This window comes from Flavobacterium sp. MDT1-60, from assembly GCF_014844035.1.
In the GTDB taxonomy this organism is placed as follows: Bacteria; Bacteroidota; Bacteroidia; order Flavobacteriales; family Flavobacteriaceae; genus Flavobacterium.
This window is the reverse complement of the sequence record NZ_CP062159.1, coordinates 1,845,124-2,075,809: the sequence shown is the minus strand read 5'-3', so window position 1 is coordinate 2,075,809 and position 230,686 is coordinate 1,845,124. Positions and strand designations below refer to the sequence as shown.

General features: G+C 33.9%; 198 protein-coding genes and 3 tRNA genes (2 of these 201 running past the window's edge). 102 read left to right on the top strand and 99 right to left on the bottom strand.

What is annotated here, in order from left to right:
* Positions 1-301 carry the final stretch of a hypothetical protein gene (locus tag IHE43_RS08975; protein WP_192187615.1) on the top strand. 983 nt of this gene lie to the left of the window's left edge, so 301 of the gene's 1,284 nt are visible here — the last part of the coding sequence; its start codon lies off the left edge, out of view; the stop codon is at positions 299-301.
* A 36-nt stretch (positions 302-337) separates the two neighbouring features.
* Positions 338-1,792: a leucine-rich repeat domain-containing protein gene (locus IHE43_RS08970; protein ID WP_192187614.1), complete on the top strand. Its 1,455-nt coding sequence runs from the start codon at positions 338-340 to the stop codon at positions 1,790-1,792.
* 161 nt (positions 1,793-1,953) lie between these two features.
* On the opposite strand, the gene IHE43_RS08965 is transcribed toward IHE43_RS08970, so the two are convergent.
* Together IHE43_RS08965 and IHE43_RS08960 are read right to left on the bottom strand one after the other, a co-directional pair.
* Positions 1,954-2,382: a response regulator gene (locus IHE43_RS08965; protein ID WP_192187613.1), complete on the bottom strand. Its 429-nt coding sequence runs from the start codon at positions 2,380-2,382 to the stop codon at positions 1,954-1,956.
* 14 nt (positions 2,383-2,396) lie between these two features.
* On the bottom strand, positions 2,397-3,683 hold the full coding sequence (locus IHE43_RS08960) for a HAMP domain-containing sensor histidine kinase (RefSeq protein WP_192187612.1): 1,287 nt from the start codon (positions 3,681-3,683) through the stop codon (positions 2,397-2,399).
* A 497-nt stretch (positions 3,684-4,180) separates the two neighbouring features.
* Here IHE43_RS08960 and IHE43_RS08955 point away from each other — a divergent pair, with 497 nt between their 5' ends.
* Positions 4,181-4,750, top strand: coding sequence for a phospholipid scramblase-related protein (locus IHE43_RS08955; RefSeq protein ID WP_192187611.1), 570 nt, complete (start codon positions 4,181-4,183; stop codon positions 4,748-4,750).
* Between the two features lie 291 nt (positions 4,751-5,041).
* Here IHE43_RS08955 and IHE43_RS08950 read toward each other — a convergent pair whose 3' ends face one another.
* From IHE43_RS08950 to IHE43_RS08935, 4 genes are read right to left on the bottom strand one after another with little or no spacing between them, the layout of a single operon-like run.
* Complete coding sequence (locus IHE43_RS08950) at positions 5,042-6,352, bottom strand: OprO/OprP family phosphate-selective porin (protein ID WP_225585447.1); 1,311 nt, start codon at positions 6,350-6,352, stop codon at positions 5,042-5,044.
* An 18-nt stretch (positions 6,353-6,370) separates the two neighbouring features.
* Positions 6,371-7,438, bottom strand: coding sequence for a type II asparaginase (locus IHE43_RS08945; protein ID WP_192187610.1), 1,068 nt, complete (start codon positions 7,436-7,438; stop codon positions 6,371-6,373).
* 23 nt (positions 7,439-7,461) lie between these two features.
* A complete protein-coding gene (locus IHE43_RS08940) occupies positions 7,462-8,910 on the bottom strand; it encodes an aspartate ammonia-lyase (protein ID WP_192187609.1) in 1,449 nt (482 codons plus the stop codon).
* Between the two features lie 51 nt (positions 8,911-8,961).
* Positions 8,962-10,191 carry a DcaP family trimeric outer membrane transporter gene (locus IHE43_RS08935; protein ID WP_225585446.1) on the bottom strand — a complete coding sequence of 410 codons (1,230 nt, stop codon included), beginning with the start codon at positions 10,189-10,191 and terminating at the stop codon, positions 8,962-8,964.
* A 546-nt stretch (positions 10,192-10,737) separates the two neighbouring features.
* Here IHE43_RS08935 and IHE43_RS08930 point away from each other — a divergent pair.
* The 9 genes from IHE43_RS08930 (at position 10,738) to IHE43_RS08890 (ending at position 22,558) form a co-directional block, all read left to right on the top strand.
* Positions 10,738-12,312 carry a hypothetical protein gene (locus IHE43_RS08930; RefSeq protein ID WP_192187608.1) on the top strand — a complete coding sequence of 525 codons (1,575 nt, stop codon included), beginning with the start codon at positions 10,738-10,740 and terminating at the stop codon, positions 12,310-12,312.
* 75 nt (positions 12,313-12,387) lie between these two features.
* Complete coding sequence (locus IHE43_RS08925) at positions 12,388-13,281, top strand: dienelactone hydrolase family protein (protein ID WP_192187607.1); 894 nt, start codon at positions 12,388-12,390, stop codon at positions 13,279-13,281.
* Between the two features lie 3 nt (positions 13,282-13,284).
* Positions 13,285-13,461, top strand: coding sequence for a hypothetical protein (locus IHE43_RS08920; RefSeq protein WP_192187606.1), 177 nt, complete (start codon positions 13,285-13,287; stop codon positions 13,459-13,461).
* A gap of 322 nt (positions 13,462-13,783) precedes the next feature.
* On the top strand, positions 13,784-14,935 hold the full coding sequence (locus tag IHE43_RS08915) for a porin (RefSeq protein ID WP_192187605.1): 1,152 nt from the start codon (positions 13,784-13,786) through the stop codon (positions 14,933-14,935).
* 21 nt (positions 14,936-14,956) lie between these two features.
* Positions 14,957-16,387 carry an anion permease gene (locus IHE43_RS08910; RefSeq protein ID WP_192187604.1) on the top strand — a complete coding sequence of 477 codons (1,431 nt, stop codon included), beginning with the start codon at positions 14,957-14,959 and terminating at the stop codon, positions 16,385-16,387.
* 51 nt (positions 16,388-16,438) lie between these two features.
* The gene (locus IHE43_RS08905) at positions 16,439-16,633 is read left to right on the top strand and encodes a hypothetical protein (protein ID WP_192187603.1); all 195 of its coding nucleotides are present in this window, start codon (positions 16,439-16,441) and stop codon (positions 16,631-16,633) included.
* A 126-nt stretch (positions 16,634-16,759) separates the two neighbouring features.
* Positions 16,760-17,971, top strand: a complete 1,212-nt coding sequence (gene hmpA / locus IHE43_RS08900; RefSeq protein ID WP_192187602.1) for an NO-inducible flavohemoprotein — start codon at positions 16,760-16,762, stop codon at positions 17,969-17,971.
* A gap of 496 nt (positions 17,972-18,467) precedes the next feature.
* Positions 18,468-18,917 carry a response regulator gene (locus tag IHE43_RS08895; protein ID WP_192187601.1) on the top strand — a complete coding sequence of 150 codons (450 nt, stop codon included), beginning with the start codon at positions 18,468-18,470 and terminating at the stop codon, positions 18,915-18,917.
* An 11-nt stretch (positions 18,918-18,928) separates the two neighbouring features.
* Positions 18,929-22,558: a PAS domain S-box protein gene (locus tag IHE43_RS08890; RefSeq protein WP_192187600.1), complete on the top strand. Its 3,630-nt coding sequence runs from the start codon at positions 18,929-18,931 to the stop codon at positions 22,556-22,558.
* Positions 22,559-22,604: 46 nt separating this feature from the next.
* On the opposite strand, the gene IHE43_RS08885 is transcribed toward IHE43_RS08890, so the two are convergent.
* The 15 genes from IHE43_RS08885 to IHE43_RS08815 form a co-directional block, all read right to left on the bottom strand.
* Positions 22,605-24,521 carry a sialate O-acetylesterase gene (locus IHE43_RS08885; RefSeq protein ID WP_192187599.1) on the bottom strand — a complete coding sequence of 639 codons (1,917 nt, stop codon included), beginning with the start codon at positions 24,519-24,521 and terminating at the stop codon, positions 22,605-22,607.
* Positions 24,522-24,748: 227 nt separating this feature from the next.
* Positions 24,749-26,668 carry a RagB/SusD family nutrient uptake outer membrane protein gene (locus IHE43_RS08880; RefSeq protein WP_192187598.1) on the bottom strand — a complete coding sequence of 640 codons (1,920 nt, stop codon included), beginning with the start codon at positions 26,666-26,668 and terminating at the stop codon, positions 24,749-24,751.
* A 12-nt stretch (positions 26,669-26,680) separates the two neighbouring features.
* Positions 26,681-29,725: a SusC/RagA family TonB-linked outer membrane protein gene (locus IHE43_RS08875; RefSeq protein WP_370526718.1), complete on the bottom strand. Its 3,045-nt coding sequence runs from the start codon at positions 29,723-29,725 to the stop codon at positions 26,681-26,683.
* 632 nt (positions 29,726-30,357) lie between these two features.
* Positions 30,358-31,017 carry a fructose-6-phosphate aldolase gene (fsa, locus tag IHE43_RS08870; RefSeq protein WP_192187596.1) on the bottom strand — a complete coding sequence of 220 codons (660 nt, stop codon included), beginning with the start codon at positions 31,015-31,017 and terminating at the stop codon, positions 30,358-30,360.
* 339 nt (positions 31,018-31,356) lie between these two features.
* A complete protein-coding gene (gene xylA, locus IHE43_RS08865; protein ID WP_192187595.1) occupies positions 31,357-32,682 on the bottom strand; it encodes a xylose isomerase in 1,326 nt (441 codons plus the stop codon).
* A gap of 8 nt (positions 32,683-32,690) precedes the next feature.
* A complete protein-coding gene (locus IHE43_RS08860) occupies positions 32,691-34,175 on the bottom strand; it encodes a xylulokinase (RefSeq protein ID WP_192187594.1) in 1,485 nt (494 codons plus the stop codon).
* Between the two features lie 3 nt (positions 34,176-34,178).
* The gene (locus IHE43_RS08855) at positions 34,179-35,189 is read right to left on the bottom strand and encodes a GntR family transcriptional regulator (protein WP_192187593.1); all 1,011 of its coding nucleotides are present in this window, start codon (positions 35,187-35,189) and stop codon (positions 34,179-34,181) included.
* A 1,052-nt stretch (positions 35,190-36,241) separates the two neighbouring features.
* On the bottom strand, positions 36,242-37,276 hold the full coding sequence (locus IHE43_RS08850) for a glycoside hydrolase family 43 protein (RefSeq protein WP_192187592.1): 1,035 nt from the start codon (positions 37,274-37,276) through the stop codon (positions 36,242-36,244).
* Positions 37,277-37,312: 36 nt separating this feature from the next.
* Positions 37,313-38,746, bottom strand: a complete 1,434-nt coding sequence (locus tag IHE43_RS08845; RefSeq protein WP_192187591.1) for an MFS transporter — start codon at positions 38,744-38,746, stop codon at positions 37,313-37,315.
* 192 nt (positions 38,747-38,938) lie between these two features.
* The gene (locus tag IHE43_RS08840; protein WP_192187590.1) at positions 38,939-40,075 is read right to left on the bottom strand and encodes an endo-1,4-beta-xylanase; all 1,137 of its coding nucleotides are present in this window, start codon (positions 40,073-40,075) and stop codon (positions 38,939-38,941) included.
* Between the two features lie 205 nt (positions 40,076-40,280).
* Positions 40,281-43,148 (bottom strand): glycosyl hydrolase 115 family protein, encoded by a 2,868-nt coding sequence (locus IHE43_RS08835; protein WP_192187589.1) that lies wholly within the window; start codon positions 43,146-43,148, stop codon positions 40,281-40,283.
* Positions 43,149-43,378: 230 nt separating this feature from the next.
* Positions 43,379-44,551 carry a mannonate dehydratase gene (uxuA, locus tag IHE43_RS08830; RefSeq protein ID WP_192187588.1) on the bottom strand — a complete coding sequence of 391 codons (1,173 nt, stop codon included), beginning with the start codon at positions 44,549-44,551 and terminating at the stop codon, positions 43,379-43,381.
* 17 nt (positions 44,552-44,568) lie between these two features.
* Positions 44,569-45,306 carry an SDR family NAD(P)-dependent oxidoreductase gene (locus tag IHE43_RS08825; RefSeq protein WP_192187587.1) on the bottom strand — a complete coding sequence of 246 codons (738 nt, stop codon included), beginning with the start codon at positions 45,304-45,306 and terminating at the stop codon, positions 44,569-44,571.
* An 18-nt stretch (positions 45,307-45,324) separates the two neighbouring features.
* On the bottom strand, positions 45,325-47,421 hold the full coding sequence (locus tag IHE43_RS08820; protein WP_192187586.1) for an alpha-glucuronidase family glycosyl hydrolase: 2,097 nt from the start codon (positions 47,419-47,421) through the stop codon (positions 45,325-45,327).
* A 233-nt stretch (positions 47,422-47,654) separates the two neighbouring features.
* Positions 47,655-48,704, bottom strand: a complete 1,050-nt coding sequence (locus tag IHE43_RS08815; protein ID WP_192187585.1) for a LacI family DNA-binding transcriptional regulator — start codon at positions 48,702-48,704, stop codon at positions 47,655-47,657.
* A 255-nt stretch (positions 48,705-48,959) separates the two neighbouring features.
* Between IHE43_RS08815 and IHE43_RS08810 the strand changes: the two genes are divergently transcribed.
* Positions 48,960-51,590 carry a glycoside hydrolase family 3 C-terminal domain-containing protein gene (locus tag IHE43_RS08810; protein ID WP_192187584.1) on the top strand — a complete coding sequence of 877 codons (2,631 nt, stop codon included), beginning with the start codon at positions 48,960-48,962 and terminating at the stop codon, positions 51,588-51,590.
* Between the two features lie 6 nt (positions 51,591-51,596).
* Here IHE43_RS08810 and IHE43_RS08805 read toward each other — a convergent pair whose 3' ends face one another.
* Positions 51,597-52,382, bottom strand: a complete 786-nt coding sequence (locus tag IHE43_RS08805; protein ID WP_192187583.1) for a hypothetical protein — start codon at positions 52,380-52,382, stop codon at positions 51,597-51,599.
* A gap of 275 nt (positions 52,383-52,657) precedes the next feature.
* Here IHE43_RS08805 and IHE43_RS08800 point away from each other — a divergent pair, with 275 nt between their 5' ends.
* Entirely contained in the window at positions 52,658-54,283 is a 1,626-nt protein-coding gene (locus IHE43_RS08800; RefSeq protein ID WP_192187582.1) for a murein L,D-transpeptidase, read from the top strand.
* A 102-nt stretch (positions 54,284-54,385) separates the two neighbouring features.
* On the opposite strand, the gene IHE43_RS08795 is transcribed toward IHE43_RS08800, so the two are convergent.
* The gene (locus IHE43_RS08795) at positions 54,386-55,324 is read right to left on the bottom strand and encodes a hypothetical protein (protein ID WP_192187581.1); all 939 of its coding nucleotides are present in this window, start codon (positions 55,322-55,324) and stop codon (positions 54,386-54,388) included.
* A gap of 388 nt (positions 55,325-55,712) precedes the next feature.
* Between IHE43_RS08795 and IHE43_RS08790 the strand changes: the two genes are divergently transcribed.
* The 12 genes from IHE43_RS08790 (at position 55,713) to IHE43_RS08735 (ending at position 64,325) form a co-directional block, all read left to right on the top strand.
* Positions 55,713-55,901 (top strand): hypothetical protein, encoded by a 189-nt coding sequence (locus tag IHE43_RS08790; RefSeq protein WP_192187580.1) that lies wholly within the window; start codon positions 55,713-55,715, stop codon positions 55,899-55,901.
* Between the two features lie 291 nt (positions 55,902-56,192).
* Positions 56,193-57,662 carry an ATP-binding protein gene (locus IHE43_RS08785; RefSeq protein ID WP_370526717.1) on the top strand — a complete coding sequence of 490 codons (1,470 nt, stop codon included), beginning with the start codon at positions 56,193-56,195 and terminating at the stop codon, positions 57,660-57,662.
* Positions 57,663-57,669: 7 nt separating this feature from the next.
* Positions 57,670-58,338: a response regulator transcription factor gene (locus IHE43_RS08780; RefSeq protein WP_192187578.1), complete on the top strand. Its 669-nt coding sequence runs from the start codon at positions 57,670-57,672 to the stop codon at positions 58,336-58,338.
* Positions 58,339-58,481: 143 nt separating this feature from the next.
* A complete protein-coding gene (locus IHE43_RS08775) occupies positions 58,482-58,688 on the top strand; it encodes a hypothetical protein (RefSeq protein ID WP_192187577.1) in 207 nt (68 codons plus the stop codon).
* Between the two features lie 6 nt (positions 58,689-58,694).
* The gene (locus IHE43_RS08770) at positions 58,695-58,925 is read left to right on the top strand and encodes a DUF4236 domain-containing protein (RefSeq protein WP_192187576.1); all 231 of its coding nucleotides are present in this window, start codon (positions 58,695-58,697) and stop codon (positions 58,923-58,925) included.
* A 2-nt stretch (positions 58,926-58,927) separates the two neighbouring features.
* Positions 58,928-59,260, top strand: coding sequence for an excalibur calcium-binding domain-containing protein (locus tag IHE43_RS08765; protein ID WP_192187575.1), 333 nt, complete (start codon positions 58,928-58,930; stop codon positions 59,258-59,260).
* A 10-nt stretch (positions 59,261-59,270) separates the two neighbouring features.
* Positions 59,271-59,666 (top strand): hypothetical protein, encoded by a 396-nt coding sequence (locus tag IHE43_RS08760; protein WP_192187574.1) that lies wholly within the window; start codon positions 59,271-59,273, stop codon positions 59,664-59,666.
* A 3-nt stretch (positions 59,667-59,669) separates the two neighbouring features.
* On the top strand, positions 59,670-60,938 hold the full coding sequence (locus IHE43_RS08755) for an ABC transporter permease (RefSeq protein ID WP_192187573.1): 1,269 nt from the start codon (positions 59,670-59,672) through the stop codon (positions 60,936-60,938).
* Positions 60,939-60,942: 4 nt separating this feature from the next.
* On the top strand, positions 60,943-61,845 hold the full coding sequence (locus IHE43_RS08750) for a hypothetical protein (protein WP_192187572.1): 903 nt from the start codon (positions 60,943-60,945) through the stop codon (positions 61,843-61,845).
* Positions 61,846-61,924: 79 nt separating this feature from the next.
* Entirely contained in the window at positions 61,925-62,335 is a 411-nt protein-coding gene (locus tag IHE43_RS08745; RefSeq protein WP_192187571.1) for a hypothetical protein, read from the top strand.
* A 439-nt stretch (positions 62,336-62,774) separates the two neighbouring features.
* The gene (locus tag IHE43_RS08740; protein WP_192187570.1) at positions 62,775-64,127 is read left to right on the top strand and encodes a GH1 family beta-glucosidase; all 1,353 of its coding nucleotides are present in this window, start codon (positions 62,775-62,777) and stop codon (positions 64,125-64,127) included.
* 33 nt (positions 64,128-64,160) lie between these two features.
* A complete protein-coding gene (locus IHE43_RS08735) occupies positions 64,161-64,325 on the top strand; it encodes a hypothetical protein (RefSeq protein WP_192187569.1) in 165 nt (54 codons plus the stop codon).
* A gap of 24 nt (positions 64,326-64,349) precedes the next feature.
* Here IHE43_RS08735 and IHE43_RS08730 read toward each other — a convergent pair whose 3' ends face one another.
* The 6 genes from IHE43_RS08730 to IHE43_RS08705 all read right to left on the bottom strand — a co-directional run bounded on the left by IHE43_RS08730 (position 64,350) and on the right by IHE43_RS08705 (position 68,281).
* Positions 64,350-64,871, bottom strand: coding sequence for a GNAT family N-acetyltransferase (locus IHE43_RS08730; protein WP_192187568.1), 522 nt, complete (start codon positions 64,869-64,871; stop codon positions 64,350-64,352).
* A gap of 66 nt (positions 64,872-64,937) precedes the next feature.
* Positions 64,938-65,486, bottom strand: coding sequence for a hypothetical protein (locus tag IHE43_RS08725; RefSeq protein ID WP_192187567.1), 549 nt, complete (start codon positions 65,484-65,486; stop codon positions 64,938-64,940).
* A 176-nt stretch (positions 65,487-65,662) separates the two neighbouring features.
* Positions 65,663-66,214, bottom strand: coding sequence for an antibiotic biosynthesis monooxygenase (locus IHE43_RS08720; protein WP_192187566.1), 552 nt, complete (start codon positions 66,212-66,214; stop codon positions 65,663-65,665).
* A 178-nt stretch (positions 66,215-66,392) separates the two neighbouring features.
* Positions 66,393-66,887, bottom strand: a complete 495-nt coding sequence (locus IHE43_RS08715; protein WP_192187565.1) for a hypothetical protein — start codon at positions 66,885-66,887, stop codon at positions 66,393-66,395.
* 108 nt (positions 66,888-66,995) lie between these two features.
* On the bottom strand, positions 66,996-67,286 hold the full coding sequence (locus IHE43_RS08710; protein ID WP_192187564.1) for a hypothetical protein: 291 nt from the start codon (positions 67,284-67,286) through the stop codon (positions 66,996-66,998).
* Between the two features lie 359 nt (positions 67,287-67,645).
* Entirely contained in the window at positions 67,646-68,281 is a 636-nt protein-coding gene (locus tag IHE43_RS08705) for a hypothetical protein (protein ID WP_192187563.1), read from the bottom strand.
* A 727-nt stretch (positions 68,282-69,008) separates the two neighbouring features.
* Between IHE43_RS08705 and IHE43_RS08700 the strand changes: the two genes are divergently transcribed.
* From IHE43_RS08700 to IHE43_RS08690, 3 genes are all read left to right on the top strand, one after another.
* Entirely contained in the window at positions 69,009-69,200 is a 192-nt protein-coding gene (locus tag IHE43_RS08700; protein ID WP_192187562.1) for a hypothetical protein, read from the top strand.
* Positions 69,201-69,491: 291 nt separating this feature from the next.
* Entirely contained in the window at positions 69,492-70,961 is a 1,470-nt protein-coding gene (locus IHE43_RS08695) for an ATP-binding protein (protein ID WP_370526716.1), read from the top strand.
* 255 nt (positions 70,962-71,216) lie between these two features.
* Positions 71,217-72,350: a nuclear transport factor 2 family protein gene (locus IHE43_RS08690; RefSeq protein ID WP_192187560.1), complete on the top strand. Its 1,134-nt coding sequence runs from the start codon at positions 71,217-71,219 to the stop codon at positions 72,348-72,350.
* A gap of 170 nt (positions 72,351-72,520) precedes the next feature.
* On the opposite strand, the gene IHE43_RS08685 is transcribed toward IHE43_RS08690, so the two are convergent.
* The 5 genes from IHE43_RS08685 to IHE43_RS08665 all read right to left on the bottom strand — a co-directional run bounded on the left by IHE43_RS08685 (position 72,521) and on the right by IHE43_RS08665 (position 79,517).
* Positions 72,521-73,960 carry a TolC family protein gene (locus IHE43_RS08685; RefSeq protein ID WP_192187559.1) on the bottom strand — a complete coding sequence of 480 codons (1,440 nt, stop codon included), beginning with the start codon at positions 73,958-73,960 and terminating at the stop codon, positions 72,521-72,523.
* On the bottom strand, positions 73,953-77,120 hold the full coding sequence (locus tag IHE43_RS08680; protein ID WP_192187558.1) for an efflux RND transporter permease subunit: 3,168 nt from the start codon (positions 77,118-77,120) through the stop codon (positions 73,953-73,955). The genes IHE43_RS08685 and IHE43_RS08680 overlap by 8 nt, the downstream gene beginning before the upstream one ends.
* Positions 77,121-77,218: 98 nt before the next feature.
* Positions 77,219-78,301 (bottom strand): efflux RND transporter periplasmic adaptor subunit, encoded by a 1,083-nt coding sequence (locus tag IHE43_RS08675; RefSeq protein WP_192187557.1) that lies wholly within the window; start codon positions 78,299-78,301, stop codon positions 77,219-77,221.
* Between the two features lie 172 nt (positions 78,302-78,473).
* Entirely contained in the window at positions 78,474-78,854 is a 381-nt protein-coding gene (locus IHE43_RS08670) for a hypothetical protein (protein ID WP_192187556.1), read from the bottom strand.
* Positions 78,855-79,109: 255 nt separating this feature from the next.
* Positions 79,110-79,517: a GNAT family N-acetyltransferase gene (locus IHE43_RS08665; protein WP_192187555.1), complete on the bottom strand. Its 408-nt coding sequence runs from the start codon at positions 79,515-79,517 to the stop codon at positions 79,110-79,112.
* 184 nt (positions 79,518-79,701) lie between these two features.
* Between IHE43_RS08665 and IHE43_RS08660 the strand changes: the two genes are divergently transcribed.
* The gene (locus IHE43_RS08660) at positions 79,702-80,265 is read left to right on the top strand and encodes a hypothetical protein (protein ID WP_192187554.1); all 564 of its coding nucleotides are present in this window, start codon (positions 79,702-79,704) and stop codon (positions 80,263-80,265) included.
* Positions 80,266-80,310: 45 nt separating this feature from the next.
* Here IHE43_RS08660 and IHE43_RS08655 read toward each other — a convergent pair whose 3' ends face one another.
* The 5 genes from IHE43_RS08655 to IHE43_RS08635 form a co-directional block, all read right to left on the bottom strand.
* Positions 80,311-80,928 (bottom strand): hypothetical protein, encoded by a 618-nt coding sequence (locus IHE43_RS08655; RefSeq protein WP_192187553.1) that lies wholly within the window; start codon positions 80,926-80,928, stop codon positions 80,311-80,313.
* Positions 80,929-81,159: 231 nt separating this feature from the next.
* Positions 81,160-81,546: an ACT domain-containing protein gene (locus IHE43_RS08650; protein WP_192187552.1), complete on the bottom strand. Its 387-nt coding sequence runs from the start codon at positions 81,544-81,546 to the stop codon at positions 81,160-81,162.
* Positions 81,547-81,650: 104 nt separating this feature from the next.
* Entirely contained in the window at positions 81,651-83,522 is a 1,872-nt protein-coding gene (locus IHE43_RS08645; protein ID WP_192187551.1) for a M1 family metallopeptidase, read from the bottom strand.
* Positions 83,523-83,828: 306 nt separating this feature from the next.
* On the bottom strand, positions 83,829-85,409 hold the full coding sequence (locus tag IHE43_RS08640) for an NADP-dependent glyceraldehyde-3-phosphate dehydrogenase (RefSeq protein WP_192187550.1): 1,581 nt from the start codon (positions 85,407-85,409) through the stop codon (positions 83,829-83,831).
* Between the two features lie 77 nt (positions 85,410-85,486).
* Positions 85,487-85,798, bottom strand: coding sequence for a rhodanese-like domain-containing protein (locus tag IHE43_RS08635; protein ID WP_121329352.1), 312 nt, complete (start codon positions 85,796-85,798; stop codon positions 85,487-85,489).
* 454 nt (positions 85,799-86,252) lie between these two features.
* Between IHE43_RS08635 and IHE43_RS08630 the strand changes: the two genes are divergently transcribed.
* Positions 86,253-86,894, top strand: a complete 642-nt coding sequence (locus IHE43_RS08630) for a Crp/Fnr family transcriptional regulator (RefSeq protein ID WP_192187549.1) — start codon at positions 86,253-86,255, stop codon at positions 86,892-86,894.
* Positions 86,895-87,083: 189 nt separating this feature from the next.
* Positions 87,084-87,869 (top strand): sulfite exporter TauE/SafE family protein, encoded by a 786-nt coding sequence (locus IHE43_RS08625; RefSeq protein WP_192187548.1) that lies wholly within the window; start codon positions 87,084-87,086, stop codon positions 87,867-87,869.
* Positions 87,870-88,473: 604 nt separating this feature from the next.
* On the opposite strand, the gene IHE43_RS08620 is transcribed toward IHE43_RS08625, so the two are convergent.
* The 4 genes from IHE43_RS08620 to IHE43_RS08605 form a co-directional block, all read right to left on the bottom strand.
* The gene (locus tag IHE43_RS08620; protein ID WP_192187547.1) at positions 88,474-88,950 is read right to left on the bottom strand and encodes a hypothetical protein; all 477 of its coding nucleotides are present in this window, start codon (positions 88,948-88,950) and stop codon (positions 88,474-88,476) included.
* A gap of 15 nt (positions 88,951-88,965) precedes the next feature.
* Positions 88,966-90,042, bottom strand: a complete 1,077-nt coding sequence (cydB, locus tag IHE43_RS08615) for a cytochrome d ubiquinol oxidase subunit II (RefSeq protein ID WP_192187546.1) — start codon at positions 90,040-90,042, stop codon at positions 88,966-88,968.
* Positions 90,043-90,044: 2 nt separating this feature from the next.
* Positions 90,045-91,391: a cytochrome ubiquinol oxidase subunit I gene (locus IHE43_RS08610; RefSeq protein ID WP_192187545.1), complete on the bottom strand. Its 1,347-nt coding sequence runs from the start codon at positions 91,389-91,391 to the stop codon at positions 90,045-90,047.
* A 370-nt stretch (positions 91,392-91,761) separates the two neighbouring features.
* A complete protein-coding gene (locus tag IHE43_RS08605; RefSeq protein ID WP_192187544.1) occupies positions 91,762-92,352 on the bottom strand; it encodes an HD family hydrolase in 591 nt (196 codons plus the stop codon).
* Between the two features lie 526 nt (positions 92,353-92,878).
* Here IHE43_RS08605 and IHE43_RS08600 point away from each other — a divergent pair.
* The 23 genes from IHE43_RS08600 to IHE43_RS08490 all read left to right on the top strand — a co-directional run bounded on the left by IHE43_RS08600 (position 92,879) and on the right by IHE43_RS08490 (position 114,170).
* Entirely contained in the window at positions 92,879-94,297 is a 1,419-nt protein-coding gene (locus IHE43_RS08600) for a rhodanese-like domain-containing protein (protein WP_192187543.1), read from the top strand.
* Between the two features lie 258 nt (positions 94,298-94,555).
* Positions 94,556-95,119 (top strand): YeeE/YedE family protein, encoded by a 564-nt coding sequence (locus IHE43_RS08595; protein ID WP_192188186.1) that lies wholly within the window; start codon positions 94,556-94,558, stop codon positions 95,117-95,119.
* A gap of 9 nt (positions 95,120-95,128) precedes the next feature.
* Positions 95,129-95,608: a DUF6691 family protein gene (locus tag IHE43_RS08590; protein WP_192187542.1), complete on the top strand. Its 480-nt coding sequence runs from the start codon at positions 95,129-95,131 to the stop codon at positions 95,606-95,608.
* A gap of 2 nt (positions 95,609-95,610) precedes the next feature.
* Positions 95,611-96,129, top strand: coding sequence for a GNAT family N-acetyltransferase (locus tag IHE43_RS08585; RefSeq protein WP_192187541.1), 519 nt, complete (start codon positions 95,611-95,613; stop codon positions 96,127-96,129).
* A gap of 398 nt (positions 96,130-96,527) precedes the next feature.
* Positions 96,528-96,989 (top strand): MarR family winged helix-turn-helix transcriptional regulator, encoded by a 462-nt coding sequence (locus IHE43_RS08580; RefSeq protein WP_192187540.1) that lies wholly within the window; start codon positions 96,528-96,530, stop codon positions 96,987-96,989.
* A gap of 4 nt (positions 96,990-96,993) precedes the next feature.
* Positions 96,994-97,626 (top strand): NAD(P)H-dependent oxidoreductase, encoded by a 633-nt coding sequence (locus IHE43_RS08575; RefSeq protein ID WP_192187539.1) that lies wholly within the window; start codon positions 96,994-96,996, stop codon positions 97,624-97,626.
* Between the two features lie 31 nt (positions 97,627-97,657).
* Positions 97,658-98,227, top strand: coding sequence for a YceI family protein (locus IHE43_RS08570; protein WP_192187538.1), 570 nt, complete (start codon positions 97,658-97,660; stop codon positions 98,225-98,227).
* 203 nt (positions 98,228-98,430) lie between these two features.
* The gene (locus tag IHE43_RS08565) at positions 98,431-99,711 is read left to right on the top strand and encodes a hypothetical protein (protein ID WP_192187537.1); all 1,281 of its coding nucleotides are present in this window, start codon (positions 98,431-98,433) and stop codon (positions 99,709-99,711) included.
* A gap of 299 nt (positions 99,712-100,010) precedes the next feature.
* On the top strand, positions 100,011-101,411 hold the full coding sequence (locus IHE43_RS08560) for an anthranilate synthase component I family protein (RefSeq protein WP_192187536.1): 1,401 nt from the start codon (positions 100,011-100,013) through the stop codon (positions 101,409-101,411).
* 191 nt (positions 101,412-101,602) lie between these two features.
* Positions 101,603-102,046 (top strand): hypothetical protein, encoded by a 444-nt coding sequence (locus IHE43_RS08555; protein ID WP_192187535.1) that lies wholly within the window; start codon positions 101,603-101,605, stop codon positions 102,044-102,046.
* Positions 102,047-102,128: 82 nt separating this feature from the next.
* Positions 102,129-102,695, top strand: coding sequence for an aminodeoxychorismate/anthranilate synthase component II (locus tag IHE43_RS08550; RefSeq protein ID WP_192187534.1), 567 nt, complete (start codon positions 102,129-102,131; stop codon positions 102,693-102,695).
* A gap of 51 nt (positions 102,696-102,746) precedes the next feature.
* Positions 102,747-103,154 (top strand): GNAT family N-acetyltransferase, encoded by a 408-nt coding sequence (locus tag IHE43_RS08545; RefSeq protein ID WP_192187533.1) that lies wholly within the window; start codon positions 102,747-102,749, stop codon positions 103,152-103,154.
* Between the two features lie 140 nt (positions 103,155-103,294).
* Positions 103,295-104,287, top strand: a complete 993-nt coding sequence (trpD, locus tag IHE43_RS08540; RefSeq protein WP_192187532.1) for an anthranilate phosphoribosyltransferase — start codon at positions 103,295-103,297, stop codon at positions 104,285-104,287.
* A 73-nt stretch (positions 104,288-104,360) separates the two neighbouring features.
* Positions 104,361-105,140 carry an indole-3-glycerol phosphate synthase TrpC gene (gene trpC / locus IHE43_RS08535; RefSeq protein WP_192187531.1) on the top strand — a complete coding sequence of 260 codons (780 nt, stop codon included), beginning with the start codon at positions 104,361-104,363 and terminating at the stop codon, positions 105,138-105,140.
* Between the two features lie 154 nt (positions 105,141-105,294).
* Positions 105,295-105,927 (top strand): phosphoribosylanthranilate isomerase, encoded by a 633-nt coding sequence (locus tag IHE43_RS08530; RefSeq protein WP_192187530.1) that lies wholly within the window; start codon positions 105,295-105,297, stop codon positions 105,925-105,927.
* Between the two features lie 12 nt (positions 105,928-105,939).
* On the top strand, positions 105,940-107,121 hold the full coding sequence (trpB, locus tag IHE43_RS08525) for a tryptophan synthase subunit beta (protein ID WP_056195987.1): 1,182 nt from the start codon (positions 105,940-105,942) through the stop codon (positions 107,119-107,121).
* A gap of 26 nt (positions 107,122-107,147) precedes the next feature.
* Complete coding sequence (locus tag IHE43_RS08520) at positions 107,148-107,465, top strand: gamma-glutamylcyclotransferase family protein (RefSeq protein WP_192187529.1); 318 nt, start codon at positions 107,148-107,150, stop codon at positions 107,463-107,465.
* Positions 107,466-107,477: 12 nt separating this feature from the next.
* A complete protein-coding gene (locus tag IHE43_RS08515) occupies positions 107,478-108,215 on the top strand; it encodes a carbon-nitrogen hydrolase family protein (RefSeq protein WP_192187528.1) in 738 nt (245 codons plus the stop codon).
* A 239-nt stretch (positions 108,216-108,454) separates the two neighbouring features.
* Entirely contained in the window at positions 108,455-109,216 is a 762-nt protein-coding gene (trpA, locus tag IHE43_RS08510) for a tryptophan synthase subunit alpha (protein WP_192187527.1), read from the top strand.
* Between the two features lie 326 nt (positions 109,217-109,542).
* Entirely contained in the window at positions 109,543-110,172 is a 630-nt protein-coding gene (locus IHE43_RS08505) for a TetR/AcrR family transcriptional regulator (RefSeq protein ID WP_192187526.1), read from the top strand.
* Complete coding sequence (locus tag IHE43_RS08500) at positions 110,162-111,490, top strand: TolC family protein (protein ID WP_192187525.1); 1,329 nt, start codon at positions 110,162-110,164, stop codon at positions 111,488-111,490. Before IHE43_RS08505 ends, IHE43_RS08500 begins: the two co-directional genes overlap by 11 nt.
* Positions 111,491-111,502: 12 nt before the next feature.
* Positions 111,503-112,582, top strand: coding sequence for an HlyD family secretion protein (locus IHE43_RS08495; protein ID WP_192187524.1), 1,080 nt, complete (start codon positions 111,503-111,505; stop codon positions 112,580-112,582).
* 1 nt (position 112,583) lies between these two features.
* On the top strand, positions 112,584-114,170 hold the full coding sequence (locus IHE43_RS08490) for an MDR family MFS transporter (protein ID WP_192187523.1): 1,587 nt from the start codon (positions 112,584-112,586) through the stop codon (positions 114,168-114,170).
* Positions 114,171-114,341: 171 nt separating this feature from the next.
* Here the strand turns inward: IHE43_RS08490 and yaaA are convergent, their stop codons facing one another.
* The gene (yaaA, locus tag IHE43_RS08485; protein ID WP_192187522.1) at positions 114,342-115,100 is read right to left on the bottom strand and encodes a peroxide stress protein YaaA; all 759 of its coding nucleotides are present in this window, start codon (positions 115,098-115,100) and stop codon (positions 114,342-114,344) included.
* Between the two features lie 353 nt (positions 115,101-115,453).
* On the opposite strand from yaaA, the gene IHE43_RS08480 reads away from it, so the two are divergent.
* Both IHE43_RS08480 and IHE43_RS08475 read left to right on the top strand, forming a co-directional pair.
* A complete protein-coding gene (locus tag IHE43_RS08480) occupies positions 115,454-116,884 on the top strand; it encodes a CCA tRNA nucleotidyltransferase (protein WP_192187521.1) in 1,431 nt (476 codons plus the stop codon).
* A gap of 117 nt (positions 116,885-117,001) precedes the next feature.
* Positions 117,002-118,027 (top strand): heme A synthase, encoded by a 1,026-nt coding sequence (locus tag IHE43_RS08475; protein ID WP_192187520.1) that lies wholly within the window; start codon positions 117,002-117,004, stop codon positions 118,025-118,027.
* On the opposite strand, the gene IHE43_RS08470 is transcribed toward IHE43_RS08475, so the two are convergent.
* The 10 genes from IHE43_RS08470 to IHE43_RS08425 all read right to left on the bottom strand — a co-directional run bounded on the left by IHE43_RS08470 (position 118,008) and on the right by IHE43_RS08425 (position 125,232).
* Positions 118,008-118,775, bottom strand: coding sequence for a LytTR family DNA-binding domain-containing protein (locus IHE43_RS08470; RefSeq protein ID WP_192187519.1), 768 nt, complete (start codon positions 118,773-118,775; stop codon positions 118,008-118,010). The genes IHE43_RS08475 and IHE43_RS08470 overlap by 20 nt on opposite strands.
* Positions 118,776-118,810: 35 nt before the next feature.
* Positions 118,811-119,179: a 2TM domain-containing protein gene (locus tag IHE43_RS08465; protein WP_192187518.1), complete on the bottom strand. Its 369-nt coding sequence runs from the start codon at positions 119,177-119,179 to the stop codon at positions 118,811-118,813.
* Between the two features lie 18 nt (positions 119,180-119,197).
* Positions 119,198-119,503 (bottom strand): 2TM domain-containing protein, encoded by a 306-nt coding sequence (locus IHE43_RS08460; protein ID WP_225585445.1) that lies wholly within the window; start codon positions 119,501-119,503, stop codon positions 119,198-119,200.
* Positions 119,504-119,505: 2 nt separating this feature from the next.
* A complete protein-coding gene (locus tag IHE43_RS08455) occupies positions 119,506-119,832 on the bottom strand; it encodes a 2TM domain-containing protein (protein WP_192187516.1) in 327 nt (108 codons plus the stop codon).
* Between the two features lie 2 nt (positions 119,833-119,834).
* Positions 119,835-120,164, bottom strand: a complete 330-nt coding sequence (locus tag IHE43_RS08450) for a 2TM domain-containing protein (RefSeq protein WP_192187515.1) — start codon at positions 120,162-120,164, stop codon at positions 119,835-119,837.
* Positions 120,165-120,166: 2 nt separating this feature from the next.
* Positions 120,167-120,469: a 2TM domain-containing protein gene (locus tag IHE43_RS08445; protein WP_192187514.1), complete on the bottom strand. Its 303-nt coding sequence runs from the start codon at positions 120,467-120,469 to the stop codon at positions 120,167-120,169.
* Between the two features lie 2 nt (positions 120,470-120,471).
* A complete protein-coding gene (locus IHE43_RS08440; protein ID WP_192187513.1) occupies positions 120,472-120,774 on the bottom strand; it encodes a 2TM domain-containing protein in 303 nt (100 codons plus the stop codon).
* A gap of 1 nt (position 120,775) precedes the next feature.
* Complete coding sequence (locus tag IHE43_RS08435) at positions 120,776-122,134, bottom strand: 2TM domain-containing protein (RefSeq protein WP_192187512.1); 1,359 nt, start codon at positions 122,132-122,134, stop codon at positions 120,776-120,778.
* Between the two features lie 21 nt (positions 122,135-122,155).
* On the bottom strand, positions 122,156-122,779 hold the full coding sequence (locus IHE43_RS08430) for a hypothetical protein (protein ID WP_192187511.1): 624 nt from the start codon (positions 122,777-122,779) through the stop codon (positions 122,156-122,158).
* A 287-nt stretch (positions 122,780-123,066) separates the two neighbouring features.
* Positions 123,067-125,232: a TonB-dependent receptor gene (locus IHE43_RS08425; RefSeq protein ID WP_192187510.1), complete on the bottom strand. Its 2,166-nt coding sequence runs from the start codon at positions 125,230-125,232 to the stop codon at positions 123,067-123,069.
* A gap of 141 nt (positions 125,233-125,373) precedes the next feature.
* Between IHE43_RS08425 and IHE43_RS08420 the strand changes: the two genes are divergently transcribed.
* The 12 genes from IHE43_RS08420 (at position 125,374) to IHE43_RS08365 (ending at position 134,687) form a co-directional block, all read left to right on the top strand.
* Positions 125,374-126,102, top strand: coding sequence for a carbon-nitrogen hydrolase family protein (locus IHE43_RS08420; RefSeq protein WP_192187509.1), 729 nt, complete (start codon positions 125,374-125,376; stop codon positions 126,100-126,102).
* Positions 126,103-126,153: 51 nt separating this feature from the next.
* Positions 126,154-126,612, top strand: coding sequence for a DinB family protein (locus IHE43_RS08415; protein WP_192187508.1), 459 nt, complete (start codon positions 126,154-126,156; stop codon positions 126,610-126,612).
* Between the two features lie 11 nt (positions 126,613-126,623).
* Complete coding sequence (locus IHE43_RS08410; RefSeq protein ID WP_192187507.1) at positions 126,624-127,082, top strand: YciI family protein; 459 nt, start codon at positions 126,624-126,626, stop codon at positions 127,080-127,082.
* Between the two features lie 8 nt (positions 127,083-127,090).
* Positions 127,091-127,666, top strand: a complete 576-nt coding sequence (locus IHE43_RS08405) for a sugar O-acetyltransferase (protein ID WP_192187506.1) — start codon at positions 127,091-127,093, stop codon at positions 127,664-127,666.
* On the top strand, positions 127,666-128,055 hold the full coding sequence (locus IHE43_RS08400; protein WP_192187505.1) for a VOC family protein: 390 nt from the start codon (positions 127,666-127,668) through the stop codon (positions 128,053-128,055). Before IHE43_RS08405 ends, IHE43_RS08400 begins: the two co-directional genes overlap by 1 nt.
* A 225-nt stretch (positions 128,056-128,280) precedes the next feature.
* Positions 128,281-129,561, top strand: coding sequence for a chloride channel protein (locus IHE43_RS08395; RefSeq protein ID WP_192187504.1), 1,281 nt, complete (start codon positions 128,281-128,283; stop codon positions 129,559-129,561).
* Between the two features lie 82 nt (positions 129,562-129,643).
* Positions 129,644-130,243: an HPP family protein gene (locus IHE43_RS08390; RefSeq protein ID WP_192187503.1), complete on the top strand. Its 600-nt coding sequence runs from the start codon at positions 129,644-129,646 to the stop codon at positions 130,241-130,243.
* A gap of 96 nt (positions 130,244-130,339) precedes the next feature.
* Positions 130,340-130,879: a hypothetical protein gene (locus tag IHE43_RS08385; protein ID WP_192187502.1), complete on the top strand. Its 540-nt coding sequence runs from the start codon at positions 130,340-130,342 to the stop codon at positions 130,877-130,879.
* Between the two features lie 113 nt (positions 130,880-130,992).
* Positions 130,993-131,352: a four helix bundle protein gene (locus tag IHE43_RS08380; RefSeq protein ID WP_192187501.1), complete on the top strand. Its 360-nt coding sequence runs from the start codon at positions 130,993-130,995 to the stop codon at positions 131,350-131,352.
* A gap of 42 nt (positions 131,353-131,394) precedes the next feature.
* Positions 131,395-132,453 (top strand): nucleoid-associated protein, encoded by a 1,059-nt coding sequence (locus IHE43_RS08375; protein WP_192187500.1) that lies wholly within the window; start codon positions 131,395-131,397, stop codon positions 132,451-132,453.
* A 217-nt stretch (positions 132,454-132,670) separates the two neighbouring features.
* On the top strand, positions 132,671-133,711 hold the full coding sequence (locus IHE43_RS08370; protein WP_192187499.1) for a hypothetical protein: 1,041 nt from the start codon (positions 132,671-132,673) through the stop codon (positions 133,709-133,711).
* Positions 133,712-133,724: 13 nt separating this feature from the next.
* Positions 133,725-134,687: a hypothetical protein gene (locus IHE43_RS08365; protein WP_192187498.1), complete on the top strand. Its 963-nt coding sequence runs from the start codon at positions 133,725-133,727 to the stop codon at positions 134,685-134,687.
* 76 nt (positions 134,688-134,763) lie between these two features.
* Here the strand turns inward: IHE43_RS08365 and IHE43_RS08360 are convergent, their stop codons facing one another.
* Entirely contained in the window at positions 134,764-135,345 is a 582-nt protein-coding gene (locus tag IHE43_RS08360; RefSeq protein ID WP_192187497.1) for a TetR/AcrR family transcriptional regulator, read from the bottom strand.
* A gap of 74 nt (positions 135,346-135,419) precedes the next feature.
* Positions 135,420-136,172: a glucose 1-dehydrogenase gene (locus tag IHE43_RS08355; protein ID WP_192187496.1), complete on the bottom strand. Its 753-nt coding sequence runs from the start codon at positions 136,170-136,172 to the stop codon at positions 135,420-135,422.
* 228 nt (positions 136,173-136,400) lie between these two features.
* Here IHE43_RS08355 and IHE43_RS08350 point away from each other — a divergent pair, with 228 nt between their 5' ends.
* Positions 136,401-138,770, top strand: coding sequence for a GAF domain-containing protein (locus tag IHE43_RS08350; protein WP_192187495.1), 2,370 nt, complete (start codon positions 136,401-136,403; stop codon positions 138,768-138,770).
* 16 nt (positions 138,771-138,786) lie between these two features.
* Here the strand turns inward: IHE43_RS08350 and IHE43_RS08345 are convergent, their stop codons facing one another.
* Positions 138,787-139,971, bottom strand: a complete 1,185-nt coding sequence (locus tag IHE43_RS08345) for a Pycsar system effector family protein (RefSeq protein WP_192187494.1) — start codon at positions 139,969-139,971, stop codon at positions 138,787-138,789.
* 26 nt (positions 139,972-139,997) lie between these two features.
* Between IHE43_RS08345 and IHE43_RS08340 the strand changes: the two genes are divergently transcribed.
* Complete coding sequence (locus tag IHE43_RS08340; protein ID WP_192187493.1) at positions 139,998-143,732, top strand: metallophosphoesterase; 3,735 nt, start codon at positions 139,998-140,000, stop codon at positions 143,730-143,732.
* A 117-nt stretch (positions 143,733-143,849) separates the two neighbouring features.
* Here IHE43_RS08340 and IHE43_RS08335 read toward each other — a convergent pair whose 3' ends face one another.
* Both IHE43_RS08335 and IHE43_RS08330 read right to left on the bottom strand, forming a co-directional pair.
* Positions 143,850-144,710: a hypothetical protein gene (locus IHE43_RS08335; protein WP_192187492.1), complete on the bottom strand. Its 861-nt coding sequence runs from the start codon at positions 144,708-144,710 to the stop codon at positions 143,850-143,852.
* Positions 144,711-144,808: 98 nt separating this feature from the next.
* Positions 144,809-145,861, bottom strand: a complete 1,053-nt coding sequence (locus IHE43_RS08330) for a hypothetical protein (RefSeq protein WP_192187491.1) — start codon at positions 145,859-145,861, stop codon at positions 144,809-144,811.
* A gap of 108 nt (positions 145,862-145,969) precedes the next feature.
* On the opposite strand from IHE43_RS08330, the gene IHE43_RS08325 reads away from it, so the two are divergent.
* From IHE43_RS08325 to IHE43_RS08315, 3 genes are read left to right on the top strand one after another with little or no spacing between them, the layout of a single operon-like run.
* Positions 145,970-146,881: an ABC transporter ATP-binding protein gene (locus tag IHE43_RS08325; protein ID WP_192187490.1), complete on the top strand. Its 912-nt coding sequence runs from the start codon at positions 145,970-145,972 to the stop codon at positions 146,879-146,881.
* A gap of 3 nt (positions 146,882-146,884) precedes the next feature.
* On the top strand, positions 146,885-147,721 hold the full coding sequence (locus IHE43_RS08320; RefSeq protein WP_192187489.1) for an ABC transporter permease: 837 nt from the start codon (positions 146,885-146,887) through the stop codon (positions 147,719-147,721).
* A gap of 13 nt (positions 147,722-147,734) precedes the next feature.
* Positions 147,735-150,065, top strand: a complete 2,331-nt coding sequence (locus IHE43_RS08315; protein WP_192187488.1) for a T9SS type B sorting domain-containing protein — start codon at positions 147,735-147,737, stop codon at positions 150,063-150,065.
* Between the two features lie 114 nt (positions 150,066-150,179).
* Here IHE43_RS08315 and typA read toward each other — a convergent pair whose 3' ends face one another.
* Positions 150,180-151,976, bottom strand: coding sequence for a translational GTPase TypA (gene typA / locus IHE43_RS08310; protein WP_192187487.1), 1,797 nt, complete (start codon positions 151,974-151,976; stop codon positions 150,180-150,182).
* A 167-nt stretch (positions 151,977-152,143) separates the two neighbouring features.
* On the opposite strand from typA, the gene IHE43_RS08305 reads away from it, so the two are divergent.
* Both IHE43_RS08305 and IHE43_RS08300 read left to right on the top strand, forming a co-directional pair.
* Positions 152,144-153,853: a PAS domain-containing protein gene (locus IHE43_RS08305; RefSeq protein ID WP_192187486.1), complete on the top strand. Its 1,710-nt coding sequence runs from the start codon at positions 152,144-152,146 to the stop codon at positions 153,851-153,853.
* 5 nt (positions 153,854-153,858) lie between these two features.
* Positions 153,859-154,275: a response regulator gene (locus IHE43_RS08300; RefSeq protein ID WP_192187485.1), complete on the top strand. Its 417-nt coding sequence runs from the start codon at positions 153,859-153,861 to the stop codon at positions 154,273-154,275.
* A gap of 220 nt (positions 154,276-154,495) precedes the next feature.
* Here IHE43_RS08300 and rpsT read toward each other — a convergent pair whose 3' ends face one another.
* From rpsT to proS, 5 genes are all read right to left on the bottom strand, one after another.
* Positions 154,496-154,747 carry a 30S ribosomal protein S20 gene (gene rpsT, locus IHE43_RS08295; RefSeq protein WP_007803459.1) on the bottom strand — a complete coding sequence of 84 codons (252 nt, stop codon included), beginning with the start codon at positions 154,745-154,747 and terminating at the stop codon, positions 154,496-154,498.
* Between the two features lie 154 nt (positions 154,748-154,901).
* A tRNA-Glu gene (locus tag IHE43_RS08290) sits at positions 154,902-154,973 on the bottom strand.
* Between the two features lie 45 nt (positions 154,974-155,018).
* Positions 155,019-155,090 (bottom strand) — tRNA-Glu (locus IHE43_RS08285).
* Between the two features lie 45 nt (positions 155,091-155,135).
* Positions 155,136-155,207 (bottom strand) — tRNA-Glu (locus IHE43_RS08280).
* 77 nt (positions 155,208-155,284) lie between these two features.
* On the bottom strand, positions 155,285-156,763 hold the full coding sequence (proS, locus tag IHE43_RS08275) for a proline--tRNA ligase (RefSeq protein ID WP_192187484.1): 1,479 nt from the start codon (positions 156,761-156,763) through the stop codon (positions 155,285-155,287).
* Positions 156,764-156,864: 101 nt separating this feature from the next.
* Here proS and IHE43_RS08270 point away from each other — a divergent pair, with 101 nt between their 5' ends.
* The 6 genes from IHE43_RS08270 to IHE43_RS08245 all read left to right on the top strand — a co-directional run bounded on the left by IHE43_RS08270 (position 156,865) and on the right by IHE43_RS08245 (position 164,395).
* Positions 156,865-157,851: a hypothetical protein gene (locus IHE43_RS08270; RefSeq protein WP_192187483.1), complete on the top strand. Its 987-nt coding sequence runs from the start codon at positions 156,865-156,867 to the stop codon at positions 157,849-157,851.
* Positions 157,852-157,895: 44 nt separating this feature from the next.
* Complete coding sequence (locus IHE43_RS08265) at positions 157,896-159,395, top strand: OmpP1/FadL family transporter (RefSeq protein WP_192187482.1); 1,500 nt, start codon at positions 157,896-157,898, stop codon at positions 159,393-159,395.
* Between the two features lie 148 nt (positions 159,396-159,543).
* Positions 159,544-161,391 carry a T9SS type A sorting domain-containing protein gene (locus tag IHE43_RS08260; protein WP_192187481.1) on the top strand — a complete coding sequence of 616 codons (1,848 nt, stop codon included), beginning with the start codon at positions 159,544-159,546 and terminating at the stop codon, positions 161,389-161,391.
* Between the two features lie 171 nt (positions 161,392-161,562).
* Positions 161,563-162,876 carry a 30S ribosomal protein S12 methylthiotransferase RimO gene (rimO, locus tag IHE43_RS08255; protein ID WP_192187480.1) on the top strand — a complete coding sequence of 438 codons (1,314 nt, stop codon included), beginning with the start codon at positions 161,563-161,565 and terminating at the stop codon, positions 162,874-162,876.
* 40 nt (positions 162,877-162,916) lie between these two features.
* The gene (locus IHE43_RS08250; RefSeq protein ID WP_192187479.1) at positions 162,917-163,456 is read left to right on the top strand and encodes a hypothetical protein; all 540 of its coding nucleotides are present in this window, start codon (positions 162,917-162,919) and stop codon (positions 163,454-163,456) included.
* Positions 163,457-163,489: 33 nt separating this feature from the next.
* Positions 163,490-164,395 (top strand): N-acetylmuramoyl-L-alanine amidase, encoded by a 906-nt coding sequence (locus tag IHE43_RS08245; RefSeq protein WP_192187478.1) that lies wholly within the window; start codon positions 163,490-163,492, stop codon positions 164,393-164,395.
* 455 nt (positions 164,396-164,850) lie between these two features.
* Here the strand turns inward: IHE43_RS08245 and IHE43_RS08240 are convergent, their stop codons facing one another.
* From IHE43_RS08240 to IHE43_RS08210, 7 genes are all read right to left on the bottom strand, one after another.
* A complete protein-coding gene (locus IHE43_RS08240; RefSeq protein WP_192187477.1) occupies positions 164,851-165,924 on the bottom strand; it encodes an outer membrane beta-barrel protein in 1,074 nt (357 codons plus the stop codon).
* 614 nt (positions 165,925-166,538) lie between these two features.
* The gene (locus tag IHE43_RS08235; protein ID WP_192187476.1) at positions 166,539-167,504 is read right to left on the bottom strand and encodes a glycoside hydrolase family 5 protein; all 966 of its coding nucleotides are present in this window, start codon (positions 167,502-167,504) and stop codon (positions 166,539-166,541) included.
* An 11-nt stretch (positions 167,505-167,515) separates the two neighbouring features.
* Positions 167,516-168,751 (bottom strand): glycoside hydrolase family 27 protein, encoded by a 1,236-nt coding sequence (locus IHE43_RS08230; RefSeq protein WP_192187475.1) that lies wholly within the window; start codon positions 168,749-168,751, stop codon positions 167,516-167,518.
* Between the two features lie 99 nt (positions 168,752-168,850).
* Positions 168,851-169,903: an IPT/TIG domain-containing protein gene (locus tag IHE43_RS08225; RefSeq protein ID WP_225585444.1), complete on the bottom strand. Its 1,053-nt coding sequence runs from the start codon at positions 169,901-169,903 to the stop codon at positions 168,851-168,853.
* 17 nt (positions 169,904-169,920) lie between these two features.
* Entirely contained in the window at positions 169,921-171,519 is a 1,599-nt protein-coding gene (locus tag IHE43_RS08220) for a RagB/SusD family nutrient uptake outer membrane protein (protein ID WP_192187474.1), read from the bottom strand.
* 11 nt (positions 171,520-171,530) lie between these two features.
* Entirely contained in the window at positions 171,531-174,725 is a 3,195-nt protein-coding gene (locus tag IHE43_RS08215; RefSeq protein ID WP_192187473.1) for a TonB-dependent receptor, read from the bottom strand.
* A 314-nt stretch (positions 174,726-175,039) separates the two neighbouring features.
* The gene (locus tag IHE43_RS08210) at positions 175,040-175,918 is read right to left on the bottom strand and encodes an AraC family transcriptional regulator (protein WP_192187472.1); all 879 of its coding nucleotides are present in this window, start codon (positions 175,916-175,918) and stop codon (positions 175,040-175,042) included.
* Positions 175,919-176,221: 303 nt separating this feature from the next.
* On the opposite strand from IHE43_RS08210, the gene IHE43_RS08205 reads away from it, so the two are divergent.
* The 8 genes from IHE43_RS08205 (at position 176,222) to IHE43_RS08170 (ending at position 187,179) form a co-directional block, all read left to right on the top strand.
* Positions 176,222-177,358: a glycoside hydrolase family 26 protein gene (locus IHE43_RS08205; RefSeq protein WP_192187471.1), complete on the top strand. Its 1,137-nt coding sequence runs from the start codon at positions 176,222-176,224 to the stop codon at positions 177,356-177,358.
* Between the two features lie 36 nt (positions 177,359-177,394).
* Positions 177,395-178,786: an MFS transporter gene (locus IHE43_RS08200; protein WP_192187470.1), complete on the top strand. Its 1,392-nt coding sequence runs from the start codon at positions 177,395-177,397 to the stop codon at positions 178,784-178,786.
* A gap of 28 nt (positions 178,787-178,814) precedes the next feature.
* On the top strand, positions 178,815-180,005 hold the full coding sequence (locus IHE43_RS08195; RefSeq protein ID WP_192187469.1) for a glycosidase: 1,191 nt from the start codon (positions 178,815-178,817) through the stop codon (positions 180,003-180,005).
* A gap of 6 nt (positions 180,006-180,011) precedes the next feature.
* Positions 180,012-181,199: an AGE family epimerase/isomerase gene (locus IHE43_RS08190; protein WP_225585443.1), complete on the top strand. Its 1,188-nt coding sequence runs from the start codon at positions 180,012-180,014 to the stop codon at positions 181,197-181,199.
* Between the two features lie 45 nt (positions 181,200-181,244).
* Positions 181,245-181,802: a carbohydrate binding domain-containing protein gene (locus IHE43_RS08185; RefSeq protein WP_192187468.1), complete on the top strand. Its 558-nt coding sequence runs from the start codon at positions 181,245-181,247 to the stop codon at positions 181,800-181,802.
* A gap of 261 nt (positions 181,803-182,063) precedes the next feature.
* On the top strand, positions 182,064-183,806 hold the full coding sequence (locus IHE43_RS08180) for an alpha-L-arabinofuranosidase (RefSeq protein ID WP_192187467.1): 1,743 nt from the start codon (positions 182,064-182,066) through the stop codon (positions 183,804-183,806).
* A 5-nt stretch (positions 183,807-183,811) separates the two neighbouring features.
* Positions 183,812-185,107: a cellulase family glycosylhydrolase gene (locus IHE43_RS08175; protein WP_192187466.1), complete on the top strand. Its 1,296-nt coding sequence runs from the start codon at positions 183,812-183,814 to the stop codon at positions 185,105-185,107.
* Between the two features lie 101 nt (positions 185,108-185,208).
* The gene (locus IHE43_RS08170) at positions 185,209-187,179 is read left to right on the top strand and encodes a glycoside hydrolase family 97 protein (protein ID WP_192188184.1); all 1,971 of its coding nucleotides are present in this window, start codon (positions 185,209-185,211) and stop codon (positions 187,177-187,179) included.
* A gap of 55 nt (positions 187,180-187,234) precedes the next feature.
* Here IHE43_RS08170 and IHE43_RS08165 read toward each other — a convergent pair whose 3' ends face one another.
* The 4 genes from IHE43_RS08165 to IHE43_RS08150 form a co-directional block, all read right to left on the bottom strand.
* Positions 187,235-188,191, bottom strand: coding sequence for an aldo/keto reductase (locus IHE43_RS08165; RefSeq protein ID WP_192187465.1), 957 nt, complete (start codon positions 188,189-188,191; stop codon positions 187,235-187,237).
* A gap of 358 nt (positions 188,192-188,549) precedes the next feature.
* Complete coding sequence (gene bglX / locus IHE43_RS08160) at positions 188,550-190,844, bottom strand: beta-glucosidase BglX (RefSeq protein WP_192187464.1); 2,295 nt, start codon at positions 190,842-190,844, stop codon at positions 188,550-188,552.
* Between the two features lie 228 nt (positions 190,845-191,072).
* A complete protein-coding gene (locus tag IHE43_RS08155; RefSeq protein ID WP_192187463.1) occupies positions 191,073-192,464 on the bottom strand; it encodes a sialate O-acetylesterase in 1,392 nt (463 codons plus the stop codon).
* Positions 192,461-193,540, bottom strand: a complete 1,080-nt coding sequence (locus tag IHE43_RS08150) for an SGNH/GDSL hydrolase family protein (RefSeq protein WP_192187462.1) — start codon at positions 193,538-193,540, stop codon at positions 192,461-192,463. The genes IHE43_RS08155 and IHE43_RS08150 overlap by 4 nt, the downstream gene beginning before the upstream one ends.
* Before the next feature lie 207 nt (positions 193,541-193,747).
* Here IHE43_RS08150 and IHE43_RS08145 point away from each other — a divergent pair, with 207 nt between their 5' ends.
* Positions 193,748-194,260, top strand: coding sequence for a C40 family peptidase (locus IHE43_RS08145; RefSeq protein WP_192187461.1), 513 nt, complete (start codon positions 193,748-193,750; stop codon positions 194,258-194,260).
* Between the two features lie 261 nt (positions 194,261-194,521).
* On the opposite strand, the gene IHE43_RS08140 is transcribed toward IHE43_RS08145, so the two are convergent.
* Both IHE43_RS08140 and IHE43_RS08135 read right to left on the bottom strand, forming a co-directional pair.
* Entirely contained in the window at positions 194,522-196,102 is a 1,581-nt protein-coding gene (locus IHE43_RS08140) for a murein L,D-transpeptidase (protein WP_192187460.1), read from the bottom strand.
* A 171-nt stretch (positions 196,103-196,273) separates the two neighbouring features.
* Positions 196,274-196,681, bottom strand: coding sequence for a DUF1573 domain-containing protein (locus tag IHE43_RS08135; protein WP_192187459.1), 408 nt, complete (start codon positions 196,679-196,681; stop codon positions 196,274-196,276).
* Positions 196,682-196,844: 163 nt separating this feature from the next.
* Here IHE43_RS08135 and IHE43_RS08130 point away from each other — a divergent pair, with 163 nt between their 5' ends.
* From IHE43_RS08130 to IHE43_RS08120, 3 genes are all read left to right on the top strand, one after another.
* Positions 196,845-198,107 (top strand): sensor histidine kinase KdpD, encoded by a 1,263-nt coding sequence (locus IHE43_RS08130; RefSeq protein ID WP_192187458.1) that lies wholly within the window; start codon positions 196,845-196,847, stop codon positions 198,105-198,107.
* Positions 198,104-198,790, top strand: coding sequence for a response regulator transcription factor (locus IHE43_RS08125; protein WP_192187457.1), 687 nt, complete (start codon positions 198,104-198,106; stop codon positions 198,788-198,790). Before IHE43_RS08130 ends, IHE43_RS08125 begins: the two co-directional genes overlap by 4 nt.
* Positions 198,791-198,910: 120 nt before the next feature.
* Positions 198,911-199,675: an MBL fold metallo-hydrolase gene (locus IHE43_RS08120; RefSeq protein WP_192187456.1), complete on the top strand. Its 765-nt coding sequence runs from the start codon at positions 198,911-198,913 to the stop codon at positions 199,673-199,675.
* A gap of 175 nt (positions 199,676-199,850) precedes the next feature.
* Here the strand turns inward: IHE43_RS08120 and IHE43_RS08115 are convergent, their stop codons facing one another.
* Complete coding sequence (locus IHE43_RS08115; protein WP_192187455.1) at positions 199,851-200,165, bottom strand: GIY-YIG nuclease family protein; 315 nt, start codon at positions 200,163-200,165, stop codon at positions 199,851-199,853.
* Positions 200,166-200,218: 53 nt separating this feature from the next.
* Positions 200,219-202,426 (bottom strand): radical SAM protein, encoded by a 2,208-nt coding sequence (locus tag IHE43_RS08110; RefSeq protein WP_192187454.1) that lies wholly within the window; start codon positions 202,424-202,426, stop codon positions 200,219-200,221.
* 120 nt (positions 202,427-202,546) lie between these two features.
* On the opposite strand from IHE43_RS08110, the gene IHE43_RS08105 reads away from it, so the two are divergent.
* Both IHE43_RS08105 and IHE43_RS08100 read left to right on the top strand, forming a co-directional pair.
* Positions 202,547-203,782, top strand: a complete 1,236-nt coding sequence (locus IHE43_RS08105; RefSeq protein ID WP_192187453.1) for an SBBP repeat-containing protein — start codon at positions 202,547-202,549, stop codon at positions 203,780-203,782.
* Positions 203,748-205,853, top strand: coding sequence for a T9SS type B sorting domain-containing protein (locus IHE43_RS08100; protein ID WP_192187452.1), 2,106 nt, complete (start codon positions 203,748-203,750; stop codon positions 205,851-205,853). The genes IHE43_RS08105 and IHE43_RS08100 overlap by 35 nt, the downstream gene beginning before the upstream one ends.
* 52 nt (positions 205,854-205,905) lie before the next feature.
* Here the strand turns inward: IHE43_RS08100 and IHE43_RS08095 are convergent, their stop codons facing one another.
* Entirely contained in the window at positions 205,906-207,183 is a 1,278-nt protein-coding gene (locus IHE43_RS08095; RefSeq protein WP_192187451.1) for an MFS transporter, read from the bottom strand.
* Positions 207,184-207,527: 344 nt separating this feature from the next.
* Between IHE43_RS08095 and bshC the strand changes: the two genes are divergently transcribed.
* The 3 genes from bshC to IHE43_RS08080 all read left to right on the top strand — a co-directional run bounded on the left by bshC (position 207,528) and on the right by IHE43_RS08080 (position 211,235).
* Positions 207,528-209,117, top strand: coding sequence for a bacillithiol biosynthesis cysteine-adding enzyme BshC (gene bshC, locus IHE43_RS08090; protein WP_192187450.1), 1,590 nt, complete (start codon positions 207,528-207,530; stop codon positions 209,115-209,117).
* Positions 209,118-209,335: 218 nt separating this feature from the next.
* Positions 209,336-210,607, top strand: coding sequence for an acyltransferase family protein (locus IHE43_RS08085; RefSeq protein WP_192187449.1), 1,272 nt, complete (start codon positions 209,336-209,338; stop codon positions 210,605-210,607).
* Between the two features lie 208 nt (positions 210,608-210,815).
* Complete coding sequence (locus tag IHE43_RS08080) at positions 210,816-211,235, top strand: nucleoside-diphosphate kinase (RefSeq protein WP_039111203.1); 420 nt, start codon at positions 210,816-210,818, stop codon at positions 211,233-211,235.
* A gap of 128 nt (positions 211,236-211,363) precedes the next feature.
* Here IHE43_RS08080 and IHE43_RS08075 read toward each other — a convergent pair whose 3' ends face one another.
* The gene (locus tag IHE43_RS08075) at positions 211,364-211,660 is read right to left on the bottom strand and encodes a DUF721 domain-containing protein (RefSeq protein WP_056196214.1); all 297 of its coding nucleotides are present in this window, start codon (positions 211,658-211,660) and stop codon (positions 211,364-211,366) included.
* Entirely contained in the window at positions 211,641-212,081 is a 441-nt protein-coding gene (locus IHE43_RS08070; protein ID WP_192187448.1) for a hypothetical protein, read from the bottom strand. The genes IHE43_RS08075 and IHE43_RS08070 overlap by 20 nt, the downstream gene beginning before the upstream one ends.
* 228 nt (positions 212,082-212,309) lie before the next feature.
* Here IHE43_RS08070 and IHE43_RS08065 point away from each other — a divergent pair, with 228 nt between their 5' ends.
* Positions 212,310-213,374, top strand: coding sequence for a serine hydrolase (locus IHE43_RS08065; protein ID WP_192187447.1), 1,065 nt, complete (start codon positions 212,310-212,312; stop codon positions 213,372-213,374).
* A gap of 20 nt (positions 213,375-213,394) precedes the next feature.
* On the opposite strand, the gene IHE43_RS08060 is transcribed toward IHE43_RS08065, so the two are convergent.
* From IHE43_RS08060 to IHE43_RS08005, 12 genes are all read right to left on the bottom strand, one after another.
* On the bottom strand, positions 213,395-214,000 hold the full coding sequence (locus tag IHE43_RS08060; protein WP_192187446.1) for a Zn-dependent protease: 606 nt from the start codon (positions 213,998-214,000) through the stop codon (positions 213,395-213,397).
* Positions 214,001-214,201: 201 nt separating this feature from the next.
* Entirely contained in the window at positions 214,202-215,155 is a 954-nt protein-coding gene (ftsY, locus tag IHE43_RS08055; protein WP_192187445.1) for a signal recognition particle-docking protein FtsY, read from the bottom strand.
* 168 nt (positions 215,156-215,323) lie between these two features.
* A complete protein-coding gene (locus tag IHE43_RS08050; protein ID WP_007805819.1) occupies positions 215,324-215,476 on the bottom strand; it encodes a DUF4295 domain-containing protein in 153 nt (50 codons plus the stop codon).
* Between the two features lie 74 nt (positions 215,477-215,550).
* Entirely contained in the window at positions 215,551-215,733 is a 183-nt protein-coding gene (gene rpmG / locus IHE43_RS08045) for a 50S ribosomal protein L33 (RefSeq protein ID WP_008253902.1), read from the bottom strand.
* A gap of 27 nt (positions 215,734-215,760) precedes the next feature.
* Positions 215,761-215,997, bottom strand: a complete 237-nt coding sequence (gene rpmB, locus IHE43_RS08040; RefSeq protein ID WP_007805815.1) for a 50S ribosomal protein L28 — start codon at positions 215,995-215,997, stop codon at positions 215,761-215,763.
* A gap of 71 nt (positions 215,998-216,068) precedes the next feature.
* The gene (locus IHE43_RS08035; RefSeq protein ID WP_192187444.1) at positions 216,069-217,322 is read right to left on the bottom strand and encodes a CinA family nicotinamide mononucleotide deamidase-related protein; all 1,254 of its coding nucleotides are present in this window, start codon (positions 217,320-217,322) and stop codon (positions 216,069-216,071) included.
* Positions 217,323-217,533: 211 nt separating this feature from the next.
* The gene (locus IHE43_RS08030; RefSeq protein ID WP_026984878.1) at positions 217,534-217,878 is read right to left on the bottom strand and encodes an Hpt domain-containing protein; all 345 of its coding nucleotides are present in this window, start codon (positions 217,876-217,878) and stop codon (positions 217,534-217,536) included.
* A complete protein-coding gene (locus IHE43_RS08025) occupies positions 217,878-218,489 on the bottom strand; it encodes a fumarylacetoacetate hydrolase family protein (protein WP_192187443.1) in 612 nt (203 codons plus the stop codon). The genes IHE43_RS08030 and IHE43_RS08025 overlap by 1 nt, the downstream gene beginning before the upstream one ends.
* Positions 218,490-218,563: 74 nt before the next feature.
* Complete coding sequence (locus IHE43_RS08020) at positions 218,564-219,334, bottom strand: 3'-5' exonuclease (RefSeq protein ID WP_192187442.1); 771 nt, start codon at positions 219,332-219,334, stop codon at positions 218,564-218,566.
* Between the two features lie 219 nt (positions 219,335-219,553).
* Positions 219,554-220,879 (bottom strand): dihydrolipoamide acetyltransferase family protein, encoded by a 1,326-nt coding sequence (locus tag IHE43_RS08015; protein WP_192187441.1) that lies wholly within the window; start codon positions 220,877-220,879, stop codon positions 219,554-219,556.
* Between the two features lie 84 nt (positions 220,880-220,963).
* Entirely contained in the window at positions 220,964-222,127 is a 1,164-nt protein-coding gene (locus IHE43_RS08010; RefSeq protein ID WP_192187440.1) for a glycosyltransferase family 2 protein, read from the bottom strand.
* 30 nt (positions 222,128-222,157) lie between these two features.
* On the bottom strand, positions 222,158-223,336 hold the full coding sequence (locus IHE43_RS08005) for a hypothetical protein (RefSeq protein ID WP_225585441.1): 1,179 nt from the start codon (positions 223,334-223,336) through the stop codon (positions 222,158-222,160).
* A gap of 149 nt (positions 223,337-223,485) precedes the next feature.
* Here IHE43_RS08005 and IHE43_RS08000 point away from each other — a divergent pair, with 149 nt between their 5' ends.
* A complete protein-coding gene (locus tag IHE43_RS08000; RefSeq protein WP_192187439.1) occupies positions 223,486-224,058 on the top strand; it encodes a hypothetical protein in 573 nt (190 codons plus the stop codon).
* A gap of 75 nt (positions 224,059-224,133) precedes the next feature.
* Here the strand turns inward: IHE43_RS08000 and IHE43_RS07995 are convergent, their stop codons facing one another.
* Complete coding sequence (locus IHE43_RS07995) at positions 224,134-225,324, bottom strand: DUF5009 domain-containing protein (protein ID WP_192187438.1); 1,191 nt, start codon at positions 225,322-225,324, stop codon at positions 224,134-224,136.
* 149 nt (positions 225,325-225,473) lie between these two features.
* Between IHE43_RS07995 and IHE43_RS07990 the strand changes: the two genes are divergently transcribed.
* Positions 225,474-226,217 carry a tyrosine-protein phosphatase gene (locus tag IHE43_RS07990; protein WP_192187437.1) on the top strand — a complete coding sequence of 248 codons (744 nt, stop codon included), beginning with the start codon at positions 225,474-225,476 and terminating at the stop codon, positions 226,215-226,217.
* Between the two features lie 70 nt (positions 226,218-226,287).
* Here the strand turns inward: IHE43_RS07990 and IHE43_RS07985 are convergent, their stop codons facing one another.
* The 3 genes from IHE43_RS07985 to IHE43_RS07975 all read right to left on the bottom strand — a co-directional run.
* Complete coding sequence (locus IHE43_RS07985; protein ID WP_192187436.1) at positions 226,288-228,684, bottom strand: tyrosine-protein kinase; 2,397 nt, start codon at positions 228,682-228,684, stop codon at positions 226,288-226,290.
* A gap of 15 nt (positions 228,685-228,699) precedes the next feature.
* Entirely contained in the window at positions 228,700-229,488 is a 789-nt protein-coding gene (locus IHE43_RS07980; RefSeq protein WP_192187435.1) for a polysaccharide biosynthesis/export family protein, read from the bottom strand.
* A gap of 139 nt (positions 229,489-229,627) precedes the next feature.
* Positions 229,628-230,686 carry the 3' portion of an undecaprenyl-phosphate glucose phosphotransferase gene (locus tag IHE43_RS07975; RefSeq protein ID WP_192187434.1) on the bottom strand. It continues 360 nt past the right edge of the window, so 1,059 of the gene's 1,419 nt are visible here — the last part of the coding sequence; the start codon falls outside the window, past its right edge — the gene reads right to left on this strand; the stop codon is at positions 229,628-229,630.

Below are 230,686 nucleotides of genomic sequence, written 5' to 3'. Positions count from 1 at the left end.
TGGTTTAGCAGCTGCCTTAGAAAATAATGTAATAGTATCAGACGGTGTGGGAACACAAAGATTGATATCTAATTCAACAAATTTAACCACACTCCCAGTTCAAACAACTGCTTTAATTACTGGAGACACAACAGGCAAAGCTGTTTTAACTAAAGAATATCTTAATAGTTTCATTGGAACGGTTGCTCCTGCATCAGCTACAGCTTCTGGAAAGGTTGGTGAAATTAGAATAGTTGCTGGCTATATATATTGGTGTACTGCTCCTAATACATGGATAAGAGCATCGGGAACAACATTTTAATAGAAACAAATATTACTCATCAAGTAATTTAAAAAAATGATCACACAAAAATATATAATTAGTAAAGCATTAGCTTTAGATACTGTGAATGAAGGTAAAAACACAGATGAGATATTAGTTTATAGCGCAGACAAAGAAGTTAAGAGGATTCCTCAAAGTAGTTTTTCTATTGAAATAAAAGGTGTTTATAACAATAATGGCGAAGCAAAAGCAGATGGTTTAGTCGTTGGTGACTATTATAGAAAACCAATCGTTAGCGATTCTGAATCTTCTGTTTTAGCTGTTGTTGTTGATGTTTTACCGACAATGAAATTAGTTTTTAACGACATTGATACAACGGCTTCTTTTTTAGGTATAACTGACAAAGAAAGTATTGAAGATTGGAATGTTTTTTTTAGTGCTAGTACCTCTTTGATATTTACTAAAGTTAGAATTGAAGGTAATGACGCTATTTTCACAAGATCAGATTCTTTTTCAGGACAAATAAACTTGAATTCTTGTCAAATAAAAGATATTGATTTCACCGGATTTACCAATCAGATAAGCCGCATATTTTTACAATCAAATGAAATAACTTTTTTCAACCCTACTGAAAAACTGCCACATTCAGTTACTACCTTGGATTTAAATAACAATACTTTAGCTACTTTTGATCCTCATATTGAACTACCTGACAGTTTAGAATATTTATCTTTGAGCAATTGTGATTTGAAGACCTTTAATCCTTCTATTGCTTTGCCAGTGGATTTGAAAACGTTAAATCTGGAGGTGAATCAAATAGAAACATTTAATCCTACTATTGCATTGCCTTCAGGTTTAAATGTTTTAAAATTAAATGTAAATGAGATAGTTGTATTTAATCCTTCTCTTGCTTTACCTGCTGATTTGCAGGAATTAATTTTAAACAACAATAAAATAGTTACATTTGACCCTTCTATTGCGCTACCGTCGAATCTAAAATATCTAAACTTAAATGATAACCAAATAGTTACATTTGACCCTGCTAATTTTGCCTTACCAGCAAACTTAGATTCGTTTTCTATAGGTGACAACAAAATAGCCACTTTTGATCCTGCTAATTTTGCTTTACCTAATTCAATAACTAGCCTCTCCTTATTTAACAATCAAATAGTCTCTTTTGATCTAGTAAATTTTCTTTTACCTTCAAATTTAAAAATTCTAAGTTTAGGTGGTAATAAAATTTCAACATTCGATCCTTCTGTTCCTTTACCAGATAATTTAGAATTTCTATCTGTGTTAAGTTGTTCGATAGTTTCTTTTAACCCTACTTTACCATTGCCAGCTACTTTGAAAAATATTAGGCTAGAATACAACCGGATAACTACATCTAGCTGGAACACAGCAACGGCCTGGATTTCAAATCTTGGCAATAATGGTAGTATAAATTGCGAAGTAAATTATGATTCAATTATAGAGACTGCATCTGAAACTCTTTTACGAGATAAAGGCTGGACAATAATAACTCAATAATAATTAAAATACTTTTTCATCTTAATTCAACTCAAAGCCACCATTAAAGAACAAAATCTTCTTATGGTGGCTTTACTTTTAGAATTCCAATTATAATATAAAAATAATATTGCTGAGGTAAGAAATCTAATCCTAGACCTTAAAAAACTCACTAACAAACTCTACTTCTTCGATAAAAACTCATCTTCAATAAGCCTAAATTTTTCTCGATCCAATGGTTTATTCAGAAAACGAAATACAGAAGGATTATTTTCGGCCCGTTTAAAATCATCAGGATGTATAGATGTTGTAATCATCAAAATAATGCAGTTTGCTTTGATTGTTTCAGACAGTTTTGCGTATTCTTCCAGAAATTCATAGCCGTTCATTCCCGGCATATTAATATCTAAAAAAATGAATTGTGGAAGTAATTCTGGAGTATTTTCTAATGATTTAATATAATCAAGTGCTTCAAGAGCTGATTCCTGCAAAATTATTTCTTCAGCGAAATGATATTTTTCAGCCATTCGCTTTGCGATATAACGATCTGTTGGATTGTCGTCTATCACTAAAATTTTTTTGAAAGTTGGTTTTTCTGATTCCTGGTTCATTAGTTAAGATTGATTTATTGATTTGGTATTTTAATTAAGAAAGTTGTTCCTTCACCTATTTGAGATTTAACTTTTATATCGCCATTCAGTTTATTAACAGCTTCTTTTACAATATACAATCCTAGTCCTGAACCAACGGATTCCTGCGACACGCGATAGAACATGTTAAATATTTTCGATTGCGATTCTTCATCAATTCCTATACCATTGTCCTGAACGAAGATATTGGTTTCAGTTGGAGACGTCTCTATTTTAATATTGACAAAGGGATTTGGAATTTGAGAATTTTGATACCGAATAGCATTTGAAATAAGGTTATTTAAAATAGTAATTAAACGATTTTTATCAGAATAAAAGGAAACTTCATCAAAGATCTCAATTTTAAATTCAACCATTCTGTTATTATCACCAATGAATTTTAAGTTTTCCGTCACACCATTAATCAGTTCTCTGAAATTAATTAGCTCGTTATTGATTTCCATACGAGAGTTTCGCGAATAATCAAGAATGTCACAGATAAAACCATCCAGTTTTTTTGCGCTGCCTTTTAGCATTCTAAAATATTCAAGCATCGATTCTTCAGTAGTGTCTTCTTTGGCTATTTCAATAAGACCGAGCATTGAATTCAGTGGTGCTCGCAAATCATGAGAGGTACTGTAAACAAAACGGTCAAGTTCATAATTGGCGGTTTTTAATTCCTGATTTTCAATTTCCCTTTTTTTAAAAATTAGTTCCATATGTGCTTCACTATATTTTTTAAATTGATAGGCCCACAACCCGCAAATTGAAAAAATGCAACCTGCAAGTATCATATGAATAATAAATGTCTGTAATGACATATAATCTAACTGAGAGAAATAAATTTCATCTAATCCCAGATATTGAAAATAACCAAATACTCCATGATGTATTCCCACAACAAGCATAAGTGGTATTTGCAACTTCCAGTTTTGATACGTAATAAGGATGGCACTTGCAATGAATGCTATAAAGTGCATTTCGAACAGTCCATGCATCTGGTAAATAAATTGAGCCATGAAAATTCCCAATACAACACTGAGGACATATTGGTATAAATTTGATTTAGGCATGACAACTTTTGTGGAATAATAGGCAATAAGCAACAGGCTGCCGACTCCAACTCCAATTTGCCAGGTGTCATAAAAAAAAGAAAGCAACAATCCGACGACAAAAAAACTGATGAGGAAATAATTAGTTAAATGATCTGATTTTTTTTTAATTACAAAAAGAAAATCTTTAATGTGCATGGATTGTTCTAAAGCATCAATTTCTTGTTTCATGTTTTTTTTGCAATTTGGGATTGTTATTTAATTCTCTTTTTCGCTTTTGACTGTAGGTTATAACAAATTGAGCCTCATATTAGCAATTTGAGAATATGTAAAAACTTTGACTTTAAATTAAATGATTAAGAAAATCATTAATAAGACTTCACCAAATTATATAAAAAAAACACAATACCAAACTTTAAGTAATGCATATTTTACAATTAAATATAATTTTTATGACATCAATTATTAATGGCTTTTATTGATACAATCCATAATGAGTTTCTAATACTAAAATGATTAAGCAATGAAATTCTTCATTCATTTAACAATTTAATGCTTTTATTCAGCGCATCCTGACACCCTAATTATTTTCATTCTTTCATTCCACACATAATGATATCATTAATTTCTAATAAACAGGTATTAATACTTACTTATTTATAATACTTAATTGATACTTTTGAGAGCCCCTAAATAGTTTTTTTTATTAATTCATTTCAAATAAAATTATGATCTCAGATTTCTTTGAAACAAATAACTATTTCGTTGACAAAAAAAATAGTTTTCAGGAGCACTACAATGTTTATAATGACAAACGCGAACGCATTGGCAGAATTAAACAAAAATTAACCGTATTACAAAAAGTATTACGCTTAACAGTAAGTAAAACATTGCTTCCTTTCTCTCTAGAGATTCGGAGTGCCAATGGCGGTTTAGAAGCTTCAATATTAAAAAAAGGTCTCTTTTCAAAATCTGAAATTATTGTACAGGATGCTTCCGGCAAAAAAGTGGGAATCATTAATAAAAAATCAAAGCATTTTAAACCTGAATTCAAAATTTTAAACAGCGCTAACGAGGTTATCGCTGAGATAGGTGATGTGTGGAAAAAATCTAATTTTATTATCAATGATTCTTTGGAAAACCAAATAGGCACAATTGACCATCAATGGAAAGGATCAATGAAAAATGTTGCCAGAGCAGACAATAGCTATAATGTAAATATTGCAACCAACTATTCTAATAATGAAGAAAAAGTCGCTATTTTATCGACTGCGATTGTTATAAATATGTTTTTTTAAATCTGAATATCTGCTAAAGTTTATCCACTACTACATAATAAAAAAGGGAATAGTTTCAAAGCTAAAGCAGAAATAGCTCTTAATTTTGATTGGTAAATTCCATAAAAAAACCTGCAAAGCAAACTTTACAGGTTTTATGGTATCCCCAAATACCATTAATAAACATATAGCCTAATGGACTCTGTTATTCATCATTATAAAAAAGCCCATTTTGCTATATTTAACTAAAAAACAATTTTAAAATGAAACAATTTAAGCCTTCTTTATTTTAAAACATTACTTATCAAATTATTATAGCAAAATCTGAATTCGGGATTGAAAAAATTGAGTTGCCCCTTTTAAATTAAATCGGTCTAATATTCCATAACCATAAGCGAATTCAAATCTAAAGTTTTTAGAAAGATACCAGTTTAGAGTTGGCGTTATTCTCCAAAACCGTCCCCCCTCAATTAGTCCGCCATTCAATTCATTGGTAGAATATCTTAACGCTGCCTCGATTTCACCTAATCCTCCTTCAAAAACAGATTTTTTAACCGGGATAAAAGTATAAATACCACTTGTTGTCGTATAAGGTCTGCTTGCACCGGTAAAAATGTAACTCATCATTACTTCTCCACCATGAAAAACCGGATCGTTTTTTTCACTTGAATTAAACATCTGCCAGCTGTATTCAGTTCCAAATAACCATGGTCCTTTATTGTAATAGATCTCCCAACCTACAAAAGTTCCCTGATTTGATGAAAAAGTACCTGTATCTATAAAAATTGGGGCCGTGTTTGATTCGGGTCTCGATTTAAGTCTGATTTTATTATCTTCCGGCTGCCCTATTCTGAAATTACCTCCAATATGAAGCGTAGTTTGTTTTTCTTCAGAATGTATTGGAAGCCAGGCAGCTCTTGTTATAAATTGCCAGCTATACGTACTGAATCCCTGATCTTTAGAAAGCCAGTCTGCAAAAATCCCCATATTCCAGACAATTTTTTGTTTTGGAAGATAGCCAAGCCATTTTATACCATCACCGAGAATGGGTATTGCGTCAATATTCATATGTCGCTCCAAAGATTCACCGGAGTAACCATTCATGACTTTGCTAAGTGAGAAACCTTCTTTAGTACGGCCTATAAAAATACTCCCCCATATTTCGGGTGTTGCGATCATAACTCCGGATTCACGCACATACCAGGATTTTGCATCTCCATCATACATAAAACCAGCTTTCCAGGTTATGGTTCTTTTTGTTTTAAGCTGACCGCCAATTAAAACCCTGAAATCACGAACATCAAAATCGTATTTAAGTTCACTGCCAATCGAATCCATTTGTCTTTTGGTAGTTGCATCTGCGACGTATCCTGCATATTCATATAAAAAACCAGCACCCAATTTGATCGTTGTAAAACTGGTGTCAAACATGTTCCATGGCAATTTCTGCGCCTTCGTACTGTCTACAGCCTGTATTACATCGCCTTCGGTTCCATCAGGCACCGTTTTTGGTTTTTCCTGTCCAAATGAAAAATAAGGTAAAATCAGAAGAACAAAGACAATCAAACCAACCCGCAGTTGCGACAGAAATAAACAATTTGCTATGATTCGTTTTGCTTTCAAAATACCGTTATTTATGAATTAATATTCCAGGAATATTTTTTGAAGTTCATCCAATTTTCTTGGTTTAAGTAATGCTATAGTCAAGAGAATTCTGGATTTTTGAGGATTTAATCCATAAGAAGCGATAAGCCCTAATTCGTCATCATTGCACTCCACGTTACGTCCTACAATACCAGTAGCCACACGTGTGCTTCGAACTACAATAATTCCTTTTTTACTTGCTCTTGCACAAGCATCAAGAGAAGCTTTATTCATGTTTCCGTTACCAACGCCGGCAATTACAATTCCTTTGGCTCCTTTTTCAATAGAAGCATCTATTAAATCAGGTTTCATATCGGCATCAGCATAAATAATATCTACGCGTGGAAAAGTTGTTACTCCTTTTACGTCAAATTCAGAACTTTTTCCGAATTTTTGATCAGGATAATGGTAAAAATCATTTACCCCGTAAGAAGTGGTTCCTATAAGTCCGCGTATTGGAGACATAAAAGTCTGAACAGCTGTTGTACTAACTTTGGTCAATGATTGAGCAGAATGAATCCAATCGTTCATAACCAAAAGTACCCCATGCCCTTTTGCTTTAGGATCTGCAGCCACGGCAATTCCATTATAGAGATTCAAAGGCCCATCAGCACTTATTGCTGTTGAAGGGCGCATCGAACCAACAAGTACTACCGGCTTATCTGTTTTTACAACCAGATTTAGAAAATAGGCCGTTTCTTCCATCGTGTCAGTTCCATGTGTAATCACAAAACCGTCAACGTCTTTACTGCCCGCCAGTTCATTGATTCTGTTGGCTACTTTCAGCATTATTTCAAATGACATATCCTGAGATCCAACATTCGAGATTTGTTCGCCTTTAATATCGGCCAATTTCATGGCATCCGGCACCGCATTGACCATCGCATCAATAGTTACCTGTCCTGAAGTGTAGCCAGATTGTACACCACTCGCAGCAGATCCTGCAATCGTACCTCCTGTTGCCAGAATAAGAATTTTCGGTTTTGATTGTGCAATTATACCTGTACTTACTGATAATAGGATTATAAGAAACAGTTTTTTATAAAAGATTGTATTTAATTTCATGATATAGATTTTTTAGTTGTTGGTTATTTTTGTCCTGTTAAGCTTGCCGGATCAAGTAATTTTTTAATTTGATCTTCCGTAAGTAATTTCTTTTCGCGTATAAGCTCCAGAATTCCTTTATTGGTTTCAAGAGCTTCTTTGGCCAGCTCAGTTGTTTTTTCGTAACCCAATACCGGATTAAGTGCCGTAACAATACCAACACTTCTTTCCATATAATGTTCTAAAACCGATTTATTTGCAGTAATACCTTCTATACAATTTTTTCTAAACAAGGGCATTGTTTTAAAAAACAAACCTTGTGACTCCATCATGGCGATGGCTTCTACAGGTTCAAAAGCATTCAATTGCAGTAAACCGGAATGAGCAGCAAGTGTTACGGTTAAATCATTCCCTATTACTTTGAAACAAACTTCATTCATTAACTCCGGCATAACAGGATTTACTTTACCCGGCATAATTGAAGATCCCGGTTGAAGTGCCGGCAAATTAATTTCAAATATACCAGCGCGTGGTCCTGAGGCCAGGAAAATAAGATCGCTGCTTATTTTTGACATGGCTATGGCCATGCTTTTAAGTGCTGATGAATAAATTACAAATCCTTGTTGACTAGAAGTAGCAGCAATCAGATCTTTACTCATCACAATAGGTTTTCCTGTAATTTTAGCAAGATGCGTGGCCACCTTTTCAGCATAACCTGGTGAAGCCGTAATTCCCGTTCCTATTGCTGTCGCCCCCATGTTTTGCTCACATAAAAATACTTCTGATTTACGTAAAGCGGCAATTTCTGCGTCAAGCTGATTTCCAAAAGCGTGAAATTCCTGTCCCAGAGTCATTGGTACGGCATCCTGTCCTTCGGTACGACCCATTTTTAGAATGTCTTTAAACTCATCTCCTTTTTTATGAAACGCTTTGGCAAGCAAATCAGCTTCTTTGGTTAGTTTATCATTGTGTAATAATAGCGCCACTTTAATAGCTGTTGGGTAAACATCATTGGTAGATTGCCCCATATTTAGGTCATCATGAGGTTCTATAAATTGATACTCCCCTTTTTTATGACCGCTCATTTCAAGGGCGATATTAGCAAGAACTTCGTTGACATTCATGTTGGCTGAGGTACCTGCCCCTCCCTGATACAAATCAACCAGAAACTGATCGTGGTATTTTCCGTCTATTACGGCCTGACAGGCTTTTTCTATCGCAGCAAGCCGGTCTTTTTTAAGTCGGCCGTCAGCTGCATTGGCACGGGCTGCCGCTAATTTTACCATGGCAAAAGCTTTTACATAATCAGGGTAAAATTGCGTGGTCATGCCGCTGATCTGAAAATTTTCAAGGGCGCGGGCTGTCTGAACTCCGTAGTAAGCATTGTTCGGAATTTGCTTCTCCCCCAAAAGATCTTTTTCAGTTCGGGTTTGAGCAGTAAGGAAGCTGATGTATAATCCAAAGAGGATTACATAATGTATTTTTTTACACATGGTGTTCTGTTTTTTAAGTTTTTAGTAACTTTTAAAGAAATGTCCGGGTATCTATTGATTTTTTCTATAAAAGGCTTCTGAGAAGTTATATTTAAAAGAGAATTGTACTTTGGATATAGAAGTACTCCATCCGTCTCTGAAATTATCGCGATCGCCCCACTGAAATTCACCTCCCACCAGACAATTTTTTGCGGGAGAATAAAGCAAATTCGCTACTATATATTGACCTTTTTTGAAGGCATCATTCGTTTGTCCGTTAGAATTGTCAATATCAATCATAGAATAACCAAACGAACTGGTAAATTTTTCAGTCCAGCTATGATCAATAAAAGCCACAAAACCAAGCAACGGAAGTGCAACACCTTTTACAGGTTCTGTAACGTTTCCGGGATTATTTTCGATTCCGATATCAACCGGAGCATCGTTCATGTAATTCTGAATTCCTTCACCATACACAACCTGCCCTTTGAAAACAGTACTTTGACCAAATTTAATGTTGGTACTTAAATTTAACCCCCATCCAAGAGCATCTCCGGATAAATCAAATTGATCATTATTTTGGTCTTTCCATTCAATTTTTCTCAGTATACCGGCTAATTCCACATAACCCCATTTAGCACCGTAACGATATTCTGCCGAAAGATCCGGCAACGGAAATCTCGCATTAACCCCTTCAAGTTCGATACGATTGTCATATATACCCTGATCAGCACTTGCTCCGGGTCTTTCCAGCGCAATAGTTAAACGGGTATCGCCCTGAATAGGCATATAACGAATTTGTACGTTACGGAAAAACACCATTCCGGTTGGTCCCCAATATTCTAATGTATTTGGGAATACATCAATATCCATAAAAGGGCTCCAGGTCTGACCTGCTCCAAATTTCCCTAATTCGGCATAAGCGTGACGCAAACGAAAAGTGGTCTGACCTGCATCGACACCAGTGCCATACAATTCAAATTCGAATTGCGTTTTCAATTCCCCAATTCCGGTATCAAAATAATTTTTGATACCAAATCTCGTCTGGCGTACAGAGGCATAATAATTACCGTCTGGTCCATATTCATTTTCATAAGAGGGTAATTTAGTAGGGCGCACAGCATCGTACCAATCTGGCTGTATCTGATTAAAATTATACCCAATATCGGTCATGATAAATCCATAAATTTCCATACTTTTTTTAGCATCACCGTCCTGACCCTGCATTAGGTTTACTACAAGAAAACAAATTGTAATGGTTAGATATCTAATCTTGACCATTTGCAAAAACTTTTTTTTCATAATGATTAAGGTTTAAAATTGTTTGATTCCTTACTAATGCCTAACCACTTACCTTAATGGGTTTTCAAGATTGTGGGTAAAATTTATTTCATGTTTTTTATTATATATTGTACAATTTCGGCTTCGAGTTCTTTTGTCAAATTTTCATATTCGGCCTTCAAGTGAAAATTCTCCTTTATTTTTTTTGTGTACTTTTCAACATTAATTTTACTGCAACAATAATCATCGCACATGCTTTTGAAATCATCGTCGACCAAATACAAAACTTTGATTGATTCTTGATAATTGGAAAGTTTTTCGCTGTATAACTTCTCTGGAATCGACATTTTATTTTTCATTAAGTACTGATAATCAACCAAATGTAAAAAACCATATAATTCGAAAAGAGTTAAAAACCGTTAAATTTAACCGTTAAATGAAGGAAAAATCTTATTTATAGGTGCTTTTTCTTACAAAAAATTAAATTAAATTATAATATGAAAAGAAAATATTTAACTTTATAGTCATTATTTTTTTGCCCTATTGTTCTCATTTAATGCAACTTATATGGAGGCTATAAAAAAACAAACACATGAAGAAATTTTTACCGAACTAGAATCTGTTTTAAAATTTAACTCATTAAAAAACTCTCCCATCTTAAGTAAATTTTTAAGATATATTGTGGAAGAAACGCTTAATGAAAACCAGCATTTTATCAAAGAATATTCTATTGCTATAAATGTGCTCAACAGATCTGCTGATTTTAATTCTAATGATGATGCCGTTGTGCGTATTCATGCCGGAAGACTACGAAGAATTCTGAACGAATATTATTTGACTGAAGGGCAAAACAATGCTTTGATGATCGACATTCCAATAGGTTGTTATGTTCCCCGATTTATACGAAAGGAAAATGCACGACCCATTGTGCATCCCTATGATAACACAAATCCAATCATTGCCATATTTCCCTTTAAATCAATCACCACAAAACAAAATTTAGATATTTTTTCATTGATGCTTTGTGAAGAGTTAAGCGCTGAACTTTCTCTTTTTGAAGATATTGCGGTTATAGGTCATTTTTCTTCTGAAATGATTTCAAAAATTAATCAAAACATACTCGAAGCCGCAAAAATGCTTAATGCCGATTTTATAATTACCGGAAATCTGCAATGCAATGATAAAAAATTACAGATAAGAGTTAACCTTTTAAACTCCATTACGGGTGAGTTTGTTATGACAAAATCATTCGATCATATTGATATCATTGATATTGCTAAAGTTCAGAGTGAAATTGTACACAGTATTGTCAGCGAAATTGGTGGCTATTATGGCAGTATTTTCAAAGAAATTATCAAAACATCTCCATCCCGAATTTCAAATAATTTAAGTATTTGGAAAGGTGTTTACAGTTATTACAAATATCAATGTGAATGTTCCTTTGAGAATTATTGGTCTGCTTTTAGAAATCTTGATGAAGCTACCAAATTACATCGCAATCATGCGGTAACATGGGCCATGTTGGGTGAATTTTATCTTAACGGAGTTGCCTTTGCCGTTGACAGTGACGAAAACACTATTGAAGAAGGATACCGATGTGTGATGAAATCACTTAAAATTGATCCACATTGTCAGCATGCCTGGCATACTTTGACAGGGGTTAATTTATTAAAAAAAGATCCGGAAGCCTGTCTATATTCTGCTGAACAATGCATTAAAATAAATCCTAATGCTTCAGGTATCGTTTCCGGAGTTGGCTGCATGCTTGTTTTGTCAGGATATTTTGAAAAAGGTTTTCAGATCATGCAAGACGCGATTCAAAAAAATCCTTATTATCCCTGGTGGATTAATATTGGTTTTTGCTGCTATTACTTAGCTAAAAAAGAGTATAAAAATGCATTTCAGTGGGCTGAAAAAATGGACTCTGAAGAAACATTTTGGGATCCGCTTCTTAAATGTGCCACACTATCTTTAATCGGTGAAGACATTAAGTCAAAAAAATATCTTTTGAAACTTTTGTATACGGAGCCTAAAACACCAACAAAAATTGAACTGATGCTTTCAGGTGTTATTCTTTCAGAAGATTTAGTATCGGAAATAGTTCAGGCCGTAGAAAGAATCGGAATGAATCAAAAAAACTGAATATCAAACACTTAAAATTATTTTCAAATACAAATCATTTTATTTTTTAAATTAGTTTTTCAAAAAATAAACACCATGCAGAAATTAACCAAAGAAGATATTTCGCAAGAAGTATTCGATTTATATGATGATTATGCCCACAATAAAATCGAAAGAAGACAATTTATCGAAAAACTTTCCATTTTCGCAGTAGGTACGCTGACCCTTCCGTCGCTTTTAAGTTTTATGATGCCAAATTATGAAGACAGCATCTTAGTCAAACCCAGAGATCCAAGAATAAAATCAGATTACATAACGTATCCATCTCCGAAAGGTGGCGGCACTATAAAAGGGCTTTTATCGCAGTTTGCTGAAACCAAAAAAAAATTACCCGGAATTATTGTTGTGCATGAAAACCGGGGTCTTAATCCGTATATCGAAGATGTAGGACGAAGAGCTGCTGTCGAAGGTTTTATCACATTGGCGCCGGATGCTTTATCACCATTAGGCGGCTATCCCGGAAATGACGATGCAGGACGCGAACTACAAAAAAAACGTACCCGCGAAGAAATGCTGGAAGATTTTATTGCTGCTTATGAATACTTAAAAACCCACAAAGATTGTAATGGTTATGTAGGCGTTGTCGGATTTTGTTTTGGTGGATGGATTTCTAATATGATGGCCGTAAAAATACCGACTTTATCTGCCGCTGTTCCTTACTACGGAGGGCAACCTACCAAAGAAGAAGCTGAAAAAATAACAACTCCGCTTATGCTACACTACGCTGGCTTGGACACACGTGTAAACGAAGGCTGGCCTGCTTTTGAAGAAGTCCTGAAAAAGAATAAAGTTGAAAACACAGCTTATTTTTATCCCGGAGTGAATCATGGTTTTCATAATAATACAACGCCAAGATATGATGAAGCTGCTGCAACTTTATCATGGACACGAACTATTGATTTTTTCAAACAAAAACTAAAAAAAAAATAATTTATGGAGCTGATTGCCAAAGCAACAATACAAATTCAGAAACCAATTGAAGAAGTTTTTGAAGCAATCGTAAATCCCGAAAACATGATCAACTATTTCATCTCGGAAAGCAGCGGACGAATGGAAACGGGAAAAGAATTGATTTGGAAATTCCCGAATTCGAAGATGAGGTTCCCATAAAAGATATTTAAAATGAAACTAATCTTTCGATATGCTATGTTTGGGATCCTGAAAACATAGTAAAAATTGAAAGCAATTAAAAATGACAGATAACAGAAGTTTAATAGCCCTAACCAGATAGTGATTTCTAAAATTTCAAGTTGACCATTATTTTCCAATATTAATTATAACACTATTTTAATCGTACTTTTTTTACAACAAATTATTTTTTTTATTACTTTAGTACAGCTTTATCAATACTGATAAGCAAACAGTTACATTACTTTTCCCTTTCTTATTTACGTATTTAAGTTCAATAATAGAAACTAAAAATTTATTATTTATGAAATGTATCCGTACACTTTTAATAGTATTTATAAGTTTTATTTTTTTATTATTTCCTCTTATACTGCACGCCCAAACACCGGAAAATACTACTTCCGAAAGTCCAATAAAATATCCTCAATTTGAATTTAAGGGACTTTTTCAGGGAAGGTTTCTCGCAGCCATGACAGATGAGGTTGATGTGCTTGGAGTTCAACATACGACGGGAGAGGTTACACAAACTTCTTTTGATATTAAAAGGATGCGTGTTGGACTTACAACTAAAATTAGTCCTGAAACTGAAGTTGTGATTTTAGTAAACTTAGCCGATTTTAAATCGGATCCAAAAGGAAAAGTTTTAGAAAATGCTTATGCAAAATATACGTTTAACAAATATGCTGCATTAGTCGGTGGACAGTTTAGAGCCCCATTTGGTATAGAGGATCAGGTTTCAGTAGATATCATAAAATCATTTGATTTCTCCAACCAATATTATGAATTCGGAAAAAATGGCTGGACCAGTTTTCAAATCGGGGCTTCAGTTCTAGGATCGGTCGATATTGGAAAAGTTCCTGTAAATTATGCCTTTACAATTATAAATGGTAATGGAAAAAATCAGGAAAAAGATAAGGATAACGGAAAACAGTGTTCTACAAGATGGGTTTTCGGATTATCAAAAGAAAACAAAATAAATCTGGGTTTAAACGGTGGAATAGGAAAAGTTTCAACGCAGGAAGTTTTTGCTCTTGGTGCAGATATAACAAGCAATTTCAAACTTGCAGACAAACTTCATTTAGAGTTGCAGGCAGAATACAAACAAGGAACAAATCATAATTTATATTTTTCGTTACCCGTTGATGACAGAACAGCAAATGTAGCCGATTATCAAATGCGTGGCATATACTTTTTACCAAATTTGAGATATGAAATAGCTTACAGAAGATTGTCTTCCATAGAATTTTCCTGCCGATATGAGACTTTTAATTCCAGTTATAAAATCGACTCAAACGTAAGACAAACGTATACGCCAATGGTAAGTCTTGAATTTGGCAAAGCCTACACCGGCCGAATTGAATTAGGATTTACACTTGACAATTATGAAAAAGATATTCCTGATACGTCTGTATATAGCAGCAATTTATTTTTAGTTCAGTTGCAATGCCGACTTTAGTTTAACTTAATTCTCGTTTTTATGAAAGAAGTAAAAATTACCCAAACCCTGATTACACTGGCAGTTGGATTAATCATTTGGTTTATTCCCGCTCCGCAAGGTGTTGTAATTGAAGCCTGGCATTTGTTTGCCATTTTCGTAGCCACTATTTTCGGAATCATTTTAAAAGCGGCTCCCATGGGAACAATGTGTATGATCGCCATTGCATTAACAGCCTTTACTCAAGTTCTTGCCCCCGGAGAAGCCGGAAAATCGATCACACTGGCGCTGCAAGGTTTTGGCGATAAAGTAATCTGGCTTATCGGAATTTCGTTTTTTATTGCGAGAGGTTTTATTAAAACAGGATTAGGAAACAGAATTGCGTTTCTATTCATTAAAGTATTTGGCAAAAGTTCGCTTGGATTGGCATATGGTTTAGGACTTGCAGATGTTGTTCTGGCACCAGCAGTACCAAGTAATACGGCACGAGGCGGCGGAATTATTTATCCTATAATGAAATCGATGTCTATGAGTTTTGGTTCGATGCCGGATCAGCCGGAAACACATCGAAAATTAGGTGCGTTTTTAACATTGAACAGTTATAACATGAATTTGATTGCTTCTTCAATGTTTTTAACGGGAACGGCCAGTAACCCCATGTGCCAAAAATTTGCACTTAATCTCGGAATCAAAATTTCGTGGATGTCCTGGGCAACTGCAGCAATTGTTCCCGGTATTGTTGCCTTTTTTGTAATTCCGTTTGTGTTATATAAAATTTATCCTCCTGAACTCAAAAGTACCGGAGATGCACCACAAATTGCAAGTCAGAAACTAAAAGAAATGGGATCAATTTCACGTAATGAATGGTTAATGCTGCTAACTTTTTTCATCCTGTTATTTCTTTGGATAACCGGCGATTTATTCTCTATCGATGCTACTACAACAGCTTTTATTGGTTTGGTTGTATTATTACTTACTTCTGTATTAACCTGGGAAGATGTTAAAGCCGAAAAAGGCGCCTGGGACACCATTGTCTGGTTTTCTGTTTTAGTAATGATGGCGAGCTCACTCAACGAATTAGGTTTTATTGGCTGGTTTAGTGATTTGGTAAAAGCAGAGATTGGCGGTTTAAGCTGGCAAATGGCTTTTCCGATTATTATTTTAGTGTATTTCTTTAGCCATTATCTTTTTGCCAGTGCAACAGCACATGTGGCAGCCATGTATGCTGCATTGTTAGGTGTTGGTGTATCTATCGGAGTTCCGGGTCTGCTACTCGCTTTCATGCTTGGATTTGTAGGGTCATTATACGGAACTTTAACACATTACGGTCACGGACCTGCACCTGTTTTCTTTGGTAGCGGATATGTTGACTTAAAAAGCTGGTGGGTAAAAGGCTTGATAACCGGACTTGTCATGTTATTTATTTACATGGTAATTGGCGGATTATGGATGAGAGTTATAGGATATTTCTAAATAGAAAATCAGCAATTTAAAACTAACGTCATGTAATAAAACATAGTTATTATGCTACACGCTTTTATCACAGGTTTACTGGCTACTTCATCCCTTATTATTGGCGGGGTACTGGCAATTCGATACTCTTTAAGCAATCGTGCCATTGGTGTGATTATGGGGTTTGGTGCGGGAACATTAATTTCGGCCATATCGTATGAATTAATCTTTGAAGCTGTAAAACTTGTTTTTGAGAACATTCATTAAAGAATATAATCTATTTTATTTCTTATGATTTGAGTCATAAAAAGTAACCCTAAGCGATAATTAGATTTGTGATTATAAATGCTCTGTTAACAGCATTTATTTAAAATAAATCCTAAATATCCTAAAATGAATTCACATCAAAAAGAGCTAATTAAAGCTACTATTCCCATTTTAAGAGCCAGTGGCGAAGACCTTACCAATTATTTTTATGCCAGAATGTTTAGAGAGCATCCTGAATTGCGAAATATGTTTAATATGGGAAATCAGGCCAATGGAAGACAAAAATCAGCTTTAGCAAATGCCGTTTTGGCTTACGCCGAAAATATAGAAGATCCGAGTGTTTTAATTGGTGTTCTGAAAGGAATCGGAACCAAACACAGAAGTCTTAATATTCAACCCGAACAATATAAAATCGTCGGAACACAATTAATCGCTTCTATTGGCGAAGTTGTAGGAGAAGCCGCTACTCCTGAAATATTAGAAGCCTGGACAGTTGCTTTTTATCAACTAGCAAAAATCATGATCGATCTTGAAAAAGGTTTATACGAAGAAAACGCAGCCAAACCCGGAAGCTGGAACGGCTGGAGAAAGTTTGTAATTAAAAAGATTGTTGAAGAATCAACAGAAATCAAATCGTTTTATCTTTATCCTGAAGATGGAAAAGAAATTGCTAATTTTCATGCGGGTCAATTCATCAGCGTTCAGGTTTTCGTTCCTGAATTAGGCCTTTTACAGCCGAGACAATATAGCTTATCGAGCGCTTTTAATCCTGAATATTATCGAATTTCAGTTAAAAAAGATAGCGGAATTGCACCAAACCCATCTGGAATGGTTTCTCAAATTTTACATTCAAAATCAGAAGGTGATATTATTTCAATTTCGGCTCCGGCCGGATTATTCCATTTAGAAAAAGATGCTGAAAATCCTTTGGTATTAATCAGTGGAGGTGTTGGCCTTACACCAATGTTGAGCATGCTGGAAACCAATTTAAATTCCATTAAAAATAAAAAAACAGTATGGATTCACGGCTGCAGAAATGAATCGGTTCACGCTTTTAAAGAACAAATTTCAACATTGAAAGAAGATGCCAAATGGCTGGAAACATTTACTTTTTATGATTCGGTACAAAACGATGAAGACCTTTCAAATGATATAATTCAGGGACGCGTCGATCTTCATAAATGTAAAGACGCTATTTTACTGGAAGACGCTAAATTTTATATCTGTGGTCCTGAAATGTTTATCAAAGTACAATATGAAGCTTTAATAAATTTGAATATCAATCAGGAAAATATCTTTTATGAAGAATTTGGTCCTCAATTGATTAATTTGAATTAAAGTGAAAGTTGTTCCATTTTACAGGAAGAAAAACTTAAATCTATTTTTAAAAAATTATATAACCACATTTTTTATAACATTTACATTAGCAGGCATTAATTGTACAGACAAATCTAATTTTTTATTTTTTTGGATACGTTCCTGGATAGTGGCTTGCTTAATTTCAAACTTTTTTTCCTTTTTTATATTTTCATATAAAAGATAAAACTTACAAAACCTTCAAATCAATTGATTTCGGAGGTTTTTATTTTTTGAACATAACACTTTTCATACACTAAAAATGCTCTTTGTTTAACGAATCAAAAAAAATAAAATCAAAAAAAAGATTGTGAAATTCTAGTTTAAATCGTTAAATTTATTGCGATATTGTTGATTCCTAAAGTGTAATTAGTGCTATCTTAGTCATAAACAAAACATTTAAAACCTCATCTAACTTAAACAGGATGAGATTATTTAATAAAAAACTATTTTAACCCCGATTATATCCTACAATAAAATGAATAAACAACATTACAATCTTTTACTAGCGGACGATGATGAAGACGATTGCGCTTTTTTTAAAGAAGCACTTGACGAATTATCGCTTCCGGTATCTCTTGTTGTTGTTAACGATGGTGTTCAGCTTATGGATTATTTAGCCGCTAATTCTTTTAAAAATTTACCGGATATACTATTTCTTGATCTTAATATGCCTCGTAAAAATGGTCATGAATGCCTGAAAGAAATAAAAGAAATTGAAGAACTCCATACGCTGCCAATAATTATTTTCTCAACATCTCTGGATACCGAAATTGTTGATTTGATGTATAAAAAAGGTGCGACTTATTATATTCGTAAACCCGGAGAATTTTCTAAATTAAAAAAAGTGATTGGTAATGCTCTCGATGTAGTTTCCGAAAATAAATTAAAACAACCTGTACGAGAGCATTTTGTTCTTCAACCTTAAATAGTTTTAGAATGAGCCGTACAAATAAGGAACATTATTTTCTAGCCGGTGGTGGAGAAATGGGCGAATTGATTCGTGCCAAAGACTGGAGTAAAACGGCACTAGGCGATCCTTCAACCTGGCCTCAAAGCCTTTGTACGATGGTGGCAATGATGCTGGACAATCCTTTCGGAATGTATATTGCATGGGGTGATGATTATACACAGTTATACAATGACGGATATCGGCCCATTTTAGGTTCGACAAAACATCCTGAAGCTTTAGGAATTAGTACCAAACAAACATTCTCTGAAATATGGGACATAATCGGGCCTATGTTTGATGGCGTAATGGAAGGTAAGCCTGTTGGTTTCCCTGATTTTATGTTACCATTAAACAGAAATGGTTTTATAGAAGAATGCTACTTTGATTTTTCATACAGTCCAATTAGAAAAGAAGATGGTTCAGTTGGCGGAGTGTTCGTTACTGTAATCGAAACTACCGAAAAGAAAAGAGCCACTGAAGCGTTAAAAGAAAATAATGATCGCTTTATAAATAACATTATGCAGGCGCCAGGCGCAATGTGTGTATTTAGGGGAGAAAATCATATAGTTGAAATTGCCAATGATCAGATGATTCAGCTATGGGGAACAGAACTTGAAAAGGTAATTAATAAACCTATTTTTGAAGCCCTGCCTGAAGCCCAAAATCAGGATTTAGAAATTTTACTGAATAATGTTTATAAAACTGGTGAGAAATTCATTGCTAATGAACACCTCATTCAACTTCCCCGTAATGGAAAAATAGAAAACACTTATATTAATTTTGTTTATGAAGCGCTCAGAGCTGTAGACGGTACAATTTCTGGTGTTGCGGTTGTAGGGACTGAAGTAACTGCACAAGTTTTAGCGCGTTCTAAAGTTATAGAAAGCGAGCAAAAAATAAGACAATTAGTAGATAATGCGCCTTTCCCGATTGGTGTTTATGTAGGGAAAGAAAAACGCATTGAACTTGCTAACCAAGCTATTATGGATGTTTGGGGAAAAGGTAATGATGTCGTTGGAAAATTATATACAGAAATTTTGCCGGAACTTGATAATCAATTGGTTTTTGATCAAATTAGTCGTGTTTTTGAAACTGGTGAATCTTTCCATTCTAAAAATACCCGTATTGATCTTACTATAAATGGTGCATTAGAAACCTTTTATTTTGATTATAGTTTTACACCATTGTATGATATAAATGGGAACATTTATGGTGTAATGAATACCGCAGCTGAAACTACCGATCTTAATCTCGCTAAAAAAAGAATAGAAGAAAGTGACAAACGTTTCAGAAATACAGTAAAACAAGCTCCTATAGGAATTACGATTTTACGTGGCTCCAACTATATGGTTGAAATGGCCAATGAGGCTTATCTAAAATTAGTTGACAGACCAGAAAGCACCTTTATTGGAAGACCTTTATTTGATTCCTTACCGGAAGTTGAGGAAAGTGTAAGTTCTTTATTATATAATGTTTTAACGACCGGAGTTCCGTTTCACGGGTATGAAGTCCCTATTCCGCTTAATCGTTATGGAAAACTAAGAATCTCCTATTTTGATTTTCTGTATTCTCCCTTAAAAGAAGAAGACGGAACCATTTCAGGCATCATCGTAACTGTCACTGAAGTCAGCGAAAAAGTTGACACCAGAAAAGAAATAGAACAAAACGAAGAAAGGCTTAAAATTATCTTAGAGGCCAGTGAATTAGGAACCTGGGAATTGAACGTAAAAACAAGGGAACCTATTTATTCGCAAAAATATCTCGAAATTGTTGGTGGTTACAAAGAGAATAAAAAATTAACTCACGATCAATTACTCAAACATCTTCATCCGGATGATATGCCTATTCGAAATAAAGCTTTTAAAGAAGCTCTAACTACTGGTTATCTGAATTATGAAGCCAGAATGATTTGGATTGACGGCTCAATTCATTGGATGGAAGGCAAGGGGAAACTTTTCTATGATGAAGATAATAAACCAGAAAAGTTAATAGGAACCATAAGAGATATTACTGATGAAAAAAATCATCAACATGAACTCGAAGAAAGCGAGAAAAAATTTCGCTCACTAACTGAAAGCATTCCACAATTAATTTGGGAAACCGATGAAAAAGGAAATGCATTATTCGCTTCAGGAAAATGGTTTGAATACACCGGAATTCACCCTGTTGGCGAAGCGGAATGGAGAGCGATGATTCATCCTGATGATTTTGACGAAAATGCCAAAATATGGAGCCATAGTTTAGCTACTGGCGAAGCGTACCGCTGTGATGTTCGTGTTAGAAGAAAAGATGGCAATTACAGATGGCATACCGTAATTGGCGAACCAGTTTTAGATGTAGACAATACTATAATCAAATGGGTTGGTGCCTTTACTGACATTCATACCGAAAAAGCTTTTACGCATGAACTGGAGCAACAAGTAACTGCCAGAACTAAAGAATTAAATTTAATGAACGAATCACTCCAAAAAAGTGAAGAACGTTATCATTTAATGGTTGAAGAAGTTCAGGATTACGCTATTTTGTATCTTAATCGTGAAGGAATTGTTGAGAATTGGAATTTAGGTGCTGAAAAAATAAAAGGCTATAAGGCCGAAGAAATTATTGGGAAAAATTTCTCTAATTTTTACACCGAATCAGATCAAAAAAGCAATCTTCCTAAAAAACTCCTCACTATTGCTATAGAAAAAGGAAAAGCGAAACAAGAAGGCTGGCGCGTTCGTAAAGATGGAAGTCACTTCTGGGCAAGTGTTGTCATTACAGCCGTTCATAATAAAAAAGGTCAGGTTATTGGTTTTTCAAAAGTGACACACGATTTAACAGAGAAAAAGAAAGCGGATGATAAAATAAAACTAAATGCTTTAGAACTGGAACAAAAAAATGCAGAGCTGGAGAAAATGAATCAGGAACTTCAGTCATTTGCTTATATCTCCAGTCATGATTTGCAGGAACCTCTAAGGAAAATTCAAACTTTTGCTACATTAATTCTGGAAAAAGAGTTTGAAAACTTATCCAGTGCAGGTAAAGATAAATTTCAACGAATGCAAAATGCTGCACAACGAATGCAAACGTTAATTAATGATTTACTTTCTTATTCCAGAACTAATATTCAGGAACGCGTTTTTGAGAAAACTGATCTTTCTAAAATTATTGATGAAGTAAAAGACGATTTAAAAGAAGAAATTGAACAAAAAAATGCCACAATTGAAAACTGTGAGAATTGTGAAGTTAATATTATTCCGTTTCAATTTAGACAGCTTTTATATAATTTAGTGAGCAATTCCCTTAAATTCTCAAATCCTGAAACACCAATTGTCATAAAAATTCAAAGTAAAATTGTAAAAGGAGCACTTTTAAATGATAAAAGACTGGAAGAAGACACCAACTATTGCCATATCCAGATTTCTGACAACGGAATTGGTTTTGAACAGCAATACAGCTCCAAAATTTTTGAAGTTTTCCAGCGTTTACATGGGAAGTTAGAATATACAGGAACTGGAATTGGACTTGCCATTGTGAAAAAAATTGTAGACAACCACAACGGAATTATTACCGCTACAGGTGAAAAGAACAAAGGAGCTACTTTTGATATTTATCTTCCGGTTCAAAAACAATAAAATAAAAAAGCAGGATTTCGTATTGAAATCCTGCTTTTTTTTAATACTAATTCAATTTGGCTTCAAAAGGAGAAGCCGGCAAATTTTCTTTATTGTATAAATTAGCCTGATCCGGATTGTCTGCCCAGGCATAACGTACTCTTGTTGGATTTAAAACAGTCGCGTTTGAAACTATAATCTTATCGCCTTCAATTATGGCATTAGCCCAAACAAATTTACCGTCTTCTCCAGCAATTTCAAAAGCCTTCAAAGGTTTGTTGTCTTTAGCCATTAAACCTGTTCCGATATCGGTAAAACTCAAAACAAGTGCATTTCCTTTTTGTACCATAGATTTAAAAAGTGGCCCTGAAGCAACAAGATTTTTTTCTCCATAAACCATTTTTCTGGCCAATAAAGAAAGTCTTTTTCCAACATCGTATTTGTTTAAAGGGTGAATATCATTCCATTCCCCAATGTCAATTGTTACTGCCATTCCTGTATTCGGAACTCCTAAAGTATTTTTTTGCTGTTGTCTCAATGCAGCCCAGTTACTTTCGCCTGGCTCTGTTTTTGGAGCCATAAAATTAGTAAGCTGTACATATAAAAACGGAAAAGCACCTTGCTTCCACTCTGCTCTCCAATTCGTAATTAAGGTTTCCATCAATGCCGAATATTCCTGTGGCTTTTTAGTGCTCGATTCTCCCTGATACCAAAGCACGCCTTTTATCGCATAATTTTTCAAAGGCGCAATCATCGCATTGTACAATCCAACAGGTTTCCATCTTATAAAAGTCTGCGGCGGCAAAGGCAGCATTTTTACTCCTAATTTGTATTTCCATGAACCTTTCAAATCGATAACTTCATTACCTAAAATCAATTCGTATGGTTTATCTTCAACAAAACCACCTCGTCCTGAATTATTGATTACGCGAATGGCAATTTCATTTTTTCCTTCTTTTAGAAACTTCGCATCAAAAGGATAAATTCTTGGCGGATACATATACGATGTTGTGCCCACAAAATGGCCGTTTACATAAACCGAATCAGCATCGACAATTCTTCCTAAAATTAGTTTCGCATTGCTTTCTTTTAAATTTGAAACTGCAAATTCTTTTCGGAACCAAACAACACCATTTACATTTCCTAGTTCATTGTCAGCCCAATATCCGGGAATATTCATGTTTTTCCAGTCACTATCTTCCAAGTCAGGATTTGACCATTTATTTTTCAAACCTTCATCCTCATTATTTATCGTGGAGTACCAGGTCGAGTTAATCTTTTTATCACTTGCTTCAATTTGAGCACCTAATGTTCCATCTTTGAATTTCTGATATTCAACATCATATTCAGGAAACTTTTTAACCGCTTCTACACTGATCCATGATTCGGCAGGAGAACCTCCTAAAGCGCTATTAATTAATCCAATTGGGATTTTATATTTTTGATAGATTTCATCCGCAAAAAAATAAGCTACTGCTGAGAATTTTAAGATATTTTCCGGATTAGCCGAAAGCCATTCTCCTGATAAAAAATCTCTATTTTCTTTTGCAAATTCATATTGATCAGGTACTAAAAATTGTCTGATATTGTTATTATCAATTTTTGCAATTACCTCTTTATATTTACCCTTAACACGTTCCATTGGAAGCTCCATATTAGATTGTCCTGAACAAAGCCAGACATCACCAATCAGGATATTTTTCAGCACAATAGTATTGCTGGCAGATAAAGTCATTTCGTATGGTCCTCCTGCTTTTTGAGACGGCAGTGTAACGATCCAGTTCCCGTCTTTCGCAGCTGTCGTTTTAAACTTTTTTTGATTGAAGTTAATTTCGATCTTTTCATTTGGCGATGCCCAGCCCCATATTTTCAGCGGAATATTGCGTTGCAAAACCATTCCATCGCTAATTAACCTCGGCAATTTTATCTGAGCATAAATACCGCTACAAATAAACAATGTTATAAAGATGAGTATTTTTTTCATTTTATTTTTCTTTTAAAATCCGGATTATCATTGTTCTGTTGTTGAATTTACGCTGAAATATTTACAATAAAAACATTTCATTACTTCAACAACAAAAAGCCGAAAGAAATAAACTCCCGGCTTTTTTGGAAACAAACTTACATTATGTTATAAATAATCTGTAAAAGAACTTATAACTACTAACTACTTTTAGATCTAACCAAATTTGTCTCAATATTTAATTCTTTTTAGTATCCCGGATTCTGATAAACTGCTTTTTCTTCAGCGGTCATTATCATGGCATCAAATTGAGATTGAGGAATCGGGCGTAAATAGAGATATGCTTTAATGTCTCTGGCTACGGTTAATGGTGTGTGATTTCCATAAGCTGGACCACAAATTTGGTATGAGCCTGCAAGTTCTGCCCATTTTTGAGTACGAATTAAATCATACCAACGATACCCTTCGCCAAAATATTCACGTGAACGTTCTGCTAAGATGTAGTTAATATCAATAATTGCAGGTGTCGCTGCAGTCATTGCAGCACTATTATCTACTGTTTTTACCACATTCCCATTGTTGTCAAATCTCCATTTTCCGGCACGGGCACGTAAAACATTTACTAATTCTCTGGCACTTTTTCCGCCTTGAGGAGCTGCACCCATTACCGCTGCTTCTGCTGCAATTAAATATAGTTCTGATAATTTAGCTATATTAAAAGGACGGGTACTTGCTGCATTAGGCTGACCTAATCCTCCGGCACCATCAGTACGGTAAACTCCCAGTTTCCATAATCCAGGGAATAAAATTCTGCTTATTCCACTTGGTGCTATAACAAAATCTGATCTTCCCGGCAATACTCCTGCTCCCACAGCTCCGTTTGCAGTATTATAAACAACTGATGGATCATCATTATTCAGGAATGAAAGTATGGCACCTCCCGGAGCAACCGGTAAGCCGTTAGCATTATTTAATGTTGGCGAAGTATTTCCTGCTTTATTCCAGTTGCCACGATACACTGTTGTAAATGTACCATCGTAACGAGAATCATTTGTTTTGTCTGCAAATGTGTTTGTGATTGCGCCAATAGTTGGACACATACGAACAAAAGGGCGTCCTAAATGTTGCTCTGCTTCACGTTGTACTGAACTTACTCCTGAACTTCTGATGTTGGTGTAATTTGGAGTCATCATCCAAACAGCAAAATTTTCAGGTGCAGAACCACTTGAAAAGGTTAAACTGCTGGCATTAAAAAATTCGCTTTTTTCAGTGTGGTCCGCATACAATAGAATTTCGCTGTTGCGGTCATTGCTTCCTAAGTTTACATCATAATAGGTAGCTTGTAATGCAAATGAACCGTGACTATCAATTCCGGCCGCTGCCACATCATAAGCTTTTTGAAAATACCAGGCTGCATCATGTCCGTCAGGATCAACGCGAGTAGCTTCCGGATAAGTTGGAATGTTATTTGGATTTTTCAACCACCATGCATACGTTAAATAAGCTTTAGCCAAATAAAGTCTGGCAGCTGTTTTAGTTACCCCGCCTTTTACTCTTCCAACATCTGGCAAATCATTTGCCGCTGTCACTAAATCCGGAAAAATAGCTTTGGTATAAACCTGTGGCACGGTATTTCTAACAGAAAATCTCGAAGGACTTGTGTTGAATTTAAGTTCTCCTGCACCCAAATCTAATGGAACTCCACCGAAAGTCTGAACTAACATAAAGTAGTCAAATGCACGAAAAAATCTGGCTTCGGCAATCATTCCATTTGAAATAGTTCCAATTGCCTGAGCATTTTCAATAATACCACTGGCAGTATTGATGTTAATGAAGGCAGGTTGCCACAAAGCATCGGTACGGCTGGAAGAAGGCGTAATCGATCCTACTCCGGAAAGGTCCATATCCTTGAAGTTTCCATCAGCACTTTGTGCGTAAGTTGCTTCATCAGTTCCGGTCTCAGTTGTATTGTAATAGTAACCTTGTCCGTAAATATAACGTAAGTGTGCATACATTGACGTTAATCCTCCAATAACCCCTTTTTCCGTTTTAAAATATTCGGGAGTGTAAATACTGCGAGGTTCTTCTTCTAAAACATTAGAACAGGCTCCCAGGAACAGCGTTATCATTGCTGTTACCATAAAAGTTTTTATTTGTATCGGTTTCATCGTTATCTTTTTTTAAAATGTTAAATTAAGGCCAAGTAAGACAGTACGCGTTGAAGGCGTGTTTGTTCCCAATGTTAGCAGACGTCTTTTGTAAAAATCAGTTGTTGCTGCATTTTCGTTACCATATGAATTGGTTTCGGGATCCATACCTGTTTCTTTGTGGTAAGGTGAATAGATTACGAACGGATTTTGTATAGTACAGTAAAGACGAAATCTATCAACTCCTAAATCCCTAATAAATTTTTCTGTAACATTATAACCAAGGGTTATCGTACGAATTTTAACATAAGAAGCATCAAAGTATCCTAAAGTAGATCCGTATTTTGGATTGTCGTTACTTGTAGCACCTCCTGGTCTTGGATATTTTGCATCTGTATTTTCAGGTGTCCAGTAGTCTACTTTTACGTTTCCTCTACGTCCGCTTAACATATTTAGGTAACCTGATGAAGAGTACAGCGTACTAATAAGAACTCCACCACTTTGAAAAGCACCTACTACACTAAGATCCAAATTTTTATAAGCTACACGAGTGTTGAAACCTCCCTGAAAATCAGGATTTACATCTATTATTTGTCTGTCTGCTGGTCCAATTTGTCTTGTAGGCGTACCATCTGCATTGAAATCGCCTGCATATTTAACTTTAATCATACCCACATTTCCTCCTGGCTCATATTTAGTAAGATTTGCATCTCCTTCCTGCCAAAGTCCTATTTTTTGATAATCATAGATGACATCAATTGGGTGCCCTACAAACCACCAGTTGTTTTCGTCTCTTTGTTGTCCTGAAGAAAGTGCAACCAACTTGTTTTTGTTAGAATAATAGTTTACTCCAACATCCCACGACCAGCCATGAAAGTTGTCTAATATTGCTCCATTAAGAGTCAATTCATAACCTTTATTTTGAGTTTCTCCCACATTTGCCGTGTAACTACCAACACCGGCTGTTGGAGGCAGGTTTACATCAAGAAGAATATCTTTTGTATCTGTAACATAGTACTCTGCTGTACCGGTTAAACGATTTCTAAAGAAAGCAAAATCCACTCCGTAGTTTATTGTGCTGGAATATTCCCAACCCAAATCAGGATTAGGCAGCTTAGACACATAATATCCTGTAGTGTTTACATCTCCAAAATTGTATGGTCTGGAAGCTAAAAGTCCAAGTGTAGAGTAAGGGGCAACTGCCTGGTTAGAAGTTTCTCCATAACCCGCACGTAACTTTAACTGGTCTAACCAGCTGACATCTTGCATAAAGGATTCATTTTTAACATTCCATCCGGCTGATAAAGCAGGATAGGTATGCCATTTATGTCCTTCCGCAAGTCTTGAAGAAGCGTCTGATCTAATAGTAGCCGTAATCATATAACGATTGTCATAAGAATACATGGCACGCGCCATATAAGAAATTAATCCACTTTTATAATAATCCTGATTGTCCGGGTTAATCGAAATCTCGCCTGCAGCTCTTCCTAAGTTATAAAATTGAAAAGAATCAGAGGGAACATCCTTTGCATTAATTTGTGATCTGTTGTAACTGGTTTGTTCAGAAGAGAACATAGCGACTGCATTTACCTGATGTTTTCCAAAGGTACGATCGTAAGAAAGTAAGTTTTGGATTGCCCAGTTAGTACTCAGAGTGTTAACAATCTGAGCCGTTGAAACTGTTGTAGGATTGACACTAAATACGCCTTCTCCTGTATATTGACCTCCATTAGTAGTACGGAAATTACCGCCTAAATCGATATGATATTTTAAACCTTCAACACCGGGTATTTTTAACTCAGCGTATAAATTGTTGTAAGAACTATATGCTTTTGTCTGGTCGATCCATTTATCGTCCAAATTTTCTATAGTTTCTCTTGTATATACCCAGTTTTCATCTAATGGCATCTTAACAGTTCTTTTCAGGGAACCATTAGCATTATATGGATTAGCAATTGGCGTTGTACTTAAAGTACTGTATAGACCTAAATTACCTCCGTTTGTAATGGAGTAATTGTTATTTGTAGTAAAACCAAATTTGAAATACTTACCAATTGCCTGATCAACAGCACCTCTCAGAGTCAAACGTGCGTAATCCTGTCCAGGTAATACCGCTTCTTCCTTGTAATAACTAGCTCCAAAATTATAGTTACCAGTTTCAGTACCACTAGAAACTCCTATATCATGATTTGTTACGATACCTGATCTAAACATCAAATCCTGCCAATCTGTATTTACATTATCAGCTTCGTCCGGACCGTTTGCATAAAGCGGCGCAGTAGAACCCGGCAGAGTAGCTATTTTACGTAATGCAACAAATTCTGAATTGTTCATCATTGGGAATTTGGCAAAAATATTTTTTAAACCACTGTAGGTATTGTAGGTAAAGGTTGCTTTTTGCCCCTTTTGACCTTTATTTGTTGATATCAAAATGACACCATTGGCACCACGTGATCCGTAAATAGCAGTTGCCGAAGCATCTTTTAAAATGTCAACACTTTTAATATTGTCCGGACTAATATCGCCAATTGAACCAGCGAAAGGAATTCCATCCAGTACTACCAATGGATTATTATCTGCTGTTAAGGAGCGCGTACCTCTAATACGAATTTGCATTTCAGCACCTGGCTTAGATGAGGTTTGCGTCATCTGTACTCCGGCTAAACGCCCTTGTAAAGCCTGCGTAATATTAGCCGATGGCACTTCGCGAACTATATCTCCTTTAATGGAAGCAACAGAACCTGTTACTGCTTCTTTTCGCTGAGTACCATAACCAATAACGACAACTTCCTGCAGCGCATTAGAATTTTCCTGTAATACTGCATCAATCTTAGTTTTACCTGCAACAGGCACTTCTTTAGTTGTTAAACCAAGAAAACTAAATACCAATACTCCATTAGAAGGAACATTCGTAATAGTATAATTTCCATCAAAACCTGTAACAACACCTGTTTTAGTGCCTTTAATATTCACATTGGCACCCGGAATAGGCCCAGTAGCATCAGAAACAACTCCAGTAACTGTTGTCTGAGCACTGGCACTCAAAGAAAACAGAAACATCAGCGATAGAAACCCCAAGCACTTTAGGAGTTTTGATTTGCTTTTAATTGTAAAAAAGTTAGTCATAAAAAATTGATTTAGATAATTAATAGAATGGTTGAGTTAGTTTTTTTTACTGTATGAAAGATTAAAATGAGAAGTTGTCTGAATAGTCAGATTAAGACTCTTTTTTAATATTCATTTAACAAATATAAATAAAAATATAAAACACACAATCGGTTGCGTAATATTTTTTTATTTATATCGAAAAAAAAGCCAGAATAAAATAGGGTAAGTATAATTTTTAAGATAAAAGTTTGTTCATATCATAACGAACAAAGCATTAACAATCTAAATTTTAAAAGTAAATTAACCGATTATAAAATTTAATACGAAAAAAGTAAAAATTGTTATGCCAGTAGCAGCAATACTCCTGGCCTGAAAAAAGAAAGTTTATTTTTACTAATTGCCAACTTTAAACCTTAGTAAACAGCGGCAATACGCTTATTCATTAATGAAAAACAGGTGAAAAATATAATTTTGAATATTTTTATCTCATTAATTTTATTTTCACACAATCGTTTGTTTTAAAACAAAAAAACTCCTACTAAAAAGTAAAGGAGTTCTTAAAAAAGTAAAAAAGATTTTTATCTCTAATAATGGATTTATTTTTACTTAAAGCTGCATCTTTTAGCATCTTCAATAAATTGATTTAGTCCAATATCTGTCAAAGGATGTTTCAACAATCCCTTAATAGACGATAATGGTCCGGTCATTACATCAGATCCTACTTTGGCACAATTCACTACGTGCATCGTATGTCTGATAGAAGCTGAAAGTATTTGAGTATTGAAAGCATAATTATCATAAATCTCTCTGATTTCTGAAATCAAATGCATTCCGTCTGTTGAGATGTCATCCAGTCTTCCTAAAAACGGAGATACATAAGTTGCACCGGCTTTTGCAGCCAATAAAGCTTGTCCCGGCGAAAAAACTAAAGTAACATTGGTTCTGATTCCTTTATCTGAAAAATATTTACACGCTTTAATTCCGTCAGCGATCATTGGCAACTTCACTACGATTTGCTTGTGCAAAGCCGCAAGTTCCTCGCCTTCTCTAATCATTCCGTCAAAATCTGTCGAAATAACTTCTGCAGAAACGTCTCCGTCTACAATATTGCAGATAGCCAGATAATGTTTCAAAATACTATCTTTTCCTGTAATTCCTTCTTTGGCCATTAAGGACGGATTTGTCGTAACGCCATCTAAAACGCCTAAAGCCTGAGCTTCTTTAATATCTTCTAAATTGGCAGTGTCTATAAAAAATTTCATTGGTTTGTGGTTTAAATTTTTATTTGATAAGTAATAGTTTCCTGCATCCAATTCCATAAATGAATTAGAAATCAGCAGTATGATTGTATATTGAAATTTGAAAACAGCAAAGAAATCACCGTTAAAACAGTTTGAGAAACTATTTATTTGAAGAAAATTTAATGATATGACCGTTGACCTCTTCAACATCAACGGTCATAAATTACTAAATAATTCACTTCATTCTCCCGGACAAATACACTAACCTAAATATTTGCCAGAGATAAAAAAACTACAAAAAACAATCTTGATTTCGATGTAACTTCAATAACCGAAAATTATTTTTCTCTTTTCAATCAATTAAATATACTGATTGATGATATTTTCGAACAATTCTTGTTTACCGCTTTGTAAATTCAATTCACCATTTTCCTGGGCAATTTTATATAAATCAGTCAGACTTAATTTTCCTTCTTCAAAAGCTTTTCCGTTTCCAGAATCGAAAGAACTATAACGTTGTGTTCTTAATTTATCATAAGGAGAAGATGTGATAATTTTGTCAGCCGTTAATAATGCTCTGGCAAAAGTATCGGCCCCACCAATGTGAGCTAAGAATACATCTTCCATATCTGTAGAGTTCCTTCTAATTTTTGCATCAAAATTAACTCCTCCACCTTGTAGTCCACCTGCTTTTAAGAAAACCAACATTGCTTCTGTAACTTCCTGGATGTTATTTGGGAATTGATCGGTATCCCATCCGTTTTGGTAATCACCTCTGTTTGCATCTAAACTTCCTAACATTCCCGCTTTGGCAGCTACTTCCATTTCGTGTTGAAAAGTGTGTTGAGCTAATGTAGCGTGATTCACCTCGATGTTCATCTTGAAATCTTTCTCTAAGCCGTATTTATGCAAAAATCCAATAGCTGTAGCCGAATCAAAATCATATTGGTGTTTCATTGGTTCCATAGGTTTTGGCTCAATGAAGAAATTTCCTTTGAATCCTTGTGCTCTTGCGTAATCTCTTGCCTGAGCCAGGAATTGTCCCATATGATCCAATTCTCTTCCCATATCTGTGTTCAGCAAAGTCATATAACCTTCACGACCTCCCCAGAATACATAGTTTTCTCCTCCTAAAGCAATAGTAGCATCCAATGCCAATTTTATTTGACCTCCAGCTCTTGCCAATACATTAAAATCCGGATTAGTAGCAGCACCGTTCATATATCTTGGATTAGAAAAACAGTTTGCAGTTCCCCAAAGTAATTTCACTCCGGAAGCGGCTTGTTTTTCTTTCAAATATTCTGTAATGGTAGCCAATCTGCTTTCTGATTCTGCGAAAGTAGCTCCTTCATTAACCAAGTCATAATCGTGAAAACAGTAATAGTCAAATCCCATTTTGGTAATGAATTCGAATGCTGCATCTGCTTTTTCTTTTGCGGCAGCGATAGCATCTGTAGGCTGATCCCAAGGAAAATGTTGCGTTCCAGGTCCGAATGGATCACTTCCCTGTCCGCAGAAAGTATGCCAGTAAGCAATCGCAAATCTAAAGTGCTCACGCATTGTTTTTCCAGCTACAACCTGGTCTGGATTGTAATATTTAAATGCTAAAGGATTATCTGATTCCTTTCCCTCAAATTTAATTTGACCTATACCTTTGTAGTATTCTTTATTTCCTAAAACTATCATTTGTTCTTTTATTTATTTGTTAATATTAATTCTAATTCTTGTTTCCATTTCTGATATGCCTTTTCATACGGCTCTTTGTTTTTCAATGGTAAAAAAGTCATTACGTGATCGTTCGTTGTAATACTTGAACCAAATTTATTGTAATCACCATCTTTTAAACCAACTGCTCTTGCCGCGCCAACTGCTCCCGTTGTATTGTAAATTTCGATTTCGTGTCCAATTAATGTAGCAACGGTATTGGAGAAAATTTCAGAACGAAACAAATTGTCGTTTCCGGCTCTGATGACATTAATTGTAGCATTGTCGTCTTTTAAACATTCCATTCCATACACAAATGAAAAGGCAATTCCTTCCAGAGAAGCTCTGAATAAATGCGCACTGTGGTGAATATTTAAATTCAGATTTAAAAAGTGAGTTCCGATATTTTTGTTGTTGAACATACGCTCAGCACCATTTCCAAACGGAATTACCACTACACCTTCAGATCCAATTGCAATTTTTGAAGCTTTACGATTCATTGATTCGTAAGTTTCATCACCCATATTATTGCGCAGCCAGCGATACTGAATTCCGGCGCCATTTATGTTTAATAATTTACCTATTCGGGGTGTTTCAACTTCGTAATTAACGTGTACAAAATTGTTAACCCTGTTTGTTTTATTTCCTGTAGACATTTCGCTTACGGCATAAAAAACTCCGGAAGTTCCGCCTGTTGCCGCCACTTCTCCCGGATTTAAAACATTTAATGCCAAGGCATTATTCGGCTGATCTCCTGCTCTGTAAACAACCGGAATTCCAACAGGAAGTCCTGATTCTTTTGAAGCCTTTTCGTTTAAAGTTCCCTGATTGGTAAAATTTTCAACGATCTCCGGAGTCAACGACTGATCGATTCCGTAATAATCCAACAACCAGTTGGCCACTTTGTTTTCTTTATAATCCCAAAGCATTCCTTCAGACAAACCATTTTTTGTTGTGGTTACTTTTCCGGTAAGTTTATAGGCAATATAATCACCCGGCAACATATATTTATAAATCTTCTTATAGATTTCAGGTTCGTTTTCCTTCACCCACTTTAATTTTGAAGCGGTGAAATTTCCCGGAGAATTCAACAAATGCTCTGAACATTTTTCTGCCCCTATTTCGGCGTAAGCCTTATTTCCAATTTCAACCGCTCGGCTGTCGCACCAAATAATGGAGTTACGCAAAGGGTTGCATGCATCATCCACAATAACCAATCCGTGCATCTGATAGGAAATACCAACGCCCTGAATTTTAGATGCATCTATATTAGCTTCACGAATAGCTCTTTTGGTAGCCGTGCAAATGTGCTGCCACCAAATTTCAGGATCCTGTTCCGCCCAATCAGAATGTAGCGACACAATTTCCATTTCGTTTTGCGGCTCATTCAAAACAATTATTTTTTTGCCTGTTTCAGCCTCAACGATAGCTACTTTTACAGACGAGCTTCCAATATCATATCCTATATAATACATAACTTATAATGATTCTCTTAAAATTAAATTTGTTGGTATATAACACTGCACAACTTCATCATGCGTGATAAATGCCGCAGCTTTTGTTCCTAGTTCCTTAAAATCAGTTGATACAACCGAGATTCCTTTGTATATAAATTTCTTCATTGGCGTTTCATTGTAAGATAAAAAGCCAACATCTTCTCCAGGCTCTAAATCCTTCTCTTTGCATTGCTCTAAAAAATGTCCTAAAATCCTGTCGCTGATACTGATGTAAGCAATTCCTTTTTCGATATTGAACTTTTTTGCATCGGTAATAATTTCGTTTTCAAAATTAAAATCGGTACAAAATTTCTTAAAAAACACTACTGTTTCTTTTGGATGACTCGTATAATCAGGATAAATAAAATGAATGCTTTTATACTTTTTAAACAAATCAACAGCCTCTTTCAGTGCGTTATAAAATGATTTCCCGAAATCCTGAAAAATATAATTATTCTCTTTTTTTGAATGGATATTCCAATCAATCAAAAGCAATTTATCATTCGAAATTGCCGATAATGTGGGCGCTACTTCTTTATCATCAAAATTCATTACCACATATTTGTAATATTTCCCGACACTGTTATTAATGATGGTTTTAAAAACATCAATATTATAGTGATGAAACTGCACATCGGTAATTACATTGTCCGGCAAATTATTCACAAACGAGTGATACAAAACTTCTTTATAGGCCTTGAAAGTATCTAATACCAAAAGCACTTTTCGTGTCTCGCCTGAAACGTAATAGCCTTTATTCGGAACAGAATCAATTACATTCTGATCCTTCAAAATAGTGTAAGCTTTAAAAACAGTATCTCTTGACAACTGATTTTCTTTACAAATTGCATTTACAGACGGAAGCAAATCTCCTTTTTGCAGAATATTCTCTGCAATGGCATTATTTATTCCGTTGACCAACTGCTGGTATTTCGGAATATCACTGTCGTGATTGATTACAAATACAAATTTTTCCTGCGCTTCGTTTAACATACTGTTCCGTTCTGTTCTGGTATGCTAAATTAGATAAATGTTTGTAATAAAAAAATACTTTTTACAATAAAAATGTTAACTTTTAAAATAATGTGGGCGTGTCCCGCCGAAAAAGGCGTGCCGGGCTATCCGCTACAAGTCCTCGCACTTCCTTCGTCAGGCTCCGGGCTTTCCACTGCTATCCCTCACGCAAATCGCTTTCAAAAGATGTGGCATAATACTAATTTTGAAAGCTTCAGCACAGCGTAATATATATAGCAAAAAATCACTACAACTTTAAAAGCTCCAGCGGAGCACGATCAAAAACTAAAACATGTCACCCCGATGGGGTTCCATTTACAAATAATGTATCAATTCTACAAATATGTCGTCCTTATGGGACTTTCTTACAATTACTTATTTTTTAGTTCATGCAAAATTATTCTACATCCCAAGCTCCAGCGGAGCGTAATATTTATAGCAAAAAAATCATCATAATTCTAAAAGCTCCAGCGGAACGCGATCAAAAACTAAAACATGTCACCCCGATGGGGTTTCATTTACAATAACATTTCAATTCTATAAATATGGTATCCCTATCGGACTTTGTAACAATTACTTATTTTTTAGTTCATGCAAAATTATTCTACATCCCAAGCTCCAGCGGAGCGTAATATTTATAGCAAAAAAATCATCACAATTCTAAAAGCTCCGGCGGAGCGCGATCAAAAACTAAAACATGTCACCCCGATGGGGTTTCATTTACAATAACATTTCAATTCTATAAATATGGTATCCCTATCGGACTTTGTAACAATTCATTTTTTTTAGTTCATGCAAAATTATTCTACATCCCGAGCTCCAACGGAGCGTAATATTTATAGCAAAAAAATCATCACAATTCTAAAAGCTCCGACGGAGCGATATTACGACCAATGATCACACCCAGATGGAGTTTATTTGCAATAACATATCAATTTTCTAAATATGATGTCCCACTGGGACTTATTTACTCATTAAACCACTCAAATACTACATCACAAACAACCGGTTGTGATTTTCTTAAAATTTTTTTAATGCTTATTTCTCTTTCTATCATAAGGATCAATCGTAACAATCGAGCCATCCGCATTGTATTCAATTTTGGTCACTTTGATAGATCTTAAATGCGTTACTCCTTTTGACAAGCTTGAATCATGATAAAACAAATACCACTCGTTTTCAATCTCACAAATAGAATGATGAGAAGTCCAGCCAATTACGGGGTTCAGAATTCTGCCTTTATACGTAAAAGGCCCGTATGGGGTATCTCCTATCGCGTAACAAATAAAATGAGTATCACCGGTTGAATAAGAGAAATAATATTTACCATTATATTTATGCACCCATGAAGCTTCAAAAAAACGACGATCATTATCGCCTGCTAATAAGACAGCCCCATTTTCATCCAGAATTTTGATTTCTTTTGGTTCTTCGGCAAATTCTTTCATGTCATCCGATAATAAGGCTACAATTGGCCCTAATGCAGGTTCATTTGAAGAAGGTTCTTCATTTGATTCATCGTATTTATTGTTTCGGTACTTTTGAAGCTGACCTCCCCAAATACCACCAAAATACATATAATGTTTCCCATCTTTGTCTTCAAAAACTGCAGGATCAATAGTGTAACTTCCTTTAATTGCTTCCGGTTCTGGTGTAAAGGGACCAGTTGGCGAATCGCTTATTGCTACTCCAATCTGAAAAATTCCGTTGGTACGTTTGGCCGGAAAGTATAAATAGTATTTTCCGTTTTTGCACGCAGCATCCGGCGCCCACATTTGTCGCTCTGCCCACGGAACATCATTTACATGCAAAGCAAGACCATTATCTACTGCTTCAGCATTTACGTTTTCCATCGAAATGACATGATAGTCCTCCATTCCAAAATGATCTCCATTGTCATTAAAAGGGATTCCGGCATCAATATCGTGTGACGGATAAATATATATTTTTCCATTAAAAACGTGTGCCGATGGATCAGCAGTATACATATGATTTACTAATGGATTCGAGATTGCTCGTTTACTTAACTCTAAAAAGTCAATATTTTCAATACTATCTTCAGGCATTTTTTTTCAGGTTTTTTTTTAATTTTTTAAAATAAGCTAGGCTCTTCTTTCTTTTAAATCCGATTCAATCCGGATTTCCATTTTCTTGTCTATTTTATAGAAAAACAATAGCGCAACACCAATCAGAAATGGAATTGCAGGGAAAACGCTGACTAGCAGTTTTATTCCGTTAATTGCAATATCAGATTGGGTTAATGAATTCGGAACATAATCAAAATGCCCTAACAATGAAGTTGTTAAAGCTCCTCCAATACTCAAACCGGCTTTTAAACCCACCATCATGGCCGAAAAAATAATGGCAGTCGCACGACGGTTATTTAACCATTCTGAATAATCGGCAACATCTGCAATCATGGCCCACAGAATCGGGATTGTGATTCCGTAAAAGAATCCGTGCAGGATTTGAGAGACAAAAATCAGGCTGATTGATTTTGAAGAAAAGAAATAGAAAGCCAATATAAATAAAGTAGAGACAAATAGAAAGGAACCAAAAATGTTTCGCTTACCGTATTTATCTGCTAATCTTTTTGATAAAGTGATTCCGACGATCATAAAAATAATTCCGCCGGCATTAAACAAACCAAATCCTGCCGCAATAGGATCATTCCCAAATTGATTCAATCCAATATTAGCTAAACCGTCCAGAATAGGCTGAATAAAAATCGCCAATTGTTGTTTGTCGACATAATTTTCGAAATAATAAACATACGACCCGCCTTTCATCGCTAACGTAATAAACACTAAAGTTGTCAGCGCCAGCATGATTAACCATGGTTTATTTTTCATTAAGTCATTTAAATCTTCTTTAACACTTGACTTCTGTTCCGGTTTCGGAACGATACGTTCTTTAGTCGTGAAAAAAGTAATTAAAAGCATTATAGTTCCAATGATAGCCAAAACGGTCATTACCTTTTCGATACCAACAGCTTTGTCACCATTTCCGGCACTTTTTATAATTCCGAGCATAAAAACCTGAACAAAAAACTGCGCAAACATTACGGCAACAAAACGATAAGACGACAAACTATTGCGTTCGCCCATATCACCTGTAATTACACCACTCAAAGCCGAATAAGGCAAATTATTGCTTGCGTAAAAAAGTAAAAGCAAGGTATAAGTTACAACAGCATAAATTACTTTACCGTGATAAGCGAAATTAGGAGTTGTAAAAGCCAACAAAGCAATTACTCCTAACGGCACTGCAGTCCATAAAATCCAGGGTCTGAATTTTCCCCATTTGGTACTGGTTCTGTCCGCCAAAACACCAATAATCGGATTAAAAACAAAAGCTGCAATCAAACCGACAACCAACATAATAATAGAAGAATCTGTAGGCGATAATCCATAAATATCGGTATAAAAATAAGCCAGGTAAGTCATCAGGGTCTGAAAAACTAAATTGGCTGCAAGGTCGCCTAAGCTGTATCCAATTTTTTCTTTTATGGATAGTTTTTGAGTATTAAAATTCATTCTTCTTTTGTGGTTATTTTGGGTTAGTTTTATAATCAAATTTCATTAAAACTAGATTATTTCATAAGCTCTTGTACTGATTTCAAAAGGCTTTTACTTAAGCAATCGGTTGTGTAAAATTAGCAAAAAAAACATACCATCCAAATTTACTTTACTTTATTGCAATATTTTTTCCAGAAACAACCAGTTGCACTAATTCTTTAAAGCCTTGTCAATGCTGTTATTCTTTTGATTCTTTAATTTCATTACACTATCATACCCTTTTTTCGGCTGAAGCTGCACATCAAATAATAAAGGATAATTCGTACGACCCTTTATCGGCCAGTCATTTAACCATGATTGTCCATCATGAACACCCCAAAAAGTGACACGGCTAATTTTGTCTTTGTGTTTTAGAAATAATCTAAAAATATCTTCATAACGCTTCGCCAGTTGTGTCTGAACAGCATCCGGAAGTTTTTCAGGATATGGATTCATTTTGGCACTTCCTTCAAAATTCTGATTTACATCTGCGCCTTGTAAATCCCATGGATTTGGTAACACTGTTATATCTAATTCTGTAAAAGCGACTTTCAAACCCAAAGCCGAATACGCCAAAATACTTTCTTCAATTTCTTGTAAAGAAGGACTTTCCAATCGCCAGTGCGCCTGGATACCTACTCCGTCTACTTTACCGCCGCCCGCTTTTACTTTTTTGATTAAATTAATTGTGCCTTGTCTTTTAGCTGGTGCTTCATTATTATAATCGTTGTAATATAAGTCCACTTTTGGATCCGCTGTTGCCGCTAATTTAAAAGCATCAATAAGATATTGTTCTCCCAGTGTATTCAAAAAAACGGATTTTCTTAACGTCCCATCTTCATTCAAGGCTTCGTTCACAACATCCCAGGAACCAATTCTTCCTTTGTATTTAGAAACGATTGTCGTAATATGATCTTTCATAAAAGCTTTCATTTCCGTACTGTCCTTGATTTTTTCCATCCAGGGTGCCAATTGACTGTGCCAGATTAAGGTATGACCGTGAATAAACATTTTGTTTTTTTCGCCATAGGACACAAATTTATCAGACATTGTAAAATCATATTTGTCTTTTTGTGGATGTACAAACATCGACTTCATGATATTTTCTGCTGTAATCGCATTAAATTCTTTGCGAATTAATGCATCTTCTTTAGCATTTTTTTCTTCAATTTGACTGGCACTCAAAGCAGTTCCGATGTAAAAATCTTTTTTATAGGCGTCTTTCAGAGAGCTGACCTTTTTTTGCGCTGTACAATTTACAAACAGCAATGTGGTTATTGCCAGTAAACAGGGTTTAATTAATTTCATTTTTTTTATTTTTTGGTTGATAGTGATTTTTCTAAAACAATGATCTTAAAGGTTTTAAATCTGTCAGATCCGATCTACGTTCATAGTTTGTCATTTCGACGTGAGGAGAAATCCTCGCACGCTGAGCACGCACTGTTGCGGAGTTTCTTGCGAAGATTTCTCCCTTCGGTCGAAATGACAAAAAGAACGGATTCATTCATAATTGTTACTTTTGAAAACTTTCCGGCGGTCCTAGATAAGATTCCAAAATTTTTCCTGAATCGGTTTCAATTACAATCTTCTGAAGCACTAAAGCAGGATCGATTCCGTAAAATTTTAAAGTATGATTCCCTGTTTTTTCAATTGTATGGGATGAGGTTATTATTTTAATGTTATCGGCGACAGCCTTATTCCAGGTTTTATCCGAATCCTTTTCATTAAAATTGATGATTCGTGGTTTTTCGTTATCAATAGCGATTCCATATTTCAATCCGTCATGTACAGAAAAATTGATTGTTGGTGAAAAATAAGCGTGCACTTTTACTTCTCCTGTACTGAAGAGATGTACATCATATTCTAATATCGGTGATTTATCCGAAACGATACTACTTGCCACATTTGATGGCTTTAAAGTTACTCCTGATTCGGTTTTTCCTATATTTGAAATTGTCGTCCATTTCACCTCTGAATTAATTGCTCTCGAATAATGCTGAGCTTCAATCGACACAAATCCATTGCTTTCAACAAAACCTTTTACTTCGCTTAAATCAATATTTTTAGTATTTACAATTACAGTGAAATTTTGATTATTGGCTGAAATTGTAAATTGACTTTTTGCATCATTTTTCGGAGCTTTTTTCCAGTCAATACTGATCAATATTCTTTCTTCCAGATTAATTTTTCCTTTTGATTTTGAGAACTTAATCCAATTCTCTTTAGAAGTTATTTTGAAGTCAAAAGGAATAGTTCCTCTGTTGAAAATATCTACAAAATAAGCTTTGTTTTCAGCTGAATTAAAAGTGGGCAAAACAATTTCTGTGGCAGTATTTGTCCACCAATTTGCAGAACCTTCAATAGCTATTCCTGCCTCTGCTTTGTTTGACAACTCAATAATTTTCGTTTCCGGAATTACATTATTTTTCGGCTCTTGCCACGAAGTATACCCAATATGCGTTTGCGCCATCATATGATTCCACTTGCCATTTGCGAGTTTGGTATGATAATAATTCGTCAGCAAACTATCTTTTTGAAATAATTCTTTTACTTGTTTTGCATACGCATTTGCAGAAGCTCTTCCCTGACTGGCATACAGCTTATTTTTAGCCGTTGCAACGTACAATTCATTCAAATTTGCACTTGCCAACACCGGAAATAAAACCAACTGATAAAAAGCATCCTTGTATTCCGGTTTTATTTTTTCATTGACTGCATTGGCTTTTTCAACCAGCTTTTTATAATCGGCTAAAACTGTTTCTGCTTCGTTATAATTCGTAATGCTATACGTTTTCTCGTTCAGCAATTCCGGTTTTCGTCTGGAATTGTATTTGGTGTATAATTTTATGATTTCTGCAATTTCCTCTGTATTCTGATCATCAAAGTTTTCTTTTGCCCATTGCACATAGTATTGCTCTAAATTTCCGGCATTCCATTTTTCCGGATTCCAGGCCATGTCAAGGAAAAACTCCGTTGGAAATTCCATTGGTTTGATATCGCCTACATTCACAATCCAAATTTTATCGACTCCATATTGGTACGCCAAATCCATTTGTTCCCAGGTGCGTTCGATTTGGTTTGTGTTAATCCATTTGTAATTTCGGGGTCCGCCCACATAATCAAAATGGTAATAGATTCCGTAACCGCCTTTTCTTGGTTTAGCGCTAAGTTGAGGTAATTTCCTGATATTTCCCCAATTGTCATCGCACAACAAAAGCGTAATATCGTCCGGAACACGCATTCCTTTATCGTAATAATCCTGAACTTCTTTGTAAAGTGCCCACATTTGAGGCGTTTCTTCAATCGGCTTTTTAGTAGTTTCTTTTATGATTTCCCGTTGCGTTTTTACGATATTTTCTAACAAATCAATTGCCGTTCCTTGTGTCATCGGTTCGTCCCCATCGCCACGCATCCCCACGGTTACAATCGTTTCTGTATTACCCATTCTTTTCATTCCTTCTTTCCAAAATGAAATGAGGTTTTCAGAATTGGTGCTAAAATCCCATTTTCCTTTGCCTAATTTTGCCCATTCCGCATGTGCTCTTGTCAGCGGTTCGTGATGCGAAGTTCCCATTACGATTCCGTATTCATCAGCTAAAACAGCATTTTGAGGATCATCTACATAAAACATTCTTCCCCACATTGAGGGCCACAAATAATTGCCTTTCATTCTCAGAATTAATTCAAAAACCTTGTCGTAGAATTTTGCGTTAAATCCGCCATACGTATCAAACGCCCAGCCTGACAATGCCGGAGCTTCATCGTTTATGAAAATGCCACGGTATTTTACTTTTGGTTCTCCATTAGAATGAATTCCGGATAAAACATGCAATTCTGATTGCTTTTTCACGGGAACATCAGCCCAGAAATACCACGGAGAAATACCAATTTGATTCGACAAATCATACATTCCATAAATAGTTCCTCTTTTGTCCGAACCCGCAATAACTAATGCTTTTTTTATTCCGACTGAAGGATTATCAACAATTTGAGTGGTGAATTTCTCCCATTTTCCCTTCAGTTGACTGGCATCAATTTTTCCTTCACGAACCAATTGATCTATAATTTCGCTTTTTCCGATTGTGCCAATAATGACAACAAAATCTTTGGTCTCTGAAATTGAATTAATTTGTTTTGGATGAACATTCGTTACTTTAAAAAGGTCATTTTCTAAATGTCCTGCAACGCGCAGCACTCCCGGAAAATCATTATTGCTTATTAATATAGAGGCCACTTTTCCTTTTGATGCCAAAGGGAAAGTTTCAGGGGAAACTTTGTTTACTACATATTTTTCTCCGTTAATGGCATACAATTTTGTGCTGATTCCAAAAAGGAAAAGCAGTAGTATTATTGACAATAAAGGAGATTTTAGTAAACGCATGATATTTTTTTATTGATATTTAATTCTAATAGTAACCACATTAAGCTGACCACAATCTTGTCATCCCGAGGAACGAGGGATCACACCAGAAATTCCGCAAAGTAATTCGCCAATCGTTGTCGAGTTTCGAGTGTGATCCCTCGTTCCTCGGGATGACAAAAATGCGTTTAACTAGCTAACGTCCACGTAAACCTGACGGATTTTAAACCCGTTAGGTTTACGTTGCAGACTCATAGATTCAATTTATAAGCAATTCCCATTTCCAAACCCCTTAATTCGGCCAGACCTTTTAATCTTCCTACTAAAGAATAGCCAGGATATGTTTCTGTCTTTTCATCAACATCATGCAAAAATCCATGATCCGGACGCATTGGTAAACTCACTTTTCTTTTATTCATCAATAAAAGCAGTTTTTCAACGATAACTTCCATTTTAGAATCGCCGTTTAAATGTTCTGATTCTCTGAAAATGTTTGCGCTTTCGCGGATGGTATTTCGAAGATGTAAGAAGTGAATTCTATCTCCAAAATCGTCTATAATTCTCTCCAGATTATTTTTTGGATCTGCACCCAAAGAACCCGTGCAATAACAAAGTCCATTTGCATTTGAAGGAACAGCATCAAAAATGGCTTTGATATCTTTTTCTGTTGAAACAATTCGGGGTAAACCTAAAACCGAAAACGGCGGATCATCCGGATGAATCGCCAATTTCGAGCCATATTCATCTGCAACCGGAGTTACTTCTGATAAAAAGTAAATCAGGTTTTCTCTTAGTTTATCGTTATCAATTTCAGCGTAATTATCTAAAAGCGAAAGAATTTGTTCAGCCGTAAAATTAATTTTACTGCCCGGTAATCCTAATAAAACGTTTTTAAAAAGTAAGGCTTTCTCGTCTTCAGAAAATTTATTTCCGAATTCCAATGCCTTTGTTTTTTCTTCATCTGAGTAATCATTTTCAGCATTGGGTCTTTTCAATAAAAACACATCAAAATAAGTAAAAGCGAGCTGATTGTATAACAACGCTTTGCTTCCGTCTTCATTGATAAAATTATGTTCTGTTCGTACCCAGTCTAAAATCGGCATGAAATTATAGGTGATGATTTTAAGTCCGCAATCCGCCAGATTTTTTAAACTGATTTTATAATTTTCGATGTATTGCAAATAATTTCCCGAAGCACGTTTAATTTCTTCATGAACCGGTAAACTTTCGACAACAGCCCACTCCAATCCGGCTTCTTTGATGATTTTTTGTCTTTCTTTAATAGCATCAACTGACCAGATTTCTCCCACCGGAATCTGATGCAAAGCCGTTACAATCCCGGTTGCTCCGGCCTGCTTGATATCTCTTAAAGTAACATTATCCTGAGGGCCAAACCAACGCATGGTTTGTTGCATTTTTATCATGATATTCTTCTTTTCAATTAAAACCCAATACTGTTTCCGCCATCAACTGGTAAAACGGTTCCGGTTGTATATTTTGATTCGCTTAAAGCGAAATAATAAACGGCATCTGCAATGTCTGATGGTTCACCTAAGAATCCCATTGGCGTTCTTCCGAGTACTTTATTTTTTCTTTCCGGATCATTATCAAGTGCTGTAGATGACATTTTTGTTTTGATAAACCCAGGAGCAATACAGTTTACGCGAACTCCAAACGGTGCCAATTCTACTGCCATTGCCCTGGTCATCGATTCGATTGCGCCTTTACTTGCCGAATACGCAATTACTTTCGGAATACCATATTGTGATGCCATCGAACTGATGTTGATAATACTTCCTCCTCCATTTTCTTTCATGTTTTTTACAACGGCTTTGCTAACTGCAAAAACACTTAAAAGATTGGTATGAATTACAGACAAAAAATCTTCATCCGTAACATCTAAAAATTCTTTCTTAAGATTGATTCCGGCGTTATTTACCAAAATATCAATCGGATTTTCATTCGTTAAATTTTCAATCATTTCTGAAATTCCCGCAAGATTATTTAAATCATAAATAACCGGAATTGCATTGGATCCGATCTCTTTGCAGGCATCTTCTGTTTTCTCTTTTGATCTTCCAATTATATAGGTTTTGATTCCGTTATCACATAGTTTCTTTGCTGTTGCAAAACCCAAACCCGAATTTCCTCCGGTTACAATTGCTGTTTTTGTGCTCATAGTTTTTAATTTGAATATTTAATTTCCCGGTGCAAATGGGAATTTTAATGATTGAAAATAGTCTAAAGATTGTGTTGGTTTTTCTACTCCAGCAGGCAATTCCTTACCGGAATACTGTTGGAAATAAAGCAAGCACGCATCTCGCCACCATTTTGCTTCTTTATACTGAATTTCTAATAACATTTGTACTTCTTTGAAGCGTTCTCCATCAACAAATTTCTCTGTTTTGTTCCAAACGTTCTGCATGTCTCTTACCTGATTTACGCCTTCCTGATATTTTAACGCCAAACCATTCCAAAGCGTTTGTCCGTTTTTCAATTTATAATCCCAGGAAACATGGTGAAACCATAATAAATCTTTCTCCGGACAGGTTTCTAAATTATCAAAAATTTTCTCGACTTCAGGAGCATATTGTGCTGTAGCATTGGTTCCCGTTTTTGAGCGGTCGAAACCTATTCCGTTTTTATCGGCTTTGTGATAATACACAGGATTCCATTCTGGTCGCGACAAATTAGAAACCCATGGACCCGGACCGTAATGATGGCCGGTATCCATAATATGATGCAAACCAAGAGGCGTCATATAGTTGACAACCGCTTCACGGGATTCCATCATCATTTCTTTGACTGGTTTAATGAAATTTTCCTCATTAGAGAAAGTACACCTCAACCATTCATCAGCAATAACTTCTGAATCTAAATTTGGATTCCACGCCAATCTTCCAAAGCCGTACCAATTCGCTTGCGCAAAAGGATGTCCGGTCCAGTTTAAATCATTTCCTATGTTAGAAACTCCGGCAATTCCGGTCAATTTTGTTTTGGTTAAAGTACCATCAATGACTTTCGCAACGGTAGTACCTTTTCCTTTTCGATAGGTATCTGATTCTAAAACTTCCTGAAATAATTTTGGCAGAAAAACCAAATGGGTACTAAAGCCTAAATATTCCTGCGTGATTTGAAACTCCATCATCAAAGGTGTTTTTGGCATGGCACCAAACATTGGGTGAAAAGGTTCACGAGGCTGAAAATCGATTGCCCCATTTTTTACCTGAACAATTACATTATCTTTGAATTTTCCGTCATAAGGAACAAATTCGGCATAAGCCTGCTTCGCACGATCATTGGCATCATGTTCTGAATACACAAAAGCGCGCCACATAATTACACCTCCAAAAGGCGCAACCGCATCAGCCAGCATATTAGCACCGTCAACATGATCTCTTCCATAATTTTGAGGCCCGGGTTGTCCTTCTGAATTTGCTTTTACTAAAAATCCTCCAAAATCCGGAATTCTTTTATAAATTTCTTTGGCTTTGTTTTTCCACCAATTCGCCACATCTGCATCTTTTGGATCGGCTGTTTTTAAGCCTCCAATTTCAATTGGTGCCGAAAAACGGGCTGTCAAATAAACTTTTATTCCATATGGTCTAAACACATTCGCTAAAGCTTCAACTTTCTCTAAATATTGAGATGTTAAGATTAACGCGTTTGCATTTACATTCGTCAAAACCGTTCCGTTGATTCCGATTGACGCATTTGCTCTGGCATAATCAATATAACGCTGATCGATAAAATCAGGCAATTTTTGCCAGTTCCATAAAGAAAAACCAGCGTAACCGCGTTCAACAGTCCGGTCTAAATTATCCCAGTGATTTAAAATTCGGATATTCGTTTTTGGAGCATCAACAATATTTAATTTTTTAATGGATTTATTCGTCTGAACTAATCTTAAAAAACGATAAACGCCATATAAAACGCCAATTTCTTTTTTACCGGTAATGACAATCTGATTTTTGTTTTTTATTGAAATAGATTTAATGATAAACCCTTCATCATTGATCTGGTCAAAATTTCCGATTTCCTTTTGAATTTCCGGACTCAATACTTCTTTAGATCCAATAATGATATTATTATCTCCTTCAACTTTTGATTTAAAGCTGATTGCTTTTCCGAACATTTCGCTTAATCCGGCTTCTAATTCTTTTGAAGCAATTTTTGAAGTTTCTGAATTCCCGAAAGAAACGATTCCATTAACATCAGAAAGGTATTTTGAAACTAATTCTGTATCTGACTTTTTATCATATTGAAGCCATAATTTATAATCTTTCTGAGCCATTGTTTTAAAGGAAAACAAAAGCAGAAAAATGGGTAGTATAAATAAATGTTTCTTTGGATATCGCATCAGCTGTTTTTTGAATGATTAAATTTAAAAGTTGCAATCGGTTGCGTAAAAATATAGCATTGTGTTTTAAGAAAAAAATTTTACTGCAAAATTTTTCACACAACACTAATTATTTTATTAAAAAAGGAAAGAACTGACAGGAAATTGTCGGTTTATTTCAAAAGAAATTACTTTCTTCTGTTTGAAGAAGCACGAACTAAAACTTCGGTATTTAAAAAAGTAACTTCGGTAATATCATCTTTTTTCGGAGTATCCGGACTCTTTTTAGCCGACTTTAAATGGTTCAATATTTTCTTGGCTGATGTCTGTCCCATCTTTACCGCCGGATGCGAAATAGTTGTTAATCCAGGATCAATAATTGATGCAATTGGATCGTCATTGAAACCAATAATAGCAATATCTTCCGGAATTTTCAAACCTCGTTTTTTAGCAATTTGAATTACCCCAACCGCGGCGGTATCATTCACCACAAAAATTCCATTTGGTGGATTTGGTAAATCAAACAGAGTTGTACTGGCCGTTTCCCCTTCTTCATATGTCAAACTTGTTTCAATGATAAGAGTCTCATCAACAGTAAGATTAGCTTCTAACAAAGCATCTACATAACCTCTTTTTCGTTCGCTATATGTATTTCGGTATTGAGAACCTGTAATATGTGCAATGCGGGTGCAACCTTGTTCAATCAAATGTTTTGTCGCTTTATAACCGGCAGAATAATTGTCGATCATAACACGGTACGTATTAAAATCTTTCGGCACCCGATCTACAAAAACCAACGGAATATTTTTATCGATAAACTTTTGAAAATGAGAAGTATCACGCGTATCCATGGCCAACGAGCAAATGACACCACAAACCCGACTATCATAAAGTGCTTTTGACAAATTAACTTCATCTTCATAAGAATCATGACTTTGTGTAATCATAACGCTATAACCTGCTTTTTGGGCGATTTCTTCAATACCACTAATCAGTGAGGAGATAAAAGGACGGTTAATTCGGGATACTAAAACCCCTATTATTTTAGTTGAATTGCCGCGTAAGCCTGCTGCTAAAATATTGGGACGAAAACCCATTTCTTCAGCAACTTTTTTTACTTTTTTTATGGTTTTATCACTTATAGTAGGATGATCTTTCAAAGCTCTTGAAATGGTCGAAGTCGCGAGATTCATTCTCTCGGCAATATCATAAATGGTAACATCTCTACTTTCCTCCATAAAAATTTAATAAATAAAACAATGGAACATATTGCTTTTAAATCAACACTAAAAGTTTCCTAACTTCATATGTGTGTTGTTGCTGAGAAATAAATTCCTGATAATTTTTCGGTAAAATTAAATTATTTTTTCTTTCTTTACACAATCGGTTGCAATAAAGTTTTCCACTAAAAACATACTCCCTTTTTCGATAGATAATTAAATGTAAGCAGACTTTAAAATTTACAGCAAAATGGATTTAAAAAACAATGTCCTATGAAAAAATCAATCGCTCTTTATCAAATCATATTATTTTTATTTCTTTCCATTTATTCTCAAGCTCAGGATAAAAAAGAAAAATTTCCTTTTCAGAACACAACTTTAAGTTTTGAAGCAAGAGTAAACGATCTGGTAAGTCGTTTGACTTTGGAAGAAAAAGTTTCGCAAATGCTGAATTCCTCTCCGGCAATTTCGAGATTGGACATTCCGGCTTATGACTGGTGGAATGAAACACTTCACGGTGTTGCAAGAACTCCTTTTAAAACTACTGTATATCCTCAGGCTATTGCCATGGCCGCCACTTTTGATAAAAATTCACTTTTTAAAATGGCTGATTATTCGGCTTTAGAAGGAAGAGCGATTTACAACAAAGCTGTTGAATCAGGCCGAACCAACGAACGTTATCTTGGCCTTACGTACTGGACACCTAATATTAATATTTTTCGTGACCCTCGTTGGGGACGCGGACAGGAAACCTATGGCGAAGATCCGTTTTTGACTGCAACTTTAGGAGATTTCTTTGTTAAAGGACTTCAGGGAGATGACCCTAAATATTTAAAAGCGGCAGCCTGTGCCAAACATTATGCTGTTCATAGTGGCCCGGAACCTTTGCGTCATACTTTTGATGTTGATGTAACTCCTTATGAACTTTGGGATACCTATTTGCCTGCGTTTAAAAAATTAGTAACCGAGTCTAAGGTTGCCGGTGTAATGTGTGCTTACAATGCTTTTAGAACGCAGCCTTGTTGTGCAAGTGATATTTTGATGACGGATATTTTGCGAAATCAATGGAAATTTGATGGGTATGTAACTTCAGATTGTTGGGCGATTGACGATTTCTTTAAAAATCATAAAACTCATCCTGATGCAGCATCGGCTTCAGCTGACGCTGTTTTCCACGGAACGGATATTGACTGCGGAACAGACGCCTATAAAGCTTTGGTACAAGCGGTAAAAACCGGAAAAATACCTGAATCACAAATCGACATTTCTGTAAAACGTCTTTTTATGATCCGTTTCAGATTGGGAATGTTTGATCCGGTTGAAATGGTGAAATATGCTCAAACGCCAGCTTCTGTATTAGAAAGTCCCGCACATCAGGAACATGCTGTAAAAATGGCGCAGCAATCGATGGTTTTGCTTAGAAATGAAAACAATACTTTGCCATTAAGCAAAAAAATAAAGAAGATCGCTGTTTTGGGTCCAAATGCAGATAATTCGATTTCTATTTTAGGGAATTACAACGGAACACCTTCAAAACTATCCACCGTATTACAAGGCATTAAAGACAAATTAGGTGCAAATACTGAAGTCATTTATGAGAAAGCCATCAACTTTACCAATGATACTTTATTAGTGTATGCCGATGTCAAAAACCAATATACTTTTGAAGGAAAACAAGGTTTTAAAGCCGAATATTTCAACAACACCGATCTTTCAGGGAAACCGGAAATTACACGAACTGAAACCGAATTAAACCATTTTTGGCAGGAAGGCGAAGCTGTTGTTCAAAATATTAAAGCCAATAATTTTTCTGCCCGTTACACAACCAATTTTACGGCAGCTGAAAATGGCAGCATTACTTTTGAACTTACTGCTGACGATGGCTACCGCTTTCTTGTGAATGGAAAAGAAGAACTAAATGCGTGGAAAAAAAATCGCTGGGGTGGACAAACTTTTGAATTAAAAACAACAAAAGGAACCGTTTATAATTTGGTTATTGAATATTGGCAGGGAGAAGGAAAAGGCAACGTTGCCCTGAATGCCGGAAACTACAAAAAAACCGATTTTACAGCTCTTGTCAATCGCTTAAAAGATGTCGATGCCTTTGTTTTTGCCGGTGGAATTTCGCCGCAATTAGAAGGCGAAGAAATGAAAGTAAATTTTCCGGGTTTTAAAGGCGGAGATCGAACTTCGATTTTATTACCAGCTGTACAAACCGATTTGATGAAAGCGCTTCAAAAGACTGGAAAACCAGTTGTTTTCGTGATGATGACCGGAAGTGCGATTGCTATTCCGTGGGAAGCACAAAATGTTTCTGCCATTGTAAATGCCTGGTATGGCGGACAAGCTGCCGGAACAGCGGTCGCAGATATCCTTTTTGGAGATTATAATCCGGCCGGAAGATTACCGATTACGTTTTACAAAGGCGATTCAGACTTACCTGAATTTGTAGATTATAAAATGGACAACAGAACTTATCGTTATTTTAAAGGAGCACCTCTTTATGGTTTTGGATACGGTCTGAGTTATACTACCTTTAAATATGATGCGCTAAAAATGCCATCAAAAATTGCTAAAGGAAAAAGCGTTTCAGTTTCTGTACGCATCACCAATACCGGTAAAATGGCCGGCGAAGAAGTAGCGCAATTGTATGTTATCAATCAAAATACATCTATAAAAGCTCCTCTTAAAACCCTAAAAGGATTTGAACGCATAAGTCTTAAAGCGGGAGAAAGTAAAACCATAACTTTTATACTTTCTCCGGAAGATTTATCGTATGTTACTGCTGAAGGCATTTACCAACAATACAATGGTAAAATTAAAATTGCAATTGGAGGTCATCTGCCTGACGAACCTAATCCAACAAGCAGTAATGTAATTACTGAGGATATTTTGATTCAGTAAAACATATTACTTTTTGCTATGGAGTTGCTTTTGCAATGTAAGCACCGGTGTCTGATTTAATTTCATAATTCTGGTTTCCGGACGGTCTAATGCTAAAATTAAAAACATAACCGAAGCAAAAATAATAGAGATAAAAACGGCCAGCCTGTTGTTCTTTTTTCCGGTAATTCCGAATTGATAGCCCAACAATAACATGGAAAACCAAGAGATTATAAACAGCACCCATAAAATCGCAACGGGTATCCTGTACTCAAATGTTAAGGTTACCCGCTTGTTATAGGTATCAAATAGGCTATTTACAGAGGTTATGTACAAAGAATAGGCCTCAGAACTACGATCCTGTGCGGCCAGAGCTTCAGAATAATCCCAAAGTGAATCGAGAATCGACTGCGATCTGATTTTTAATCTTTGGACGTTTTCAATCGAAGTATCATTTACCAAAGTAGCTCGTAAATCAGTATATTCAATCAAAAACTTTCTGGAAGAAGACCGATACGGTTCTGGTATTAAACCGGATTGCAAATAAGTGGTTCTTATTTCCGTAACTTCATCCAGCAAAAGTTCCTTTCTGCTATTGTATCTGTTGTCCACAATTTGAAACGTGAAGGCAAGCATAAAAGCCAAAAGACCAAGCGCTGCTCCTACTACTGATCCAACTGGTGAATCGCTTACTTTACCGGATTTATTCTTTACAAATAAACCATAATACTGACCGACAAGAATGGGGATTAGAATACTACAGAAAGGAATAATAAACATTCCTAAAATCTCAAAAAAACTTACATTAATCATTGTTCTTTGGTATTTAGGTTAATAAATCTGACTAATCAAATATAATCTTTATTCCACAAACAAAAAACCTATTGATTACCAATTAATTAGACCCAATAATTTTCACATTTAATAACAATTAAATCAAATACTATTGTCAAAGAAAAACAAAAAATAATAAGATTTTTTTTCTAAATTTGATCTGCATTCAATACGATTTCCCCAAATCATTTTTTTTAATTACCTCAACCTGCATTGACCTTTTGGTAAATAGTAGTAACGTAAAATGAAAAAAAATGAAAAATTTTACTCTGACAATCTTTTTAGTTTCTTGTTTTATTGTTTCTTCTTTTGGATTTTCAAAGAACAACCTTCTTTCTGAAAATAAGAAAACAACTTTTTTTATTCCCAATATTTCTTTTGCTAACTATGCCGCACCAGCTATCGACAATGCCACCTTGTTGGCCTTTTTTAAAAAATATTCTCAATTAAAAGACTATCAAAACGATGTCTCAACCCTTTATAAAGACAGATCATACAAAGCCATTTGGTATAGTGGTAGTCAGATAAACGAATTTGGACATCTAATGTATCATAAGTTAAATTCTACTTACGAAGAAGGGGTTCAAATTAGAATTCCGTATAAAGATAAAATCGATGAGGTTTTTGATGAAGATTCAACCGAAAAAGTGTCAGAATCAGATACTGAGCTTTTATTGAGTTCAATGTACATACTTTATGCAAAACATGTGTATCAGGGAATGGATGCAGCCGCACAGAATAAGCTTGAATGGTATTTACCAAAGAAAAAAATATCGTATGAGACTTTATTGGATTCTATTTCGGGCAATCCGAATTTATTAGATCAAAATAATCATGTGCTTTTTAGTCAATATTATAAACTTCAGGAGGTTTTAAAAAAATACAGAGAAATTGAAAAAAACGGCACATGGAATAAAATTTCAATGGATATACCGTTTCAGGATTTGCGCCCCGATGCTACTTCACAAACCATTGCAGACATAAGACAGCGTTTGGCAATCGTTGGAGATTTGGCCAAAGACTCTAAAAGTAATTTTTACGATCAGGAATTAATGGACGGAATTATGAAATACAAAGCCCGTTATGTGCTTAAACCAAATTATATTATTACAAAAGATTTTATTGATCAAATGAACGAACCTGTAAGCGATCGTATAAAAACAATAATGTTGAATATGGAACGCTGCCGATGGATTCCGCCAACTTTGGAAAACCAAAGCGAGTATGTTATGGTTAATATTCCGTCTTTTCGATTGTATTATGTCAGAGACGGAAATTATGATATTGTCTCCAATGTTTTCATAGGAACACCTTTAACCCAAACTGTCATTTTTAGCGGTCAGATCGATCGTATTGTTTTTAGTCCATATTGGTATGTGCCGGGCAGTATCATTAAAAATGAATTAAAACTGAAAATGGCAGAAGAGAAAAACTATCTCGCAGATCATAATATGGAATGGAATGGCGGAAAAGTAAGGCAAAAACCAGGGCCTAATAACGCTTTGGGTTTAGTGAAATTTATGTTTCCCAACCCGAACGACATTTATATGCACGACACACCCTCTAAGAGTTTATTCGGATTTGAGAAACGTATTTTCAGCCACGGTTGCATCAATGTAGAAAAAGCAAAAGAACTGGCTATTGCAATGCTAAGAGAATATCCGGACTGGCCTGTCGACAAAATAAATTCGGCTATGAGCGGAGTTAAAGAAACGCCTTGTATGCTCAAGAAAAAAGTTCCAATCTATATTGGTTATTTTACTGCCTGGGTAAGTAAAGAAGGTGAAATTGGTTTCTTCCCTGACGTTTATGAACGGGATGTTCAGTTGAATAGATTGCTTTTCCCGCAGGATACTGAGTTTAAGACGGCTAATAATTGATTTTTTTTAGAATATAGAGTCAAGATTAAAGAAAATAGAATAAAGAGTAAAGAATAAAGATTGATGCCTAAACCTCCAAAAACATGATTTTTGGAGGTTTTTTTATTTTTTGGAGACACTTTTTTCTCCGTATCTTTTTTTGATATAATCAGTTACAGGCCTTAACGGCTTATTATTTTCAGGATGTCTTCCGTGGGTGTTAAAAAAATCTGCTTTATCACTACTTGTTTTCGCATACCAAACAATTGCTTCTCCGTTTTTAAAACAATTTGTAGTATCATAAACTATAATTTTTTTAAGAGCAAACTTATTCTCATTGTACGGTTCTACTCCATTATTAATAAAGAATTCATCTGAGCTCAAATCACAATCTACTTTTTCATAATGATCGTGTGTCCACTGCATGCATTTGTTTCTCGTGAAGGCAAAATAAATTGTTGCTGCTATTAAACAAAAAATAACAGCTGTAAAAATCATAGCTAGTTTTGATCTATTAAATAACTTTTCTAAGAAATTGTGTTTAAAGTCACTTTGAAAACTTATTGGTCGATTTTCTCTTTCTATAACAATCTTATTTTTTTCTTTTACTTCTCCTTTTTTAATCTCCGATTCTAAAAAAGTACTTGTCAATTTCTCGTTTTGCCCATTTTCGCCACTTTCTATACTGATCGATTTTTTAAATTTATTAAAAGGACGATCTTCAAAATCTACAAAAATTGCTGCTAATTCTGCAGTAGTGAGATTTGCCGGATTTTTTTCCCCTTTCAAAAAAGCTCCTACTTTTCTAAATTTATCAGTGTACTTTGTTGAAGTATTTTCCTCTTTTGAATTAAATTCAGATTTAAAAAAATTACGATACACGACTAAATCATCAGCTGTTGGATTTGAACTGAAAATTTCCCAACACAAATCTCTTAAAAGCGCTTGGGAAGGATTATTTAAATAATGCGAATACTCCCCTTCGGTCTTTTCGCTTCTATATTTATTTCTAATAGCTTCCTTGTAATCATTTTCAATGTCACTTTGAGTAATTTTTTTCATAGGCCCTCAGGATTTTCAGGATTATTTCTCGGATTTTTCAGGATTTCTCGGATTTTTTTTAGGAATCTCAGTAAAGTTAGTACTTCCCGGAATTCCGTATCAATACAGGCTTGTAAGCGTCAGATCTTTGCAATATCAAAATTAGTTATTGTTCGATATCGCGATAAGAACAAATGTACAAAACTAGTTCACTTAAAAAGTATGGAAAACCGTAAGACGGAGTTTATCCGGGAAGTATAGATAAAATCTTACTGTTCTACATACTTCACTTCCCAAACAAAAAATTCAAAAAACATTCCGCAGGGTGCGGTTTGAAAATCAGCACAAAAAAATTCGATTTCATTATCGAACCGGCTGATCTATGTCAAATTTTTAACAACGAAGTAAGATGAAAAAAGTTTATATATTAGCGTGTTTAGTTGCCAGTGGGGCATTCGTATCTTGTACAAATGATGAAGAAACATCAGATAACAAGTCTGCAACTGAAGTAAAAAAAGAGATAAATCCAGAAATCCCATCCTATGCTGATGGCCCTGGAGATGATCCAATCATTATTCAGCCACCAAAAAAAGACTAATTAAAATCTTTAGTCTACAATAAATAAGTAATTTCGGGGAAAGTAAATTAAATGTTACGATCCCCGATTTTTTGTTTGTTTATTTTTCTACTTTTTCTTTCTTGCAAGGACGAATCTACCGTAGATATTAAACCAAATCTAAATAAAAAAGAAGCCTCTCTTTTACAGGAAAAAGCAATATCTCATTTCCAAAAAAGTAATTTTAATAGTTCCTTTTATAATTTTAATAAATCAAAAATAGCATTTGAGAAATTAAAAGACAGTAGTAATATTGCTTTTAACCTCATTCAGATGGCATATATTCAGCAAATGAATGGAGATTATTACGGAAGCAAGGAAACGTTGACAGAAGCTTTACCTTATATCCGAAAAGACGAGAATTATCTTGCCGCTGTAAACAATTTTTTTGGGATTGCTGATAAGGAACTTTCTCTTTATGATGATGCAATTTACTATTACAGTGAAGCATTAAAAGGTGCAAAGGATAAATCATCAAAACAAGCTCCTTTAAATAATATTGCGGTCGTTTATATTCAACAGAAAAAATATGATAAAGCAATAAAGATCTTGGAATCGATCTTAAATAAAAATGCATCACTAGCTGAACCGCCAACAAAAAGAAAACTTAGAATTTTAGACAATCTCGGGTTTGCTTATTTTAAAAAAGGAATGAATAAAAAAGGACTTGCGTTAATGCTAAAAAGTCTTACACTAAGAAATCAAACTGAGGATCTTTACGGAAGTATTGAAAGTTGTTTGCATTTAGCGGAATATTATTCGAAAACCAATTCTAAAAAGTCTAATGAATATGCCCAATTAGCCTATCAAAATGCTACAAAACTCAATAGTGTTGACGAGCGACTGGAAGCTTTGTCTTTTTTGATGACAAATACTTCGGACTCGAAAAATACTAAATATGCTGAAAAATTTATTTCGGTAAATGACAGTATTATCAAAATCAGAAACAACTTCAAAAACAAATTTGCCAAGATTAAATACGATTCGAAAAAAGAGAAAGATGAGAATCAGAAACTTCGTTTAGAAAAAGCGGAGAATTTATTGTCATTACAAGAAGCAAAATATCAAAGAATCTTGTTTGTGTTTGGAATCATTGCGCTCTTTTTTGTTTTAATTTATTCAAGAAAGTATTATAGGAACCGAAATAGGATCGAGAAAATAAAAACGGCTTACGATACCGAAACCAGAATTGCCAAAGATATTCATGATGAACTGGCAAATGATGTTTTTCATGCCATCACTTTTACACAAACGCAACCGCTCACAAGCGACAGTACAAAAGAAACTTTGATTCAGAAATTAGATCAGATTTATATTCGTGTTCGTGGCATTTCAAGAGAGAACAATGATATTGACACCGGTGTAAATTATCTTCAAAATTTAAAAGAAATGCTTTCTACTTATAATAGCGGTACTACAAATGTTATTATTAATAGCATCGAAAAAGTAACCTGGGATACAGTAGATGAAATTAAAAAGATTACAATTTATCGCGTGCTACAAGAGTTGATGGTAAATATGAAAAAACATAGTGATGCCTCTCGGGTTGTTGTAAAATTTGACAGCAATCAAAAAACGATAAATATTGACTATGTAGATGACGGTAAAGGAAGTACAAGAGAAAAAATTAACAAGAATGGTCTGCAAAATATGGAAAACCGTATTCTGGCTATAAAAGGATCTATTATTTTTGACACTGAACCGGAGAAAGGTTTTAAAGTAAAAATAACACTGCCTAAATAAAAGCCCTATGTTTAAAAAAGTAATAATAGCCGAAGATCTTGATGCGATGAATTTAGGAATTCAACAAGTCTTAAAAGATTTAAATATTGTAAATTTTCAGCATTCCAAATTTTGCGATGAAGCATTTTTAAAAATACGTGCCGCAATTAACCAAAATGAACCATTTGATTTATTAATTAGCGATCTTTCCTTTAAAACAGATCATCGCAAAGCAACTATTGCAAATGGTGACGAACTGGTTCAAAAGGTACGTGAATTACAACCTGACATTAAAATTATTGCCTATTCTGTAGAAGATAAAAATTATCGAATTAAATCGCTTTTTGATAATGCAGAAGTAGACGCTTTTGTACTTAAAGGCCTGAACAGCATCGAAGAACTAAAAAAAGCAATCCATATTATTTCAACTTCTGATCAAAAATTCATTTCCCCTGAAGTTTCTTCTGCATTGAAGGAAAAAAACAACTACGAAATAGATGATATTGATATTCTGATTTTGAAGCATTTATCACTTGGAACTCCGCAAGATGATATCATACAAATTCTAAAAGATTCAGGCATAAAACCCAAGAGTAAAAGTGCTATGGAAAAAAGACTTTCTAAACTAAAAGACTTTTTTAAAGCTAATAATACAGTTCATTTGGTTTCTATTACTAAAGATATGGGGATTATTTAAGTCTTCATTCCTGCATAATTTTCAAAGCTCCTTCGGGAGCTTTTTTTATTTCTAAAAACTAATTTTACGATTATGGATTTCCGTAAAATACTGGTTTCAAATAGGTTTAAGTTTGAATTATAAATCAATTAAAACCAAAAATCATGAAAAATTATTATGTAAACAAAAATGCGCAATCAAATGGAGATCATGAAGTTCACACAGATGATTGCAAATATTTGCCTATTGCAGCAAATAGAAAATCCCTGGGTGAATTTTCAAACTGCAAACCTGCAGTAACTGAAGCAAAGAAAACCTATTCACAATCGAATGGCTGCATAACTTGTTGCAAGGACTGTCATACAACCTAATTTAAAATGGGCTTTCGATTTCAAAAAAGAATTAGGCTTGGAGGCGGACTTGGATTAAATATTAGTAAATCCGGGATTTCTCCAAGTTTAAGAACAAAAATGGGAACATTTAGCAAAAACGGTTATTCTGTAAAAACAGGTATATCTGGAGTGAGATATCAAAATAGCGGCTGTATCGTATTGTTCGCATTTACAGGAATTGTAACATTTTTAATTTTCACACTAAAACATTTATAATCATGGGATATAGAAAAGGATATTATAAAAAAGACGGAACTTATGTTCAAGGGCATTTTGCTAATACAAGATCAAGATCTTACACAAAGAAAAATAGCGGATGTATACTTATTTTTTTGCTATCAGTATTAATAGGCAGCGTAATTTCTTGTTCGGAATCTTCAGAGACATCAGATGTAACAAGCAATACTCCAAGCTCAAATTGCCCAACCAAAACTTGTGGTAATTTTTCATCTCAATCGGCAGCACAATCTACCTACAACAGTAACAAAACCTGTTACAAAAATTTAGATTCTGACGGTGACGGAATAGCATGCGAAAATTTATCAAAATAAAATTCAAACAATGATAACACTAGAACTAAAAAGTCATTTTATAAGATTATATCAAATGGCATTATCAGATGATCAATTTGACGTATTAGAATTGCAAATGATGTATCATTTTGCTGATGAAAGAGGGATTCCGAGAGAAGAATTGGATAAACTTTTTCTAAATCCAATTAATACAGAGCTCATTATTCCTGAAGATTTAAATACCCGAGTAGAATATTTATATGATTTTACAAGAATCATTTGGGCTGACGGAAAAATTACCGATGATGAATTAAATATGCTTAAAAAGTATTGCAGAAAATTTAATTTTTTGGATGAAAACATCAATGAACTTTCTTCTTACCTCATTGATTGTGTTCAGAAAAATATACATAAAGAAGAAATTATTAGTCAACTAAATTCTTAGGTTATGAAATCACTTACACAATTATTCAGTATAAAAAAAGCTGACGATTCTTCTGTCAAAACATTCGAAGATAATGAAGAAGACAGAGAACAAATAAGAATCACCTATTATCAAAGTGGCTTTGCAGCATCAGTAAAAGCAACCGGAAAACCTATTGTTTTAAAAGCATGCCTGCAAAATCTCTATATGAGTTTTGAGGATCAATGTCGAAAACAGAAATTAGAACAGGACAGGTTAAAACAACCTTACCGTGAAGAACAGGAAAAAAACAGAACTGAACTTAAAAAATCTGAAGCCGCAATAGGAATTTTTGAAAAGAAGGAACAAGATATTAATGATGAAATTGATCAAATAAAGAGCGATATTATCGAAGTAAAACGCAATCCAGATAAATACGGAATTGAAGACGGTAAAGGCTTAAAAGCTCAATTTTACATTGGATTATTTCTTTTGTTACCAATAACACTTTATTTATTAGTCTTTTATATTTCTGCTTCTTATTCTGCTTTTTTTAAAGAATTTGCCAATGACAGTTTAACAGCCGCCATTTTTGATGCAAATGCCTTAACAAATTCTTTTAAAGCAAGCTGGCTCGAAGGTGTTTTGGTAATTACGATTCCATTTGTATTTATGGGATTGGGTTATGTAATTCATATGGTTCAAAAAGAAAAAGGAATTAAAAACATCTTTAGAATGATTGGCCTATTTATAACAACCTTTTTATTTGATGCTCTTTTAGCCTATCAAATTGAAAAAAAGATATACGAGTTCAATAAAACAACAGATTCCTCTCCTTACAACTTAAATATTGCATTAGGCGAAGCCGAATTCTGGATGATCATATTTGCAGGATTCGTAGTTTATATTATTTGGGGACTTGTTTTTGATTTTGTAATGAAAGAATTTGAAAACATTGATAAAATAAGGGCTTTCATTAGAGGTAAAAAAGAAAAACAAATAGATTTAGATAAATTGAAAGTTGATATTATTGCTAAAATCAATGATTTTAAACAACAGGTAGTTACACTCAACGGAAAAAATTCAGAATTACAATCTAAAATTGATGGCTTTGTTTTTCCTGTCAAAGAATATCTGCATTATCATCACCAGTATAAAGAAGGTTGGTTTCAGGCAATTAATACTGAGATAGCTTTACCACACAAAGAAAAAGTAGAATTATTAGAAGGCTGCGAAAACTTGTCCGAAGAACATCTTGGGAAACTGAATTTAGTTGATCCTGACTTTCAACATTTAGTATATTCTAAAAACTAATATTATGAAAAACATTTCCAAAACAATCATAATGACCGCATTATTAGTTTCTGTTTTTTCATGTAAGCAAGATTCAGATAAAGAAGAAAAGGAAATCCCGACTAAAACATCTGTAATAGAAAATTATAATATCAGCTTGCTTTTAGATTTATCAGACAGAATTAGTATTGACAAAAATCCTAACCCAACAATGCAATATTACCAAAGGGATTTGGGCTATATAAAATCAGTTTCTGAAGCATTTACACAGCATCTAAAATCAAAAAGAATCAGACAAATTGACGATAGAATGCAGCTGTTTTTTAATCCTGAACCTCTTGATCCGGAGATTAATACAATTGCCAGGAATTTAAGAATCACTATTGACAAAAATAATGCTTCAAAAGATTTATTAAATTCTATCAATGCCAGTTATGCATCGAAGACATCCAAAATATATGAATCGGCATTAAAGGACAATAAATATATTGGTTCAGATATCTGGAGTTTTTTTGATAGTAAAGTAAAAGATCAATGCATTGAAAATAAATACAGAAACATTCTTATCATACTAACTGATGGTTATATGTTCTATGAAAGCACTGTGATAAAAGAAAAAAATCGCACAACGTACATTACTCCGGAACTAATCCGAAAGAATGGTTTAAACACTCAGGATTGGGAAAAGAAAATAAAAGATCAGGATTTTGGATTCATTAAAATAAATACTGATTTATCAAATCTTGAGGTTTTAGTTTTAGGAATAAATCCGGGTAAAAACAATCCATACGAAGAAAAAGTAATTAAAGCATATTGGACTAAATGGTTTACCGAAATGAACATAAAACATTTTGAGATTAAAAATGCTGACCTGCCTTCTAACATGGAAAAAATTATTGAGGATTTTATATTAAAGAAAGCAGAGTAAATAATCCCGTATAACTACGCATTTATAAAATACCAGTTCCAATTACTTTTATCGGGCATTAATACTTTAAACAACGCCTATGCTAAAAAACTACTTACTTCCATTTTTCCTATTAGCTATAGTTTCCTGCGAAAAAGCAGCGGTACCTCCTCCACAAAAAATAAACACATTTTATAAGGAGGTGATTACTGCTGATGATCGCAAAACTATTACGCCGGAAGAAGCCAAAACCTATCATGTAGACAATATTTATCAATACAAATACAGAACGGGAAATTCCGGACATTATGAATATAATTATGATGTAAAAGGAATAAACTGCACTGGTGATTCTGTTTTCGGAAACATAAACGTTTCAGGAAAATATGGTGCCGGAATATTAAGAAATGATTCCATTGCAGATCTTGAGATTAATACCGAGTGGGTCGCTTTTGGGAAATTAAAAGGAAATGATAAAAAAGGAAATGAATACGAATTAATTGTCAAATAAATAAAGCTCCCCAATGAAATATAGCCTGCTCTTTTTATTTATTTTCCTGACCTCTTTTCATCCTGTTGAGACCAAAGTGTATATCTGCGGTCCAACGGGTGCAAAGAAATATCATTATAACGAAAATTGCCGCGGACTCACCGCGTGCCGTCACGTCTTAACCAAAGTATCGCTTTCGCAGGCGCAAGGCTACGGATTAACACTCTGCGGTTGGGAAGACTAACCTCTTTTTTACTTCTATTTAAATCTCTTAACATTTTAATAATCTTAGCATTACACTCAATTCACATTAGTTTTATTAATTTGAATAAAACTAAACGTCATGAAATTCTTTAATCTAAATTTTTTGGTTTCATTCAAAGAATGGCTTTTTCTAAGAGCCATGCACTCTACTTTCCTTCATTAATAAATCAAACATTTAAAAGGAAAGTATTACTGAATGAATAAAGTTGAGAACTCATTTTTGCACAAAAACCAATTTGGAGACGATTTCTTGTGGGGTGTTTCTACCGCCGCTTTCCAAATTGAAGGAGCTCATGATGCCGACGGAAAAGGTTCTTCAATCTGGGATGTTTTTACGTCTCAAAAAGGAAGAGTCAAAAACGGACATCATGCCCTAACGGCTTGCGATTTTTATAATTCGTACCAAAACGATATTAATCTGATAAGCCAATTAAATATTCCGAATTTCAGGTTTTCGATCAGTTGGCCACGAATTATGCCAACCGGAATTCATCCTGTAAATCAGGCAGGAATAGATTACTACAACAAAATCATTGATTCATTGCTGGAACAAGGCATCGAACCCTGGGTAACACTTTATCATTGGGATTTGCCTCATGCGCTCGAAGTAAAAGGCGGATGGACCAATCGTGAATCGGTTTCGTGGTTTTCAGAATATGTTGAAGTTTGTACAAAACATTTTGGTGATCGTGTCAAAAACTGGATGGTCATTAATGAACCTTCTGTTTTTACCGGAGCTGGTTATTTCCTGGGAATTCATGCTCCCGGCAAAAAAGGAATCACCAATTATCTAAAAGCCATGCATCATGTAACATTGGCTACGGCTGCAGGTGGAAAAATACTTAGAGATAAAGTGGCTGATGCTAATATCGGGACAACTTTCTCTTGTACGCATATCGAACCTTTTTCTCAGAATGCAAAAGATATTGAAGCTGCAAAACGCGTGGATACTTTGCTTAACAGAACTTTTATAGAACCTATTTTAGGAATGGGTTATCCTCAAAATGATTTGGCAGTACTTAAAAAACTGAATAATTATATCAAAGAAGATGATTTAAACAATCTGGCCTTTGACTTTGATTTCATCGGACTTCAATGTTATACCAGAGAGGTTGTAAAAGCTTCATTATTGACTCCCTATATTGGTGCCGAATTAGTCAGTGCCGAAAAACGAAATGTCATCGCAACTGACATGGGTTGGGAAGTCTACCCTCCTGCCCTGTACCATATCTTAAAAAGATTTAATGAATACGAAGGCATCCGTAAAATTATTATTACAGAAAATGGGGCCGCTTTTCCGGATACTGTTACCAATGGAAAAGTTTACGATATCAAACGTACACACTTCATTCAGGATCATTTAGAACAAATTTTAAAGGCAAAAAAAGACGGCTTAAATGTCGATGGTTATTTTGTCTGGAGCCTTACTGATAACTTCGAATGGGCCGAAGGTTACAACGCCCGATTCGGATTAATTCACGTTGATTTTGAAACACAGAAAAGAACGATCAAGCATTCCGGTTTATGGTTTCGCGATTTCTTATCTTAAATAAAAGTTCTGATAAACTTAAATAGCAATTTTATGGAAATCAATTGGCTTATCATTTCAGGAATAGTAATTGGAGTTGCTTTATTAGTTTATTTTCTAATAAAGCAAAATAAAAAAGACCGTAAAAAGATCGAAGAAGAGTTGAACTACACTAAAGAATCTGAAGAAGTAGAAATTAATAATGATCTTAATTTATAAGGGGTTTTAGGAGCTTTAATAGGTTTACGTGGTCAATCTAAATAGAACAAGATTTGGATTATGTTCGACTATATCGTCTAATTTTTTAAAATGTAACTTTTGAAGAAGTTTAGTTGAGCTTTGATTATCTTTATGCGTTAGTGCATCTATTGTTTTTAGTTCAAGTGTTTTAATTGCGTATTCTATAACCTTCTTCGCAGCTTCAATCATAATTCCCTGACCATGGTATTCGGTAAGAAGCTCATATCCAATTTCACATTTCCTTAAATCACCTAAGAAATCAAATAGACAAATTGTACCGATTGGTTTATCTTCACCAGTCTTTGTAATTGCCCAATAAAAAAGTTCCCCGCTTTCATTTTCAATTATACTGGTAATGAAATTTAAGGCATCTTCTACTGTTTTGCTTGGTTTTCGGTCAAGAAATTTATTTATTTCTTTGTCTGAGCGTAATTGCAATATTTCTTCGGAATCATTTTTTGAAAGTTTCCGAAGCGTCAACCTTTCAGAAATCAATATTGGGGAAGTTTGCAAGTTCCTGTTCATTTTTTGTTTTTTTCCTATTAAGCCTAATGTCCAAATACATTGTAGTAGCTGTTAATGACTGGCATTCTATTCTTGTTGAATCCATTCATATTTCCCGTTTTTTAGATAGATTATTCCACCGCCACAACTTTCTTCAGCATGTATAAAAATCCCGTCATTTAATAGTTTTATTTTATCAGATTCTTTTATTTCGTCTTCGGATAATATTTCACCACCATCATTTACATTATTCCAATAGATTTCGTTTTTAGGTGCTTTTTCAAATATTCCTGCCCAATCTATTTCATCAAATCCTTGGTCTAAAATATTATTTCCCATTCCGAAATAATCTGTTCTATTTCCATTTCCAAATATTATTCTTAAACCACTTTTTGCACTTTTTGCACCTCTTACTATTTCAACTATTTCATTCAATTTATCTCCGTCTAAATCACAGAGAAGTTTGTTTATTTTATGCTTTTTTGAAATTGTAACTGTGTCGATATCTTTTTTTACATTTTCTTTCTTTTCAACAGTGTGTATTTTTGTGATTTCTTTTTTTTTGGATTGGTTTACGATATCTTTTTTGCAGGAAATAAAGATTAACGTAATGATTATTAATATTCTGATTTTCATATTTCAATTCTATGTTATTTGTGTTTACTTGCTACCAACGGTCTTGTACTACAGTGGGTTTTATGACTGAATTAAGCCAATTATTCAGATCTGCCAAATCATGCGGAATACAAAACCAATTTCCTATTAAGCCTAATGCCCAAATTCGTTGTAGTAGTTTAGGCGTCGCCTTTGTATTATTTGTAAAGCCATTTTTTAATTAACCTTGTATAATTAGGCATTAGCAAATAGACCATTATTAAAACTACAACACCGGAGATAAAAAACGAATTGATAAATCTGTTCTCTGGAAAATTTAAAATTTTTAAAATGGGAAGCACAAGCAACGGGATAAGAATTGATAACGGATAAATAGCAGACCATGTAACCAAATATTGTTTCCAACGAGCGGGAACTTTTGGTTTTTCATCGTTATTTGAGAAAAGAAAATCTAAGCCGGATTTAATGAGATATTTATCATCTTTGGATAATAGAGGTTGTGCTTTTTTGATTAGATTTTTTCTTTCATTTGACTCCATCCATTTTGTAAGGTTTTCAATGGTATCAAATCTTATGATTACCGTATAATCAAAAGTCAAATTCGGGATAGGACGAATTATTTGCCAATCAATATTTCCAACATAACTTCTACAAATTGGACCAATCTCATTTAACCAATTTTCGTATTGATTTTGTTTTCCATCTATGATATGATGATTTATTACTACAGTTGCACCTTGATCTTTCATAAAATGTATTTGATTTGTCTGTTTCGTTAAGGTTACGCCTAACGTTCTGGTATTACAGCGAGTTTCATACTAAATTAAACCCATTCTTCGGATTTGCCAAATCATGCCAAATACAAAACCAACTTTCTATTAAAACTAATTGTCCAAATCCGTTGTAGTAGTTGTCGCATGTTCTGTTTTATTCATTTTTCATACCAATTTCCTCAATTCTATTTTCCGTTTCTTTAACGCCATTCTTAACCAATGAAAAAGCTAAAACAATACCTAAAGCAATTAAAAATGAAGAGTATCCTTTAAATGGTTCAACACGCAAATATTGTGGAATTAGAGGATTTTCACTTGCACTTCCTATCTTCGAAATTAAAAAACATAATCCAACACTAAAAGTACCAATACAGCTTAATAATATGGTTAAATAAACTTTTAGTATTTCTATCCAGCTATGTATTTTTCTTTTAGAATTTATTAGTAATCCAATAAATGGAATTAATGAAATTAAAAAATAATCCAGAGTATTTATGCCAACACCAAAAAAGTATCCTGTTTTGTTTTGTATAAATTCAGCAAGTCCAAAAACAGAACTTGGTCCAATTATAAAATTGAAAATAATGAATAATAAGAAAGATATTGATATTGAAACGTAAAGCTGATTTTTATTTAAACTGTTTAACATCTATGTTTTTTTATATTTGAAATAAAATCATCTGTCAATGAAATCTAAATTTATACTGCTGTTTTAAAATTCCAATATGAGGCTTGCCATTCTCTTTTAAGTGAGCTGTCAAAAGAATATATTTTCTTCGGGATAATTTATATCATAACTAAAGATCGTATCTTTTACTTTAACCTGAAGCAGATGTTTTCCCTCATCTGATATTGACAATGCTACTGTTTCATACGAAGGCATTGCATTTGTTGCTTTTAAGTTAATTTCCTGAACTTTCTTTTTATCCAGAAGTACTTCCAGTTTTAAATTATCAAGTTTCATATTCGTTGGCTGTTCAAACGAGACAACATATTTTTTACAACCGATAGTGCATAAAACGATTAGTAGTATGAGAAGCTTTTTCATAAGAGATGTTTTTTGGTTACCAGGGATCAAAATCTATTGTAATGTTTTATAAATATAAATAATTTTATTACAAGTCGATTATCCAGAAAAAGCAAGTTTTATTGTCTTCAAAAGTAGTAATTGTCAATGACTAAGTTATAAAAAAAAGGCTGTTTAAGAGCAAAAAAAAACGTTATTTCACTGATATTTATTAGGTTAATTAGTGTATTTTGCTTATCTTTAAGATATAAATAACAACTAATATATGCCAAAAAACAAACTATTTCAAAGCCCTAATTACTCCTTAAAAAATTATTCTTTTTACTTCCTACATTTTATTTTTCGAGATGCTTCCCACTATCCTTTAGAAACTTTTCTTTCTAATCTTTTTTCTGCACAAAGTATAAAAGCGCAGAAGACATCAAAGCGACAGCTCCAATTCCTATCGTAATTATTTTTCTCGGATATATCTTCTGACCTATTTTTTTAGAAAATATAGACGCAAGATTAAAAAAAGTATTTCCTTTTTCAGGATTTTCTTTCGACTCTTCATTTTCATTTTTCACTAAACGCTCTACTACTATGACTTCTTCCTCTATTTCAACAACTGCATTCGCTTTATCAGTAATTTCAATCTGTTTCGCTTCTTCAATTCTACACTTTTCATTAAACTTTTTAAAAGGGCGCGGTTGAAAATCAACTATGACTGCTGCGAGATTTATTGCATCAATATTCAATGGATCTGTTTCGCCTTTAAAAAAGGTTTCAATAGGCCTGAACTTATCTTTTTGTTCCTTAAACTTATTCTTTTTGGTATGATCAAAATCTAAACAAAATAAATTTCTAAAAACATTTAAATCATCCTGAGTTGGGTTATTTTCAAAAATAAGCCAGCATAAATCGCGCAGTTTTCCACGAGAAGGGCTATACAAATAATCAAAGTACTCTCCTTCTTTTTCTGTCTCATATTTAATTTTAATCGCTTTTTTATATTCTTCTAAAGTATGACTGTGCATGATTTCATTTTTCGTTTTAGGATTTCTTGGCAATCTCAGGAAAACGCGGGAATCCCAATAAAGAAAGACTTACAAGCGTCTTTACCTTGCCATAGAATTAGTTCACGTTTTATCTGCAGATTAAAACAAATATATAAAACTAGTTCAAATTAACAGTGTGGAAAACCGTAAGACCAGGTTTATTCGGGAAGTATAAATAAAGTCTTACGGTTCTACACGCCATACTTCACCAAAAATTAATTTGGTATTGCCACAAACAAACTCCGGATATACTCCGAACAGCAATTTCATCTTTTTATTAATAGTCCGAGACAACCTTTTTAGGATCTTTTGCATCTATTATAATAAAGGTTCAGGTTGGTTTTACGGTCAGGTAACATGTTGTAACAAACCTAAATTTATTGTGCCTTTTATTTTGTTTTAGGATTTCCTGGGAATCTCAGGAAAATGCGGGAATTCTGGGAATCCCCTATAAACAAAGGCTTAAAAACGCCTTTACTTTGCCATAGAAATTAGTTCACGTTTTATCTGCAGATTTAACAAAATATAAAACTAGTTCAAATAAACAGTGTGAGAACCGTAAGACTGAGTTCATTCGGGAAGTATAAATAACGTCTTATAGTTCTACACAGTTTACTTCCCAAAAATCAATTTGGTATTGCCATTAACAAACTCCGGATGCACTCCGGACGGCCATACTCATGTCTAATTTCTAAATTAAATTAAAATGAAAAAACTATTACTTTTAAGCGCTTTCGCTTTATTGTTTACTATATTTTCTTGTACTGCTGACGAATACGAAACTCAGCCAAAAAAGAAAACAGAAAAAATTATTGATCCTTCTAAACCAACTCAGGCTGATGGCCCTGGTGATGACGGTCCTAAGCCTCCACCGCCACCACCGCCAACTGATGAATAAATATACTTTTAGTATCTAATTAATTACTATTTTCGGGGAAAGTAAATTTATATGTTACGGTCCCCGTTTTTTTATTTTATTATTCTTCTATTACTTTTTTCCTGTCAAGAAAAAAAGCCCCTTAATACTCCTACTGACCCTATACAACAAGAAGCGTTTAGTTTACGGAATAAAGCAATTGAAAATAGCGATAAACAGAATTTTAATACGGCTTTTTACCAGTTTAATAAATCAAAACAACTTTATGAAACTTTAAAAGACAGTGCCAATATTGGATACATACTAATTGAAATGGCAGCCATTCAGCAAGTCAATGGCGACTACTATGGAAGTAAGGAAACAGTGACCGAAGCATTGCCTTATGTTAAAAAAAACGGAGACTATTTAGGTGCTATAAATACTAGATTAGGCATTGCTGATAAAGAACTTTCTCTTTATACCGACGCGATTCTTTATTATAAGGAAGCAGCAAATCAATTGACAAATCCTACAGAAAAGCTATCCCCTTTAAATAATATTGCAGCTGTTTATATCCAGCAAAAAAAATACGATAAGGCCATTATACTTCTAGAATCTGTTTTAAGCAGGAAACTTTTAGAAGATAAATCTAAAGCGCCTACTAAAGCTAGAATACAAGACAATTTAGGTTATGCTTATTTTAAAAACGGAATGGATGAAAAAGGATTCGAATTAATGAAGGAAGCTCTCCATAGAAGAAACGAAATCAAGGACACTTATGGAAGTATTGAAAGTTATCTTCACCTGGCAGATTATTATGCTAAAAAAGACATTCAAAAATCAGATGAAAATGCTTTTTCGGCGTACAATATTGCTACAAAACTAAATAGTGTTGATGAAAGATTAGAAGCACTCCAAATTTTAATTTCAAATAATTACAGCGCGCATCACAACAAATATGTACAAAAGTATTTTACACTAAACGACAGCATTATTAAGATTAGAAATAACTTTAAAAATAAGTTTGCGAAGATTAAATACGATGCTAAAAAAGAAAAAGATGAAAATGCAAAACTTCGTTTAGAAAAAACAGAAAATCTATTATCACTTCAAAGAGCAAAATATCTAAGAATTGTATTTGTAATCGTTCTTGTTTTTTTAACCATTTTAATAACCATTCTAATACGTTATTATAAAAATAAAAATAAGGCTATAGAATTTAAGACTTCCTATAACACTGAAACCCGAATTGCAAAAAAAATCCACGATGAATTAGCAAACGATGTCTATCAGGTAATTGCTTTTGCAGAATCTCAGTCACTATCGAAAGAAAATATTAAAGAGAATCTACTCCAAAAATTAGATGATATTTACGGACGTGTAAGAGGAATTTCAAAAGAAAACAATCGAATTGATACTGGCATTGATTTTACCAACAGCATGAAGGAAATGCTTTCGGTTTATAATACAAATGAAAGAAATATCATTATTACTAATTTAGAGAATATAGACTGGGAAAGTATTGACGATGCAAAAAAGATTACCGTTAGTCGAATTTTACAGGAACTAATGGTGAATATGAAGAAACACAGCATGGCAAATTTAGTTCTTATAAAATTTGAAAGTGATCAAAAATCAATCTTTATAAACTATACTGATAATGGTATCGGGTGCGAAAAAACTAAGATGATAAAAAATGGCCTCCAAAATATGGAAAGCCGTATTCAGGCTGTTAAAGGAATTATTGATTTTGAGACAGAACCTGATAAAGGATTTAAAGCAAAAATATTTATGCCGAAATGATAAAAAAATTCTAAATATCAAATTCCAAATTCCAAGTCTTAAAACTCACCTCGAATTTTATAACGTAAAAGAACAAGTAATTCTCTTATAATAATCCAGAGGTGACAACGATAAAAAAGTTACGAATACTTGCAAAATGTCTAGAAACTTATTTTTTTAGTCCTAATTTATAAATCAGGACTCCTGAATTATAAATTTATTCCGATTCAAATCCCATCAATCATAGCTTTGTGAAAAATTTAATTCCAAAAGCTTATGAAAAAAATTATCTATTTTATCGCACTAGTATTTTTGCCAACTTGTTTATTAGCACAAACAGAAGAAGAGGCAGCTGTTAAAAAATGTATTCAAAATTACCTTGATGGTACTTCTTATAATAAACCTGATAGCATCGAAAAAGCATTTTATTCCGAAGCCAATCTATTTTTAGGCCATAAAGACAAAGACTTATGGATTGTACCTATTAGCGAATACACCACATGGTTTAAAAATGACAAGCAGGGACAGTTTAATGGTCGCGTAGGCAGAATTATTTCAATTGATCTATATAACAATATAGCTTTGGCTAAGGCAGAAATAGTAATACCTGACAAAAAAATGGAATTTATTGATCTGTTTTTACTCAAAAAGATTCAGGGCGAATGGAAAATAATAAGTAAATCGGCAAGCAGTCTAAGCAGTAATAAATCAGGAAAGCAAATTTTGTTTATTGTTTCAAATGCCCATTATTATGGCAAATCGACCATAGCTACTGGCAATAGTTTTGCTGAAATAGTAAACGCCTACAATACTTTTAAAATATCTGGATACACGGTCGATTTTGTAAGTCCGGAAGGAGGAAGTATTCCATTAGCCTATATCAATACATCCGACACTTTACAAAAGCAATATTTATTTGATCCGGATTTTATGTATGCTATAAAAAACACTAAAAAACCCGAAGAAATTGCTTCAAAAAATTATAAAGCTGTTTATTATGTTGGTGGCGGAGCTGCTATGTATAATGTACCGGAAAACAAACAAATTCAAACTATTGCTTTAAAAGTATACGAAGAAAACAAAGGTGTTATTTCTTCTGTTTGCCATGGAACAGCAGGAATTGTGAACTTAAAAACAAATGATGGCAAGTATTTAGTAGCGGGGAAAAAAATTAGTGGTTACCCTGATTCATTCGAAAAACAAGATGGAGAATATTTTAAGTACTTTCCGTTCTTAATTCAAAAGACAATTGAAGAAAGAGGTGGCACTTTTAAGTTTTCTAAAGGCAACGTCTCACATGTAGAAACCGATGGAAGAATTGTCACGGGACAAAATTTTCAATCGTCAAGCGATGTAGCTTTAAAGATTATAGAATTAATAAATGATGCAAAAACAAATAATCAACTATAGGATCAGGTGATTTGCAATAAACGGAGATTCAGGTATAATCTAAAATCGGGTTTAATAGAATGATAACTTGTTATTATCCGAAGTTTAAGCATATTGAGCTGAAACAAAAAAACCTCCCAGAATTTTACTTCCGGGAGGCCTCCTACTAATAACTAATTAAAATAGGCATTCTACTTCCAACCTCCGCCTAAGTCTCTGTAAACATGAACTGCAGCGTTGAGTTGTTCTTTTTTAGTATCGATCAATTCTAATTTCGATTCTAATGCGTCACGCTGTGTCATTAAAACTTCAAAATAATCAACTCTGGCCGATTTAAATAAATCATTAGAGACATCAATTGAAGTGTTTAACGCATCAACTTGTTGTGATTTTAGATCATAACTCTTTTGAAGGTTATCGATTTTAGAAAGCTGATTAGATACTTCTAAATAAGCGTTTAAAATAGTTTTATCATAATTGTATAAAGCCTGAAGCTGTCTTGCATTAGCGCTTGAAAACTCTGCTTTAATGGCATTTCTGTTAATCAAAGGTGCAGCAAGATCTCCGGTTAAAGAATACAAAATGGATTCCGGGAACGTGAACAAATAAGAAGGTTTGAAAGCCTGTACTCCAAAAGCTGCCGAAATATCAAGTGACGGATAAAATTCGGCACGAGCTACTTTTACATCCAATTTAGCAGCAACCAATTCTAATTCTGCTTGTTTCACGTCAGGACGGTTCATCAACAATTGAGACGGCATACCGGCACTAACTGAAGCTGGTAACAAAGTCAGGAAGTTGCTGTTTGTTCTTTTAATTTCCTGCGGATAACGACCTAGCAGGAAATTAATTTTATTCTCATTTTCTTTTATTTGCTGTAGAATATCAAATTCCAGACTTTTTGAAGTTAAAACCTCTGCCTCAAATTTCTTAACTCCCAATTCTGTTGCTCTCGCTGCCTGTTTTTGAATTTTTACAATTTCCAAAGCATTTGATTGCAAAGTGATCGTCTGTTTTACAATATCCAATTGACTGTCCAAAGCCAATAGTTCATAGTAAGAATCAGCAATTTCAGCAATAAGGTTAGTCACTACAAAGTTCTTTCCTTCAACAGTAGCCAAATATCTGTTTACTGCTGCTTTTTTAGAATTACGCAGTTTTTTCCAAATATCTACTTCCCAGTTTGCATAAGCCGCAATGGTAAAATCTCCAAGCGGATCAGGCGTTTCAATACCTGGTTTTATTTCTGTAGTGGCATCACCAGCCCCTTGGCTGGTGTACCTCCCTACTTTCTCTACTCCAGCTCCGGCGCGTACTCCGACAGTTGGTAATAAAAGGCCTTTGCGAACCCTAATATCATTTTTTGCTATTTCGATTTCCTGTAGCGTCATGTTTAACTCCTGATTGTTTTTCAGGGCCACATCAATCAAATCAACAAGGTTTTGATCCTTAAAGAACGCATTCCATTTTACAGTAGACGTATTGGTTGTATCCTGAGCTTTTGCAATACCAAATGCTTCAGGAACGGGTGTGCTGGTCGTCGCCGTCTCTGCCGCAGGAGCTTTACAGCCCGCTACAGCAAGGCATAAACCTACCGCAACACTATATTGATATAATTTGAATTTAGACATGATTGTTATCAATTTCTTCAGTTAATGGATTCTCTTCTTCATTTTTAACCAGTTTGTGCTTCTCTGCAATTCTTCCGAAAATATAATACAATCCAGGAATTACAAATACTCCACAAATAGTTCCGATAAGCATACCTCCGGCAGCTGCTGTACCAATAGTTCTGTTTCCAATTTTACCCGGCCCAGAAGCAAAAGCAAGTGGTAATAATCCCGCAATAAAAGCAAATGAAGTCATCAAAATTGGACGGAACCTCGCTTTCGCTCCCTCCATTGCAGCTTCAAGAACTGTTTTACCGGCAGCATGTCGCTGAATCGCAAACTCCACAATCAACACGGCATTTTTACCCAATAAACCAATAAGCATTACCATCGCAACCTGAGCGTAAATATTGTTTTCTAATCCTGTTACTTTCAATAAAAGGAAAGCTCCAAAAATACCCGCCGGTAAAGAAAGAATTACAGATAATGGCAGAATAAAACTTTCGTATTGTGCTGCTAATACCAGGTACACGAATCCTAAACAAATAAGGAATACCCAAATTGCCTGATTTCCTTGTGCCACCTCATCGGCAGAAATACCGGCCCAGTCAATATCGAATCCTCTTGGTAATTTTTTAGCCGCAACTTCCTGAATTACTTTAATCGCCGTTCCGGAACTATAACCCGGAGCCGGACCACCACTAATTTCTGTTGAGGTATACATATTATGTCTTGTTATTTCTGAAAGACCATATACTTTTTCTAATTTCATAAAAGCAGAAAAAGGAACCATTTCATCACGATCATTTTTTACATAAAGTTTCAAAATGTCATCTGGTTGCGCACGATATTCCGGTGCGGCCTGAACGATTACCTTATAGTTAATTCCGTATTTAATAAAACTGATCTCATAGTTACTCCCCACAAGAGTTGACAAAGTGTTCATCGCATTTTCGATAGAAACTCCTTTTTGTTGTGCCAAGTCATTGTCGACTTTCATCATATACTGAGGGAAACTCGCACTAAAGAAACTAAACACGTTAGACAATTCAGGACGTTTGTTCAATTCCTCAACAAACTCTTTATTGACTTCTTCTACTTTTTTGAAATCACCTGAACCTGTTTTGTCCAGTAAACGAAGCTCAAATCCACCTGCTGCTCCATATCCCGGTACTGCTGGCGGTTGGAAAAATTCGATATTAGCACCCGGAATATCTTTCGATTTTTCTTCCAGTTCCGTCATGATTTCCTGAACAGATTCTTTACGATCGTTCCAGTCTTTTAAGTTGATCAAACAAGTTCCGGCGTTAGATCCGGTACCTTCTGTCAAAATTTCATAACCTGCCAATGAAGAAACCGATTTAACTCCGTCTACTGTCTCGGCAATTTTTTGCAATTTCTCCGCAATATTATTGGTTCTTTCTAATGATGAACCCGGAGGTGTCTGGATAATAGCATAAAACATTCCCTGATCCTCATTCGGAATAAATCCGGAAGGAACAGTGCTACTAATCAACCATGTTCCTGCACAAAAAACTAAAAGCGCAATAATAGTAACGGCTCTTCTGTTTACGATTTTTGCTAATACATTCTGATATTTACCCTGAGCAAGATTAAACTTGTTATTAAAACCATCTATAAATCTGTTTACAGGTGTTTTCTTTTTAGGTGTACCGTGATTGTTTTTTAGCATCATCGCACAAAGTGCCGGTGTCAAAGTCAAAGCCACAATACCTGAAAGGATAATCGCCGTTGCCATTGTAATAGAGAACTGTCTGTAAAATACTCCAACCGGACCAGACATAAATGCAACCGGAATAAATACCGCCGCCATTAAGAATGTAATCGCCACAATAGCTCCTGCAATCTCGTGCATCGCTTTTTTGGTCGCTTTAAGTGGGGACAGATGTTCTTCCTCCATCTTGGCGTGAACAGCTTCAATAACCACGATCGCATCATCGACGACGACCCCAATTGCCAAAACCAATGCAAACAACGTAATTAAGTTCAATGAAATATCAAAGAAGGTCATAAACACAAAGGTTCCAACCAATGAAACGGGTACTGCAATTGCCGGAATAACCGTAGATCTCCAGTCTCCTAAGAAAAGAAACACAACCAAACCAACCAAAATGAAGGCTTCGATCAAAGTATGGATTACTTTCTCAATAGAAGCATCTAAGAATTTAGAAACGTCATACGAGATTTCGTAATCCATTCCTTTTGGGAATTTTTGCTTAATTTTTTCAAGTTTTGCTTTTACGTCTTCAATAACCTGATTCGCGTTACTTCCAAAAGATTGTTTCAATACAATAGCTGCAGATGGTCTTCCATTCAAATTAGAATAAATATCATACATCGAGCTACCAAATTCAATTTTGGCAATATCTTTCAAACGCAAAAGTTCCCCGTTGCTATTTGATTTTACGATGATGTTCTCATATTGTTCTTTGCTTGTAAAACGCCCTGAATATTTCAATACATATTCAAATGCCTGAGAACGTTTACCAGAGCTTTCACCTGTTTTACCAGGAGACGCTTCCAAACTCTGACTTGATAATGCTTCCATTACCTCATCAGCAGATATTTTATAAGCTAACATACGATCTGGTTTTAACCAAATACGCATCGCATATTCACGTGTTCCTAAAATATCACCGGAACCAACACCATTTACCCTTTTCAATTCTGACAACACGTTGATATCTGCATAATTGTATAAGAACTTCATGTCGGTATTTTTATCCGTACTATAAAGATTCACATACATCAACATACTCGGAACCTCACGTGTAATCTTTACACCCTCTCTTACTACTAAAGGAGGTAGTTTATTAGTCACCGAAGCCACACGGTTCTGCACGTTAATAGCAGCCTGATTTGGATCTGTACCTAAATTAAATACTACTTGTATGCTTGCTTCACCATCATTTCCGGCATCAGAAGTCATATATTTCATTCCCGGAACTCCATTCAAGGCTCTTTCTAACGGAATAACAACCGATTTGATCATCAATTCACCGTTAGATCCAGGATAATCTGCCGTAACATTTACCATCGGCGGAGAGATGGAAGGAAATTGGGTGATAGGTAAATTCATCACCGACAATATTCCTAAAAAGACAATAATCAGCGATATTACTATCGACAGAACGGGTCTCTGTATAAATTTATTAAACATTTATTTATTTTTTAATGATTAAACCAAAGTGGGATTTAAAAGTTTTTTAGTTTCAGGTTTCAGTTTCGCACTAAACCTGGAACCTGAAACAAAACTTTTTATTCCGCTTTTACGCGTAAATGATTGATTACCGTTTGAGGAGATTGGAATTCATATTTAATTTTGTCGTTCTCTTTTACTTTCTGAACTCCTTCAAGTAAAATTTTATCATTTTCAGCAAGTCCTGTTTTTACTACATACAAATCAGGTACTTCACCTGTAATGGTAATTTCTCTTGAACTTACTTTATTGTTTTTATCAACAATAAAAACATATTTTTTATCCTGAATTTCGTAAGTCGCTTTTTGCGGAATCACAATAGCATTTTTAAGCGGAACAAGCATTTGAACTTTTCCGGTTTCTCCATTTCTAAGTAATTTTTCTGAATTGGGGAATCTGGCTCTGAAAGCAATATTTCCGGTTTCATTATTAAATTCACTTTCGATAACCTCTACGTTTCCTTTGTATTTAAAAGACTCTCCATTAGCTAAAAGCAAATTTACTTTAGTTTCTGCACGATCTTTTACATCCGTTTGGTATTGAAGATATTCTGGTTCAGATACATTGAAGTAAGCGAACATTTGGCTATTATCTGAAAGGCTGGTCAACAATTCACCTTCGTCAATAAGACTTCCTAATTTTAATGGAATACGGTCAATTGTTCCGTCAAACGGAGCTCTGATTTCAGTAAATGATAAATGAAGTTTTGCCAATGCAACCTCAGCTTTGGCTGATTGCAATTTTGCCTGAGCCACACTTAATTCGTTTTTAGAAACGATATTTTTATCTGCCAGTAACTTCGAATTTTGCAATTCAATTTCTACTGATTTTTGTTCAGCTTGTGCTTTAAGTAATTCAGCCTGATACATGTTTGGCATTATCTTAAACAACAACTGACCTTTTTTTACAAACTGACCTTCGTCAACATAAATGTTTTGTAAAAACCCTTTTTCCTGGGCGCGGAGTTCGATATTCCGTACAGATTTAATCTGCGAAACATACTCTTTGGTAAATGAAGTGTCGATTTTTACAGGGCTTGTCACTGTAAATTTTTCAACTTCTTCTTTTTCTTCTTTTTTTGATGTACAACTGGTTAGGCACAACAAGGCAAGCATGCCTGTTAACACAATAATTCTTTTCATGATTTTAATGGAAATTTAAGCGATTTAATGCTTGGAATGCGGTGATTCCTTGAGGTGAAAAAATGCATCAGCAAGCCTAAGTCAGATCTTAAATTTCATATAAGAAGAAGTAAAAAATATACATCAAAAGATATGCACGATCACAACAAAGGTGACTGATGTATATTGTAAATCATATTCTTAATACTCGTTGAGTAATATAAATAGGATTTGATTGGCCACAAGATGAGCCGAAAATTTCAAAACGATTAAATGAATTCACAACGATCTGACGAGAGATTGTCAGATACCAGCTATCTAGTAAGCTATATTTTGTTGCAAAAAACTTATTACTTAAACCATCTTTAAGATTATCATTACCAACACATTCTTCATCAAGATCTACATCTGCATCTTCTATGATAGAGCTGCCCTGATCCTGATTGGTTAATTTTACGCGGTGTCTTTTCTCCAGATAGTGGTGAGAACTTTGATGCGTTTCAGCATTAAGATATTGCCCTCCGCCTAGCAGAAGGAAATTCATAAACACTAAAAATATTATTAACTTTCTCATTTGGGTGCGAAAGTAAGTAAAGTATTTATACAAAAAAAGAAAATTTTATAAGCTTTAACATTTAGAAAAACACGAAAACGTTTTCATTATTTTTTACTTAGAAATTATAATAAAACCTTAATGATTTCTTGCAAAATCTCATAAAAATATCATTTTGTAAACAAACCTTTACAAGCAAAAGTGGTTGATTTTCGAAATAAAATCAAAATCGCAAATATTTGACGGCTGCTACTCTATTCCGCAAAAATGGCTTAACTAGAAAAGCAAAATTTCCATTATTGAAAATTCCTGTCCTGATTTAACAAACGTTTTACCAATATCTCTCATACCAAATCTCACATAAAATGACTTTTTATTGGTTCTTGCATTACACCATACTTTTCGCAAACCTTTATCTTTTGCAAGCTTCAAAATATGATTTAACAATAACGAAGCTATTCCCTTTCCCTGATAATTTTCCAGTGTTGCTAATTTTCTAAACTGCATTTCATCATCAGCAATAAAACAAGAAACAATTGAAACTAAAATATCTTTATCAAACACTCCAAAATGTAGTCCTGAATTATCTTCTTCCAACTGCACAAATTCAAAAGGCTGATCTGGCCACATTACTTTGTGTCTAATTTGCCAGGTTTCAGATGCCTTAATTGTTGCAATTTTCATTTTATTGTTATCGTTTATCTTTTAAAAACAAATTTACGGGATTCTAATAATATTTTTATATCGAATGAAATTATTTCAGTTTATTCATTTTCAAATAAATACATTAAAATAAACCCCAAATTATGATACTATTCTGATTAATAATAATTATTTTTATACTATGTAAAAACAAATAAATCCAATTATGAAAAAATTCATTTTAGCAGCATTATTATGTATTAGTGTGAATGGCTTTGCACAATTGATACAATTTGGGCCTCAATTTTCCACCAATATTACTTCAGTTATTACAGATGATTTCAGTTCAAAAAGCTCTGGAACTGATGTTGGTTTTGCTGGTTTTGTAAGAGTGAATTTATTGCTTTTTTACGGTCAGGGTGAATTTGGGTATGCATCTTCAAAATTTAGTGTCTCTCAAACCGGAATTGGAGAAACCGAATATACATTAGGAGGAACAGATGCCACTTTAATTGCCGGTTTTAAAATTGTTCCGTTAGGAAAACTAGGGAACATTCGTCTTTTTGTAGGTTACAACTGGAAAAATTATTCTGATATAAAAGCGAGCAATAGTCTTAATTATATTGCATTTGAGAAAAATAACAGCAGTTTCCTTGGTGGAGCCGGAGTCGATTTATGGAGATTTACAGTAGACTATCGTTATCTGGCTGGCGTAACCGATCTTGATCCTTCAGGACGAAGTATCAAAACCGGAATCTCTAATTTCTCTGTAGGATTTAAATTCTTGTAAAAACTTAAAATAGAGCATAAAAAAAGGGAATCAATCCCTTTTTTATTATTTTACTTTGCTGTAAAATCGTTCCAAATTATCGGCTTTTATTTTCTCAACACCGTTTTCAGTTTGTTTGGCGATATTAATTACGTGCAATATATCTGCACCTTCATTTAATGAACAATTCCAAATAGTTCCATCAGACAGAATAATAGCCGAAAATAAAGCATCAGATTGATCTTTGTTGTAATAAGCTAAATCTTCAGACTTGATTAATTTTTTCGCTTTCGTTTTGGTATCCAATTCATAAAACAAAATCTGTTTCTGGTTAATTTCTACCAATTCTTCTATCGTTTTATAGTTGGTATTACTAGCAGCATTTACAGCCCAAAGCGGTTTATCACCATTCATTTTCCAGGTTCCGATAACTTTATCCATGATGCTTTTTCTCAACATGGTTTTTAGGCAATCTACTTTTTTGACAGACTCTTTTCCTAACTCATTTTCAGGCTTAATTTTAGAAGCGATAGAAAATAAATCAAGCGCTTTTACAAAATCAGCTTTCTTGTAGCAGGAAACTGCTAATTCGTATCTTGTTTTTTGGAATGCAACTTTTGGATCATTCTGAGCAATAATTGTACAGGAGAATAGTAGAACAAGAAAAATTAGGGGCTTTTTCATTGGTTATTATTTTGTTTTTTGCAAAAATACACGGTTAGCACCTAACTATTTTACGTCTTTCCATATTTATTTTGCGAATACTGAATTTTTAACATATTAAAATAAAAAAACCAGCTTCTTGTTGCTTATTTCAATGAATTATCCGCAATCATTCTTAAAATCTTACATAATCCATCTTAAATAAATTAATAAAATTGAAATTTTTAGAAGAACAGCCCATTTTAAACTGAATTAAAATGATTTTAAAATCTGCATTGCTTTTTCCGTATCCTTTTTTCCAACAAAAATATGATCATGATAAAATGCCGCCACAACATTGCAGCTAATTCCGTTATCCGAAAGTGCTTTTGAAAACGCCGCAGTCAATCCAACAGCTTCCAAAGAGGAATGTACCGAAAGCGTTATCCAGGACATTGTCATCGAATATTCGAACTTTAATTTCTCAGCAATTTCTTTTTTAAGAATTAATGTTATTGCTTCTTTTTCTTTAAAGAACATTTCAACTTCATCTAAATTAAGATTTCCTAATTTATCTACTTTACAAAAAACATAATCTCCAGAGTTATGTTCCGGTTTCATACTCTTTAGCAATATTTGCAAATCTTTTTCTCCAGCCATTTTGATTTTATTAAGTTGATTATTTTAATTTCTCTAATTTAAAAACTCAGGATAAAAAAAACCGCCTTTCTCGATGAAAAAGACGGTTCAAAAATTAGGTTATTTTATTTTGAAATAAAAGTATTATTCGCTGGTGTGGCATCCATAAAAATACCTCCATCAAGAACAATGCTCTTGATTTGCTTTTTGCTGTTCAAAGTAACAGTTGCCGTTTTTTGATTGCTTTCCCAAACTGTCGGAGTTTGATGAATGATTTCTTTTGAACCGTCTGAGTAAACAACATTTACATCAAACGGAATTGCAAAACCTCCTGTATTTTCTACAGAAACGATATTCTTGGCAACACTTTTAACTGAGATATCAATATAATTATTGGTGAAAAACCAGTTATTAAAAAACCAATTTAGATTTTTTCCTGAAGCTGTATTTATAGAATTGAAATAGTCCCATGGAATTGGGTGTTTACCATTCCAATTTTCCATATAGGCATGCAATGATTTTTTGAATAAATCATCCCCAAGCATATCTTTTAAGGCCAAATAAGACAGGGAAGCTTTTCCGTAAGAGTTATTTCCATAACCAGCATCTGAAACCTGAGAAGACATTGAAATAATAGGCTGGTCTTCTTCTGCTGAAGGATCGCTAATGTATTGCTGAACTCTAAATTTTTTGTAAAATTTATCTGCGGCTTCTTTACCATGTTCTTCAATTCCAATTAAATATTCAAAAGTAGTTGCCCAGCCTTCATCCATAAAAGCATAGCGGGTTTCGTTGATTCCCATATAAAAAGGAAAATAAGTATGTGCTACTTCATGATCCTGCACCAATTGAGCAAAAACAGGATCTCCCATTTGAGAATCGTTACACATCATTGGATATTCCATATCTGCAAATCCCTGGAAAGCAGTCATTTTAGAAAACGGATAAGGAACTCCTGGCCATTTATTTGAAAAATAATCTAATGCATATTGATTATTTTTTACCGAGGCAACAAAATCAGTCCCTTTTATATCATAAGCTACCTGCACACTTGCACGACGATTTGTCTTTTTATCTACTAAGACACTGCTCGCATCCCATAAATAATGGTCACTCAATCCGAAACAAACGTCTACAATATTTTTAGCTTCAAATTTCCAAACATTCCACTCATTTTGTTTGGTTACAACACCGCTTTTCATTTCTTGTTCGTTTGCAATATGCATAACTTCATCAGCTGCATAAGATTTTTTCAAACGTGCCGCAAATTCAGGCTGTAAAACTTCATCAGGATTCAACAAATCTCCGGTTGCATAAACAACATAGTTTTTAGGAGCCTTAACCGAGTAGGTATAGTCATTAAAGTCATTATAAAATTCCTGACGATCCGTATGGGGTAATCTGTCCCATTTGTTATAATCATCAAAAACAGAAACACGAGGATAGCTGTACGCTACAAAAAAAGTAGTCTCATCAATTTGTCCCTCTCTCCCGCTCTCTTTAGACAATGGATAATTCCAGTCGATATTGACTGTAATTTTAGAATGTGGCAAAAGCGGTTTTTTCATTTTAATATTCCCAACAGTTGCCCATTTTCTTCCATCTTCTTTATAAATTTCATCTGCAATTTTTAAAGATGTAATCGTTAATCCGTCACTTAAAAAATCCTGGCTCACATTCCCGCTTCTTGGAGAAGATGGCTTATGCAGATTATTTACAAAACGAATTGGAAGATTTCTTAAAGTATCATTACTGTTATTTTCGTAAATAATGGTTTCTGTTCCGCTTACGATTTTTGTTTTGGCATCAACAGTAATTTCCATGGTATATTTTCCATGATTCTGCCAGTAATTTTTCCCTGGTTTTCCGTCCATAGAACGAGTGCCTTTAGCATAGGCCTCTTTTATATTTCGCGGCATGTATAATTCTTGTGCAAAGCTGTTTTGTGTAAGAAAAACAAATGCAACTACCACTAATTGAAGTAATTCTTTTCTCATAACTTATTTTAAGATTTTTGATGATTTAATTAGAATATTAGTGGATTTTTTTAACTTAATGTTACACTTCTTTATAAAATTATGCTTTTTGTTATGTTGGGCGTCACTTAACCGCAAAGACCGCAAGGAATTACGCAAGGGTCGCAAAGCCGCCAAGTTTAAAAAACTTAGCGCCTTAGTGCCTTTGTGGCAAAACCTTAGGACCTTAGGACCTCAGCTCCTCAGAACCTTAGCAACTTAAAAAGAAAAACCGCCTCTCTCTGGCGAAAAAAGACGGTATCTACAATTAATATATAACCTTAATAACTACAAAATATAATCGGTATTAATGAAATTCGATTCTTTGCTGTTTAGCAATTCCTGCAGTATTTCATTGTTATACGCGATATCTTTTGAAGCCACGAACGTACGGATTGAGAACGAACGCAAAGCATCCGGAATACTTAAAGTTCCTACGGCAGAATCTTTACGACCTGTAAATGGGAACGCATCAGGTCCTCTTTGACAAGAACTGTTGAGGTTTACCCTGCAAACTAAATTCACTAACGCATCAATAAGCGGTGCCAAAGTTTTAATATCTTTTCCAAACAAACTCACTTGCTGACCGTAGTTTGATTCGGCCATATCTTCAAGAGGTTCGTTAATATCTTTAAAAGAAATAATTGGAACTACTGGTCCAAATTGTTCTTCATGATACACTCTCATTTCTTTATTTACTGGATATAAAACTGCCGGAAAAATAAAATTGTCCGTATGTTTTCCACCTTTTTCGTTTAATATTTTTGCTCCTTTATGTAAAGCATCATCAATTAATCCCTGAATGTAAGCTGGTTTATCCGTTTCCGGAAGTGGTGTCAAAGAAGCATTTTTATCCCAAGGATTTCCAAATCCCAATGCGTCAACTTTTTCAGAAAAACGTCTGTTAAATTCTTCTGCAATAGATTCATGAACATATAATACTTTCAAAGCCGTACAACGCTGACCGTTGAAAGATAAACTTCCCGCAATACATTCCTGAATTGCCAAATCTAAGTCGGCGTCTGGTAAAATAATCGCCGGGTTCTTCGCTTCCAAACCTAAAATTAAACGCAATCTGTTTTTGTTTGGATGCTGATCCTGCAAAGCAATTGCTGATTTACTGTTTCCAATTAATGCCAAAACATCAATCTTGCCCGATTTCATGATAGGAGAAGCCACTTCACGTCCACGTCCGTATACGATATTGATCACTCCTTTTGGAAAACTGCTTCTGAAAGCTTCTAACAAAGGCGAAATACATAAAACACCATGTTTAGCCGGTTTAAAGATTACAGTATTACCCATAATTAAAGCCGGAATCAATAAGGAGAAAGTTTCGTTAAGCGGATAATTGTAGGGTCCAAGACACAAAACAACTCCCAGAGGTCCACGACGAATCATCGCGTTTACTCCTTGTACTTTAGAAAAGTGCGAACTGCGTCCGTTTAGTTCCTTATAACTGTCAATAGTATCCTGAATATATTCAACGGTTCTGTCGAATTCTTTTTGCGAATCGCCAAGGTTTTTTCCAATTTCCCACATCAAAAGTTTCACCACTTCTTCGCGGGTTTCCTTCATCTGTCTTACGAAATTTTCCATGCATTTAATACGGTCAACCACTTTCATGGTAGGCCATAAACCCTGTCCTTTATTATATGCAGCATTTGCAGCTTCAACCACTTCAGCAGCTTCTTTTTCTGCCATGAACGGAATAGATCCTAATAATGTCGGCGTATATTTTTCTGTAGAAGAAATCGTAGAAAACACAGGTGTGGTTTGCCCTGTCCATTGTTTTAATTCTCCATTTACAAGATAGGTATCTTGATTTATCAGGTTCGTAATCTGATATTCTTCGGGTATTAAACTCATAATCTGGTACTTTATAGTTTGGTTATTAATAGCATTTTAAACGAAAAAAAGAGGCTTTTCGTGCCTCTTCTTCTATCTTATGGATTTACGGTTTCCCCTTCCCAGTCCAGAATTCCACCAAGCAGATTATAGGCATTATTTATACCTAATTCATTCATAATCTGGCATGCTTTGGCACTTCTCGCTCCAGAACGGCAATACACATAATAATTTTTATTTTTATCTAACTCTTCGATTTCATAAATAAAACCCTGACCTTTATTAATGTCAATGTTTACGGCATTCTCGATGTAACCGTCATTAAATTCGTCCTCAGTTCTTACGTCCAGTATAACTGCATTCTCGTCAGCAGCAAGCTGATTAACCCAATCTTCTTGTGATAAATTCATAATAAATGTGTTTTTGTAAAATTACGACGTTTCTATTAATTAAAAACGTGCCAAATGCGATTTCGATTATTATTCTCAGAAAACGTTTTAGAGAAAGTATTATAATCAGTGAAACACAAATTTACTCACTATTTTTAAAAATACACCCTATAAAATCGATAGAAAATAGGATTTTTTCATTTTCATAAAATACTGTCAAATATGATTTTCTGATAATTTATACCATTTCAATCTGCTATCTTTGTATTAAATGAGATGTTTTAATTTCATTTTGATAAAAAAAGGTTTGCCACTAATTACACGAATTTTCACGAATTACTTTACTATCGCTCCGTTAGTGGTAAAAAATATTGGCCACAGATTAAGTGATTAAAATGATTTTTATAAAAAATGTTAGACAAAAATTAATTCGTGAAAATTAGTGAAATTAGTGGCAACAAAAACAACACAATAAATGCAATACTCCTTAAAAGATATATTTCCGAATTTCTCCAGCGAGCTCCTTTCGACTATCGAAGAAAACGGTAGCGCACAGGATTTTGAAGCCGGAACTATTTTAATGCGAACCGGACAATACATCAAAAATACCGTTTTAATTACCAAAGGAAAAATCAAAATTTATCGTGAAGGCGAAGATGGCGGCGAGTTTTTAATGTATTATTTACAACCTGGACAAGCCTGTGCCATTTCGATGATCTGCACCGCTAAAAGCGAAAAAAGCCAAATCATGGCCAAAGTGGTCGAAGATGTTTCGGTTATGATGATTCCACTTCAAATGATGGACAAATGGATGATGGAGCACCGTTCCTGGTACGAATTTGTAATCGAAACGTATCGAAGCCGTTTTGAAGAAGTTCTGGAAGTAGTTGATAATATTGCCTTCCGCTCGATGGATGAACGTTTGGAGTTCTACCTTAAAAGACATTCCGATGCCTGTGGTTGTTCTGAAGTTAAATTATCGCATCAGGAAATCGCAACCGAATTGAACACTTCCAGAGAAGTCGTTTCCAGATTACTCAAAAAAATGGAACAAAGAGGTTTGGTCAAACTCAACCGAAACCAGATTGAATTATTAAACACGAATTTCACGAATTAGCACGAAACAATTGTTACTTCGAGCGTCCCGAGAATTCGGGAGAGAACCCGCAACGCATCTCGACTCCGCTCGATGTGACAATATAATAATTTTGTGCTAATTCGTGAAATTCGTGTTTAATAGTTCTATGTGATAAATGTTACTGTAAATCTACTTTTATCAAACCATCTTTGCATAAAAACAAATGCAATGGAATATCTGGGTTATTTTGCTTCGATCATTATAGGGATTTCGCTGGGCTTAATTGGCGGTGGCGGATCGATCCTGACCATTCCAATTTTAGTGTATTTGTTTAAAGTAAATCCGGAGCAAGCAACCTCTTATTCTTTATTTATTGTTGGACTGACTGCTATGTTTGGTAGTTACAGCCATTATAAAATGGGAAATCTTAAACTTAAATCGGCATTGTATTTTGCAATTCCTTCTGTGATTTCGATTCTGATTATACGGGAAGTTATTTTTCCACAGATTGCTTCTACCCTTTTTTCAATTGCTTCTTATTCCGTTTCTAAAGATTTTCTGATTATGATTATCTTTTCAGTATTGATGATTACAGCGGCGATTTCAATGATTCGAAAAAATCAACCTGAAATAAAAGGTGCCGAAACGAATTATATTCAACTCAGCTTTATAGGTTTCATTGTCGGAATCATAACCGGATTTCTTGGCGCTGGTGGCGGATTTTTAATTATTCCTGCTTTATTGTTTTTCGCCAAATTACCCATGAAACAAGCTGTTGGAACTTCGTTATTAATTATCAGTATTAATTCTACAATAGGTTTTGCAGGCGATTTATACATCGGAACCCCTATCAATTATGCTTTTTTATTAGGCGTTTCTGCAATGGCGCTTCTCGGAATGGTATTAGGAAGCCAGCTTTCTAAAAAAATCGACGGAACTAAACTGAAACCTATTTTTGGATGGTTTGTTTTGGTAATGGGGTTTTATATTATTACTAAGGAGGTTTTGTTTTAGCGATTTTTTGGTTTCTCGCATATTGGGCGGATTTATATAATCAATCCCCACACTTATAGAGAGTAGAGAGAAATTCAAATTCGCCTATTTAAACATAGCCCACGGTTTCAACCGTGGGGAGCGCAATATATTAACCTTCCGATTACGCACGGTTGAAAGCGTGGGCTATGATCAAAAATGATAGCATTTTTAATGTATAATTGATTCGTTTTTACATTAGTTTCCCACGGTTGAAACCGTGGGCTATGTTCCAAAATGATAAATTTTTAATGTAACATTGTTCCATTTTATTTAGTTTTTCTTGTAGACGAAAACTAAAAAAATCCGTTTATTCTTAAGAAGTAAACGGATTTGTATATTTTGGGCGTTTTCGCCGCGGCGAACGGGCTATCCGCTATATCTTTTGTTCCAGAAAATATCATTTTTAATCAAGATCTAAAATTTGTCACAAAAGGATACCGCTTCTATCCCTAACGCAGACTCAGGTAAATTGAGGTTTTCGTTTTACAATTTAAGACTGGAAATAATACGTGATATTGCTTCGTTCCTCGCAATGACGTAACGTGTGTCTTTGCGAGGAATGAAGCAATCATACTAACAAATTTTATAAAATTTCTAAACTTTTATTAATAACCCATGGAATATGAGCTTCAAATTCTACTTGAATTAATCCATTTTTATTTTTAAAAAATGTCAGACTGCTTTGCTCACAAAATCCTATTGAAAAATTATTACCAATACTAGTTAATTCAATATGGAAGGCTTCATTTTCAATATCTTTTTTACAATTTTTACCATCAATAATTTTGCCTTTAAAATGAAACCATCCTGCTATATGATGTAATCCGTTTGGCAAAATTTGCAAAGAACAAATTTCAACTTCTTTATTATAATCTACTCCTAAATTTAAAAACAAGGTTTTAACTTCTTCAGGAAAAACATTTTCGCGATTCTGAATGTAATTTTTACAATCACTACATGGGCATGAGTCAGCACCGCCTCCATTAACACTAGAATAAGTTTCTAGAGTTAAAGTTTTATCAACTTCAAATCTCCAATCTTTAAATTGTACAATTTCCATTCTTAAAATTTATTTTTAATGCTCCCCATACCCAATATCATCCATCTTCCCGCTAAAAACACGATACTGAATAACAAAATAAACAATTACTAAAAACAAAGCGATAAAAAACCAGCTCAGTCCAGCATTTAAACCATATTCTCCGGCAGCAGTATTATAAATCGTCAAGGATGGATTTACATTATTCGTCGAAGGCAAAACATTCGGAAAAATTGAAACCGCTGTTGAGGCAAATCCTCCTACCAAAAATAAAGTGGAGAACAGAAATCCGTGACCATCTTTTTTATACGAACGCACTTTAAATAATCCTATAATCCCAACAAAAGTCATGATTGGAAAAAACCACAAGATTGGATTTTCAACAAAATTATGAAACGGCTGAGGTTCGATAAAGTGCCAGATTTGAAGGGAAATAATAACTAAAATCAGCAAGACAATATTCAGTTTAAAAACGACATTTTTAAGCTGCGTATTCAAAGACGAATTCGTTTTAAAAATAATCCAGTTCGCGCCGTGAATGGTTAAAGCCACAACACTTACAATTCCGAGGAAAAGCGTAAACCAATCTATAATTCCCAATTCGTTTGCCTGCGGGCTGAAAGTTGGATTCCATAAAGGCAAAAAGAAAAAATGCGGTTCCTGCGTTGAAACACCATTTTGCACCATTCCGAGATTAACACCACGAACGATATTTCCCAAAGCAATTCCGAAGAACAAAGCCAAAAGCAAACTCGCGATTCCGAAAGCTTTATCCCAAATGGCTTCCCACATGTGGTGATGCACTTGACCACGCATTTCTAATCCGATGGCGCGGAAAATCAACAGCCATAAAATCATAATCAAAGGCAAATAAAAGCCGCTGAAAGAGGAAGCATATAAAGTAGGAAAAGCAAAAAACAAAACACCACCGGCAGCAATAATCCAAACTTCGTTGGCATCCCAAAACGGGCCAATTGAATTGGTAATGGCTTTTTTTTGCTGTTCATCTTTAGCCAAAAACAAATGAATAATTCCTGCTCCAAAATCATAACCGTCTAAAACAATATAAACAGCCAGAATTCCCATTAAAACTACGTACCAAAAAAATTCCATACTTATATTTTTTCTGTTGAAAGTTCCACATGATGAGGTCCTTTATTGATAATTTTCCCAATCAAAAGCAAAAACAGCATTCCGAGTAAAAGATACAATCCTATAAAACCTAGCAAAGTAAATAAGGTATTCCCGGACGAAACTGTTGGCGATGCGCCGGCTGCCGTTCGCATTAAATTATAAACGAGCCATGGTTGTCGGCCTAATTCGGCGGTATACCAACCTGTAGTATTGGCGATATACGGAAACGGCATCATGAACATAAGCGACCACAAAATCCATTTGGTCTCGAATAATTTTCCTCTGATTAATTGAAAAAGAGAAAGTACCATCAAACCAATAAATACAGTTCCGAGTCCTACCATAATATGATAGGCATAATACAATCCTGAGATATTGGTTGGATGTAAATCTTCTTCAAACTGATCCAAACCTTTAATTTCCTGATCCCAATTTCCATAGGTAAGGAAACTCAAAATATTAGGGACGGCGATTTTATTGTCCAGCTTTTTGTCTTTTACATCGGGCTGACCAATTAAAACAATTTCGGAACCCTTTTTCTCCGTATGGAAAATTCCTTCCATTCCGGCAAAAGTCACGGGTTGGTATTTTACGACATTTTTCGCCAATAAATCTCCCGTTGGAACGGCCACAATTATACTCGAAATCAATCCGAAAATAACGCCCGTTTTAAGAAATAATCTACCAAAAGAAACATTCTTCTGACTCAAAATATAAAAAGCGCCAATTCCCGCTACGACAAAAGAACTCGTAACCAAAGAAGCGGCCTGATTGTGCAAATAAGAAGGCCAAAGCCACGGATTTAGAAACAACGCTTTAAAATTCGTCAGTACAAATTTACCATTTGCCAAAATTTCATATCCCACCGGATTTTGCATCCACGAATGTGTAGCAATAATCAAGTAACCGCTGGCCCAGGAACCAATCATAATCAGCACTCCGGTTACAAAATGCCATTTATGTCCGAGGATTTTTTCTCCAAATAAAAATATACCAAGAAATGAGGATTCTAAGAAAAACGAGAACATCCCTTCCATCGCTAAGGTCTGGCCGATAATACCACCGGTCAATTCAGAAAATTTAGCCCAATTGGTTCCGAATTGAAACTCCATCGGGATTCCGGTTACAACGCCCATTGCAAAATTCAGGGCGAAAATTTTCATCCAGAAATGCGTGGCGTGATTGTATTGTTCGTTTTGAGTTTTAAGATATTTCCATTTGAAATAAACAATGATCAAAGAAAGACCCATTGTAAGTTGCGGAAAAAGATAGTGAAAAGTAATAGTGAAGGCGAATTGCATTCGGTCATAAAAAAGCATTTCTTCCATTGTAGTGGTATTTGGTTTTATGAAGTTCCACAAATTTACCCATTAAAACCCGAAATTCCCTGCTTAAAAAAAAGTTTATACGTTGGTATTTGTTAAACTTTTCAACAAAACATAGCCCGCGGTTTCAACTGCGGGAACTTGGTCAAAGTTTGTCATTTCGACGAAGGAGAAATCCTCGTTAGAAGCTCGACAAAGATTGGCTTCTCTTTGCGGAGTTACTTGCGAGGATTTCTCCTTCGTCGAAATGACAAGATTGTCTATAAATCGTAATTAGAATGTGTATTTAAACATAGCCCGTGGTTGAAACCACGGGAGCGCAATCCATAATCCTAATACGTTTCCCACGGTTTCAACCGTGGGCTATGTTTAATCATTTCTTCAAAATACCTTTTTCTACGCTTTCATTAATCAAACCTTCTGCGTAATTCCATAACGTTTTTGAGCCTTCTTTTATGACGCTCTTTTTTTCGTAAACCTTATTATAAGGCACGCCAAATTCCTTCCAGGTTCCGCCATTGTTAGATGTATTTTGCAATAAAGGTTCTAGTCTGTCCATTGATTTTGCAAATTTTGCTTCGCTGGTTTCCCCGGCTTCAAATTCCTCCCAAATGGCAATTAATTCATCTGCTTGTTTTTTTGGAAGTAATCCAAAAATGCGATCAGCGGCCAATCGTTCTTCATCGGTATTTAAATGATCCTTTTGTGTATCGTATAAAAAAACATCTCCGGCATCAATTTCTACAATATCATGGATCAGCACCATTTTTACAACTTTCAAAACATCAATTGGCTCGTTAGAATGTTCTGCCAGAACAATTGCCATTAAAGCCAAATGCCAGCTGTGTTCTGCGTCATTTTCATTTCGGTCGCTGTTAAAGAGCTTCGTTTTTCGCTGAATATATTTTACTTTATCAATCTCTTTTATAAAAGCAATTTGATCTAATAAGTCTGTTGTATTCATATTTATTATTTTCGTAGAGTTGTAAAATTACGCAGATTTTTTCTTTCACCATAGCAGATTTTTTTTCACCATATAAGTCATATAAGTTCATTTTAGTTTTTGCATGTATTTGTTAGCCTCCAATTAGGTCATATAAGTTTAATTATTCAGAATCCTTTAATTTACTTATATAACTTATATGGTAAACCGTCAAACTTTTTTTCACCATATAAGTTATATAAGTTCATTTAATTGCGGTGCGTTATAACTCTAAATTGGTTCAACTTATATGAGCTCATATAAGTTGAACGCAATTAAACTCCAACTTATAATTGCTTATATAACTTATATGGTAAAAAAAACATAACGATTTATGATCTCATATAATTTCGGCACGATTTACAATCCAACTTATAATTACTTATATCACTTATATGGTAAAACCAGCCAAACATTTTTTTCGAAAAGTCAAATTTCTGTAACATTAGTCACTTACTTTCCGAAAAAACAAAGTTACCTTTGTGGAACTTATTTTAGATTTCATATCATGAAAATTGAACAAATTTACACCGGATGCCTCGCACAAGGTGCTTATTATATTACTTCAAACGGAGAAGCCGCGATAATTGACCCGCTTAGGGAAATTCAGCCTTATCTGGATCGTTTAGAACGCGATGCCGTTAAGCTGAAATATATTTTTGAAACGCATTTCCACGCTGATTTTGTTTCGGGTCATATTGACTTAAGCAAAGAAACCGAAGCACCAATTGTTTACGGACCAAATGCAGCCTGTGAATTCGACTGCATTTCTGCGAAAGACGGACAAGAGTTTAAAATCGGGAAAATTACCATAAAAGCGTTGCATACTCCAGGACATACCATGGAAAGCACGACTTATTTATTGATTGACGAAAACGGAAAAGATCACGCTATTTTTTCCGGAGATACTTTATTTATTGGCGATGTTGGTCGTCCGGATTTAGCTCAAAAAGCTGCCGGAATGACACAGGATCAATTGGCTGGAATTTTATTTCATTCCTTAAGAGATAAAATTATGACTTTGGCCGATGACGTAGTTGTTTATCCGGCGCACGGTGCAGGAAGCGCCTGCGGGAAAAACATGAGTAAAGAAACCGTTTCAACTATAGGAAATCAAAAAGAAACCAATTATGCTTTGCGTGCCGATATGACGGAAGCTGAATTTATTACCGAAGTTACCGACGGATTATTGCCTCCTCCTGCTTATTTCAGTATGAACGTAGCCATGAATAAAGGCGGTTATGAAAGCTTCGAATCGGTTTTGCATAACGGAATGAAAGCGATAAAAGTCGAAGATTTTGAGGCTGTCGCCGAAGAAACCGGAGCCTTGATTTTAGATACACGAAAAAGCGGTGATTTCTATAAAGGATTTATTCCGCAATCTATTAATATCGGTATCAACGGAGATTTTGCACCGTGGGTTGGAACTTTAATTGCCAATGTAAAACAACCTATTATATTAGTAACCGAAAATGGTTTGGAAGAAGAAACCGTAACACGTTTAAGCCGTGTAGGTTTTGATTCTATTATCGGACATTTAAAAGGTGGTTTTGAAGCCTGGGAAAAAGCCGGTTTTGAAGTCGATAGCGTTAACCGAATTTCGGCAGAACAATTTGCTTCACAATTTAAAATAGAGGTAGATAAAGTTGTTGACGTTCGTAAAGAAACGGAATATGAAGCAGAACATATCGAAGATGCCTACAGTAAACCTTTAGCGTATATTAATGACTGGGTAAAAGACATTAATCCAAACGAGCATTTTTACCTGCATTGTGCCGGTGGTTACAGAAGTATGATTGCTGCATCCATTTTACAAGCGCGTGGTTTCAGAAATTTTACCGAAATTGACGGTGGTTTTGGAGCAATTGCAAAAACAGATATTCCCAAATCAGATTTCGTTTGTCAAAGCAAGGTTTTGAAAGCATAAACAAAAAATTTCACCATATAAGTTATATAAGTTCATTTAATTTCGGTTCGTTTTAACTCTAAACTGGTTAAACTTATATGAGCTCATATAAGTTCAGCGCGATTTAAACTCCAACTTATAATTGCTTATATCACTTATATGGTAAAAAAAACATAAACGCTTATATGAGCTCATATAAGTTCGGCGTGATTTAAACTCCAACTTATAATTGCTTATCACTTATATGATAAAAAAAACATTTAATATTAAAACATGAGTATACTAGAAATTATAAAAGAACCTTGGCCTTGGTACGTTGCAGGCCCTTTAATTGGATTGACTGTTCCTGTTTTATTGATTATCGGAAATAAATCTTTCGGGATTAGTTCTTCACTTCGCCATATTTGTGCGGCTTGTATTCCGGCAAATATTTCGTTTTTTAAATACGACTGGAAAAAAGAAAGCTGGAATTTATTTTTCGTTTTCGGAATATTTCTTGGTGGAATCATTGCTGCTTACTTTTTAGCCAATCCAAATCCGGTTGAAATTACACCGCAGCTTTCTGAGCAATTAGCTTCTTACGGCATTACGGATCATTCTGGTTTATTGCCAAAAGAACTTTTTTCGTGGGAAAGTCTATTCACACTTCGTGGTTTTATCATGATTGTCGTTGGCGGATTTTTAGTAGGATTCGGAACGCGTTATGCTGGCGGATGCACAAGCGGACATGCGATCATGGGAATTTCAAATTTACAATGGCCTTCGTTAGTAGCAACAATCTGTTTTATGATCGGCGGTTTTATTATGGCAAATCTGATTCTGCCTTATATTCTTTCACTTTAAATTTTAAAAATGAACAATTTAGAAAATAAAAATACAGATACTGAAGGAATCAACGGAAGTCAATTGAAAGATTCGGGATTGTCAAACCTAAAATATCTTTTGGTCGGAATCTTTTTCGGAATTGTATTCGTAAAAGCCGAAATCATCGGCTGGTTCCGCATTCAGGAAATGTTTCAATTGCAGTCTTTCTTTATGTATGGTGTAATTGGAAGTGCCGTTGTGGTTGGCATAATATCAGTTCAGATCATTAAAAGATTTAATATTAAAACCATTCAGGGCGAAAAAATCGAAATTCAGCCAAAGGTTTTCAGCAAAGGACAAATCTATGGCGGATTGATGTTCGGGTTTGGCTGGGCTATTACCGGAGCTTGTCCGGGACCTTTGTTCGCTCAAATCGGAACTGGCGTTACCGTAATTGTAGTTACTTTATTAAGTGCCATTGCAGGAACCTGGTTTTATGGTTTTATTAAAGATAAATTGCCTCATTAAAAATGAATACTACAGCAGCCTTATTATTACGAAAAGCAAATCTTTCAGAAGTACCTCAAATTTGGGAAATTATACAAGATGCTATTGAACAAAGACGATTAGAAGGAAGTAAACAATGGCAGGACGGTTATCCTAACGAACTTTCAATTGAAAATGATATAAATAATGGTTTTGGATATGTACTTACAGAAAGCGAAACCATTTTATGTTACGCTGCCATTATTTTCGATATAGAACCGGCTTACGAAGAAATCGAAGGCAAATGGCTTACTGATGGCGATTATGTTGTGGTACATCGTGTAGCCGTTTCAAAATTGGCAAAAGGAAAAGGTATTGCTACCAAACTTTTCCAAAAAATAGAGGATTTAGCTGTCCAACAGAATACCTACAGTATTAAAGTAGATACCAATTTTGACAATATTCCGATGCTTAAAATCTTAGACAAACTAAACTATACTTATTGTGGTGAAGTTTATTTTAGAGGCGGAGCACGAAAAGCTTATGAGAAACAATTATCATAAGATAATTAAAGTCAGTATTATACAATAAACCCGACAGGTTTCAAAAACCTGTCGGGTTTATTGTATACTGTGCCCGCGTGAAGGATAGAGCTACGCTACCGCAGTAGCAGCGAAAGCCTGACAGCATGCCGATGAGAGGGCGTATATGCGCAAAGTAAATTTGCCCTCTCATCGGGATGGTGGCACGCCCTGATATTTATTATAGAATTCTGAGTTTAGATTTTTGATTTGAAACTTTCATTTAAACCAAAATTTTGCATTACTTTTACTTTAGTTATATAGGATAAGTATAGTTGTAAATTTCTTCTTAAATGAATTAACGAAAAATTAACAGAACATTTGTATATACAACTATTAAAAACTATACATTTGTATATACAAATTATACACTTACGACTATGACAATTGAAGAGGTTATAAAAAGTACAGTTAAGATGGATAATGCGAAAAAAGTTATTCTGAATATCATGTACACGCAAAACGTAATTCAGGATCATTTCAGCGAGTTGATGAAACCGTATGATTTATCCGGAGAACAATATAATGTGTTACGTATATTAAGAGGGCAAAAAGGAAATCCTGCTAATATGTGTATCATACAGGAACGTATGTTGGCCAAAACCAGTAATACAACCCGATTAGTTGACAAACTATTATTGAAAGATTATGTAACGAGAAATGTTTGTCCAGGCAATCGAAGAAAAATTGAAGTTGCAATAACCCAAAAAGGGTTAGATGTATTAAAAGAATTAGATCCGAAAGTAGATGAGCACGAGCGTTTATTTGCTAAGAATATAAGCCCGGAAGAATTAGAATTATTAAATCAGTTATTAGAAAAATACCGAACCCAACAAAATTAATATTATGAGTACACTATTAGAAAATCTAAATTGGAGATACGCAACCAAAAAATTTGATGCAACTAAAAAAATCTCTGCTTCAGATTTAAATACATTAAAAGAAGCTGTTAGACTAAGCGCTTCTTCATACGGATTACAGCCTTACAAAGTTGTTATTGTTGAAAATCCTGAGATTAGGGAACAATTAAAAGCAGCTGCTTATGGGCAAACTCAAATTACAGATGCCTCTCAATTGTTCATTTTTGCGAACGATTTAAATCTTGGCGCGGTTTCTGTAGACAACTACATCAATAATATCAGCGAGACAAGAGGTGTTCCTGCAGATGCTCTGGCTGGATTTAGCGATATGATGAAAGGTACAATTGCCAATTTATCTGATGATGCTAAAAACATATGGACTGCGAAACAAACTTATATTGCTTTAGGAACCTTATTAAGTGCTGCATCTGAATTGAAAATCGATGCAACTCCAATGGAAGGATTTAATGCTGCAGCATTTAATGAAATCTTAGGTTTCGACAAATTAGGTTTAAATGCTACAGTTATTGCAACTGTGGGTTACAGACATGATGAGGACGACGCTCAACATTACAAAAAAGTTAGAAAATCAAACGAAGAATTATTTATCACTATATAATTATTATTAATCTAAATTCAATTTTAACAACATGAAAAATTTTAAAACAATTGCAATAGCATTATTCGTAGCAGTAGCTAGCATTTCAGTAAATGCACAAACTAAAAAAATCGACGTATCGTCAAGTACTATCAAATGGGTAGGTAAAAAAGTAACCGGAGAACACTCAGGAACTGTAAACTTTAAAGATGGTTCTATCATTTTCAAAGGAAAAAAATTAACTGGCGGAAGTTTTGTAGTAGATATGACTTCATTGACTGCTACTGATTTAACTGGTGAATACCAAGGAAAATTAAACGGTCACTTAAAAGCTGATGATTTCTTTGGAACTGACAAATATCCAACTGCTAAATTAGTTTTCAAAAAAATAGGAACTACTAAAACAGCTAATGTTTATGCAGTTACTGCAGATTTAACTATCAAAGGAATCACTAAACCGGTAACTTTTGACTTAACTGTAAACCCAAACAGTGCTACAACTGCATTCAAAGTTGACAGAACTAAATATGGTATTAAATACAACTCTGGTAACTTCTTCGAAAACTTAGGAGACAAAACTATCAATGATGATTTCGAATTGACTGTAGCGTTAAAATTCTAATATTTTAAAACTTTTCAATCTTAATATTATAAGAAAGGCCTCAATAGCTCAAAACTATTGAGGTTTTTTTTCATTATCTCTAAAAAGATAACATTCTTAATATTGAGATAACACTTTGATAATAGCATGCGAGACTTTGATTAACATTCGGCTTCTAATTTTGGGGAACTAAAAAAAAGAAACTAGAAATACAAATCATAGTTATGAAAACAAAAATACAACTTGCAATTCTAACTCTGCTGAGCAGCTTTTTTCTACAAGCACAACAACAACCAAAAGGAATTATTGGCAACACCAACTGGATGAACAACTGGACTAATTTTAAACCAGCCAATGTAGAATATAGTGAAGCCACAAATATTATAGCAGGAAATATTGATAAAGACACCCGATTAACAAAACGTAATACTTACCAATTGGTTGGTGTCGTTTATGTAACCAATAATGCTACTTTAACCATTGAACCCGGAACTGTAATTCGTGGGGATGACAAAACTTGTGGAACTCTTGTTATCACAAATGGAGCTAAAATTATGGCAGAAGGTTTAGAAACTGATCCTATCATTTTTACATCAAACAAAGAAACAGTAGAAAGGAAACCTGGAGATTGGGGTGGAATTATTATCCTCGGAAAAGCGCCGATAAATACACTTGGCGGCTTACACACACTTCCTTTTGACTTAGACCCCATCTTAAATCATTATGGAGGTCAGGATCCTGAAGACAATTCCGGAATTTTAAAATACGTTAGGGTTGAATATGCAGGACGAAAACTAAGTTCATTGAAAGAGCTTAACGGAATTTCGTTAGCGGGAGTTGGAAGAAAAACTGTTTTGAGTAATATTCAGGTTAGCTATTCAAATGATGATTCTTTTGAAAGTTATGGTGGAGATCTAGTTATGAATAACTTAATTTCATACCGAACTACCGATGATGATTTCGATTTTACGCAAGGTGTTCAATGTAATATTAGTAATAGTATTGCCATTCGTCACCCCTTTTCATCTGACGTTTCAGGATCAAGATGTTTTGAAGTCGATTCATATGATAAAATCGGAAATACGGATATGTCTAAAAAATTAACAAAAATTGATGCGACCAATATCACTTTGGTTAATCTGGAAGAAAACAATCAGGGATTGGTTAGAGAGTCTGTTTATGTTAGAGAGAATACTTATTTTAATTTATCTAACAGTATTGTTTCCGGCTTTACTCCTTTCGTATTATTGGAAGGAAATATTGGAGATGGCGATGTTAATTTGTCTAAAATAACATTCAAAAACCTTGTAATTAACAATTGTAACGGCGGAATTACAAGCGAATCCGGAAGCGGAAATCCATCAATTCAAAAATTTTACGGAAATCCAATTTTCTTTTTAGATTACACCAGACTCAAAAACAGTGAATTGTTCACAATGCCTAATATCAAAGGGAATCCGGACTTCAGAATGAATGTAAACAATACGCTTGCTATTGGAAATTAAGTGGTTAAAAACGATCTTTTCTATTGAAATTTAACAAATTTGTAAATTAAGAAAAGATTTTTTTGAAATTTTATGTCTCCAATTCCAAATTACATTTATATCTTTGTCACATCAAAATAAGAAAATGAAAACATTAATGAACAATACTTGGTGGTGGAAGAATTTACGTCAAACGTCGTGAACAAAGCTTCCTATGGTATTGTAAAACTATAAATATAAAAGGCTTGTCATCACGACAAGCCTTTTTTTTTGGTCAAAAGTAAAGTGAAAATATTCTAAAAATTAAAAAACTATATACATTGAAACCTTTTATACTCAACACACACTACAAACAAATTCTGGCAGACACCATCACGCCGGTAAGCATTTATTTTAAAATCAGAGATAAATTCCCAAATAGTCTATTATTAGAAAGTAGTGATTATCATGGAAATGACAACAGTTTCTCGTATATCTGCTGCAACCCGATTGCAACGATTAAAATTGAAAACGAAATCATCTCTAAAACTTTTCCTGACGGAACAACGGAACAAATTGCAATTGATGCTTCAACTAATATTCCGGCAGTAATTCAGGAATTTTCGAGCCAGTTTAAGTCGGAGAAAAACGATTTTAAATTCATTAATAATGGTTTATTTGGATACATTTCTTACGATGCCGTTCGTTATTTTGAGAAAGTTTCGATTGCTAAAAAAGACAGTGCAACTTTAATTCCGGATGTTTTTTATGCGGTTTATCAAAACATCATTGCGATCAATCACTTTAAAAATGAAGCATACATTTTTTGTCATAGTGTTGATGGAAAAAACAACATTTCAGAAATCGAGCAATTATTACAATCAAGAAATATTGCCTCTTATAAATTTACCAAAGAAGGCGAAGGTTTCTCTAACTTAACCGATGAAGAATTCAAACACAATGTGGCTTTAGCCAAAAAACATTGTTTCCGCGGAGACGTTTTTCAATTGGTTTTATCCCGTCGTTTTACCCAAGGTTTCAAAGGCGACGAGTTTAATGTTTACAGAGCTTTACGCAGTATCAATCCCTCTCCTTATTTATTCTTTTTTGATTATGGCGATTTCAAAATATTTGGGTCTTCGCCCGAAGCACAAATCATCGTAAAAAACAGAAAAGCTGAAATTCACCCAATCGCCGGAACTTTCAAAAGAACCGGAAACGATGAACAAGATGCCGTTTTAGCCAAACAGCTTTCAGAAGATAAAAAAGAAAACAGCGAACACGTTATGTTGGTCGATTTAGCCAGAAACGATTTAAGCCGAAATGGTCATGATGTAAACGTGGAGAAATACAGAGAAGTTCAGTTTTTCTCGCATGTAATTCACCTCGTTTCTAAAGTTACGGGACATTTGCACGACAAAGCGACAACAATGCAAGTCGTTGCCGATACTTTCCCAGCCGGAACATTAAGCGGAGCGCCAAAACACAGAGCGATGCAATTGATCGAAGATTACGAAAAAACAAATCGTAATTTCTATGGAGGAGCGATCGGGTTCATGGATTTTGAAGGAAACTTTAACCACGCAATCATGATCAGAACTTTCCTGAGCAAAAATCACCAACTACATTGTCAGGCCGGAGCAGGAATCGTTGCCAGCTCAGACGAAGAAAGCGAAATGCAGGAAGTATATAATAAATTAAGAGCTTTGAATACAGCACTTGAAATGGCGGAGAAGATTTAGTATTCAATCGCAGTTTACAGTCACAGTCACAGGGACACAGATAGTCTGCGATGTTTACCCGAGGTTGAAACCTCGAGAATGGTTGAAAAGCAAATTAAAAGATGCTATATAAACATAGCCAACGGTTTCAACCGTTGGAGACAAAGATTGGTAAAAACCCGAAATAATTAACAAACAAACCATAAATAATCATGAAAAAAGCAATTTCAATTTTATTTTTAATCATTGGCGTAACAGCTTGTAATTCGGAAAAAAAAGAGAATCCAATTAAAGGAACCTGGCGTCTTATATCAGCAGAAACGACAGAAAAAGATTCGACTTTCTCGACTTTCAATCCAAAAACAAAAATGATTAAAATTATAAATGATACCCATTTTGCTTTTTTCAATCATGATTTAAATAATGGAAAAGATAGTACAGCGGCAGTATTCTTTGGCGGAGGCGGAAAATATACTTTGAAAGATAGTGTTTACACCGAAAATCTGGAATATTTCAATAATCGTCAATGGGAAAATGGCAAATTTGAGTTCGTAGTAAAAATCAAAAATGATACGTTGACTCAAAAAGGAATCGAAAAAGTAGAAAAATTAGGAATCAACCGAATTATTACAGAAAAATACGTTCGGGAAAAATAAAAAAAAGTTTTCAGTCGCAGTTTTCGGTCACAGATTAAAAACTTAGCAACTCAGAACCTTAGCAACTTAGCACCTCAAAAAAATGAAAAAAATATTAGTTATAGACAATTACGATAGTTTCACTTATAATTTAGTGCACTATCTGGAAGATTTAAACTGCGAAGTTACCGTTTACAGAAACGATGAATTTGATATTGACGAAATCGCAACTTTCGATAAGATATTACTTTCTCCCGGACCTGGAATTCCGGATGAAGCAGGATTATTAAAACAAGTAATTCAGAAATACGGACCAACGAAAAGCATTTTAGGTGTTTGTTTGGGACAGCAAGCGATTGGGGAAGTTTTTGGCGGAACGCTTTCGAACCTTGATAAGGTATATCACGGTGTGGCAACCAATGTAAAAACGGTTGTTTCTGATGAAATTTTATTTGAAGGTTTAGGAGATGAATTTGAAGTGGGAAGATACCATTCATGGGTTGTTGATGCTAACCTCCCAGACGTGTTAGAAGCAACTTCAATAGATGAAAACGGTCAAATTATGTCACTAAGACACAAAACCTTTGATGTTAGAGGTGTTCAGTTTCATCCCGAAAGTGTATTGACTCCAAAAGGAAAAATGATTTTAGAGAACTGGATAAAAAGTTAGTATACAGTCTCAGTTTACAGTCACAGTCCAAAACTTAGAACCTTAAAAAAAATGGAAATAAAAATTTCAGATACAAAAGAAATCAACATTGAAGATATTTTGATTTTATATAAAGCCAATGAATGGAGTTCAGCAAATAAACCAAATGAATTATATAATGCTCTTTTAAATTCGGAGACCTTAATAACAGCTTGGGAAGGAAAAAAATTAGTCGGACTTGGAAATGCGATTTCTGATGGATTTTTAACCGTTTATTATCCGCATTTATTGGTACTTCCGGAGTATCAGGGAAAAGGAATCGGAAAATTGATCATGGATAAAATGCAGGAGAAATACAGTCATTTTCACATGCAAATGTTAACTGCCGATGGAAGATCTGTTGATTTTTATAAAAAAAACGGATTTGAAAGAGCCGGAAAAACAGAACCGATGTGGATTTATCAGGGAAATGAACATTAAACATTTTAGTCGTAAAGTCTAATGTCGAAAGTCATAAAGTCAAATACGCTAAAAAAACGCAACTAAAAAATAACATTAAATAAAAATAGTAGAGTCTCGGACTTTAAGACCTTCGACATTAGACTTTAAGACTAAAAAGAATGAAAAATATATTAAATAAATTAATCAACCACGAAGTGCTTTCAAAAGAAGAAGCCAAAGACGTATTGATTAATATCTCAAGCGGAAATTATAATCCAAGTCAGATTTCGGCATTTTTGACCGTATTTATGATGCGCAGTATTACTATTGATGAGCTTTCCGGTTTTCGTGAAGCTTTATTGGAATTATGTATTCGTGTTGATTTATCAGCTTACAACACCATCGATTTATGCGGAACGGGTGGTGATGGAAAAGACACGTTTAACATCTCAACTTTAGCATCCTTTATTTCAGCCGGAGCGGGAATAAAAGTAGCAAAACATGGAAATTACGGGGTTTCATCTATTTCAGGATCAAGCAACGTGATGGAAAAAATGGGAATTAAATTCAGCAACAATCCTTCATTTTTAGAAAAATGCATTGACAAAGCCGGAATTTGCGTTTTACATGCTCCTCTATTTCACCCGGCAATGAAAAATGTTGGGCCAATCAGAAAAGAGTTGGCGGTAAAAACGTTCTTTAATATGTTGGGACCAATGGTAAATCCGTCGTTTCCACAAAATCAATTGGTTGGAGTATTCAATCTTGAATTGGCTAGAATGTATGCTTATTTATATCAAAATACCGATATCAATTTTACAATTTTGCATTCGCTTGACGGATATGACGAAATTTCCTTAACAGGTCCAACCAAAATGATAACATCACATATGGAAGGCATGTTGAAACCGGAAGATTTTGGTGTTCGTCTTTTATCCCAAACCGAAATCGAAGGCGGAAAAACAATCGAAGAATCGGCAGAAATGTTCACTAACATTATTTCAGGAAAAGGAACAGAAGCACAGAATAATGTAGTTTGTGCGAATGCTGCAATGGCAATTGCAACAGTTACAAAATGTTCTCCGTTGGAAGGATTTGAATTAGCGAAAGAAAGTCTTTTCTCTGGAAAAGGACTTCAAGCATTAAAAACATTACAAGAATTAAGCAAATAAAAAACAAACACAAATTTCACGAATTTGCACTAATAAATTTGCGCCTTTGTGTCTTTGTGGCAAAACAATAATCATGAATATTTTAGATAAAATAATCTTCGATAAACAACGAGAAGTCGTTCTTAAAAAATCAATCATTCCGGTTTCACAATTGGAAAATTCAGTGTTTTTTGGAAGAGAAACGATTTCTTTGAGTCAAAAATTAAGAACAAGTTCAACAGGAATTATTGCGGAGCACAAACGTCGTTCACCTTCAAAATCAGTTATCAATCATAATTTTACGGTTGAAGAAGTGGTCAAAGGATATGAAAACGCTGGCGCTTGCGGAATTTCGGTTTTAACCGATGGAAAATACTTTGGAGGTTCATTAGACGATTTACTTTTGGCAAGAGCGAGTGTTAATATTCCGCTGTTGCGAAAAGAATTCATTGTTGATGAATATCAAATCCTGGAAGCCAAAGCTTTTGGAGCGGATTTGATTTTATTGATTGCTGCGGTTTTAACTCGTGAAGAAATCAAATCATTATCTGAATTTGCAAAGAAACTAGGTTTGGAAGTTCTATTAGAAGTTCACAATCAGGAAGAATTAGAAAAATCAATTATGCCGACTTTAGACATGATTGGCGTAAACAACAGAAACCTGAAAACATTCGAAGTAAGTCTGGATTTCAGTAAACAACTGGCATCGCAAATTCCGAATGATTTTGTAAAAGTCTCAGAAAGCGGAATCTCATCCATTGAAGCCATTTCAGAATTGAGACCTTACGGTTACACTGGTTTCTTAATTGGAGAAAACTTCATGAAAACTGATAACGCCGGACAAGCAGCTATTGACTTTATAAGCCAACTGTAGGCTTTAAGCTATAAGCCTTAAGCTTTTAGTAAAAGCCGAATAAAAATTCAACATAAAGTATTAAAGCCTAAAGCATATGCTTAAAGCATTTAAAAAAATCAGCACAAAGCATAAAAGCCTAAAGCTTATTGCTTATAGCTTAAAGCATTAAAAAATGAAACTCAAAATATGCGGAATGAAATATCCTGAAAATATACTCGAAGTAGGTGCACTCCTACCCGATTATATGGGATTTATTTTCTGGGAGAAATCCGCTCGATATTTTAACGGAGAAATTCCGGAACTGATAGAAACGATCAAAAAAACAGGTGTTTTTGTAAATCAGCCTCAGGAAGAAATCCTGGATAAAGTTCAAAAATACAATTTACAAGCCGTTCAGCTTCATGGAGATGAATCTGTCGAATTTTTATCAGAATTAAAAAAACAATTGCCAAAGAAAATCGAAATCATAAAAGCATTTTCTGCAGATAATGACTTTGATTTTGAGATTTTAAAACCTTATGAAAGTGTCTGCGATTACTTTTTATTTGATACAAAAGGAAAATTACCAGGTGGCAACGGAACCACATTTGACTGGACCATATTAAAGAAATACAAATCTGATAAGCCTTTCTTTTTGAGTGGTGGAATCGGAATTAACGAATTAAAAGCTATCGAAGAAATTTCAAAAACCAATTTACCTATTTATGCTATCGATGTAAATAGTAAATTTGAAATCGAACCGGGGCTGAAAAACAAAAATCTATTTAGCAATTTCAAACGAAAATTTGATGTTGCCAACTTTTAAACTTTAAACGAAATGAACTTTAACGTCAACGAAAAAGGATATTACGGAGAATTTGGAGGAGCTTATATTCCCGAAATGCTGTATCCGAATGTAGAAGAATTACGTCAGAATTATTTAAAAATCACAAGCGAGCCTGATTTTAAGGCAGAATTCGACCAATTGCTGAAAGATTACGTTGGGCGCCCTAGTCCGCTTTATTTTGCCAAGCGTTTATCTGAAAAATACAATACTAAAGTCTATCTAAAAAGAGAAGATTTAAATCATACCGGAGCACACAAAGTCAATAATACGATTGGACAAATATTAGTAGCAAAACGTTTAGGAAAAAAACGAATTATTGCAGAAACCGGTGCTGGTCAGCACGGTGTTGCAACTGCTACAGTTTGTGCTTTAATGGGCTTGGAATGTATCGTTTATATGGGCGAAATCGACATTGCGCGTCAGGCACCAAACGTGGCTCGTATGAAAATGTTAGGAGCTGAGGTTCGTCCGGCACTTTCAGGCTCAAGAACGTTGAAAGATGCAACAAACGAAGCGATTAGAGATTGGATCAACAATCCGGTTGACACCCATTATATTATTGGATCGGCTATTGGCCCGCATCCTTATCCGGATATGGTGACGCGTTTTCAAAGTGTTATTTCAGAAGAAATCAAATGGCAGTTAAAAGAAAAAGAAGGCCGTGAAAATCCTGATTATGTTGTTGCTTGTATCGGTGGGGGAAGTAACGCAGCCGGAACTTATTACCACTTTTTGCATGAACCGGAAGTTGGAATTATTGCCGTTGAAGCTGCCGGAAAAGGTGTTGACAGCGGTCATAGCGCCGCAACAAGCAAATTAGGAAAAGTAGGCGTTATACACGGCTGTAAAACCCTTTTAATGCAAACGCCAGACGGACAAATTACAGAACCATATTCGATTTCTGCAGGTTTAGATTATCCTGGTGTTGGCCCAATGCACGCACATTTGGCACAAACCGGGCGTGGTGAGTTTTTCTCTGTTACTGATGACGATGCGATGAACGCAGGTTTACAACTAACAAAATTAGAAGGAATTATTCCGGCGATCGAGAGCGCTCATGCATTTGCTGTATTAGATCAAAAGAAATTTAAGCCAACTGATATTGTGGTTATAAGTCTTTCAGGACGTGGCGATAAAGATTTAGACAATTATATTGATTATTTTAAGTTGTAAAACAGAAAACGAGAAAAATAGTAATTATGGAAAAGTTATTCTCTTACGGAACATTACGATCGAAAGAAATTCAAAGGCAGGTTTTTAATAGAATCTTAACCGGAACTCCAGACCAGCTTTTAGGACATAAACTAAAAAGCCTGCAAATAGAAGAAGAATTTGGAATGGCGGACTATGTTGTAGTAATACCAAGCTCAGATTCATCAGACATCATACATGGTGTAGTCTTTGATGTTTCAACAGCAGATTTAGCTAAAGTAGATTTATTTGAATCTAATGCTTATAAAAGAGTTGAGGTTAGCCTGAATTCGGGAACAGTTGCCTGGATTTATATGGAAAATTAATAAAAGTAAACAATGATTCTAGCAGCAGCACAAACAAAACCAACCCGAGGAGATATTGAAGCTAATTTAGTAGATCATTATCGTCTTATTGAATTGGCTGTGCAAAACGGAGCACAATTAATCGCATTTCCTGAAATGTCTATTACAGGTTATGAAAGAGAGCATGCTCAAAAATTAGCTTTCAAAAAAGACGATTCGCGACTGGATCATTTGAAAAAAATGGCTTCTGAAAATAATATTACCATTATTGCCGGTGCGCCAATTCAAATAGAATCTGAATTGTTTATTGGAGAATTTGTTATTTCTCCGGATAATTCGGTTTCCATTTATACAAAGCAATTTTTACACGAAGGCGAAGATGAGTTTTTTCAATCTTCATTTAATTATAATCCGATGATTACGATTGAAAACAAAAAAATTTCGTTTGCCATTTGTGCCGATATTGATAATCCATTACATCCGGAAAATGCCTGCAAAAGAGCAACTGATATTTATATCGCCAGTATTTTCTTTACACCAAACGGAATTCCGAATGCCTATAGAGATTTACAAAGTTATGCTGAGAAACATAAAATGAATGTTTTAATGTCTAATTTCAGTGGAGAATCATGGGGTTATCCTTCGGCCGGACAAAGTGCTTTTTGGAATACTAAAGGAGAATTGGTTGGACAAATAAACAATACAGATTCAGGACTTTTATTAGTGGAGAATAAAAATGATAATTGGACAAGTAAAGTTGTCAAGATTTAAAAAATAATGCCACAGATTGCACAGATTAAAAAGATTTTTTTCACGCAGATTTGGCAGATTAGAGCAGATTTAAAATTAATTAAAAAAAGATCTGCGCAAATCAGCTTAAATCTATTTTAAATCTGCGTGAAATAAATTTCAAGCCATAATCAGTGAAAATCTTTTAATCTGTGGCAAAAAAATAAATTAATAAATACCTACAAGGTTTTGGAAACCTTGCAGGAGAAAAACATAAAACAATGAACAGAATAACTCAAAAATTACAAGAAGATAAAAAGATACTTTCTATTTATTTTTCAGCAGGATATCCTAACTTAAACGATACGGTTCAGATTATTCAGGATCTAGAAAAAAATGGCGTTGACTTAATCGAAATTGGTTTGCCTTTCAGTGATCCTTTGGCAGATGGGCCAACGATTCAGGCGAGTTCAACAACGGCTCTTCATAACGGAATGACAACTCAAATTCTTTTTGATCAGCTAAAGAACATCCGCGAAAGCGTAAAAATTCCATTGATTATTATGGGCTATTTTAATCCAATGTTACAGTATGGCGTTGAGGCATTTTGTAAAAAATGTGCTGAAATTGGTATCGACGGTTTAATAGTTCCGGATTTACCAGTTGATGTTTATGCAGATGAATACAAAGCTATTTTTGAAAAATACGGATTAATCAACGTATTCTTAATTACGCCACAAACTTCAGACGAACGAATTCGTTTCATCGACAGTGTTTCAAACGGATTCATTTATATGGTAAGTTCTGCAAGCGTTACGGGTTCTCAATCTGGTTTTGGAAATATTCAGGAAAGTTATTTCGAAAGAATCGGGAACATGAATTTGAAGAATCCACAAATTGTTGGTTTTGGAATTTCAAATAAAGAAACTTTTAATCAGGCTACAAAATTTGCAAAAGGTGCTATTATTGGAAGTGCTTTTATTAAACATTTGAGTGAAAGTGGAAGTGGAAAAATTTCTGAATTTGTTGGGGAGATTCGATAATTAAATTCAAAATAAAAATAAAATAACATCTTGCTTGTCATTCCGAGGAACGAGGAATCTCCGCAAGTGGCTCGACAAAGATTGAGTCTTTTGATTGCGGAGTTACTTGCGAGGATTTCTCCTTCGTCGAAATGACAAACTTGAGCATACGACATTAAGCTGGATTAACATTTTAAGATGCTAATCCAGCTTTTTTTATTCCTTTTGTCAGAAATTATCATAAAAAACAACTACACCGTTTTATGTTAATATTTTGTTAAACAAAAATTAAACAGTCGTTTAATTTAAACACTTGTTTAATTTTGTATCCGATTAGAAACACTACTATGTCGAACATCGAATTAAACGATAAAAAAATTCAGATTCTGGAGGTTGCTGAAAAGCTATTTTCAGACAAAGGATTTGAGGGTACATCGATACGGGATATCTCAAAACATGCAAAAATTAATATTGCAATGGTCTCGTATTATTTTGGTTCAAAAGAAAGACTACTGGAAGCTTTAATTCTTTACAAAACTTCTGATTTAAAATTACAACTCGAAAATTTATTACAGGAAAATCTGGAACCGATTGAAAAAGTCAATAAATTAATCGAAATTTACATTAACAGAATCAGTTGTAACAAAGGGATTTTCAGAGTTTTACACTTTGAACTTAATTCAGAAAAGAGAGAAAAAAGCATGATTGCCTTTACCGAATTAAAAAAAGGAAATCTTAAATCTGTAGAAAGCATTATAGCTCAAGGCCAGTCAAAAGGCGTGTTCAGAAAAGATGTTATAATTCCGCTTCTCACACCGACCATAATCGGAACCTTTTTTCACTTTCACATGAATAAATCTTTTTTTGTGGAACTACTGAATTTAAAAACCGAAGAAATGTATAATAATTACATTAAAACCAGTCTTACAAAGCACATTCAACAAACTATAAAAGCGCTACTTGTTTATGAAAATTAATCCATTATTGCTCTTTGGTATTTTCTTCATTGGAATCTCATCAATAGAAGCACAAGAGAAAACAAGTTTAACCTTAGACGAAGCCGTAAAACTGGCTTGGGAAAAAAGTAACGAAGTTACGCTTGCCAACACTAAGGTAAACACAAAAAAATACGAATTACAAGACGTTAAAAATAATCAGTATCCTGATTTAAAAATTTCAGGGCAATACCAAAGATTGACAAAAGCCTCAATTGACATGCACAATAACGGCGATGAAGCAAGTGCTGAACCAATGCCATCTCCGGATCAGGCAATGTTTGGTCAGGCAAGTCTTAGCCTGCCTATATTTGCGGGATTTAAAATCCAAAACAGCATAAAAGCATCAGATAATTTATATGAGGCCGAAAGTGCTTATGCCGCTAAAACAAAAGAAGATGTTGCTTTACGTGTAATTACGTATTATACTGCATTATACAAAGCACAAAAAACATTAGATCTTTTAAACGAAAATCAAAAGCAGGCTAAACAGCGTGTAACTGATTTTACGGAATTAGAGAAAAACGGAATCATTCCAAGAAATGATTTATTAAAAGCACAATTATTGGTTTCAAAAACACAATTAAATATTGATGAAGCAAATAACAACATCAACAATATTAATTATTATCTGACGACTTTGCTAAAATTAGATCCAGGCGTTAAACTAAGTGTTAATGAAGCTGACTTTTTTAATTTAAAAACAACCAATGCTCCAACATCTGATGTATCAGCACTTGAAAACAGAAAAGATTTAGAGGCTATTCGTTTCCAACAAAAAGCGAGTGAAGCCAATATTAAAATTGCAAAAGCGGGTTATTATCCTTCTCTTGCCTTACTTGGAGGTTATACTGCCTTAGATCTTAAAGATTTTATTACGGTGAAATATGCAATGAATTTTGGAGTTGGTTTATCTTATGATTTATCCGGAATCTACAAAAACAATGCACATGTTAAAGAAGCTGAGAGCAGAGCTTTAGAAGTAAAAAATACAGAAGCTATCATGACAGATCGTATTAAAATTGAAGTTCAGAAATCTATTGAAGATTATGACTTGGCGATCAATCAAAGTGTAGTTTATGATGAAGCACTTCAGCAAGCATCCGAAAATTACAGACTTGTAAAAGATAAATTCGACAACGGCCTATCAGATACTAATGATTTGGTTGAGGCTGATGTTGAGCACTTAAGCGCTAAAATCAACACTGCATTATCAAAAGCGACTATAATTCAAAAATATTACGAATTATTATCAGTATCAGGACAATTATCACAATCATTCAATCTTTCTAAAATATAATCGATAGCTCTCATGGAAAAGAAAAAAACAAATACTAAATTCATCATTATACTAACCGTTTTGGTTTTATTGGGAGGAACTTACGGAATATCAAAATACTTACACGGACAGGCTCACGAAGAAACGGATGATGCTCAGATTGAGAAAAAAATGAATCCAATTATTCCAAGAGTATCTGGATATATCAGCAAAGTGTATGTAAAAGATAACGACTTTGTAAAAAAAGGAGATACGCTGTTTACTATCGATAAGAGAGATTATCAATTGAAGATTGACGAAGCAAATGCTGCATTATTAGGCGCTGAAGGGCAATACGAAGCTGCAAAAGCGGATATTGGAAGTGCATACGCAAGTATCTCAGTGTCTGATGCCAATATGAGATCTGCAAGTGGTTCTATCGAAAGTGCAAAAATCAGATTGAGACAACTTACAAACGATTTCAACCGTTACAACAATTTGTACAAAACACATACCATTACAAAACAACAATTTGAGCAGGCTCAGACTGCAAAAGAAGAAGCTGAAAATCAAGTACGTGTTTTAGAACAACAACAAAGAGCAAGTTCTTACCAAAAATCGGTAATTGAATCTAAATCTAAAGCTTCTGACAAACAAACAGAAGTTGCAGCAGCAAACATTAAAAGAGCAAAAACGATGTTGGATGTTGCGCACTTAAATCTTAGTTATACAGTTGTAACTGCTGCTATTGATGGTCAGGTTTCTAAAGTTGATATTCAACCAGGACAATTGGTTCAGCCAGGACAATCTTTATTTTATATCATCAATAATAATGAAGCCTGGGTTGTTGCTAACTTTAAAGAAACGCAATTAAACAAAATGATTGTCGGACAAAAAGTAAGCTTAAAAGTAGATGCGTACCCAAACTACGAATTTAAAGGTACTCTAACTTCATTTTCACCGGCTACAGGATCTCGTTTTTCATTATTACCGCCAGATAATGCAACAGGAAACTTCGTAAAAACAATTCAGAGATTACCAGTCAAAATTAGCTTAGATGAATCAAACGATCCTGAAAAAGTAAAATTATTGAGACCAGGAATGAATGTTGATGTAGACGTACACTTGAAATAACATGACAGCAGTACAAGGAGACGACGATTTAGTAGAATACGGTTATAGACGTGTGATCATAACAATTACCGCAGTTCTATGTGCACTGCTGGAAATTGTAGATACCACGATCGTAAACGTGGCACTGACACATATGAGGGGAAGTCTTGGTGCAACCCTGACTGATGTGGCGTGGGTAATTACAGCATACGCAATTGCGAATGTTATCGTAATTCCGATGACGAGCTGGCTTTCGCAGCAATTTGGAAGACGTAATTATTTTGTGGCCTCAATCATAATTTTTACTGTCTGTTCCTTTTTATGCGGTAATGCCACGAATATCTGGGAATTAGTAGCTTTTAGATTTGTGCAGGGTATGGGTGGAGGTGCCCTTCTGGTAACAGCACAAACTATTATTACAGAAAGTTACCCAGTAGCAAAACGAGGTATGGCACAGGCCATTTACGGAATGGGCGTGATTGTTGGCCCTACATTAGGTCCGCCATTGGGAGGATATTTAGTAGATACTTATTCCTGGCCGTACATCTTTTACATTAATATTCCACTCGGAATTATTGCTACTATTCTGGCAATAAGTTTTGTGAGAAGTCCAAAATATGGAGAGAAATTAAAAGCCAATCAGGTTGACTGGTGGGGAATTATATTATTAACGGCTTTTATTGGTTCGTTACAATTCGTTTTAGAACACGGACAGCAGGATGACTGGTTTAACGATTCGCTTATTGTAACTTTAAGCGCCGTTTCAGTTCTTGGATTAATATTATTTATATGGAGAGAACTAACCTATAAGCATCCTATTGTAAATTTAAGTGTTTTAAAAGACGGAAATCTACGAATAGGAACTGTAATGTGTTTTATTCTTGGTTTTGGCCTTTATGGGTCAACTTTAATTATCCCGATTTATACACAGTCTATTTTAGGATGGACCGCAATGGACGCCGGATTATTATTAATTCCAGGTTCTATTACCACTGCAATCATGATGCCTTTTGTTGGAAATATGATTCAAAAAGGAGTTCCTCAGGGATATATGGTTGGAGTTGGCTTTTTAGTATTCTTCTTCTTTACCTTTATGATGCAGACCCGTATGACGCCTGATACTGGTGTAGAGCATATGTTTTGGCCTTTGATTTTAAGGGGAATTGGTTTAGGATTGCTTTTTGTACCTATTACAACCCTTTCACTTTCTACCTTAAAAGGAAAACATATTGGTGAAGGAGCTGCTTTTACCGGTATGATGAGACAATTAGGAGGTTCATTTGGTATTGCGATTATTACCACTTTTATCACTCGTTTTAGCCAAGAACACAGAGTAGATCTATTGACAAACTTAGATCCTGCAAAATTCGAAGTACAGCAACGTCTTGAAGGAATGCAAAGAGCTTTTATGTCAAAAGGTTATAGTGCCGATGTTGCTCTTAAAAAAGCCTATCAGGCTATCGATTATTCAATTTTGAAACAAAGTACTGTAATGTCCTATATCGACATCTTTATGTATTTAGGAATTATGTTCTTATGTTGTATTCCAATTATCTTCTTTATCAAAAGAGGCAAAAACAAGATTAATCCTGCTGATGCAATGCATTAATAATAATTGATTTATAATACGAAAAAGCCGGGTAATTCATTTAACCCGGCTTTTTTATTTTTTATAATTACAGGGATTGAAATCCCTGCCTACAATATAGCTAGAGTCTACGACTCTCGAGCAAAAATCTTAGTACCTCAGCAACTTAGAACCTTAGCACCTTTAAAAAATCTATCGTGTAAAAACCAAATGATTTCCCTGAGAAAGATTCGCATCAAACTGATATCCCTCGTAATTGAAACCTTTCAAGTCATCAATAGTTTCAGCATTAGTATCGATGATATAACGTACCATCATGCCTCTTGCCTTTTTCGCGAAGAAACTGATCATCTTCAATTTTCCGTCTTTATAATCTTTAAAGTCTGGTGTGATTATAGGAACTTTTAATGCCTTTATATCAACGGCTGAAAAATATTCGTTACTGGCTAAATTCACAAACAACTCCCCTTTTTTCAATTCTTTATTTAATCCTTTGGTTACGGTTGGTTTCCAAAATTCATGTAGGTTTTTATATTCTCCAACAGGCATTTTTGTTCCCATTTCTAAGCGATAGGCCTGCATCAAATCTAATGGCTTTAAAACACCATACAGTCCCGATAAAATTCTAAGTTTATCCTGCAGAGCTTCTAGTTTTTCCAGCGGAATTGTATAAGCATCTAAACCTGTATAAACATCACCATCAAAAGTATAAACTGCCGGGCGGGCATTTTCTGGAGAAAAAGGTGTCTTCCATTTTTGATTACGCTCCCAGTTTAAATCGGATAATTTATCTGAAATCGACATTAATTCGGATAATTCTGCTGGTTTTTTAGTCTTTAAGATTTTATGAACCTGACGGGCTTCCTTTAAAAAAGAAGGTTCAGTATATTGAGTAGTTGGCAATTCTTTATCAAAATTCAGTGACTTCGCTGGCGATATAACAATTTTCATTTGTACGTTTTTCTATGACTCAAAAATACAAATTGAATTTTTAAAAATAAGCTATCGGAATTGATTTGTTTGATAGTGCTATAAATGTTTTTTGTCACGACTCGACCGAAGGGATAGACGAAGTAATTTCACGAAATTACACAATTTTTTTTCAAATCTTTCGCAAAGAATTAGTGTAAATTAGTGAAATTCGTGGCAACCTTTTCTTTTTTGACAAAATTCGGTATCATAAACTATGAATTTCTACAAAAAAGTGAGCCATAGATTATAAAAGGCATTTTCTATGTTGTAAATTTGCACACGTTTCTTTCTCTTCAAGAATAGAAACAATTATTTTAAAAATTACTGAATTCGTGGCTATACAAACAAACTATAAAACAGCTTTACAACACAAAATCTTCGGAATCATTTCGCAGGCGTCTCAGGAACTAAACGTTGACAGCTATGTTATTGGCGGTTTTGTTCGTGATTTGCTTTTAAACCGCGGATCTAAAAAAGACATTGATGTTGTTGCCGTTGGAAGCGGAATCGAATTGGCTTTGAAAGTATCTGAATTACTTCCCAAAAAACCCAAAGTACAGGTTTTTAAAACGTACGGAACTGCAATGCTTCGTTTTGAAGATACTGATATAGAATTTGTTGGTGCCCGAAAAGAATCTTATAATTTCGACAGCCGAAACCCTATTGTAGAAAACGGAACTCTGGAAGATGATCAAAATCGTCGTGATTTCACAATAAATGCTTTGGCTTTATCATTAAACGAAAAAACATTCGGAGATCTTTCTGATCCTTTTAACGGATTGGCCGATTTGGAGAATAAAACAATAAAAACACCTTTAGATCCAAGTATTACTTACTCTGATGACCCTTTACGAATGCTGCGTGCGATTCGTTTTGCCAATCAGTTAGGATTTGAAATTGAGAAAAATTCCCTTGATGCGATTACTAAAAACGCAGAAAGAATTAAAATTATTTCCGGAGAAAGAATTGTCGATGAACTGAATAAAATTCTTTCGACAGATAAACCATCAATCGGATTTTTACTTTTATACCAAACCGGGCTTTTAGATATTATTCTTCCTGAATTAACAGCGCTAAATCAGGTGGAAGAAATTGAAGGTCATACCCATAAAAACAACTTTTACCATACATTAGAAGTTGTAGATAATATTTGCCCAAACACAGATGACGTCTGGTTACGCTGGTCGGCTTTGTTGCATGATATTGGGAAAGCACCAACAAAACGTTTCAATAAAAAACAAGGCTGGACTTTTCACGGACACGAATTTTTAGGCGGAAAAATGGCCAAAAAAATATTCGAACGCTTACACATGCCATTGAATCACAAAATGAAATTTGTACAAAAAATGGTGATTATGAGTTCGCGTCCTATTGTTTTAGCGCAGGATATTGTAACCGATAGTGCTGTTCGACGTTTGGTTTTTGATGCCGGTGAAGATGTAGAAAATTTAATGACTTTATGTGAAGCCGATATCACAACCAAGAACCCATCTAAATTTAAAAAATATCATAAAAACTTCGAAATCGTCCGCAAGAAAATTGTAGAGGTGGAAGAGCGTGATCATGTCCGCAATTTTCAGCCGCCCATTTCTGGTGAAGAAATCATGGAATATTATAATTTAAAACCTTCGCGCGAAATAGGAGTTTTGAAAGAGGCTATTAAAGAAGCGATTTTAGAAGGTGAAATTGCTAACGACTATGATGCTGCTTTTGAATTTATGCAGAAAAGAGCACAAAAAATGGGTTTAAAAAAAGGTGCATAGTTACAAAGGCACAAAGCAACAAAGGTTTATTTAAATTTAAAATATTAATGTTTCAAATCAAGTGTTCCAATTCTTTGAACCTCTGCAGCTTTGAAACTTTGCAACTTTAAAAAAAGAATGAAAAAACATTTCCCAACAATCGCAAAAACAGCATTAGTTTTAGTTTATTTAGTAATTGTCGCAGGAGCTTTGGTTCGTATGACAGGATCTGGAATGGGTTGCCCGGATTGGCCGAAATGTTTTGGATATTACATTCCGCCAACAGATTTGAAAGAATTAACCTGGGAACCAAACCGCGTTTTCGAAAAAGGACAGGTAATTATTAAAGATGAAAGTCTTTTGGTCGCAAAAGCTAATTTTACCACTGAAACTTCTTTTGATGCTTCGCATTGGGAAAAATATACTAAACATGATTATGCCCTTTTTAATCCTTTGCACACCTGGATTGAATATATCAACAGACTTTGCGGTGCTTTAGCAGGAATGGCTTGTTTTTTCATGGCAATCATCTCTTTCAGATTTTGGAAACAAAGCAAAAAAATTACACTGCTTTCCTGGTTAGTTGTCTTTATGATGGGCTTTCAGGCCTGGTTAGGAGCAAAAGTAGTTTACTCCGTATTAAATCCAATAAAAATAACAGTTCACATGGTTATGGCTTTGGTTATTGTTGCTGTAATTTTATACATTATTCAATTGGCCAGACCAAAAGTAGCGACTGTAAAATACAATTCAACTTTTAGAAACGTACTTTTATTTTCTCTTTTACTAACTTTAATTCAGGTAGCTATTGGCACACAGGTTCGTCAGTTTGTAGATGAACAAGTTAAAAACGGATTGACAGCAAGTATTCTTTGGTTACAAAATCCATCGGTTACTTTTTATGTTCACCGTTCCTTTTCTATTGTTGTCTTTTTGGTAAATGTTTATTTATACATTAAAAACACCAAATTTGGCTTAGGATATTCAAAAATAAACTGGGTACTTGCTTTGATTGGCGTTGAAATCATAACCGGAATGGCAATGGCATATCTGGATTTTCCAATAGGGAGTCAGGCCATACATTTAGTCCTGGCTTCTATCTTATTCGGAATTCAGTTTTATATGATTTTGGAGGCTAAAAAGCCTAACCCAGCCAACTCTTAAAATCCTGTACTTTTTCACGGCTTACAACTACCTCATCTTCTTTGTACGAAGGTAAAATTACTTTTAAACGGGAATTGGTATAAACCTGAATTTCTTTTATTGCCTGAAGTGGTACAATGAATTTTCTGCTTACGCGGAAGAAATCTTTCATGTCCAATTCCTGCTCCAGAATTTCTAAAGTCGAATCGATTAAATAATTCCTGTTATCAAAAGTATGAATGTAAGTTCCTTTATTTTCACTGAAGAAACATTCAATTTCATCAGTAGTAATTACTTTTAAATGTTGACCGATTTTAACGGTGAATCGCTTTTTATAATTCTTTTCAAATGGATTTGAAAGCATTCGGCGAATTTGTTCAAAATCAAGCTGAAGATTTTGATTTTCTGAATTTGATTTTGGTAAACGCGTTCTAAATTTAGCAACGGCTATTTCCAAATCATCTTCGTCAATTGGTTTTAAAAGATAATCTATACTGTTTAATTTGAAAGCTTTTAAAGCATATTCATCATAAGCTGTTGTAAAAATAATAGCGCTTTTAATATCTATTTTTTCAAAAATCTCAAACGATAAACCGTCAGACAATTGAATATCCAAAAATATTAAATCAGGATGTTCATTGTTGGTAAACCAATCTACAGATTCTTCTACAGAGTGTAACATGGTTTCTACGGCAATCTCTAACTTTTCAAGCTTTCGCTGCAATAATCTTGCTGCCGGTTTTTCGTCTTCTATAATTAATGTGGTCATGTATTAAACTGAAAAATTGAAAAAATAATGTAAAATTACTCCCATTTATTGGTATTTGAAGCCTCCTTATCCATATATTTCTGGATTTTCCTTTGCTCCCAGTCACCATTGAAAAAAATGTCCGGTCCAAATACTGTAAAGGCGTGAATCAATAAGGCTATACCCCAATAAAATGCTGTTGAATAGGTATGAAAATCTAGTAAATCATTCTGTTGAAATCTGAATCCAACAAAATCTCTATTCAAATTTGAAATGATAATTATAATATTTACAATAATGTAAATCTTCAAATGCGAGTAAAAACCTTTTATTCTTTTTACTTTTTTGTATGCCATTTCAAAGCGTTCGTCATTATTAAATTCCTGTCCGTACTCTTCATACATGCGTCTTCTATAACGTCCCATTTTATTTCGATTTAAAAATTATTGCCATTTACTTTGGTTCTCTTTTTCTTTATCCATGATCTCTTTGATCTTTCTTTCTTCCCAGCCTTTTCCTAAAACCGGAAATATTTCAAAAACTTTCAAACCATGAAAAACAACTCCTGCTCCCCACCATATTAATGGCCAGTAAAACCATAAATGGTGTGGTGTTGTATATAAATTGATAAAAATCAAAACTATATTAACACCAATATAAGACGTTAAATTACTATAAAACCCTTTTATATTCTCGACTTTCTTTTTAGCCAGATAATATTTATCTTCTTCATTAAAATTAATTTCCATAATTACTCCCATTTTTGTGTTTCATTTTTCTTTTCTAATATATTTCTCAATTTTCTTTCCTCCCATTCCTGTCCAAAAATTCGGAAAGAAACAAACACATCAATCGCAGTACCAACATATACTGCCGACCAGATAATCATTACGACATCATTCAGCCAATTTACTGGAAAGAAATGTAGTGGTAAATCAGTGTATTTCTTTAAAATAAAAAGGGTCAGGGCAATTATGTAAAGAAAAGTGTATTTATAAAATGACTTTAATTTAAGAACTTTTTTACTTGCCAATTTTTGCAATTCGTTTTCCCCGTTATTATTAAATTTTGCTTCCATAATTACTCCCATTTTTGTGTTTTTGTTTTTTTATATAAGATGCTTTTCAGTTTGCGTTCCTCCCATTTTTCATCAAAAATTTTATATGATGCAAATAAATCAATGGCAGAAAATAAAAATACAGTCGTCCAAATTATCATTACTACACTGTTTAAATATTTTAAAGGAAAATAATTTAGAGGAATTTCGTAATACTCTTTTAAAACATAAACAATTAATACAAAAGCATAAATAAACGCATGTATGTAAAATGATTTAAGTTTAATAACCTTTTTGCTAAAGATCTCCTGAAACTCAAATTTTTCTCTGGCTTTATTACAATTCGTTTCCATAATTATTTCCAGGTTTCTTTATTCTTTTCTTTATCTAAAATTTCTCTAATTTTTCGTTCTTCCCATTCTTTATTAAAAAATGGTGAAACTCCAAAAGCTTTCAATCCATGAAAAATGACTCCTATTCCCCACCCAAGTATGCACCATATAAACCATAAATATTCTGGTGAAGTCATGAGATTTATAACAATTAGCATTATAGTTACGAGAATGAAAACCGTTAAATGCTGATAGAATTCTTTTATCTCTTTCACCTTTTTCTGAGCCTGATGATAACGTCTTTCTTTAGTATAATCTGGTTCCATGACTATTCCCAAGTTTGCGTTTTACTTTCTTTCTCCAAAATCTCCCGAATCTTTCGTTCTTCCCAATCCTTACTAAAAATCGGTGAAACTCTAAAAACTTTCAATCCGTGCATCACAATCGCAAATCCCCAACCAAGCAAAGAATACCAAAAATATAAATAGCCAGGCGAAGTCATTAGATTTACCACGATTACAATTGGGTTACAAAGTAGGTATACTGTTAAGTGTGAATAAAAATCTTTAATTTCTTTTACCCTTTTCTGAGCCTGGTAATAACGTTCTGCTTCTGCATAATTTGGTTCCATATTATTTCCAGTTTTGCTTGTTGTTTTCTTTTTCCAGAATCTCTCTGATTTTTCGTTCTTCCCAATCTGAGCTGTAACCAAAAACTTTAAACGCATGCATTACAACTCCAAATCCCCAGCCTAAAGCCGAAAACCAAAACCATTGAAATCCAGGAGAATACCTCAAATTTATAAAAATTAAAAACGGAATTACACAGCAATACGAAATTATATTTCCGTAAAATCCTTTTAATTCTTCTACTCTTTTTTTAGCTCTGAAATAAGCTTTATTTTCATCGCTATAGTCTGCATTTGTTTCCATAACTGTTATTTGTTTAGTTAAAATTGGAATCTTAACTGTGAATGTTTCTTCATTTTGTTCAATCAATACTTTTCTGTTGGTTACAATTCCGTATCGATTTACAATGTTTGTCAGTCCAACTCCTTGTCTGTCCTGTAATACTTCTTTCTTTTGAAAATCATTTTGAATCGCTAAATAATCCCCATCAATAAAAATTCGAATATGCAATGGTCTCTGTTCGCTTACTACATTGTGCTTTACTGTGTTTTCCAGTAAAAGCTGTAATGACAACGGAACAACTTTTGCGTCCGGATTAATTGGCGTCGTTGGCAATTCGTAAAACAAACTATTTTCGAAACGCATTTTAAGCAGATTCATATAGGTTTTTGCAAACAACAATTCATCATCAACAGAAACCAATTCTTTATCTTTTTGTTCTAAAACATAACGATAGATTTTAGATAAAGAAGTAGTGAATCGCTGAGCATTATCAGGGTTTTCTTCAATCAAAGAACTTAATACGTTTAGACTGTTAAAAAGAAAATGGGGATCGATCTGATTTTTTAAACTTTCGAATTTGGCGTTTGCCGTTCCCGCAATAATCTTTTGTTGTGTTATTTCAAATTTTGATGCCTGTTTCCATTTTACCATAAAACTTCTGGCTTGCATGAAAGTTGAAACAGCTAAAGATAAAATGATGTAAAACAGATGTATCCAAATCATTCTTTCGCTAAAGAATTTATCTATCGGGAAATTTTGAAGAATAACAAAAACATAATAATTTATTCCTAAAACGATCGGTACCGTGTACAAAATGGTTACCATGATTCCATAATAAACCCTTAAGTTTGTCTGCTCTAACCAATCCCATTTTTTATCTAAAAGAACGTTGATATATCCATTTCCAAAACCTACTCCAAAGGAATAAAGACAACTTATAAAAAAGGTTATCAGAACGTTTCGAAAAGTTAAATCATCTCCTAAAAAAGCTGAAAATATTACCGTAAAAATCATAGAAATCTTAAATGAAACTATTGTTCCGCTTTTTAAATCTGCATATGTATTTCTATTATCTTTCATTATAATCAGCTTAAATTAGTTTTATTTTTTGCAATTTTTTTGTGTTTCCAAAGCTCTTTCCAATCCCCATTTTGGAGAAAAAGGAGTTTCTGGTTTAAAAGTAGCAAAAAGTTCAACAGCTTTATCAACTTGTGCACATAATGACTTTGTATCAACACCTGACCATTTTGCTCCTCCAATCTGATAATCAGCTTCACCAAAAACAATTCTTGGATTGTTTGGATCTATTGCTTTTCCTTTCGCATAAGCTTCCATTACTTTAGCAGAATATTTCATTCCGTTTGTCATCGGATCTGCAACTACCCAGGCGGTATAAATCAAAGCCTGCATGGCATATAACTCAGCATTGTTTTGGTCCTTAATCAATTCGATGTCCAAGGCGTCTTGTGCTTTTGTCAATAACAAATCGATTTTAGTTTTGTCTTTTTCAGAAAAAGCCGATGTAGTGTTGATTAAGGCTACATAATAATTTGGCAAATAACTTGTTTTTTCTGCCGCTGCAATTCTTTCGAACATTGCCGAAGCCTCCGTATTTTTTCCTTCTTTCCAAAGCCCAAAAGCTTTTCCCATTCCTTGTTCAAATTGTGTTTGTGCAGATAATAAACTGCAAATAAATAACGTGGTAATTGTAATAATTTTGGTCATGATTTCTTAATTTAAAGTTGTTTTATTTGTTTCAGGTTTCAGGTTATTGTGATTGATGATAGAAACTCTGTTATTAATTTATACTTCAAAAGTATAGCTGATTTTACTGTTTTAAAATTAAATGATACTGAGTTGTCGAATTTGGTTACTGAATTGTTTTTTTTCTAAGATACAAAGGTTCAGAGTTGCAAAGGTTCAAAGGTTTTTCTTTAAATTCTGCGAATTTTGGAGTTTTAAAATTGCAAAAGAAACCTCTGTTTCTTTGCAACTCTGCACCTTTGTACCTTCTACAAATTCTTCAACTGATTCTCATTTTTATTCTTGCTTATTGTCCAAAAGAAACCTACAAAGAAGAAACGGTCTGCAGTTGGTACTACGGCTTGTCTTTGATATACTCCGTTTGCATCTGGGAGTTTTGCGTAATCGTATCCGAATACGTTTTGACTTCCTAATACATTGGAAACGGAGAAATACAGGATTTTTTGTGTCGTTAATAAATATGCCCAGTTAAAACTTAAACTGTTATACGATTTTGTTTTACCACTCATAAACTGCGTTTGGTTTGGATCATTATACGGACGACCTGAACTATAACTGTTGGTGAAACCTATTTGTGATTTCCAGTCGGTAATAAAATATTTAGTTACAATTGATAAACTGTGATTGGCGATAAAACTTGGTGTCGCCATTGTTGGGAAGTTTTTGTACTGTCTTTCTGAATCGATATAAGAATAAGAAATCCAATATTCTAAGTTTTTATATATGTTACTGTCTCTCCAAAATATATCTAAACCTTTTGCATATCCCGAACCGTTATTATTGAAAACCGAATTATAAGCAATATCTCTCGTATCATACTGAACCAAATTGCTGTAATCTTTATAATAAGCTTCAGCTCTAAACGTCTGCCCTGGTTTTGTAAATTGGTAGTTTAAAATATAATGTCTCGCTTTTTCACTTTCAAATTGATGGTATTTTGAATATTTAATATAATCTACTACTGGCGTTTGAGAGAAATCTCCGTAAGCGAAAGAAAACTGACTGCTTTTTGAAACTTTATAAGCAATTGAAGCTCTTGGCGCAATATTGGTTTCATTTAATAAACTATTATTTGAAAGACGGAAACCTACTTTTGCTGCTAAATTTTTCGAGAACAAAATATCTCCTTCGGTATAAAAAGCTGCAATATTTGAATCGTAACCGTTTGAAACCTGAGTAGAAGCATTATTATCGAAATTTTCATTGAATTTGGTAATGAAGTAATCGGCACCAAAAGACAATTTAAAATGATCAGAAACATTTTTTCTCAGTTTTAACTTCAGTTGTGCGGCATTTTCGTTGCTGTCAACATCATTAATATCATATTTTATTTTATTGTTGTTGTAACCGTAACTAATTCCGGATGTTAACTGCCAGCCTGTTCCAAACGTTCCTTTATAAGAAGCGTTTAAATAGAAATTATTATTGTTCAAATCAGTTCTTATTTTATCTTCGAAGTTTATGTTTTTCTGATTCAAATCAAATTTCTCCGAATCAAAAGCAGCATATAATTTGAAAATTCCGTTTGTAAAATGATAACGATAAACCGTTTCTCCAGACAAAGATTGATAAGGATTATTCCAATCTACATTTTGCGGAATCACAGCCTGATAAGGAGCCAAATTAATGTACGCTGTATTTACGCTTAAAGAGCTTTTTTCCCATTTTTGAGTATTTCCTAAACCTAAACCAACTGTCATTAAAGCGATATCGGTTTTGTTCATATCTGGTTCGTCTTGTGTGTTTAATAATAAAACACTTGACAAAGCTTCGCCATATTCAGCTGAATATCCACCGGTTGAAAAAGCAATCCCGCTGAATAAAAATGGAGAAAACCTTCCTCGGGTTGGTAAATTATTGGTTGTAGCGCCATATGGTTGTGCGACACGAATTCCGTCAACAAAAGTTTGCGTTTCGCTGGCTTCTCCTCCACGCACAAATAAACGTCCGTCTTCGCCAACAGTTTGAGTTCCCGGCAAAGTTTGCAAAGCCGCAATAATATTTCCGGCAGATCCCGCAGTGGTTACAATATCTAAAGGTTTTAAAACCGAAACTCTCGCTTTGTCTCCTGATTCTAAAGTTCCGGCAGTAATAACAACAGCATCAAGCGCGTTTACATTTTCTCTTAATTTTACCGTTTGCTCTTTAAAATTAGAAACATCAATTTCTTTTTTGAAAGTATCATAAATTAAAAAACTTACTATTAAAAATTGATTTCCGGTTGCTGTAGTTTCAAAAGAGAATTCTCCGGTTTCAGAACTTGTTGCGCCATCGTAAGTTCCATCTATATAAATATTGGCGCCAGGAACTGGTTTTCCTTTTTCGTCAACCACTTTTCCGGAAATGGTATTTTGAGCGAAAAAGAGCGTCGTAATAAATAAAAAGGCAATCGTAAAAAATAATTTGGTCTTCATGGTTTTTGATTTTGATGAAGCAAATGTATTTTAACAATTCTTGTTAAAAAATATTAAATAACCCAATTGTAGAATTTCGGGGATGAGTTGTAAAATACTTATTTGTATCTTAGCTTTTGTTTCTTTCTAATAAAAAAACTAATGAACATTGCCATTGCACAAATAAAACCAGTGAAAGGAGATATTCCGGCTAACATAGAAAAACATATTAAATTTATTGAATTTGCTTCTTTATTAAAAACTGATTTCATTTTTTTTCCGGAACTTTCATTAACAGGTTATGAACCGGAACTTTCAGAAAAACTTGCTGTAAATACAGATGACAACAAATTCGATGTATTGCAACTGACTAGCGACCAGAAAATAATCGCCTTTGGAGTTGGAGTTCCAACTATACATCAAAACGGAACTCGTATTAGCATGATTATTTTTCAGCCCAAACAGCCAAGACTTGTTTATTCAAAGCAACAGCTTCATGAGGATGAATTACCCTATTTTAAAAATGGAAATGAACAAATTTTAATCACTCTTAAAAATCAAAAAATTGCACCTGCAATTTGCTATGAGAGCTTACAAATTGATCATGCAGATGAAGCTTTTAAACTTGGAGCACAAATTTATATTGCAAGCGTTGCAAAGTCACAAAACGGAATAAATAAAGCTTTTATCCATTATCCAGACATCGCTAAAAAATATAAAATGCCTGTTTTAATGTCAAATTGTATCGGAGAATGTGATAATTTCATTAGTGCTGGTTTTAGTTCTGTTTGGAATAAAGAAGGAGAATTACTTCTTCAATTTGATAATCAGGAAGAAGGCATAATAATTTTTAATACTGAAACAGAGAAAGTTAAGAAACAAATTATTTAACTAGATTCATTTTTTATATCTTTAAGAGTCAAACAATTAAACAACATCACAATGTCAGAAAGCAGAAGAGTTTCAAATTTATATCAATCCATTTATAATGGAAATCCGTGGCTTGAGGTAACTTTAGCAAATACTTTAAAAGATGTGACCGCAGAGCAGGCTTACAGAAAAATAAACCCTAATTTAAATACGATTTGGGAAATTGTCAATCATCTTATCCAATGGAGAAGGAATATTTTAAGACGTGTCCAGGGAGAAACAATAGTAACCCCTGATCATAACTATTTTGTTCCTATCCTGGATTCATCTGAAGTTTCTTGGGAACAATCCCTTCAAAGCCTTGCAAAATCACAAGAATTATGGACTGCCTTCTTTAATGATTTTAATGATGCTGATTTTGATAAAATAGACCCAAACAACAATCATAATTTTTATGAAGATATTCACGGCATTATTCAGCATGACGTTTATCATTTGGGGCAGATTGTGATTTTAAAGAAGTTACTTTAAAAACATTTCATATGAAAAAATTAATACTAATACTTGGATTTTTATTTCTAAGTACACTTGGGTTTTCTCAGGATACGGAGACAAAATATGATGAAAATCTGGCAAAATCCTTAAATGCAGATGAGTACGGAATGAAAAAATATGTGTTCTGTCTTTTAAAAACAGGAACGAACACTACTGCCTCAAAAGAAGAAACCCAAAAATTATTTGAAGGTCATATGGCCAATATCAATAAACTCGCCAAAGAAGGAAAATTGGTTGTTGCCGGACCTTTTATGAAAAATGATCGAAATTACAGAGGTATTTATGTTTTTAATGTCACAACTATTGAAGAAGCACAAGCACTCGTAGCTACCGATCCTGCAATAAAGGCAAATTTACTAGAAGCTGAACTAACACCTTGGTACGCAACAGCAGCTTTGCAGGAAACGTTAAAAATTCACGAAAAGATCGCTAAGAAAAAAATATAGATTACTGCATGAAAACAGAAAAAGAAAAAATGATTTCGGGAGAATACTACATTGCAGGTGATCCTGTTTTAGTAAAAGAACGTCGAAAAGCCAAGAATTTGTTACATCGCTTAAACGTAACCGAATATCGTTTGACTAAGAAAGCCAAAGAAATTATAGCCGAATTAATTCCGAATACTGGTAAAAGTTTTTATATAGAACCTCCATTTCATTGTGATTACGGATACAATATTACTTGCGGAGACAACGTTTATTTCAATGTCAATTGTGTTGTTTTAGACTGCGCCCCCGTCACTATTGGCTCAAATGTATTTTTTGCACCGAACGTTCAAATCTACACAGCGACGCATCCACTTGACGCCGAATTGCGAAAATCATTAGAAAATGCATTGCGCATTTCTATTGGAGATGATTGCTGGATTGGCGGAAACTCTGTAATTTGTCCAGGTGTAACCATCGGAAAAGGCTGTGTTATTGGAGCAGGATCTGTAGTTACAAAAGACATTCCGGACAACTCGTTGGCTGTTGGAAATCCGGCGAAAATAATTAGAAAATTAAATCAAGAACCCCAACAAAATACATAATGCTTACCTTAAATAAAGTTCATCACATTGCCATTCTATGCTCTGATTATCAAAAATCTAAAACTTTTTATACGGAAGTTTTGGGATTAACTATTATCAGAGAAATCTACCGCGAAGAACGTCAATCTTACAAGCTCGATTTAGCCTTAAATGGCAATTATATTGTCGAATTGTTTTCATTTCCAAATCCGCCGAAACGCCCGTCACGACCAGAAGCTGTTGGTTTGCGCCATTTAGCTTTTGAAGTAATTAATTTGGATGAAACTATTACTTTTCTAAATTCAAAAAAAGTAGAATCAGAACCTATCAGAATTGATGAAACCACTGAAAAACGATTTACGTTTATCGCCGATCCTGATGAATTGCCCATTGAGTTTTATGAGAGGTAACTAAGATTTTTTGCCACGAAGACACTAAGGTACAAAGTTTTTTTTTAAAATTAATGATAGAAAACTTAGCGACTTAGTGTCTTTGTGGCATTTTTTTTAGCTAAAGAATTTGTTGCCTTAATAATTTTAACAAATTATAAAGACCGTTTATTATTTAAAAACAGATTTGATTGTCTAATTTTGTGAAATCGCAAATAAATCTCGCGATCTACAAATCCACATCTGATGAACAAAACGGCGCAAATCAAAAAAAATCATCAATTTATTAAATTCCGAAAATTAGTTATTGTTTCTATTTTAATTGGCTTCCTTTCAGCCTTTCTCGGAATCTCACTTAAAAAAATAACGGAATATTACGAAGAAATCTTCTTTCATGAAGTCTCAGTAAACCCTATTTTTTATATAATTTTCCCTGTTTTCGGATTATCCGTAATTTATTTTCTTAGACAATATCTTTTCAAAAAGAAAGAAAACAAAGGCATCAAAGAGGTTTTTGAAAGTACCAGATCAAATTCAAAAAATCTGCCATCTTATAAAATTCCATCACACTTTATCAACGGATTATTGACTGTTATTTTTGGAGGGTCAACCGGAATCGAAGTTTCGACCGTTGTTGCTACCGCCACTATTGGTTCTGTAGCGCAGCAAAAAGAAAATATATTTCGCCAATATAAAACCGAATTAATCTGTGCAGGTGTTGCTGCGGGAGTTACCGCTTTATTCAGCAGCCCAATTGCCGGAATTTTGTTCGCTTTAGAAGTTATTTCAAGAAAAGTGACACGTGCTTTTATCATTTCAAATGTTATTGCAGTTTCAATTGCTTTCGGGTTGCTTACCATTTTAAAAGAAGAACCGTTATTTGCTGTTACGATTACAACCTGGCATTTAAAAGCAATTCCCTATTTTATTCTTTTGGGAATTTTGGCCGGCTTGAATTCGGTTTACTTAACACGTTGCATTTTGTTTTTTAAATCTCAATTTGGAAAAATTGGAGTTCATTATTACAAAATCATTATAGGATCTGCTGTTTTAAGTATTTCACTATTTATTTTTCCTCAATTATACGGAGAAGGTTATCATGCTATAAAAGCAATTTTTGCCAGTTCTTCAGAAATTCCGTTGACTATAACTCTGGCTTTTACATTTGTTGGAATTTTACTTTTAAAACCAATCGTAACTTCAATTACATTAGCTTCTGGCGGTGACGGCGGGGTTTTTGCTCCTAGTTTATTTATCGGAGCATTTTTAGGATTACTATTGGCTTCAATCTTAAATACCTTTTTTCATGTAAATGTAATTCCCGTAAATTTTATGATTATCGGAATGGCAGCGGTTCTAAGCGCCAGTATTCACGCACCTTTTACAGCAATATTTCTAGTTTGTGGATTAACAAACGATTACACTTTGTTTTTCCCGATAATGGTGGTTTGCTTAATTTCGAAATACACTGCAAAAATGATTTACCCACACACGGTTTATACATATGCTCCGACTTTATCTAAATAAAACATTCTACTGATTTCCCAGATTAATCATTTTAAATCATTTAATCTGTGGCAAAAAATACCACAACGAATATTAGTTACCTATGCCTGCTCAAAAAATAAAAAGAGGATATCGCAAAACACGTTACATTCTTTACAAAGAAACCTTAGTAGATTATAAGGAACATTTTTGGTCTTTCTTGGGTTCCTTTGTCGGCATTGGAATCCTGGCATATATTCAATCGATACATTTTTCAGGAAATGACGCTGTTTATTTAATTGGTTCTTTTGGAGCTTCTAGTGTTTTAGTTTACGGAATTATTCAGAGCCCTTTTTCACAACCCCGAAATTTAATCGGCGGTCATTTAGTTTCAGCCTTAGTAGGTGTTACGGTTCATAAATTGGCTCCGGATATCATTTGGATTGCGGCACCGCTGGCTGTTTCACTCGCTATTATTTTAATGCAAATCACCAAAACCCTGCATCCACCGGGAGGCGCAACGGCACTTATTGCTGTTATTGGTTCTGATAAAATAAAAGCTTTAGGTTATATGTATGTACTTTCTCCAGTTTTGGTTGGCGTTTTGATTTTGTTTCTGACGGCTTTAGTTTTTAATAATATGACTTCCGGCAGAACTTATCCGAGTCATAATACTTATCATAAACACTATCATAAGATTAGAAAACGATTGACCGGGAAATAATTTTTCGATAATTAAAATCTTTTCAACAAATCGCAAATCCAATTCGTAAATCATTAATTATATTTTACCTTTGACCTTTCAATAAAAACAAAGATTATGGTTTATAAATTTAGAGTAATTCTAGACGCCGAAGAAGATATTTTTAGAGACATTGCAATTCTTGAAGATGATACGCTTGAAGATTTACACAATGCGATCTTCAACGCTTTTGGTTTTGACGGAATGGAAGTAGCTTCGTTTTATACCTGCGATGAAACTTGGAATCAGGAAGATGAAATTGCACTTTTTGATACCGGCGACATTCCGGGAGAGCAAAGAACCATGAGCGATTACAAATTATCTGATCTCTTAGATGAACAAAACACTAAAATAATCTACGTGTATGACTTCATCAATATGTGGACTTTCTTAGTTGAATTAGCCGCTATTGAAGACCAAATTGCCGGAGTTCCGTATCCTGAAACTTTATTCTCTCACGGAGAAATGCCTGACGAAGCCATCGAAAAAAACTTTGAAGCCGATATGCACGACGATATCTACGGCGAATTTGAAGATGATCTGGACGAAGAAGATCTTGACATGTTCGAAGGCGACGATAGCTTTGAAGATTATGGGTTTGAAGAAAACTGGAATTAGAAGAAAGGTACAAAGCTGCAGAGGTTCAAAGGTTCAGAGGTTTTTCTTTTAAATCTTTGATTTAAAAAGTAGGAATATTTTTATTTTTGTATTTAATTTTTTAAATACAAAATATGAAAACTTTTCGAGACCTTTTAATCTGGCAAAAATCCATGAACTTAGTAACTGAGATTTACCAATTAACAAATTCATTTCCCAAAGAAGAAATTTATGGGCTAACTTCACAAATTAGAAGAAGTGCAATATCAATACCAAGCAACATAGCAGAAGGTTATGGAAGAGATGGAAATACTGATTATTTACGGTTTTTAAACATCTCTATTTCTTCGTTGTTTGAAATACAAACACAACTTGAAATTTCATACAATCTGAAATATATTAATCAAATTCAATTTAACAAGACAAATGGAGAAAGCAGGGAAATAGAGCGAATGTTAAGTGCTTTTATTAGAAAAATAAAAGACAGAAAATAATCTTTGCCCCTTTGAACCTCTGCAACTCTGAACCTAAAAAATATGATCAACCTTTTCAACACCCACATCGAGACGCTTGCGATACACCGCGTAGGAAACAAAAGCAGAAACGAAGCGATTTTTTTATCGGAACAGCCTTTTAATTTGAATGATGAAATTGTGCCTCTGATAAAAGAGTACTTTTTTAAACCTTTTAGAGAGAAAGAAGAAAACTATTATCAGTTTGCGCACGAAGTCGATTTGGACTATAACGACATGTTTAAATATGCAACTGAGATTTTTAACAATCCGGGGAATTTACAAGAGATCTCCAAAAAAATTACTACACATTTATTTGAGCAATCAAACCATCCACACATTAAAAACGGAGAGGTTTATGTGACTTATCTAACAAATTTAAGTATAGACAATAATGTTGTTGATGCTATTGGAATTTTTAAAAGCGAGTTACAAGCTGACTTTTTACAATTTGAAGAAAAAGACAGCAATCTTGAAATGATTTTGCAGCAAGGAATCAACCTAAGTAAATTAGACAAAGGATGTTTGATCTTTAACTATAAAAAAGACGAAGGATACAAAATTCTAACTGTGGATAGTAACCGTTATGATGCGCGTTACTGGTTAGAGCACTTTTTATCTGTTGATGCTTTTGAAGATGAAAACTTCATCACCAAAAAATATTTAAAATTCTGTCAGGGCTTTGCAAAAGATGTTGTTTTGCCAGCAGAAGACAAAAAAGAAGAAGTAATGTTTATGAACCGATCTGTGAATTATTTCGCTAAAAATGATCAGTTTGAGGAACAAAATTTCCTTAATGAAGTATTAGACAATCCAGACTTAATTCCTGAATTCAAAAACTATAAAGTTGATAAAGGAGAAAAATACAGCATCGAAGATGTAACCTCATTCCCTATTGCAAATGCAGCTGTTTCGGACGCCAGAAAATCGATTAAAAACGTTATTAATCTGGATACTCACATTCAGATTAAAATGGATTTCATCAATCCTGAAAGTGCAGAAAAATTTGTTGAAAAAGGCTGGGATGAAGAAAAACAAATGTATTACTACTTAGTGTATTTCAATAAAGAAGAAAAAAGCTAAGAAGCTATTCATTTTCCATTACTTACTTTACTAAAACATAAAACGGCAATTACATATGTAATTGCCGTTTTTTATTGAAAATTACTTCTTTATAAAAAAAATACTTGTTAATAATACATTTATTTTTAATAATTAATATATTCGTCAAATATAATATTATGCATTTTTTTAAACATTAATACAACAAAGCCTATATAAAACCAATACCTCCCCAAATATGAGAATAGTTTTCGGTCAACGAAATTTTAAAATTAAAGAGCTTACTTCGCATGAATTCGGTTTTACTACACAACAGGACAACCATTTCAATATAGAAATTCGTCAAAGTTATTTTCATATTTACTGGATCCCGTTTTTTGGAACAGGAAAAATATGGGCTATAAGAAAAGGTGGAGAACTATATGAACTTCCAGCGCATTATATCTATGAAATAAAAAAAAGACAAAAAATTAGAAGCCCCTGGTACACTTATACCTGGCCTATTTTAATTTGCTTAGGATTTCTTATTTACTTTTTTGTTGAGCAAGTAAAAGAAAGCAATTATCATAAACAAGATATTAAATATTTCAATGAAAATGTTCAGTTGCTGGACAATTTCATTGACAACGCTACTGTAAACGAATTCTTTACACTTCAAGATACCAAAGAAGACACCTCTGATTCTAAAATGTATTTAAAAGTAGAAAAAGTATATGCTGATCGAATTTTATTTACGCTAATTCCGGGCTTTTTTCTTAATTCGACACAAGTCGAATTAGAAGAATGTTATAATGATAACAAAGCAAACTTAGACACCATTTCAATATCAAAAGCGGCACTAAAAAATGCTGTTAACAAAGATTATGATGCTTCTAAAACATATAATTACAAAGGCGAAAATCTTCTTAAATCAAATAGATTATATGTATTGGTTTCAGTAGAAAAAAAATTCCAGCCTCAAATAAACATTGCACAAACTTATAGTGACTATAAAGTAATTCAGATTGAGCTGACCAATTCTAGTACTGCTTTTAAGATTGTATCTATTAAAAACGTTACAAACTCAATACCCTGGAACACAAAATTACCTTTAGAAGTAGCTGCAGGAACAAAATCGAAACCAACTAAGTTTATTCTGGAGAATACTGAAAGTGATAATTTTAGTTTCTATAATAATAAGGATTATAGTGTACAGGTTACCATACTGGATTCTAATAACATCGAACATTCATTTCTAATTAAAGGCAGTGGATCTTCCAATTTTATCTTCTCATCTTAAAACTCCCCAAATTATGAATATTAAAGACCTAAAATGGTATTTTGTCGCTCTGATAATTCTTGTCTTACCTTTCTTTTTGTTTCCTGAAACGGATTATAACTCCCTAGGCTGGTCAATTGGTGTTGTAACTTCATTATTAGTGGCATTTTTTGTTTTTCTTGGAATCACAAAAATGGATTCTATAAGCGAGTTATTTTATTTTGATTCAGATGATCCAAACTTAAACAGTGCAACTAATTTTTTAATTCCTATTGCTATTTTTATTTTCGGATCTATTTTTATCAATATAAATTTCAGTAAACGTCTGGAAGAAAAAATTAAAAAAGAAGGTGTTTTTGCGAAAGCAACTATTGATAGCGGCTTCTCTGAAACAACACAATCCTCCAGAAGTAGTTATACAGACCACACGCTTGCATTAACTTTAACTACTGATGATAATGTAGAACATAAACTTATAGCTGAAGATATTTCTGCAGAAGCGTATTCAAAAGTAGGCGTTGGACTTGATGTCGATATTATTTATTTAAAAGAAAATCCACAAATTTTCAGGGTGATAGTAGATGACGAATCAATAAAAAAATTCAAACATATTTCTAATCGGGACATCGAATTTAAAGACTTGGAAAAATTGATTGCTTTAAAAGAACCTGCAAAATTAGAAAAAGAATTAAATAAATTAAGCAGCGGATGGCAGCCACATCAATCCGACAATCCCGGAATTAGTTTTGTAAATCTGTTAAAAAAAGAAGCCATTTTTTTAAACACAACCGATGGAATATTAATGTATATGCATGACCAAAATAATATAACGAGTCGTTTTGAAATACCAAAAGAAAGAATCTTAAAAGAACTTTCGGATTCAGCCACTGTTTCCTACGAGCTCGATAAATATTTTATTCAAAAACAAACGGAATCAAAAGTTGGAGAAAGTAATCAATTTTCTGTGATCGAAAAGGTAATCATGAGGACAAAATAGATTCAGATTTATGAAATAAAAAAACGGCAGATACAAAATTGTATTTGCCGTTTTTTATTTGAATGCTTTTCTAATATTATAATAAAGAAAACATTGCTTTTACTATATCATCATAAACTTGTTTGTCTCTTTCGCCTGTTCTGGCCAAAACACGAATTCCTGAATAATTATTAAAGATAAATCGCGCTAAAGTTCTGGCATCTGTCTTCGTAGAAATATGTCCTGCATTTTGACCTTTCTGAACTGCCTTTGTAAAAACCTCTTCCATGATCCGGCTGTTGTTTTTCACAATCTTTCCAATTTCTTCATCATGCATGGCAAGTTCTACAGACGAGTTTACCATAAAACAACCCTTCGTAATTCGATCTTCGAGGCTTTCTATAACAGCTTGTTTAAAGATATCCTGCAATGTTTCTTTTATATTCGCAGATTCTTCAAAAAGTTTTACAATTTGATCCTGTGCATTTTTTTGATAACGTTGCAAAGATCGGGCAAAGAGTTTTTGCTTATCCCCAAAAGTATCATACAAACTAGAGCGGCTTAAACCTAAATAAGTTACTAAATCCTGGGCCGAAGTTCCGTTATATCCTTTGTGCCAAAATATTTCAATTGCTTTGTCTAAAGCCTGATCTTCATTAAATTCTTTTGTTCTGGCCATGATTTCAAAATTAAATTACTTTACAAAGATATAAAAAATACGGAACAATCGTTCCTGAATGTCTGCAAAAAAAATTATACTACAGCATTCACAGTAAGTCCACCGTCGACAACAATTTCAGTTCCAGTAATAAATGAAGCATCATCTGAAGCAAGAAATCCAATAGTTTTTGCAATTTCTGAAGCTTGTCCAAAACGTTTTAATAAAATTTTCTCTCCTAAAATAGCCCCAAATCCGTCCACTTCTGCTTTTTCTAAACCTAATTTACCATAAAGAGGAGTTTCAACGGGACCAGGAGAAACTGCGTTTACTCTGATTTTTCTTGGCGCTAATTCTGTAGCAAAAACTTTATTTAAAGATAAAACTGCCGCTTTGCTTGATGCGTATACACTTGAATTTGGCATACCAACATGAGCATTTATAGAAGTGTTAAAAATTATAGAACCTCCATCATTCAATATTGGCAATACTTTTTGAACGGTAAAATAAACTCCTTTCACATTTACATTCATAATACTGTCGTAATGTTCTTCTGAAGCAGACTCAACTGGCGCAAAAGAAGCAATTCCCGCATTTAAAAATAGGATATCTACTTTACCAAATTGAGCAGCAACTTGTTCTACTAAAGAATCGATTGATTTCAAATCAGATTGATCTGATACAATTCCGGTAACATTTAATTCTTGTTCAGCTTTTACCAAAGCTTCTTTGTTTCTTCCTGTAATAATTACTTTTGCCCCTTTTGCTGCTAACTCAGCTGCTGCTGCATATCCAATTCCGCTGTTTCCTCCAGTTACTATTGCAACTTTGTTTTCTAAATTTTTCATTTTTATTTGTTTTTAAGTTATTGATTATTCAATTATTATGGCACAAAGATACAATAACGGAACGATCGTTCCGTTATTATTATTGTTAATAATTAGTTAAAATAATTAGGGCCTTAAAAAATACCAATAAAAACAAGGCTTCTGTCTATGGAACCATAAACGAAAGAAATTATAAATTGTAAAACATTCTTAATTTATGCTTAATTTTGTAGCCTAAAAACAAAAAAGATGGATAATCATTTACATAACGAAAGTCCTTTTAAAACTATCATTTCTTTTCACAAGCTAATTGAATCTTTTGAAGAAATAGCTTCCTCGAATATCGATTATCGTGCAAACTATGCTAAGGCTATACTACAACAAATTGAATCAATTCCCGAATTAAGGACAGGAATTGAGGATTATTCCATAATTAAGAATAATGAAGCTTTAATCAAATACATTTTATCTGATTTGTTTCCGACGGCTTTAACTCAAAATGAAATCAAAGCGGTTACAATTCCATTTCAAAATATTTCTTTCAATTATACAGAGCGTTTCAAAAAAATCCTGCGTAATGCCGGGGATGAATTTTACATGGAAATTCGCGATTTTGATGATCATCAGTTTTACATTAATAACTGTTGCTTAATTCTGAGTAGTTATTACAAACAGCGTATCGATTTTAATAAACCATTTTTCTATGATATTCCGGATGAAGATGGAATCGAAAAACATTATAGAATCTTGTACAATGCGGATTTTATGGAAATTACTCCAACAGAAAACGCAGTTCCCTTAACTCAGGATGATATTGATACATTAATTGATAACTACGATGATATTGAACTTTGGAAATCTAAGTTTCCACAAGGAAGCTGGATCTTAAAAGGATTCGGAATAGTATCCTTATTTGATGCCACGACAGAAAGTGCCATATCAAATTTGAAAAGTAATTTACTGAAACCAAATTCAAAATCTGTTACTACTGATGAAATTGTAGCCACTATTTTTAGATCAATTTTTAAAATTCACGATCTTAGAGTAGGTTTCATTATATATAATACCGAAGAAGAAAAATTTGTCAAACCTGCAAAATTAGAAAGTCAGTTACAGAGTTTTTTACTTTCGCACGATCAGGAAATAGATTGCAAAAATGCTTTTTTTGGATGTTCATTTGAAAATTTATTAAATAATAAAGAACCTTTTGTTATTTCAAACGTGAACAAATTCATAGAAGAATCTCAGAATAAAAAATTGGGTGAGCATTTATTAAGTCAGGATATTCAGAGTTGTATTTTTGCGCCAGTCATTAAAGACGATCATTTATTGGGTGTTTTAGAATTGGTTTCTTCAAATTCAAGAGCGCTAAATACCGTTAATGCTAAGAAACTAGAATTAGTTTTACCGTATTTAACAGATACGATAGATCGCTATAATACAGATATGCAACACCAGATTGAAGCGATCATTCAGCGTGAATACACTACAATTCACCCCAGTGTTTATTGGAAATTCAGAAAAGAATCTCAGAATTACTTCCAAAACAACAATCCTACAAAAGATTATATTTTTAAAGAAATCGTCTTTAAAAATGTATATCCGTTGTATGGTCAAATTGACATTAAAGGTTCATCAGAACATCGAAATGAAACTGTAAAAAGAGATTTAAAAAGTCAGCTTAATACGCTTTTGGAAATTTTTGACAACCAAAAACCAAATTCCAATCTGGTTCTTTTAGAACAAAGAAAATTTGAGTTGGAATCGCTTCGCGACGAATTGGATTTTCCGTTAAAAGCCGATACAGAACAGCATATACAGAGGTATATTGAAGAAGAAATTCATCCGATTTTAAAAAATACAAAGGGTAACGCCAAAAACGAGAAATTAGAAGAATTATACTTTGAAAACCTGGATGAAAAAACGGGCTTGTTTTATCAGGAAAGAAAGAAATTTGATAATGCAATGTCTATTATCAACAAAAAATTAGCTTCTGTTTTAGACAGAAAACAAATTGAAGCACAACAAATTTATCCACATTATTACGAGCGTTTTAAAACGGATGGCGTTGAGCATAATTTGTATATTGGAGCATCAATTGTACCAACAAAACCTTTCGATATTATGTATTTGCACAACTTGCGTTTGTGGCAATTGCAAACTTTATGCGAAATGGAATTAGAACATCATCAGCTTAAAGAGTCGCTTCCGTACGAATTGGATGTAACTTCTTTGATTTTAGTTTTTAGCGCGCCACTTTCAATTCGTTTCAGAATGGATGAAAAACGTTTTGATGTTGACGGAACTTATAATGCAAGATATGAAGTCGTAAAAAAACGAATTGATAAAGCAAATATCAAAGGCACAAAAGACCGAATTACAGAGAAAGAAAAAATCACAATCGTTTATTCTCAAAATAACGAAGAAACGGAGTATTTGAAGTATATCAAATACTTACAGCACAAAAAAGTTTTGGAACCTGCTATAGAACAATTTGAAGTTGAAGATCTTCAAGGCGTTTCGGGACTAAGAGCAATTCGAGTAAAAGTGATTAATAACACTGCAAACCCAACAGCAAAAAAAATTACGTATCAGGATTTATTAGATGAGCTCAACTAAATTAGTTGAGCTTATTTTACGCTCCCACTCCTTTAAAAGCAATTACGAACGCAATTACCGTTACGATTATTCCAACCATGAAAATATTGTACGCAATTCGTAATAAATTATATTTTCGCTGTAAAACCAATCCGAGATAATACAAATCTTTGATCATTGTTGAATAAAGATAATCGCGGTCTTTCATCATTTCGTTCATTGCCCAGTCATATTCTGCTAAGGGCATTTTGTAGAAATTTCCAAAAAACAATAAATTAATCTTTTTGGCCTCAATATCTTCACGGGTAAAAACGCCTGTCGTTACTTTTGGGCGTGTCGAAAGAATCGCAAAAATAATTGTGGTTACACTTGACATCAACATAATAAAAGTTGGAATCACCAAATGAGCATTTTTAGGACTGTCTAATTTTGGAATAATCGACGAAAGCGCAATCGAAATAATAATGGCATTCACAGACAATAAAATATTGGCTTTACTATCTGCTATACCGCTTAATCGCGTATGATTACCAAGAGTTACACGAAATAAGGTATCAACACCTCTATCTGGTTTTTCTACTTTCTCTTTCTTTTTATTTTCTTCTTCAATTGCTGTGGCGGCTTTCAATTCTTGTTTGTCTATCTTTTTTTGAACAAGAATCAGATTTTTCTCTTTTAGAGGTTGCCATTTCTTTAAAGCATAATCGGTATAAAAGCGATGTTTATTCAATAAAAAATTCAAATTTTCTTTCGTCCATTCGGCATTTGAAAAAACTGCTAATCCGGTATTTTTCATTTCCAAACGCAATAATTCGCCGGTCGTTACATATTCTGTTCCCATCAAATGGGCATAATCTGCATCCTTAATAATTTTCTCTAAATGTGTTTTAGGAACATATTCTTTTGAAGTCGTCAAAATCAAATTAGAAACCTTTGCAATCAATTCATCCGACTGACCTTTCTCTTTCAAAAAAGCTGTCGCAATTTTTACGCTTTCTTTTTCATGATTTTCATAGCCTTCAATATAACCTGTATCATGAAACCATGCTGCCAACAAAAGTGCTTCTTTATCACCACCACTTACATCTTCTTTTTTACAAAGCTCTTTTACAGCATTTACTACAGTTAAAGTATGGTTAAAATTATGGTAAGAATATAAATTAGAAAGTTTATCTTTGAGTAAATTACTGACGAAATCTTCGGATTGTTCTATTAGATTCATAGAGAATTTTTTTATACCACTAAATTATGAAATTGTTTTTGTATAACCATTTTATTACGAAGATTAAAACGTATTCTTTTGTAATAACCTTACTGCTTTTACTAAATTCCTGTGCGACACATAAAGTTCAGTATGGCAAAAATGTGAGTGCTAACGAAACGGAGAACGCAACAGATACCATAAAAATTGCCCATACCCTATTTTTAGTAGGTGATGCCGGAAATGCAGATGAAGAACAAGCACAACAAACATTAGAATTATTACATCAAAAATTAAAAAAAGCCAATAAAAAATCGACTTTGGTATTTTTAGGAGATAATATATATCCGAAAGGTTTTCCTGCTGATAAAAATGATTCAGAAAAGGCTTTAGCCGAAACTAAACTTACTAATCAACTAAAATTAACCAAAGGATTTAAAGGAAAAACGATTGTAATTCCGGGAAACCATGATTGGTATAGTGGCATAAAAGGTTTAGAAAATCAGGCTGATTTTGTTACCAAATATCTTAATGACAAAAAAGCATTTCTTCCTCGAAAAAGCTGTCCTATTGAAGATGTGAAAATTGATAGCACTACCACCTTAATTACCGTTGACAGTGAATGGTTCCTGGAGGATTGGGACAACCATCCAACAATAAACGACAATTGTGATATTAAAACACGCGAAGCTTTTTTTGATGAACTGGAAAATATTCTAAATAAAAATCAGGAAAAAACAGTTGTTCTGGCTATTCATCATCCGTTATTAAGCAACGGATCTCATGGAGGACAATATTCATGGGAAAAACAGTTGTTTCCTTTAGAGAAAAAAATCCCACTACCTGTAGTTGGTTCTTTCATCAATCTGCTTCGAAAAACTTCAGGAGTAAGTCCGCAGGATCTTCAAAACAAACAATATACGATTTATGCCAAGCGAATTAAAACCTTATTGCAAGGCCAGAAAAATGTTATTGTAGTTTCCGGACATGATCACAATTTGCAATATATAAACAAGGAAAACATCACACAGATTATTAGCGGCGCCGGATCTAAATCTGAAGCAGCAAGAGCCATCAATCCAAATGATTTTTCGTATGGTGGCAATGGTTATGCAACACTAACTTTATTTAAAAGCGGTGATGCAAAAGTGACTTTCTTTGGAAATGAAAACAATCACGAAAAAATGCTTTTTGAGCGTGAGATCATTAAAGCAAAAGAAATAAACTGGGCTGCAACGGTAGACAATAAGTTTCCGCCAACAGTTACGACTTCTATTTATTCAACTAAGATGACAAATAAGAGTCTCTTTCATAAATTCTTATTCGGGCAACATTACAGAAAGTATTACAGTATGCCAATCGAAGCCAGAACAGCTACTTTAGATACTTTAATGGGCGGTTTAAAACCTATTCGCGAAGGAGGAGGACATCAATCTGTTTCTTTAAGAATGTCAGATCCAAAAGGAAGAGAATATGTAATGCGTGCTATGAAAAAAAGCGCTACGGTATTTTTACAGTCGGTTGCGTTTAAAGATCAATATGTTGTAAATGATTTTGAACAAACCTATGCCGAAGATTTTCTATTAGATTTTTATACCACTACGCATCCATACACTCCTTTTGCTATAGCAAGTTTATCAGATAAATTAGGGCTTTTGCATACCAATCCGGTTTTATATTATATTCCGAAACAAAATGGGCTGAAAGAGTTTAATTCGAATTTTGGAGATCAATTGTATATGGTTGAAGAGAGACCTGCAGACAATCATCTTGATGGAAAAAACTTCGGGAAACCTACTAATATTATTAGCACTGACGACATGATGGCTAATCTTCATAAAGACGAAAAATATTCGGTTGATCAAAAAGAATATATCAGGGTTCGTTTGTTTGATATGCTTATTGGAGATTGGGACAGACACAGTGATCAATGGCGTTGGGCAGAACATAAAATTGGCGACAAAGTAGTCTATACCCCTATTCCGCGCGATCGTGATCAGGCTTTCCCTAAATATGACGGAACTTTACTTTCTATCTTAATGAACGTTCCGGCTATTCGCCATATGAGGACTTTTAAAAATAAAATTGATAATGTAAAATGGCTTAATAGAGAACCTTATCCGTTAGATTTGGCTTTCTTAAAAACTGCTGAAGAAAAAGACTGGATTGAACAGGCTAAGTATATTCAGGAACATTTATCTGACAGCGATATAGATAATGCGTTTAAAAATTTGCCTAAAGAAGTTCAGGATGGAACAATTGAAGACATTAAACGAAAATTAAAAAACAGAAAAAAAGAGCTTCAAAAATATGCCTTAGAATATTCAGATGTGCTTGATAAAACGGTAATGATTGCCGGAACTGACAAAAAAGACAAATTTATTTTAAATCATAATGCAAGAAAAAGCATTGAAATTCAGGTTTTCAGAATGAAAAAAGAAGGCGATGAATTGATTTATACCAAAACAGTAAATGACGCCAGAACTAAGAATCTATGGATTTATGGATTAGATGATACCGACGTTTTTCAGGTGACAGGAGAACAAAAATCTGATATTAAAATCCGTTTGATTGGAGGCCAAAATAATGATACATATAACATTGAAAACGGAAGAAAAGTCATTGTTTACGATTTCAAATCAAAAGAAAACACTTATAATCTGGATTCAAGGACCAAAACCGAGTTGACAGATGATTATGATGTCAACTTATACAATTACGAAAAACCGAAATACAACGTGATTTCAGGTCTTCCTAATATTGGTTACAATCCTGATGATGGTGTAAAAGTTGGGGTTAACATCAATTATACTGTAAATAATTTTAAGCAAAATCCGTATACGCAAAGACATGTTTTTAATGCCTTTTATTACTTTGCTACTGGCGGTTTAGAGTTTAATTATGCAGCTCATTTTCCAGGTTTATTAGGTAAGTGGGTTATTGATGTTGAATCTTTATATACAACACCAAATTTTGCGATGAATTATTTCGGTTTCGGAAATGAGACTCAAAATAACGATGATCAGTTAGGATTAGATTATAATCGTGTGCGTATACGAAAGTTTAATGTATCCGGTGCAATCAGACACGTTGGCCGATATGGAAGTGAGTTTAGTGTACAACCTATTTTCCAGAGAATGACAGTTGAAGAAACAGAAGACAGATATATTGATATTCCTAATATAGTAAACCCAATTGTTTTTGACAGTCAGAATTACGGAGGTTTAAAAGTAAAATATCTTTTTAAAAATGCCGATTTTGTATCTAAACCAACTTTAGGAATCGCTTTTATGGCATCAGCAACCTGGCAAACCAATTTAAATGATACGAAGCAAAATTTTCCAACACTGGAAAGTATTTTAGGTTTTACCCATAAAATTGATCCTAACGGAAAGCTGGTTTTAGCGACACTTATAAAAGGGAAAGCCGTATTAAATAATAATTTTGACTTTTACCATGGTGCAGCTTTAGGTGGAGATACTGATTTACGTGGTTATAGAAACGAACGTTTTTTAGGAAATTCGTATTTCTCTCAAAGTTCTGATTTGAGATTTAGTATTGGAAAAATTCAACGAACTGTTGCTCCTTTGACTTATGGAATTTTAGGTGGTTTTGACTACGGAAGAATTTGGCTTGATGGCGAAGATTCTAAAAAATGGCACCAGGATTATGGAGGCGGACTTTGGTTGAATGCTATTAATGTAATTACTGCCAGAATCTCTTATTTTCAGTCTCCTGACGAAAAAGGACGTGTTATTTTTGGAGCCGCATATAGTTTTTAGGAAAGATTCAAAGGCTTTTTGCCACAAATTTCACAAATTGTCGCTAATTAAATTATTCGTGGAAATTCTTAAAATTGCTTCGCCAGTTCGCTAGCACTCGGGTCGTGGCAAACTTTTTTACTTTAACTTGAATTCGTAGACATTTCCTCCTACTTTATTTGTTTTTTCGTCAGCTATTAGTAGGGTATTGTTGTCTTTGAAAACTATAGCTTCTTTTTGAGAAAAGTGATTTAGTTTTATTTCCGTTTGAGTTCCTTTATGGAATAAATCTCCTTTAAAACCTTTGAATAAAACAATTTTGTCGTGGCTTAACAAGACTACTTTTTTACCATCAGGACTAATTGTTGCACTTGTCAATACGCAATGATTGTAGTTACTGCAGGTTTTAAATTCACCAATTTTAGTTGCTTTTTGAGTTCCTGGCTTATTTGGAATCTTATAAATAAAAGCAGTTCCGTCAAAGCCTTTACTTCTGTTTTTTGTAAAGAGATAAAAATAGTTTCCGTGTTCAAAGAAGCCTTCAACATCATAAAACATTTCTTTTTTCTTTGGAGGAAATTCTGTTTGTTCCGGATACGAAAATGAAACTTTATACTCGGCGGAAGCCTGATCTTTATTGAGCTGATTTTTATTTACTTTATAGATACAAAGATCTTTTCGTTCATTGTCATTATTTCCAAAATCTCCAATGTAAATATTCCCTTTTTTATCTTTAGTAATATCTTCCCAATCTACATTTTTTGCATTTGTAATTGTGATTATTTTATCTAATTTTCCTTCAGAATTTATAGCATAAATAGCATTTTTATTCCCACTATCTTCTAAAGTATAAATTATTTTTTTTTCAGGAAAATATGTAATTCCCGAAACTTCTTTTAACTTTTTCGGAAGTGAATAAAGCTCTTTCAAATCATTATCTGATTGTTGCTGGCAAGCCAATAAAACGAGAGAAGTTACAATTAACAAAGACTTTTTCATAAGATTATTTTTTTATTGTTTGCTACAGATTAAAAGGATTGAAATGATTTTCTCAAAGTTGGATTTAAATAAAATCCTTTTAATCTGTGGCAAAAAAACTAGATTAAATTTGTATTTTTAAAGTTACGGGTAATAAATTCAAATGCCGCGAACATAATATGCCCCATCGATTTGGCATTTTTAAATTTCATATCATTGGTATAACGGTACAATTCCATTTTTAGTTGATTCAGATGTTCTTCTGTCGAAATGGTATCGTGACACATAATATTCAATAGTTTTTTAATTCGGTTTTCGGCAGAATGAATGCGTTTTGCCAGAATCGCTCTTTCTTCATCTTTATATTGAATAATCGAACGATCTTCTAATTTCTCTTTAATAAGTTTTATCATCGGATAATTCTCCTTAAAAAATTGCGGGCGATAGACCTTGAAATTCCCTTCATAACATTGCTGATCAAAATCAATCGGACGAATTTTATAAACCACCTGATCAAAATCGTGAATCGGGACAATTACATAATTGTACGCACGCATATCTCCCAAAAGCCTGATCATACAGCGCTCGTTGAACTTTACAAATTCTTTTGCAATTTGGGATTTTTCCATTTCAGTACAACTATCCAATAAAGTATCCATAAAAACATCACCCGGAATTCCGATAATATGTTCTTCAATTAAAGTGTCTTTAAAAACTAAGAAATTGATTTTATCGGGCGAAAGAATATCTTCTAATTCTAATCCGTAAATTCTGGAAGCATCAGCTTTTTTAATGTAAAAATGAACATAATTATCATTCAGAATATTTCTGACTTTGATTCTAAAAGGTTTTGAATTTCCGAAAGTACAATAGTCAATCGCATCGATATTTAGAAACTGAATAATCTCGCTATTTCCATCAGAATGTAAAAGCGAATAGATTTTTTTCAGATTTAAGTCAATTTCATTTCTTTCAAATTCACTGTAATAAACACGAATCCATAAAGTATCCGTTTCATTTTTATCGTAGACATTTACAGAACCTGCAAATCGCAACAAATCATCATAGAACACTGATACTTTCGAGATACGTTCGTAGCGCTCTAAATAACTTAAAAGAGATGGCGTTAAAGGATAAGACGGTTTTTTTAAAACCATTAAAGGTTCGCTCATTTTTGAATATCTTTAGTACAAATTTACATCAATCGCATGATATAAATAAATTTAGCGTAACAATATACAAGTTGGATCGTCATACTAAAAACTAAAACCGAAATAAATTTGGAAACCATTCTTACCATTGAAAATCTTAGTAAAAGATACGGCCGAATTCAGGCCTTAAAAAATGTATCTTTTGAAATACAGAAAGGCCGTGTTTACGGTATTTTAGGCCCAAACGGAAGCGGAAAATCGACTACTTTGGGAATTGTACTTAGTGTTGTAAATAGAACTTCGGGCGATTACCGTTGGTTTAACGGTCAAATGCAAACACATGAAGCTTTAAAAAAAGTGGGTGCTATTATAGAAAGACCCAACTTTTACCCCTATATGACAGCGGAAGAAAATCTGAAACTGGTTTGCAAAATAAAAAGTATCAATTATGCTAAGATCAATGAAAAGCTTGATTTAGTTGGTTTAACCGAAAGAAAAGACAGTAAGTTTAGTACATTCTCTTTAGGGATGAAACAACGTTTAGCGATTGCCTCGGCCCTTTTAAACGATCCAGAAATTTTAATTTTAGATGAACCAACAAATGGTTTAGATCCGCAGGGGATTCACCAAATTCGAGATATTATTAAAAAAATCGCTTCGCAGGGAACGACTATTTTATTGGCTTCGCATTTACTCGATGAAGTCGAAAAAGTGTGTTCGCATGTAATTGTTTTAAGAAAAGGCGAAATTTTATATTCAGGTTCAGTTGACGGGATGTCAGCGAATGAAGGTTTCTTTGAAGTTCAGGCCAATGATAATTTACTTTTAAAAACGGCTTTGCAGGAACATCCGGCTATAGACAGAATTACAGATGAAGATGGAAAAATTTTGGTGTATTTAAAATCAGAATTATCAGCTTCAGAACTTAATCAGTTTTTGTTTTCTAAAAATATTACCTTGAGTCATTTAGTAAAACGTAAAAATAGTTTAGAAGCACAATTTTTAGAATTAACCAAAAACGCTACCATCCAAAAAAACTAAACCATGAAAAGACTTTTATCTATAGAATTACAAAAAATCTGGAAAAACAAAGCCAGTCGTGTTCTTACTTTAACCTATTTTGTTTTACTTTCCTTTATCGCTTTAATTGCCTCTATAAAGTTTGACTTAGGCGTTTTTAAATTTCATTTAGCTGAAATGGGAATTTTCAATTTCCCATTTATCTGGCATTTTAATACTTATGTAGCAGCCTGGCTGAAATTTTTCTTAGCTATTGTCATTGTTTCTATGATGGCTAACGAATACAGTTATGGTACATTAAAACAAAATTTGATTGACGGCTTAAGTAAAAAAGAATTCATTTTGTCTAAGTTTTTAACGGTGGTGCTTTTTGCATTGTGTTCGACTATTTTTGTTTTTGTGATGAGTTTAATTCTCGGATTATGCTTTTCATCTTATAACGAATTTGATGTCATTTTTATGGATCTGGATTATCTTTTAGCCTTTTTTGTAAAATTGACCGGTTTCTTTTCTTTCTGTTTATTTTTAGGAATATTAGTAAAACGTTCTGCTTTTGCCTTAGGCTTCTTATTAGTATGGAGTATTTTCGAAGGAATCGCAAAAGCTCTTTTAGTTTTTAAACTTTTCCCTGAAAGCACAGCAGGATATACTATAATGAAGTTTTTCCCATTAGAAGCAATGTCAAATTTAATTATTGAACCGTTTACAAGATTATCAGTAATTAGAAGTATCGGTACCCAAATGGGAGTTGAAAACACAAAAGATTATGGTGTGCATTATCTGTCAATTTTTATCGTTCTGGTCTGGACATTTTTATTTATTTACTTCTCATACAAATTATTAAAAAATAGGGATTTATAGTATATTTGTTACTATGAATTATATTAAATGCTTTTTGGTTGCTGTTTTTATTTGTTGTTTATCTGGTAAGGTAAATGCGCAATATATCAATATAAACGATCAAAAAACACCGCAACAACTTGTTGAAGATGTTTTAGTAAACAGTTCGTGCGTTTCCATTACCAATGCTTCCGGAAAAGGAGATAATTTTACACCCTCACAAAATAGTTTTGCTTATTTTAATGCCGGTACAAGTAAATTTCCTTTTGCGGAAGGCGTTGTTTTAACAACCTCTACAAGTAAAAATGCCGTTGGCCCTTATTCTAGTTATTTGGGCGAAGGAAGTCCTGAGTGGCTGGGTGATACCGATTTAGATCAGGCTTTACGAGTTAATTCTATAAATGCAACAGTACTAGAATTTGACTATGTTCCCCTCACTGATTTTTTAAGTTTTAATTATATTTTTGCTTCTAACGAATATCAATTTTTTTATCCTTGTGTATATTCAGATGGATTTGCATTTTTAATTAAGGAAGCGGGAACAAATGATCCCTATAAGAATCTAGCAGTATTACCGAATACAACGACACCAGTTTCGTCAACAATTGTACATCCAACTATTCCACCAAGTGTAGCCATTAACGGAGATCGATATGATGGATGCCCAGCCATAAATGAAAACTATTTTAATGGTTTAAACAACAATAGGAGTCCAATAAACTACGCCGGTCAAACTATCGTAATGAATGCCCAGACCAATGTGGTTGCAGGAAAAAAATACCATATAAAATTAGTTATTGCTGACGATAAAAATAGATATTATGACTCGGCAGTTTTTTTAGAAGCCGGCAGTTTTGCTTCTAAAATTGATTTTGGACCGGACCAAACATCCCTGACTAATAATCCGGTTTGTTATGGTACTCCAAAAACTTTAAATACAAATTTGTCAGCGACCTATTCTTATAAATGGTATAAAGATGGCGTTGTTCTCAATTCAGCAAACCAACCCTCTTATAATCCAACCGAATCAGGAACTTATAAAGTAGAAGTTACTTTAACACCTTCAGCTTGTGTACTAACCGGAGAAATAAAAATTGAATTTGCATCAGAAATAGTAACAACGAATACTTCTATTTATCAATGTGATGACGACACAGATGGAGTCTCGATTTTTAATCTGACTAAAATCAATAATATTGTAAAAAACAATACTACCGAAAATATCAATCAGGGATTCTATGAAACATTAGCCAATGCTGAGGCAAAGACAAATCCTATTTTAACACCTGAAAAATATACCAACAAGACAACAAATCAGGTTGTTTTTGCCAGAATTGAAAATAAATATGGCTGTTTTAAAATCGCTGAAGTGACCTTGCAGATTTCAAACAACAACATTGCAAATCAGAATCCTATCGCGATTTGTGATGGTGATGAAAATCAGGATGGCCTGTATCAATTTGATCTTAGTACAGAAGTAACTCCACAGATCATTTCAGGTTTACCTAACGGATTGACCGTTAATTATTTTTTAAATCCGAATGATGCATTAACAGAAGCAAATCCTTTACCAAATACATTTAAAAATACAACCGCTTTCAGTCAGACAATTTACGCAAGAGTCATTAACGGACCTGACTGTTATGATATTGTTTCGATTACGCTTGTTGTAAACACTTTTAATCCTGCAAATTTTGAAGATGAAATTCAATATCTATGCATTGGAGATGAAATTACCTTAAGCGTTGCGACCGGTTTCAGCAGTTATTTATGGAACACCGGTAGTACTTCAAACTCCATTTTAGTAGATGCAATTGGCGATTATACAGTAACTGTAACCAACCCTAATGGTTGTAAAAAAACAAAAAAATATAAAATACTTCCATCAGAGCCTGGAACCATAACAGGAGTGACTATAAAGGATTTTGCTGCCAATGAAAATTCAGTTTTAATTGAATATACGGGTGTTGGAAACTATGAATTCTCATTAGATGGTATAAACTTTCAGGGCGAGCCTTTATTTAATGATGTAAATCCGGGAATCTATAATGCAATTGCAAGAGATAAAAATGGCTGTGGACTTTCTAATTCTTATCTGGTAATTGTTCTGGATTATCCTAGATTCTTTACACCAAACGGAGATAGTTACAATGATTTATGGTACGTTAAAAATCTGGATCAGCTTCCGGATTATACGATTTCAATTTTTGATCGTTATGGAAAATTAGTAAAACAAATGAATCAAACCAGCAGCGGATGGACAGGCTTATTTAATGGACAACAATTACCAGCAGATGATTATTGGTTTAATTTAATCTTTTCTGATGGCAGGATCATAAAAGGCCATTTTAGTTTGAAGAGATAACTAGAATAAATTAAAATCCTGAAGCTTCGGAATATTTTATACACCACTTCCGAAAACAAAAAAATCCCAAACTCCGTAAGGAATTTGGGACTTTTTTTATTGAATTTTAAATCCTTAGATTTTAAATCTTTTTCTATCAGTTTCTGTTAAATAGATTTTTCTCAAACGAATAGATTTTGGTGTAACCTCTACATATTCATCTTTTTGAATGTATTCTAAAGCTTCTTCAAGAGAGAAAATAATTGGAGGAATAATTCTGGCTTTTTCATCATTTCCAGAAGAACGTACGTTAGACTGTTTTTTCTCCTTAGTTACGTTTACACACATATCATCAGCACGAGAGTTTTCTCCAATTACCTGACCTTCGTAAATTTCGGCATTTGGTTCAACAAAAAACTTACCACGATCTTGCAATTTATCAATAGAATAAGGAATGGCTTTTCCTTTTTCCATAGAAATCAATGAACCTTTGTTACGTCCGGCAATTTCTCCTTTATAAGGCTCATATCCAATAAAACGGTGTGCCATAATAGCCTCACCAGCTGTTGCAGTAAGCAATTGGTTACGCAATCCAATAATTCCACGTGATGGAATATTAAATTTTACAATCATACGTTCCCCTTTAGTTTCCATAGAAAGCATTTCTCCTTTACGCATTGTAACGAATTCAACTGCTCTACCTGAAAGGTTTTCTGGTAAGTCGATTGTCAATTCCTCAATTGGCTCACATTTTTTACCATCAATTTCTTTGATGATAACTTGTGGCTGACCGATTTGCAACTCATAACCTTCTCTTCTCATTGTTTCAATAAGAACAGATAAGTGAAGTACTCCACGACCAAAAACCATGAATTTATCAGCAGAATCAGTTTCACCTAACTTCATAGCTAAGTTTTTCTCTAATTCTTTTGTCAATCTTTCTCTAATATGACGAGAAGTTACAAATTTACCTTCTTTTCCAAAGAAAGGTGAGTCGTTGATTGTAAACAACATACTCATTGTAGGCTCATCGATAGCAATTGTTTGTAAAGCTTCAGGGTTTTCAGAATCAGCGATAGTATCTCCAATTTCAAAACCTTCAACTCCAATAATTGCACAAATATCACCAGCGATTACTTGTTGTACTTTTTTACGGCCTAAACCTTCAAAAGTATGTAATTCCTTAATACGTGATTTTATAATTTTACCATCTCTTTTTACCAAAGAAATTGGCATACCTTCATTCAATACACCTCTCTCAAGACGACCAATAGCGATACGACCTGTAAAAGCAGAGAAATCTAAAGATGTAATCAACATTTGAGGAGTTCCTTCTGATACTTTAGGAGCAGGTACATTTTTGATAACCATATCCAATAAAGGCTCGATGTTGTCAGTTTGGTTTCTCCAATCATCAGACATCCAGTTGTTTTTAGCAGAACCATAAACAGTTGGAAAATCTAATTGCTCTTCAGTAGCACCTAATTCAAACATTAAGTCAAAAACTTTTTCATGAACTTCTTCAGGAGTACAGTTTTCTTTATCTACTTTATTGATAACTACACATGGCTTAAGACCTAAGTCAATAGCTTTTTGTAATACAAAACGAGTTTGTGGCATTGGACCTTCAAAAGCATCCACTAGCAAACATACACCATCGGCCATGTTCAATACACGTTCTACTTCACCTCCAAAATCGGCGTGGCCTGGAGTGTCAATAATATTGATTTTTGTTCCTTTATATTGAACTGATACGTTTTTAGAAGTAATAGTAATACCTCTCTCACGCTCTAAATCGTTATTATCAAGAATTAAATCACCTGTATTTTCGTTGTCACGAAATAATTGACAGTGATACATAATTTTATCAACCAAAGTGGTTTTACCGTGATCGACGTGGGCAATAATTGCAATGTTTCTAATAGATTCCATCTGTGATTTTTAATGGGTGCAAAGGTACACTTTATTTTGATATAAAAAACGTTTCTTTGATAGTTTGCGTATATCCAAGTAATTAGTTCACGAATCAATGTAAATTTAAGTGTCAAATTGACATTCAATAATTGCTGAATTATAGTTAATTTAACTATATTTGAGTAATGAAAAGTAAAACTCTCCAAATTACTCTAATTTATATTATTATTTCGTTATTTATGACCATAATTTGTCATAAATTACTCACTAATTACTTTTCATCCACAGAAAACTACAATTTATTTCTTATAAAAGATTTTTTTTTCATTTTAACCACAGGACTGGTCTTCAAATATATACTTTCTAAAAATGAAGTCAGAAACAAATCTGTTTTTGAAAAATTAAAACAGACAAACGAAGAAATTAAAGAATCGAACGAAAAATATGATATTGTCGCCAAAGCGACAAGTGACACAATTTGGGACTGGAAAATCCAGGAAGATAGTATTAGCTGGAATAAAGGAATAGAAAACGTGTTTGGTTACAACCAAGAAGATGTAGGTACAACTTCAAAATGGTGGTTTGACAAAATTCATCCTGAAGACAGCATTAGAATGTCAATTAAATTATATTCGTTCATTGAGCAAAAAACAGAGAAATGGCAGGATCAATACCGTTTCAGATGTGCTAACGGAACCTATAAATACGTATTAGACCGGGGGTTTTTACTTAAAGACGAAAAAGGAAGAGCCATCAGAATGATTGGAGCTATTCAGGATATTACGAAACAAAAAGAGGAAGAACAGCGATTAAAACTTTTAGAAACCGTAATTACACAATCTAAAGACTCTATTTTAATAACAGAAGCCAATTCTGTGAGCCATAGAATTCCAAAAATAGTATACGTAAACCCTGCATTTTCTGAAATGTCAGGATATCATTCCAACGAAATTATAGGAAAATCTCCAAACATTTTCAAAGGACCAAAATCCGACTCTGAGGAGTTAAAAAAACTTTTAAGAGCTATTAAAAATGAAGAAGAATGTTTAATCGAAACTATCAGCTACACTAAACAAAAAGAAGAATACTGGGTTCGTTTTTCAATGATTCCAATTTTCAACAATGAAGGCGTGATTTCGCACTGGATATCAATACAAAGAGACATTACAGATGAGAAAAAACTAGAAACAGAAAAAGAACACCTAATTCGCGAACTAACCCAAAACAACAAGGATTTAAAACAGTTTTCATACATCACATCACACAATCTTAGAGCCCCTCTATCCAATTTAATTGGACTTTTAAATCTTATAGAAGATATCCCTGTCGATAATCTGGAACTTGAGGAAATCATCGCAGGATTTACAAAGTCGACACACCTTCTGAACGAAACCATCAATGATCTCGTAAAAGTCATCATTATTAAAGACAATCCTTCAATGCAAAAAGAAGAGGTTTCACTAAAAGAAGTATTCGAAAACGTATTTAGTCAATTATCATTTCAAATAGAATTACACAAACCAATCATCAAACTTAAATTCGACAGAGTACCTTTACTAAATACAAACAAAGCCTATATAGAAAGCATTTTACTCAACTTACTAACGAATTCCATTAAATACAAATCTGAAAATCGGAAATTAAAAATATCAATAATGGCTGAGCAAATAGACCACCAGGCCATATTAACTTTTAAGGACAACGGAATTGGCATAGATCTTGAAAGAAACCGTGACAAGATTTTTGGTCTTTATCAAAGATTCCATAATTATCCCGATAGTAAAGGATTAGGATTGTATCTGGTAAAATCGCAGGTCGAAACCATGGGCGGAACAATTAGCATCGATAGCGAAGTCAACAAAGGAACCACATTTATAATAACATTTAAAAATTAATTATCATGCTTGAGCAAATCTTATGCATTGATGACGATCCAATCACATTAATGCTATGCAAAAAAGTAATTTCAAAATCGGAGTTTTCGAATGAAATTATTACGGCTCAAAACGGCGAAGAAGCGCTACTCCACTTCAATACCCTAAAATACACCAACAATAAAAACAAGGCAAACAAAAAACCTGAACTTATTTTTTTAGACTTAAACATGCCTGTGATGGGTGGCTGGGAATTCCTGGATCACTTTACATCTGAAGATTACAATGAGTTTAATACCGCCGCAAGTGTCATTGTCTTATCTTCCACAATTGATCCTGAAGACTTAGCGAAAGCAAAAAAATATCCAATAATTATTGATTTCCTTTCAAAACCAATTACCCAGCCCATGTTGGAATATCTCAAAAAGAAGATTGACATTTAGAATTCCAAATTCCAATATTTAGACAGTAGTCAGGAAATACAGATGTGTTATATTTTTTTTTAATCTCAAAGAATAAATAAATTCCAAATTCCAATGCTAATCTTGTTGCGTAAGATTAGCATTGGAATTTGGAATTTATATTTTGGAATTTCCTCTCTTTAAAAAACAAAAAAAGTCCTCTAAAAGAGGACTTTTTATATATTTAGGAAATTGTATTTAATTACAATTTAGCAACATGTTTTGTTAACTTAGACTTCAAATTAGAAGCTTTATTATCATGAATGATGTTCTTTTTAGCTAATTTATCAATCATAGAGATTACAGTTGATAATTTAGAAGCTGCATCAGATTTTTCAGTAGCTAATCTTAATGCTTTAATAGCATTACGAGTAGTTTTATGTTGGTATCTGTTAAGAACTCTTCTTTTTTCGTTACTTCTGATTCTTTTTAATGCTGACTTATGATTTGCCATTTTTTTTTAATTTTAGATGTAATAATTATTATAAATACTAGTTAAAAAAGAAAAACCTCCCATAATTGCAAAACAATCACTTTGGTTTTAACTAATAAAATAAAAATCGAGACACCAACTTTTATTTTACAAAACTTATTCACAACTAATTTAGTAGTCCGTAAGGGAATCGAACCCCTGTTACCAGGACGAAAGCCTGGAGTCCTAACCCCTAGACGAACGGACCATTATCGTTCTAAGTTTTTCTATATTTAATATAGAGGTATTATTGTAGCCCGTAGCGGAATCGAACCGCTCTTACATGGATGAAAACCATGCGTCCTAACCGATAGACGAACGGGCCATTTTAATTCTCAGTATTTTAAGAACAATTTCGCAATAAAAGTAGTAGCCCGTAGCGGAATCGAACCGCTCTTACATGGATGAAAACCATGCGTCCTAACCGATAGACGAACGGGCCTGCTTCTCTAATGCGGATGCAAAAATACAACTATTTTTAAGATGTACAATACCTGATGCAAAAAAAATTAAAATTTTTTAATATGCCTTCGCAAATAACACTCTTTTTGTAGATGGATTCCCAGTAAACACACAGGTTCCCGCCTCCTCTACACTATCCAAAGGAATACAACGAATTGTTGCTTTTGTTAAGTCTTTTATTTTCTCTTCAGTAGCAGCCGTACCATCCCAATGAGCCGATACAAACCCTGCTTTACCATCTAAAATTTCCTTAAATTCCTCAAAACTATTTACTTCCGTAATATGTGTATTACGATAGTCCAATGCTTTATTAAATAAATCAGCCTGAATCTGTTCTAACAGATCATTTACATAAGTAACAATTCCTTCAGCAGAAACAACCTCTTTTGTCAATGTATCTCGTCTCGCAACCTCAAAAGTTCCATTTTCTAAATCTTTTGGACCAACCGCGATTCTAACAGGCACACCCTTCAATTCCCATTCAGCAAACTTGAATCCTGGTTTTTGAGTAGTTCTGTCATCATATTTAACAGAGATCTTCAACTTTTTTAACTTCGCAGTTAAATCATTAACAGCAATTGTAATTTCAGCTAATTGCTCATCTGTCTTATATATAGGAACAATTACAACTTGTATAGGCGCTAAATTCGGAGGCAATACCAATCCCTGATCATCAGAGTGAGTCATAACCAAAGCTCCCATTAAACGAGTTGAAACCCCCCATGAAGTCCCCCAAACATGCTCTTGCTTACCTTCAGCATTCGCAAACTTCACATCAAAAGCTTTTGCGAAATTTTGTCCTAAAAAATGAGAAGTACCAGCTTGTAGTGCTTTTCCATCCTGCATCAAAGCTTCGATACAATAGGTTTCATCTGCACCGGCAAAACGTTCTGTTTCAGTTTTTATACCTTTTACAACCGGAATTGCCATGAAGTTCTCCACAAAATCAGCATAAACATTCATCATTTTTTCAGATTCCTCTATAGCTTCTGCTTTTGTAGCATGCGCAGTATGCCCTTCCTGCCACAAAAATTCTGCAGTTCTTAAAAACAAACGCGTACGCATTTCCCAACGAACAACATTAGCCCATTGATTAATCAATAAAGGCAAATCTCTATAAGATTGCACCCATCCTTTATATGTAGACCAAATGATCGCCTCACTAGTCGGACGAACAATAAGTTCTTCCTCTAATTTAGCATTTGGATCAACCATTAATTTTCCGGGTTTATCCGGATCATTCTTTAATCTATAATGCGTTACAATTGCACACTCTTTTGCAAATCCTTCTGCATTTTTCTCTTCCGCTTCAAACATGCTTTTCGGCACGAATAAAGGAAAATATGCATTTTGATGTCCTGTCTCTTTGAACATTCGATCTAACTCCGCCTGCATTTTTTCCCAAATGGCATATCCGTACGGTTTAATAACCATACATCCTCTAACTCCTGAATTTTCGGCTAAATCTGCTTTAACAACCAGTTCGTTATACCATTTCGAATAATCTTCTGATCTTGTAGTGAGGTTCTTACTCATATTGAATAGTTTGGCACAAATTTTGTTTTAATAATTTTAACTAAATAGTTTGACAAAACTAACTATTTTTGTAATGTGCAACAATAAAAAACACCACAGATATGAAAACTTCTACTACTCTCCGCCAAAACTCAAGTTATTTTTACTTAATTGGATTACTGAGTTTTCTGGTTGCGTCGTGTGGTTCTTACCAAAATTCATCCTATCAAGACAATGATGGAGTATATGGTAGTTCACAAAGAACGTATACCCATAATAACACCTCAAATGTTAATAATCAATATAAAGACTACTTTAAATCGTTACAAAATGACGGTCAGCCAACTGAAATTTTTACAGACGTAGACAGCTATGGCAATTACGCCGAAAATGACAGCACCCAGACAGCTTCTGCTACTTCTGCTACCGCTTATCCAGCTTGGGGAAGCGCTAATTCAGACGTATCAGTAACTGTTTATTCTGACCCAATGTGGTCATGGGGAATCGGATTCGGATGGGGATACCCATATTATGGGTACGGATATGGATATGGATGGGGTTATCCTTATTACGGATGGGGCTACCCGGGATACTATCCTGGTTGGGGTTATCCAGGTTATTACCCTGGCTATGGTTACGGATACAACAACTACTCTTACAACTACGGAAGAAGAGGATCTGCAGCTTACTATGGATCAAGAGGATATTCTACAAGAAGCTCGTATAATAGTACTGGCAGAAATTATGCTGGCAGAGGAAACTACACCACAAACAGAAACAGCTATACAACTAACAGACGTACAGATTATTCTGACTTCAGAAGAAGTTCTAATGTAAACGGAAGAAATTATTCAAGTCCAAATTTTACAAATAGAAGAAGCACTGCACAAGGTCAAAGTAACAATTATGATTACAGAAGATCTGGCACTACAACTACAAACAGAAGTTACAACAACACCAACAGTAACTCGTCAAGATCATATTCTCCTAGCCCATCTCGTTCAATGAACAGTAGTGGCGGAAGCATGAGATCGTCTGGCGGCGGATCATACGGTGGCGGCGGAGGTGGCGGAAGATCTGGCGGCGGTGGCGGTGGAGGAAGAAGATAATTCTTCTTTCACTAATCAGATAACTCACATTAAAACTTAACCACATGAAAAAAATACTTTTCCTTTTTATTACAGGACTAACTTTTAGCGTCTCACATTCTCAGGAAGTATCGGATGCTGTACGTTATGCGCAAGACAATTTAACCGGAACTGCCAGATTTAGAGCTATGGGTGGTGCCTTTGGAGCTGTTGGAGGAGATTTATCTGCTTTAACCGTAAACCCTGCAGGTTCTGCAATATTCAATAACAATCAGGTTGGGGTAACTTTTAGCAATCAAAATATTAAAAACAATTCTAATTATTTTGGAACGCAAACCAGTGAGAAAGAAAACTCTTTTATTCTAAATCAGGCTGGTGGTGTTTTTGTTTTTAATAATCCAAACAACAACTGGAAAAAAATTGCGATTGGTGCCACTTATGAAAATACCAATAATTTTAATAATCAAGTTTTTTCAGCAGGTACAAATCCTACAAATTCTGTTGATCAATACTTTTTGACTTATGCAAATGGAATTCCATTAAACATCATTGACGGATTAGAATACAGAGACTTATTATACAATCAACAACAAGCACATTTAGGATACTGGGGACATGTTATTGACCCTGTCAATGAAAACGATCCAAATAACACACAATACACTTCTAATGTTCCAGGTGGCGGAAATTATTATCAGGAAAATGAAATTTATACCAGTGGCTATAATAGCAAAGTAAGTTTCAATATTGCAACATCATTTAAAGACAGAATATATTTCGGAGCAAACTTAAATGTACATGTTACAGACTTTAGAAGATCAAGCAGTTTTTATGAAGATAATAGTAATCCATTAGAACCTACAGAAACTATATCTAACTTGCGTTTTAACAATGACCTTTATACTTATGGGAATGGATTTTCTTTTCAATTAGGTGCTATAGGTAAAGTTACAGAAGCCTTCAGAGTTGGTATCGCTTACGAATCTAATACATGGTACGAACTTTACGACGAAACTTCCCAAAGCCTACAAACTACAAGACAAGCTGACGGAGGACAACCAATTCACGAGACTATCAATCCAAATATTGTAAATGTTTATGAATCTTACACTTTACAAACTCCTGCAAAATGGACTTTTAGCGGTGCTTTGGTATTTGGAAAATCAGGTTTAATCAGTGTTGATTATGCGATTAAAGATTATTCAAACACAAAATACAAACCAACAAGCGATCCGGGTTTCAGAGGATTAAATGGTGATATCAGCAATCAATTGACTAGTAATGGTGAATTAAGAATTGGTGGTGAATACAAAATAAACCGATTAAGCCTGAGAGGCGGTTACCGATTCGAAGGAAGCCCTTATAAAAATGGATCAACAATTGGAGATCTTAATAGCTATTCAGGTGGATTAGGCTATAGCTTTGGTGCTACTAAATTAGATTTGGCTTATTCATACCTGGAAAGAAAATCAAATCAGGGATTTTTTGAGACGGGTTTTACGGATAGCGCCAACATTTCATCAAAACTTAATAATGTTTCCCTGACTTTATTATTTGAATTGTAATTAAATTAAAATAGATTAATTTGAATTTCCGTTAGGCTTGGCTTAACGGATTTTTTTATGCAGTTAACTTATGAAAATATATTAAAATAATTACATTTTGTAGGTTTTTTTTTATAAATTAGCAGATATAACTTTAAAACTACAAATTATGAAATTAAAAAATTACCATTTCCTCATCCTTTTGCTTAATTTTGCTTTATACGCAACAAATAAGCACTCTAAGATTACTGCCGACCCAAAAGTCAATATTGAAATATCAAATATTACAACAAATGGCTTAGTATTACCTGATAATACAATCAGCTTTAATGGTGTTGAAGACTTAGAAATAGAATTTGATGTGAAGGCATCTTATACAGGAACTAATAGTAAATATTTTGACGGACTTTTAAACTGCTATTACTACGAACCCAACTCATTTGATAATGAAATAGCACAATATTATAATAATGGTGTTGTACCACAGTATCTATTTCAAAACACTGCAAAATTACAATATAGCAATGGAACTTATACCTATATTAATAGAAAAAAATTACGTTTTAAAAGAAGCACTCTATACAATACAGGATGCTCTATTGTTTTTAGATACAGAACAGAAACCTTAACTACTGACATTTCAAATAAATTAACTTACAAAATTACTGGGGGAACAAAAACAGGAAATGAACCATATAAGCCCGCAACAGCAACTGTAAACGTGAATAATATATCCTATAGCGATGGACTTCCATTAATTAATAACAAAATAATTGTTCCTGATAATGAGGGAAACGAAGTAGGAACAAGATACATCAATCTATCTTTTAACTACAGCTGCAATTACGGTTCACAACTTCCTAAGGGTTATTATCCGGGCTTTGTAATTCAAATAGCACGAGAAAATTTGGGTTCAACAAATCTAACCGAATATATTTCCCCCATTTATACAAGTGGAACATTTACATTTAACAATCTTAAAATAAAATCATCTGATTTATCAACAAATGCTAAATTAAGAATTTTGTTTAATTTTCAAGAAGTAGAAATAGATTTAAATTGCGGAATAGCGCAAAGTGCCAAACCAATATTATATAATACAATCGCAAATAATCAAACATTAAATATTGGAGAAGTATCAAAACCCATAACATATAATACACCTTATGCAGATTATACAATACGTGATCCAAGATATCCAAGTAGTAGACCAACTTATGATTTTAGATATGTCACACTGTTCAAATGGCAAGTAAAAACCCAAAACAACGATTGGACAGATATTCCGGGTCAAACTTCTATCGGTTATTCTCCAAATAAAACTTTTACAGAAAATACATCTTATCGAAGAATAGCATTTTATGATGGTCAATACAACATAAGTAATACAATTGCAATTACATTAGTAGATGCAAATTTACAAAATTCAATTTGTTGCAATCAAAATTTACCATCGGCAGATAGTCAACCTCAAGAAATAATAGGAAATACACTAAGTACAAATAATTATACCTATCAGTGGCAAATCTGCAAAGAACCGACATCCAACCCTCCAATATGGACGGATATTCCAAATGCAACAAATCAAAATTATAAACATACTTTTACTGAAGTTGCAACTAGAGGAACTGAAAATACGGCTTTCCGAAGATTAATAAACCTTAATGCGTTAACAATTAGCACAAGTAATCAAATAAATATCCAAAGAAGGACAGGAACAATAGTCGGTTCAACAAGAATTTTAAGCAATACAGATTCATTTACACAGGATACAAATAGTAAAGAAATCAATGTGCTAAATATATATCCAAATCCAATAATTGATCACTTTTTCATTGAAGGAGAGTTTGATATTAACAATATTTATCTTTATGATTCTTTCGGAATAAAAGCAAATATTGAAAAAAAACAAATATCTATTAACTTATCACAAATTGACGTTACAAAACTATTACCTGGAATATATATATTAAAAATTGATAACACAAGCTTTTCAAAAACAATAATAAAAAACTAGAATTGCACTAACTAATTTAAAAAAATCCGTTGGGCCTGGCTTAACGGATTTTTTTAGCCCTGATAGCCCTGGGACTTCGGGAGATTAGCTTCACAAAAAACAGCTAAAAGAAACTGAAACAAGCGGTGTTTGAATAAAAAAGTGTAATTTTGCACTCCAATTTATAAAAGTATGAGAACCAAGTCTTTAAAAAAGAACAAAATTAACGTAATCACTCTTGGGTGTTCGAAAAATGTATATGACAGTGAAGTGTTGATGGGACAGCTTCGTGCTAATGGCAAAGAAGTACAACATGAAGCACCTGCAGCAGAAGAAGGAAACATTATCGTAATAAACACTTGTGGTTTTATTGATAACGCAAAAGCCGAATCAGTAAATATGATTTTGGAATATGCTGATAAAAAAGACAAAGGATTAGTTGATAAGGTTTTTGTAACCGGATGTTTATCTGAACGCTACAGACCTGATTTAGAAAAAGAAATTCCGAACGTAGATCAATATTTTGGTACAACTGAATTACCTCAACTATTGAAAGCTTTAGGAGCCGATTATAAACATGAATTACTGGGAGAACGTTTAACTACTACTCCTAAAAATTACGCTTATTTAAAAATTGCCGAAGGTTGCGACAGACCTTGTAGTTTCTGTGCTATTCCGTTAATGAGAGGTACTCATGTTTCTCAACCAATTGAAAAACTGGTTAAAGAAGCCCAAGGATTAGCGAAAAACGGCGTTAAAGAATTAATTTTAATCGCTCAGGACTTAACTTATTATGGTCTTGATATTTATAAAAAGAGAAATCTTGCTGAACTTCTGGAAGAATTAGCAAAAGTAGAAGGTATTGAGTGGATTCGTTTACACTATGCTTATCCTACCGGTTTCCCGATGGACGTTTTGGAATTAATGAAACGCGAACCAAAAATTTGTAATTATATTGATATTCCGCTGCAGCATATTTCGGATTCTATTTTAAAATCAATGCGTCGTGGTACAACTCAGGCTAAAACGACTCAATTATTAAAAGATTTCCGCGCTGCTGTTCCCGGAATGGCAATCAGAACTACTTTAATTGTTGGTTACCCTGGTGAAACTCAGGAAGATTTTGAAATTTTAAAAGATTTTGTTCAGGAAATGAAATTTGACAGAATGGGATGTTTTGCTTATTCTCATGAAGAAAATACTCATGCTTATTTATTAGAAGATGATGTTCCCGCAGATGTAAAACAAGCCAGAGCAAATGAAATTATGGAATTGCAATCGCAAATTTCATGGGATTTGAATCAGGAGAAAGTTGGACAAGTTTACAAATGTATTATTGACAGAAAAGAAGGTGCCCATTTTGTAGGCAGAACAGAGTTTGATAGTCCGGATGTTGACAACGAAGTTTTGATTGATGCCTCTAAACATTATGTAAAAACTGGCGAATTTGTTAATATACGCATAATAGAAGCGACAGAATTTGATTTATACGGAGAACCTGCTTAAATTTACGCTAAACAATTGTCAATTTTAGAAAAACACTTTTATGAAACCTACACACACACTTTTTATTTTGGTTTTCACCATATTCTGTTTCAATTCTGTTTCGGCACAATACGGAAATGGATATAATAATGGTTACGGTGGTGGCGGTTATGGAAGAGGAGGCGGAATGGGAATGGACAGAAGCATGATGGCAGGACCACAAAGCTCACCAAGCAAACCTAAAGAGATTCCTGCTGAAGAAACAGCTGCGAAAATTGTTGAACAAATGAAGCCTGAAGTAAAATTGGATGATTTGCAAGCTATTGCAATTACCAATGTTATTGCTGACAGCATGAGAGAACAAGGAATTCTTTTGAAAAACGAGAATAGCAGCCAAGATCAAAAAATTGAGCAAATGACTGCATTAAGAGAAAGCACTACTAAAAAAATTACTGCATTTCTGAATCCTGATCAAATAGAAAAATACACCAATTTCATGGCGAATTTTAAAGAGATCAAGAAAACGAAAAACAAAAAGAAAAAAGATTCTGACACAAAAGAAGTAAAAGAAGAAACAGAAGCAACGAAAGTTCACGAATAATTGTTTTAACTTACTCCTAAAAAGTAACTAACCATGGCGAAAAAGCATTTTTATTATTTGATTTTAGCAATTATAATTACTTCTTGCTCAACGAATCCTTATAAATCTACCGAAAAAGTCTACGACCAACAGCTTAAAACTTTAGAAAATCAAATTACAAGTAAAGAAGCAAAAGCAATTCCTGCTATTAGCCCTGTAATTATTGATACTTCTTATGCTTCGCAATTAGGAATCGTAAAAGACACTTTATCTAAAACTGGCTCAACAGCTTTATTAAATGGCATTAATACAGAATGGATTGGTACTGTTAATTTCAATCTAAGAAAGCCAAGCTTTATTATTATCCATCATACTGCTCAAGATTCTGTACAACAAACCATAAGTACCTTTACTAAAACAAGGACGCAAGTAAGTGCCCACTATATAATTTCTGAAAACGGAAAAGTAGTACAGATGCTAAACGATTATTTAAGAGCGTGGCATGCAGGCGCATCTACCTGGGGTAAAAACACCGATTTGAATTCATGCTCTATTGGTATTGAATTGGACAATAATGGCTTTAAACCTTTTACAGAAGCACAAATCAGCAGTTTAGTAGCCCTTTTGACAAAACTTAAAAAAGATTATAATATACCAACTCAAAATATCCTGGGACATTCTGATATTGCTCCGGGAAGAAAACAAGACCCAAGCGCTTTATTTCCCTGGAAAACTTTAGCAGAAAAAGGATTCGGAATCTGGCCGGACCTGGTGCTGGAAGAAGCTCCTTTTGATTTTAAAATAGAACCTGCTTTACGCATTATTGGTTATAATACTAAGAATCTTTCAGCTGCAATTCAGGCTTTTAAATTGCATTATATTCAAACCGATGTCACATCTGTTTTAGATCGAAAAACAATAGACACCATTTATTCGATTTACAAAAAGCAAATTCAGTAAAAGAGTAATTACTAAAATACAAAACGCGTTTCTAAATATTTAGAAACGCGTTTTTTGTTGTGGCTTATAAAAAGTTTGCCATTAATTACACCAATTTACATGAATTAAAATAGAGCGTTTTAGCCACAGATTACAAGATTAAGAGGATTATTTTGCATTGCTTCTTTTTGCCACGAAGCGCACTAATTTTCTCTAATTTTTCACATCATCTTAATTAAAAATTTATCTTAACTTATTAAAACATGTGATTAGTAAAAGAGACATTTTTTAGCTTTCAACCTCCTATCAGAAAATTTACTTTTCAATTTGTGCTAATTCGTGCGATTCCTAACAAAAGAAAATCATTTTAATCCTTAAATCTGTGACAAAAAAATCAAAGCTAAAATAAAAAAGCTGCCAAAACATTTACATGTTTTGACAGCTCCAAAAAAAAAAAAAAATATCAATCTTTATCTCTAGAAAGAGTATGTTGTAGCTATTAATCCGTAGAAAGATCCACCTGTTGGAAGCGCATCGCTATCTAAAAAGATATCTTCTGATGCAGCATCGTATCTTAACTCAGGAATAATGGTTAGTTTTCCAACTTTATAGTTTAATGAAACTGTATTTGCAAATACATTTGATCCTGTCAATGTTCCTAAACTTGGAGCAGCATCTTTAGCATCAAAATATTCTATTCTGTAAGCCAATAATAAAGATGGGCTAAATGAATAATTAGCATATCCAACTAATGAAAACCAATCACCATCTAAAGTACTGTCAAAATCATTTGCAGTTTTAGCATAAGTAGCATTAAATCCTAAAGCAAAAGAATCGCTTATTGTTTTAGAAGCTACAAGGTCAAATTGTGTCTTGTTTTCATCTGATGCAGGATTAGAACTTCCTGATGTGAAATTCAAATATGCGCTACCCGTTTCTCCAACGTATCCTACTTGCCCAATGTATGTTTTTTGAGTAGAACCTGCATCCATTGCCGATTTAAAATCGGTAGGATTTGTTATACCAAACATAGCGGTAAACTTACCTGAAGTATATTGTGCTTTTATTCCAGTATTAAAGAATGGTCCGTATGAGAATGCATATGACATACTGTAGTTTTTATTTGCGACAGCATCTAATACCTCATAACCTATGTGTGTACCAAAACTACCTGCTACAAATTTGAATTCATCAGTAACCTGATAAGTAAAGAATAATTGTTTAATTAAAAATTTTGCTGTGATATCTTTGTCTGTTGTTTCATTATACGAAAATTCACCTGCTCTTTTTCCGAATCCTAAGTCAACAAATACAGAAGCTTTTCCGAAAGTATGTCCTGCATTAATAGATGCCATTCCTAATTCAAATGAATCCTGAGAGTTGGTAAAGCTCGTTAATCCATTCATTTGTTTTGAAAAATCATATTTATAGTAAGCATCTGCGGATCCTCCCCATGTAGTCGCTGGTACAACTGGAGTTTCAGTATCTTCCTGAGCAAATGCAAAAGAACTTGTTAACATCACGGCTAAAATGTGTAATACCTTTTTCATGTTTTAATTGGTTTTTTAGTTATTAATTGATTCTGGTTAGTTAATCTTTTATATATGTATCTGCTACTATAAGTCTATTCTAAAATCTTTAATCCTCCTCTAAAACCTCTTCATTTTCATTAGCGAATTTATTAACTTTTGTATGAGTACAAGAATTGAAATCTATTTTTTTGACGTTTTACAAGCAGAATTATGGATTACAAAAATTAAATTAACAATAATCGTTATTTGACATTAATACTGATTTATTTTTGAAAATTCCTTAACGTAATTTTAGTAAAAATCAGAATTTTTTTAGGGTAAACAACAAAAAAACGACTACAAACAACCAAAAATCAACTATAAAATGAATAAAAACACAAACAACCCTATAAAAAATAGGGGTATTTATATTTTTTAATTAAAATTTATAAAAAAATACATGATTTGATATTATAATAAACAATGGTAATTCAAGAAATAAAAATTCTTACAAAAATAAATACCAAAAAACACTTTCATTAGCCTGAAACACTCGATATAACTCTTAAATCAAAAACAAAAATCTTTACAATTAAACGAGAAAAGCCTATTCAAAAACTGAACAGGCTTTTCTAAAATAAAAGTAACTACCTCTACTCTTGCGTATTATACTTTCGTAAAAACTCACGAGCTTTTATTCCGGCTTCTTTTAGATCTTCATTCTTCCACTTCCCTTCTGATTTTGCCGATTTTTTAAGAACAGAACAAGTTTCATCTTTATCAGAGACCGACCATGTTATCCAACTCAACTTTCGGCTCTCCATCCAATCAATGTATTCCTGCCAGGCTTTCATATTTAAAGGTCCGTCACCAGAAGCTTCCATTCCTGCGGATTCCGAAATAAATATTGGAAGACCTTTTTTTATAGCTTCATCTGTCCTGTCCCGCAGTTCCTTAGCATGTGTTGCCGCGTAAAAATGCATGGTATACATTATATTATCATAGCCTTTTATAGGATCTGCCGCTGGAAGATCAACATCCTGATCCCAATGAGGAGAACCTACCAAAATAATGTTGTCAGGATCATTTTTTCTAATTACTTTAATTATTTCTTCGGCGTAAGCCTTAATTTCCGGCCAACTTTCGTGATCAGGTTCATTGAAAATCTCATATATTATATTGGGATATTTAGCATACTTTTTAGACATCTCATTAAAAAATTTTGTCGCTTCTTTGAGATTTATATTATGACTATGCCAATCGATAATAACATAGATATCTGATTTAATTGCTCCATTTACAACTGCTTCTATTTTATCTTTTGAAAATTCAGGATCTTTCATATACGACAGTTGACCAAGTTCGACACCCATCGCTGCACGTACCACATTACAATAAAAATCCTTTTTTAACCAGCTTACCGCTTTCTCATTATAAAATCTCGGCCACATACTATGCCAGCCAAAACTCATTCCTCTCAATACAATTGGATTATTATTTTGATCTGTCAATTGAGTTCCCTGTACATGAAGCCGTCCATGATGCTTTACAAATTGTGCTTTTGAAACACAAAATACTAGCAACATAGTAATGGTATAAAATTTAGCTTTTGATTTCATTTAGATCGAGTTTACGGAATTAACCTTAATGTAATTACATCATGAGAAGCAATATCGGCCTGAAAATTCTTTTTTGTATTTCCGATTTCTTTATTCTTCCAAAGATCTTTTAGCTTAAAAACCGTTTTATTAAAATCGGCTTCATAACCAAAATCAGCATCTTTAATGGAATGTTTTTTCCAATCAAAATTAATTTTTTTAGCAACATCACTTCTGTTTAAAAAAGTAATTGCCCAATTTCCATCTGATAAAGGTTTTACCCAAACTTCCAAACCCTCTTCCGCAGAATATTTAAATCCCTGGATTCCCAATTTATCCTGATTCACCGCAATCAGTTCCTTATTGGTTAAAATTGCTAATGTTTCTTTTGACATTTTTCTGAAATCATTTCCTGTAATTAAAGGCGAAGCCATCATACACCACATGGCAAAATGAGATTTATCTTCGATGTTCGTCATACCGTCACCCACTTCCATCATATCAAAATCATTCCAATGATCCGGGCCTGAATATTTACGGATGTCTTTTCGCATCTCGATTATTTTCATAAATCCCCAGGAAGACCAATTTCCTTCTACATGTTTATATTCGCAATCAAAACATGGGTAAATATCCCCAGAAATTCTCCAAAGATTTCCCACTGGTTTTCCCCATTCCCATGGCTGATTGTCTCCCCATTCGCAAAGACTAAAAACAATTGGTTTACCAGCCGTTTTAAGTGCATTACTCATAGTTGTGTAAGCTTCTTTGGCAGTAATTCCTTGCGTATTACACCAATCATATTTTAAAAAATCAATTCCGAGTTTAGCATAAAAACGGGCATCCTGATATTCATAACCACGGGTTCCCGGATATCCTGCACACGTTTGAGTTCCTGCACAATTATACAAACCAAACTTTAAACCTTTACTGTGTACATACTCAATAACAGCTTTCATTCCACTTGGAAACTTAACCGGATCCGGAACCAAATCTCCGTTTGCATCTCGTTCTTTGGTCATCCATCCATCATCAAGTACTATATAATTATATCCTGCAGCTGCCATTCCTGATGAAACCATAATATCAGCGGTTTCTTTTACTAGTTTCTCATCGATATTAGTTTCAAAAGTATTCCATGAATTCCAACCCATTGGAGGTGTCATTGCCAGACCTTCAAATTTACCTGCTCCCTGTGTATGTGTATTTCCCTGACTGAAAGCCAAACCTGAAATAATCAGGGCAATTACTAAGATGATTCTCTTCATTTTTCAAAATTCAAATTATTATATTAAAAAATATTCCCTAATGATAAGATTAGGGAATACTTAAACAAAACTCAAAACAAACTAATGTTCTTTTTTATTTTAAAACAAATCCCATGTCATCCATAAGTATTGTATTACCTCCAAATTACCTGATTCCTGAAGCGTCAGCTGATCGAATGTAGTTGGGTTTCCTATCGCTGAAAATGGAATTTCAATTGTTGTCCACGTCGAAGCAATTGATTTTTGGATTTGATAAGCCCATCCTCCAAAAACAAACGTTATTTTAGCATCTGTATTGGCAGAAATACTTCTAACCTTTACTCTGAAGGCTTTATATTTTGAAACATCTCTAGAATTAAATTTCATGTCGGCTCCGCCCCAGCCACCAAAAACAAATCTAATTGACGAATCTCCCTGAGTCTTATCTGTTTTATAATTCGTATCGAATATATCTGAACCATTCCACATCCAATGCCCTGCATCTCCTTGCATTACATCATCATATAATGCCGATCCAACAGCAACAGTAGATGGTGTGACACCAGAAATATTAGCAACTGACACAAATTTATCTAAACCATTTGCTGGCATTTTAAATTTAATTTCTGTTAAAGTAGAAGATATAACAGTAGCATTTTGAGTTCCAACTTTTACAATAGGATTTAGAAAATAATCTCCATTAATAGTTACAACATCGCCTTCTGCAGCATTTATAGAATTGAACCATTTAAATGTTGGTATGGGAGGCGCAACCGTTAAATCAAATACAGCTGTTCCTTTTGTGGTCACAACTTTTAACTGATTCGAAGCATTCGCATACGGCGTTTTTTCATCTACTAATATAATTATATCTGTATCAGTTACAAATACTGGTTTAAAGTAGGTATCGAAATCATTAAAATAAACCTTTGTAGTACCAAGAAATCCTTTCCCGTGAATGACATAATAATTTTTAGGGTCTACCAATGTTACTGGAGTTAAAGGCTTAAGACTACCATCCAGGTTATAACCAGAAGGCATAACTGACTCAATAACCGGAGCTCCAACATAAGTAGAAGAAGCACTATCATCATTTGAGCAGGAACTAAAAAGCATTAAAGATAACATCCATGCCATACATGCTGTTAACGAAACAATTTTTATATTTTTCATGTTTTTATTTTTAAAAATTATTTAAAAGTATATGGTACTACTTCTGTCAATTTTGGATTTTTAATCAAATCATCTGAAGGATAAGGCAATAAAAGGTTCGTTGCTGAAATTGAGATATGTTTTTCAGTTTCTCTGTTTCCTCTATTTTGTGCTTCTAATATTGCTTTGGCTTTTGCAAAAGGCAAACGTCCCAGATCAAAATAGTAATCTCCTTCGCAAGCTAATTCTGCTCTTCTTTCTTTGAATATATCATCAAAAGAAATAGATGCTTTTTGAGCTACACCAGCTCTTTTACGCACTGCATTAAATGATTTAAGCGCATTTGGATCAGAAGTACTTCCTGATTGCGATCCTAAAATTGCTTCTGCGTGAATTAACAATAATTCTGCATAACGCATCATGTAACTATTCATGCTGCTTTCTCCATTGAATGGAGGATTAAAAGGACCTGTAATAGGCAAATTTTCTTTTCCGATTACGTATTTCTTCAATCCAGCACCAGATTTTTGCGCTTCATATTGAATATCAAATGTATATCCTAAAAGTTTTGGAGAATCGACAGCAAGCGTTTGCGCATAAGTCAGATTTGGATAAAAATCTCCAGGTAACATGAAAGTCTCTATTCTTCTTTTATCACCATTTTCATAAACATTTTTAATTAAATCCTGTGAAGGTGCTATTTGACCGGAATAAGTAGTTTCAACCAATCTGTTTTCGGGAGCAAATAATGTATTTGAAAAGTTACCATCAAAGTAAGTTCCCGCACCATTCCATTGCCAAGAAAAAATTGACTCTTCATTATTGTTGTTTTTTTGCAGCCATAGATCAGCAAAAGACTTTGTAGGCAACTCATCTCCACCCAATAATTTAAACTCTCCACTATTAATAACTTCCTGCGCCATTTGTCTGGCTAAATCATATTTCTTTTGATACAAATAAACTTTAGCTAAAAGTGCTTTAGCAGATCCGGCAGATACGTGTGCGTTTGCAGCGTAATCAGAACCTCTGTTTTTTGTTCTTAAATTTGCAATAGCAAATTTTAAATCATTTTCAATAAATTTATAAACATCTTCAGTAGGATTGCTTGGTATTACAAAATTCTGAGAATAATCAGCATTATTTTCTATAATTGGAACATTACCAAATAGTCTTACTAAAAAGAAATAAGAGAAAGCTCTAATAAAATGTGATTCTCCCATAGCATTATTTAATGCTTCTTTGCTCACATTTGGACCTACGCTTTGAGGTAAATTACTAATATAAGCATTAGAATTCGCAATAGCGCCAAAACATGATCTCCACGCATCAGATATAAACGATTGGGTGTTGGTAAAACTCAAATCAGTAAATTTTCCAAAATCATTATATATATCAGCATACATATTACCGGAAATAACATCTGTAATTCCGTAAAAAGCTGACTTATTCATATTAAACCACACCAGACCATATAATCCGTTTGTAGCATTATCTAATTTTACATCTGAGTCGTAATAGTTACCGATAGTTGGCGTTCCTTCTGCCGGCACGTCTAAGAAATCCTGAGAACAAGACGTTGATATTAACATTATAAATGTCATAGCAATAGCACCGCCTCTTTTTATTATATTTTTCATATTAATTCGTATTAAAATTCAACATTAAAACCAAAAGTGATCTGTCTAGGCACTGGATAACGACCGTTATCAACTCCTGATAACAAGGCGTCCTGGTTGTAAGCACCTACCTCAGGATCATAACCTTTGTATTTTGTAAAAGTGAAAAGGTTTTGTCCGGAAGCATAAATTCTCAATCTTGATAAACTAAGTTTTGAAATCATATCTAAAGGTAAAGAATACCCTAAAGTTACGTTTTGAATTCTTAAGTAAGATCCGTCTTCAATAATACGTGATGATACTGCATTATTGATATTATCATACGTTGATGGTCTCGGCAAAGAGCCATTAATATTTGAAGCTGAATAAAAATCTGCAGCTTCAGTTAAATAATTAGTGCCCGTACCACTGTTCAAAGTCCCTGACAAACGAGTCAGGTTCATTAACTTGTTTCCAGCTGTACCTTGAAGGAAAATAGATAAATCAACATTTTTGTATTTAAAATTGTTTGTAAATCCGTAAGTAAATTTAGGATTTGGATTTCCAATCGCTTTCAAATCGTTTTGATCAATAATACCATCGTTATTTAAATCTTTATAAATAACATCCCCTTTTTGAAATTCCGGAAGCAAAGAATTAGTTCCGTTTTTCAAAACTACTTTTGTACCTGTAGCATTTGTATGACCGTAAGTTGTTAAATCTTCGTCTGTTCTATAAATCCCTAAAGCCTCATATCCAAGAAATGAACCAATTGGTAAATCTTCAGTAGTTCTGGATACAGTTACAGTATTATAAGCCAGAGTACCCATTGTTTTCACAATATTCAAGCCGGCCATATTAGTAACCTCATTAACATATTTAGTAAAATTCAAACTACCATTCCATGAAAAATTATTAGAGAATTTTTCTGTGTAGCCAACTGTGAACTCTATACCCTTATTCTGCATACTTCCAAGATTAAAGTACGGAGGATTTACACCCCCTTCATAATCGCCACCTCCAGAAAGGAAGTTTGGCAAAGGAACCTGATACAAGAAATTTTTAGAAACTTTTTTATACAAATCTAATGAAGCTGTAAGTTTAGATTCAAACATTGTAAAATCTAATCCTATATTGGTTTGATCCTGAGTTTCCCATTTCAAATTTTTATTTGGTGTATTTGATGGCAAATAAGAAGTTCCCATTGAGCTATTAACCAAATGCAGGTTTGAATCATATAAATTATTTCCAATTTGATTGTTACCTGTTTGTCCCCAACCTACTCTTATTTTAATATTGTCAACATATTTTCTAGTGCCTTCCATAAAATCTTCATTAGAAAGTTTCCATGAACCACTAGCAGAACTAAAAACACCCCATTTGTTTCCAACAAAGAATTTTGAAGATCCGTCAGTTCTTACAGCTCCGGAAACGCTATATTTATCACCAAAATCGTAAACTACCCTTCCTAAATAAGAGGCTAAAGTTTGAGTTCCTGAATACACTCCGCTAGTAATTGCATTAGGTAAATCTGAAGCGGCAAGAGATTTGTCATTGTTATCTTTATACCCTTCTCCTGTTATAGTATAACCCTCCCAATGTGCTCTGTTAGATTCCTGAACAGCTAAAATTGTGAAATTGTGTTTACCAATAGTATTTCTATAAGTAAGCATATTTTTTAAGTTCCATGAATTACCACTTGAAGGACTGTAATATAAATTAGCAAAGCTTTTTACTGCATTACCCAATGAATACATAGGATCAAATCGTTGTCCTAAATTGTCATACATATATCCACCTGCTTCAAAACGATATTCTAAACCTTTTACTATATCAATTTGAGTATAAAAATTTCCTGAATAATTTTTTCTTACTAAAGTATTTGAGCCTAATAAAGAGGTCGCTACCGGATTTACAAATGATGTATTACCTCCAGCTGGCGGTCCGGAAAAAGCGCCAGACAACTCTCTAACTGCAACATCAGGAGTAGCTAACAAAGAAGTAGCAACAACTCCGTTAAACTGACCATTCAAAGTAAGTTTTTCATCTGTAAGCGCTCCGCTAATGTTTACTCCAACTTTAATGAATTTATTAACTCTTGTATCAATATTAGATCTAACATTGTATCTTTTAAATCCTGATTCAATTACGATACCTTCCTGATTCAAAACGCCACCAGAAATATAATAGTTAATTCCCTCTTTACCACCTGAAAAAGACAATTGGTTCGAAGTCATAATTCCAGTTTCATAAATAGCGTCCTGCCAATCAGTACCTTTTCCTAAAAGTTCCGGATGAGCAAATTCAGGACGTTTTGACGACGGATCATAAACATCAGACAAAGCATTTTGATGAGTTGCATATTCTTGCAAATTCATAGAATGCAATTTTTTCGGCAAATTGCTTATAGAATAAGAATTTTCGAAAGTCAATTTTCCAGTTCCTTTTTTACCTGATTTTGTAGTAACAATTACAACCCCGTTCGCTCCACGTGAACCATAAATCGCTGTAGCTGAAGCATCTTTCAAAATATCAATCGATTCAATATCACTAGGATTAATAAGAGCTAACGGACTCTGCGTAATATTACCATTATTAGAGAAATTGCTATTTCCTTGTGCATTTCGTCCAGAAGTAGATGAATTACGGGCATCCCCAGAAATTGGCACACCGTCAATTACATACAAGGGTTCATTTGTACCAGTCAGAGACGAAACCCCTCTAATTCTAACTGAAACGTTACTTCCCGGCTCGCCTGAGTTACTGTTTACCACAACTCCGGCAGCCTTACCTTGCATCATCTGGTCAAATGAAGCAACTTTTAAATTTTCCATATCTTTGGAACTAATGCTGGAAATTGCACTATTTACGTCCTTTCTTTTTTGGGTACCGTAACCAATTACAACCACATCTTTTAAATCTTCTACATTAGATTTTAAAACTACGTTTATAGTTGTTTTTCCGGCTACGACTATCTTTTGCGTATCGAAACCAATAAATGAAAATAGCAAAGTTGAATTTGCAGGAACATCGATAGTATACTTACCATCAAAATCGGTTGAAACTGTTGTTTTCAATCCGACAGCCGAAATATTTGCACCTGGAATAGAAAGCCCCTTCTCATCAGAAACGGTTCCCGAAACCTTTACCTGAGCCGTAATAAAATTACTCAGTAACAAGAATAAAATCAAAGGAACTGCTCTGTGGTTAGCATTCCAATGAATAAAGTTAGTCATTAGTTTTTTCATAATAAAGTTTGGTTAGTTTAAATTGTTTTTATTCATAATCAAGTAATAAAATAGCGTGTGATTTATTTTCTAAATTATTTAACAAATCTATAACAGAACAAAACATTAAATCGATAGTATTATATCATTTAATGATAATATTTTTACTATATCTTCTTAAAAAAACACATATGAAAATAAAAACAATAAAAAATTGAATTTTTCGCAATTACACTCTATGAAATGAATACAAATTATAAATAAAAATTAACGAATCAGTGAAAAAGCAAACGATTTCGTTAAAAATAATATTTGTTTGTGCAAAAAAAGTATCATTACAAAATGCGCTTTAATCCAGAAAAATCTTCTCTATATTGGCTAGGTGTGCAATTTTTAATAGCCTTAAAGCTACGATTGAAGTTGGCAATATTATTGAACCCTGATTTAAAAGCAACTTCCGAAACACTCATATCCTTTTCAACAAGCCAGCGCGCTGCATATCCAATTCGGATATCATTAATATAATTCACAAAAGTTTTTCCGGTACGTTTTTTAATAAATCTATTAAAAGAAATTATCGACATGCTGGCAACATTGGCAACATCTTCTAACGTAATCTTTTCAGCAAAATGTTTTTGCACATACTCGTAAACTAATTTCATTTTATCATAATCATCAAACGTATCATAATCCACTGTGTAAGTTGAAAGCAATCGTTGATTTCTTGAATTAGCCAGATCATATAATAAGGAAGTTATTTCCAAAAAATAATCCATACCATCTAATTTAGAAATCCTTACAAGTCTTGGAGTCAATTCTTCGGCCACTTTTTTTGAAAATAAAATACCGTGAATCGAACGATTAAACATATCCCGAATCGGATTCATAATTCGCCTGGACAATAAAGATTCATGAAATAAATCGTTATGAAACTGAATCGTAATTTCGTGAATTTTTTTGCTGGTACATTTACTTAATTCCCAACCGTGATATAAATTTGGACCAATTAAAACCAATTCAACACTGTCGATTTCTTCAATATTATCTCCAACAACACGCTTCACTCCTTTTCCATTTAAAATAAAATTGATTTCAAATTCCGGATGATAATGAACCGGAAAATCGAAACTATCTTTAATTCTATCGAAAACTAAAAAACTGTCTCCAGCTGAAAGCGGAGCAATTTCTCTGTAAAAATTTTTAGCACTACTCATCTTTAAAAGGTATTTATTTAAACAACTCTTGATTTTTAATTTGCAATAATATGATATATAATTGATAAAATAATATTAATTACGCGATAAACATCCGATTATCTTTGAAAAATAGAATTATCATTTTTACAAAAAGCACATTGATAATAAACATTAATCATTTTTAATATAATAACTTTTTAAAGTTTTAATAATTTTAATCGATAAATAATATTGATTTAAAGATTGAAAAAGTGACAGTTTTATAATACATTTATCAATTGTTACTTTTACACTTATATACTAAAAACAACTATCCTTCTAATGAAAAAAAATATACAAATGCTAATAATAACAATACTTATAGGAACTTCATGTTCTTCTAAAGCAATTGTTATTAATACTAATTTATCACTTTCAGATAAAAAAGCGACATCTGAAACTGTTTCTCTTTACAAAAAACTAAACCAATTAGCCCAAAAAGGTTATTTATTTGGACATCAGGATGACCTTGCCTATGGCGTAAACTGGAAATACGAAAATGGCAGAAGTGATATAAAAGATGTCGTTGGAGATTACCCTGCAGTTTACGGTTGGGACCTGGCAGGCCTGGAAAAAGACAGTCCTAATAACATAGACGGAATTCCATTTACAAAAATGAAGCAATATATAGAGGAAAGTTATGAAAGAGGCGGAATAACAACTATAAGCTGGCATTTTGACAATCCCGCAACCGGAAAAAGCGCCTGGGATAATACTCCAAATGCTGCAAAAACAGTTTTACCGGGCGGAGAAAACCATCAAAAATTTACTCTTTGGCTCGATAAAGCAGCCAACTATCTTTTATCCTTAAAAGATAAAAAAGGAAAAAACATTCCAATTCTTTTCAGGCCTTATCATGAACTTACCGGAGGCTGGTTTTGGTGGGGGAAAGGAAATTGCACTCCCGAAGAGTTTAAAAATTTATGGAAATTCACTATTGAATACCTTCAGAAAAAAGGGGTTCATAATTTAATTTATGTGTACAACACCAGCAGTTTCAACTCCAAAGAAGATTTTTTAGCACATTATCCGGGTGACAATTATGCTGACATTTTAAGCTTCGATTCGTATCAGAATAATGACGATAAAGAAGGTGTAAAATTCATTAATGAAGTCCAGAATCAACTTAAAATAGTAAACGAAATCGGTATTGAAAAACACAAATTAATCGCTGTCGCGGAAGCAGGTTACGAAGCAATTCCAGACCCAAAATGGTGGACAGGCACTTTAACAAAAGCCATTGGAGATTACAAGATATCTTATGTTTTATTATGGAGAAACCATGGCTGGCAGGAAAAAGAGCAAAAAATGCATTATTACGTTCCATATACTGGACAAATAAGTGAAAAAGATTTTATTGATTTTTATAATCTCGACAAAACCTTATTTGAAAAAGACATTCAGAAAGCATTAAAATAATAACCAACTCAAATTACAACCTTTAAAAAGAACCCAATGCACGACAAAATTAGTTTAAAAGAAAAAGTAGGTTACGGCCTTGGAGATGCGGCATCATCCATGTTCTGGAAAATTTTCAGCATGTACCTTCTCTTTTTCTATACCGATGTTTTCGGATTGGCACCTGCTGTCGTAGGAACCATGTTTTTAATCACCAGAATCTGGGATTCCTGCTTTGATCCAATTGTTGGAATCATTGCCGATAGAACCAAAAGTAAATGGGGAAAATTCAGACCTTATTTATTGTGGGTTGCCATACCTTTTGCCGTAATTGGAGTTTTAACTTTTTACACTCCAGATTTTGATGAAAAAGGAAAAATAATTTATGCTTACGTTACGTATTCGGCAATGATGATGATTTATTCGCTTATCAATGTTCCATATGCTTCACTTTTGGGTGTAATGTCATCTGACCGAAAAGAGAGAAACACGTTATCGTCTTACCGAATGGTTTTTGCATTTGGAGGAAGTTTATTAGCACTTTGGTTAATTGAACCATTAGTAAATTATTTCGGCGGAAGCCTAAATTCTAAATCAGGCTGGCTGGCGACAATTGCCGTTTTTGGAGTGATTACAACTGCTTTTTTCTGGGGTTGTTTTTTCTTCACAAAAGAAAGAGTAAGACCAATTTCTGATGAACAGTCCAACTTAAAAGAAGATTTAAAAGACTTATTAAAAAACAAACCGTGGTGGATTTTGTTGGGAGCCGGAATCGGTGCTTTAGTTTTCAATTCCATTCGTGATGGAGCTGCCGTTTATTACTTTAAATACTATGTAAGCAGTAGTATCAACTTTGATTTCAATTTATTCGGAACAGATTTTCACATGACGCCAACTTCTATTTATTTGGTTTTGGGTCAGGCCGCCAACATCATCGGAGTTATTATAGCAACACCAATTGCGAATAAAATCGGGAAGAAAAAAACCTTTTTTGGAGCCATGGCTTTAGCCGCCATTTTGAGTTTAGTGTTCTATTTCTTCGGAAAAGAAGATATCTTGCTAATCCTTAGTTTTCAGGTTTTAATCAGCATTTGCGCAGGTTGCATTTTCCCGTTAATCTGGTCCATGTATGCTGACAGCGCCGATTATTCAGAATGGAAACAAGGCCGTAGAGCGACAGGATTAGTATTCTCCGCTTCATCCATGTCACAAAAATTTGGCTGGACCATTGGAGGCGCCGGAGCCGGGTGGCTTTTAGGATACTATGGTTTTCAGGCCAATGTCGAACAAACTGCCGTTGCCCAAAACGGAATTCAATTAATGTTAAGCATACTTCCTGCAATTGCAGCTTTTATATCAGTCGCTTTTATTTTGTTTTATCCTTTATCTGAAGAAAAACTGCAAACAATAGAACAAGATTTAAACGAAAAAAGAGACCAGACCATTTAAAATTATACAGATACAGAAATCGATTAATATGACAACAATAGCCACTTCCACTACATTTCAGGATAGAAAAGTAGCATTAGAGAAAGAACATAAAACCCTTATAGAGCAAAAAAATGCTCCTGAAGAAAATGCCGGAAACGGCATATATCAACGTTACAAAAAACCAGTAGTTACAGCGGCTCACGTGCCATTGAACTGGCGTTTTGATTTGAACGAAAAAACAAATCCATTTTTGCAGGAACGAATCGGGATGAATGCCGCTTTTAACGCCGGTGCCATGAAATGGAACGATAAGTATTTATTGGCTGTTCGTGTTGAAGGAATTGACAGAAAGTCCTTTTTCGCTATTGCGGAAAGTCCAAATGGTGTAGATAATTTCAAGTTTTGGGAGAAACCATGCGTGATTCCGCAAACTGCAGAACCAGACACCAACGTTTACGATATGCGTTTGATCAATCATGAAGACGGTTGGGTTTATGGTATTTTTTGTACCGAAAGAAAAGATCCAAAAGCACCAAAAGCAGATACCAGTTCAGCTGTAGCCAATGCAGGAATCGTACGTTCAAAAGATTTAGTAAATTGGGAAAGACTGCCTGATTTAATTTCAAATACTGGACAACAACGAAATGTCGTTTTGCATCCGGAATTTGTAGACGGAAAATATGCTTTATATACACGTCCGCAAGATGGTTTTATTGATGTTGGAGCTGGTGGCGGAATTGGTTTAGGCTATGTGGAAGACATGACAAATCCTGTTGTAAAAGAGGAGAAAATTATTTTCGGAAAACAATATCACACCATTTATGAATTAAAAAATGGCCTTGGCCCTGCTCCCATCAAAACCGAAAAAGGCTGGCTGCATTTGGCACATGGGGTTCGTAATACCGCTGCAGGTTTACGTTACACACTTTATATGTTCATGACTGATTTGAACGATATTACAAAAGTAACACACGTTCCTGCCGGTCATTTTATGGGACCAGAAGGCATTGAAAGAGTTGGCGATGTATCGAATGTTTTATTCTCAAACGGATGGATTGAAGATAACGACGGAACCGTTTATATATATTATGCTTCATCAGATACGAGAATGCATGTTGCAGTGTCATCAGTTGCAAAACTAGTTGACTATGTTACGAACGCGCCGGCAGATACTTTTATTTCCGCAGGGTCTGTGAAAACAATCATCAGTCAAATTGAAAAAAATAACGCAATTTAATTTATCGTGTCAAAACTAAAGCAACTTAAATCTGAAGTAACTGCCGAACTTGATGCTATCCTGAAGTATTGGTCAAAAAATACGATCGACAATCAAAATGGGGGTTTTATTGGTCAGATTGATTTTAACGATCATCTGATTGCTACTGCCGAAAAGGGTTCTGTTTTGAATGCCCGAATTTTATGGTCGTTTTCTGCCAGTTATCAGGTTACTAAAAATGAGGAACATAAAAAAGTAGCAACGAGAGCTTTTGACTTTCTTTCAAAATATTTTTATGATGCAGAATTTGGAGGTTTATTTTGGAGTGTAAATCCTGATAAAACTCCAAAAGACACTAAAAATCAGGTTTATGCCTTAGCTTTTGCGATTTATGGATTATCAGAATATTATGCTATTTCTAAAGATGACAATGCTTTGGCAATAGCCATCAATTTATATTTAAGAATTCAGAAACACAGTTATGACCATGAAAACAAAGGTTATTTAGAAGCTTTTACCCGCGATTGGCAGCCTATCGAAGATTTACGTTTAAGCGATAAAGATGCCAACGAAAAAAAAACAATGAACACGCATTTGCATATTGTTGAAGCTTATGCAAATTTGTTTAAAGTTTGGAAGGACAAAAATCTTCAAAATGATATTATCGAGTTATTAGAAACAATCGACAATCATTTCATTAATACTGAAACGGGACATTTACATTTGTTTTTTGATGAAAACTGGATCGAAAAACCAGATGTTATCTCTTACGGGCATGACATTGAAGCGGCTTGGCTTTTATTACAGTGTGCCGAAATTTCAGAAGATGAAAATTTGATTGCTACTTATAAAAAACATGCTATTCAGATGGCTGAAGTTACTCAGGAAGGTTTAGATATCGACGGTGGCTTATGGTATGAATTGGATTCTAAAAACAACGGATTAATTGCCGAAAAACATTGGTGGGTTCAGGCTGAAGCTTTAATTGGCTTTTATAACGCTTATCAATTAACCGGTGACGAAAAATATTTAGACCTGGTTTTGAAAAACTGGAATTTTATTAAAAAATATATAGTTGACAAACAAAACGGAGAATGGTTCTGGGGAGTTTACCGCGATTATTCTTTAATTGAAAAAGACAAAGCCGGATTTTGGAAATGCCCATACCACAATAGCCGGGCTTCTTTAGAGCTTATTCAGAGAATAAAAGGATAAAATTCTCTAAAACAAAAACCATTATTGCATTTAAAAATATTGATTATGAAACCACTTTTTCTTTTTAGTTTACTATTTCTAAGTACAATGACAAATGCTCAAACCAATTTGGTGAAAAACGGTGGCTTTGAAAGGGATATTGTCAATTGGCAGGGTGACGTTGCAACAATTTCGCCTTATGATAAAAAGTCAGGGAAAAATGGCGCATTAATCAATCAGTTTGTGGGAACCGAATGGAAAGGAATTGATCAGATTATATTGATTCCAAGAAATACTTATGCCGTAGAGTTTAGTATCTGGATAAAAACAGAAAGCATTGAAGGAGGTAAAGAAGCTTATAATGCTGGCGTTATGATCGCTGAATTCACCAACAATGCCGAAAAACAAATTAATTCTGAAACGGTCGCACAAATAAGAGGAACAACGGATTGGACAATCTACAAAAAAGCAGTAAAAATACCTGCTGATGCACAAAAAATCAGGATTATGCTGGCTTTGGCACAAACAAGCGGCTCTATTTATTTTGATGATGTAAAAGCTATTCCTTTATCTGAAGAAGAATATTTGAAATTAAATACTGTTAGTACAACGTCACAAAACTAAAAAGGAATAATCCATTTCTGGAAATATTTTATAGGCTAATCCTTTTAACCATACCAAACTATTCTCCTGCTAAAGATTAGTTTTTGAACTTTTTATTTACTGTTTTAAAGACAAATAACCATCTTATGAAACAGCAAAAAAGAATACTATTATAAATATATCTATTTCAACTAGGCTGTTTTAGACACATTTACAACAAAAAATAAAATCAGCATTAGTAAATTCTTTGCATAAAATGCATAAACTATCAAAATAGTCAAGATGAAAAAATTAACTCTTATAGCATTTACAATTATTTTGTTACAATGCTCCTGCTCAAAATCAGATGAAAACTCTTCTGATCCAGCTCCAACCCCCGAAGATCCTGTAATAGAAGAACAAATAGATCCTGCTACAGCAAATACTATTGGTTTTTTTCTGGACAATTGGGCAGCTAAAAACTTTACTTCTCCAGCAAGCTTTACAGATGCAACTATTCCTGAAGCAACAAATTCAACTGTAACTGTTGATTATGCTAACGTAATAACAAAAATTCCCTCTTCAATTTACGGAAATAACGCCAATTTATGGTCAGGTAAATTAATTACAAATACGCCTTTAGTAACTGACATCTCAAATCTAAAACCAAATATTATTAGATTTCCCGGCGGAAGCATTAGTGATATCTATTTTTGGAATGCAAGCAGCAATCCGCCAACAGCACCTTCAAAATTAATGAAGGCTGATGGAACGGAAGAAAATTCTGGTTTCTGGTTCGGAAAAAATGATGAAGACTGGACCATTTCACTAGATAATTATTACCAGCTTTTACAATCCACGAGCAGTAAAGGAATTATTACCATTAACTACGGTTATGCCAGATACGGAATAGGCTCAAATCCGGTTGCGGATGCAGCAAAATTAGCCGCTGACTGGGTAACTTACGACAATGGAAGAACACAATATTGGGAAATTGGAAATGAAGTTTATGCCGATTGGGAAGCAAGTTACAGAATCAATACAGCCAACAATAAAGATGGACAACCTGAATTATTAAACGGACAGTTATATGCACAACACTTTAAAATAATTGCAGAGGCAATGCGTAAAGCTGCAGCTGCTGTTGGAAATTCAAATATTAAAATTGGTGCCATAATGGTCGAAAGCTCCCCTGCAAGTTATCTACCGGATTGTTATAAAACATGGAATGACAAACTGCTTAAAAACATTGAAAACAAAGCTGATTATTATGTGATTCATAATTACTATACGAACTACAATACAAACGCCGCAGCATCTGAAATTTTAGAAACTCCTAAAAAAGTAACGGCTGACATGATGACTTTTTGCAAAAATGCATTGACATCTACTGGTAATGAAATTAAACCTTTTGCTTTAGATGAATGGAATATTTTTTCAACCGGAAGCAAACAGCAAGTATCACACATCAACGGAATGCACGCCGTCTTGATTTTAGGAGAAGTTTTAAAAAACAAAATTGGCCTTGCAGCACGTTGGGATTTAGCAAACGCCTGGGCAAATGGAGATGATCACGGAATGTTTAGCAACGGAGATGAACCTAATATTCCGAAAGGAAATCCTCGCCCGGCATTTTATCACATGTATTATTTTCAAAAATACATGGGAGATCGTTTAATCGAAGCCAATAAAGATACCAATGGAAATTACGAAGTATATGCTTCCTCATTTTCTGATGGGAAAATAGGTTTGGCCTTTGTAAATAAAGCAACAACTTCCATAAATATAAAGTTAAAATTGAATAACTTCCTGACAGGCAAAAGAATGTTTTGGTATACTTTAATTGGAGATACGGATAATGGAGAATTCTCAAGAAAAGTGATCATTAACGGAAACGGACCAACTTTGACAGCAGGCGGACCAGCAAATTATACCACTATTAAGCCTTTTTCATCCTTGATAACAAATAACACAAGTGTAACTTTACCTGCACGATCTTCGGTTTTTGTGGTTATTGAAAAAAATAAATTAAAATTATCAATTTAATAAGAATGAAAAATTCAATCTCAAAATTAGTACTTCTTGCCTTATGCATGGTCAACTTTAGTTGTCAGGCTCAGCAACTACCAAGAATTACGGTAAAAGGAACGCAATTTTACAAAGGCGATAAACCGTACGCGTACATTGGAACGAATTATTGGTACGGAAGTTTATTGGCTTCGAAAAAAATCGGTGACCGAAAAAGACTTTTACGAGAACTCGATTTAATGCAGAAAAACGGCATTGACAACTTAAGAATTTTAGTAGGAGGCGACGGTGGAAAATACGATTTTACAGTTCGTCCGGCTTTGCAATATGAACAGGGAAAATACGATGAAGATTTGCTTGATGGATTGGATTTCCTTATGAACGAAATGCGTAAACGTAAAATGTATGCGGTTTTGTACCTGACAAACAACTGGGAATGGTCTGGTGGAATGTCACAATATTTAGAATGGAATGGCAAAGGCCCGGTTCCGATTCCTGGAATTGCACCGAATACCTGGCCTCAGTTTATGTCGTATACGCAGCAATTTCATAGTTGTGAACCTTGTATGCAGGCGTTAGAAAATCACGTGAAATTTATTATGGGAAGAACAAATGCGTATTCTCATAAAAAATATACTGACGATAATACGATTATGGCGTGGCAGGTTGGAAATGAACCGAGGCTTTTTACAGTTGAAAATGAAGCAAAATTCACCGTTTGGCTGAATAACATTGTGAATTTAATGGACAGTTTAGATAAAAACCATCTGATTTCGACTGGTTCAGAAGGATTGAATAGCTCGAATGATGATATTGGAATTTTTGAGAGAACGCATCAAAATCCGAATATTGATTATTTGACCATGCACATCTGGCCGAAAAACTGGGGCTGGTTTAAAGCTGAGAATGCTGAAAAAACGTTGCCAACAACTTTAGAAAATGCCGGAAAATATATTGACAAACACGTGGCCGTAGCCAATCATTTAAAACGCCCCATAATTATTGAAGAATTTGGTTTGGGAAGAGAAAACGAAAGTTTATTGCCAACGGCATCAGTTGCAAACAGAGATGTTTTTTACAATTATATTTTTGGAAGAGTTGCTGAAAGTGTCAAAAATAATGGTCCGTTGCAAGGAGCGAATTTCTGGGGATTTGGAGGTGAAGGAAAAGCCATAAACGAAAGCGGAAAATGGAGTCCGGGCGATCCTTTAACGACTGATCCTCCGCAGGAACCACAAGGCTTGAATTCGGTTTTTTCTTCGGATAAATCGACTTTAAATATTGTAAAAAAATATAACAACCAACTGAAAAAAAATTAAACCATATAAGTTCATCTAAGAGATTATAAGCTAAACTTTGAGCTATATTTAAATGAACTTGTATTATTTATATGGTTAAAAACATTCCAGTATGAAAAAAAATCTTTATTCTTTTTTGTTTCGTTTTTGTAAATCTTTCTTTTTCACAGAAGAAACAAGATTTTGTTTTGACTTCTCCTGATGGAAAAATTGAAATTAAAATTTTAGTGAATGATAAAATTTCGTGGAGTATTTCGCATGAAAAAGATTTGATTTTGGCTCCTTCTGAAATGTCTGTGACTTTGAATGAAAATGTTGTTTTAGGAAAAGATCCAGTCGTTTTAAATTCGAAAAAAGAAAGTGTTGATACTTCATTTGAATCTCCATTTTATAAAAAGAAATCGGTTCAAAATAAATACAATCAGTTGACTTTAAATTTTAAAAATGATTTCAGTATTGAATATCGTGCTTTTGATGATGGAGTTGCGTATCGATTTATCACTAAAAAGAAAAAAGACATTACTATAAAAAATGAAAAAGTTGTTTTGAATTTCGATCAGGATTACAACACTTTGATGCCCTATGTTCGTGATTTACGAAATCCAAAAGATCCTTATATTTCTTCTTTTGAATCGCATTATGAAAACAAGAAAGTAAGCGAATTTGCGAAAGATACTTTGGCTTTTTTGCCGTTTTTAATTGATTATAAAAACCATAAAAAAGCAGTTTTCCTAGAAGCAAATATGGAAGATTATCCGGGATTGTTTATGACAAATAACACGACAAAATCTGGTTTTGAATCTCGTTTTCCGAAATATCCATTAAAAGAAACAAACGGTGGATTTAATTACCTCAACAAATTAATTACCGAAAGAGCTGATTATTTGGTTAAAACCAAAGGAAGCCGCAATTTTCCGTGGAGAATTATCGTGATCTCTGAAAATGATGCCGAATTAGCGAATAATGATATAGTTCAGAAATTATCAGAGCCTTCGAAAATAAAATACATTTCGTGGATCAAACCCGGCAAAGTAGCCTGGGATTGGTGGAATGACTGGAATATTTACAATGTCGATTTCAAAGCCGGAATTAATACGCAGACTTATAAATATTACATTGATTTTGCATCAAAAAACAATGTAGAATATGTTGTTTTGGATGAAGGCTGGAGCGTTGAAACCGATATCATGAAACACAATCCGAATGTGGATCTGGAAGCTTTAATCGCCTACGCGAAAGAAAGAAACGTTGGCGTTATTTTATGGTGTTCGTGGATGGCTTTGAATAACAATATAGAAGGCGTTTTTGAGAATTATTCGAAACTCGGAATCAAAGGATTTAAAGTTGATTTTATTGATCGTGATGACGCTAAAATGGTGAATTCTGTTTATGATATCGCTGAGAAAGCGGCTAAATATAAATTACTTTTAGATTTTCACGGCATGTACAAACCAACCGGAATTCAGAGAACCTATCCAAACATTCTAAATTTTGAAGGCGTAAAAGGGTTGGAAAACAATAAATGGACGCCAAATGACGATGTTCCGTTATACGACTGCACCATTTCCTTTATCAGAATGATGGCTGGTCCCATGGATTATACGCCAGGTGCGATGCGAAATGCTACAAAAAGCGAATTCAAACCAAGCCATTCGAATCCGGTAAGTCAGGGAACAAGATCGCATCAATTAGCGCTCTACACTATTTTTGAAGCGCCTTTGCAAATGATGGCCGATAGCCCAACCTCTTATATGAAGGAACAGGAAAGCACTGATTTTATTGCTAGAATTCCAACCACTTTTGATGAAACGGTTGCGTTGGATGGTGAAGTTGGAAAACATGTTGCAATCGCCCGCAGAAAGGCAAATACCTGGTATTTAGGCGCCATAACAAATTGGGATTCCAGAGAAATAACAATTGATTTTTCTTTCCTTGAAAAAGGCAAAAAATTTGAAGCTGAAATTTTCTCAGATGGAATAAACGCTGATAAATCGGCTGTAGATTATAAAAGAGAAATTATTACCGTTGATTCGACAACGAAATTAAAATATCAATTGGCCAGCGGTGGCGGATTGGCGATGATTATAAAATAAAAAATGGGACAAATTGTCCCATTTTTTTATCATTTCACATTTCACAAAATACATTTTACGCTAATATCTTTTCAATCGCATTCAATTCATCTGTTCCGAACTCAGTATTTTGCAAACAATCAATATTATTACACAATTGTTTTACAGAACTCGCTCCAATTAAAACCGAAGTAATTCGTTTGTCTTTTTGCAACCACGCCAAAGCCATTTGTGCCAAAGATTGGTTTCTATTCTGAGCAATTTCATTCAGCTGAACCAGCTTCTGAATTCTTTCTGTGGTAACTTCATTTTCTTTCAAGTGCCCGTTCGGATTATGTGCTCTTGAGTTTTCTGGAATTCCATTTAGATATTTATCCGTTAATAGTCCTTGTGCTAAAGGCGAAAACGCAATACAACCTACTCCTTTTTCTTCCAAAACATCTAATAAACCATTTTCAACCCAGCGTTCTAACATTGAATATTTCGCTTGGTGAATCAAACAAGGCGTTCCTAATTGTTTCAAAACATCCACAGCAACTCGGGTTTGTTCCGCCGAATAATTACTGATTCCGACATACAATGCTTTTCCGCTTCTTACCGCGTAATCTAAAGCCATCATGGTTTCTTCAATTGGTGTTTCCGGATCTGGGCGGTGCGAATAGAAAATATCGACATAATCGACTTTCATTCTTTTTAAACTCTGATCTAAGCTTGATAACACATACTTTCTTGAACCCCAGTCTCCATAAGGCCCATCCCACATTGTGTAGCCGGCTTTGGTCGAAATAATGATTTCGTCACGTAAATTTCCCTGAAAATTATGCCAAAGAATTTTACCAAAATTAGTTTCTGCAGAACCTGGAACCGGTCCGTAATTATTAGCTAAATCAAAATGGGTGATTCCTTTATCAAAAGCTTCCACAGCGATACTTTCAGCATTGTCAAAATTATCTACCGATCCGAAGTTATGCCATAATCCTAAAGAAATTTCAGGTAACAATAACCCGCTTTTTCCACATCTGTTATATTTCATTATTGCAATTTAAGGTTGTAAGTTTAATAGGTTTTAAAGGTAAAAAAAACTCTCGCAGATTTTGCAGATTTAGGAGATAAAAAAATCTGCCGAATCTGCAAAATCTGCGAGAGAAAATTTTTATATGATTAATTAATCTCGCAAATACGCAGAGTCGCAAAGCTCATCTTTTAAAATGAGTTTCAATAGCGTCCAGCTTTAGCTGGATGAAAATATAAAAACAATCAAAAGGGCTTTAGCCAAACCTACAAAGTTTGGCTAAAGCCCTTTCTTTTTAAATCTTATTCCCCTAGCTGAAGCTAGGGGTTATGCAAAAAAACTTTGCGACTTGGCGACTTTGCCGAGATTATTTTCTTCGCTACTTCATTTCAAAACCACTTTCTAAACCTTTGTCAGAACTTCCTCCAACCATAATTTTAAAAGTTCCTTCTTCAACTAAATAATTTCCTTCGTTATCGTAAAAACCAAGTTCCTTATCCGTTAAAGTAAAAGTCACGGTTTTGGTTTCACCTTTTTTCAGGCTTACTAATTCGAAACCTTTTAATTCTTTAATTGGGCGAACAATACTGGCGAACTCATCATGAATATACAATTGTACCACTTCTTTTCCGTCATAATTTCCTGAGTTTGTTATCTCAACACTTACTTGTACATTTTCTCCTTTTGCAAAAGCAGTTTTATTCACTTTCAGATTTTTATAATCAAATTTTGTGTAACTCAAACCAAAACCAAACGGATACTGAGGTGTTTTTTCCACATCCATATAATGCGACCAGAACACATTTTTATCGCTGTCAATTGGTCTGCCTGTACTGTATTTGTTGTAATAAATTGGAACCTGACCTACATTTCTGGGAAACGACATTGGTAGTTTTCCGCTCGGGTTATAATCTCCGTATAAAACCTGCGCCACAGCATTTCCGGTTTGCGTTCCCAACTGCCAGGCTTCTACAATCGCAGGCACATGTTCTGCCGCCCACGGAATAGAAAGTGGACGTCCATTATTTAAAACTAAAACTACATTCGGATTCACTTTATAAATCTCCTCTAACAACTCTTGCTGTAATCCAGGTAAATTAAGATCAGTCCTGCTGCGTCCTTCCCCACTCTGAAAACCATATTCCCCTAAAACCATTACTACAACATCGGCATTTTTTGCTGCTGTTTTCGCTGCTTCAAAACTGCTTTTGTCTGTTGTATTGAAAACAGTCTCTGTTAAAAAAGTAGCTTTTTGTGACAACAAATCAACTCCTTTTTCAAAAGTTAATTGATTGTCTTTATAGTGTTGCATTCCTTCTAAAACCGAAACCGCCGAATTATCATCTGCGGCAATTCTCCAGCTTCCTAACGGACTGTTTTTATCATTTGCCAAAGCACCGATCAAAGCAATTTTTTGTCCGGTTTTTTTTAGCGGCAATAAATTCTTATCATTTTTCAGCAAAACGATTGACTTCTTTGCCATATCTAAAACACCGTCATTATTGGCTTTATTTCCAATAGTAGCTTTTTCACGTTTTTCGTCGCAATATCTATACGGATCATCAAACAAACCTAATTCAAATTTTACTCTTAAAATTCGGCGAACAGCATCATCAACCAAAGCTTCTTTTACTTTGCCTTCTTTCACCAAATCAGTCAATTTTGCGACGTATAAATACGATTCCATGTCCATATCTGATCCCGCATTTACGCCTTTTGCAGTTGCATCGGCTTCGTCTTTTGCATAACCGTGCGCGATCATTTCACGAATCGAAGCATAATCCGAAATTACGAAACCATCGAATTTCCATTTTCCTTTTAAAATATCTCGTTGCAGGAAAGTATTTCCAGTCGCCGGAACCCCATTCAATGTATTAAATGAATTCATAAACGTTCGAACTCCGGCTTGTACCGTCGCTTCAAAAGGAGGTAAAACCGAATTATACAATTTAGAATTGCTAATGTCTACAATATTATATTCTAAACCCGCTTCAACATAACCATATGCTGCAAAGTGTTTTGCACAGGCTGCAATGGTATTTACTTTTGCTAAATCAGCAATAGTTTCTCCCTGAAAACCTTTAACTCTCGCAATAGCAATTTTGCTTCCTAAATAAGGGTCTTCTCCCGCACCTTCCATCACACGTCCCCAGCGCGCATCATTGGCAACATCGACATTTGGTCCAAAAGTCCAGTTAATTCCAGATGCAGAAGCCTCATCCGCCGCAATCGACGCCGACTTTTTAATTGCTTCTAAATCCCAACTCGCAGCTTCTGCCAGCGGAATCGGACTTAACGTTTTATAGCCATGTATTACATCAAAACCAATGATTAGCGGAATTCCTAAACGGGTTTCTTCTACTGCAATTTTCTGCACGGCACGAACTTCTTTAACACCACGAACGGTTAGCATTGATCCAACCCATCCTTTTCGTAAATGTTCGTATTTTAATTCCGCTGTACCGCCTTTTGGAGCCGGCCCGGTAACATCCCAAAAACCGTTGTATTGGTTCATTTGCCCCACTTTTTCCTCTAAAGTCATCAGCGGCAAAAGCAAATCAATACGTTCTTCAATGGTTTTGGTTTTATCGAGATAGGGCTTTTTTTGTGCATTCATATTTCCAACAGTAAACAGGGCAAAAACCCCAATAGTTATTATTTTTTTATTTTTCATAGTGTTTTTTTTAAAGGTGCTAAGGTTCTAAGGAACTAAGATGCTAAGTTTTTAAACTTTGCTAGATTATCACAATCTTGTTATTCCGAGCAACGAAATACTTTGTGTCTCATTTCGAGGGACTTCGACTTCGCTCAATCTGACAAAAAAGGCGCAAAAAATCTAAAGTCTAAATCTTTCCTCTTGACTCTTTCCTCTATATTCTATGTTCTATTCTCTAAAATCCTCTCAGTCCGTAATAAAACAAGAAGCCGGCAAATTAGCCTTATTAAACAAATCAGGCTGTATTGTATTTCCCCAGGCGAATCTCACTTTCGTTGGATTTGGAACTTTCTTGCTTGTCAACATCACTTCGCTATTTTTTATGGAAGCTTCCGCAGGATAAAAATTCCCATCGGCTCCAGCCAACTCAAATTGATTTGAAGTTTTATTTTTAAAATACAATCCGTCAGCATAATTAAATGAAACTGCTACTTTGTTTTTTTCAATTTTAATGTCTTTAAAAAGCGGTCCGTTTACCAAATTAGAATTTAGTCCCGAGGCTTCGGGATACGTTTCTGCTAAAGCCAGATTTGCCAAACGAATTCCAACTGATTTTTTATTCTTTGGATGAATATCAATCGTATCTGAGATATCAGAAGTTAAGACCATTCCAGTTTTCGGGACTTCACTCAGAACTTTTCTTTGAGAGTTTCTAACCGTAACATTTGAGAAGTTGTTGCTACCGGTTTTATATGGCGCGATTTGGACGAAATAAAAAGGGAATTCGTCCTGCCAGGCTTTTCTCCAGGAAGAGATTAAAGCCGATAATGTTTTGTCGTAAACCAAAGAACCCACATTTGATTCGCCCTGATACCAAAGCGTTCCCGCAATTTTAAATCCAACAAAAGGATAAATCATAGCATTGTAAGCACGTCCGGGTTGTCTTGGCCCGTATTCTTGTTCGTTAAGTTTTTTGGCGTTTTCCAGTAAAAGAGGATCATTCTGAACCACTTCTTCAGGCATCCAGATTTCAGCCGGAGTTCCGCCCCAATTAGAAGAAATCAATCCGATTGGTACATTTTTTAAATCTTCGCGTAAGCGTTTGGCAAAGAAGTAGCCAATTGCACTGAAGTATTTCATGGTTTCCGGAGTTGATTCTGTCCAGTTTCCTAAAAGATTGTTTTGAGGTGTAGTGGCTGTTAATTTCGGAACAGTAAAGAAACGAATGTTAGGATTTGTGGCATTTTTCATTTCTTCTTCGCCGTTGTCAATTCCCCAACTGGCTGACATTTCCATATTAGATTGTCCGGCGCAAACCCAAACTTCTCCAATTAGAATGTTCTTCAGAATAACTTCATTGTAGCCTTTTATAGAAATAGTGTAAGGGCCACCCGCTTCTGGAGTTTTTATATGAAGTTCCCATTGCGCCTGATTGTTTGCAACTACTTTATATTCCTGATTATTCCAGCCTGAAACTAATTTGATTTCTTCCTTTGGATTTGCCCAACCCCAAATTTTCACTTCAGAATTACGCTGTAAAACCATATTGTCGCCAAAAATATTCGGAAGGGAAACGTTTGCCATCATAGTAGTGGAAATCATCAGAAAGAAAACAAACTTAAATATATTATTTTTCATTTAAACAGCTTTTTTAAAAACGGTGCATATTGATCAGCCATTACTTTTTGATCCGCAACATCCGGATGTCCCAAACATCCCTTTGGTGTCATTGGTTTGAATTTGAAAATCTGGATTTCTTTATGAGTTTTATCTGTTGCAAAAGCTTCTTTAACTTTGTTCAGACAATCTTCAAAAACAATTGCTCTTTCTCCATTAACCATTGGACTATTTGTGATTACAATTTGCGCTTTCGGATTATGAACATAAAGCATCTTTATAAAATTGATATAATTCGAAACGTACTTTTCGGCATTAAAAGGCAGACGTTCTTTTTTGCCGTCTCCACCTGAAAAATCATTAGTTCCTAAAGCAATACTGATGATATTCGGCTGAAAAGCAAAATCATATTTAGGTTTTGAATTGTCCTTAGTTAAATACAAATTTTGATAAACATCCGGCATAATTGCTTCGTCCTTATTCTCATCATTCCAATTGCGATACATTCCAATTCCGGAAACAGAACTCACCAAATAATCAACACCAATCTTTCTCGAAAGTACTGGTCCATACGCATAATAACCATTATGATGATCCATATATTCTCCTTTATCACAATCAACCGAATCGCTTGCTGCAGCACAGGTTATAGAATCTCCTATAAATTCGATTTTCTTTTTCTTTTTGGATGAAATTGAAGTCAGTTTTGCTGTGGTTCCGGCAAATAAAATTCCGCCAGAATGTGCTTCGGTATTTTTATAAATTTCGAGACGGTGCTCTTTTTTATTTGAAGTTATTTTTATTGGGAAAGATTGCATATTGCCTTTTTCTATTCTAATTTTTCCAATATATTTTCCATCTAAAACTAAAGAGACATAATTATGGTGTTCATAAGAATCGACACTTTGCAATTTAATTGAACACTCATTTCCTGTGAAATTAAACGATACAGACGACGCTGTTCCAACTAAAACAACAGCATCATTTTGAAGCTTCTCAATTCGGCCTGCATATAAAAAAGTGTTTGTGTTTTGTGAAATAGAAACAGTCGAAATCAGCAAAAACAAAATTAAAAACGGTAATTTTCTGATAAACATAATTTATTTGTTAAATAGAAATAGTATTCACAAATATATTTGAAATGAAGAAGACAGAAAGATACTAAAACGTCAAAATGCAATAAAAAAACACCACATAAATACATCAAAACCGTAAATTCTATTCTTTATTCTTACAAAGCCTTTTTAAAGCGTTTCTTTGCTATTTAAAAACAAGCTATCTTTATAAAAACAACATCTTAAAAAATGAAATCATTCTTTTATATCTCTATATTCTCAACTTTCATCGTATGTTCTTGCTTTACATCAAAAGAAGAACCTAAAACAGAAACAATTCAACTCCAAAAAAAGGAAACTGATATTGAGCGGGATTCAATTATTAGCTATGCTAAACAATATTTGGGAACACCGTATTTATATGCGGGAAATGATCCTAAAACAGGATTTGACTGTTCTGGATTTATCAGTTATATCTTCCACCATTTTGATGTTGACTTACCAAGAAGTTCCGGCAGTTACAAAAATTTAGGTACGGCGTTAAAACCTGAAGATTTTAAAGTGGGTGATATTTTAGTTTTTTACGGATACAAAGACAAAACAATGATTGGCCATCTCGGAATTATCTGCGAAGCCAACGGAATGCAATCTAAATTTATTCATGCTTCATCCGGAAAAGTAAACAGCGTAACGATTACTTCTCTTGATACAGAACATTATACGAATCGTTTTTATAAGTGTATTAATGTATTGTCGAAATAAGTATTTAAACACAAATTTTCACTAATTATTTTTTACGCAGATTTAAAAAGATTTAGGCAGATATGCGCAGATTATTTATTGCGGTGAGCTTAAAAAAATCTAATTAAATCTGCTCTAATCTGCCAAATCTGCGTGAAAATTACTGTATTATCAATTAATTTTTAGTCGTTTATTATCAGAGTTTTAGCAATCCTTTATGTTTAAAGATTGAAAAAATAATTAGTGGAAATTTGTGAAATTTGTGGCAAACCTTTTTAACATTTATTCCTCTGTCAATAATTTGATCAGACTTTCATCTCTTTGATAAACGTCTTTATAGAAATTCAATTCACCTTTACGATCTACCCAAGCGGTAAAGTAGCCGATATACACAGGAATTTTCTTTTTTAAACTGACCCAGTTTTCTTTGCCCGCGTGCATGGCTTTATCGATTCGTTCCGGTGTCCATCTAGGATCTTGTTTTAAGAGTTCAATGGCTAATTCTCTAGGTTTTCCAACACGTACGCATCCGTGACTAAAAGCTCTGTTTTCTCTTTCGAACAAACTTTTTGCTGGTGTATCGTGTAAATAGATGTTATTTGAATTCGGAAATAAAAACTTCACCAAACCAAGAGAATTGTTTTTTCCCGGCAACTGACGCACTGCGCCATTATTCCATTCCAGATTTTTCTGTGCCAAATAATTCTTGTTTTTGGCCATTCCGGGTTTGATCTCTTTATTGATAATACTTGTGGGAACATTCCAATACGGGCTAAAAACAATATTATTCATCATTCCGCTGAAAATAACGGTTTTTGTCATTGCTTTTCCAACTACAACCGGAGAAACAAAAGCAATTTCATGGTCGCGAATCAAATACAATCTAAACTCAGGAATATTTACTTCGATGTATTCTTTTCCTTTTTCCAGTTCAGGATCGATCCATCTGCAACGTTCCATATTGGCAATAATCGTTTTTATTCGGTCTGAAACTGGAATATTTAGCTCGTCAATATGTTCTTTTAATATTATATTTTTTGGTGTTAATCCGTGATGTATTTCGTAGTTTTTAATGGCTTTAATCAAGGTCGTATCACATACATTACTTTTGCTGTTCTCTTTAAGATCACCGGTAATATAAAGTCTTTCTCTAATTTTACCAATTGCGTCAACTGAATCTCCAATTTTAAAATTCTTAAAATCATCGCCAACCTCAACTGTTTTCCAACCTCCTTTTTTTTCTATTTCTCTATATTGATGAAGTGCATCACGAAGCTTATAATATTGACTGAACATTTTGCTCTTCTTGTCATCGCTGATTGTCGCCTTCTCATAAATGGAATCTGAAAAGACTTTATAATCGAGTTTTTTTCTCGGCAAAAGCCATTCTAATTTTGTTATTGTTTTTTCATCGGCACCAGAAATTTTTTGTACATAATAGAAATACAGGTTTGAAATCATCAAATCGGTATTAATCTTTGACAATTTGTTTTCGGCAATATTATCAAAAACAGCATTGATCTTATCGTTGTAAGGAAAATTGGCACTCAAACCTTCTGCTTCTAATCCTTTGTATTTATTGAATAAAGTATTTCCAAATTCAACAACTCCTTTATTATCCAGCCATAATTGAGTCGATTTTTTTTCCTTGTATAAAGCCAAAACCTCATCTTGGAATTTAATCAACTTTGGATAAGCTTCATAAAATTTAGAAACAGAAATGCTGTCAATATGAAGTTTTAATTCCGGCACCACTTTTTCTGAGTTTTTTTTCAAATCTTCCTCTTTTTTTTCTGATTTCGAATTACATGAAAAAACAAAAAATAGAATAACAACAACGACAGGCGAATAGAAAATTTTCATAATAATATTTTTAATAAAAATAGAAAAGATTTGATGAAAACAAACCCTTTCCGAGAAAAATAATATTCACTTTACATAGCAAAATTTCATTTCAATTTGACTTCAAAAAAGACAAAAAAAACTCCAAATACACTACATATTTGGAGTTTTCACTTTATAACCAACCTTTATTTAGATTACCGTTCCTTTGAGGGTAAGAATTTTTGGAGTCGTTTCGGCACTTGTTGTAACTGTTACCGTTTTTGTAAAAGCACCTTTGTTCGCCGCATTATATGTTGCAGTTACTTTAGCAGTTTTTCCCGGCAAAATTGGCTCTTTAGTATAATCTGTCGCTGTACAACCGCAAGATCCTTGCACATTTGTAATTACAACTGCTGTTTTTCCTGTGTTTTTAAATTCATATACAATTGCTTTTGGCGTTCCTTGTGGAATTTGTCCTACATCAATTGTTTCGGCTTTCCATGTTATTGTTGAAGCTGTTGTTTCAATTTTAGAAGCAATTACTTTTACCGGCACAATTGCTGAGAAAGACATTAGGCCCAAAGCCAAAGCTAACATAGAGATTTTGATAATTTTCATAGTTATTATATTTAATGGTTTATAGTTCGGAATTTCTATTTCAAAAGTACTTCAGACAAAATCAAATCGCTGTTAAGCGGTTTCAAATCTTTGTTAACGACTTGTTAATCGCTGTTTTTAACTATAATTTTCAGTAATATTACATTCTGAAAAATACTCTTTCTTGAAAATAAACAAACTCAATAGTATTATCCTTTTAGGATTGATCGCCATCATTAGCATACTGGTGGCACAATTGCTTTGGACCAAAGAGGCTTTTACTCTCGAACAAAAAAAATTGAGTCAAAAGGCCAATATTGCTTTGCTTGAAGTAGCCCGAAAATTATACGATGGAAAAGATCATGAGCCATCATGTCAAAATCCTGTTAGAAAAATTTCCAACGATTATTATATCGTAAACATCGAGAATGCTTTTGAACCTGATATTTTGGAATTTTATTTAAGGTCAGAATTCAAGAAAATGCATATTACAACCGATTTTGAATATGCGGTGTACAATTGCCAGAGTGACGAAATGGTGTATGGAAAGTACATTTCATCATCTGAAAAAGGAAAAGAAAAGAAAGCAGTTTCTTTCCCAAAACATAAAGATCTGGTTTATTATTTTGCAGTTCGTTTTCCTAATGAAACGACTTACTTATTTAGTTCTATGCGTTTTTGGTTTATCCTTTCGATTGCACTGATTCTGATTTTACTAATTTATGTCTATTCGATTTTTACGCTTTTACAGCAAAAAAAATATTCTGAGTTACAAAGGGATTTTATCAATAATATGACGCATGAATTCAAAACGCCTTTATCATCTATTTTAATTGCATCGAAATATTTGATTGAACAAAACCCAATTAAGGAAGATAAAAAACTGCATACTTATACAGATATTATCATCAATCAAAGCAATAAACTCAACAATCATATTGAACAGATTCTAAATATTTCGAAAGCAGATTATTCGCCTTTGGAACTAAAAAAAGAAACGCTGTTAATTGTTCCTATTATTGAGGAAACGATTGAAAATATTCAGATGAAATATCCTGAAGCTACAATTAAAATAGATAGTGCTTCAGAAGAATATTATATTCAAACAGATGTTTTTCACTTCAGTAATTTAGTTTATAATCTTCTTGACAATGCCGTAAAATATTGCACTGAAAAACCTGATATTACAATTCGAATTGCCTTAGAAAATCAAATTTTAAAACTCGATTTTATCGATAACGGAATTGGAATTTCTCCTAAAAACATTTCGCTTATCTTTGATAAGTTTTATCGCGCTCAAAACGAAAAAAGCAATGAAGTAAATGGTTTTGGACTTGGATTATATTACGTCAAAGAAATTTGCAATCTTCAGAGCTGGAAAATAAAAGCCGAGAACAACTCCGAAAAAGGCATCACTATAACTTTGTCAATTCCCTATAAAAAATGAAACAATTCAGAATACTTTATACCGAAGATGATGAAACCTTAGCGTTTTTAACCAAAGACAATTTGGAACAAAATAACTATGAAGTTATTCATTGCCCGGATGGAAAACTGGGTTTGGAAACCTTTAAAAAAGAAAAGTTTGACATTTGCATATTCGACATTATGATGCCTAAAATGGACGGTTTTGAATTGGCAACAGAAATCAGAAAAGCCAATACGGATATTCCGATTATTTTCCTTTCGGCCAAAACTTTAAAAGAAGACCGTATTAAAGGATTGCGTTTGGGAGCCGATGATTATCTGGTGAAACCTTTTAGTATTGAAGAATTACTTTTGAAAATTGAGATTTTTTTGAAGCGTTCACAGAAAAGTATTCCGACTGAAAAATCAGTTTATGAAATTGGAAAGTATCAGTTTGACACCAACAATTTTATCCTTTTTAATGAAAGCGAAAAAATCACGCTCACACAGCGCGAAGCGGAATTGCTTAGATTATTTTTGGATAATAAAAACTCGGTTTTAAAAAGAGAGCAAATTTTGACCTCCCTTTGGGGAACCGATGATTATTTTATGGGAAGAAGTCTGGACGTTTTTATTTCGCGTTTGCGTAAAATTTTAGCAAATGAGAGCGGAATTTCGATAGAAAATCTCCATGGAATTGGGTTTAGATTTTCAATTGTATAGCACCATTAAATGGTTAGAAAAATTGACTTTTAAATAATAACAATTCTGTTAAAAATAAAGAAAAATCTGTAAATTAAATTTGAAAAATCTTCGTATTTTTAAGTTCTAATTTTACATGATATGAAATTACATCATTTACGTAACGCTACTTTAGTTATTGAAACGGAGCAACATGTGATTTTAGTTGACCCGATGTTAGGAAAAAGAAAAACAATTCCACCCTTTACCATCTTTCGATATAATCCTCATAGAAATCCAATGGTTTCTTTGCCTAAAAACAGTCGGGAAATTTTAAGCAAAGTGACACATTGCCTCATTACACATTTACATCCGGACCATATCGACAAAGCTGGCGAAGTTTTTTTGAGACGCAAAAGCATTCCCGTAATCTGCAATGTCCAAATTGAAAAAGAATTAATCAAAAGAGGTTTAAATATCACTCAAACTTTAAATTATTGGAAACCTCAACCCTTTCTGGATGGGAAGATTACAGGAATTCCAGCCATTCACGGTTACGGATTTATCGCTAAATTGATGGGAAATGTAACGGGCTTTTTTATTGAATTAGCCAATGAAAAATCTATTTATGTAAGTTCAGATACCGTTTTCACAGAACACGTACAAAAAGTTTTGGTTGAATTTAAACCCGACATTGCAACTGTAGCTTGCGGAACTGCTAGATTAGATATTGGCCAACCCTTATTAATGCGAATGAATGATATTTTGAAGTTTACGGCACTGGCTCCGGGAAAAGTTTTCGCGAATCATTTAGAAGCTTTAAATCATTGCCCAACGACTAGAGAGCAATTGAAAAATGCTTTATCAGAAAATGGTCTTTTGTCTAAAACGGCTGTTCCTGCTGATGGGACTTTTGTGGAGTATTGATTTTTTTTTACACTTATAATTTTGAAAATCTTGTCGAGCTACTTGCGGAGATTCCTCGTTCCTCGGAATGACAAATCGGACGGAAAATCCTTCATTAATAATTAATTATTCAAATAGTAACCAAAAAGTATGTCATTCCGAGGAACGAGGAATCCCCGCAAGTAGCTCCGCAATCCTATTCAAACAAGTAATTCAAAAATTCAAAGTCAGGATTCATCGATTTTATCAGTTCTATCTTTTTCTCTCTTCTCCAACCTTTAATTTCCTTCTCTCGAGCAATTGCCTCATGAATCCAGGTAAATTTTTCATAGTATAATAAGAATTGAACATTATACTTTGAGGCAAATGTCTTATTCTTCAGGAAAATGTGTTCTTGATGCTGATTTAATCTCTTTTTTAAATTATTAGTAACTCCTGTATAGAAAACACTTCTAGGCTTATTGGTTAAGATGTAGATATAATAGGTGTGATAGCCTTCTTGAAATAGCATAATATTATTAAGATTTTATTCTTATGTAAAAATAAGAAAAATCCTAAATAAATCTACAAAACCAACAACCCAAACTCTCTCAAAGTATTAACCGGCTTAGAATACCAAAACAATTCAAAATCCTCCAATTGCGTTTCGAAATCTGCTTTTACTTCCTGAAAAGTATAATTCTTAGTATTTGAAATCGAGATTTTACTCAAAATTTCGACTAACCACTCTCCTTCATTTTTATTGGTCTGAATAGTGAAACTTTCCTTTTTATCGTGAAAAGTAAAACTCATCATTTCCCAGGAATTTCCTTTTTTTGATTTTGTGAAATGTTCTACAGAAGGTTTTCCGCCAAGCCAAACCACTTTTGCATTTGGTTTTGTATTGAAATCATTTCCTTCTTCCAGTGCATTAAAAATAAAATCAGGATCTATTTTAGTTTTCGGAATTTTAAAATCAAACCAATCTTGCAATTCGTAATCGAAACAAATTCCGTGCATGAAATTAAAAAGTGATTTCTTTAGTCCAAAGCTGAATTTATCGTGATTGATTCCGGTAGAATCTGTATAATCGATATCGTTGTTTGCAAAAGTTCCGATGATTTCTGTTGCTTTTATCACACCAAATTTCTCCGGATACAAACCAACCGGACTATGTGCCGTCATCGCAAATTGATGCCAAAAACCAGACTGCAGAATTCCGGCCTCAAACAATTGACGTACCATTTCGAGACTGTCAATCGTTTCCTGAATGGTCTGTGTTGGGTATCCGTACATTAAATACGCATGGACCATAATTCCGGCTTCGGTAAAATTGCGGGTTACTTTTGCTACTTGTTCAACGGTAACGCCTTTGTCTATAAGTTTCAATAATCGATCTGAAGCCACTTCTAAACCTCCTGAAACGGCAATACATCCGGAAGCTTTTAAAAGCAAACATAAATCTTTAGAAAAGCTTTTTTCAAATCGAATGTTCGTCCACCAGGTTACCGCTAATTTTCGGCGTAAAATTTCTAATGCTAATGCACGCATCAACGCTGGCGGTGCCGCTTCATCCACAAAATGAAAACCATTCTGCCCCGTTTGCAGCATCATTTCTTCCATTCTGTCGCATAGCAAATTGGCGGCTACAGGTTCATAAACCTTTATATAATCTAATGAAATATCGCAGAAAGTACACTTTCCCCAATAACAGCCGTGCGCCATTGTCAATTTATTCCAACGGCCGTCGCTCCACATTCTGTGCATCGGATTCACAATTTCGATAACCGAAATGTATTTATCCAAAGGTAAATCAGAATAATCGGGAGTTCCCACCTGAGCTTGTTTGTAGTCGTGTTTTAGAGAATTATTTTTATAGACCACTTCTCCACTTTCAAGTAAGAATGTTCTTTTATAATGCTTCTCGACTTCGCTCGAAGTGACAGCATTTATAAGTTCTTCTATCGGAACTTCACCATCATCCAAAGTAATAAAATCGAAGAATTCAAAAACACGTTTATCAGAAAGCGAACGCAATTCGGTATTAGGGAAACCTCCGCCCATTGAAATCTTAATTTCAGGATGATTTTGTTTTACCCATTGAGCACATCGGAATGCACTGTATAAATTCCCAGGAAAGGGAACAGAAATTAAAAACAAAGTTGGTTTTGCACCTTCAATTTTAGCTGCCAAAAGTGAAATTAAAATCGAATCAATATAAGTTGGCTTTTGTTGTAAAGCTTCATACAATTCATCAAAAGAATTGGCACTTCGTCCCAAACGCTCTGCATATCGGCTAAAGCCAAAATTTTCATCAACACATTCTACTATAAAATCCGAAATATCTTCAAGATATAAAGTTGCCAAATGCTTGGCTTTATCCTGAGTTCCCATGGTTCCAAAAGCCCAATCAAGTTCTTCTAACTGAGCAAAACGAGAAGCCTCCGGCAGGAAATCTTCCTGACAAATCTGCAAGGCCAAAGTTGGATTTTTCCCTTGTAAAAACTGAATTACAGCATCAATAGTTTTGATGTATTCGTCCTGTAAAGCAAAAATACGTTTTGAATTATCGGAAATTTCGAAACCCAAAACTTGAAACTTTGAGCTTGAAACTTGAAACAAATCAATTAATCCTTTCTTCGAAAACAATTCCAAAATAACATCAATACCTAAATCCGCCTGAACCGATTCGACATTTTTAGTGTTTAGAAATCCTTTTATATAAGCTGTTGCCGGATAAGGCGTATTCAGCTGTGTAAAAGGAGGCGTTATAATGAAGAGTTTAGTTTTCAAAGGAAATGTTTTTGCAAAAATAAGGGATATTTGGAGACTTTTTAGGAAAAGATTCGATTGTTGATTTTAGTTTTATCTTGTAGATATTTAATTACATTTGTTGCCATCCAAAACAAACCTATGAAATACAAATTACTTTTTATTTTTCTATTTTTTTCTTTATTCTTTTTTAATAGTTCCAATGCGCAAGATTTTCAATGGGCTAGACAATTTGGAAATACAGAAAGTGACTCATCAACAAAAATAGAAGTCGATAGTGAGGAAAATAGTTATGTAATAGGATTTACCTCTTCTTTAGTTTTTGATTTAGATCCAACGTCAAACGGAGAAAAGCTAGTTGATAACACCGCTTTTAATCATTTTAATTTCGGAGAAGTTTACTTATCAAAATTAGATAAGGATGGAAATTTTCTGTGGGGAAAAACATTTGGTCTTTATAAATCAGATGAAGATAAAGCAGTTGATATTAAAATTGGAACAGATAATACTATATACGTTCTTTTAGTATTGAACGAAATGACTAAAGACGGTGTTGTAGAACCTACTGTTACTATTGTAAAGTTTTCTCCTGATGGAAATGAAATATCTAGAATAAAACTTAAAAATTCAGACAACTGGGCTGCTGGCAGGTTATATGCGTCTTCATTTGACCTCGACAATCAAAACAATATCTATATTTCAGGAATATTTAGAGGAAATGTAAGGTTGCATCCTTCTAATCCAGAATTCGATTTAAATAGTTCAAATTTTAGTCAATATCTTTTAAAGATCACTTCTAATGGGGATTTACAATGGAGAAAAACGTACTCGCATGTTGGTTTTTTAAAAGCCTTAGTTGCAAAGGATCAAAATATTCAACTTGTTTACAATAATGAAGCTCCCAATTGTGAAATTTACGATCTAAAAAGTACTGATGGCTCAATTATATGGAAAAAAGAACTGGCAAATCAAGGTGCCGAAAACTTTTCTAGTGATTTAGAAGGAAATATTATTATTAGTGGTATTGCAAGTTACTATGTTAATGATATTGATGTTGATCCTTCTTCGAATGTAGTTCCTGTTACTTCTCGTAAATATTTTTTATGGTTAGACAAAGACGGTAACTATAAAGATGTCAAAGAATATGATGGAAATATTTTTATAAACAGCATTAAAAATGATCTTGACAATAATGTTTTTTTTACAGGATCCTTTCTTGGCAATATAGATGCAGATCCTTCCTCAAACAGTTACATATTGAAAACTCAAAATGATTATTACAATGAAGGCATCTTAATCAAATTTGATTTAAATAGAAATTTTGAAAGTGCCTTTAAATTAGGTGAAGAAAAAACTGTCACCCCCGCCAACCAGTAACAGTTGTTATTATTTAAGGTTTAATGATATTGTAATTACTAAAAAATCGCAATATTTTGTAGGTAATTTTGCTTGGGACTGTGACTTAAACCCTTCTTCGAATGTTGAATCATTTAATTCTCTTCACAACCAAAATATTATTACATATGATGGTTTTATTTTAAAACTGGGATTATGTAATTCTGAGAAACCAAGCGGTGAATCGGACCAATACTTTTGTTCCAATCAAAATGCCAAAATCAACAATCTGGCACCTAATTCAACTTCCATAAAATGGTATGAATCAGAAACATCAACAACTGAGTTGCCCAAAACAACTAGTTTAATAGATGGTAAAATTTATTACGCTTCGCAAAAGACTGGAGATTGCCCGGAAAGCATTCAAAGATTAGCAGTAAAGGTTCATATTAACCAGTCACCTGCAACACCTACAATCTTAAATCTTAATTTCTGTAAAATCGACAATCCAAAAATAGCTGATGCCATAGTATCTGGACAAAATATCAAGTGGTATAATAACAGTACCGGAGGAGATCTTTTATTATCAAATACTTCACTTCAAGACCAAACCACCTATTACATTTCGCAGACCATAAACGGATGTGAAAGCAACCGATATCCAGTTTTAATAAAGGTAAAAGAAGTTCTTCCTCCAGTTATAACTTCACCAAAAACTTTCTGTATTCAACAAAATGCAACATTGAATACCGTTCAAGTTACCGGACAAAGCATAAAATGGTATGATGCTTCAACAGCTGGAAATCTTTTGCCAAATACTTTTTTACTTCAAAACGGCACCACATATTATGCTTCGCAAACCATCAATGGTTGCGAAAGCGAAAGAACTCCTGTGACAATAAATATTGAAAGTACACCTCCTCCAACAGGAAATGCAAATCAGCCTTTTTGTTCAGGTCAAAATCCAACAATTGCAAATCTTGATATTACAGGAAGTTTAATAAAATGGTATGATGCCTTAAACAATGGTTCTTTGTTGGCAGAAACTACCAATCTCCAGAATGGAAAGACTTATTATGCTTCACAAACCATAAGCAGTTGTGAAAGTCAAAGATTAGCAGTTACTGTATCAGTTGGGAATACTCCAAATGCACCGCTCGAAATTAATAGTCGTGCTTATTGTAAAAATGAAAATGCAACACTAAATAGTATTCAGGTTTCTGGACAGAATCTAAAATGGTACAGTTCAAATATTGCAGCGGGTACTTTGCCTAATACCACTTTGCTTGAAAATAATATGATTTATTATGTTTCGCAAACTACAGGATGTGAAAGCGACAGAACACCAGTTTTGGTTCGCGTATACGATACCCCATTGCTAACAGGGACTAATTCTAAACAATTTTGTATTGATGAAAACGCAACACTTGCCTCTATTGGCATTAGTGGAACAAATATCAAGTGGTATAATTCTGCAACGAATGGAAATATTTTGCCACAAACAACTTTATTGCAAAATGGAATCTATTACGCAACACAGACATTAAACAATTGCGAAGGCCAAAGACTTGCTGTTACGGTAAAAATCCAGGATACCCAAATTCCTATTGCTGATTCGCCACAAAAATTCTGCATTCAAAAAAAGGCTTCAATAAATGACATTGATATTACAGGGCAAAATATTAAATGGTTCGAAAGTATTTCTTCGACTATTAATTTATCAGAATCAACTATCCTTCAAAACGGAATTACGTATTATGCCTCACAAACCATCAATAATTGTGAAAGTGACAGAATTCCTATAACCATTCAAATTCTTGAAGCAACGAATGCCAACTGTATCAAATTTATTGATGAACTTCCTTATCCAAAATTCTTCACGCCAAACAATGACGGTTACAATGATACCTGGACAATTGATTTTGCTTATTTGGCACCTAGAACCAAAATAAAAATATTTGATCGTTACGGAAAATTAATCAAGGAATTATATGAAGATGATACTTGGGACGGAAATTATCTGAAGCAACAACAACCTGCGTCAGATTATTGGTTTATAGTTACCCTATTAAACGGAACAGAATTTAGAGGACATTTTAGTTTGAAAAGATAAAAAAAAGAGTGGCTACAATAATGGAAGCCACTCTTTTTTAGAATATATTTTTTTAAAACTGATGTACTTTCTTAGATATGACTAAAAATGAAACCAAAGAAATTAAAGCGGCAGCTGTCAGATAAAAACCTACATAATTCAAACCGTAAGTACTCGCCAGCCATATAGCAATCATAGGTGCAAATGCTGCACCTAAAATTCCTGCCAAATTAAATGTCAAAGAAGCACCGGAATAACGAACTGTGGTAGGAAATAATTCTGATAGAAAAGTTCCCAATGGTCCGTAAGTAAATCCCATCAAAGACATTCCCATACAAACAAACGCAGTTACCATAACTGGATTTCCTGAATTAAGGAAGTACGAAAAGAAAAATCCAAAAACAGCAATAGCAGCTGTAGTAATAATCAATATTTTTCGACGGCCAATTTTATCCGCAACTAAAGCTGAAATTGGAATAAAAAAAGCGAAAAACAATACGGAAAGCAACTGAATTAACAATGCATCTCTTTTTGTAAAACCTAAGTCAGAAGTGGCCCAACTCAATGTAAAAACGGTCATCAAATAAAAAACCAAAAAGGTTGTAACTGCAGATAAAGTTCCAAAAATTAATTGATTTCTATAGGATTTAAGCAAAGTAAAAAAGGGTACTTTAACTTCTTTCTGCTCCATTTTTGAATTTTCAAAAGCTGGAGTTTCACTAATTTTCAAACGGATATAAAATCCAACAATTACTAAAAGCGAACTTGCTATAAAGGGAATTCTCCAGCCATAATCCATGAAATCTTCACTGGTCATGGTATCGGTCAAAATCAAAAAAGTACCACCTGAAAGCAACAATCCAATGGGTGCTCCCAATTGCGGAAACATTCCGTACCAAGCTCGTTTGTGTGGTGGTGCATTTTCAATAGCCAATAAAACAGCTCCACCCCATTCACCTCCTAAACCAACTCCCTGTCCAAATCGGCATAACATCAATAAGATTGGTGCCGCGATTCCGATACTGGCGTAACCCGGCAAAAAACCAATTGCAATTGTCGATAATCCCATCGTTAATAAGGCTACTACTAAAGTAACTTTTCGCCCTATTTTATCTCCATAATGCCCAAAGACAGCTGAACCCAAAGGTCTGGCAAGAAATGCTATTGAAAATGTAGCCAAAGATTCTAATGTGGAATTTGTACTGCTAGCTCCCGGAAAAAATAATTGCGGAAAAACCAATACGGCAGCATTGGCATAAATATAAAAATCAAAAAATTCAATTGTGGTTCCAATTAAAGAACCAAAAAGAACATGTCGAAGAGAGTTCTCCTGATTTGGGTTATTTTTCATTGTGGTTGATATAGTTTTTTTTTGAAAAATGGTGTTGTAAAAATGAATCGACTCGTTTAACACAACAAACATTTGTCTGCAAAAATATAGTTTCATTATTAAAAACACACATTTACAAACAACAGTTTTATATTACTCTCAAAATTTTAACAAAATCATCAAATCCGGCGTTTTAATCTTTACCCGATTATTTATTATTCAGCAAAGACTAAAACTCAAATTAAAATACTGATTTTAAATATTTTAAAACAAAATATCAAAATCAAATCTTAAGCATTCGTTAAAAACATTTTTAAGTATATATTTTCATTAAATTTACAGCTATCAAAAATAAATCTAAAATTATGCCCACCGACTGTATCAGCTACCAAACCTCAGGATATTTCTCTAAATTGATACAAGATTATTTAGATCAAAAAACCGAATTAGACTTTCTATACAATCACTTTCCGACACTGGAAAACTTTGAAAAACAGATAACTCAAAAGCAGGCAAATTTTGATAACGCAAACCGAATTCCTTTGGTTGAAACGCTGAAAAAGCAATATCAAAATATTGAAATTTCAGATATAACTAATCAAAATATCGAGCTTTTAGCACATCCAAATACTTTTACGATTACAACCGGGCATCAATTAAATTTATTTAGTGGTCCTTTGTATTTTTTATACAAAATCATTTCGACAATTAACCTGACCAAAGAATTAAAGTCAAAATATCCAACGTATAATTTTGTTCCAATCTACTGGATGGCAACTGAGGATCACGATTTTGAAGAAATTAATTATTTCAATTTTAAAGGGAAAAAATTCCGTTGGAACAAAGAAAGTACAGGTCCGGTTGGGAGACTTTCAACAGAAGGGTTAAGTGAGTTCTTCGAAATTTATTCATTAGAATTAGGATCGAGCACAAATGCCAATGTTATTAAAAAACTTTTTGAAGAAGCGTATTTAAAACATGAAAATCTAGCCGATGCAACCCGTTTTTTAGCCAATAGTTTATTTGCTAATTATGGTTTAGTGGTTTTAGATGCCGATGACGCCAATTTAAAACGTGCCTTTATTCCTTTTGTAAAAGAGGAGCTACAACAACAGACTTCATTTAAAGCCGTTCAGGAAACTATTTCAAAATTTGGAGATTATACCGTTCAGGTAAATCCACGCGAAATCAATTTATTCTATATTGAAGATGATGTAAGAGAAAGAATCATTTTTGAAAATGATAAATACTATGTAAACAATACGAAGATCTCCTATTCAAAGGAAGAAATTTTGAATTTGCTCGAAAACAATCCGGAAAAATTTAGTCCGAATGTAATTATGCGTCCGCTGTATCAGGAAATTATTTTGCCTAATTTATGCTACATTGGCGGAGGCGGAGAAATTGCGTATTGGTTAGAATTAAAATCATTCTTTGATGCTGTAAACATTACTTTTCCAATGCTTTTAGTACGTAATTCGGTGCTTTTAAATACTGAAAAACAAGCTAAAAAAGCTGATAAATTACAATTAAGCTGGGCTGATTTATTTACAAAACCTGCTAATCTAGTCAATGCGATTACACACAAATTATCTGCTTTTCCAATTGATTTAACTTCTCAAAAAGAAACATTAGAAAAACAATTTGAATATCTTTATGAACTGGCACAGCAAACCGATAAATCATTTACCGGAGCAGTAAAAGCACAGGAAGTAAAACAGAAAAAAGGACTAGAAAACCTTGAAAAAAGATTATTAAAAGCGCAAAAACGAAAATTAAACAACGAATTACAGCGTGTAATTGATTTACAATGTGAACTTTTCCCAAATCAAAGTTTACAGGAACGTCAAACTAATTTTTCTGAATTCTATTTGGAAAAAGGAGAACAATTGATTCCGCTTCTAATTCAAAAATTAAAACCATTAGAAAACAATTTTAACATAATAACGATTTAAAAAAGTTTGTCGCTAAATACACGATTTACACAATTATTTAATCGCAAAACTGATAATAATTTGTGTAAATTCGTAAAATTCGTGGTAAAAAAAGCCCGCAAAACGGGCAGCAATAAAGTAATAATCATCAGAATAAATAACCGCCTCTTCTGAAATTATTGCCTCTCTAAACCAAATAGTAACCTTTAAAAACAAAAATTAACCTATTACCAAAAACTATGACCAGAGAGCGCTTGATTTCACTAGATGTCTTCAGAGGATTAACGATTTTATTAATGACCATTGTAAACAACCCGGGCGATTGGGGCCATGTTTACGCACCACTTTTACATTCAGAATGGCACGGCTGCACGCTAACCGATTTAGTTTTTCCGTTTTTTATTTTTATTATGGGAGTTGCAGTTCCACTTGCAATGCCAACCAAAACTTGGGATGAAACCACTTTTAATAAAATATTGGTTCGTTCTTTACGCATGTTCTGTTTGGGAATATTCTTTAATTTCTTTGCTAAAATACAGCTATTCGGTCTTGACGGAATTCTGCTTTTAGTTGGCCGTTTAACCATTACTATTGCTGTTGGTTATGCTTTAATGGGGAATTTTAGTTCAAAAGTTAAAAACATTTTAGCATTCTCTATTCTGTTTATTTATCTATTTTTAGCTTACAGCGGTATCGAAGCCTATCATGATGTGCGCCTGCCTGGGGTTTTACAACGAATTGCTATTGTATATTTTGTGGTTTCACTTCTATATTTAAAAACTACTCAGAAAACACAAATTATAACTGGAGTTGTTTTATTATTAGGCTATTGGGCTATTATGGCTTTAATTCCGGTTCCTGGAATAGGAGCGGCAAATCTCGAAAAAGGAACCAATTTAGCTTCATGGATAGACAGCATTTTGCTTGAAGGTCACATGTATCGCGAAACAATTACCTGGGATCCGGAAGGAATTTTAAGCACAATTCCATCAATCGTAAACGGAATTATTGGTCTTTTAATTGGTCAAATCCTATTACGAGAAATAGGTAAAACCGAAAAAGCTCAAAAAATGGCTATAATCGGTGTAGCACTAATTATTGGAGGTCTATTATGGAACATTGTTTTTCCAATCAACAAATCACTTTGGACAAGTAGTTACGTTTTATATACTACCGGACTAGCCACTACATTTTTAGCAATATTATATTATGTAATTGATATAGCAGAATATAAAAAAGGATTCAAACTATTCTTAATATGGGGTGTAAACCCAATGATTGTGTTTTTTACCTCTCAAATTATTCCACAGGCTTTAGTGATGATTGAATTCCAAAACCCACATAATCGGGCAGAAAAAATTAATCTTCTAAATTATTTGTATAGTTTCGGAATTGCGCCATTCTTTAGCAATCCAATGGCAGCTTCTTTAGCAGGAGCATTGGTGTATGTCGGAATCTGGACATTTATTTTATGGATCTTTTACAAAAACAAACTGATTTTCAAAGTTTAAATTATCCCACCATATCGGTAGAGACGCACACAGCAGTGCGTATTTCTTATTTAATGTATGCTTTAGTATCAACATTTTACAATTTACAACTCACTTTTCACAATTATATTTGCCATAACATCATTTCACGATGTTTTAATTATGAATTTATTAAAATCAATTCATAAAAAAAGTATACTTTTGCACAAAATTAAAAATAAGCAATAAAATGGCAACAAATAGAACTTTTACAATGATTAAGCCAGATGCAGTTCAAAACGGACACATCGGAAATATCTTAGCAATGATTACTAATGGAGGTTTCAAAATCGTTTCATTAAAATTAACTCAATTAACTGTAGCTGATGCTCAGGCTTTTTACGCGGTACACGCTGCAAGACCTTTCTACGGAGAATTAGTTGAATTTATGTCACGCGGACCAATTGTTGCTGCTATTTTAGAAAAAGATAACGCGGTAGAAGATTTCAGAACTTTAATTGGAGCTACAAATCCAGCTGAAGCTGCTGAAGGAACTATTCGTAAAGCATACGCAACTTCTATTGGAGAAAATGCAGTTCACGGTTCTGATAGCGACGAAAACGCAGCTATCGAAAGTGCATTCCACTTTGCTGGAAGAGAGCAATTCTAGTATTCAGTTTTCAGTCGCAGTTTTCACTGACAATAAAGCTATAAAAAAATCCCGTTTCAAATATTGAAACGGGATTTTTTTATGTTTAAATTTTAGTTCAATCTAAGTCTGAAAACTGAGACTGAAAACTATCGTAAAACTACATCCTTAACCACTTCACGACCTAATTCTTCATTAATCATCTTAACGATTTTAGATTTTCCGTGGCTTAATTCTTCTCTTAAAACAGCAGATCCAAGTTCAACATATAGCGTACTTCCTTTCAAAACGACGTTTTTAGTATACGTCTTTACACCATTTCCCATTAAGTTACCCCAAGCTTCTTTCACATCAATCTGATCCATTCCGGGCTGTAACTTATTTACCTGAATAATCTGGTGCAAAACATCGCCAATCGTACTTTGATTATTTAGTCTTTTTGCCATCGTTTAAAATATTTAGTGGTCCTGTTTTTTTATAATGATATTCTTTTTGCTGCTCATTTTTTACAACAAATTCTTTGTCCGAAATCGAAATTAATTCCTCGCTCCATTTCGCATAATCCGTTTTATAATCCAGAAAAGTTCCCTTATCCGTAAATCGAACCGAAACACTTTCGAACGTATTTGTTGTCAAAAAAGTACCATCAAGCTGTGCCATGACTTTCGTTCGCGTTCCTTTTGTTCCTTTAATTTGAAAAAAATCAAAGTTCTCATTCATTCCGTACGCTTTCTCTTCACCTTTATCAAAAACTACTTTTTCAATTTCCCAATAACCATTCAATTTCGCAATATCTGCAGGTTTAATTTCCTGTTTGCAGCTTACAAACAAAAGCGACAAAACCAAAATAATAAAAGTGTTTTTCATATAATAATGTTTACAAGGAGCTGATTCCCGCTGTCCGCTATATCTTTTCCTGTCTAAAGAAGCCAGAAAAAGGATACCGCTCCCATCAGGGCTAGGGCTCCCGTTTTCAAAAGAAATTTCGTGAACTACAAAGTTAACTTTATATCATTCAAAAGAAATAAAAAAACACAAACCCATTAAACTATTTTACATATTTTTGATCAAACCCTAAACCAACACCAAAAAACCATGATCAAAAATATTTGTAAGATACTGATTCTCACATTATGTGTAAGTTGTAGCAAAGAAGATAATGATTCCACACCTCCTCAGCCCCAAAACATGTATTTTCCACCTTTAACAGGAAATACTTGGGAAACAACATCAATTTCAGATTTAAAATGGAATCAAAATGAAGTCCAGCCACTTTTAGACTACTTAGAACTTAAACATTCTAAATCTTTTATCATTTTAGTCAATGGTCGAATCGTTTTAGAAAATTACTTCAACGAACATGACGCAACAAAAAACTGGTATTGGGCAAGTGCCGGAAAAACCTTAACCTCAACCATGACCGGAATTGCACAACAAGAAGGCTTTTTGAATATCAACAATAAAGTTTCACAATATATTGGAACAGGCTGGACAAGCGAAACACTTGCAAAAGAAAACCTCATTACCTGCAAACACTTACTTACCATGACCTCTGGATTGGACGACAGCACAGACGATGTAAAACCGGAAAGTCTCATTTACAAAGCCGATGCAGGCACACGTTGGGCCTATCATAATGTATATGTAAAATTGCAGGATGTTGTTGCAAAAGCAAGCGGACAAACCTGGGAGAACTATTTCAACACTAAATTAAGAGATAAAATCGGAATGAATGGTAATTGGGTACAACTTGGCGTAAATAGCGTCTATACCAGTAACTCAAGAAGTATGGCGCGTTTTGGACTTTTAATGCTTAATAAAGGGAAATGGGAAAGTAACCAAATTTTAAACGAAGCCTATTTTAATGAAGCAACAAATTCCTCACAAAACATCAATTTAGGTTACGGTTATTTATGGTGGCTTAACGGAAAAGCTTCTTATCACTTACCACAATCACAACTCACTTTTCCAGGAAGCGTGATTCCGACAGGACCAAACGATATGTTTATGGCTTTAGGTAAAAATGATCAAAAAATATATGTTGTACCTAGTAAAAACATGGTCGTTATCAGAATGGGCGACGCTGCTGACGATGATAACCTAGCCTTATCCGTTTTTGATAAAACTTTGTGGGAAAAAATTAGCGCTTTGTATAAATAAAATAGGTTAAAAGAGCAGCATTAGATTAATTGCCAACCTTTTCTTTTTAAAAAATTAGTGCATTTTTTACAAAAATCTTTTTCTTCATCCAGTGGGTTTCCTCCTTCAGCATCTCGCATTAAACACGTTTTGACTTTACAATGAGGTAAACCTGCTGTATGACCAAGTTCATGCAAAACTAATTTATAAAACTGCTGATTTTTATTTTTGGAGGATAATCTAAAATCAGAAACAACGCAAGATTTTCCAGGTCGATAACCCAATCCCATAATGCCCCAATCTTTAATTCCGTTTTTAGTAGTACTGATATCAGAATGTGATAATCCAACAATTACGGAATCTTTTCCAATAGTATTACGAAGTGATTTTATAATACTATCAGCACGATATCTGTTTCTGGGTTTGTAATATGCATTTTCAGGAAAAGGAATATTTTGTCTCAAAACTACATTTGGGTTAATAGTCTTGATTTCAGAAAGAACTTTATTGGACTTCTTCAATTCAAAATTACCTAAAGGCTGAATCACAATAACCTTTTGAACCTCTATTTTTTCTACACTATTTTCATTATCCCTTTTTGTACAAGAAATTAAGCTAAAAAGCAGAATAAGAAAATAGTATTTCATAGTAATACTTATTTCTTAGTACGGATTCTTTTTAGCATACCTGCAAAAAACAATCCCAGCCCCAAAACCAATAAAACATAATAAAAAGAAAGACTTTTGTCCTTTAGGACATTGGCAAAAACAAAACATACAACACTTGCAAAATAAAAAGTAACAGGCGTTATATTTTTTAAAGAAGAAAAACTCATTGAATTATGAAATTTATTTGAAAAAACTGTCTACAAATTCATATTTATTAAAGACTTGTAAATCTTCAATTCCTTCACCAACACCTATGTATTTTACAGGAATCTGAAACTGATCTGAAATACCAATAACAACCCCGCCTTTTGCCGTTCCGTCTAATTTAGTCACAGCAAGTGAAGTTACTTCAGTTGCAGCTGTAAATTGCTTAGCTTGTTCAAAAGCGTTCTGACCTGTAGAACCATCTAAAACCAAAAGTACATCATGAGGAGCATCCGCAACAACCTTCTGCATTACACGCTTTACTTTTGTAAGCTCGTTCATCAGGTTGATTTTGTTATGAAGACGCCCTGCTGTATCAATAATAACTACATCAGCATTTTGAGCAACCGCAGACTGCAAAGTATCAAAAGCTACAGAAGCCGGATCACTTCCCATATTTTGTCTTACGATTGGCACATCAACACGATCTGCCCAAACTTGTAATTGATCAATTGCAGCGGCACGAAATGTATCTGCAGCACCTAAAACCACTTTATAACCAGCTTTTTTAAATTGATAAGCCAATTTACCGATTGTCGTAGTTTTACCAACTCCATTAACACCAACTACCATTAAAACATATGGCTTTTTGTCTTTCGGAATTTCGAATTCGGTTGCTTCGCCTCTATTGGTTTCAGACAATAAAGCACCTATTTCATCACGAAGAATTTGGTTTAATTCATCCGTTCCTAAATATTTATCTTCAGTAACGCGTTTTTCAATTCTTGAAATAATTTTCAAAGTTGTATTCACACCAACATCTGAAGCTACCAGAATTTCTTCCAGATTATCTAAAACGTCGTCATCGACTTTAGATTTTCCGGCAACGGCTTTACTTAACTTTGAGAAAAAAGTAGTTTTTGATTTTTCAAGACTTTTGTCTAAAGTCTCTTTTTTATCAGTGGAGAATAATTTTTTAAAAAAACTCATTTTTTATAGGTTGTTAGTTTTTTAGATTATATGATTTTGCAATCTAAATAATCCTTAATATTTAAAGAAACCTAAAATTAATCCTGCTTCTTTAAATTTTACACAAATATAAAAAATAAAAAAGCTACTTCCGAATGAAAGTAGCTTTTCTATATAATGTGATTGTTATTATTTCTTTTTCAAGAAAGTATCAACTTCTTCAGGAGCCATAATAGATTCTACGAATGTATATGCACCAGTTTTAGGAGATTTCACCATTTTGATGGCTTTTGATAATCTCTTAGAAGATGTTTGTAACGATGCTACGGTTTTCTTTGCCATGATTCAAATGTTATTTGAAGCTTTTATAAAACTCGAATGGCAAAACCATTGAGATTTACAAAAATCTCTAATTATTACTTAATTTCTTTGTGAACAGTTACACGTTTCAAGATTGGATTAAATTTTTTAATCTCTAATCTGTCCGGAGTATTTTTTTTGTTCTTAGTTGTAATGTATCTAGAAGTTCCTGGAACACCAGAAGTCTTGTGCTCAGTACATTCTAAAATTACCTGGATTCTATTACCTTTCTTTGCCATCTTGCTATATATTTATTTAGGAAAAGATTATTTGATAAATCCTTCTGACTGCGCTTTTTTCAAAACTGCAGAAATTCCATTTTTATTAATTGTTTTTATCGTAGATGCTGCTACTCTAAGAGTAATCCATCTATCTTCTTCTGGAAGATAAAAACGCTTTTTAACTAAGTTTACAGAAAACTTTCTCTTAGTTTTGTTCATAGCGTGAGAAACGTTATTTCCTACCATCGCTCTTTTACCTGTAAGGTCACAAACTCTTGACATTATACTTATCTTTTATCGTTATTCAAAATCAGGGTGCAAAGAAAAGAAAAATAAACCATTGTAGCAAAAAATTAATGCACATTTTTTAAAATTTCTTTCTGTAATATTTCTAAACTCTTAATCGTGGCTCTATCTATCACTTTTTCACGTGGTTGGCCAAAGTTAAATTCTTCTACAATTATATCAGTTGGGGTAGCCAAAGCAATAAAAACAGCTCCAATTTCAGCATCTGAATCCCCTTTTGATGGTCCGGCGTTACCAGTTGTCGCTATTGCGTAGTCTGTTTTGAGTATCTCTTTCACATTCAAAGCCATAGCCGAAGCAACCTCTGCACTTACCACCGAAAACTCATCAACAATATCTTGCGAGATACCGAGAACATTAACTTTTGCTTCTGTCGCATACGAAACAACACTTCCTTTAAAATAATTTGAAGCTCCGGGAACAGCTGCTAAAAGCGATGCAATTTTTCCGCCTGTAAAACTTTCAGCAGTCGAAATTGTTTTATTTTGTTTCGTTAATATTTTTCCGATTACCGTTTCGATTGTTTCATTTTCTTCATAACCTACTATAATATCATGAATTATAACGTCTAAAGATTTTACATTATCTTCAATTGCTGCTTCTAATTCTTCTTTATTAGTTCCTCTTCCGGTCAATCGCAAACGCACTCTTCCCGGATTCGGCAAATAAGCTAATTTGATGAAATCGGGTAAATTATTCTCCCAATCTTCAATACGTTCTGCCACCATACTCTCGCCTTGTCCATACGTTAAAATGGTTTTATGAATGATATAAGGGCGTTTGTATTCGCGAACAATCTTTGGAATTATTTCCTCTTCAACCAAATATTTCATCTCATAAGGAACTCCGGGAAGCGAAATAAAAACGGTATTTTCTTTCTTCATCCACATCCCCGGCGCTGTACCAACCTGATTATGCAGGACAGTACAAGTCGAAGGCACAAGAGCCTGATCTTTATTTAATTGCGAGATTGGTCTTTTGTAAAAACCTTCAATTAATTGTGTTACATGTGCTAAAACTTCAGGATTCACAACTAACTCATCGTCAAAATATTCGCAAAAAGTTTTTTTAGTCACATCGTCTTTTGTTGGACCTAAACCTCCCGTTACAATTACGACATCGACTTTGTTTTGCAATTGTGCAAACGTGTCTAAAATATGTTTTTTATCATCGCTTATCGAAATCATTTCACGTATTTCGACTCCAATACGATCTAATGATTTAGCAATAAAACCTGAGTTTGTATCAACGATTTGACCAATTAGAATTTCATCTCCAATTGTAATTATAGTTGCTTTCATGTAAATGTTATTTTTTACTTACCAGATCGTAAGTCATTATTAGAAAGTAGATTGTTGTTGGAACGATTTGTGTGAGGGATAGAAACGGCATCCTTTTGTGACAAACAACAAGAACTCGTTAAACAAAATTTCCGGAACAAAAGATATAGTGGATGACCCCACCCTATTTTTGACCAAATTTAAAAAAGGGCAAAAATAGGGTCACGCCCAATTATACGTCAAAGTCTTTTTTAATTTCCTTGATTGCTTCTTTTACCTGTATTTTTATGCTTTTAAAAGTTTCAATAATTTCCTTCTTCTTACCTTCTGCTTTTGTCCAGGCTTCCACTTGCAGAATTTCTTCAAAAGCAACATTTAAACCAATTAGGTCTAAAGTAGGTTTTATTTTATGCGCATAGGCATAAGCATATTTATGATCCTTTTTTTTGATTCCTTCTTTGATTTGTTTCAAATCCTCCGGAACTTCAGTAACAAATAATTTAAGAATTTCGTTTACAAATTCCGGATCATTGTCTGAAAGCGCATATACTTTCGAAAGGTTGTATTTTAAAGCCATTATTTTACTTGTATTCTAAATAATTTTTTTTCTTCTAAAAAGCCTTCCAAAACATCGTTTGGTTTGACAGCTGCAACTCCTGCAGGCGTTCCCGTAAAAATAATATCACCAATTTTAAGCGTAAAATATTGCGATACATAGGCGATTAGCTCATCAATTTTCCAGAGCATAAGTGCTGTATTGCCTTTTTGAACGGTTTGAGAATTATTTGTTAATTCAAAACTAAGGTTTTCCATTGAAACAAAATCGGTTTTTAGCAAAAAATCTCCAATAACCGCAGAACCGTCAAATGCTTTAGCTTTTTCCCACGGAAGTCCTTTTGCTTTTAATTTATCCTGTAAATCTCTGGCAGTAAAATCGATACCCACACTAATTTCATCATAGTACTTATGTGCAAATTTAGGCTCGATATACTTTCCTACCTTATTAATTTTAACAATTATCTCTATTTCGTGATGAATTTCTTCAGAAAATTCAGGGATTACAAACGGATGCTGCTTCAATAAAACCGCTGAATCCGGTTTCATAAAAATCACCGGTTCCGTTGGTCGTTCGTTTTTTAATTCTTCGATATGATTGGTATAATTTCTACCGATACAGATAATCTTCATCTTCTTAGTTTTCAGTTTTCAGTCACAGTCGCAGTCGCAGTTGTGAACTGAAAACCAAGACTGAGACTGAAAACTTATTTTGTATTTAATCTTCTTAATTTAATGGCTGTTAAAACCTTTTTTGTATACAATGGAAAATCAGCATTTTGGATCCAGCTGAAATATCCCGGCTCTGTTTCTAATACTTTTTCGACTTTTGCCCCTTTGTGTTTTCCGAAGGTAAAAATTTCTTCGTTGTCTGCATCAAAAGCAATCATCCCTGCAAAATCGGCGATTTTTTTTCTGGTTGTAAATTCAGATAATGATTTCATATCATTTTCTAAATCCGGATAACGGTCTAATTGCGCTTTTAGAATTTCGTAAGTTGCCATTGTATCCGCTTCTGCAGAATGGGCATTTTCTAAACTTTTTCCGCAATAAAACTTCAAAGCAGCACTTAAAGTACGCTCTTCCATTTTATGAAAAATAGTCTGCACATCAACAGAAACTTTATTTTTCATATCAAAATCAACACCGGCACGAAGTAATTCTTCAGCCAAAAGCGGAATATCAAAACGATCTGAATTAAAACCACCTAAATCACTATCCTTAATCATGTTATGGATTTGTGGTGCCAATTCATTAAAAGTGGGTTCATTAGCTACTTTTTCATCAGTAATTCCATGAACAGCAGTCGTTTGCGGCGGAATTGGAATTGTCGGGTTCACCAACCAAGTTTTACTTTCTTTATTTCCGTTTGGAAAAACTTTGAATATTGAAATCTCTACGATTCGATCTTTTCCGATATCAATTCCGGTTGTTTCAAGATCAAAAAAGCAGATTGGTTTGTTGAGTTTCAGTTCCATTTTTAGTTTTTATAAGATTACAAATGTAATTTTTAAAGCCGAATTTCTTCTCTTATTCATGATTTTTTTTTAGTAAAAAATGGACATTTGCCTGCGATTACAAGTTAAAAAATCATTCCTTAATAAAAACACTTCTTTACAAAACCTTCTTTACATATAAAACAAAAAACCCGGAAAACTTTTAAATTTTCCGGGTTTCAATTTTATTTATTAATTGATTTAGAAATCTCTGTCTACATCAAAAGCCTCTAAATATTCAGCTACTCTTTTCACAAAACTTCCTCCTAAAGCTCCATCAACAACTCTGTGATCGTAAGAGTGCGACAAGAACATTTTCTGGCGAATTCCGATAAAATCACCTTCCGGAGTTTCTATAACCGCTGGCACTTTACGAATAGCACCAAGAGCCAGGATTCCAACCTGAGGCTGATTGATAATTGGGGTTCCAAAAACACTTCCAAAAGTACCAACGTTTGTTACCGTATAAGTTCCACCTTGCGTATCGTCTGGTTTTAATTTTCCGGTTTTTGCACGATTTCCTAAATCATTAACGGCTTTTGCCATTCCAACCAGGTTTAACTGATCTGCATTTTTAATTACAGGCACAATTAAGTTTCCGTTTGGCAGAGCTGCTGCCATTCCTAAATTTATATTTTTCTTTTTGATGATATAATCACCATCAACAGAAATATTCATTCCTGGGAAATCTTTCAATGCTTTTGCAACTGCTTCCATCATAATTGGCGTAAAAGTCAACTTCTCGCCTTCTCTTTTTTCGAAAGCGGTTTTAACTTTATCTCTCCATTTTACAATGTTTGTTACATCAACCTCAATAAAAGATTGTACGTGAGCTGAAGTTTGCACAGAAGCAACCATGTATCCTGAAATCAGTTTACGCATTCTGTCCATTTCGATGATTTCGTCACCCCCATTTACAGAAACCGGAACGGCTTGCTGACTTTTTTGAACCACTGACTCCGCAGCTTTTACTGGTTCAACCGTTTTTGCAGGTTCAGTAACTTTTGGAGTTACTACGCCAGATTTACGATCTTCAATATATTTTAAAATATCTTCTTTTGTAACGCGTCCATCTTTTCCTGAGCCTTGCATTCCCTCAAGTTCAGCAATAGAAATCCCTTCTTCTTTAGCAATGTTTTTTACTAATGGAGAAAAGAATTTATCAGAGGTAGTAAAATCCTGAGGAATACTCATTGTTTCTTTAACTGCCTCGATGGTATTCTCAATTTCAGTCACTTCTGCAGCAAATGCTGCTTCTTCAACTGCTTTTACTGCCGGGGCATCACCTTCAGTTTCAATAATCGCAATGGTTTGCCCTACCTGAACCAAATCATCTTTACCAAATAATTGTTCAACTAAGATTCCTGATACTTCGCTTGGTACCTCACTATCAACTTTATCAGTTGCAATTTCAAGTACCGCTTCATCAGCTTCAATTTTGTCTCCTACTTCTTTCAACCAGTTGGTAATAGTTGCTTCAGCGACACTCTCTCCCATTTTAGGAAGCTTTAATTCAAATCTTGCCATATTGTTAACCTCAAGGGTGATTTTGATTTTCTGATTGCGAAATTACTGAATATTTTAAACATAAATTACATTTAATATAATTTTTTACTCAATTTTTATAATTTGACCTCTGTCATCTCGCGAATCACTTCCAATAATAAAACTTGCATTTTTGGGGAAAATCTTAAAAGTAATGTTCTTATCTTTAAGAGTTTCTATGATTTTGATACATTTTTTAAATGAAACATACTGATTATCTAAAATTATCTCAGCCTTAGCATCCTTTAAAATCAGGCACGAATTTACCATTTTTTCTTTTTTGAAATCCAAAAAGACCACTTTATTTTTTAAAATAGAAGGCAATTTTTCAGACAAAATTTTATTTGAAGAGTAAAAAATATACCTTTCAGGTAACGCTTTTGCCTTCGATTTCCCCTGAAACATTTTGATGAACGAGAAAACTATAATTCCTATCTTAATAAAAAATGTAAAAAACCATGATTTCCTAAAATGTTTCTTATAAAAGAAATTCATCGCTTCCTGAAAACGATTCATGTATTTTTCATCTTTTATAGTGCTTTCTCCTTTATAATGTAACACTGTGACTTCATGAAAGTAATAATTTGATTTTTGTTTTTGTAAAGCACGATAAGACAAATCGATATCATCAGCATACATAAAGCAATCTTCGTCAAAACCACCGAGTTCAAGATACAAATCCCGTTGTATAAACATAAAAGCACCCACAAGTATTTCTACTTTTCCGGTTTCATTTTCTTTTATATGCTGGGCGTAATATTGATTAAAAAGTTTCCATTTTGGAAAAACTTTATACAAACCAAAAACTTTTGTAAGAGCGACCCAGGGTGTTGGAATTCCACGTTTGCTTTCTGGTAGAAAATTCCCTGTTCCGTCAATTAATTTACAGCCGATAATTCCGAGATTTGCCTGTCGTTCGGCGAAAGCTAAAATTTTAATAAAAGTATCTTCTGCAACAACTGTATCGGGATTCAGAATACAAATGTATTTTCCTTTTGCTTGCGAAATCCCAATATTATTCCCTTTTGGAAATCCAAAATTTTCTCTGTTTTGAATCAATTTTACAGATGGAAAGCGTTCCTCCATCATCAAACAGCTGTCATCTGTTGAATTATTATCAATGACAATAATTTCAGCATCAAGCGTTGCAATTGCTTCCTGAACACTTAAAACACATTGTTCCAGAAAGTAACGCACATTATAATTAAGGATAATTACAGATAATTGCATGAAAAATTGGGCTGTTGATTTTTTGGAAAGTTAGAAATTTTCTGTTAATCCCAACCGTAAAGACCAATCGTTTTTACTGACTCCGTAATCTAAGGCCAGATTACTATTGTTTTTTTTGTTCCACTTAATTCGGATTCCGGTTCCGATAGCCGGATGCCATTTATCAAATTGATATGTTTCTAACTTTGAAACTGACGAAATATTACCAAAAAATACCGCTCCTAAAAAACCATTTCTGGTAATATCCGTTCTGTATTCAGTTTCTAAGTAAATCAATGCATTGCTTCGATATCTGTTTTTGGTAAAACCGCGGCCTGTTTTTCCGTCGCGATCCCAGCCTATACTTGGTAAATCAAGATAATGTGGTTTACCTCCAAAAGTAGACCAATAAAAAGCACGCGAAGCCCAAACCCGATGTTTCGTTTTACTGAAGGAATGGTATTTTCTGGCATCAAAATACAAGGATTTCCATTTATTTCCGTCGACTCCACTTGTGTTTATTCTTAAATCAACCTCAACGTACAACCCTTGTTCCGGATTAACGATATTCTTTCTGGAATCAAACAGACCCTGAAAAGCAAAACCAAAAGAAGTTTCATCTGAGAAATCGCCATTCATATATTTTACGTAATCTGTTTCTTCATCAATATAAGAGTCCTCAGAGATATTTTGATAATTATCATACAGAAAACCGATTCCTAATCTGTAATTACCTACTACTTTTCGGGTCACAAATTGATAAAAACGCCATTGTTGATAATCTAAAATAGACATTTCTTCTTTTGAATTATGATCACCTAATCCGTAAGTTAGCTGCGGATAAATGAGATAGCGATAATCTCCAATAAAATTCCATTTATTGTCTTTTGTATAAACATAAGATTGGATAGGGAAAACGTATTGATTACTAAAACTAAAATAAGGCGAAAAAGAAACCTGCGACATATTGGTTGTTTCATGATTTTCATCTAGATAAAAAGTCGTTAAAAAAGAAACCACCAATCCATTGGAATTATTGGCACCAACTGGAACAGGCAATAACGAAAAAGCTAATTTTCTTTGTTTACTTATTGAATCATCTTTTTTGAAAATCTTTCGAATGACGTCTAAAATATCTTTGCTTTCCACAGTAGTACTGTCATTTTGCGAATAACAAAATGGCGAGACAAAAAATACAAACCATATAAATTTGATTTTTAACCTACTCATTAAAAAGCTTTTAAGAATATATTCTTACAAATTTAAAATTTTATCAAGACAAATACCTGATTTTGAAAAGAATTAAAGAAAGAAATCAAAATCATTTAGAAAGGGTATATTTGAAAGGTAGAATTTTAATATAAAACCAGTTTGTGATTATGATTCGTTTGTATTTTTTACTATCAGCAATTGTCGTTTTCACTCTTAATTTTGACGGTAAAAGTGTTTCAGAAAAAGAGATAAATCTTGTCAAATCGAATACATGGTTTATTGCCGGACCTGTTAGAGAAAATCAGGAAACTATAAATGCTGTTCGTTTAAAAATGGGCATTATTAAAGTTAATGCAAAAGATAACCCTGTTGGAGAAATTGAATTGAATGTAGCCATTACGCCATCAGAATCGAATGATGGTATTCCGAAAAATTTATCAAATGATTCAAAATATGTAAGTATAACTTATAAATCATCGCATCTTATCAAAATTCAGGCTCGAGAAGGAAACGAAGCAGGAACAGGCTGCCTGCATGGAGGTTCGCATCCAAGAGCTGATTTACCAGCATCTCCTAAAAAATTTACTACCATTAAAATTCCATGGTCCCATTTTAAACAAGATGGATTACCTGACGGAAAACCATTGAATATTCATAATCTATGTAAATTTAATTTTGTGAATTACAATCCAGTTTCTGGAGCGTTTTTAGAAATAAAATCAGTTATCGTTCAAATTTAAAAAAGATTCAATTTTCAGGTTTCAAATTTGCTGAACTTGAAACCTGAAACATTAAACTTGAAACAATCAAAACTTCTACAGGTGTAATTGTATTTTATGTTTATTGCAGATTTTCATAACAAATAGCATAACCGTTGAAAAAATCAAACTCCAGATTATCCCTGGAATTCCTTCTCTGAAATATTCAGGTATAATTTCTATTTTAAAAGCTAAATTGAAATAATAAATTACGCCTGGTAAAATATAAATCAATAATGGATTTGCAGCTGCAGGCATAAAAAAATCACTCCACTTTGTTTGTTTTTTGATTTCCATTAACCAATACAAAAAGTAAAACAACACAGTACAAATTCCAGCAGAAAACATCGTCCACGAAGGAGTTCCTTTTATTTTTGAAATTCCAAAATAAGGACGAAGAAAATAACCTACAGCAAAAAAGAAAACAGCAAAACCAATTACAGACCAATTGATTTTAGGTGCTACATTTCGATCGAAAAATAATAACGAAATAATTGCGCCAGCGGTTACTACAGCTGCATGAGTTAAATGTCCGGCTATAAAACTAAACATAGAAGATTGCTGTATCATAGAACCCTCAATTGAATTCATAGAATTTGCTGTTATACAAATTAATAAAAAAGCAATCATTGCCCACAATTTTCCGGAAACCAGCCAATAATAAACTACTGTAAAAAGATATGCCCAACCAATTAAACCGAGAATTCCCCACCATTTAGGTGTCATTCCGATTTCTCCAGTATCCTGAACATATAAAAAATAAAGAGCTATTAAAACTAATATTCCGCCATATTGCAATGTGTTTTTTAACCAAAGCGGAAAATCTTTAGGATATTTATTCCAGATCGGAATTGGCATTGCATAAGCTAAAAGTCCCCAAAAAGCAGGTGCAATTAACATTTTTGAAGCATCGTAACCATACTCGGCATTTACCATAAAAACACCAATAATAATTAATGCCATTGCTCGTTTTAAAGTATGAGTCCAAATCGTTCTGGTAGTATCGCCTTTAAGCAATCTTGCATTAAACGCAAACGGAATAGACATTCCGACAATAAATAAGAAAGATGGAAAAACAACATCGACAAAAGTCATGGCATCTGCATCTGCCGGCATGTGCTTCATCCATTGTGGTACATTTTTGACGCTGGCAAGTTCATTCACAAAAATCATTACAAAAATGGTAATTCCTCGTAAAGCGTCAATTGAAATAATTCTTTTATTATACAAGTTCTCCTTAATTCTCATAAAATGTTACATTATAGATAGTAACAAATATAGAATAATAGACGAAATATGGGATTTGATTTAAATAATAAATCCATTGTAATAATTGTATCATAAAATCATTACAATTAACCATTAAAAATACTATCTAATTCTTTATTTTTGCATCCATGTTATCATTCTTAAAATCAAAACCGTACTTAAAAGATCTTCTTACTGGAAATTATGTTGATATTCATTCACATTTATTACCAGGTATTGATGATGGTGCCAAAACAATAGCAGATACTATTAAGCTTGCCAATTCTTTTCAGGAAATTGGTGTATCTCAATTTATCACAACGCCCCATATTAGCCACTACATTTGGAATAACTCCCCAGAAGGTATTATTGCCAAACATGAAGAAACAAAACTTTTATTAGAAGAAGAAAATATTAAAATTCCATTTCAGGCTGCCGCAGAATATTTCATGGATGATTGGTTTGAAACCCATTTTCAAAATGAAAAACTATTGACCTTAAAAGATAATTACGTCTTGGTTGAAATGTCGTATATGAATGCTCCTGTTCAATTGTATAAAATCCTTTTCGATTTGCAGGTTGCAGGATATATTCCAGTATTAGCACATCCGGAAAGATATTTATTTTATCATAAAAACTTTAATGAATATAATAAACTAAAAAAAGCCGGATGTATGTTTCAATTAAACTTATTGGCAGTCGTTGGCTATTACGGAAGCGAAATTACTAAAGTAGCTGAAGAGCTTCTAAAAAAAGGAATGTATGATTTTGTTGGTACTGATGTGCATCATAACAACCACATCGCATCATTTAATCAAAAAATAAAAATTGATAATAATAACGTTACTGCCTTAAACGAAATTATTGCAAATAATCAATTTTTCAAATTCTAATTTTTTTTAAAACTATAAAGCACAAAAAAAAGGGATCAATTAATTGATCCCTTTTTTTTGTGCTTTTACTTTATTTTCTAAGAAATAACTTTTTGTACCACGCTTTTTTCTCTTCTCTCACACCATAACCATAACCATAGCCATAACCTTTTGTCGAATCGGTATCATTAAGAACGATACACATATTTGGTAATTTCTTTTCTTTATAAAAAGTATTTGCAATTGAGAGCATACGCTTTTCTAATACATTTGCACGCATTACATAAACAAAGGTATCTGCATTTTTGGCTATTAATAAGGTATCAGTAACCAAACTTACAGGAGCTGTATCTACAATAATGTAGTCATACTCTTTTTTAAGTTCTTCAAAAAGCTGATCCACCCTTTTACTCATTAATAACTCAGCCGGATTTGGTGGAATTACACCTGATGGCAAAATAAAGAAATTCTCATATCCTTTATGTTTAATGATATAATCCTGAACATTTTTATCATTTGAAGATAAATAATTCGTTAACCCTAAACTAGGAACATCAATATATTCACCAAATTTTGGGTTTCTAATATCCGCACCAATTAATAATACACGTCTTCCTGATAAAGCAAAAGTAGCCGCAAGATTAACAGATATAAATGTTTTACCTTCTGATGGAAAAGTAGAAGTAACAAATACTGTCTTTGCAAGTCCTTCAGGGACTTTATTTAACATAAACTCCAGATTGGTTCTCACAATACGTATAGCCTCGGCAGAACTAGTTCTGCTTTCCGATTTTATTAACTCAGCAATATCATCAGAAGTTGGCACATCTCCAATAAATGGGATTTGTGTTTTACCTTCTAAATCTAGCTTACTCTTGATTTTTGTATCTAATAAATCATCCGCATAAATGATTCCGAAAGGAACTAGTAAACCAAGTAACATTCCTGCCAAATAAATTATTTTTTTTTTGGGACTAATTGGCGCTTTTTCAGCTTTAGCAGCATCTATCACACGTGCATTTGGTTCTGTTGCTGCTAATGAAATAGCAGTTTCTTCACGTTTTTGAAGCAAATACAAATATAGTTCTTCCTTTACTTTTTGCTGTCTAGCGATTACTCTAAATTGACGTTCCTGAACCGGAATCTTACCAATTTTGCTATTTAAAATTCCTTCCTGGCTTTTTATGTCACGATTTTGAATTTGCAAATTAGCCTGCATACGTCTTAAACTGGCAGCAACATTAGATTTTAAAGATGAAATCTGTTGATCTAGTTTCACTACTGAAGGATTCTCCACTGTAGCCGATTTCAAAATTCTATTTCGATCTAAAACTAACTGATTGTATGAACTAATTAATCCTGATGCATCGCCATTATCACTAGTAATTAGGTTAGATGGTAACAAATCGGAGTTAGTACTCTTTTTCATAAAATCCAACATCGAAGAAACAACACTCATTTGAATTTCAGTTTCTACTCCTTTTTTATCATACTCACTAGAACCTTCAATAAAAAGTTTTGCCTCAGATTCGATATCCGTTAATTTATTTGCTTTCTTGAAACTTTCTACATCCTGTTCTACACCATCCAATTCCTGAGCAATTAAAGCTAATCGGCTTGCAATAAATTTAGAAGTGTTTTCTGAAATATAATTTTTATCTTCAGCTGCATTTTCATTATAAATTTCAATCATAGTATCTAAAAAATTCTCTGCTTTTTTAGATACAGGATCAGAGATTGAAATATTAACGACACTACTAGTTTTGCTTACTGGTTCAACTTTTAATCCTTTTCTAAATCCCTCTGTTACAACATCTAATGGGTTTATTACAATCCTAACCGATTTGAAACGTCCTGTATGATTTTTTCCATAAAATGAAGTTTTGGTAATTACGAGAGTTCCAACTCTAGTCGCTACTTTTTCACCATATTTAAATTCATTTTTAGATGCTAAAATAAAATCATCTTTTGCATTTCCTTGATTTTCTTCTTCTAAACGGAAAGAATTCGAATTCAAAAGTTCACAATTTAAAACAAACTTAGCTTCATCAAATAAATTATTTTTATTGTAAAAATAAACATGAATTGGAGTTTCCGCATAAACATCTCTATCGACAACCTTTCCTTCAACAAATAAACCAATATTAAGATCCAATTCCTTAATTGTACTTTCAACTAATGTTCTCGATTTTAAAATTTCAATTTCATTATCAACATTACTTTTCATGCTTCCGCCCATGCCTAAATCGGCAAAAGCAGATAACTCAGACAACATTCCTCCTTTTTTCTCATCTTTTACTAAGATCGTAGTTGTGGCTTCGTAACTTGGAGTTGTATAGCGTAAATATAGAAATGCGAGAATTAAACCTATAGTTACGCTTACTAAAAACCAGCGCCATTGCACTAAATACTTCTCTAATTGCTCTCTAAGGTTAACGTCTTCGATTTCATCATCTATAACATCATTATAAAAATTTTGCTTTTGCATTTTCTTATTTCAATTTTATTTAAAGATTAGGACAGAAAGCGATACCAAAATAGAGATCGCTGATATAATTACAGAAGTATTTGGACCAACTGCAGACGAATTTATTCTTGTTTTATTAGGCTCAACATATACTACATCATTTTGAGCAAGATAATAAAAGGGTGAATTAATGAAATCTGATTTGGTAATATCCACTCGATTATAGGATTTAACCCCATTAATCTCTCTAATCACTAAAATGTTATCACGTTTACCATATATAGTTAAATCCTTTGCCATACTTAATGCTTCAACCAAAGTAACTCTTTCTGAAGCAATAGGATAGGTTCCTGGTAAATTTACTTCACCTTGCAACGAAATTTTAAAATTCATAATACGAAGATTGACAATTGGATTTTTTATATAAACACTTATTTTTGTTTGAAGCAACTGAAGTGCTTCAGTTCGTGTCAAACCTCCAATCTTTAATTTTCCCAGAATGGGAAACTCTATATTTCCGCTCTGATCTACTAAATACAATTGAACCGTTTGCTGACCTTGGGCAACATCTAGTCTGTTATTTGTTGAAGTGCTATAGGTTCTTAAATTAAAGGGAAGTGCTACTTCAGGATCATCAGCTGAAACTATAATCATCAGCAAATCATCTGGTTGAATTTTAATTTCGTATGAATTACTATTTTGCTGTGCAGTCATGCTATCAATATTTTGATAATACACCACATCTTGTTTTGATCCACAAGAAAAGAATAAAAATAAAAGCAATACAATTGAACTTATTTTTATAAAGGAAGTTTTAGATTTCATTCAGGGTATAATTTTAAGACGGCAAATATAAGAATTAACGGATTGAATTCTGCTAATTTTTTATTTCTGTTTTAAGTTTCACGTTGTAAGCTTTAACATCACAACAATTTATTTTATTTAAATTATGTTTTATAAACGATCAATATGCATTTTCTTCTCCGCCAACAACATTGATAACTGTTTTTATTATTATTTTTATATCCAGGAGCAAACTCCAATTTTCGATATACCAGATATCATATTCCACTCTGTTTTCCATATCAATTAATTCTTTCGTTTCTCCGCGATAACCATTTACCTGAGCCCATCCCGTAATACCTGGTTTAGCATACTGACGTACTAAATAATTATTGATAAGTTCACTATATTGTTTGGTATGATTTACCATATGAGGTCGCGGCCCCACAACGGACATATCACCAAAAAAAACATTAAAAAACTGTGGCAACTCATCGATACTTGTTTTACGCATAAAAGCTCCAAATTTTGTCACACGGCTATCTCCCTTTTTTGCCTGTTTTTTATCGGCGGCACCGTTAAGACGCATACTTCTAAATTTCCAACAGGTAAAGGAACGATTATCTCTTCCGGAACGCTCCTGTTTAAAAAGAATCGGGCCTGGAGATTCCAATTTTATTAGTAACATAATTATTGGAAATAACCATGGAAAAATCAATACAATAACCAGAGAAGAAAAAACAACATCAAAAGCCTTTTTTAATAATCGATTTACCGTAAACTCAAGAGGTTCCGGACGGAACATTAATACCGGTGTATTTTCGTAAAATGAAAGTTCCACCTTGTTTGATTTTGTATACAATTGAAAATCTGGAATAAACTTAACCCTTACCATATGATGTTCACAGATCTGAATTATTTTATTAATTACCTCAATATTGTCAATATGCAGTGCCACATACATCTCATCTACCTCTTCATTTATAATAAATTGTTCTATATCATCGAATCCACCGAGTAGGGGAGAAGAAATAAAAGCAAATGGATCTAACTTCTCATCAAAAAAGCCTAAAAATCGATAACCATATGTTAAATCTTTTGCTAACGTTTTTCGTATGCGTTCTCCCGCGTCATTTGCTCCAACAATAATAAAATTTCTAAAATTATATCCTTTAGTCCTTATGTATTTCAGAAGTTTCATCGATAAATAACGAGAAATCATCAATAACCCAAAAAAACA

Coding starts and splice junctions, on each gene's coding strand:
- IHE43_RS08175 (WP_192187466.1), top strand. CDS start 183,812: ATGAAAAATTCAATCTCAAAATTAGTACTTCTTGCCTTATGCATGGTC.
- IHE43_RS08120 (WP_192187456.1), top strand. CDS start 198,911: ATGAAATTACATCATTTACGTAACGCTACTTTAGTTATTGAAACGGAG.
- IHE43_RS08460 (WP_225585445.1), bottom strand. CDS start 119,503: ATGGAAATTAATTTTAATGAAGAAGATAAATATTATCTGGCTAAAAAG.
- IHE43_RS08375 (WP_192187500.1), top strand. CDS start 131,395: ATGATCAACCTTTTCAACACCCACATCGAGACGCTTGCGATACACCGC.
- IHE43_RS08780 (WP_192187578.1), top strand. CDS start 57,670: ATGTTTAAAAAAGTAATAATAGCCGAAGATCTTGATGCGATGAATTTA.
- IHE43_RS08435 (WP_192187512.1), bottom strand. CDS start 122,134: ATGAAAGATAATAGAAATACATATGCAGATTTAAAAAGCGGAACAATA.
- IHE43_RS08360 (WP_192187497.1), bottom strand. CDS start 135,345: ATGGCCAGAACAAAAGAATTTAATGAAGATCAGGCTTTAGACAAAGCA.
- IHE43_RS08620 (WP_192187547.1), bottom strand. CDS start 88,950: ATGGAAATTGTACAATTTAAAGATTGGAGATTTGAAGTTGATAAAACT.
- IHE43_RS08320 (WP_192187489.1), top strand. CDS start 146,885: ATGAAAAGACTTTTATCTATAGAATTACAAAAAATCTGGAAAAACAAA.
- IHE43_RS08570 (WP_192187538.1), top strand. CDS start 97,658: ATGAAAAATTTTAAAACAATTGCAATAGCATTATTCGTAGCAGTAGCT.
- IHE43_RS08025 (WP_192187443.1), bottom strand. CDS start 218,489: ATGAAGATTATCTGTATCGGTAGAAATTATACCAATCATATCGAAGAA.
- IHE43_RS08750 (WP_192187572.1), top strand. CDS start 60,943: ATGAAAAACATTTCCAAAACAATCATAATGACCGCATTATTAGTTTCT.
- IHE43_RS08465 (WP_192187518.1), bottom strand. CDS start 119,179: ATGGGACGTTATAGAAGACGCATGTATGAAGAGTACGGACAGGAATTT.
- IHE43_RS08205 (WP_192187471.1), top strand. CDS start 176,222: ATGAAAAAAAATATACAAATGCTAATAATAACAATACTTATAGGAACT.
- IHE43_RS08420 (WP_192187509.1), top strand. CDS start 125,374: ATGAACATTGCCATTGCACAAATAAAACCAGTGAAAGGAGATATTCCG.
- IHE43_RS08265 (WP_192187482.1), top strand. CDS start 157,896: ATGAAAAAAATACTTTTCCTTTTTATTACAGGACTAACTTTTAGCGTC.
- IHE43_RS08550 (WP_192187534.1), top strand. CDS start 102,129: ATGAAAAAAATATTAGTTATAGACAATTACGATAGTTTCACTTATAAT.
- IHE43_RS08270 (WP_192187483.1), top strand. CDS start 156,865: ATGAAAACTTCTACTACTCTCCGCCAAAACTCAAGTTATTTTTACTTA.
- IHE43_RS08915 (WP_192187605.1), top strand. CDS start 13,784: ATGAAATGTATCCGTACACTTTTAATAGTATTTATAAGTTTTATTTTT.
- IHE43_RS08315 (WP_192187488.1), top strand. CDS start 147,735: ATGAATTATATTAAATGCTTTTTGGTTGCTGTTTTTATTTGTTGTTTA.
- IHE43_RS08555 (WP_192187535.1), top strand. CDS start 101,603: ATGAAAAAAGCAATTTCAATTTTATTTTTAATCATTGGCGTAACAGCT.
- IHE43_RS08145 (WP_192187461.1), top strand. CDS start 193,748: ATGAAATCATTCTTTTATATCTCTATATTCTCAACTTTCATCGTATGT.
- IHE43_RS08470 (WP_192187519.1), bottom strand. CDS start 118,775: ATGACCACATTAATTATAGAAGACGAAAAACCGGCAGCAAGATTATTG.
- IHE43_RS08430 (WP_192187511.1), bottom strand. CDS start 122,779: ATGACCAAAATTATTACAATTACCACGTTATTTATTTGCAGTTTATTA.
- IHE43_RS08575 (WP_192187539.1), top strand. CDS start 96,994: ATGAGTACACTATTAGAAAATCTAAATTGGAGATACGCAACCAAAAAA.
- IHE43_RS08140 (WP_192187460.1), bottom strand. CDS start 196,102: ATGAAAATTTTCTATTCGCCTGTCGTTGTTGTTATTCTATTTTTTGTT.
- IHE43_RS08765 (WP_192187575.1), top strand. CDS start 58,928: ATGGGATATAGAAAAGGATATTATAAAAAAGACGGAACTTATGTTCAA.
- IHE43_RS08410 (WP_192187507.1), top strand. CDS start 126,624: ATGAAAAAATTAATACTAATACTTGGATTTTTATTTCTAAGTACACTT.
- IHE43_RS08330 (WP_192187491.1), bottom strand. CDS start 145,861: ATGAGCGAACCTTTAATGGTTTTAAAAAAACCGTCTTATCCTTTAACG.
- IHE43_RS08940 (WP_192187609.1), bottom strand. CDS start 8,910: ATGTGTAAAAAAATACATTATGTAATCCTCTTTGGATTATACATCAGC.
- IHE43_RS08085 (WP_192187449.1), top strand. CDS start 209,336: ATGACCAGAGAGCGCTTGATTTCACTAGATGTCTTCAGAGGATTAACG.
- IHE43_RS08105 (WP_192187453.1), top strand. CDS start 202,547: ATGAAATACAAATTACTTTTTATTTTTCTATTTTTTTCTTTATTCTTT.
- IHE43_RS08805 (WP_192187583.1), bottom strand. CDS start 52,382: ATGATTAATGTAAGTTTTTTTGAGATTTTAGGAATGTTTATTATTCCT.
- IHE43_RS08640 (WP_192187550.1), bottom strand. CDS start 85,409: ATGAGTTTAATACCCGAAGAATATCAGATTACGAACCTGATAAATCAA.
- IHE43_RS08585 (WP_192187541.1), top strand. CDS start 95,611: ATGAATACTACAGCAGCCTTATTATTACGAAAAGCAAATCTTTCAGAA.
- IHE43_RS08600 (WP_192187543.1), top strand. CDS start 92,879: ATGAAAATTGAACAAATTTACACCGGATGCCTCGCACAAGGTGCTTAT.
- IHE43_RS08340 (WP_192187493.1), top strand. CDS start 139,998: ATGAAATTGTTTTTGTATAACCATTTTATTACGAAGATTAAAACGTAT.
- IHE43_RS08945 (WP_192187610.1), bottom strand. CDS start 7,438: ATGAAATTAAATACAATCTTTTATAAAAAACTGTTTCTTATAATCCTA.
- IHE43_RS08580 (WP_192187540.1), top strand. CDS start 96,528: ATGACAATTGAAGAGGTTATAAAAAGTACAGTTAAGATGGATAATGCG.
- IHE43_RS08845 (WP_192187591.1), bottom strand. CDS start 38,746: ATGAATTTTAATACTCAAAAACTATCCATAAAAGAAAAAATTGGATAC.
- xylA (WP_192187595.1), bottom strand. CDS start 32,682: ATGATAGTTTTAGGAAATAAAGAATACTACAAAGGTATAGGTCAAATT.
- IHE43_RS08180 (WP_192187467.1), top strand. CDS start 182,064: ATGAAAAAATTAACTCTTATAGCATTTACAATTATTTTGTTACAATGC.
- IHE43_RS08885 (WP_192187599.1), bottom strand. CDS start 24,521: ATGAAAAAAATACTCATCTTTATAACATTGTTTATTTGTAGCGGTATT.
- IHE43_RS08720 (WP_192187566.1), bottom strand. CDS start 66,214: ATGAAAGATCAAGGTGCAACTGTAGTAATAAATCATCATATCATAGAT.
- IHE43_RS08590 (WP_192187542.1), top strand. CDS start 95,129: ATGAACAATTTAGAAAATAAAAATACAGATACTGAAGGAATCAACGGA.
- IHE43_RS08075 (WP_056196214.1), bottom strand. CDS start 211,660: ATGGCAAAAAGACTAAATAATCAAAGTACGATTGGCGATGTTTTGCAC.
- IHE43_RS08355 (WP_192187496.1), bottom strand. CDS start 136,172: ATGAAAAATTTAGAAAACAAAGTTGCAATAGTAACTGGAGGAAACAGC.
- IHE43_RS08770 (WP_192187576.1), top strand. CDS start 58,695: ATGGGCTTTCGATTTCAAAAAAGAATTAGGCTTGGAGGCGGACTTGGA.
- IHE43_RS08385 (WP_192187502.1), top strand. CDS start 130,340: ATGGTTTATAAATTTAGAGTAATTCTAGACGCCGAAGAAGATATTTTT.
- IHE43_RS08740 (WP_192187570.1), top strand. CDS start 62,775: ATGAATAAAGTTGAGAACTCATTTTTGCACAAAAACCAATTTGGAGAC.
- IHE43_RS08660 (WP_192187554.1), top strand. CDS start 79,702: ATGAAAAAATTCATTTTAGCAGCATTATTATGTATTAGTGTGAATGGC.
- IHE43_RS08605 (WP_192187544.1), bottom strand. CDS start 92,352: ATGAATACAACAGACTTATTAGATCAAATTGCTTTTATAAAAGAGATT.
- IHE43_RS08790 (WP_192187580.1), top strand. CDS start 55,713: ATGAAAAAAGTTTATATATTAGCGTGTTTAGTTGCCAGTGGGGCATTC.
- IHE43_RS08020 (WP_192187442.1), bottom strand. CDS start 219,334: ATGGAACTGAAACTCAACAAACCAATCTGCTTTTTTGATCTTGAAACA.
- IHE43_RS08895 (WP_192187601.1), top strand. CDS start 18,468: ATGAATAAACAACATTACAATCTTTTACTAGCGGACGATGATGAAGAC.
- IHE43_RS08125 (WP_192187457.1), top strand. CDS start 198,104: ATGAAACAATTCAGAATACTTTATACCGAAGATGATGAAACCTTAGCG.
- IHE43_RS08395 (WP_192187504.1), top strand. CDS start 128,281: ATGAACAAAACGGCGCAAATCAAAAAAAATCATCAATTTATTAAATTC.
- trpC (WP_192187531.1), top strand. CDS start 104,361: ATGAATATTTTAGATAAAATAATCTTCGATAAACAACGAGAAGTCGTT.
- IHE43_RS08880 (WP_192187598.1), bottom strand. CDS start 26,668: ATGAAACCGATACAAATAAAAACTTTTATGGTAACAGCAATGATAACG.
- IHE43_RS08520 (WP_192187529.1), top strand. CDS start 107,148: ATGGAAAAGTTATTCTCTTACGGAACATTACGATCGAAAGAAATTCAA.
- IHE43_RS08000 (WP_192187439.1), top strand. CDS start 223,486: ATGATTCGTTTGTATTTTTTACTATCAGCAATTGTCGTTTTCACTCTT.
- IHE43_RS08860 (WP_192187594.1), bottom strand. CDS start 34,175: ATGTATTATATAGGATATGATATTGGAAGCTCGTCTGTAAAAGTAGCT.
- rpmG (WP_008253902.1), bottom strand. CDS start 215,733: ATGGCAAAGAAAGGTAATAGAATCCAGGTAATTTTAGAATGTACTGAG.
- yaaA (WP_192187522.1), bottom strand. CDS start 115,100: ATGAAAATTGTTATATCGCCAGCGAAGTCACTGAATTTTGATAAAGAA.
- IHE43_RS08630 (WP_192187549.1), top strand. CDS start 86,253: ATGCAATACTCCTTAAAAGATATATTTCCGAATTTCTCCAGCGAGCTC.
- uxuA (WP_192187588.1), bottom strand. CDS start 44,551: ATGATAAAAATGCAACAAACCATGCGTTGGTTTGGCCCTCAGGATAAT.
- IHE43_RS08400 (WP_192187505.1), top strand. CDS start 127,666: ATGCTTACCTTAAATAAAGTTCATCACATTGCCATTCTATGCTCTGAT.
- IHE43_RS08650 (WP_192187552.1), bottom strand. CDS start 81,546: ATGGCTGGAGAAAAAGATTTGCAAATATTGCTAAAGAGTATGAAACCG.
- IHE43_RS08840 (WP_192187590.1), bottom strand. CDS start 40,075: ATGAAATTAATTAAACCCTGTTTACTGGCAATAACCACATTGCTGTTT.
- IHE43_RS08530 (WP_192187530.1), top strand. CDS start 105,295: ATGAAACTCAAAATATGCGGAATGAAATATCCTGAAAATATACTCGAA.
- IHE43_RS08080 (WP_039111203.1), top strand. CDS start 210,816: ATGGCAACAAATAGAACTTTTACAATGATTAAGCCAGATGCAGTTCAA.
- IHE43_RS08775 (WP_192187577.1), top strand. CDS start 58,482: ATGAAAAATTATTATGTAAACAAAAATGCGCAATCAAATGGAGATCAT.
- IHE43_RS08500 (WP_192187525.1), top strand. CDS start 110,162: ATGAAAATTAATCCATTATTGCTCTTTGGTATTTTCTTCATTGGAATC.
- IHE43_RS08445 (WP_192187514.1), bottom strand. CDS start 120,469: ATGGAACCAGATTATACTAAAGAAAGACGTTATCATCAGGCTCAGAAA.
- IHE43_RS08795 (WP_192187581.1), bottom strand. CDS start 55,324: ATGAAAAAAATTACTCAAAGTGACATTGAAAATGATTACAAGGAAGCT.
- IHE43_RS08715 (WP_192187565.1), bottom strand. CDS start 66,887: ATGTTAAACAGTTTAAATAAAAATCAGCTTTACGTTTCAATATCAATA.
- IHE43_RS08455 (WP_192187516.1), bottom strand. CDS start 119,832: ATGGAAGCAAAATTTAATAATAACGGGGAAAACGAATTGCAAAAATTG.
- IHE43_RS08450 (WP_192187515.1), bottom strand. CDS start 120,164: ATGGAAACGAATTGTAATAAAGCCAGAGAAAAATTTGAGTTTCAGGAG.
- IHE43_RS08250 (WP_192187479.1), top strand. CDS start 162,917: ATGAAACCTACACACACACTTTTTATTTTGGTTTTCACCATATTCTGT.
- IHE43_RS08685 (WP_192187559.1), bottom strand. CDS start 73,960: ATGTCTAAATTCAAATTATATCAATATAGTGTTGCGGTAGGTTTATGC.
- IHE43_RS08095 (WP_192187451.1), bottom strand. CDS start 207,183: ATGAAAAATAACCCAAATCAGGAGAACTCTCTTCGACATGTTCTTTTT.
- IHE43_RS08675 (WP_192187557.1), bottom strand. CDS start 78,301: ATGAAAAGAATTATTGTGTTAACAGGCATGCTTGCCTTGTTGTGCCTA.
- fsa (WP_192187596.1), bottom strand. CDS start 31,017: ATGAAATTTTTTATAGACACTGCCAATTTAGAAGATATTAAAGAAGCT.
- IHE43_RS07995 (WP_192187438.1), bottom strand. CDS start 225,324: ATGAGAATTAAGGAGAACTTGTATAATAAAAGAATTATTTCAATTGAC.
- IHE43_RS08705 (WP_192187563.1), bottom strand. CDS start 68,281: ATGCACAGTCATACTTTAGAAGAATATAAAAAAGCGATTAAAATTAAA.
- IHE43_RS08230 (WP_192187475.1), bottom strand. CDS start 168,751: ATGAAGAGAATCATCTTAGTAATTGCCCTGATTATTTCAGGTTTGGCT.
- IHE43_RS08030 (WP_026984878.1), bottom strand. CDS start 217,878: ATGGCTTTAAAATACAACCTTTCGAAAGTATATGCGCTTTCAGACAAT.
- IHE43_RS08015 (WP_192187441.1), bottom strand. CDS start 220,879: ATGGCAAGATTTGAATTAAAGCTTCCTAAAATGGGAGAGAGTGTCGCT.
- IHE43_RS08200 (WP_192187470.1), top strand. CDS start 177,395: ATGCACGACAAAATTAGTTTAAAAGAAAAAGTAGGTTACGGCCTTGGA.
- IHE43_RS08625 (WP_192187548.1), top strand. CDS start 87,084: ATGGAATATCTGGGTTATTTTGCTTCGATCATTATAGGGATTTCGCTG.
- IHE43_RS08490 (WP_192187523.1), top strand. CDS start 112,584: ATGACAGCAGTACAAGGAGACGACGATTTAGTAGAATACGGTTATAGA.
- IHE43_RS08835 (WP_192187589.1), bottom strand. CDS start 43,148: ATGCGTTTACTAAAATCTCCTTTATTGTCAATAATACTACTGCTTTTC.
- IHE43_RS08035 (WP_192187444.1), bottom strand. CDS start 217,322: ATGAAAGCAACTATAATTACAATTGGAGATGAAATTCTAATTGGTCAA.
- IHE43_RS08725 (WP_192187567.1), bottom strand. CDS start 65,486: ATGAAAATCAGAATATTAATAATCATTACGTTAATCTTTATTTCCTGC.
- IHE43_RS08645 (WP_192187551.1), bottom strand. CDS start 83,522: ATGAGAAAAGAATTACTTCAATTAGTGGTAGTTGCATTTGTTTTTCTT.
- IHE43_RS08655 (WP_192187553.1), bottom strand. CDS start 80,928: ATGAAAAAGCCCCTAATTTTTCTTGTTCTACTATTCTCCTGTACAATT.
- IHE43_RS08515 (WP_192187528.1), top strand. CDS start 107,478: ATGATTCTAGCAGCAGCACAAACAAAACCAACCCGAGGAGATATTGAA.
- IHE43_RS08825 (WP_192187587.1), bottom strand. CDS start 45,306: ATGAGCACAAAAACAGCAATTGTAACCGGAGGAAATTCGGGTTTGGGT.
- bshC (WP_192187450.1), top strand. CDS start 207,528: ATGCCCACCGACTGTATCAGCTACCAAACCTCAGGATATTTCTCTAAA.
- IHE43_RS08690 (WP_192187560.1), top strand. CDS start 71,217: ATGAAAAAAATTATCTATTTTATCGCACTAGTATTTTTGCCAACTTGT.
- IHE43_RS08505 (WP_192187526.1), top strand. CDS start 109,543: ATGTCGAACATCGAATTAAACGATAAAAAAATTCAGATTCTGGAGGTT.
- IHE43_RS07980 (WP_192187435.1), bottom strand. CDS start 229,488: ATGAAATCTAAAACTTCCTTTATAAAAATAAGTTCAATTGTATTGCTT.
- bglX (WP_192187464.1), bottom strand. CDS start 190,844: ATGAAAAATAAAAAAATAATAACTATTGGGGTTTTTGCCCTGTTTACT.
- IHE43_RS08345 (WP_192187494.1), bottom strand. CDS start 139,971: ATGAATCTAATAGAACAATCCGAAGATTTCGTCAGTAATTTACTCAAA.
- rimO (WP_192187480.1), top strand. CDS start 161,563: ATGAGAACCAAGTCTTTAAAAAAGAACAAAATTAACGTAATCACTCTT.
- IHE43_RS08425 (WP_192187510.1), bottom strand. CDS start 125,232: ATGAAGACCAAATTATTTTTTACGATTGCCTTTTTATTTATTACGACG.
- IHE43_RS08745 (WP_192187571.1), top strand. CDS start 61,925: ATGCTAAAAAACTACTTACTTCCATTTTTCCTATTAGCTATAGTTTCC.
- IHE43_RS08210 (WP_192187472.1), bottom strand. CDS start 175,918: ATGAGTAGTGCTAAAAATTTTTACAGAGAAATTGCTCCGCTTTCAGCT.
- IHE43_RS08475 (WP_192187520.1), top strand. CDS start 117,002: ATGAAAAAACATTTCCCAACAATCGCAAAAACAGCATTAGTTTTAGTT.
- IHE43_RS08405 (WP_192187506.1), top strand. CDS start 127,091: ATGAAAACAGAAAAAGAAAAAATGATTTCGGGAGAATACTACATTGCA.
- IHE43_RS08185 (WP_192187468.1), top strand. CDS start 181,245: ATGAAACCACTTTTTCTTTTTAGTTTACTATTTCTAAGTACAATGACA.
- IHE43_RS08220 (WP_192187474.1), bottom strand. CDS start 171,519: ATGAAAAATATAATAAAAAGAGGCGGTGCTATTGCTATGACATTTATA.
- IHE43_RS07990 (WP_192187437.1), top strand. CDS start 225,474: ATGTTATCATTCTTAAAATCAAAACCGTACTTAAAAGATCTTCTTACT.
- IHE43_RS08260 (WP_192187481.1), top strand. CDS start 159,544: ATGAAATTAAAAAATTACCATTTCCTCATCCTTTTGCTTAATTTTGCT.
- trpD (WP_192187532.1), top strand. CDS start 103,295: ATGAAAAATATATTAAATAAATTAATCAACCACGAAGTGCTTTCAAAA.
- IHE43_RS08010 (WP_192187440.1), bottom strand. CDS start 222,127: ATGCAATTATCTGTAATTATCCTTAATTATAATGTGCGTTACTTTCTG.
- typA (WP_192187487.1), bottom strand. CDS start 151,976: ATGGAATCTATTAGAAACATTGCAATTATTGCCCACGTCGATCACGGT.
- IHE43_RS08235 (WP_192187476.1), bottom strand. CDS start 167,504: ATGAAATCAAAAGCTAAATTTTATACCATTACTATGTTGCTAGTATTT.
- IHE43_RS08925 (WP_192187607.1), top strand. CDS start 12,388: ATGCAGAAATTAACCAAAGAAGATATTTCGCAAGAAGTATTCGATTTA.
- IHE43_RS08370 (WP_192187499.1), top strand. CDS start 132,671: ATGAGAATAGTTTTCGGTCAACGAAATTTTAAAATTAAAGAGCTTACT.
- IHE43_RS08920 (WP_192187606.1), top strand. CDS start 13,285: ATGGAGCTGATTGCCAAAGCAACAATACAAATTCAGAAACCAATTGAA.
- IHE43_RS08070 (WP_192187448.1), bottom strand. CDS start 212,081: ATGAAAAACACTTTTATTATTTTGGTTTTGTCGCTTTTGTTTGTAAGC.
- IHE43_RS08735 (WP_192187569.1), top strand. CDS start 64,161: ATGGAAATCAATTGGCTTATCATTTCAGGAATAGTAATTGGAGTTGCT.
- IHE43_RS08390 (WP_192187503.1), top strand. CDS start 129,644: ATGCCTGCTCAAAAAATAAAAAGAGGATATCGCAAAACACGTTACATT.
- IHE43_RS08135 (WP_192187459.1), bottom strand. CDS start 196,681: ATGAAAATTATCAAAATCTCTATGTTAGCTTTGGCTTTGGGCCTAATG.
- IHE43_RS08060 (WP_192187446.1), bottom strand. CDS start 214,000: ATGAAATACTATTTTCTTATTCTGCTTTTTAGCTTAATTTCTTGTACA.
- IHE43_RS08820 (WP_192187586.1), bottom strand. CDS start 47,421: ATGGCTCAGAAAGATTATAAATTATGGCTTCAATATGATAAAAAGTCA.
- ftsY (WP_192187445.1), bottom strand. CDS start 215,155: ATGAGTTTTTTTAAAAAATTATTCTCCACTGATAAAAAAGAGACTTTA.
- IHE43_RS08195 (WP_192187469.1), top strand. CDS start 178,815: ATGACAACAATAGCCACTTCCACTACATTTCAGGATAGAAAAGTAGCA.
- IHE43_RS08935 (WP_225585446.1), bottom strand. CDS start 10,191: ATGAAAAAAAAGTTTTTGCAAATGGTCAAGATTAGATATCTAACCATT.
- rpmB (WP_007805815.1), bottom strand. CDS start 215,997: ATGTCAAGAGTTTGTGACCTTACAGGTAAAAGAGCGATGGTAGGAAAT.
- IHE43_RS08155 (WP_192187463.1), bottom strand. CDS start 192,464: ATGAAAAATAATATATTTAAGTTTGTTTTCTTTCTGATGATTTCCACT.
- IHE43_RS08680 (WP_192187558.1), bottom strand. CDS start 77,120: ATGTTTAATAAATTTATACAGAGACCCGTTCTGTCGATAGTAATATCG.
- IHE43_RS08755 (WP_192187573.1), top strand. CDS start 59,670: ATGAAATCACTTACACAATTATTCAGTATAAAAAAAGCTGACGATTCT.
- IHE43_RS08760 (WP_192187574.1), top strand. CDS start 59,271: ATGATAACACTAGAACTAAAAAGTCATTTTATAAGATTATATCAAATG.
- IHE43_RS08050 (WP_007805819.1), bottom strand. CDS start 215,476: ATGGCAAAGAAAACCGTAGCATCGTTACAAACATCTTCTAAGAGATTA.
- trpB (WP_056195987.1), top strand. CDS start 105,940: ATGAACTTTAACGTCAACGAAAAAGGATATTACGGAGAATTTGGAGGA.
- IHE43_RS08855 (WP_192187593.1), bottom strand. CDS start 35,189: ATGTTAAACGAAGCGCAGGAAAAATTTGTATTTGTAATCAATCACGAC.
- IHE43_RS08785 (WP_370526717.1), top strand. CDS start 56,193: ATGGCATATATTCAGCAAATGAATGGAGATTATTACGGAAGCAAGGAA.
- IHE43_RS08065 (WP_192187447.1), top strand. CDS start 212,310: ATGATCAAAAATATTTGTAAGATACTGATTCTCACATTATGTGTAAGT.
- IHE43_RS08115 (WP_192187455.1), bottom strand. CDS start 200,165: ATGCTATTTCAAGAAGGCTATCACACCTATTATATCTACATCTTAACC.
- trpA (WP_192187527.1), top strand. CDS start 108,455: ATGAACAGAATAACTCAAAAATTACAAGAAGATAAAAAGATACTTTCT.
- IHE43_RS08565 (WP_192187537.1), top strand. CDS start 98,431: ATGAAAACAAAAATACAACTTGCAATTCTAACTCTGCTGAGCAGCTTT.
- IHE43_RS08225 (WP_225585444.1), bottom strand. CDS start 169,903: ATGAAAAATATAAAAATTGTTTCGTTAACAGCATGTATGGCATGGATG.
- IHE43_RS08695 (WP_370526716.1), top strand. CDS start 69,492: ATGGCAGCCATTCAGCAAGTCAATGGCGACTACTATGGAAGTAAGGAA.
- IHE43_RS08815 (WP_192187585.1), bottom strand. CDS start 48,704: ATGGAGGAAAGTAGAGATGTTACCATTTATGATATTGCCGAGAGAATG.
- IHE43_RS08150 (WP_192187462.1), bottom strand. CDS start 193,540: ATGTTTATCAGAAAATTACCGTTTTTAATTTTGTTTTTGCTGATTTCG.
- rpsT (WP_007803459.1), bottom strand. CDS start 154,747: ATGGCAAATCATAAGTCAGCATTAAAAAGAATCAGAAGTAACGAAAAA.
- IHE43_RS08730 (WP_192187568.1), bottom strand. CDS start 64,871: ATGAACAGGAACTTGCAAACTTCCCCAATATTGATTTCTGAAAGGTTG.
- IHE43_RS08415 (WP_192187508.1), top strand. CDS start 126,154: ATGTCAGAAAGCAGAAGAGTTTCAAATTTATATCAATCCATTTATAAT.
- IHE43_RS08545 (WP_192187533.1), top strand. CDS start 102,747: ATGGAAATAAAAATTTCAGATACAAAAGAAATCAACATTGAAGATATT.
- cydB (WP_192187546.1), bottom strand. CDS start 90,042: ATGGAATTTTTTTGGTACGTAGTTTTAATGGGAATTCTGGCTGTTTAT.
- IHE43_RS08335 (WP_192187492.1), bottom strand. CDS start 144,710: ATGAAAAAGTCTTTGTTAATTGTAACTTCTCTCGTTTTATTGGCTTGC.
- IHE43_RS08245 (WP_192187478.1), top strand. CDS start 163,490: ATGGCGAAAAAGCATTTTTATTATTTGATTTTAGCAATTATAATTACT.
- IHE43_RS08240 (WP_192187477.1), bottom strand. CDS start 165,924: ATGAAAAAGGTATTACACATTTTAGCCGTGATGTTAACAAGTTCTTTT.
- IHE43_RS08965 (WP_192187613.1), bottom strand. CDS start 2,382: ATGAACCAGGAATCAGAAAAACCAACTTTCAAAAAAATTTTAGTGATA.
- IHE43_RS08165 (WP_192187465.1), bottom strand. CDS start 188,191: ATGAAATATAACAGATGTGGAAAAAGCGGGTTATTGTTACCTGAAATT.
- IHE43_RS08910 (WP_192187604.1), top strand. CDS start 14,957: ATGAAAGAAGTAAAAATTACCCAAACCCTGATTACACTGGCAGTTGGA.
- IHE43_RS08970 (WP_192187614.1), top strand. CDS start 338: ATGATCACACAAAAATATATAATTAGTAAAGCATTAGCTTTAGATACT.
- IHE43_RS08440 (WP_192187513.1), bottom strand. CDS start 120,774: ATGGAACCAAATTATGCAGAAGCAGAACGTTATTACCAGGCTCAGAAA.
- IHE43_RS08850 (WP_192187592.1), bottom strand. CDS start 37,276: ATGCCTGAAGATAGTATTGAAAATATTGACTTTTTAGAGTTAAGTAAA.
- IHE43_RS08960 (WP_192187612.1), bottom strand. CDS start 3,683: ATGAAACAAGAAATTGATGCTTTAGAACAATCCATGCACATTAAAGAT.
- IHE43_RS08800 (WP_192187582.1), top strand. CDS start 52,658: ATGAAAAATTTTACTCTGACAATCTTTTTAGTTTCTTGTTTTATTGTT.
- IHE43_RS08635 (WP_121329352.1), bottom strand. CDS start 85,798: ATGAATTTATCACAAGAAGATTGGGTTAATCAGCTTGCTGCTGACGAG.
- IHE43_RS08955 (WP_192187611.1), top strand. CDS start 4,181: ATGATCTCAGATTTCTTTGAAACAAATAACTATTTCGTTGACAAAAAA.
- IHE43_RS08890 (WP_192187600.1), top strand. CDS start 18,929: ATGAGCCGTACAAATAAGGAACATTATTTTCTAGCCGGTGGTGGAGAA.
- IHE43_RS08610 (WP_192187545.1), bottom strand. CDS start 91,391: ATGGAAGAAATGCTTTTTTATGACCGAATGCAATTCGCCTTCACTATT.
- IHE43_RS08670 (WP_192187556.1), bottom strand. CDS start 78,854: ATGAGAAAGTTAATAATATTTTTAGTGTTTATGAATTTCCTTCTGCTA.
- IHE43_RS08905 (WP_192187603.1), top strand. CDS start 16,439: ATGCTACACGCTTTTATCACAGGTTTACTGGCTACTTCATCCCTTATT.
- IHE43_RS08300 (WP_192187485.1), top strand. CDS start 153,859: ATGCTTGAGCAAATCTTATGCATTGATGACGATCCAATCACATTAATG.
- IHE43_RS08710 (WP_192187564.1), bottom strand. CDS start 67,286: ATGAAAAAGCTTCTCATACTACTAATCGTTTTATGCACTATCGGTTGT.
- IHE43_RS08810 (WP_192187584.1), top strand. CDS start 48,960: ATGAAAAAATCAATCGCTCTTTATCAAATCATATTATTTTTATTTCTT.
- IHE43_RS07985 (WP_192187436.1), bottom strand. CDS start 228,684: ATGCAAAAGCAAAATTTTTATAATGATGTTATAGATGATGAAATCGAA.
- IHE43_RS08665 (WP_192187555.1), bottom strand. CDS start 79,517: ATGAAAATTGCAACAATTAAGGCATCTGAAACCTGGCAAATTAGACAC.
- IHE43_RS08700 (WP_192187562.1), top strand. CDS start 69,009: ATGAAAAAACTATTACTTTTAAGCGCTTTCGCTTTATTGTTTACTATA.
- IHE43_RS08005 (WP_225585441.1), bottom strand. CDS start 223,336: ATGAGTAGGTTAAAAATCAAATTTATATGGTTTGTATTTTTTGTCTCG.
- proS (WP_192187484.1), bottom strand. CDS start 156,763: ATGAGTAAGAACCTCACTACAAGATCAGAAGATTATTCGAAATGGTAT.
- IHE43_RS08495 (WP_192187524.1), top strand. CDS start 111,503: ATGGAAAAGAAAAAAACAAATACTAAATTCATCATTATACTAACCGTT.
- IHE43_RS08350 (WP_192187495.1), top strand. CDS start 136,401: ATGGATAATCATTTACATAACGAAAGTCCTTTTAAAACTATCATTTCT.
- IHE43_RS08305 (WP_192187486.1), top strand. CDS start 152,144: ATGAAAAGTAAAACTCTCCAAATTACTCTAATTTATATTATTATTTCG.
- hmpA (WP_192187602.1), top strand. CDS start 16,760: ATGAATTCACATCAAAAAGAGCTAATTAAAGCTACTATTCCCATTTTA.
- IHE43_RS08215 (WP_192187473.1), bottom strand. CDS start 174,725: ATGAAAAAACTAATGACTAACTTTATTCATTGGAATGCTAACCACAGA.
- IHE43_RS08365 (WP_192187498.1), top strand. CDS start 133,725: ATGAATATTAAAGACCTAAAATGGTATTTTGTCGCTCTGATAATTCTT.
- IHE43_RS08380 (WP_192187501.1), top strand. CDS start 130,993: ATGAAAACTTTTCGAGACCTTTTAATCTGGCAAAAATCCATGAACTTA.
- IHE43_RS08930 (WP_192187608.1), top strand. CDS start 10,738: ATGGAGGCTATAAAAAAACAAACACATGAAGAAATTTTTACCGAACTA.